210 protein-coding genes, 3 pseudogenes and 2 riboswitches (1 of these 215 cut by a window edge) are annotated in these 225,983 nt (G+C 71.8%); of the genes and pseudogenes, 127 read left to right on the plus strand and 86 right to left on the minus strand.

What is annotated here, in order from left to right; translation table 11 throughout:
• The 3 genes in view from ACZ79I_RS23500 to ACZ79I_RS23510 are tightly spaced (at most 30 nt apart) and all read right to left on the minus strand, a layout consistent with a single transcriptional unit that may run on beyond the window.
• Positions 1-388 carry the start of a phage tail family protein gene (locus ACZ79I_RS23500; protein ID WP_471499454.1) on the minus strand. 896 nt of this gene lie to the left of the window's left edge, so the window shows 388 of its 1,284 coding nt (coding positions 1-388); it begins with the start codon at positions 386-388; its stop codon lies off the left edge, out of view.
• Positions 385-1,578 (minus strand): phage tail protein, encoded by a 1,194-nt coding sequence (locus ACZ79I_RS23505; RefSeq protein ID WP_471499455.1) that lies wholly within the window; start codon positions 1,576-1,578, stop codon positions 385-387. The genes ACZ79I_RS23500 and ACZ79I_RS23505 overlap by 4 nt, the downstream gene beginning before the upstream one ends.
• 30 nt (positions 1,579-1,608) lie before the next feature.
• Positions 1,609-2,478 carry a hypothetical protein gene (locus ACZ79I_RS23510; RefSeq protein ID WP_471499456.1) on the minus strand — a complete coding sequence of 290 codons (870 nt, stop codon included), beginning with the start codon at positions 2,476-2,478 and terminating at the stop codon, positions 1,609-1,611.
• A gap of 106 nt (positions 2,479-2,584) precedes the next feature.
• On the opposite strand from ACZ79I_RS23510, the gene ACZ79I_RS23515 reads away from it, so the two are divergent.
• Positions 2,585-2,998: a hypothetical protein gene (locus ACZ79I_RS23515; protein WP_471505542.1), complete on the plus strand. Its 414-nt coding sequence runs from the start codon at positions 2,585-2,587 to the stop codon at positions 2,996-2,998.
• Between the two features lie 542 nt (positions 2,999-3,540).
• Here ACZ79I_RS23515 and ACZ79I_RS23520 read toward each other — a convergent pair.
• Positions 3,541-3,885, minus strand: a pseudogene (locus tag ACZ79I_RS23520) (Scr1 family TA system antitoxin-like transcriptional regulator); the annotation flags it as partial.
• Here ACZ79I_RS23520 and ACZ79I_RS23525 point away from each other — a divergent pair.
• Positions 3,884-4,132: an ATP-binding protein gene (locus ACZ79I_RS23525; RefSeq protein WP_471499457.1), complete on the plus strand. Its 249-nt coding sequence runs from the start codon at positions 3,884-3,886 to the stop codon at positions 4,130-4,132. The pseudogene ACZ79I_RS23520 and the gene ACZ79I_RS23525 overlap by 2 nt on opposite strands.
• A gap of 8 nt (positions 4,133-4,140) precedes the next feature.
• Here ACZ79I_RS23525 and ACZ79I_RS23530 read toward each other — a convergent pair whose 3' ends face one another.
• Complete coding sequence (locus ACZ79I_RS23530) at positions 4,141-4,350, minus strand: hypothetical protein (protein ID WP_471499458.1); 210 nt, start codon at positions 4,348-4,350, stop codon at positions 4,141-4,143.
• 349 nt (positions 4,351-4,699) lie between these two features.
• On the opposite strand from ACZ79I_RS23530, the gene ACZ79I_RS23535 reads away from it, so the two are divergent.
• Entirely contained in the window at positions 4,700-5,680 is a 981-nt protein-coding gene (locus ACZ79I_RS23535; RefSeq protein WP_471499459.1) for a hypothetical protein, read from the plus strand.
• A gap of 24 nt (positions 5,681-5,704) precedes the next feature.
• Here ACZ79I_RS23535 and ACZ79I_RS23540 read toward each other — a convergent pair whose 3' ends face one another.
• The 5 genes from ACZ79I_RS23540 to ACZ79I_RS23560 all read right to left on the minus strand — a co-directional run bounded on the left by ACZ79I_RS23540 (position 5,705) and on the right by ACZ79I_RS23560 (position 8,716).
• Entirely contained in the window at positions 5,705-6,091 is a 387-nt protein-coding gene (locus ACZ79I_RS23540; RefSeq protein WP_471505167.1) for a hypothetical protein, read from the minus strand.
• 65 nt (positions 6,092-6,156) lie between these two features.
• On the minus strand, positions 6,157-6,447 hold the full coding sequence (locus ACZ79I_RS23545) for a hypothetical protein (RefSeq protein ID WP_471499460.1): 291 nt from the start codon (positions 6,445-6,447) through the stop codon (positions 6,157-6,159).
• A gap of 190 nt (positions 6,448-6,637) precedes the next feature.
• Positions 6,638-7,243, minus strand: coding sequence for a phage tail tube protein (locus ACZ79I_RS23550; RefSeq protein WP_471499461.1), 606 nt, complete (start codon positions 7,241-7,243; stop codon positions 6,638-6,640).
• Positions 7,244-7,402: 159 nt separating this feature from the next.
• Positions 7,403-7,816 (minus strand): hypothetical protein, encoded by a 414-nt coding sequence (locus tag ACZ79I_RS23555; protein ID WP_381081450.1) that lies wholly within the window; start codon positions 7,814-7,816, stop codon positions 7,403-7,405.
• A 405-nt stretch (positions 7,817-8,221) separates the two neighbouring features.
• The gene (locus tag ACZ79I_RS23560; RefSeq protein ID WP_471499462.1) at positions 8,222-8,716 is read right to left on the minus strand and encodes a helix-turn-helix domain-containing protein; all 495 of its coding nucleotides are present in this window, start codon (positions 8,714-8,716) and stop codon (positions 8,222-8,224) included.
• 244 nt (positions 8,717-8,960) lie between these two features.
• Between ACZ79I_RS23560 and ACZ79I_RS23565 the strand changes: the two genes are divergently transcribed.
• From ACZ79I_RS23565 to ACZ79I_RS23575, 3 genes are read left to right on the plus strand one after another with little or no spacing between them, the layout of a single operon-like run.
• Positions 8,961-9,260: a WhiB family transcriptional regulator gene (locus ACZ79I_RS23565; RefSeq protein WP_471499463.1), complete on the plus strand. Its 300-nt coding sequence runs from the start codon at positions 8,961-8,963 to the stop codon at positions 9,258-9,260.
• Entirely contained in the window at positions 9,253-9,930 is a 678-nt protein-coding gene (locus ACZ79I_RS23570) for a hypothetical protein (RefSeq protein WP_471499464.1), read from the plus strand. Before ACZ79I_RS23565 ends, ACZ79I_RS23570 begins: the two co-directional genes overlap by 8 nt.
• Positions 9,927-10,127 (plus strand): MerR family transcriptional regulator, encoded by a 201-nt coding sequence (locus ACZ79I_RS23575; RefSeq protein ID WP_471499465.1) that lies wholly within the window; start codon positions 9,927-9,929, stop codon positions 10,125-10,127. Before ACZ79I_RS23570 ends, ACZ79I_RS23575 begins: the two co-directional genes overlap by 4 nt.
• Before the next feature lie 148 nt (positions 10,128-10,275).
• Here the strand turns inward: ACZ79I_RS23575 and ACZ79I_RS23580 are convergent, their stop codons facing one another.
• The gene (locus ACZ79I_RS23580) at positions 10,276-11,565 is read right to left on the minus strand and encodes a glycosyltransferase family 39 protein (protein WP_471499466.1); all 1,290 of its coding nucleotides are present in this window, start codon (positions 11,563-11,565) and stop codon (positions 10,276-10,278) included.
• Positions 11,566-11,751: 186 nt separating this feature from the next.
• Here ACZ79I_RS23580 and ACZ79I_RS23585 point away from each other — a divergent pair, with 186 nt between their 5' ends.
• From ACZ79I_RS23585 to tuf, 5 genes are all read left to right on the plus strand, one after another.
• On the plus strand, positions 11,752-12,729 hold the full coding sequence (locus ACZ79I_RS23585; RefSeq protein ID WP_471505169.1) for a glycosyltransferase family 2 protein: 978 nt from the start codon (positions 11,752-11,754) through the stop codon (positions 12,727-12,729).
• A 370-nt stretch (positions 12,730-13,099) separates the two neighbouring features.
• Positions 13,100-13,471: a 30S ribosomal protein S12 gene (gene rpsL, locus ACZ79I_RS23590; protein ID WP_003948652.1), complete on the plus strand. Its 372-nt coding sequence runs from the start codon at positions 13,100-13,102 to the stop codon at positions 13,469-13,471.
• A 2-nt stretch (positions 13,472-13,473) separates the two neighbouring features.
• A complete protein-coding gene (rpsG, locus tag ACZ79I_RS23595) occupies positions 13,474-13,944 on the plus strand; it encodes a 30S ribosomal protein S7 (protein WP_030345396.1) in 471 nt (156 codons plus the stop codon).
• A 38-nt stretch (positions 13,945-13,982) separates the two neighbouring features.
• On the plus strand, positions 13,983-16,109 hold the full coding sequence (gene fusA, locus ACZ79I_RS23600) for an elongation factor G (protein ID WP_471499467.1): 2,127 nt from the start codon (positions 13,983-13,985) through the stop codon (positions 16,107-16,109).
• 169 nt (positions 16,110-16,278) lie between these two features.
• A complete protein-coding gene (tuf, locus tag ACZ79I_RS23605; protein ID WP_471499468.1) occupies positions 16,279-17,472 on the plus strand; it encodes an elongation factor Tu in 1,194 nt (397 codons plus the stop codon).
• A gap of 82 nt (positions 17,473-17,554) precedes the next feature.
• Here tuf and ACZ79I_RS23610 read toward each other — a convergent pair whose 3' ends face one another.
• A complete protein-coding gene (locus tag ACZ79I_RS23610) occupies positions 17,555-18,307 on the minus strand; it encodes a hypothetical protein (RefSeq protein ID WP_471505171.1) in 753 nt (250 codons plus the stop codon).
• A 120-nt stretch (positions 18,308-18,427) separates the two neighbouring features.
• Here ACZ79I_RS23610 and ACZ79I_RS23615 point away from each other — a divergent pair, with 120 nt between their 5' ends.
• On the plus strand, positions 18,428-18,781 hold the full coding sequence (locus ACZ79I_RS23615) for a hypothetical protein (protein ID WP_471499469.1): 354 nt from the start codon (positions 18,428-18,430) through the stop codon (positions 18,779-18,781).
• A 39-nt stretch (positions 18,782-18,820) separates the two neighbouring features.
• On the opposite strand, the gene ACZ79I_RS23620 is transcribed toward ACZ79I_RS23615, so the two are convergent.
• The gene (locus ACZ79I_RS23620) at positions 18,821-19,651 is read right to left on the minus strand and encodes a GbsR/MarR family transcriptional regulator (protein WP_471499470.1); all 831 of its coding nucleotides are present in this window, start codon (positions 19,649-19,651) and stop codon (positions 18,821-18,823) included.
• Positions 19,652-19,884: 233 nt separating this feature from the next.
• Here ACZ79I_RS23620 and ACZ79I_RS23625 point away from each other — a divergent pair, with 233 nt between their 5' ends.
• Positions 19,885-20,874 carry an ATP-binding cassette domain-containing protein gene (locus tag ACZ79I_RS23625; protein WP_471499471.1) on the plus strand — a complete coding sequence of 330 codons (990 nt, stop codon included), beginning with the start codon at positions 19,885-19,887 and terminating at the stop codon, positions 20,872-20,874.
• Positions 20,871-21,656, plus strand: coding sequence for an ABC transporter permease (locus tag ACZ79I_RS23630; protein ID WP_471499472.1), 786 nt, complete (start codon positions 20,871-20,873; stop codon positions 21,654-21,656). Before ACZ79I_RS23625 ends, ACZ79I_RS23630 begins: the two co-directional genes overlap by 4 nt.
• 50 nt (positions 21,657-21,706) lie before the next feature.
• Here ACZ79I_RS23630 and ACZ79I_RS23635 read toward each other — a convergent pair whose 3' ends face one another.
• The 5 genes and pseudogenes from ACZ79I_RS23635 to ACZ79I_RS23655 all read right to left on the minus strand — a co-directional run bounded on the left by ACZ79I_RS23635 (position 21,707) and on the right by ACZ79I_RS23655 (position 27,951).
• Entirely contained in the window at positions 21,707-24,523 is a 2,817-nt protein-coding gene (locus tag ACZ79I_RS23635; RefSeq protein ID WP_471499473.1) for an RNA repair domain-containing protein, read from the minus strand.
• Between the two features lie 3 nt (positions 24,524-24,526).
• Complete coding sequence (locus tag ACZ79I_RS23640) at positions 24,527-26,188, minus strand: RNA ligase family protein (protein ID WP_471499474.1); 1,662 nt, start codon at positions 26,186-26,188, stop codon at positions 24,527-24,529.
• Positions 26,189-26,364: 176 nt separating this feature from the next.
• Positions 26,365-26,763: pseudogene (locus ACZ79I_RS23645) on the minus strand (PIN domain-containing protein); the annotation flags it as partial.
• Positions 26,764-26,765: 2 nt separating this feature from the next.
• Positions 26,766-27,014: a type II toxin-antitoxin system VapB family antitoxin gene (locus ACZ79I_RS23650; protein WP_471499475.1), complete on the minus strand. Its 249-nt coding sequence runs from the start codon at positions 27,012-27,014 to the stop codon at positions 26,766-26,768.
• A gap of 451 nt (positions 27,015-27,465) precedes the next feature.
• Positions 27,466-27,951 (minus strand): ATP-binding protein, encoded by a 486-nt coding sequence (locus ACZ79I_RS23655; RefSeq protein WP_471499476.1) that lies wholly within the window; start codon positions 27,949-27,951, stop codon positions 27,466-27,468.
• Positions 27,952-28,103: 152 nt separating this feature from the next.
• Between ACZ79I_RS23655 and ACZ79I_RS23660 the strand changes: the two genes are divergently transcribed.
• Positions 28,104-28,979, plus strand: a complete 876-nt coding sequence (locus tag ACZ79I_RS23660) for a helix-turn-helix domain-containing protein (protein WP_471499477.1) — start codon at positions 28,104-28,106, stop codon at positions 28,977-28,979.
• Positions 28,976-29,185, plus strand: coding sequence for a DUF397 domain-containing protein (locus tag ACZ79I_RS23665; protein ID WP_471499478.1), 210 nt, complete (start codon positions 28,976-28,978; stop codon positions 29,183-29,185). The genes ACZ79I_RS23660 and ACZ79I_RS23665 overlap by 4 nt, the downstream gene beginning before the upstream one ends.
• A 29-nt stretch (positions 29,186-29,214) precedes the next feature.
• Here the strand turns inward: ACZ79I_RS23665 and ACZ79I_RS23670 are convergent, their stop codons facing one another.
• From ACZ79I_RS23670 to ACZ79I_RS23685, 4 genes are all read right to left on the minus strand, one after another.
• Positions 29,215-29,625, minus strand: a complete 411-nt coding sequence (locus ACZ79I_RS23670; protein ID WP_471499479.1) for a PIN domain-containing protein — start codon at positions 29,623-29,625, stop codon at positions 29,215-29,217.
• Positions 29,622-29,840 carry a type II toxin-antitoxin system VapB family antitoxin gene (locus tag ACZ79I_RS23675; protein ID WP_471499480.1) on the minus strand — a complete coding sequence of 73 codons (219 nt, stop codon included), beginning with the start codon at positions 29,838-29,840 and terminating at the stop codon, positions 29,622-29,624. Before ACZ79I_RS23675 ends, ACZ79I_RS23670 begins: the two co-directional genes overlap by 4 nt.
• Positions 29,841-30,120: 280 nt before the next feature.
• Positions 30,121-31,053 carry a diacylglycerol/lipid kinase family protein gene (locus tag ACZ79I_RS23680; RefSeq protein WP_471499481.1) on the minus strand — a complete coding sequence of 311 codons (933 nt, stop codon included), beginning with the start codon at positions 31,051-31,053 and terminating at the stop codon, positions 30,121-30,123.
• A gap of 362 nt (positions 31,054-31,415) precedes the next feature.
• A complete protein-coding gene (locus tag ACZ79I_RS23685; RefSeq protein ID WP_471499482.1) occupies positions 31,416-32,072 on the minus strand; it encodes a TetR/AcrR family transcriptional regulator in 657 nt (218 codons plus the stop codon).
• A gap of 133 nt (positions 32,073-32,205) precedes the next feature.
• Here ACZ79I_RS23685 and ACZ79I_RS23690 point away from each other — a divergent pair, with 133 nt between their 5' ends.
• Both ACZ79I_RS23690 and ACZ79I_RS23695 read left to right on the plus strand, forming a co-directional pair.
• Positions 32,206-35,421: a bifunctional cytochrome P450/NADPH--P450 reductase gene (locus ACZ79I_RS23690; protein WP_471499483.1), complete on the plus strand. Its 3,216-nt coding sequence runs from the start codon at positions 32,206-32,208 to the stop codon at positions 35,419-35,421.
• A 133-nt stretch (positions 35,422-35,554) separates the two neighbouring features.
• Positions 35,555-36,601, plus strand: coding sequence for a zinc-binding dehydrogenase (locus ACZ79I_RS23695; RefSeq protein WP_471499484.1), 1,047 nt, complete (start codon positions 35,555-35,557; stop codon positions 36,599-36,601).
• A 175-nt stretch (positions 36,602-36,776) separates the two neighbouring features.
• On the opposite strand, the pseudogene ACZ79I_RS23700 reads toward ACZ79I_RS23695, so the two are convergent.
• From ACZ79I_RS23700 to ACZ79I_RS23730, 7 genes and pseudogenes are all read right to left on the minus strand, one after another.
• Positions 36,777-37,133 (minus strand): annotated as a pseudogene (locus ACZ79I_RS23700) (PP2C family protein-serine/threonine phosphatase); the annotation flags it as partial.
• A 177-nt stretch (positions 37,134-37,310) separates the two neighbouring features.
• Complete coding sequence (gene mhpA / locus ACZ79I_RS23705; RefSeq protein ID WP_471499485.1) at positions 37,311-38,990, minus strand: bifunctional 3-(3-hydroxy-phenyl)propionate/3-hydroxycinnamic acid hydroxylase MhpA; 1,680 nt, start codon at positions 38,988-38,990, stop codon at positions 37,311-37,313.
• Complete coding sequence (locus ACZ79I_RS23710) at positions 38,987-40,138, minus strand: VOC family protein (protein WP_471499486.1); 1,152 nt, start codon at positions 40,136-40,138, stop codon at positions 38,987-38,989. The genes mhpA and ACZ79I_RS23710 overlap by 4 nt, the downstream gene beginning before the upstream one ends.
• Positions 40,139-40,245: 107 nt before the next feature.
• The gene (locus tag ACZ79I_RS23715) at positions 40,246-42,012 is read right to left on the minus strand and encodes an FAD-dependent monooxygenase (protein ID WP_471499487.1); all 1,767 of its coding nucleotides are present in this window, start codon (positions 42,010-42,012) and stop codon (positions 40,246-40,248) included.
• A gap of 211 nt (positions 42,013-42,223) precedes the next feature.
• Entirely contained in the window at positions 42,224-42,574 is a 351-nt protein-coding gene (locus ACZ79I_RS23720; RefSeq protein WP_471499488.1) for a DoxX family protein, read from the minus strand.
• Between the two features lie 66 nt (positions 42,575-42,640).
• Complete coding sequence (locus tag ACZ79I_RS23725) at positions 42,641-44,563, minus strand: acyl-CoA synthetase (protein ID WP_471499489.1); 1,923 nt, start codon at positions 44,561-44,563, stop codon at positions 42,641-42,643.
• A gap of 94 nt (positions 44,564-44,657) precedes the next feature.
• Complete coding sequence (locus ACZ79I_RS23730) at positions 44,658-45,611, minus strand: fumarylacetoacetate hydrolase family protein (protein ID WP_471499490.1); 954 nt, start codon at positions 45,609-45,611, stop codon at positions 44,658-44,660.
• 154 nt (positions 45,612-45,765) lie between these two features.
• Between ACZ79I_RS23730 and ACZ79I_RS23735 the strand changes: the two genes are divergently transcribed.
• From ACZ79I_RS23735 to truA, 32 genes are all read left to right on the plus strand, one after another.
• Positions 45,766-46,437 carry a TetR/AcrR family transcriptional regulator gene (locus ACZ79I_RS23735; protein WP_471499491.1) on the plus strand — a complete coding sequence of 224 codons (672 nt, stop codon included), beginning with the start codon at positions 45,766-45,768 and terminating at the stop codon, positions 46,435-46,437.
• 580 nt (positions 46,438-47,017) lie between these two features.
• The gene (rpsJ, locus tag ACZ79I_RS23740; protein ID WP_003948644.1) at positions 47,018-47,326 is read left to right on the plus strand and encodes a 30S ribosomal protein S10; all 309 of its coding nucleotides are present in this window, start codon (positions 47,018-47,020) and stop codon (positions 47,324-47,326) included.
• 18 nt (positions 47,327-47,344) lie between these two features.
• Entirely contained in the window at positions 47,345-47,989 is a 645-nt protein-coding gene (rplC, locus tag ACZ79I_RS23745; RefSeq protein WP_471499492.1) for a 50S ribosomal protein L3, read from the plus strand.
• Positions 47,990-47,997: 8 nt separating this feature from the next.
• Entirely contained in the window at positions 47,998-48,651 is a 654-nt protein-coding gene (gene rplD, locus ACZ79I_RS23750; protein WP_471499493.1) for a 50S ribosomal protein L4, read from the plus strand.
• Positions 48,651-49,070, plus strand: coding sequence for a 50S ribosomal protein L23 (rplW, locus tag ACZ79I_RS23755; RefSeq protein ID WP_471499494.1), 420 nt, complete (start codon positions 48,651-48,653; stop codon positions 49,068-49,070). The genes rplD and rplW overlap by 1 nt, the downstream gene beginning before the upstream one ends.
• Before the next feature lie 40 nt (positions 49,071-49,110).
• A complete protein-coding gene (rplB, locus tag ACZ79I_RS23760; RefSeq protein WP_471499495.1) occupies positions 49,111-49,947 on the plus strand; it encodes a 50S ribosomal protein L2 in 837 nt (278 codons plus the stop codon).
• 12 nt (positions 49,948-49,959) lie between these two features.
• On the plus strand, positions 49,960-50,241 hold the full coding sequence (gene rpsS, locus ACZ79I_RS23765; RefSeq protein ID WP_086726223.1) for a 30S ribosomal protein S19: 282 nt from the start codon (positions 49,960-49,962) through the stop codon (positions 50,239-50,241).
• A 42-nt stretch (positions 50,242-50,283) separates the two neighbouring features.
• Positions 50,284-50,631 carry a 50S ribosomal protein L22 gene (gene rplV / locus ACZ79I_RS23770; RefSeq protein ID WP_471505173.1) on the plus strand — a complete coding sequence of 116 codons (348 nt, stop codon included), beginning with the start codon at positions 50,284-50,286 and terminating at the stop codon, positions 50,629-50,631.
• A complete protein-coding gene (rpsC, locus tag ACZ79I_RS23775) occupies positions 50,631-51,452 on the plus strand; it encodes a 30S ribosomal protein S3 (protein ID WP_471499496.1) in 822 nt (273 codons plus the stop codon). Before rplV ends, rpsC begins: the two co-directional genes overlap by 1 nt.
• Before the next feature lie 5 nt (positions 51,453-51,457).
• Entirely contained in the window at positions 51,458-51,877 is a 420-nt protein-coding gene (gene rplP / locus ACZ79I_RS23780) for a 50S ribosomal protein L16 (RefSeq protein ID WP_360990536.1), read from the plus strand.
• Entirely contained in the window at positions 51,877-52,101 is a 225-nt protein-coding gene (rpmC, locus tag ACZ79I_RS23785; protein WP_389012224.1) for a 50S ribosomal protein L29, read from the plus strand. Before rplP ends, rpmC begins: the two co-directional genes overlap by 1 nt.
• Entirely contained in the window at positions 52,101-52,382 is a 282-nt protein-coding gene (rpsQ, locus tag ACZ79I_RS23790; protein ID WP_471499497.1) for a 30S ribosomal protein S17, read from the plus strand. The genes rpmC and rpsQ overlap by 1 nt, the downstream gene beginning before the upstream one ends.
• Positions 52,383-52,910: 528 nt before the next feature.
• Positions 52,911-53,279 (plus strand): 50S ribosomal protein L14, encoded by a 369-nt coding sequence (gene rplN, locus ACZ79I_RS23795; RefSeq protein WP_003998823.1) that lies wholly within the window; start codon positions 52,911-52,913, stop codon positions 53,277-53,279.
• A gap of 2 nt (positions 53,280-53,281) precedes the next feature.
• Positions 53,282-53,605 (plus strand): 50S ribosomal protein L24, encoded by a 324-nt coding sequence (rplX, locus tag ACZ79I_RS23800; protein ID WP_471499498.1) that lies wholly within the window; start codon positions 53,282-53,284, stop codon positions 53,603-53,605.
• On the plus strand, positions 53,605-54,162 hold the full coding sequence (rplE, locus tag ACZ79I_RS23805; RefSeq protein ID WP_053661885.1) for a 50S ribosomal protein L5: 558 nt from the start codon (positions 53,605-53,607) through the stop codon (positions 54,160-54,162). Before rplX ends, rplE begins: the two co-directional genes overlap by 1 nt.
• A 5-nt stretch (positions 54,163-54,167) precedes the next feature.
• Positions 54,168-54,353 carry a type Z 30S ribosomal protein S14 gene (locus tag ACZ79I_RS23810; protein ID WP_003948630.1) on the plus strand — a complete coding sequence of 62 codons (186 nt, stop codon included), beginning with the start codon at positions 54,168-54,170 and terminating at the stop codon, positions 54,351-54,353.
• Between the two features lie 234 nt (positions 54,354-54,587).
• Complete coding sequence (gene rpsH, locus ACZ79I_RS23815) at positions 54,588-54,986, plus strand: 30S ribosomal protein S8 (protein WP_381081508.1); 399 nt, start codon at positions 54,588-54,590, stop codon at positions 54,984-54,986.
• Between the two features lie 24 nt (positions 54,987-55,010).
• A complete protein-coding gene (rplF, locus tag ACZ79I_RS23820; RefSeq protein ID WP_471499499.1) occupies positions 55,011-55,550 on the plus strand; it encodes a 50S ribosomal protein L6 in 540 nt (179 codons plus the stop codon).
• A 3-nt stretch (positions 55,551-55,553) separates the two neighbouring features.
• Complete coding sequence (rplR, locus tag ACZ79I_RS23825; protein ID WP_381081512.1) at positions 55,554-55,937, plus strand: 50S ribosomal protein L18; 384 nt, start codon at positions 55,554-55,556, stop codon at positions 55,935-55,937.
• 37 nt (positions 55,938-55,974) lie between these two features.
• Positions 55,975-56,580 carry a 30S ribosomal protein S5 gene (gene rpsE, locus ACZ79I_RS23830; protein WP_009190144.1) on the plus strand — a complete coding sequence of 202 codons (606 nt, stop codon included), beginning with the start codon at positions 55,975-55,977 and terminating at the stop codon, positions 56,578-56,580.
• Positions 56,580-56,762, plus strand: a complete 183-nt coding sequence (gene rpmD / locus ACZ79I_RS23835) for a 50S ribosomal protein L30 (RefSeq protein ID WP_381081514.1) — start codon at positions 56,580-56,582, stop codon at positions 56,760-56,762. Before rpsE ends, rpmD begins: the two co-directional genes overlap by 1 nt.
• A 2-nt stretch (positions 56,763-56,764) precedes the next feature.
• Positions 56,765-57,220 (plus strand): 50S ribosomal protein L15, encoded by a 456-nt coding sequence (rplO, locus tag ACZ79I_RS23840; RefSeq protein ID WP_471499500.1) that lies wholly within the window; start codon positions 56,765-56,767, stop codon positions 57,218-57,220.
• 243 nt (positions 57,221-57,463) lie between these two features.
• Positions 57,464-58,777 (plus strand): preprotein translocase subunit SecY, encoded by a 1,314-nt coding sequence (secY, locus tag ACZ79I_RS23845; protein WP_471499501.1) that lies wholly within the window; start codon positions 57,464-57,466, stop codon positions 58,775-58,777.
• Complete coding sequence (locus ACZ79I_RS23850; RefSeq protein WP_471499502.1) at positions 58,777-59,439, plus strand: adenylate kinase; 663 nt, start codon at positions 58,777-58,779, stop codon at positions 59,437-59,439. Before secY ends, ACZ79I_RS23850 begins: the two co-directional genes overlap by 1 nt.
• 143 nt (positions 59,440-59,582) lie before the next feature.
• Complete coding sequence (gene map, locus ACZ79I_RS23855) at positions 59,583-60,419, plus strand: type I methionyl aminopeptidase (RefSeq protein ID WP_471499503.1); 837 nt, start codon at positions 59,583-59,585, stop codon at positions 60,417-60,419.
• A gap of 140 nt (positions 60,420-60,559) precedes the next feature.
• Positions 60,560-60,781, plus strand: a complete 222-nt coding sequence (infA, locus tag ACZ79I_RS23860) for a translation initiation factor IF-1 (RefSeq protein WP_003948620.1) — start codon at positions 60,560-60,562, stop codon at positions 60,779-60,781.
• Between the two features lie 60 nt (positions 60,782-60,841).
• Positions 60,842-60,955, plus strand: a complete 114-nt coding sequence (gene rpmJ, locus ACZ79I_RS23865; protein WP_003998809.1) for a 50S ribosomal protein L36 — start codon at positions 60,842-60,844, stop codon at positions 60,953-60,955.
• A 190-nt stretch (positions 60,956-61,145) separates the two neighbouring features.
• Positions 61,146-61,526 (plus strand): 30S ribosomal protein S13, encoded by a 381-nt coding sequence (gene rpsM, locus ACZ79I_RS23870; RefSeq protein ID WP_471499504.1) that lies wholly within the window; start codon positions 61,146-61,148, stop codon positions 61,524-61,526.
• A gap of 64 nt (positions 61,527-61,590) precedes the next feature.
• Positions 61,591-61,995, plus strand: a complete 405-nt coding sequence (rpsK, locus tag ACZ79I_RS23875) for a 30S ribosomal protein S11 (RefSeq protein WP_003956432.1) — start codon at positions 61,591-61,593, stop codon at positions 61,993-61,995.
• 144 nt (positions 61,996-62,139) lie between these two features.
• Positions 62,140-63,162 carry a DNA-directed RNA polymerase subunit alpha gene (locus ACZ79I_RS23880; RefSeq protein WP_003966937.1) on the plus strand — a complete coding sequence of 341 codons (1,023 nt, stop codon included), beginning with the start codon at positions 62,140-62,142 and terminating at the stop codon, positions 63,160-63,162.
• A 424-nt stretch (positions 63,163-63,586) separates the two neighbouring features.
• Entirely contained in the window at positions 63,587-64,078 is a 492-nt protein-coding gene (gene rplQ / locus ACZ79I_RS23885; protein WP_471499505.1) for a 50S ribosomal protein L17, read from the plus strand.
• A gap of 73 nt (positions 64,079-64,151) precedes the next feature.
• Positions 64,152-65,015 carry a tRNA pseudouridine(38-40) synthase TruA gene (gene truA / locus ACZ79I_RS23890; RefSeq protein ID WP_471499506.1) on the plus strand — a complete coding sequence of 288 codons (864 nt, stop codon included), beginning with the start codon at positions 64,152-64,154 and terminating at the stop codon, positions 65,013-65,015.
• Between the two features lie 123 nt (positions 65,016-65,138).
• Here truA and ACZ79I_RS23895 read toward each other — a convergent pair whose 3' ends face one another.
• The 6 genes from ACZ79I_RS23895 to ACZ79I_RS23920 form a co-directional block, all read right to left on the minus strand.
• A complete protein-coding gene (locus tag ACZ79I_RS23895) occupies positions 65,139-67,211 on the minus strand; it encodes an acyltransferase family protein (RefSeq protein ID WP_471499507.1) in 2,073 nt (690 codons plus the stop codon).
• A 37-nt stretch (positions 67,212-67,248) separates the two neighbouring features.
• Positions 67,249-68,346 (minus strand): mannose-1-phosphate guanylyltransferase, encoded by a 1,098-nt coding sequence (gene manB / locus ACZ79I_RS23900; protein WP_471499508.1) that lies wholly within the window; start codon positions 68,344-68,346, stop codon positions 67,249-67,251.
• 15 nt (positions 68,347-68,361) lie between these two features.
• Positions 68,362-69,588: a glycoside hydrolase family 113 gene (locus tag ACZ79I_RS23905; RefSeq protein WP_471499509.1), complete on the minus strand. Its 1,227-nt coding sequence runs from the start codon at positions 69,586-69,588 to the stop codon at positions 68,362-68,364.
• A gap of 21 nt (positions 69,589-69,609) precedes the next feature.
• Positions 69,610-70,830, minus strand: coding sequence for a glycosyltransferase family 2 protein (locus ACZ79I_RS23910; protein WP_471499510.1), 1,221 nt, complete (start codon positions 70,828-70,830; stop codon positions 69,610-69,612).
• A 476-nt stretch (positions 70,831-71,306) separates the two neighbouring features.
• Complete coding sequence (locus ACZ79I_RS23915; RefSeq protein WP_471499511.1) at positions 71,307-72,677, minus strand: glycosyl hydrolase; 1,371 nt, start codon at positions 72,675-72,677, stop codon at positions 71,307-71,309.
• 83 nt (positions 72,678-72,760) lie between these two features.
• Positions 72,761-73,636, minus strand: a complete 876-nt coding sequence (locus ACZ79I_RS23920) for a hypothetical protein (RefSeq protein WP_471499512.1) — start codon at positions 73,634-73,636, stop codon at positions 72,761-72,763.
• 426 nt (positions 73,637-74,062) lie between these two features.
• On the opposite strand from ACZ79I_RS23920, the gene rplM reads away from it, so the two are divergent.
• From rplM to glmM, 3 genes are all read left to right on the plus strand, one after another.
• A complete protein-coding gene (rplM, locus tag ACZ79I_RS23925; protein ID WP_381081532.1) occupies positions 74,063-74,506 on the plus strand; it encodes a 50S ribosomal protein L13 in 444 nt (147 codons plus the stop codon).
• A gap of 42 nt (positions 74,507-74,548) precedes the next feature.
• Complete coding sequence (rpsI, locus tag ACZ79I_RS23930; RefSeq protein WP_234513423.1) at positions 74,549-75,061, plus strand: 30S ribosomal protein S9; 513 nt, start codon at positions 74,549-74,551, stop codon at positions 75,059-75,061.
• A 255-nt stretch (positions 75,062-75,316) separates the two neighbouring features.
• Positions 75,317-76,675 (plus strand): phosphoglucosamine mutase, encoded by a 1,359-nt coding sequence (gene glmM / locus ACZ79I_RS23935; protein ID WP_471499513.1) that lies wholly within the window; start codon positions 75,317-75,319, stop codon positions 76,673-76,675.
• A gap of 67 nt (positions 76,676-76,742) precedes the next feature.
• On the opposite strand, the gene ACZ79I_RS23940 is transcribed toward glmM, so the two are convergent.
• On the minus strand, positions 76,743-77,705 hold the full coding sequence (locus tag ACZ79I_RS23940; RefSeq protein WP_471499514.1) for a DUF389 domain-containing protein: 963 nt from the start codon (positions 77,703-77,705) through the stop codon (positions 76,743-76,745).
• Positions 77,706-77,749: 44 nt separating this feature from the next.
• Entirely contained in the window at positions 77,750-78,718 is a 969-nt protein-coding gene (gene coaA, locus ACZ79I_RS23945) for a type I pantothenate kinase (RefSeq protein ID WP_471505175.1), read from the minus strand.
• 223 nt (positions 78,719-78,941) lie between these two features.
• On the opposite strand from coaA, the gene ACZ79I_RS23950 reads away from it, so the two are divergent.
• The 3 genes from ACZ79I_RS23950 to ACZ79I_RS23960 all read left to right on the plus strand — a co-directional run bounded on the left by ACZ79I_RS23950 (position 78,942) and on the right by ACZ79I_RS23960 (position 82,486).
• Positions 78,942-79,742, plus strand: coding sequence for a hypothetical protein (locus ACZ79I_RS23950; protein ID WP_471499515.1), 801 nt, complete (start codon positions 78,942-78,944; stop codon positions 79,740-79,742).
• Between the two features lie 187 nt (positions 79,743-79,929).
• Positions 79,930-81,777: a glutamine--fructose-6-phosphate transaminase (isomerizing) gene (gene glmS, locus ACZ79I_RS23955; protein ID WP_471499516.1), complete on the plus strand. Its 1,848-nt coding sequence runs from the start codon at positions 79,930-79,932 to the stop codon at positions 81,775-81,777.
• A 79-nt stretch (positions 81,778-81,856) separates the two neighbouring features.
• Complete coding sequence (locus ACZ79I_RS23960) at positions 81,857-82,486, plus strand: hypothetical protein (protein WP_471499517.1); 630 nt, start codon at positions 81,857-81,859, stop codon at positions 82,484-82,486.
• 190 nt (positions 82,487-82,676) lie between these two features.
• Here the strand turns inward: ACZ79I_RS23960 and ACZ79I_RS23965 are convergent, their stop codons facing one another.
• Positions 82,677-82,901 (minus strand): DUF397 domain-containing protein, encoded by a 225-nt coding sequence (locus ACZ79I_RS23965; RefSeq protein WP_471499518.1) that lies wholly within the window; start codon positions 82,899-82,901, stop codon positions 82,677-82,679.
• Positions 82,902-82,909: 8 nt separating this feature from the next.
• Positions 82,910-83,761, minus strand: a complete 852-nt coding sequence (locus tag ACZ79I_RS23970) for a helix-turn-helix domain-containing protein (RefSeq protein ID WP_471499519.1) — start codon at positions 83,759-83,761, stop codon at positions 82,910-82,912.
• Between the two features lie 197 nt (positions 83,762-83,958).
• Here ACZ79I_RS23970 and ACZ79I_RS23975 point away from each other — a divergent pair, with 197 nt between their 5' ends.
• The gene (locus ACZ79I_RS23975) at positions 83,959-84,366 is read left to right on the plus strand and encodes an ATP-binding protein (RefSeq protein ID WP_471499520.1); all 408 of its coding nucleotides are present in this window, start codon (positions 83,959-83,961) and stop codon (positions 84,364-84,366) included.
• Between the two features lie 79 nt (positions 84,367-84,445).
• The gene (locus tag ACZ79I_RS23980) at positions 84,446-85,387 is read left to right on the plus strand and encodes an RpnC/YadD family protein (RefSeq protein ID WP_471499521.1); all 942 of its coding nucleotides are present in this window, start codon (positions 84,446-84,448) and stop codon (positions 85,385-85,387) included.
• Between the two features lie 231 nt (positions 85,388-85,618).
• On the opposite strand, the gene ACZ79I_RS23985 is transcribed toward ACZ79I_RS23980, so the two are convergent.
• Positions 85,619-87,295, minus strand: a complete 1,677-nt coding sequence (locus ACZ79I_RS23985; RefSeq protein WP_471499522.1) for a serine/threonine-protein kinase — start codon at positions 87,293-87,295, stop codon at positions 85,619-85,621.
• 125 nt (positions 87,296-87,420) lie between these two features.
• On the opposite strand from ACZ79I_RS23985, the gene ACZ79I_RS23990 reads away from it, so the two are divergent.
• From ACZ79I_RS23990 to tsaE, 5 genes are all read left to right on the plus strand, one after another.
• A complete protein-coding gene (locus ACZ79I_RS23990) occupies positions 87,421-87,792 on the plus strand; it encodes a holo-ACP synthase (protein WP_471499523.1) in 372 nt (123 codons plus the stop codon).
• Between the two features lie 39 nt (positions 87,793-87,831).
• The gene (locus ACZ79I_RS23995) at positions 87,832-89,280 is read left to right on the plus strand and encodes an NAD(P)H-hydrate dehydratase (protein ID WP_471499524.1); all 1,449 of its coding nucleotides are present in this window, start codon (positions 87,832-87,834) and stop codon (positions 89,278-89,280) included.
• Positions 89,281-89,450: 170 nt separating this feature from the next.
• Positions 89,451-90,614 carry an alanine racemase gene (gene alr / locus ACZ79I_RS24000; protein WP_471499525.1) on the plus strand — a complete coding sequence of 388 codons (1,164 nt, stop codon included), beginning with the start codon at positions 89,451-89,453 and terminating at the stop codon, positions 90,612-90,614.
• Between the two features lie 68 nt (positions 90,615-90,682).
• Positions 90,683-91,912, plus strand: a complete 1,230-nt coding sequence (locus ACZ79I_RS24005; protein WP_471499526.1) for an alpha/beta fold hydrolase — start codon at positions 90,683-90,685, stop codon at positions 91,910-91,912.
• Positions 91,881-92,411 carry a tRNA (adenosine(37)-N6)-threonylcarbamoyltransferase complex ATPase subunit type 1 TsaE gene (gene tsaE, locus ACZ79I_RS24010; protein ID WP_471499527.1) on the plus strand — a complete coding sequence of 177 codons (531 nt, stop codon included), beginning with the start codon at positions 91,881-91,883 and terminating at the stop codon, positions 92,409-92,411. Before ACZ79I_RS24005 ends, tsaE begins: the two co-directional genes overlap by 32 nt.
• A 718-nt stretch (positions 92,412-93,129) precedes the next feature.
• Here tsaE and ACZ79I_RS24015 read toward each other — a convergent pair.
• The gene (locus ACZ79I_RS24015; RefSeq protein WP_471499528.1) at positions 93,130-93,681 is read right to left on the minus strand and encodes a hypothetical protein; all 552 of its coding nucleotides are present in this window, start codon (positions 93,679-93,681) and stop codon (positions 93,130-93,132) included.
• Between the two features lie 179 nt (positions 93,682-93,860).
• Between ACZ79I_RS24015 and tsaB the strand changes: the two genes are divergently transcribed.
• From tsaB to ACZ79I_RS24055, 8 genes are all read left to right on the plus strand, one after another.
• Entirely contained in the window at positions 93,861-94,514 is a 654-nt protein-coding gene (gene tsaB / locus ACZ79I_RS24020) for a tRNA (adenosine(37)-N6)-threonylcarbamoyltransferase complex dimerization subunit type 1 TsaB (RefSeq protein WP_471499529.1), read from the plus strand.
• A gap of 38 nt (positions 94,515-94,552) precedes the next feature.
• Entirely contained in the window at positions 94,553-95,050 is a 498-nt protein-coding gene (rimI, locus tag ACZ79I_RS24025; RefSeq protein ID WP_381081625.1) for a ribosomal protein S18-alanine N-acetyltransferase, read from the plus strand.
• Positions 95,043-96,146: a tRNA (adenosine(37)-N6)-threonylcarbamoyltransferase complex transferase subunit TsaD gene (tsaD, locus tag ACZ79I_RS24030; RefSeq protein ID WP_471499530.1), complete on the plus strand. Its 1,104-nt coding sequence runs from the start codon at positions 95,043-95,045 to the stop codon at positions 96,144-96,146. The genes rimI and tsaD overlap by 8 nt, the downstream gene beginning before the upstream one ends.
• Positions 96,143-96,400 carry a hypothetical protein gene (locus tag ACZ79I_RS24035; protein ID WP_381081568.1) on the plus strand — a complete coding sequence of 86 codons (258 nt, stop codon included), beginning with the start codon at positions 96,143-96,145 and terminating at the stop codon, positions 96,398-96,400. Before tsaD ends, ACZ79I_RS24035 begins: the two co-directional genes overlap by 4 nt.
• A gap of 88 nt (positions 96,401-96,488) precedes the next feature.
• A complete protein-coding gene (locus tag ACZ79I_RS24040; RefSeq protein WP_471499531.1) occupies positions 96,489-97,631 on the plus strand; it encodes a LacI family DNA-binding transcriptional regulator in 1,143 nt (380 codons plus the stop codon).
• 128 nt (positions 97,632-97,759) lie between these two features.
• On the plus strand, positions 97,760-99,124 hold the full coding sequence (locus ACZ79I_RS24045; protein ID WP_471499532.1) for an endo-1,4-beta-xylanase: 1,365 nt from the start codon (positions 97,760-97,762) through the stop codon (positions 99,122-99,124).
• A gap of 84 nt (positions 99,125-99,208) precedes the next feature.
• On the plus strand, positions 99,209-100,273 hold the full coding sequence (locus ACZ79I_RS24050; protein WP_471499533.1) for an LCP family protein: 1,065 nt from the start codon (positions 99,209-99,211) through the stop codon (positions 100,271-100,273).
• Between the two features lie 122 nt (positions 100,274-100,395).
• On the plus strand, positions 100,396-100,752 hold the full coding sequence (locus tag ACZ79I_RS24055; RefSeq protein ID WP_471499534.1) for a YciI family protein: 357 nt from the start codon (positions 100,396-100,398) through the stop codon (positions 100,750-100,752).
• On the opposite strand, the gene ACZ79I_RS24060 is transcribed toward ACZ79I_RS24055, so the two are convergent.
• Entirely contained in the window at positions 100,753-101,772 is a 1,020-nt protein-coding gene (locus ACZ79I_RS24060) for an MASE1 domain-containing protein (RefSeq protein WP_471499535.1), read from the minus strand.
• Between the two features lie 83 nt (positions 101,773-101,855).
• Positions 101,856-103,211: a PP2C family protein-serine/threonine phosphatase gene (locus ACZ79I_RS24065; RefSeq protein WP_471499536.1), complete on the minus strand. Its 1,356-nt coding sequence runs from the start codon at positions 103,209-103,211 to the stop codon at positions 101,856-101,858.
• 1,035 nt (positions 103,212-104,246) lie between these two features.
• Here ACZ79I_RS24065 and ACZ79I_RS24070 point away from each other — a divergent pair.
• Positions 104,247-105,548, plus strand: coding sequence for an RNA polymerase sigma factor (locus tag ACZ79I_RS24070; protein ID WP_471499537.1), 1,302 nt, complete (start codon positions 104,247-104,249; stop codon positions 105,546-105,548).
• On the opposite strand, the gene ACZ79I_RS24075 is transcribed toward ACZ79I_RS24070, so the two are convergent.
• Positions 105,545-106,732 (minus strand): THUMP-like domain-containing protein, encoded by a 1,188-nt coding sequence (locus ACZ79I_RS24075; protein WP_471499538.1) that lies wholly within the window; start codon positions 106,730-106,732, stop codon positions 105,545-105,547. The two genes, ACZ79I_RS24070 and ACZ79I_RS24075, sit on opposite strands and share 4 nt — an antisense overlap.
• A gap of 90 nt (positions 106,733-106,822) precedes the next feature.
• On the opposite strand from ACZ79I_RS24075, the gene ACZ79I_RS24080 reads away from it, so the two are divergent.
• The 4 genes from ACZ79I_RS24080 (at position 106,823) to groL (ending at position 110,320) form a co-directional block, all read left to right on the plus strand.
• Positions 106,823-107,083: a hypothetical protein gene (locus tag ACZ79I_RS24080; RefSeq protein ID WP_471499539.1), complete on the plus strand. Its 261-nt coding sequence runs from the start codon at positions 106,823-106,825 to the stop codon at positions 107,081-107,083.
• Positions 107,080-107,901: a polysaccharide deacetylase family protein gene (locus ACZ79I_RS24085; RefSeq protein ID WP_471499540.1), complete on the plus strand. Its 822-nt coding sequence runs from the start codon at positions 107,080-107,082 to the stop codon at positions 107,899-107,901. Before ACZ79I_RS24080 ends, ACZ79I_RS24085 begins: the two co-directional genes overlap by 4 nt.
• Positions 107,902-108,233: 332 nt before the next feature.
• A complete protein-coding gene (gene groES / locus ACZ79I_RS24090; RefSeq protein WP_014178834.1) occupies positions 108,234-108,542 on the plus strand; it encodes a co-chaperone GroES in 309 nt (102 codons plus the stop codon).
• Positions 108,543-108,694: 152 nt separating this feature from the next.
• Entirely contained in the window at positions 108,695-110,320 is a 1,626-nt protein-coding gene (gene groL, locus ACZ79I_RS24095) for a chaperonin GroEL (RefSeq protein WP_471499541.1), read from the plus strand.
• 108 nt (positions 110,321-110,428) lie between these two features.
• Here the strand turns inward: groL and ACZ79I_RS24100 are convergent, their stop codons facing one another.
• The 3 genes from ACZ79I_RS24100 to ACZ79I_RS24110 all read right to left on the minus strand — a co-directional run bounded on the left by ACZ79I_RS24100 (position 110,429) and on the right by ACZ79I_RS24110 (position 112,899).
• Positions 110,429-111,136, minus strand: a complete 708-nt coding sequence (locus tag ACZ79I_RS24100) for an ester cyclase (protein WP_471499542.1) — start codon at positions 111,134-111,136, stop codon at positions 110,429-110,431.
• Between the two features lie 116 nt (positions 111,137-111,252).
• A complete protein-coding gene (locus tag ACZ79I_RS24105) occupies positions 111,253-112,026 on the minus strand; it encodes an SDR family NAD(P)-dependent oxidoreductase (protein WP_471499543.1) in 774 nt (257 codons plus the stop codon).
• Between the two features lie 198 nt (positions 112,027-112,224).
• On the minus strand, positions 112,225-112,899 hold the full coding sequence (locus ACZ79I_RS24110) for an MOSC domain-containing protein (protein ID WP_471499544.1): 675 nt from the start codon (positions 112,897-112,899) through the stop codon (positions 112,225-112,227).
• A gap of 80 nt (positions 112,900-112,979) precedes the next feature.
• Between ACZ79I_RS24110 and ACZ79I_RS24115 the strand changes: the two genes are divergently transcribed.
• Positions 112,980-113,876 (plus strand): LysR family transcriptional regulator, encoded by an 897-nt coding sequence (locus tag ACZ79I_RS24115; RefSeq protein ID WP_471499545.1) that lies wholly within the window; start codon positions 112,980-112,982, stop codon positions 113,874-113,876.
• Between the two features lie 383 nt (positions 113,877-114,259).
• Here ACZ79I_RS24115 and ACZ79I_RS24120 read toward each other — a convergent pair whose 3' ends face one another.
• Entirely contained in the window at positions 114,260-114,592 is a 333-nt protein-coding gene (locus tag ACZ79I_RS24120) for a WhiB family transcriptional regulator (protein ID WP_381081599.1), read from the minus strand.
• Between the two features lie 379 nt (positions 114,593-114,971).
• On the opposite strand from ACZ79I_RS24120, the gene ACZ79I_RS24125 reads away from it, so the two are divergent.
• The 4 genes from ACZ79I_RS24125 (at position 114,972) to ACZ79I_RS24140 (ending at position 119,371) form a co-directional block, all read left to right on the plus strand.
• On the plus strand, positions 114,972-115,583 hold the full coding sequence (locus ACZ79I_RS24125) for a response regulator transcription factor (RefSeq protein WP_003948568.1): 612 nt from the start codon (positions 114,972-114,974) through the stop codon (positions 115,581-115,583).
• Positions 115,584-115,839: 256 nt separating this feature from the next.
• Positions 115,840-116,415 (plus strand): sigma-70 family RNA polymerase sigma factor, encoded by a 576-nt coding sequence (locus ACZ79I_RS24130; protein WP_388373750.1) that lies wholly within the window; start codon positions 115,840-115,842, stop codon positions 116,413-116,415.
• A 189-nt stretch (positions 116,416-116,604) separates the two neighbouring features.
• Complete coding sequence (gene guaB / locus ACZ79I_RS24135; RefSeq protein ID WP_471499546.1) at positions 116,605-118,110, plus strand: IMP dehydrogenase; 1,506 nt, start codon at positions 116,605-116,607, stop codon at positions 118,108-118,110.
• 136 nt (positions 118,111-118,246) lie between these two features.
• On the plus strand, positions 118,247-119,371 hold the full coding sequence (locus tag ACZ79I_RS24140; RefSeq protein ID WP_471499547.1) for a GuaB3 family IMP dehydrogenase-related protein: 1,125 nt from the start codon (positions 118,247-118,249) through the stop codon (positions 119,369-119,371).
• A gap of 724 nt (positions 119,372-120,095) precedes the next feature.
• On the opposite strand, the gene ACZ79I_RS24145 is transcribed toward ACZ79I_RS24140, so the two are convergent.
• Positions 120,096-121,304: a nucleotide sugar dehydrogenase gene (locus tag ACZ79I_RS24145; protein WP_471499548.1), complete on the minus strand. Its 1,209-nt coding sequence runs from the start codon at positions 121,302-121,304 to the stop codon at positions 120,096-120,098.
• 256 nt (positions 121,305-121,560) lie between these two features.
• Between ACZ79I_RS24145 and ACZ79I_RS24150 the strand changes: the two genes are divergently transcribed.
• Positions 121,561-123,267: a glycerol-3-phosphate dehydrogenase/oxidase gene (locus ACZ79I_RS24150; protein WP_471499549.1), complete on the plus strand. Its 1,707-nt coding sequence runs from the start codon at positions 121,561-121,563 to the stop codon at positions 123,265-123,267.
• Between the two features lie 118 nt (positions 123,268-123,385).
• On the opposite strand, the gene ACZ79I_RS24155 is transcribed toward ACZ79I_RS24150, so the two are convergent.
• Positions 123,386-124,438, minus strand: coding sequence for a serine hydrolase domain-containing protein (locus tag ACZ79I_RS24155; RefSeq protein WP_471499550.1), 1,053 nt, complete (start codon positions 124,436-124,438; stop codon positions 123,386-123,388).
• Positions 124,439-124,717: 279 nt separating this feature from the next.
• Between ACZ79I_RS24155 and ACZ79I_RS24160 the strand changes: the two genes are divergently transcribed.
• The 8 genes from ACZ79I_RS24160 to ACZ79I_RS24195 all read left to right on the plus strand — a co-directional run bounded on the left by ACZ79I_RS24160 (position 124,718) and on the right by ACZ79I_RS24195 (position 140,586).
• Positions 124,718-126,769, plus strand: coding sequence for a serine/threonine-protein kinase (locus ACZ79I_RS24160; RefSeq protein WP_471499551.1), 2,052 nt, complete (start codon positions 124,718-124,720; stop codon positions 126,767-126,769).
• A 171-nt stretch (positions 126,770-126,940) separates the two neighbouring features.
• A complete protein-coding gene (locus ACZ79I_RS24165) occupies positions 126,941-129,535 on the plus strand; it encodes a protein kinase (RefSeq protein ID WP_471499552.1) in 2,595 nt (864 codons plus the stop codon).
• Positions 129,536-129,706: 171 nt separating this feature from the next.
• Complete coding sequence (locus ACZ79I_RS24170; protein ID WP_471505178.1) at positions 129,707-131,314, plus strand: serine/threonine-protein kinase; 1,608 nt, start codon at positions 129,707-129,709, stop codon at positions 131,312-131,314.
• Positions 131,315-131,518: 204 nt separating this feature from the next.
• Complete coding sequence (locus tag ACZ79I_RS24175) at positions 131,519-133,159, plus strand: serine/threonine-protein kinase (RefSeq protein WP_471499553.1); 1,641 nt, start codon at positions 131,519-131,521, stop codon at positions 133,157-133,159.
• A 114-nt stretch (positions 133,160-133,273) separates the two neighbouring features.
• Complete coding sequence (locus ACZ79I_RS24180; protein ID WP_471499554.1) at positions 133,274-134,971, plus strand: serine/threonine-protein kinase; 1,698 nt, start codon at positions 133,274-133,276, stop codon at positions 134,969-134,971.
• 55 nt (positions 134,972-135,026) lie between these two features.
• A complete protein-coding gene (locus ACZ79I_RS24185; RefSeq protein ID WP_471499555.1) occupies positions 135,027-136,853 on the plus strand; it encodes a serine/threonine-protein kinase in 1,827 nt (608 codons plus the stop codon).
• A 137-nt stretch (positions 136,854-136,990) separates the two neighbouring features.
• Complete coding sequence (locus ACZ79I_RS24190; RefSeq protein WP_471499556.1) at positions 136,991-138,631, plus strand: succinic semialdehyde dehydrogenase; 1,641 nt, start codon at positions 136,991-136,993, stop codon at positions 138,629-138,631.
• A gap of 47 nt (positions 138,632-138,678) precedes the next feature.
• The gene (locus tag ACZ79I_RS24195) at positions 138,679-140,586 is read left to right on the plus strand and encodes a GMC family oxidoreductase N-terminal domain-containing protein (RefSeq protein ID WP_471499557.1); all 1,908 of its coding nucleotides are present in this window, start codon (positions 138,679-138,681) and stop codon (positions 140,584-140,586) included.
• Positions 140,587-140,626: 40 nt separating this feature from the next.
• Here ACZ79I_RS24195 and ACZ79I_RS24200 read toward each other — a convergent pair whose 3' ends face one another.
• On the minus strand, positions 140,627-140,830 hold the full coding sequence (locus ACZ79I_RS24200) for a DUF397 domain-containing protein (protein ID WP_471499558.1): 204 nt from the start codon (positions 140,828-140,830) through the stop codon (positions 140,627-140,629).
• Entirely contained in the window at positions 140,827-141,711 is an 885-nt protein-coding gene (locus ACZ79I_RS24205) for a helix-turn-helix domain-containing protein (protein WP_471499559.1), read from the minus strand. The genes ACZ79I_RS24200 and ACZ79I_RS24205 overlap by 4 nt, the downstream gene beginning before the upstream one ends.
• A gap of 193 nt (positions 141,712-141,904) precedes the next feature.
• Between ACZ79I_RS24205 and ACZ79I_RS24210 the strand changes: the two genes are divergently transcribed.
• Positions 141,905-142,522 (plus strand): ATP-binding protein, encoded by a 618-nt coding sequence (locus tag ACZ79I_RS24210; RefSeq protein WP_471499560.1) that lies wholly within the window; start codon positions 141,905-141,907, stop codon positions 142,520-142,522.
• Positions 142,523-142,712: 190 nt separating this feature from the next.
• Here the strand turns inward: ACZ79I_RS24210 and ACZ79I_RS24215 are convergent, their stop codons facing one another.
• Both ACZ79I_RS24215 and ACZ79I_RS24220 read right to left on the minus strand, forming a co-directional pair.
• A complete protein-coding gene (locus tag ACZ79I_RS24215) occupies positions 142,713-143,735 on the minus strand; it encodes an LPXTG cell wall anchor domain-containing protein (RefSeq protein WP_471499561.1) in 1,023 nt (340 codons plus the stop codon).
• 940 nt (positions 143,736-144,675) lie between these two features.
• A complete protein-coding gene (locus ACZ79I_RS24220) occupies positions 144,676-144,993 on the minus strand; it encodes a chorismate mutase (RefSeq protein ID WP_471499562.1) in 318 nt (105 codons plus the stop codon).
• A 420-nt stretch (positions 144,994-145,413) separates the two neighbouring features.
• Here ACZ79I_RS24220 and guaA point away from each other — a divergent pair, with 420 nt between their 5' ends.
• Positions 145,414-147,003, plus strand: a complete 1,590-nt coding sequence (gene guaA / locus ACZ79I_RS24225) for a glutamine-hydrolyzing GMP synthase (RefSeq protein WP_471499563.1) — start codon at positions 145,414-145,416, stop codon at positions 147,001-147,003.
• Between the two features lie 33 nt (positions 147,004-147,036).
• Here guaA and ACZ79I_RS24230 read toward each other — a convergent pair whose 3' ends face one another.
• Positions 147,037-147,561 (minus strand): pyridoxamine 5'-phosphate oxidase family protein, encoded by a 525-nt coding sequence (locus tag ACZ79I_RS24230; protein WP_471499564.1) that lies wholly within the window; start codon positions 147,559-147,561, stop codon positions 147,037-147,039.
• Between the two features lie 206 nt (positions 147,562-147,767).
• Here ACZ79I_RS24230 and ACZ79I_RS24235 point away from each other — a divergent pair, with 206 nt between their 5' ends.
• The 3 genes from ACZ79I_RS24235 (at position 147,768) to ACZ79I_RS24245 (ending at position 150,888) form a co-directional block, all read left to right on the plus strand.
• Positions 147,768-148,562 (plus strand): class II aldolase/adducin family protein, encoded by a 795-nt coding sequence (locus tag ACZ79I_RS24235; protein ID WP_471499565.1) that lies wholly within the window; start codon positions 147,768-147,770, stop codon positions 148,560-148,562.
• A 377-nt stretch (positions 148,563-148,939) separates the two neighbouring features.
• Positions 148,940-150,229, plus strand: coding sequence for a hypothetical protein (locus ACZ79I_RS24240; protein WP_471505180.1), 1,290 nt, complete (start codon positions 148,940-148,942; stop codon positions 150,227-150,229).
• Positions 150,230-150,357: 128 nt separating this feature from the next.
• Positions 150,358-150,888 carry a DoxX family protein gene (locus tag ACZ79I_RS24245; RefSeq protein ID WP_471499566.1) on the plus strand — a complete coding sequence of 177 codons (531 nt, stop codon included), beginning with the start codon at positions 150,358-150,360 and terminating at the stop codon, positions 150,886-150,888.
• Positions 150,889-150,906: 18 nt separating this feature from the next.
• Here ACZ79I_RS24245 and ACZ79I_RS24250 read toward each other — a convergent pair whose 3' ends face one another.
• On the minus strand, positions 150,907-151,170 hold the full coding sequence (locus tag ACZ79I_RS24250) for a hypothetical protein (RefSeq protein WP_471499567.1): 264 nt from the start codon (positions 151,168-151,170) through the stop codon (positions 150,907-150,909).
• A complete protein-coding gene (locus tag ACZ79I_RS24255) occupies positions 151,157-152,572 on the minus strand; it encodes a PspC domain-containing protein (protein WP_471499568.1) in 1,416 nt (471 codons plus the stop codon). The genes ACZ79I_RS24250 and ACZ79I_RS24255 overlap by 14 nt, the downstream gene beginning before the upstream one ends.
• A gap of 140 nt (positions 152,573-152,712) precedes the next feature.
• On the opposite strand from ACZ79I_RS24255, the gene ACZ79I_RS24260 reads away from it, so the two are divergent.
• Positions 152,713-154,041: an ATP-binding protein gene (locus ACZ79I_RS24260; RefSeq protein ID WP_471499569.1), complete on the plus strand. Its 1,329-nt coding sequence runs from the start codon at positions 152,713-152,715 to the stop codon at positions 154,039-154,041.
• The gene (locus ACZ79I_RS24265) at positions 154,038-154,778 is read left to right on the plus strand and encodes a LuxR C-terminal-related transcriptional regulator (RefSeq protein ID WP_471499570.1); all 741 of its coding nucleotides are present in this window, start codon (positions 154,038-154,040) and stop codon (positions 154,776-154,778) included. Before ACZ79I_RS24260 ends, ACZ79I_RS24265 begins: the two co-directional genes overlap by 4 nt.
• Before the next feature lie 68 nt (positions 154,779-154,846).
• On the opposite strand, the gene ACZ79I_RS24270 is transcribed toward ACZ79I_RS24265, so the two are convergent.
• On the minus strand, positions 154,847-155,917 hold the full coding sequence (locus ACZ79I_RS24270) for a C40 family peptidase (RefSeq protein WP_471499571.1): 1,071 nt from the start codon (positions 155,915-155,917) through the stop codon (positions 154,847-154,849).
• 531 nt (positions 155,918-156,448) lie between these two features.
• On the opposite strand from ACZ79I_RS24270, the gene ACZ79I_RS24275 reads away from it, so the two are divergent.
• Positions 156,449-156,802, plus strand: a complete 354-nt coding sequence (locus ACZ79I_RS24275; protein ID WP_471499572.1) for a hypothetical protein — start codon at positions 156,449-156,451, stop codon at positions 156,800-156,802.
• Here the strand turns inward: ACZ79I_RS24275 and ACZ79I_RS24280 are convergent.
• Together ACZ79I_RS24280 and ACZ79I_RS24285 are read right to left on the minus strand one after the other, a co-directional pair.
• Positions 156,780-157,784, minus strand: a complete 1,005-nt coding sequence (locus ACZ79I_RS24280; protein ID WP_471499573.1) for a tellurite resistance/C4-dicarboxylate transporter family protein — start codon at positions 157,782-157,784, stop codon at positions 156,780-156,782. The genes ACZ79I_RS24275 and ACZ79I_RS24280 overlap by 23 nt on opposite strands.
• A gap of 107 nt (positions 157,785-157,891) precedes the next feature.
• Positions 157,892-159,088: a C40 family peptidase gene (locus tag ACZ79I_RS24285; protein ID WP_471499574.1), complete on the minus strand. Its 1,197-nt coding sequence runs from the start codon at positions 159,086-159,088 to the stop codon at positions 157,892-157,894.
• Between the two features lie 8 nt (positions 159,089-159,096).
• Positions 159,097-159,266, minus strand: a riboswitch (cyclic di-AMP (ydaO/yuaA leader).
• Positions 159,267-159,708: 442 nt separating this feature from the next.
• Between ACZ79I_RS24285 and pcrA the strand changes: the two genes are divergently transcribed.
• Positions 159,709-162,201, plus strand: coding sequence for a DNA helicase PcrA (pcrA, locus tag ACZ79I_RS24290; RefSeq protein ID WP_471499575.1), 2,493 nt, complete (start codon positions 159,709-159,711; stop codon positions 162,199-162,201).
• 88 nt (positions 162,202-162,289) lie between these two features.
• Here pcrA and ACZ79I_RS24295 read toward each other — a convergent pair whose 3' ends face one another.
• Positions 162,290-163,825, minus strand: a complete 1,536-nt coding sequence (locus tag ACZ79I_RS24295) for a M23 family metallopeptidase (protein WP_471499576.1) — start codon at positions 163,823-163,825, stop codon at positions 162,290-162,292.
• A gap of 377 nt (positions 163,826-164,202) precedes the next feature.
• Positions 164,203-165,054, minus strand: a complete 852-nt coding sequence (locus ACZ79I_RS24300; protein WP_471499577.1) for an esterase/lipase family protein — start codon at positions 165,052-165,054, stop codon at positions 164,203-164,205.
• Between the two features lie 649 nt (positions 165,055-165,703).
• Between ACZ79I_RS24300 and ACZ79I_RS24305 the strand changes: the two genes are divergently transcribed.
• Positions 165,704-166,120: a cobalamin B12-binding domain-containing protein gene (locus ACZ79I_RS24305; RefSeq protein ID WP_044383287.1), complete on the plus strand. Its 417-nt coding sequence runs from the start codon at positions 165,704-165,706 to the stop codon at positions 166,118-166,120.
• A 123-nt stretch (positions 166,121-166,243) separates the two neighbouring features.
• Here the strand turns inward: ACZ79I_RS24305 and ACZ79I_RS24310 are convergent, their stop codons facing one another.
• Both ACZ79I_RS24310 and ACZ79I_RS24315 read right to left on the minus strand, forming a co-directional pair.
• On the minus strand, positions 166,244-167,866 hold the full coding sequence (locus ACZ79I_RS24310; RefSeq protein ID WP_471499578.1) for a DUF5691 domain-containing protein: 1,623 nt from the start codon (positions 167,864-167,866) through the stop codon (positions 166,244-166,246).
• A 126-nt stretch (positions 167,867-167,992) separates the two neighbouring features.
• Positions 167,993-169,345, minus strand: a complete 1,353-nt coding sequence (locus ACZ79I_RS24315) for an SWIM zinc finger family protein (RefSeq protein ID WP_471499579.1) — start codon at positions 169,343-169,345, stop codon at positions 167,993-167,995.
• A 134-nt stretch (positions 169,346-169,479) separates the two neighbouring features.
• Here ACZ79I_RS24315 and ACZ79I_RS24320 point away from each other — a divergent pair, with 134 nt between their 5' ends.
• The 7 genes from ACZ79I_RS24320 (at position 169,480) to sucD (ending at position 180,336) form a co-directional block, all read left to right on the plus strand.
• Entirely contained in the window at positions 169,480-170,709 is a 1,230-nt protein-coding gene (locus ACZ79I_RS24320) for an ATP-binding protein (protein WP_471499580.1), read from the plus strand.
• 153 nt (positions 170,710-170,862) lie between these two features.
• Positions 170,863-173,271: a DUF5682 family protein gene (locus tag ACZ79I_RS24325; protein WP_471499581.1), complete on the plus strand. Its 2,409-nt coding sequence runs from the start codon at positions 170,863-170,865 to the stop codon at positions 173,269-173,271.
• Positions 173,268-174,467, plus strand: coding sequence for a VWA domain-containing protein (locus ACZ79I_RS24330; RefSeq protein WP_471499582.1), 1,200 nt, complete (start codon positions 173,268-173,270; stop codon positions 174,465-174,467). Before ACZ79I_RS24325 ends, ACZ79I_RS24330 begins: the two co-directional genes overlap by 4 nt.
• 224 nt (positions 174,468-174,691) lie before the next feature.
• The gene (locus tag ACZ79I_RS24335) at positions 174,692-175,843 is read left to right on the plus strand and encodes a DNA polymerase III subunit gamma/tau domain-containing protein (protein ID WP_471499583.1); all 1,152 of its coding nucleotides are present in this window, start codon (positions 174,692-174,694) and stop codon (positions 175,841-175,843) included.
• Positions 175,844-176,143: 300 nt separating this feature from the next.
• Positions 176,144-177,799, plus strand: coding sequence for a hypothetical protein (locus tag ACZ79I_RS24340; protein WP_471499584.1), 1,656 nt, complete (start codon positions 176,144-176,146; stop codon positions 177,797-177,799).
• 449 nt (positions 177,800-178,248) lie between these two features.
• A complete protein-coding gene (sucC, locus tag ACZ79I_RS24345) occupies positions 178,249-179,430 on the plus strand; it encodes an ADP-forming succinate--CoA ligase subunit beta (RefSeq protein ID WP_471499585.1) in 1,182 nt (393 codons plus the stop codon).
• Positions 179,431-179,451: 21 nt separating this feature from the next.
• Positions 179,452-180,336: a succinate--CoA ligase subunit alpha gene (gene sucD, locus ACZ79I_RS24350; protein ID WP_471499586.1), complete on the plus strand. Its 885-nt coding sequence runs from the start codon at positions 179,452-179,454 to the stop codon at positions 180,334-180,336.
• 88 nt (positions 180,337-180,424) lie between these two features.
• On the opposite strand, the gene ACZ79I_RS24355 is transcribed toward sucD, so the two are convergent.
• Entirely contained in the window at positions 180,425-181,441 is a 1,017-nt protein-coding gene (locus ACZ79I_RS24355) for a helix-turn-helix domain-containing protein (protein WP_471499587.1), read from the minus strand.
• 96 nt (positions 181,442-181,537) lie between these two features.
• Here ACZ79I_RS24355 and ACZ79I_RS24360 point away from each other — a divergent pair, with 96 nt between their 5' ends.
• Positions 181,538-183,547: a cell division protein PerM gene (locus tag ACZ79I_RS24360; protein WP_471499588.1), complete on the plus strand. Its 2,010-nt coding sequence runs from the start codon at positions 181,538-181,540 to the stop codon at positions 183,545-183,547.
• Between the two features lie 46 nt (positions 183,548-183,593).
• On the opposite strand, the gene ACZ79I_RS24365 is transcribed toward ACZ79I_RS24360, so the two are convergent.
• Positions 183,594-184,394, minus strand: a complete 801-nt coding sequence (locus ACZ79I_RS24365; protein ID WP_471499589.1) for a hypothetical protein — start codon at positions 184,392-184,394, stop codon at positions 183,594-183,596.
• 336 nt (positions 184,395-184,730) lie between these two features.
• Between ACZ79I_RS24365 and purN the strand changes: the two genes are divergently transcribed.
• The 3 genes from purN to ACZ79I_RS24380 all read left to right on the plus strand — a co-directional run bounded on the left by purN (position 184,731) and on the right by ACZ79I_RS24380 (position 187,334).
• On the plus strand, positions 184,731-185,381 hold the full coding sequence (gene purN / locus ACZ79I_RS24370; protein ID WP_471499590.1) for a phosphoribosylglycinamide formyltransferase: 651 nt from the start codon (positions 184,731-184,733) through the stop codon (positions 185,379-185,381).
• Positions 185,378-186,940: a bifunctional phosphoribosylaminoimidazolecarboxamide formyltransferase/IMP cyclohydrolase gene (gene purH, locus ACZ79I_RS24375; protein ID WP_471499591.1), complete on the plus strand. Its 1,563-nt coding sequence runs from the start codon at positions 185,378-185,380 to the stop codon at positions 186,938-186,940. Before purN ends, purH begins: the two co-directional genes overlap by 4 nt.
• Before the next feature lie 169 nt (positions 186,941-187,109).
• Positions 187,110-187,334: a hypothetical protein gene (locus ACZ79I_RS24380; protein WP_471499592.1), complete on the plus strand. Its 225-nt coding sequence runs from the start codon at positions 187,110-187,112 to the stop codon at positions 187,332-187,334.
• A 159-nt stretch (positions 187,335-187,493) separates the two neighbouring features.
• On the opposite strand, the gene ACZ79I_RS24385 is transcribed toward ACZ79I_RS24380, so the two are convergent.
• Positions 187,494-188,081 carry a proline-rich domain-containing protein gene (locus ACZ79I_RS24385; RefSeq protein ID WP_471499593.1) on the minus strand — a complete coding sequence of 196 codons (588 nt, stop codon included), beginning with the start codon at positions 188,079-188,081 and terminating at the stop codon, positions 187,494-187,496.
• 261 nt (positions 188,082-188,342) lie between these two features.
• On the opposite strand from ACZ79I_RS24385, the gene ACZ79I_RS24390 reads away from it, so the two are divergent.
• From ACZ79I_RS24390 to ACZ79I_RS24410, 5 genes are all read left to right on the plus strand, one after another.
• Positions 188,343-189,197 (plus strand): bifunctional methylenetetrahydrofolate dehydrogenase/methenyltetrahydrofolate cyclohydrolase, encoded by an 855-nt coding sequence (locus tag ACZ79I_RS24390; protein ID WP_471499594.1) that lies wholly within the window; start codon positions 188,343-188,345, stop codon positions 189,195-189,197.
• A gap of 64 nt (positions 189,198-189,261) precedes the next feature.
• A complete protein-coding gene (locus ACZ79I_RS24395; RefSeq protein ID WP_471505182.1) occupies positions 189,262-189,699 on the plus strand; it encodes a DUF3017 domain-containing protein in 438 nt (145 codons plus the stop codon).
• A 315-nt stretch (positions 189,700-190,014) separates the two neighbouring features.
• Positions 190,015-190,614 carry a helix-turn-helix domain-containing protein gene (locus ACZ79I_RS24400; RefSeq protein ID WP_471499595.1) on the plus strand — a complete coding sequence of 200 codons (600 nt, stop codon included), beginning with the start codon at positions 190,015-190,017 and terminating at the stop codon, positions 190,612-190,614.
• Positions 190,615-190,915: 301 nt separating this feature from the next.
• Positions 190,916-192,130, plus strand: coding sequence for a helix-turn-helix domain-containing protein (locus tag ACZ79I_RS24405; protein ID WP_471499596.1), 1,215 nt, complete (start codon positions 190,916-190,918; stop codon positions 192,128-192,130).
• A gap of 443 nt (positions 192,131-192,573) precedes the next feature.
• Positions 192,574-193,563 carry a malate dehydrogenase gene (locus ACZ79I_RS24410; protein WP_471499597.1) on the plus strand — a complete coding sequence of 330 codons (990 nt, stop codon included), beginning with the start codon at positions 192,574-192,576 and terminating at the stop codon, positions 193,561-193,563.
• Positions 193,564-193,706: 143 nt separating this feature from the next.
• Here ACZ79I_RS24410 and ACZ79I_RS24415 read toward each other — a convergent pair whose 3' ends face one another.
• From ACZ79I_RS24415 to ACZ79I_RS24435, 5 genes are all read right to left on the minus strand, one after another.
• Positions 193,707-194,600: a bifunctional helix-turn-helix transcriptional regulator/GNAT family N-acetyltransferase gene (locus tag ACZ79I_RS24415; protein ID WP_471499598.1), complete on the minus strand. Its 894-nt coding sequence runs from the start codon at positions 194,598-194,600 to the stop codon at positions 193,707-193,709.
• 73 nt (positions 194,601-194,673) lie between these two features.
• Positions 194,674-195,450: a hypothetical protein gene (locus ACZ79I_RS24420; RefSeq protein WP_471499599.1), complete on the minus strand. Its 777-nt coding sequence runs from the start codon at positions 195,448-195,450 to the stop codon at positions 194,674-194,676.
• Between the two features lie 108 nt (positions 195,451-195,558).
• Positions 195,559-196,275 carry an isocitrate lyase/PEP mutase family protein gene (locus tag ACZ79I_RS24425; protein ID WP_471499600.1) on the minus strand — a complete coding sequence of 239 codons (717 nt, stop codon included), beginning with the start codon at positions 196,273-196,275 and terminating at the stop codon, positions 195,559-195,561.
• Entirely contained in the window at positions 196,269-196,697 is a 429-nt protein-coding gene (locus tag ACZ79I_RS24430; protein ID WP_471505184.1) for a carboxymuconolactone decarboxylase family protein, read from the minus strand. Before ACZ79I_RS24430 ends, ACZ79I_RS24425 begins: the two co-directional genes overlap by 7 nt.
• 53 nt (positions 196,698-196,750) lie before the next feature.
• Positions 196,751-197,266: a carboxymuconolactone decarboxylase family protein gene (locus tag ACZ79I_RS24435; RefSeq protein ID WP_471499601.1), complete on the minus strand. Its 516-nt coding sequence runs from the start codon at positions 197,264-197,266 to the stop codon at positions 196,751-196,753.
• Positions 197,267-197,313: 47 nt separating this feature from the next.
• On the opposite strand from ACZ79I_RS24435, the gene pdxR reads away from it, so the two are divergent.
• Complete coding sequence (gene pdxR, locus ACZ79I_RS24440; RefSeq protein ID WP_471499602.1) at positions 197,314-198,705, plus strand: MocR-like pyridoxine biosynthesis transcription factor PdxR; 1,392 nt, start codon at positions 197,314-197,316, stop codon at positions 198,703-198,705.
• A 106-nt stretch (positions 198,706-198,811) separates the two neighbouring features.
• Here pdxR and ACZ79I_RS24445 read toward each other — a convergent pair whose 3' ends face one another.
• On the minus strand, positions 198,812-199,639 hold the full coding sequence (locus ACZ79I_RS24445; protein WP_471505187.1) for a DMT family protein: 828 nt from the start codon (positions 199,637-199,639) through the stop codon (positions 198,812-198,814).
• A 144-nt stretch (positions 199,640-199,783) separates the two neighbouring features.
• Here ACZ79I_RS24445 and ACZ79I_RS24450 point away from each other — a divergent pair, with 144 nt between their 5' ends.
• Positions 199,784-200,125, plus strand: coding sequence for a hypothetical protein (locus tag ACZ79I_RS24450; RefSeq protein ID WP_471499603.1), 342 nt, complete (start codon positions 199,784-199,786; stop codon positions 200,123-200,125).
• Between the two features lie 10 nt (positions 200,126-200,135).
• Complete coding sequence (locus ACZ79I_RS24455) at positions 200,136-201,320, plus strand: glutathionylspermidine synthase family protein (RefSeq protein WP_471499604.1); 1,185 nt, start codon at positions 200,136-200,138, stop codon at positions 201,318-201,320.
• 44 nt (positions 201,321-201,364) lie between these two features.
• On the opposite strand, the gene rocD is transcribed toward ACZ79I_RS24455, so the two are convergent.
• Positions 201,365-202,570, minus strand: a complete 1,206-nt coding sequence (gene rocD / locus ACZ79I_RS24460; protein ID WP_471499605.1) for an ornithine--oxo-acid transaminase — start codon at positions 202,568-202,570, stop codon at positions 201,365-201,367.
• 132 nt (positions 202,571-202,702) lie between these two features.
• A riboswitch (ZMP/ZTP riboswitch) is annotated at positions 202,703-202,791 on the plus strand.
• Between the two features lie 41 nt (positions 202,792-202,832).
• Here rocD and ACZ79I_RS24465 point away from each other — a divergent pair.
• Positions 202,833-204,278 carry a glycine hydroxymethyltransferase gene (locus ACZ79I_RS24465; protein ID WP_471505189.1) on the plus strand — a complete coding sequence of 482 codons (1,446 nt, stop codon included), beginning with the start codon at positions 202,833-202,835 and terminating at the stop codon, positions 204,276-204,278.
• Between the two features lie 13 nt (positions 204,279-204,291).
• Here ACZ79I_RS24465 and ACZ79I_RS24470 read toward each other — a convergent pair whose 3' ends face one another.
• Positions 204,292-204,960, minus strand: a complete 669-nt coding sequence (locus tag ACZ79I_RS24470; RefSeq protein WP_471499606.1) for a hypothetical protein — start codon at positions 204,958-204,960, stop codon at positions 204,292-204,294.
• A 92-nt stretch (positions 204,961-205,052) separates the two neighbouring features.
• Between ACZ79I_RS24470 and trpS the strand changes: the two genes are divergently transcribed.
• Together trpS and ACZ79I_RS24480 are read left to right on the plus strand one after the other, a co-directional pair.
• Positions 205,053-206,066, plus strand: coding sequence for a tryptophan--tRNA ligase (gene trpS, locus ACZ79I_RS24475; RefSeq protein ID WP_471499607.1), 1,014 nt, complete (start codon positions 205,053-205,055; stop codon positions 206,064-206,066).
• A 212-nt stretch (positions 206,067-206,278) separates the two neighbouring features.
• Positions 206,279-206,863 carry a 2'-5' RNA ligase family protein gene (locus tag ACZ79I_RS24480; protein WP_471499608.1) on the plus strand — a complete coding sequence of 195 codons (585 nt, stop codon included), beginning with the start codon at positions 206,279-206,281 and terminating at the stop codon, positions 206,861-206,863.
• 20 nt (positions 206,864-206,883) lie between these two features.
• Here ACZ79I_RS24480 and ACZ79I_RS24485 read toward each other — a convergent pair whose 3' ends face one another.
• Positions 206,884-207,648: a decaprenylphospho-beta-D-erythro-pentofuranosid-2-ulose 2-reductase gene (locus ACZ79I_RS24485; protein ID WP_471499609.1), complete on the minus strand. Its 765-nt coding sequence runs from the start codon at positions 207,646-207,648 to the stop codon at positions 206,884-206,886.
• A gap of 196 nt (positions 207,649-207,844) precedes the next feature.
• Here ACZ79I_RS24485 and ACZ79I_RS24490 point away from each other — a divergent pair, with 196 nt between their 5' ends.
• Positions 207,845-208,753 carry a YihY/virulence factor BrkB family protein gene (locus tag ACZ79I_RS24490; RefSeq protein ID WP_471499610.1) on the plus strand — a complete coding sequence of 303 codons (909 nt, stop codon included), beginning with the start codon at positions 207,845-207,847 and terminating at the stop codon, positions 208,751-208,753.
• Here the strand turns inward: ACZ79I_RS24490 and ACZ79I_RS24495 are convergent.
• Positions 208,701-209,963: a D-alanyl-D-alanine carboxypeptidase family protein gene (locus ACZ79I_RS24495; RefSeq protein ID WP_471499611.1), complete on the minus strand. Its 1,263-nt coding sequence runs from the start codon at positions 209,961-209,963 to the stop codon at positions 208,701-208,703. The two genes, ACZ79I_RS24490 and ACZ79I_RS24495, sit on opposite strands and share 53 nt — an antisense overlap.
• Positions 209,964-210,111: 148 nt before the next feature.
• Between ACZ79I_RS24495 and ACZ79I_RS24500 the strand changes: the two genes are divergently transcribed.
• Together ACZ79I_RS24500 and ACZ79I_RS24505 are read left to right on the plus strand one after the other, a co-directional pair.
• The gene (locus ACZ79I_RS24500) at positions 210,112-210,354 is read left to right on the plus strand and encodes an SCO4848 family membrane protein (protein WP_381089098.1); all 243 of its coding nucleotides are present in this window, start codon (positions 210,112-210,114) and stop codon (positions 210,352-210,354) included.
• A 21-nt stretch (positions 210,355-210,375) separates the two neighbouring features.
• Positions 210,376-211,698: a metallophosphoesterase gene (locus ACZ79I_RS24505; RefSeq protein WP_471499612.1), complete on the plus strand. Its 1,323-nt coding sequence runs from the start codon at positions 210,376-210,378 to the stop codon at positions 211,696-211,698.
• Positions 211,699-211,713: 15 nt separating this feature from the next.
• Here ACZ79I_RS24505 and ACZ79I_RS24510 read toward each other — a convergent pair whose 3' ends face one another.
• Positions 211,714-213,819, minus strand: a complete 2,106-nt coding sequence (locus tag ACZ79I_RS24510; RefSeq protein WP_471499613.1) for a collagen-like domain-containing protein — start codon at positions 213,817-213,819, stop codon at positions 211,714-211,716.
• Between the two features lie 662 nt (positions 213,820-214,481).
• On the opposite strand from ACZ79I_RS24510, the gene ACZ79I_RS24515 reads away from it, so the two are divergent.
• Positions 214,482-216,035 carry an ABC transporter substrate-binding protein gene (locus ACZ79I_RS24515; RefSeq protein ID WP_471499614.1) on the plus strand — a complete coding sequence of 518 codons (1,554 nt, stop codon included), beginning with the start codon at positions 214,482-214,484 and terminating at the stop codon, positions 216,033-216,035.
• Between the two features lie 7 nt (positions 216,036-216,042).
• On the opposite strand, the gene ACZ79I_RS24520 is transcribed toward ACZ79I_RS24515, so the two are convergent.
• Together ACZ79I_RS24520 and ACZ79I_RS24525 are read right to left on the minus strand one after the other, a co-directional pair.
• The gene (locus ACZ79I_RS24520; RefSeq protein ID WP_471499615.1) at positions 216,043-217,524 is read right to left on the minus strand and encodes a sensor histidine kinase; all 1,482 of its coding nucleotides are present in this window, start codon (positions 217,522-217,524) and stop codon (positions 216,043-216,045) included.
• Complete coding sequence (locus ACZ79I_RS24525; RefSeq protein ID WP_471499616.1) at positions 217,521-218,255, minus strand: response regulator transcription factor; 735 nt, start codon at positions 218,253-218,255, stop codon at positions 217,521-217,523. Before ACZ79I_RS24525 ends, ACZ79I_RS24520 begins: the two co-directional genes overlap by 4 nt.
• 158 nt (positions 218,256-218,413) lie before the next feature.
• Between ACZ79I_RS24525 and ACZ79I_RS24530 the strand changes: the two genes are divergently transcribed.
• Positions 218,414-220,828, plus strand: coding sequence for an MMPL family transporter (locus ACZ79I_RS24530; protein ID WP_471505192.1), 2,415 nt, complete (start codon positions 218,414-218,416; stop codon positions 220,826-220,828).
• A gap of 16 nt (positions 220,829-220,844) precedes the next feature.
• On the opposite strand, the gene ACZ79I_RS24535 is transcribed toward ACZ79I_RS24530, so the two are convergent.
• The 6 genes from ACZ79I_RS24535 to sdhC all read right to left on the minus strand — a co-directional run bounded on the left by ACZ79I_RS24535 (position 220,845) and on the right by sdhC (position 225,839).
• The gene (locus ACZ79I_RS24535) at positions 220,845-221,576 is read right to left on the minus strand and encodes a TetR/AcrR family transcriptional regulator (protein ID WP_471499617.1); all 732 of its coding nucleotides are present in this window, start codon (positions 221,574-221,576) and stop codon (positions 220,845-220,847) included.
• A gap of 62 nt (positions 221,577-221,638) precedes the next feature.
• On the minus strand, positions 221,639-222,271 hold the full coding sequence (locus tag ACZ79I_RS24540) for a Uma2 family endonuclease (protein WP_471499618.1): 633 nt from the start codon (positions 222,269-222,271) through the stop codon (positions 221,639-221,641).
• Positions 222,272-222,426: 155 nt separating this feature from the next.
• A complete protein-coding gene (locus ACZ79I_RS24545; protein ID WP_381088908.1) occupies positions 222,427-223,197 on the minus strand; it encodes a succinate dehydrogenase iron-sulfur subunit in 771 nt (256 codons plus the stop codon).
• Complete coding sequence (gene sdhA / locus ACZ79I_RS24550) at positions 223,197-224,951, minus strand: succinate dehydrogenase flavoprotein subunit (RefSeq protein ID WP_471499619.1); 1,755 nt, start codon at positions 224,949-224,951, stop codon at positions 223,197-223,199. The genes ACZ79I_RS24545 and sdhA overlap by 1 nt, the downstream gene beginning before the upstream one ends.
• Before the next feature lie 19 nt (positions 224,952-224,970).
• A complete protein-coding gene (locus ACZ79I_RS24555; protein ID WP_471499620.1) occupies positions 224,971-225,453 on the minus strand; it encodes a succinate dehydrogenase hydrophobic membrane anchor subunit in 483 nt (160 codons plus the stop codon).
• Between the two features lie 5 nt (positions 225,454-225,458).
• The gene (gene sdhC, locus ACZ79I_RS24560) at positions 225,459-225,839 is read right to left on the minus strand and encodes a succinate dehydrogenase, cytochrome b556 subunit (protein ID WP_381088918.1); all 381 of its coding nucleotides are present in this window, start codon (positions 225,837-225,839) and stop codon (positions 225,459-225,461) included.
• Positions 225,840-225,983: the final 144 nt, after the last annotated feature.

Genomic DNA, 225,983 nt, shown 5'->3' on the forward strand with positions numbered 1-225,983 from the left:
CCAGGAGGCCGCCGAGGAAGCCGGAGGCGTCGATGAGCGCGCCGACGATGGCGAAGACGCCGCCGAGCCCCGACTTGAGCCTCTCGAGGGCCTTTCCGGCGCTTCTGATCCTGCTTCCGACGGACTTGACGTCCGAGGCGGCGCCCTTGCCGGTGCGCCCGGCCCTGGTGACGGAGCGGGCGGCGGTGTCGGCGTTCGTCTTGAGCTTCTGGACGGCGGTGGCAGTCTGACCGGCGGGGGTGCCGACGCGGTCGAGGTCGCCGGCGGCGCCCTTGATGCGGCCGGTGAAGGACCGCAGGCCCGTCTGGGTCTGCTCGACCCTGGTCCGGAAGGAACGCAGGACGGGGGCGGCCCCCTTGAACGGGTTGCGCATGACCGCGCTGCTCATCCGCGTGCCTTCGCCAGGAACATCAGCGCGTCGGCGGTCCGTTGCGGGCTGCTGGTCTCGGCCGCGTAGTAATTCTCGATGTGCAGCGCGCCGTGGTGCTTCCTGGATCCGTGGTGCGCCCGGCCGTGCCCGGCGGCCCTGCGGAGCAGCCGGTCGAGCTTGCTCAGCGGCAGGACGGCCTCGGCCTCACCGGCCTCGGCGAGGATCGCCGGGACACCGCCGGAGCGGGGCATGACGACACCGCCGGTCGCGAGCGCGGGAATGCGGGGCAGGGAGACGCCGAAGGTCTTGCCGCCGACCAGCGGGACCCAGCCCGGGATCGACACGTGGATGCCGTTGAGGGCGCCGATCGCGCGGTTGATGATGCCGATGACCGCGTTGATCGGCCCCCGCACGGCGTTCTTGATGCCGTCGAAGGCGCGGCTCGCGATGCCCTTCAGGCCGCCCCAGATGCTGGACAGCTTGTCCTTCACGGCGCGGAAGGCGTTGGGGATCGCGGACTTCACCCAGTTGACGACCGGTGAGATGACCGCCTTGATGCCCTTCCACACGCTGCTGACGACCGTCTTGATCGCCTTCAGCGCGGTGGTGATGACCTTCTTCCAGATGCCGACGTAGGTCTTGATGACCTTGGCGACGGCCTTGACGACGGCCGAGACCGCCGTCTTGATGCCGTTCCAGACCGACTTGATCAGCTTGCCCGCGTTCTTCATGATCGGCCCGATGGCCTTCATGACGTTGCTGATCACGGTCTTGATGACTTGGAAGGCCTGTTTCAGGACCTTCTGCATGGTCTTCGAGTTGGTCACCATGTCGATGACCTTGTCGATGAGCGGCTGCAGCAACTGCATGAGCATGCCGAAGAAGTTGCCCTTCATCGACTTGTTCATCTTGTCCTGGCCCTTGGCCGCCTTGCTCGCCCCCGACTCGTACTTGCCGAGGTTCTTGCCTGCGCTGGACCCGGTCCTGCCGGCCTTGCCGAGCGACTTCTCGGCCTGGTCGGACGCGGTCTTGAGGTTTCTGAGCTCCTTCTCGGAGCCCTGGGCCGAGGTCTTGAGGGACTTGAGCTCGGTGGCCCCGGTCCTGCTCGCGCTGCCGATACCCTTGGCGGCGGAGCCGGCACCCGATGCCTTCGACTTGAAGTCCTCCAGGGAGCCGGAGGCCTTCTTCAACGAACTGATGAGACTCATTGCGCACCTCCTTCAGGCGGAATGTGGTGATCAGGCGCCGGCGCCGATGGCTCCAGCGGCGTTACCGGCCTCGCGTGAAAGTTCCAGGAACGTGTTCCTGAGCGTTCCGGCGTTCCGGTTGAGATCCTGAGCCGCCTTGGCGACGTCCCGCAGTGTCCGGGCTTTGGGAAGCTTCTGCGGGTCGAAGGGTTCGAGTTTGGTGTGGAGTTCCCCGATGGCCTTGGCCGTGTCCTCGATCTTCTTCTTGGGGTTCGGGGTGAGCTTCTTCTTGAGTTCGCCGATCGCCTTGGCGATCTTGTTGATCGTTCCCGGGGACTTCATGTCGGCAGTCGCCGAGTTGAAGTCCCGAATTTTCTCCGGCAGCCCGTTGAGTGCGCTCTTGAGGCCGTTGAGCCGCTGAGACGTGAGGCCGTGCGGGTTGATGGAAACGGCATTGAGGCCGTCCATCTGGGCGCGGGTCATGCGCTGTGGGCGTCCGGACTCGCCGATGGCGATGACTCGCCCTGGTCTCTGCCGTTCGCCGTCCGGCAGGTTCCGGTTGGCCCGTGATCGACTGATCTTCTCGTACGCCGCGTTGAACATCTTTCCGAAGTCGAAAAGTTTGCCGAGTACAAGCGCTGCGAGAGCACCGATGGCCAGCAAGATCTTGCTGAACGGGTCACCTCCGTCCTTGAATGCGGCGAACAGGTCCTTGAGGCCGAGTGCTTCGAAGAGCGATTCGAAGATGTTCTTGCTGGTTTCCGGTCCCTCCTTGATGGCTTTCATGATTTTGTTTGTGTTGGTCGTCAACTCCGCCTTGGTGGCGACGTTCGATGGCGAGACCAGGGTTTTTACGTCATCTACACCTTTCTGGACGTCTCCCACCTTTTTCAGGATCTCGTCTTCTGTCTTCTGGGACATGTAAACCTCTGGGGTCTAAAATGGAACTTGACGTGTGGAATTGTCCGTTGCTAGTGTGCGTACAAGGTGCGAGGAATGGGGGGATGGTGTGAGTGCAATCCTGGCCATGGCCGGAGTTATCGTGATTTTTCTGGGTATAGTGGCTTGTTTTCTGAATCTAGACGGCCTTTTTGTTTTCCTGAAGCTGCGGAATCTGAAACGCTATGGTGTCGAAGGTGAAGCAGTGTCAGAGCTTCAGGAATGGATCAGCAGCGGCCATCGCGTCTACTACAAGGTCCTGGTGTCACAGACCTCGCCCCGGAAGAGATCGCCACGGTTCATCGAGGTCGGGCCGGAGCCCCGGGGACCGGTGGGCACGGTTGTCCCGGTGGTGTACGACCGCAGGAAGCCGAGTCGGGCGAAGACGGGGACGCTTGCGGATATCGATCTGTCCGACGAGTGGGACGGAGTGAAGCTGCACTGGGGTACAGGGCTCGTATGCATCGGTGTGGGCTTGGTACTCGTGCTCGTCTTCCACTGAGGCGCAACAGTCGGGCGGCCGACCTCGTGGGCAAGTGGTGGATCTGTGCCATCGGCGGCTCTACGGGGCTCGGCAAACGCCGGCGGGGCCGGCACGAACTCACCAATTGCCGACCTGCGCGGTGTGTATCGCGGCGCTCTGCTCCCCCAGAGGCGCTCGCCGCGAGTGGTTGCGCAGCCTCTTCGGCCGGCTGCGGGCCGAGCGGCAAAAGTACGAGAACCGATGTGCGGGTGATGACGCCGCCCAGTAGGGCCGTGAGGAAGTCGTCGACGTGAAGGCCGAACTGCATCGAGGTGGTCGGGCCGAGGTCTCCGGTGCTCCTGGTCGAGCGGCGCCGGGCAGGATGCCGCCCCTACGGATTCGCCCGCAGCAGGCCCGCCCCCAGGGCACCCGCGAACTCCGCCCATGCCTTCCGGTTCGCGGTGGCCCAGGGCATGTCCGGGTGCTTGGAGTCGCGGATTGCGATGCGGGGGCCGGTTTCGGCGTCGAAACTTGGCCAGTTGGGCGGGGGCGTCGATGAAGACGGCCCCGGTGGGGGCGTCCACCTGCACGGTGTCCAGGTGGGGGCTGGAGGCCGCTGCGTAGAGCACGGAGTCGCCGGCCATGGGGAATCCGCCTGCGCTGAACGGGATCACGAGCAGCGTGACGGTGTCGCGCTCGCTTTCCGAGAGCAGGTGCTTGAGCTGTGCGCGGGCCATCTGACGCCCGCCCACCTGCATGCGGAGGGCCGCCCCGTGAATCAGGCCCTGGTACGGCACCGGGGCCTCCTTGGTGGTCACGCAGTGTCGGGCCAGGCATTGCGCGATGCGGAGCTCGACCTCCAGATGCGGAACTGCCGGGATGAACAGGTCGAAGAGAGCACGGGCGTGGCTCTCGACTTGGAACATGCCGGGCAGGTGGGCGCTCGCCGGGCTGGAGCTGGCGCTGGGGGCCGGGCGGTGGTTCGTGCCGCCACTGCCGTGGGTGACGGTGCTGGATCGCGCGCCCGATCGGATGCCTGGACTGTGCGCGGGGAGCGGTCCGTTGGCCGGGGGCGGGCAGGGGCTGCGGCTCGTCGAGGCGGTGTCCCGGCGGTGGGGGTGGCATCGCGCGGGGTTCGACGAGAAGCGGGTCTGGTGCACGTTCGTGGTGTGAGCGGGCCGCTACGGCCGTCGGTGGTGCTGTGCCCGTCGCGCCTCCGTCAATGCGTCCGACCAGCCGGCCGCGTAGGCGTGTGACTCGCGGGCGAGCAGTTCCTCGTACAGCCGGTCCAGCAGGGCTTCGCGGTCGGGGGCGGGGGTGCGCAGGAGGCGGGCGAGGCGGGTGTAGGCGTCGATCGGCTGCTGTGGGGAGTTGCTCGTGCCAGTCACCATGTCTGCCTGCTTTCCGGTCTGTCCGCTGGGCTGGTGGTACAGGTGGCGCCTCTGGGGTGCGTGCGCGCCCCCTATTCGAACGAGTGTACGAGCAATCCGGGGGTGTCGTTCCGTGTTTGGCCGGGACGCCCTCCCGGCCCATGTCCGGACCTGCGCCGATGCGGGGTGCGGTGAAGTTCGTGTCGGTCTCGTGGAGTAGGATCCGGCCGTCCTCCCGTCGGTGAATGAAGCGTGAACAGCGGTCCTCATCAGGGGAAGTGAGGGGCTGTCAGACGACGGTGGACGGCGGTGGGGCAGCCGTCCTCGCGCGGGGGCGCGATGGGGCAGGGACGAGAGCAAGGCCTATGGGGTGGATCGGGACGCGAACGCGCGGCATCAGCATGCGATCGACTGGCTTGAACCAGCCCCCGATCTGCCACATCTCATCGCCCGTGTCTCCGAGCTCGTCCTCCGCCTCGGATACGCGCCGGACGAGCTGGTGATCCTTCCCCGGGGCGAGCTCGACCGGCGCGAACTGTCCGCCTACAGCGCGGGCTGGGCCGATGTGGTCGACGAGCAGCTGCCCGCGATACGGAGGGCGTACGAGGAGCGGATCACCGCGGCCTACCTCCAGGGGCAGGAGGACGCCCGCACGGGACGCCGCCCGCGCCGGGCCCGTCGGCCCGAGGGCGAGCGGGGCGGCGGCGAGGTGATACCGCTGCCCTACGTCCAGCTCCTGCGCCCCCCTTCGGAGGTGACGCGGGTGGAGAGACGCGGGGAGCGGGAGCGGTCCGTGGCGGACGGGACACCGGTGCGGGGGCACGGCGCCGGCGGTGCGGCCGGGGCGTCCGGGGCGTCCCGCGATGCCCCTGCCGCGCCGTACGGCCGTGAGGAGGGGGCCCGCGAGGGGGGCGGTCGGCATGCGGCCGACGCGCTCCCGTCCGTTCCCCCTCCACCGCCCAACGGTACGGAGACTGCCGCCGATGCCGGGGACGAGTCACGGGACCCGAGCGGCGGGCCGACGCCCGGTTCCGCGGCCGACATCCTGTTGTCCGCCCGCGAGATACGCGGGAAGCGGTCGGCGCCGTCGGACCGGCGGCCGGTGGTCCGCCGCAACGGGCGGCCCAGCGTGCCCCCGCTCGACCGACCCGGTGAGGCGGGGGCCGGGCGGGACAGGGGACGACGGGCGGAGCCGGAGGAATGGCAGGAGGATCCGGCCGAGTCCTCGGCGCCCCGGGGCGCGGAACGGCCCCGGCTGTCGGACCGGGCCCGCGCCCTCGCCGACGAACTGGAGGGGCGGGCGGCCGGCCGACGGAGCGACGAGCAGCCCGGGCCGTCGGACTCCCGCTGAGCGGGTGCGGGACCGCCCGCTCGTTCAGGCGAAGAACCCGGCCAGCTGATGCGGGGAGGGCGCCCCGGTGCCGGTGCCGGTGCCGCCGCCGGTGTCGGCCGGTGCCGCGGCGGTCCCTTCTGCGGCACCGGGCCCGGCGCCGTCCGGCTCCTCCACCGGGTCCGCAGGGCGCGGCACCGGAGCCGGCGGTTCCGGCTGGTCCCCGTCCTCGGCCGAGTTGACGCAGGCGAACATCCAGTTGGCGGCCGCCAGATGGTCCACGGCGGCCGCCAGCAGATGATCCGTCACCGACCAGTCGGCCGCCTCGCCGTGCAGCTCCCGGTTGAGGGCGCTGTCCCGCGGCAGGTGCTTGACCAGCACCGCGAGACGACGGGCGGAGAGGCGGTCGCGGTGCCAGTCGAGCAGGTCGATGCCGTAGTAGCGGAGCAGGTCCGCTTCGAGGGCCTCGGCGTGTTCGTCGACGAACCCGACGAGGCTCAGTCTTCCCCCAGGCCGAGCCCGGTCTCCTTGCCGTAGGCCTCCAGGACGGCGGCGATGTCCTGCATGGTGACCTCGTGCCGCTCGAACCTGGTGAACTGCTGCTCGCCCATGAGCAGTCGCAGCAGCCCGTCCACGTCGTTGTCGTCGAGCTTGCGCAGCGACTTCGCGGTCGCGCGCGTCAGCTCGGTGGGCAGGGTGTAGGTCTCGCCGTCGAGCTCGAACGACCAGGTGCGGCCGAGGGCTTCCAGGCGCTGGGCGCGGGCGGCGTTGACGTCGAAACGGGCCATGGTGATGTGTGCTCCTTGTGCGTCCGTGGGGCCCCGGGGGCCGAGTGGGTCCTGACAGGCGGATGGGCGGGGCGGGCGGGGCGGCACCGGCCGCCCCGCCCGGTGGATCGGCCGGTGGATCGGCCGGTGGATCGGCCGGTGGATCGGCCGGTGGATCGGCCGGTGGATCGGCCGGTGATCAGCCGGTGACTCAGACCAGGTACGAGGCGTCCTTCATCACGAAGCTGGCCAGCGCCGACCCGTCGGCCGCGGCCATGGCCGTGAAGGTGATGCCGAGCTGGGCCGCGGCCTTGCGGGCGAGCTTGATGTCGTCCGACGCCGTGACCTGGCCGCGCGGCACGCCGAAGCGGTAGGTCACGGTGGAGCCGTCGTCGGCCCGGACGTCGGTGAACTCCAGGCCGAGCGCCCGGGCGTCGGCGTGCGGCTGGTCCGCGACGTTGTACCGGTAGACGCCCGGGTTGTTGGTGGCGTCCACCGCGTTGACGGCGCCGCCGCCCATGAAGAACGGCAGCGTGTCCTCGTTGAACTGCATCAGCGAGAACTTCAGCGTCAGGTCCCGGTCCGAGTAGACGAAGTGGACCGGGCTGACCGCCTGCCACACGTCGATCGGCTCCAGCTTGTCCTTCTTGCTGAAGGTGACGCCTTCGCCGCTGGTGAAACCGAGGTTCTTCCAGCCGGTGCCCCAGTCGGCGGCGGAGTCGCCGGTGAAGGCGGTCGGTACGGCCGTGCCGGGGGCGGCGACGTAGAGGCGGCCGACGCCGGCGATGCGGATCTCGGAGGAGTTGGTACCTGCCATGGTTGGTTATCTCCTTGTACAGAGGGTTGTTGGGCTGCCGTCCCCGTGTTGGTCCGGGTACGGCGAAGGCCCCGCCGGGGGTGGCGGGGCCTTCGGTCTGTGGGGGGGCGGTGGGAACACCGCCCGGGCGTGAACGTCCGTGGTGCTCAGCAGTGGTGCTCAGTAGACGTTCAGGAACACCTTCAGTACGGCCACGTAGCGGTTGGCTCCGGAGTAGAGGTAGTCGGGCAGCCAGCGCGGGCCGTCCATCTCCTCCACCTCGGTGATCTGGTTGGTGCCGTAGGTGTTGCCCGCCGCGGCCATCAGGGCGCGGCGCGCCGAGTTGGCCAGGACGTGCGCGTCGTGCTTGGTCGGGCCGTACACCTCCAGCTCGATGAGCGGCTGGTCGACGTGGAGCTGGCCGATCCAGGCGCCGCCGCGCCGGTTGACGAGGACGGCGGCGGCCGTGCCGTCGAAGCCCGTCGGCGGCTGCACGGTGACGAGCGCCGTGGACAGGGCGGAGTCGGCCTGCAGGATGTCGACGACCAGGGCCTCGACATCGGGGAAGGCGCTCGGTGGGGTGGGTGTGGTCATGCCGGGTCACCTCGGGACGACTGGGCGGAGTGAGAGACACCGGGCGGGCGCCGCGCGGGGGGAGGGGAGGGGCCGCGGCGCCCTGGCCCGGCATACGGCGAGACGACCTGGCCCGCCTCGGGGGCACAGCTCCGCCGCTGCACCAACTGTGACAGGTGAGCGTGCGCGCGCGCAACTAAATCGGGGAGGTGCTTGCGACGAGGGGGGCGGGAGCGGTGGAAAGGCCGGGCGGGGAGGCGGCGGCCGGCCGGCGGGCGAGGCGATGGGGCGGGAGGCGGTGAGCGGTGAGCGGTGAGCGTTGGGGAACTGCCGGGGCTCCGGTTGGTGCGTGCGGCGGGGGAGCCGGGCGAAGACGGTGCGGGTGATGTGAACCGCCGCCGCGGGTGCCGGCCGCCGGTGGTGAGGTCAGTCGGCGCCGAGGGAGGTCCCTGTCGCCGGCTCCATCGGCGTCCGCCCGTCCTCCAGCGCCTGGGCCGCCTCGGTCTCCGCCTCGCTCGGCAGGAACTGCTCCACGACCCGCACGAACATGTCCCGCCGGTCGGTGGGCACGCCCAGCAGGTCGGCGACCTCTTCGAGCGTGGGACGGCGGGCGAACTCCGCGCTGGGCGCCGGGGCGACCAACTGGTCGTGGGGGTCCGCCAGTTCCTCCGCGGTGAGCCGGCCGGAGCGGATGAGCATGTCGCGCACCGGCACGCCCAGGGCGCGGGCGAGTCGGCGCGTGGTCTCCAGGTCCGGCATGCTCTGGCGCTGCAGCAGGCGGGTCACGGCGGCGCGGTGCACGCCCGCCTCGTCCGCGATCCGCGACTTGCCGCCGCCGCGTGGGCTGTCGATGTCGTAGCCGCGGTCGCGCATCAGGCCCTCGACCCACGCGGCGAACGCCTCCAGATCCTGGCTGGTCATCGTGTGCTCGCTTCTCTCGGGGGGAAGGCAAGTTTAGCTTGCTTGCGCGCGCGGAATTACGTGCTCTCGTGCAAGTAATGCGGAGAAGCGGAGAAGCTGTCGGGATTCGAGGCATCCGTAAGGAGGGCGTTGCGGACGGTGACCGAAAAATGTTGCGAGCGCGCACGCAATCTGTAACCGTATGGGTGTTCGCTCCGCCTGGCTCGTCCCCGAGCCGGCGTTCCCGGAGCCACAGGGAGGTCCCATGTCCGCATCCAGCTCATGCCCACCCGCACCGGCCTGGCGGTCCGCCGCCGCCTGCGCCGGGCTTCCGCCGCGCGTCGTCTTCTCCAAGAAGCCCGGGGAGGCCGCCCCCGCCCTGCGCGCCTGCGCCCGCTGCACCGTGCGCCGCGCGTGCGAGGAGACGGTGGCCCCGGCCGAGAACTGGTTCGACGGTGTCTGCGGCGGCCGCCTCTGGCGCTCCGGCCGGCCGGTCCCCGTACCGGCCCGTCACCTTCCGGCGGCCCTGGCGTACCTCCCCGCGCAGGGAGGTTCCGTTGCCTGAGGAGAGCAGTGCGGCCCACGCCGCCCTCTGGATCACCACCCTCCTCCAGCAGTTCCCGGAGCTGTCCGCCGAACTCGTCCCGGGCCGCACCACCCCCGCCCACCACCGTCCCTCGGCCCCGCCCCCGCCCGGCCTCGCCGGCCGGCTCCGCGAGGAGCGCGAGGAGGCCCTGCTCCTGCAGCAGCGGCACGGCCTCGTCGCCCCCGGGCACAGCGCGGCCCCGCTGCGCCTGCACATCTCCGACGCCATCCGCGACATCACGGACGGCGTGATCGAACTGGAGGAGGCCGTCCGCGACCGGCTCGGCCTGCCCCGGGCGCGCCGCGCCCCGGTGCCCGAGCGGCTGCGCCGCATCGCCTCCCTGCTCGACGGCATCGCAGCCGACCCCGTCCTGGCGGCACATGTGCGCGACGAGACACGGCGCATGGCCCGCCGCTGCGCCCGCGCCCTGGGCGACACCGAGACCGTCGTACGGGTCTTCGGCCGCTGCCCCTGGTGCGACTCGGTCTCCCTGCGGGCCTTCCCCGACCGCAGCGCGGTGCTGTGCGTCAACCCCGCGTGCCGCTGCCCGGACCCGGTCTGCGGCTGCCACGACGATCCGGCCTACCGGCACACCTGGGACGAGGGGGAGTGGGAGCGCGCGGCGGTCACCGGGGAGGCCGGCGCATGACCGACGGCCTGCCGGCGCTGATCCCCGGCCCACTGGCCGCCCGGGAGGCCGGTGTCGCCCCCGCGACCATCCGCAAGTGGGTCCAGCTGGGCCGTCTCAAGCCGGCCGGCAGAGCGGGCCGGGCCCAGCTCTTCCGCCTGGAGGACGTCTTCGCCGCAGAACGCGCGGCCCGTGGGACGGCCCGCCGGCTGCGGTGATCGGCGCGGCGGGGCGGGATGCGGCACGGCACGGTGGGGCGGCGGGGCGGGTCGGGATGCGGCGCGGCGGGCGGCGCGGCGGGGCGGGGCGGGGCGGGTGCGCGGGGGAGCCGTGCGGGAATCCGCGGACCCGCGAGGATCCACCGTTCTACGGAATCCCCAGCTCGAAGATCACGTAGTGCGCGTACCACCCCGACGCCACCGCCGCCGTCGCGAAGAACACCGTCAGGCTCGGCCACTTCAGCCGGCTCAGGGCCGCCGCGGGGGCGAGCAGCAGCGGGAAGGCGGGCAGCAGGTAGCGGGCCGTGTTCCCGAACATCTGCTGGGTCCCCAGGATCGTCACGATGCTCGCCAGGGTGTACGCCACCAGTACCAGCGGCGGCCTCCTGCGCAGCATCAGCGCGATCAGGAAGGGCAGCGCGATCACCAGCTGCACGGCCAGCAGGTCGGGCACGGTGAAGGCGAAGAGGTACTTGTTGTGCCCGACCGCGACGTTGCGCAGGACGTCCAGGGTGTAGGCGCCCCAGTCGAAGTAGTGGGCCCAGCCCTTGCGCTGCAGGGTGAAGTAGGCGGTCAGGTCGTTCGAGCCCAGGCCCACCCAGACGATGTAGGTGATCAGGCCGAGCGGCGCCGCGACCATCGCGTACACGGGTCCGGCCACTCCGTGCGTCCGCCGGCTGTCCCGCCGTGCCACGGTCACCAGCGCCGCGAGTCCCACCGCGCCGATGAGCGTGGCGGCCGTGGGACGGCTCAGCCCGGCGAGGCAGGACAGCAGCCCCGCCGCCACCCAGCGGTGCTTCATCACGGAGTGGCAGGTCCAGGCCGCGATCGCGACGAACACCGACTCCGAGTACACGGCCCACTCGGCGCCCGCGCCGGGGGCCACGGCCCACAGCCCGGCGGCGATCGTGCCCGCCCGGGTGCCCGCCAGGGTGGACACCACCGCGTAGATGCCGGCGGCCGCGACGAACGACGCCAGCACGGAGACGAGCAGCGCCGAGCCGAACAGGCCCAGCGTGGTCACCTCGGACACCCCCCGGATCAGCCCGGGGTAGAGCGGGAAGAACGCCACCGAGTTCTGCTGCACGGTGAACAGGCCGCCCCCGCCCAGCGGCTGCAGCGGCGCGGGGTGGTAGCCCTTCTCGGCGACCTGGAGGTACCACCAGCCGTCCCAGGTGCCCAGGACGTCCCACCAGTGGGCGCCGCCGCCGAAGCGCGGGTTCTTGCCCTTGTAGTCGCCGCCGTACTCCAGCAGGCAGGCGAAGACGGTGAGGCCCACGAGCTTGGCGGCGCCGTACAGCGCGAGCGGGGCCGCGTACGGCCGCGCGCCGGCCGGCAGGGCGGGGCGGCGGCGCCAAGGAGGCCGTTCCGCCCGTTCGTCCTGGTTCTCGTCGGAGGGCGCGGAGCCCGTCGCCGTGCCGCCGTAAGCCGTGCCCATGCCCCTGATACCCCCCTGGTCGCCCGACCGTCCGAGCCGGACGACGCTCTCGGACCCACGGGTCCTCATATATGCGTCATAAGATCACGCCGGCGTTGCATCGTAACGGCGGGTGGGGAGCGACGGGTGGGCGAGACGATCGACGGCGCGACCGACGGCACGACTGTGCTGTCGGTCGTCATACCCATGTACAACGAGGAAGAGGCCCTGCCGGCCCTCGTCAGCCGGCTGCGCCCGGTCCTGGACGGTCTGGCGGAGCCGTACGAGCTGGTCGCCGTCGACGACGGCAGCACGGACCGCACCCGTGAGCTGCTCGCCGCCTTCCGGCTCGGCTGGCCGGAACTCCGCGTCGTGGCGCTGCGCCGCAACTCGGGCCACCAGGCAGCCCTGACGGCCGGTCTGGACCGGGCGGTGGGCGCGTACGCCGTCAGCCTCGACGCGGACCTCCAGGACCCGCCCGAGAAGATCCCCGACATGCTCGCGCTGGCCCGCGGCGAGGGCCTCGACATCGTCTACGGCATCCGCGCCGACCGCGCCAGCGACACCGGCTTCAAACGGTGGACGGCCGGCATCTACTACTGGCTCGTGCGCCGCCTTGCAGGACCGGCCGTGCCCGCCCAGGCCGGCGACTTCCGGCTGCTGAGCCGGGCCGCGGTGGACGCCCTGAAGGCGCTGCCGGACCAGCAGCGGGTCTACCGCCTCCTCGTGCCCTGGCTGGGGTTCCCCAGCGGCCGGGTCAGCTACGAGCGCGCGCCACGTACCGCGGGCCGTAGCAAGTACCCCCTCGGCCGCATGATCCGGCTCGCCGTCGACAGCATCACCGGCTTCTCCGCGGCCCCGCTGCGCCTGGCCACCTGGCTCGGCGGCTTCGCGTTCCTGGTCTGCCTGGCACTGATGGCCTACTCGCTCGGCGCGTACGCCCAGGGGCACACGGTTCCCGGATGGACCTCGCTCTTCACCGGGGTCCTCTTCATCGGCGCGGTCCAGTTGATCTGCGTCGGCCTGCTCGGCGAGTACGTCGCCCGCATCTACACGGCCGTACAGAACCGTCCGGCGTACTTCGTGGGCCACGACACGCGCGAGACGGATCACACTCCGCCGGTCCGTGTGCCCGGGGCCCACAATGCCGGGGACGACAGGAATACCGCCGCCCCGGCGGGGTAGACGAGGGGAGCGTCCGTCTCCCGCGCCCGCAGCCGGTGGCCGCGCGGGTGCGCGCCGGTCGTTCCGTGCCATGTGGCGCGCCACACACCCGACGCGCGGCCCGGACGGCGGGGACGCCGGCCGTGATCGGCCCCGTTGCTTTTGTTTTGACCGGAGTCAGTGCGCTAGGTACGCTCAGACCTTGTGCCTGGGGTGTGCCCTGGCTCTCGTGCGTGCCTGCAAACCGCACCGGGGGCCGTCACCGGCCACCGTAATCTGCGCCTCTTTCTGCCTGGCGGCGGGAGTCCGCGGGATTCGACACACCCGACCGCGTGGGTCGGCGACGTTCCAGGTTAGCTGTACCCATCGGCACACAGAAACCGGAGAAGTAGTGCCTACGATCCAGCAGCTGGTCCGCAAGGGCCGGCAGGACAAGGTCGAGAAGAACAAGACGCCCGCACTCGAGGGTTCCCCTCAGCGCCGTGGCGTCTGCACGCGTGTGTTCACGACCACCCCGAAGAAGCCGAACTCGGCCCTGCGTAAGGTCGCGCGTGTGCGTCTGACCAGCGGGATCGAGGTCACGGCCTACATTCCGGGTGAGGGACACAACCTGCAGGAGCACTCCATCGTGCTCGTGCGCGGCGGCCGTGTGAAGGACCTGCCGGGTGTTCGCTACAAGATCATCCGCGGCTCGCTCGACACCCAGGGTGTCAAGAACCGCAAGCAGGCTCGCAGCCGCTACGGCGCCAAGAAGGAGAAGTAAGAATGCCTCGTAAGGGCCCCGCCCCGAAGCGCCCGGTCATCATCGACCCGGTCTACGGCTCTCCTCTGGTGACCTCGCTGATCAACAAGGTGCTGCTGAACGGCAAGCGCTCCACCGCCGAGCGCATCGTCTACGGCGCCATGGAGGGCCTGCGCGAGAAGACGGGCAACGACCCCGTCATCACGCTCAAGCGCGCTCTCGAGAACATCAAGCCGACCCTCGAGGTCAAGTCCCGCCGTGTCGGTGGCGCCACCTACCAGGTCCCGGTCGAGGTCAAGCCCGGCCGTGCCAGCACCCTGGCGCTGCGCTGGCTGGTCGGTTACTCCCGCGCCCGTCGCGAGAAGACCATGACCGAGCGTCTGCTCAACGAGCTCCTCGACGCCTCCAACGGCCTCGGTGCCGCGGTGAAGAAGCGCGAGGACACGCACAAGATGGCCGAGTCCAACAAGGCCTTCGCGCACTACCGCTGGTAGTCGCTACCCCATCGAGACCGAGAGAAGACTGAAGCCTTATGGCTACCACTTCACTTGACCTGGCCAGGGTCCGCAACATCGGGATCATGGCCCACATCGACGCGGGCAAGACGACCACCACCGAGCGGATCCTGTTCTACACCGGCGTTTCCTACAAGATCGGTGAGGTCCACGACGGCGCTGCCACCATGGACTGGATGGAGCAGGAGCAGGAGCGTGGCATCACGATCACCTCTGCTGCCACCACCTGCCACTGGCCGCTGGAGAACGTCGACCACACCATCAACATCATCGACACGCCGGGTCACGTCGACTTCACCGTCGAGGTGGAGCGTTCCCTGCGCGTGCTCGACGGTGCCGTGACGGTGTTCGACGGCGTCGCCGGCGTCGAGCCCCAGTCCGAGACGGTGTGGCGTCAGGCGGACCGCTACGGCGTTCCGCGCATCTGCTTCGTCAACAAGCTCGACCGCACCGGTGCCGAGTTCCACCGCTGCGTCGACATGATCTCCGACCGCCTGGGCGCGCAGCCGCTGGTCATGCAGCTGCCGATCGGTGCGGAGGCCGACTTCAAGGGCGTCGTGGACCTGGTCCGCATGAAGGCCCTGGTCTGGTCCGCGGAGGCGACCAAGGGCGAGATGTACGACACCGTCGACATCCCGGCCACGCACACCGAGGCGGCCGAGGAGTGGCGCGGCAAGCTGCTCGAGGCCGTCGCGGAGAACGACGAAGAGCTGATGGAGCTGTACCTGGAGGGCGAGGAGCCCACCGAGGAGCAGCTCTACGCCGCGATCCGTCGTATCACCATCGCGTCCGGCAAGGGCACCGGCACCACCGTCACCCCGGTGTTCTGCGGCACCGCGTTCAAGAACAAGGGCGTCCAGCCCCTGCTCGACGCGGTCGTGCGCTACCTGCCGTCCCCGGTCGACATCGAGGCCATCGAGGGTCACGACGTCAAGGACCCGGAGACGGTCGTCAAGCGCAAGCCGTCCGACGACGAGCCGCTGTCCGCGCTGGCGTTCAAGATCATGAGCGACCCGCACCTGGGCAAGCTCACCTTCGTCCGTGTGTACTCCGGCCGTCTGGAGTCCGGCTCCGCCGTGCTGAACTCCGTCAAGGGCCGCAAGGAGCGCATCGGCAAGATCTACCGCATGCACGCGAACAAGCGTGAGGAGATCGACTCGGTGGGCGCCGGCGACATCGTCGCGGTCATGGGCCTGAAGCAGACCACGACCGGTGAGACGCTGTGCGACGACAAGGCCCCGGTGATCCTGGAGTCCATGGACTTCCCGGCGCCGGTCATCCAGGTCGCCATCGAGCCCAAGTCGAAGGGCGACCAGGAGAAGCTGGGCGTCGCGATCCAGCGCCTGGCCGAGGAGGACCCGTCCTTCCAGGTCCACTCGGACGAGGAGACCGGCCAGACCATCATCGGCGGCATGGGCGAACTGCACCTCGAGGTGCTGGTCGACCGCATGCGCCGTGAGTTCAGGGTCGAGGCCAACGTCGGCAAGCCGCAGGTCGCCTACCGCGAGACCATCCGCAGGAAGGTCGACAAGGTCGAGTACACCCACAAGAAGCAGACCGGTGGTACCGGTCAGTTCGGCCGGGTGATCATCTCGATCGAGCCGATCGAGAGCGGTGACACCTCCTACGAGTTCGTGAACCAGGTCACCGGTGGCCGTATCCCGAAGGAGTACATCCCTTCGGTCGACGCCGGTGCCCAGGAGGCCATGCAGTTCGGCATCCTCGCCGGTTACGAGATGACCGGCGTGCGCGTCATCCTGCTGGACGGTGCCTACCACGAGGTCGACTCCTCCGAACTGGCGTTCAAGATCGCCGGTTCGCAGGCGTTCAAGGAGGCCGCCCGCAAGGCCAGCCCCGTGCTGCTCGAGCCGATGATGGCCGTCGAGGTCACCACGCCCGAGGACTACATGGGCGAGGTCATCGGTGACATCAACTCCCGTCGTGGCCAGATCCAGGCCATGGAGGAGCGTGCCGGCGCCCGCGTCGTGAAGGGCCTGGTTCCGCTGTCGGAGATGTTCGGCTATGTCGGCGACCTCCGCAGCAAGACGTCGGGTCGCGCGAGCTACTCGATGCAGTTCGACTCCTACGCCGAGGTTCCGCGGAACGTCGCCGAGGAGATCATCGCGAAGGCCAAGGGCGAGTAACGCACCCCGTTCACACGCTTTAGGCTTGACACCGACCGCCGGGGATCCGATCCACGGCCGAGACCCCGGGTCTCGGGCCCCGGAGAGAACCCCGGCGGGCGGCACCCCAGCAAAGATCACCTGGCGCCGATGAGTAAGGCGTACAGAACCACTCCACAGGAGGACCCCAGTGGCGAAGGCGAAGTTCGAGCGGACTAAGCCGCACGTCAACATCGGCACCATCGGTCACATCGACCACGGTAAGACGACCCTCACGGCCGCCATTACCAAGGTGCTGCACGACGCGTACCCGGACCTGAACGAGGCCACCCCGTTCGACAACATCGACAAGGCGCCCGAGGAGCGCCAGCGCGGTATCACCATCTCCATCGCGCACGTCGAGTACCAGACCGAGTCGCGTCACTACGCCCACGTCGACTGCCCGGGTCACGCGGACTACATCAAGAACATGATCACCGGTGCCGCCCAGATGGACGGCGCGATCCTGGTGGTCGCCGCCACCGACGGCCCGATGCCGCAGACCAAGGAGCACGTGCTCCTGGCCCGCCAGGTCGGCGTTCCCTACATCGTTGTCGCCCTGAACAAGGCCGACATGGTGGACGACGAGGAGATCCTGGAGCTCGTCGAGCTCGAGGTCCGTGAGCTCCTCACCGAGTACGAGTTCCCGGGCGACGACGTTCCGGTCGTCAAGGTCTCCGCTCTGAAGGCGCTCGAGGGCGAGAAGGAGTGGGTGGACTCCGTCCTCAACCTGATGGCGGCCGTCGACGAGTCGATCCCGCAGCCCGAGCGTGACGTCGACAAGCCGTTCCTGATGCCGATCGAGGACGTCTTCACGATCACCGGTCGCGGTACGGTCGTCACCGGCCGTATCGAGCGCGGTGTCCTCAAGGTCAACGAGACCGTCGAGATCATCGGCATCAAGCCGGAGAAGACCTCCACCACGGTCACCGGCATCGAGATGTTCCGCAAGCTGCTCGACGAGGGCCAGGCCGGTGAGAACGTCGGTCTGCTGCTTCGCGGCATCAAGCGCGAGGACGTCGAGCGCGGCCAGGTCATCATCAAGCCGGGCTCGGTCACCCCGCACACCGAGTTCGAGGCGCAGGCGTACATCCTGTCCAAGGACGAGGGTGGCCGCCACACGCCGTTCTTCAACAACTACCGTCCGCAGTTCTACTTCCGTACGACGGACGTGACCGGCGTGGTGACCCTCCCCGAGGGCACCGAGATGGTCATGCCGGGTGACAACACCGAGATGAAGGTGGAGCTCATCCAGCCCGTCGCCATGGAAGAGGGCCTGAAGTTCGCCATCCGTGAGGGTGGCCGCACCGTGGGCGCCGGCCAGGTCACCAAGATCGTCAAGTAAGTTCCTCTTGCTTGAGGGTCGGTGTCCGGCCTGAAGAGGCCCGTACGACGTGAGTCGTACGGGCCTCTTCGCGTTCCACCGGCTACTCGCCCTCGAAGATCTCCTCGGCCGTTCGGGCGGTGACGGCGCGCCGGTGCCAGTGACGCAGGGTCTCCGGGTCACCGCAGTCGGTGATGCGCTCGCGGACCGCTTCGGGGACGTCGAGGCCACGCACGTCCAGGACGTCCAGGACGTCCTCGGCGGCGCGTCGTGCCAGGCCTTCCTTCAGGCCTTCCTCCAGGCCTTTCTCCCGGCCTTCCGCCCGGAGCTCTTGGGAAAGGGGCGACTTGTAGAAAGAGAGGTCCACGGCCACCAGTTTCCTCCAAAGTTCTGCGGCTGGGTGGTTCCCCAGGCCCTGTGCAATGAGTTCGATGATCGGGTCGGCGAGGGCCGGGGGTGTGTCCCGCAGCACGGTTGTCACTGCTTTGAGTATGGCCCCGATGTCCGGATGCGTGACGTGGGTGATCGCGGACAGCGTGGCGAGCACGAGATCCTTGCGGACTGCGGCGGGGTCGGTGAGCACCGGCATGTTGTGCGGTCCGGCGACCAGAGGGCGCAGGGTGAGCAGAGGCCACTGGCGAGGGCCGAAGCGGACCGGGCGCGCCGCCCATTCGGCGGTCGCGCGGTCCTGGCAGACGACCAGCAGTATCGGCTGCAGCCGGTACTTCGTGAGCAGGTACGAGGCGTAGTACGCCCAACTCGCGGGCTTGTCCGGATCCTTCTTGCCCTGGGCCTCGACGGCGAGGAGCAGTGGCTCGTCAAAACTTGGCGTTGGTCGCCCATACGGGTGGTTCAGGTCCTGCCTCGCCGTCCGGGTCACGGCCTGGACCGGCTTGGTCGTCTGCGTAGCGGACACGCCCGCACCTGAGTAGCGGTGCTCATGTGTCCGCTTCCGGCCCGCGGTTGGGTGGGGGCCATGCCGGACACCACACAGAGCGGCACCGCGCGCCGTGCGTGGGTCGCGCCGTTGATCGCGACCGTGCTCACGCTTCCCGCGAGCTCCTTCGCCTTCGTCTTCGCCGGACTGGCCCCCATGGCCTGCGACTCCTGCAACGGAGCGGAGGCCGACCGGTTCACCGCGGGCTTCGACACCGCCTACGCCGTCCTCCGGGTCGGTCTCGGCGTCGCCTTCGTGCTGCTGCTGGTCGGCTGGTGCCTGCCGTGGAGTGAACGGAACGCCGCCCCGCGCTGGATCCTCGCCCTCCTCGCGCCCTGCACGGTCCTGCTCTCGGTGCTGCTGTTCGCGTCGATGGTCCCCTGGCCGAGCTGAACTCCGGGGCATGCCGGGCCTTCGCGGCCCGCAGGCCCGTCATGCTCCCGGTGCGGAAGGTGCCGGGCCGGGCGTCCGGAGGTGGGCGGCCGTCTGTCCGCGGACCGACCGTGGCTCGGCGGCGCGGTCCGGGGGCGTGAAGGTGCCGTCCGGATTGGTCTCGGGTTTCGTGTGGAGGATCTCGCGGGCCTGCTCCGCGGCACGGGCGGTGCTCTCGGCGACGAAGTCGAGGAAGCGGGCGATGTTCTCGAAGCGGACGCCGGCGGGGGTGTGGGGGCCGAGGATGCCGGCGCCCTGCCGTGCGGTCTCGACGATCTGGGCCATGGACCGGGCGCTGGCCATCATCGACTGGTACATGATGTCGTCGTCGACGACATAGCGCTCGCGGCGGCGTTCGTCGCGCTCCCGGCGGACCATGCCCTGGCTCTCCAGGAACGCGATCGCCTTGGAGACGGACGCCGGGCTGACATCGAGGCGCTGCACGAGTTCGGACGCGGTGAGGCTGCCGGTGTCGGTGAGGCTGAGGGCGGCCATGACCCGGGCCATCATCTTGGGCATGCCCGACTGCATCATGGCGGTGGTGAACGTCTCCTCGTACGCGCGGACCGCCTCGGCGTCGCGCCCGTGGGCCTGCGCGGGCGCCTTCGTGCCCCGGGGCGCGGCCTGTCGGCGGCGGTGGGCGCGGTGCTCGGTGGCGCGGTGGGCGAGGTCGGCGCGGTAGGCGGTGGGGCCGCCGTTGCGCATGACCTCGCGTGTGACGGTCGAGGTCGGGCGCTCCAGGCGCCGGGCGATCTCCGCGTAGGCGAGGCCGTCGGCCAGGCCCAGCGCGATCTGCTGGCGTTCCTGCTGGGTGAGCCTGCCTCCCGGCATCGCGGTCTCCTCGGTGCTCCCTGACGGCCTGTGGCCCGCCCAGCTTAGCGTTCACTTCGGTTCATTGCAACGGGCATCTGTGCGGCATTGCATTATCCGGCAGGATCATTGCAACAAAATTGATGCTTCTATCTGCGGTTATGGCAATAGTGCGCAACAGAACCGTTGCTACATGACTGAATGCAACGTAGCGTTTTCAATATTGAAAACGGCGAGCCTTGGGAGCACCTCTCATGACCAGTTGGGCCATCGTGGCGAACGGGCTGCGCAAGTCCTACGGCGACAGGACCGTCCTCGACGGCATCGATGTGGCCGTCGCGGAAGGGACGGTCTTCTCCTTGCTCGGCCCGAACGGCGCCGGCAAGACCACCGCCGTCAAGATCCTCTCCACCCTCATCTCCCCCGACCCCGGCTCCGGCCAGATCCTCGTCGGCGGTCACGACCTCGCCACCCGTCCGCAGTCGGCCCGCGCCGCAATCGGCGTCACCGGCCAGTTCTCCGCCGTCGACGGCCTGATCACCGGCGAGGAGAACATGCTCCTGATGGCGGACCTGCACCACCTCTCCAAGCGCGAGGGCAGGCGGACCACCGCCGAACTGCTTGAGCGTTTCGACCTCACCGAGGCCGCGAAGAAGCCCGCCTCCACCTACTCCGGCGGCATGAGGCGCCGCCTCGACATCGCCATGACCCTGGTCGGCAACCCGCGGATCATCTTCCTCGACGAGCCGACCACCGGCCTCGACCCGCGCTCCCGCCACACCATGTGGCGCATCATCCGCGAACTCGTCACCGACGGCGTCACCGTCTTCCTCACCACCCAGTACCTGGAAGAGGCCGACGAACTCGCCGACCGCATCGCCGTGCTCAACGACGGCAGGATCGCCGCCGAGGGCACCGCCGAGGAGCTGAAGCGGATCGTCCCCGGCGGACACGTCCGCCTCCGCTTCACCGACCCGTCCGCGTATCAGGGCGCCGCCTCCGCGCTGCGCGACGTGACCCGGGACGACGAGGCGCTCGCGCTGCAGATCCCCAGCGACGGCAGCCAGCGCGCACTGCGCGCAGTCCTCGACCGGCTCGACGCGGCCGGCGTCGAGGCCGACGAGCTGACCGTGCACACCCCCGACCTCGACGACGTCTTCTTCGCCCTGACCGGCGGCGCCGACGTCCCCGACCGGCCCGACCGGCCCGGCCGGCCGAACCAGCGGAAAGAGGCTGTCCGATGAACTCCCTGAGTCTCGCCGTACGCGACTCGGCCACCATGCTGCGCCGCAACCTCCTGCACGCCCGGCGCTACCCGTCCCTCACCCTGAACCTGCTGCTCACCCCGATCATGCTGTTGCTGCTCTTCGTCTACATCTTCGGCGGCACCATGAGCGCGGGCATCGGCGGCGGCGACCGCTCCGCCTACATCGCCTACATCGTTCCGGGCCTCCTGCTGATGACCATCGGCTCCACGACGATCGGCACCGCGGTGTCCGTCTCGACCGACATGACCGAGGGCATCATCGCCCGTTTCCGTACGATGCCGATCCACCGTGGTTCGGTGCTCTTCGGACACGTCGTCGGCAGCGTGCTGCAGGCGATCACCAGCGTGGTCCTCGTCGGCGCCGTCGGCGTGGCCATCGGCTTCCGCACCACCGGCGCCACCGCCCTGGAATGGCTCGCGGCCTTCGGACTGCTCACGCTGGTCGCCCTGGCGTTCACGTGGATCGCGGTCGGGATGGGCATGGGCAGCCCCAACGCCGAAGCCGCCAGCAACAACGCGATGCCGCTGATCCTCCTGCCCCTCATCTCCAGCGCCTTCGTCCCGGTCGACGCGATGCCGGGCTGGTTCCAGCCGATCGCCCGGTACCAGCCGTTCACCCCCGCCATCGAGACCCTGCGCGGCCTGCTCCTCGGGACCGGGATCGGCGACAACTGGTGGATCACCATCGTCTGGTGCCTCGGCCTCGCCGTCCTCGGCCACGGCTGGTCGAAGGCGCAGTTCAACCGCGACCCCGAGTGACCGCCACGACGACGCGGCCACCTCCCGCCACGCGTCCCGCGCCAGGGCGATCAGCGCAGGGTGGGAACCTCGCCTCCTTCGGCCCTCGTGAGCGTGACCCCGGCCAGGCCGCGCAGCCGGCGCTCCGCGACCGCCGCGAGGTGATCGGCGGTCGGCGGGGTGGGGCCCAGGCCGATGGCGTAGCGGGCGGGGGCCGTGGAGAAGGGGCGGGGCCAGGCGTGGCAGGCCGGGGCCGCCTCCGAGAGATCGGCGACGAGGGCCCGCATCCTGCCCCGGGCCCGGCCCTCCTCCGCGCCCGGGCCCACCGTCACGACCGCCCAGGCCGCGTGGCGGCGGTGGAGCGGGGGAGGTGCGAGCAGCTCGGCCCACGGGTACGGTTCCGTGGCCGCGTCCAGCAATTCCCATGCACGGAACAGCTCTTGGGTGACGAGGTCGCGCATCCCCACCGTGACCTGGTCCGTGCAGGGGCGCACCGGGGCGGACGGTGTCGTGATGGTGAGGGGAAGGGGCAAAGGCGGCCCGCCCACGGAGCCCACGGGGTCGCGCCAGTCCCAGGCCGCCCAGGTGGCGAAGAAGTGCCGCAGCAGATCGGCCGGCGGCAGGTCGCCGGCCTCACCCGCGGTGCGGGCCGCCAGGACGCACCAGGCCAGGTCCGGCAGGCCCCCGAACGGCGCCGAGTCCAGGCCCCGCGCCTTCGCCCATGCCTTGACCTGCCTGGCCAGCCGGGCGAAGGCCGACCCGTGTCCCCCGGCCGAGGCGAGCACCGCGTCGGCGTCGGTCACGGCGCTGAGCGCGATCGCCGCCGCCTCGCCCAGCTCGGCCCGGCGGTCCACCGCCTCGGCGGGATCCATCGAGCCGGCGGCGACGACGACCAGGTCCACGTCCAGCCCGTCGAGCCGCAGCCGCAGGCCGGGTACGCGTGCCCCGACCACCTCGCGCACGTCCGCGGCCTCGTCCAGTGCGGTCCTCAATCGCGCCTGCACGGCGGCCGGTTCGACCGTGCCGGGCAGTACCGCGACCAGATCCAGGTCCGCACCGGGCAGGGCGCAGCCCATGCGCCGGGAGCCGACGACGTGCACGACGCCGTCGCCGAGCGCGTCCTCGACGCGGCGCGTGACCCGTTCGGCCACGGCGGTGTCGGCGGCCATGGCGGCGTCGAGTACGGAGCGGGCCGCGTCCGGTGCGGCCTCCTCCGCCCAGTGGACCTCTCCCGTCCCCAGCGTCACCGTTCCCCGCACCCGCATCGGCTCGTCCCCGCGCCGCGACAGCAGCGCCAGCTCGCCGACCCTGACCGGCATCGGGGTGAGCCGTGCCGCGCAGACGGCGGCCAGTGCGTTCGGGTCGGTGGTGCGGCCCAGACTGAGGTGAGGTGTGAAGCCTGTGCGGCGGCCCCGGCAGGTGGGGAAGCGGCGCACGAGTGCGCGGTGCAGCTCGGCCCACGGCTCCTCGGCACCGGCGGCCGGGTCGAGCCACACGGTGGCGTCGTCCCGGTGGCCGAACCAGTGCACGCCCTCCAGCCGGGCGTCGAAGGGAGCCGTGGTGGTCGTCGTGAGCACCGATGCCGCCTGCTCGAAGGCGTGTTCCGGTACGAATCCGAAGAGCAGGTTCACATGCGGGGGCCAGCGGTGGATCTGCGGGTCGTGCTCCCGGCGGATGTCCTGCAGCGGCGGCCACAGCTCCCGGGGAGGGATCCACGCCAGCGCCGTGCGGGGCGTCGGCCGTGCGTCGGGACGGTGCAGGACGTCCGCCTCCGGCGCGTCCGATGTGATCTCCACCCGCACGCCGTAGTGATCGGAGATGTGCAGCCCCTCCGCCGTGGGCGTGTCGCCGTACAGCTCGGCCCGACGTACCCGCAGTCCCTCCCCGCGCAGCAGCACCCGGTCCAGCCGGGATGCCCGGCCGGTCAGGGAGGAGACCGCGGCCAGCCGGTTGTTGCCCGGGTCGAAGGTCGGGGTCGTGTCGTCGGCGCCGTGCGCCTCGCTCCACGCGTCCCGCATCCCCAGTGCCGTCTGGGGTGTGTCATCGCCGTCGTTGAAGTCGCCCATCACGATCAGGTCGGCATCCAGGCCCGCCAGCCCCTCGGCGATCCGGGTCAGTTCGGCATCGCGCCGGCCCGCACCGTCCTCGGTGTGGTCGCTGCTCAGATGCGTCGTCGCGACGACGAGGGGACGCATGCCCGCCTCGACGACGAGGGCGGTCACCGCCTTGTGCGGGCCCAGCTCGTGGAACGCGGCCTCGCGGACCGGCAACCGGCTCAGCAGCAGCAGTCCGCACCGCTCCACGTCCGGCCCCTCCGGGTCCGTCCCCAGGGTCCAGCTCTCCCGCACCCACGGCTCGTGCAGCAGCACGGCGACGAGGTCCGCCTCGACCTCCTGCAACGCGATCACGTCCACGTCGGCGTCGCGCAGGGCCCGCAGCAGCGCGGGTCTGCGCCGGGCGCTGTCGATGCGGTCGGCGTCGTAGCGGTCCCAGAGGGTGTTCCAGGTCAGCACGCGCACCCCGCCGGGGCCCGCCGCCGGACCGGCCGCGGACCCGCTCGGCGAGCGCGCGGGCACCCAGGCCGCGCCGTCCCACGCGTACGGTGCGCGGGCCGTGAAGAACGGCGGCCGCAGCAGCAGGGCGTCCCGCACCCGCCCCGCCTCCGTCGCGTCGATCCGGTCCACACCCGTGGTCCTGTCCCACACCACCTCGCCGTCGGCCTCGAAGAACAGCACCCGGTGCCAGGGGATCTCGCCCCCGGGCACGAACGCGGGCAGCGGAACGCGTTCGGGCGCGGCCCCGCGCTGGAGGATGCCCAGCACGAAGCGGGCCGGGTCGAAGCGCGCGTCCCAGCGCACCCGGTGGTAGATCTCCTCGCTGGTACGCACCGGTCAGACCTCTTCCTCGACGGTTCCGCCCGCCCCGATGTACCAGGTGCGATGAGCGTCGCCGGGGTACGGCGGGCGGAAGCGGCGCAGCTGCGCGGTGAGCACCTCGGGCGGCACCGGGTGTTCGCGGCGGGCGTTGCGCCGTATCAATTCTTCCTCGTCGACCAGGACCACGGCCTGAGTGATCAGGGTGTCGTGGCGGTGGGCGACCGCGTGCACGAGCGAGCGCTGCTGCCGGGTGAGGGACGTGGCGTCCCACACCACGCTCCCGCCCAGGGCCAGCGCCCCGCCCAGCCGGTCGAGCCCCTCGCGCAGCACCTCCTCGTTGGCCCGCTGGTCGGCGCGCGCACCGCGTGCCGCACGCAGCTCGTCCAGGGAGATGTACGCGTCCACGCCCGGGAGGGCCCGCGCGAAGGTGCTCTTGCCGCTGCCGGCCGGACCCACCGTCTGGACCAGTTTCGGGAAGGCGCCCGACCGCCAGCGCCAGGTCGCGGCGACGGCCTCCTCGGCACCGGCGATCCGCCCCTCGGCGTACGCCCTGCGCGCCTCGGCCCGGCAGCGGGCGGCGGCGTCGGCCGGCAGCCCGGCGAACGCCTCCCGCACCGCACCCTCGTCCATGGCCGTGATGTCGTCGGCGTGCAGCGCCGACCACTCCACCTGCTCGCGTGCCTCGTCCGTCTCCGCGGTGGCCCGGGCGACCGCGTGCAGCAGACCGAGGTCGGCGGCGTGGGACATCCGCGCCAGGCCGGGCCGCCGCTCCTCGTCCGGATACGGCCGGTGCAGCGCCGGGTGCAGCCCCACGAGATCGGCGACCCGGCGCGCGAGCGGCATGCCCACCGCCCCGGCGAGCCGCGCCGCGAGCCGCGCCCGCGTGCCGCGGTGCAGCAGCGCGGCCAGTACGCCGGCGAGCCGCTCGTCCCCCGCCCGCTCCGCCGGATCGAACCGGGCGGCGGCCCGCGGGTCCCCCTCGCCGGGCAGCCCCACGGCCTCCTCCAGCGCCGCCGCCTCGACGGCCGCCCCGGAACGCACCGCCCACAGGGCGGCTCCCGGCCCGAGCCCGTTCTCGACGACGGCCGCGTGCATCCAGTGCGTGTCCGTGCGCACATGCCCGGCCCGCACCCACTTGGCCACGCGCTGCCCGAACTCCTCCGCGCCGAACCCGTCCACGACCCGCACCACATACCCCTCCTGCCGCCCGGGATCCAGCCGCAGCGCACGCAGCACCCGCTCGTCGAACGGGCCCCGCCACAGCACCCGCGGTACGGGAATCCCGAGCCCGCGCAGGAAGGCCACCGTGGGGTCCCAGGCCAGGCAGCGGCCGTCCCCGTCCCACACCGAGAACCCGTAGAACCAGCTCTCCAGGGCGTCATACGCGATCGAGTGGCGGGCGTACATGTTCTCCCCGCACACCCGCCAGCCCTCTGGAATGGCGTGGCCGATGCGTGCCTGGAGCGCCTTGACCCAGGTCCGGGAGGGGTGGTGGGCGGAGTCGAGCGACCGGGCGTGCAGGCCGTCCGCGTACAGCGTGGTGTTCTCGCCGTCGAGCTTCTCGGTGACGACGACCTCGCGGCCCCGCAGCCCGGACAGGTCGGTGACCCGGAGGTCATCGGCGGTCGCGCCGGGGGACCAGGGCAGATGCCGGGTCCGCGGATAGTGCGTACGCATGGTGAACGTTCCCCCGTGACAGCCGACGTACCTGATCAGCGTAGGAGCGGGGGCGGTGACGGGCGAGCGGATTATGTGCGGTGCGGGTGTCGGGGGCCACGAGGCGACTCCGCGGCGCAGGAGTGTTCGCAGCCGCGTCCTGCGGCTTGCCGGTCGGCCTCGCGGTCAGTCGCGAAGACGTTGCGCTCCACCATGTCCGTGAGAACGCGGCCGGCGGCTCGGAAGTCGTGGTCGTCGTGCAGGACGACGAGCCCGTGATGAGCGGCCGTGGCACAGACCAGCCAGTCGACCGTGGACAGGCTCTGATGCTGTCCCCGCTGGGCGAGCCGGTACTGGGCCGCCTCGATCCAGCGCCAGGCCCCCTTGGGGACCGGAACGTCCGGGTACAGATCGGCGAACATATCGGTCATGTGGTCGTACTCGTCGAGGTTCCGTGCCGACTGGAGGAACTCGGTCCGCTGCGCGGCACACGACCCGATGGCTCCTTCGTCGATCTCGTGGGCCCAGAGATCGTTGAGTTTGCGGTCGCGCTGGAGCCGCCACACAGCAGTCGAGTCGGCGAGATAGCGGATCACGGTCAGGCGACGCCCTTCTCTGCCCGGTCCCCGTCAGCGGATCCCTTCTCCGCCTCGTGGCGGCGCCAGAATCCGTCCTCGTCCCAATGCTGGGCGCGCTCCAGATGGCGCAGCCGTGCCTCTGTGCGCCGCCGACGTTCGGCGTACTCACGCAACGCCAGGTTGACCATCTCCTTCTTGGTCTTCGCACCGGACAGCCTCATCGCGTCGGCAAGAGCCTCGTCGTCGATGTCGATCTGAGTGGCGGACATGGGGCACCTCCATAAGATCTGCTCCATACAAAGGTACCCAATGCTTCATACATCGCGCAGCCGTGCGCCGAGACCCGCCGCCATTGCGGCCCAGCGTGACCGTGACAGGGTCGTGCGGACTACGGGTTCGGTCACCCGGGGGGTGCCCCTGTCTGTTTCGTCAATGCTGCCGGGGGTTGTTCGTAGGGGTTTTTCCGGTTTCCGGCACGTCGCGCGAAGCGTGACGTGCTCGGCGGATCGGGTGCCGTATGGCGTGGGTCACCGTCACCCTCGCCGACGGCACGCGGCGTGAGCCGTGGCGCCTGGTCACCAGGCCGCCTACTTCTCGATCAAGGCGACCATGTAGGGGACTTGAGGGCCGCGAAATCCAGCCGAGCCGTGGATGTTCACCCGCCCGAGTGAGCATGGGCCTCGGGCGGGAGGGGTGGGGCTTGGTGGGGTTTCTTTCTCCTCATGTTCCTTGGGAAAAGGAGCCGTCGGGACCGGGGCCCGTGGGGGCGGGTTCCGGTGGTGCGCAGCGCAGTTCCGCCCATACCGTCTTGCGCGGGAAGCGGTCCTCCCGCACGCCCCAGCGGTCCGCCAGCGCGTCCACGAGGAGCAGGCCGCGGCCGGACTCGGCGCCGGGAGCGGGCTGTTGGAGCCGGGGGAGGCGTTCACACCGGGTGTCGGTGACCTCGATACGGAGCGTGCCGTCGACCACGTAGAGCGTGAGGCGGAAGTCCCGGCCCGGGACGCGGCCGTGGGTGACGGCGTTGGCCGCCAGTTCGGCCACGAGGTGGCGCGCGGCGTCCGACGGGATTCCCCAGTTGAGCAGCCGGGCGTCCGCGAGCAGGCGGGCGAGGCGGGCACCGCGGGGTGTGGACGACAGCAGCACGCTGAAGTGGGGGAAGTGGCACGCCGGTTCGGCGGCCCTGGGCTCGGCGGTTTCCTGATTCACGTCACTCAGCGTGGCTGTTCCTGCCTACCGTGAGGAGTGATCGAGTGGATGCGTACGGTGACTGTCCGGTGTTTGTCCGGTGCTGTCCGGGCTGTCGGAGCGGTTGGTACGGGCAGGACGCGGCGGTACGGCGCGGGACGACGGAGGGGTGCATGCCGGTGGACGGTGAGGCGGTACGGGTCAGGGACGAGGCGGACGAGCCGGGGTGGGAGGTGGACCCGGACGACGAGTGGGGCGTCGCCGTCATCACCACGGTGGGGCGGCAGTTGAAACTGCGGCGGGAGGCGGTGGGGATGCGTGCCGCCGAGTTCGGGGCGGCGGTGGGGTACGGGGAGGACCTGGTCTACAAGGTCGAGGGCGGCAAGCGGATTCCGCGGCAGGAGTATCTGGACAGGGCCGACGAGGTGTTGGGAGCGGGTGGGCTCATCGCGGCCACTTGGGAGGACGTGAAGAGGGTCCGGTATCCGAAGAGCGTGCGGGCACTGGCGGAGCTTGAGGCTAGGGCAGTTGAGATCGGGGTATACGTCGGGCTCAGCATTCACGGTCTGTTGCAGACCCCGGAGCATGCGCGAGCCTTGTTCGAGGCGTGGCAGCCGCCGTACTCGGAAGAGGAGGTGGAGCGCTTGGTCGCCGCTCGCATGGCCCGGAAGTCGATCTTCGAGCGGTCGCCTGCTCCGGCTCTCAGCTTCGTCCTGGAAGAGGCGACGCTGCGCAGGCGGGTCGGAGGCACAATGGTGTGGCGTCAGCAGCTCACACATCTGCTGGAAGCAGGGCGGCTGCGCAATGTCACGCTTCAAGTGATGCCGACGAGCGCAGGGGCCCATCCTGGGCTGGACGGCAGGATCGAGGTGCTGAAGTTCGCCGACGGCACGGCGGCGGGTCGTTCCGACGGCGCGTTCAACGGCCGGCCGACTTCGGATCCGAAGCAGTTGCGGATCCTTGAACTGCGGTATGGGACCATCCGTGCGCAGGCTCTCACGCCGCGTGAGTCGCTGGCCTTCATCGAGCAAGCGCTGGGAGAAACATGATCCGCAAGGCTTCTGCCGGGGATGCTTCCGAACTGGTCTGGTTTAAGAGCAGTTACAGCGACGGCCCCGACGGCAACTCCTGCGTCGAGATCGCCATAGCCCCCCGCACCATCCACATCCGCGACTCCAAGAACGCCGAAGGCCCCCGGCTGGCGCTCACGCCCGGTGCCTGGGCGCACTTCGTGGCGTACGCGTCGCGGAGCTGACCTCTTGGCCGCTCCTGTCGCGCCCCGGTTCAGCCGGTCTTCGGCTGCGCTCGGATCATGGACAGGTGGGGCCGGACCTTCGCGATGGCGGCGAAGTCGTCGTCCACGTGGACCAGGGTCAGGCGGTGGTGTTCGGCGGTGAGCGCGATCAGGATGTCGAGGGGCGAGGGCCCGCGGTGATGGCCGATCCTCACCAGGTCCCTCTGCACGTCGATGATCTTGGGCCATGGGTCGTCGAGCACCGGAACCCAGCCGAAGGTCTGGCCGAGCATGGTGAAGAACGGCTCGTAGTCGCGGTCGGCGCGTAGGCCGGGCATCAGCTCTGCCTCCACCGGCGGGCAGACGGCGACGAGACCTCGCGCCACACGGTCGGGCCAGGGCGCGCCGATCTGGCCTCGCAGCAGTCGCCAGACGGCGGAGGTGTCGGCGAGATAGGTCACAGCCCGGAGCGCTCCCGTTCTTCGAAGACGTCGAAGTCGAGGAACGCGTCGGCGTTCTCCTGAAGCCAGCGCAGGGCCCGGGCCCGGTCGTCCGCGCTGATCGCCGACGCTATGGCCAGCGCGCGGTTGATGGTCTCCCGCTTGGTCTTGGTGCCGAGCTGCTGCTGGGCGAAGGCCAGCTTGTCGTCATCGATGTCGACCAGCGTCCTGGACATTAGACCCTCCCGGAACCCGGTTGATATATCGTCCCTGCCAGTATATCAACCGATGTGGCGTGTGCGGGAGGCCGCCTGGCGCACCGAGGGAGGCGGGTGGTTCCTGCGGGGAATGGGGCTTTCTGTGCGGGGTGCTCGCTTTCTCGCTGAGAAGGTAAGTGCTTGCTGTGGACGCGTCAATAGATAGATGCTTGATTTGCATTCACGTATGTGAATAGTTGCGTGTCCTTGTGCGCCACGGGCGTACGCCGCGCCACGCCGCCAGCCCTGAGTTCGATGTTCAGCGGTCACGCGGCGCTCTCGGGCGCCCGGGTACCGGCTCCCGTGGGACTCCTGGCCGGTCTCTCGGCAGCAGCACTTGCAGTCCACCTGGCCGGGTCTCGCACGTGATGGGAAGAGGCAGTGTCAGGGATTCGCCGTCGATCCCTGCGCGCAGTTGCCGCCCCCGGCCGTGCAACGTGATGCCGGCCGCCGTCCAGACGATGGCCGCATCACCTGGCGTGCCCGGACCGGGCTGCCGCCGCAGGAGCTCACCGCGAAGGTGCCGGAGGAGATCCGGCGGCGTGTCGGCCGGGCGCTTGAGCACGATGCCGCCGAGCAGTCCTGATGTGAGCGTGAAGCGACGCCCCAGGTAGCGCGGGGTGGCGAGGTGGTACGGATTGTTGGAGACCAGCACGACTTGCGGGCGCCGGACGGTCCCCCGCGGGGTGTCCACGTCGGCCTCGACGCATTGCCTTCCCGCGAGGTAATCCGGTGCGACCGAAGCGAGGGCACGCGCCTTGTCCTCGCGGTACCCAGGTTCCAGCAGGGCGTCGGCGTAGGGGCCGAATGAGACGTTGTTGACGAAGACGTGCGGGCCCACCAAGCCGAGATCCACACGTGTGGGCACGCCATCGATCAGGGCGCTGAGTGAGGACACCGGGTTGCGGATGTCGAGGCCGAGATCCCGGGCGAAGTGGTTGCGTGTGCCTGCCGGCAGCACCAGCAACGGCCGATCGGTGGCGGCGGCCACTGCGGCCACGGCCGATACCGTTCCATCTCCGCCCGCGACCCCCAGTACCTCAGCCCCTTCCCGGACCGCGAGCCCGGCGAGTGACGCCGCGTCGTGCTCGGCACTGGTCGACCAGACACGTGCGCCCATACGCTCAGCCCGGTCGACCAGGTCGAAACGGGCGGTCTTGCCTCCGCCCGAGCGTGGATTCGTCACAACCACTGCCCGGGGACGCGCCTAGGCTCCAGCCACCACCGCACCCCCTTTTTTTGCCGCCGGGGCCGACCGACGGCCGGCCGATGGGAACCCATGCGACCAGGCTGGCAGACACGGGTTCACTCCGCTGGCCGGGAACGGCTGCGGTGCACGTCGGCCGCTTTCCCGGGCGGGAAGCCTGCTGGAGGCGCTGGCCGGCGAGGCGTCCGCAGCGCTGTGGTCATCGATGTCCTCTGCCGTGATTGGTGCTGGGTCCGGCTCCGACGACGGGGTCTGAGGGCGGTCGCTGCCGCTCCATCGGGCCGCGCGGCACTGCGGGGCCGCACAAGGGGGAGACTGCCCGGAGTCGCGCGGCTGTCTCTCGTCTGTCATCCCTTCGCGCGGGTTCGCGCTGGGTGGTTCTCCACGCCGGCGATCGCGGCGTCCAGCGCACAGCTGAACATCGTGTCGACCGCGTCGTCCGACGGTGCGGGTGCCTCCTGCCCGCCGGGGCCGGCCGCTGCCGGCGGGAGGGTGCTCCACCGCTGCAGCGCTCCGGTCAGCTCGCTGACCAGCAGGCCCGTGAACACGGCGCCCAGAGTGGCGGCGACGCGCGGGATTTCCGGGGCGGGCAGTTCGGAGGCGGAGAGCGTGTCGGTGAGTCCACGCCAGAACGGGTCGTCCGGCTGGATGAAGTCGGCGCGCCCGAAGGAGTACCCCATGAGCCTGGGGTGGCGGTGCGCCAAGGCGCGGAAATCGAGGGCCAGTTGGCGTAGCCGGTCCTGCCAGGGGGCGTCCTCCCGCTCCGGCGTGCGGAACTGCGAGCCGACGCGCTCGGTCACGCCGCGCAGCACGGCGTCCTTGTTCGGCACGTGGTGATACAGCGACATCGGGTTCGCGTCCAGCGCCGCCGCGAGTTTGCGCATGGTCAGCGCCTCGACTCCGTCGGCGTCGATGAGTTCCAGGGCCTTGGTGAAGATGCCGTCCTTGGTGAGAGGTACGTCCCTCTTTCTCGTCCCCCGGGGAGCCTTCTTTGGAGTTTCCATACGACGTATGGTACCACTGGAGGTAGTTCCATACGCCGTATGGAAAACGGCGACGCCGCCGCCCGTCAGAGGCTTCCCCGGCATCCACGGTGCCCTTGCCCCATCCGACACCCTCCGCACGAAGGAGCAAGCCATGGCCACGCAACCCGACCTGCGCCCCATACGGTCCCCGCGGGGGATCCCCCTCCTCGGCCACACACCACGGATCCCCGACACCAACCCCGTCGCGTACTTCGCCGAGCTGTCCAAGCAGTACCCCGAGGGCGTCTACGGCATGGACATCGCCGGCCTGGAGCAGGTCTTCGTCTACGACCCGGACCTGGTGGCCGAGGTCTGCGACGAGACCCGGTTCTACAAGCAGATCGACAAGACGCCCCTGATCCACGTCCGCGACTTCGCGGGGACGGGCCTGTTCACGGCCCACCAGCACGAGGAGGAGTGGGCCATGGCGCACCGCATCCTCCTGCCGGCCTTCAGCCAGCGCGCCATGAGGAACTACTTCGGGCAGATGCTGGAGATCGCCGAGAACCTGGTGGGCAAGTGGGAGCGCAGGGAGGGGCAGCCGGTCAACATCACCGACGACTACACCCGGCTGACGCTGGACACGATCGCTCTGTCGGGCTTCGGCCACCGGTTCCGGTCCTTCGGCAAACAGGAGCTTCACCCCTTCCTCAACGCGCTGCTGGGCGCGCTGGTGGAGTCGCTGCGGCGGTCGCAGGAGCTGCCGATGATGACCAAGCTCCGTAAGACGGACGACAAGAAGTACCGCGAGAACATCCGGCTGATGCGGGACTTGGTCGAGAGCGTGATCAAGGAGCGCCGCGAGGGGGATGCCGGCGGTGAGGAGGACCTGCTGGGTCTGATGCTGGAGGCCACCGACCCGGAGACCGGCAAGCTGCTGCACGACGACAACGTCCGCGACCAGGTGCTGACGTTCCTGATCGCCGGTCACGAGACCACCAGTGGTCTGCTGTCGTTCGCCACGTACTCGCTGATGCGCAATCCGCACGTGCTGGCCCAGGCGTATGCGGAGGTGGACCGGCTGCTGCCCGGCGACACCGTCCCGGACTACGACACGATCATGCAACTGGACGTCATCCCGCGGATCCTGGAGGAGACCCTGCGCCTGTGGGCTCCCATCCCGCTGTTCGGCAAGGCGCCGCTGGAGGACACCGTCATCGGCGGCCGCTACGAGCTGAAGAAGGGAACGCGGGTCAACGTCCTCGAAGGCCCGCTGCACACCCACCCCAAGGCGTGGGAGCGGCCGGAGGAGTTCGACATCGACCGGTGGCTGCCGGAGAACCGCGTGCACCAGCACCCGCACGCCTACAAGCCGTTCGGCAACGGCGTGCGTGCCTGCATCGGCCGGCAATTCGCGCTCACCGAGGCCCGCCTGGCCCTGGCGCTGGTGTTGCAGAAGTTCAAGTTCGCCGACCCGAACGACTACAGGATGGACGTCCGGGAAGCCCTGACCCGCAAGCCCGGCGACTTCGAACTCGTCGTACGGACCCGCCAGGAGCACGAGCGGACCGTGTTCGGTGCCACCGACGTCCGGAGCGACGACGAGCGGCAGCAGGCCGCGGTCAGCGGCGTCGGCGTGAACCTCACCGTCGCATACGGCTCCAACCTGGGCTCCTGCGAGGACCTGGCGCGCGCGATCGCCGACCGTGGTGAGCGCTCAGGGTTCGGCACCACGCTGACGAGCCTGGACGAGCTGGGCGACAACCTGCCCACCGAGGGCCTGCTGGTCGTCGTCGCCGCCAGCTACAACGGCAAGGCGCCCGACAACGCCCAGCGATTCGACGACCTGATCGCCGCCGGGCTGCCCGAGGGCTCGCTGTCCGACGTGCGGTTCGCGCTGCTGGGCGCCGGCAACACCCAGTGGGTGGCGACCTACCAGGCGTTCCCCAAGCGGATCGAATCCGCCCTGCTGGCCGCCGGTGCCACCCCCGTCGTCGAGCGCGGCATCGCCGATGCCGCCGGCGACTTCGACGGCATGGCCGGCCGCTGGATGGACGCCCTGTGGGCCACCCTGGCCGAGGAGTACGCCGCCGACACCTCCGACACGGGCGCACCGCGCTACGAGGTGCAGCTGCTGACCGAGGCGGACGTGCGCCCGGCGATCGTCTCCGAGCAGGCATACCCGCTGACCGTGGTGGCCAACGAGGAACTCGTGGCCGACGCGACCGGGCTGTGGGACTTCCGAATCGAGCCGCCGCGCCCGTCCGCGAAGTCCATCACCATCGAGTTGCCGGAGGGTGTCACCTACGACAGCGGCAACCACCTGGCTGTCTTCGCCAAGAACGAGCCCGCGCTGGTCGACCGTGCCCTCGCACGGCTCGGCGTCGACCGCGATCAGGTCCTCCGGCTGGAGCAGCCCGCAGGCGGCCGGACGCATCTGCCGGTGGGCACGCCCGTCACCGCGGGACTGCTGCTCACCGAATTCCTGGAACTGCAGGACGTCGCCACCCGCTCTCAGATCCGGACGCTCGCCGAGCACGCCCCGTGCCCGTGGACCAGGCCGCAGCTGGAGGCGTACACGGCCGACACCGAGGAAGCCGACGAGCGGTACCAGACCGAGATCCTCGGCAAGCGGGTGTCGGTGCTCGGCCTCCTGGAGCGCTTCCCAGCCGTCGAACTGCCACTTGCGGTCTTCCTGGAGACGACGGGCCCGATCCGCCCCCGCTTCTACTCCATCTCCTCCTCCCCGCTGGTCAACCCGCGCCAGGTGCGCCTGACCGTCGGCCTTCTCGAAGGACCCGCTCTGTCCGGCGAGGGCCAGTACCGCGGCACCTGCTCCTCCTACATGGCACGCCTTCAGCCCGGAGACGTCGTCTACGGCTATGTGCGCGTGCCCTCCCCGACGTTCGCCCCGCCGGCCGACCCGACGACGCCGCTGATCCTCATCGGCCCAGGTACTGGCATCGCACCGCTGCGCGGCTTCTTGGAGGAGCGCGCCCGGCAGTACGAGAACGGCACGAAGGTGGGCCTGTCCCAGGTCTTCGTCGGCTGCCGCCACCCGGAGCACGACTACTTCTACCGGGACGAGATGGAGATGTGGGAGCTGTCCGGCATCGCCCGGGTCCACACCGCCTTCTCCGCGGTGACCGGTCACCCGGCCCGGTTCGTGCAGGACGCCATCGTTCACGCCGCTGACACGGTGTGGCAGGCCATCCAGGACGGCGCGTACCTCTACGTCTGCGGCGACGGCCGCCGCATGGCACCCGCCGTCCGCGAGGCCCTCACCGCGATCCACCGCGAGCGGACCGGCAGCGACGACGAGGCCGCCCGGCAGTGGCTCGCCCAGCTCGAGACCGACCAGCGCTACCAGCAGGACGTCTTCGCCTGATTCCCAGACGCCGGGAGGCGTGCCGCCGTCCGGCACCCGCCCGCCTCCCGGCCCCTCGCAACCCCGCCAGACACCTCACGGCACCCATCGATCCGAAATGCCGGGCGGTGCCGCCCACAGAAAGCAGATTCTCATGGACACCATGCTCGCTGGACGCTTCCATCTGGACAGCAAGAAGTTCGCCGTGGAGGAGGTTCCCGTCCCCGTACCCGGTCCGGGCGAGGTCCTCATCGAGGTCAAGGCCGCCGGCGTCTGTCTCTCGGACGTCCACCTGATCGACGGCTCCCTCGTCCCGCTGTTCGCCACCTCCGACACGGTCACCGTCGGCCACGAGGTCTCCGGCGTGGTCCACACCCTCGGCCCCGACCTCAAGCGCGGCCTGACCGTCGGCACTCGCGTCACCCTGGAGGCCGGCAAGACCTGCGGCCAGTGCGCCGGCTGCGTGCGCCGCCGCCCCTGCACCCAGATGCTCACCGCCGGCATCGACTACGACGGCGGCTGGGCCCAGTACACCCTCGCCCGTGAGGACACCCTCGTCCCCATCCCCGACAGCCTCCCCTTCGACCAGGCCGCGATCATCCCCGACGCGGTCTCCACCCCCTACGCCGCCGTCGTCGCCACCGCCCGCGTCCGACCCGCCCAGTCCGTCGGCGTCTGGGGCGTGGGCGGAGTCGGCGCCCACAACGTACGCCTCGCCCGCCTGGTCGGCGCCGCCCCGATCATCGCCTTCGACCCGCTGCCCAGCGCCCGCGAGCGCGCCCTGGCCTTCGGCGCGGACCTGGCCCTGGACCCGGCCGCCTCCGACGTCGCCGACCTGGTACGCGAGGCCACCGGCGGACGGGGCCTGGACTTCGCCTTCGACTGCGCGGGTGTGCCCGCCGTCCGCGAGCAGGCCACCGCCGTGCTCGGCCCGGGCGGCTCCCTGATCCTGGTGGGCATCACGCCGCACCCGCTCACCATCACCGAGGGCCTGACTTTCAACTACCTGAGCAAGCAGGTGCGCGGCCACTACGGTGGCACCCCGGAGTCCGTCGACGAGCTGGTCAGGCTGACCGCAGCCGGCCGCCTCGACCTGGCCCCCTCCATCACCGACCACATCCCGCTCCCCGATGCCGCCGACGCGATCAACCGGCTGGTGAACAAGATCGGCGACCCGATCCGCCTCGTCCTCGTCCCCTGACGCCTGATCAGACGGGTCATCCAAGCCACCTCGGGCAGGGGTGAGTGGGCGCCGGTGCTTGAGGGAGCACCGGCGCCCACGGCCGTCCGGCATCTCCGCCTCCCGTCCCCGCCGACCGATCACCTGGTGGCTTGCAACCGAGCGCGGTCGTCTCCACCTGACGTCCCGGACTTGTTCATAGGCGGATGACGACGAGGGCGATGTCGTCAGGGGCGCCGTCAGCGACGCCGAGGCGGGTCAGCAGCGCGTCGGCCGGCTCTGCAGCGGCGAGGCTGCTGTCCTGCGCCAGGGCTGTGGTCAGGCGTGTCGGGCCGGCGTCGATGTCCTCGTTGCGGGCGGGACTGGGAAGGGCGCGGATGACGGCGCTCAGGGCACTGCGGAGCATGCCCATGACGGCCGCAGCGTGCAGACCGTGGCCGACGACGTCTCCGACCGCCACGGCGTAGCGGCCGGGTGGTAGGTCGACAATGGTGTACCAGTCGCCGCATACGTTCCGTGAGGTGGTCGCCGGCAGGTAGCGCACGGCGATGTTGTCCTGCCGTCAGCGGTGCCCACAACAGCGACGGGTGAGCCCGCAAGAGCCTGTGCCGTTTTCCAGCCGATCAGTGCTGGAGGTGAGCAGCTCCGCCGTGAGGCAGCCGAACAGAAGGCCGCCGCCGCTGCGTCAATTTTTGTCCGGTGGGGACCGGGGCCCCTCCGCTCTGTGGACTCAGCCGCCGTCATACCGCTCGGTGGCCACGGTTGTGGCGTCTCCGGCTGCGCGGCCGCTGCTGCACAGCATGGGTGCCCAGGCTGTTGCGGCGGCTGCCAGGTCGTCCCCGCACGTCCTGCCGGGGCGGGGCCGGGCTGCGGTGGCGAGGACGACCCGGTCGGGGCGGAGCAGGACGGCCCCCGCGGTGCCCATCCAGTGGATCAGGGTGCCGGTGCCCGGTGCGGCGGGGTGCTCGGCGCCACCGCTGCCGGGCTGTCGGCGCCGGGGGGTGGGCAGGTGGACGACGCGGGCGTCCAGCGTTCGCACGAGCGCGTGCAGGGCGGGACCGGGCGGCTCGGTGGTCAGGAGCGCGAAGCCGTCGCCGAGCAGCTCGTCCAGTGGGCGGGGAGTGCCGTCGGCGCCGGGGACGAGGGGCTGGGGGCACAGCGTCCCGGGGCGCGGGTGGCCCGGGCGGCGGGAGCCGGCCAGGGGGCCCGGTCTCAGCGGTGGGCTGACGGCGGACAGGACGAGGCGGGAGGCGCCCGGCAGGCGGGAGAGTGCGGGCAGGACAGCGTTGCGGGCCAGCGCGGTGCCCGTTCCGCCGCCGGTCATGACAGTGCCGACGGCCACGGCGGTGCGGATCAACTGCCGTGCGTGGCGGTGGCGTTCGGCCTGGTAGGTGTCGAGCAGGGTCTCGCTCGCGCGGCCGGTGAGGACGCGGGCGAGCTTCCAGGCGAGGTTGTGGGCGTCGCGCATGCCCGCGCACATCCCCTGCCCGATGAAGGGCGGGGTGAGGTGGGCGGCGTCACCGAGCAGGAAGACGCGGCCCTGGCGCCAGCGGTCGGCGACCTGGGCGCGGAAGGTGTACGAGGCGGTGCGCAGGACGTGCAGTTCGTCCTCGGGGATGCCCGGCGTCCAGGGGGCGATCAGCGCGAGCAGACGCCCCCGGTCGGTGAGCTCCTCCGGCTGCTCGCCGGTGCGCAGGCGGAACTCCCAGCGGTAGCGGTCCTCGCCGACACGCATGTAGGTGGCCGCCCGCTGCGGGTCGCAGATCTGGTGGACGCCGTCCCAGGCGGGTAGCGGCAGGCGGCAGCGGACGTCGACGACGAGCCACTGCTGGGGGGCGGCGAGGTCCTGCATCCGGGAGCCGACGGCGGCGCGCACCAGGCTGTTGGCGCCGTCGCACCCCAGGACGGCGTCGGCCAGGAGCGTGTGGGAGACACCGGTGTCCTCGTCCCGGTAGGTCACCCGCACCGGAGCGCCGTTGTGCGGAGGCGGATCCACGGCGGTGACCTCGGTGCCTCCGCGCACCGTGACCAGGGGCTGCTTGGCGAGGTTGTCCCTGAGCAGCTGTTCGAGTTCTGGCTGGTCGAACATGTTGGCCTGGGGGAAGCCGTTCCTGCCGTACGGGTTGTCGCGCAGGAACTCGGCCAGCACCCGGTGGGAGCGGTCCAGCAGCCGCATGCCGCGGGCGGGGCGGGTGATCGCGCCGAACGTCTCATGGACGCCCATGGCCTGGAGGATGCGGTGGACCTCGTCGTCCAGGTGGACCGCGCGGGGCAGCGGATACGGGGCACGGTGGCGTTCCAGGACCAGGGCGGGCACGCCGTGGCGGGCCAGGAGGGTTGCGGCGGTCAGCCCGGTGGGCCCGGCCCCGATCACCACGACGGGCGCATGCTCTGGGGTGGTGGCGGTCACCGGCTCAGCGCTTTCATCAGGCCCAGCAGACGGGCGCGGTCGATTTCGTTGTCCTCGCGCAGCGCGGAGAGCGCCTGCAGGAGCGTCCCCGGCGAGGGAGTGGTGCCGAGAAAGTCGCGGGTGGCGGGCGGGCCCCACTGGGCCAGGCCGGAGGCGGACATGGGGGCCCAGCCGGGTTCCAGCGTGTGGTCGAAGACGTCGCCGTCGGCGTAGTGCTCCAGCATGAAGCGGTCGGGGTCGCGCCAGTAGTCGAAGATCTGGCTGCCCTGGATGTGGCGGCCGATGCCCCAGGAGTGGTGGTAGCCGCGCTCGCGCAGGTACTCGCCGCCTGCGGCCAGCACGTCGAGGTCGGCGACCTGGTAGGCGGAGTGGACATAGCCCGTGTCGGGGCCCAGGTGCATGGCCAGGGTGTGGTGGTCGGCGGGTTCGCTGCCGCGGTCGCAGCGGATGAAGGCCATGGTGGGGCCGCGGTCGCGCTGCCCGTCCAGGTAGAGGAAGTCGCTGACGATCAGGCCGAGGTGCTGCAGGTACCAGTCCAGGGCGCGGCGGAAGACCCGGGTGGAGAGCACCACGTGGCCCAGGCGCTGCACCTGGGAGGGCTCGCGGGGCGGGCGCTGGGTGGCGTTGACGCGGGCCGCGGCGGCGGTGGTGCCCGTGTTGAGGACGAGGGGCTGCCGCAGCGGGCGTGCGGGTTCCTCGGTGACGCCGTGTACGACGCGGACCGGGATGCCGGAGGGGTCGAGCAGGTCCACGGAGCGCCCGCCGCCGTACTCGGTGAGGGTGCGGACCGTGTGACCGGTGGCGCGGGCCAGCCGGTCGAGGTCGGCGGCGTCGGCGGCCTGGAAGGCGGGGCCGATGAACCGGGAGGCGGGTCCGCGGCGGATCACCAGGCAGTGGGGGCCGGCCATGGCGCCGCGCAGATAGAGGGCGTCGTCGGTACGGGCGGCGGTGGTCAGGCCGAAGTCGTGGGCGAAGGTCTCGGCGCGGTCCAGGTCGGGCTTGGTGAACTCCAGCCAGGCCAGGTCGGCCACCTTGATGACGGGCTGGGCCGCGCGGCCGGGGTGCTCCCCGCGCAGGGCGCCCTGTTCGCTGTGCAGGCCCTGGTGGGCGTCGCTGGTGGGGATGGGGGTGGATGCCGGGTCGTTCACGGGGGATTCCCTTCCTGTTGCTCCAGGCGGGCGGGGTGAGGTCGGGGCCCGGCCCGCCGATCGCGGCGGCGATCGGCAGGCCGGGTGGCACGGCAGGTGAGCGGTTCCTACCGGGCCAGCAGGGTGTCGAGTGCGGTGATGAGCTCGGCGACCGGGTCGGTGGCCGAGCCCTGGGCGCGCCAGCCGATGAAGCGGTCCGGGCGCACCAGGACGGCGCCCTGCGGGGTGTGCCCGCGGGCGGCGGTCCAGGTGGAGCGCAGGTCGCGGTAGTCGCCGTCGAGGTGGCCCAGACGGATCGCGTCCAGCGGCAGCCCGCTCTCGGCGGCGATCTTTCCGGCCGCCTCGCACCAGGTCTGGCCGTCCTCGCCGGCGATCAGCAGGAAGCGGCCGGGCCGGACCAGGCGGGCCAGGGCCACGCGGTTTCCGTCCAGGTCCTCCAGCCAGGCGTGGGGCAGCGGGTGTCCGGGGCGGGCGGTGGGCCGGTAGATGCGGACGGGGTCGGGGTTCTCGGGTGCGGGAGTGCCGTCGGGGACGATCGCCGCGGAGTCGTAGGTGTAGCCGAACTCGACGCCCAGTTCGTTGAACTCCGCCGACTGGGCGGCCACGGTGGCCAGGAAGGTGCGGCGGAAGTCGTCGTCGGCCGGGTCATCGCTCCACAGGCGGCGGGCCTGACGCCAGTTCTCCTCCTCGCCGGCCTCCGGACCGCCGCCGAAGAGGGCGTTGATCGCGAGGTGGTTCATGGCGTTCTCCAGCGAGCGCTGGACGTTGGTGGCGTCCGACGGGCGCCGCTCGGGCTCGTAGGTGTCCAGCAGGGCGTCGCCGGCATGGCCGTTCAGCACGGCCGCGAGCTTCCAGGTGAGGTTCTGCACATCGTGCATGGCCGAGGTCAGGCCGAGACCGCCGGTGGGCGGGTGGCGGTGGGCGGCGTCACCGGCGATCAGGACCCGGCCGACGCGGTAGCGGTCGGCGACCACGCCCTCCAGGGACCAGCGGGAGATCATGTGGACCGTCACCTGGTCCTCGTCCAGCCCCAGCGCCGTGCGCATGTCCGCCAGCACGGCCTCGTCGTCCAGCGCGCGGCCGTCATCGGCGCCGTAGTTGAGGTGGAAGACCCACTCCTCGGACTCGGGGCCCCAGTGGTCAGGGCCCATCGGCACCAGCACGCCGGGAATGCCGAGGTCGGGCAGCCACAGCCAACGGATCAGCACATCGGGGTCGGTCGCCACCCGGGACAGGTCGGCGGAGATGTGGAAGGACACCACACGGGCCAGGTCGTGCACGCCCTCCCGGACGATGCCCGCGGCGGGGCCGACGGTGCGGCCGGCGTCGCAGCCCAGCAGGTAGCGGGCCCGTACCCGGTAGGTCTCGCCGGTGCCGCGGTCGGCGACGGTGGCGGTGACGCCCTCGTCGTCCTGGGTGAACCCGGTCACCTCCTGGTGGAAGCGGATCCGACCGGGCGCGAGCTCCTCGGCGCGGGCGCGCAGGACCGGCTCCAGGCGGATCTGGGGCAGGTTGGCCTGCCGCTCGGGGCTGGCCGCGAGCCACTCGGGGGAGGCGCCGCCGGCTCCCCATGCCTCCATCTTGGCGACCCGGCGGCCGTAGTCCTCGTGGTCGCCGGCCAGGCCGATGTACCAGGCGGTGTGGGACATCTGCTCGGCCGGGGTGGAGGCGGCGTAGATGGCGTCGGCCGCGCCGGCGTCGCGCATGACCTCCATGGCGCGCTGGTTGAGGACGTGGGCCTTGGGCAGGACGGAGGTGCTGGGCCAGGCGGTGACCAGCAGGGACTCGATGCCGATGCGGCTGAGCAGCATGGAGGCGGTGAGCCCCGCACCACCGCCGCCGACGATGAGGACAGGGACGTCGATGTCGTTCATGAGTACTCCATGGGGTGTTTGCGGCTCGGGGACGGCGGGTGGGGACGGCGCGGGAGAGACGGGGAACAGCGGGCGGTCTACCGGCCGACGGGCGTGGTGGCCGGCGGCGCCCGGGCCGGGGCAGCGGTCGTACTCGCCGGTGAGGGTGAGGTGAGCGACGGCGAGGCGTACGGGAGGAAACCGCCCCTGGGACGGGCTGATCTTCGGGGGACTAGCTCCCGGCCAGCAGCACGAGATGGGCCGTGGCCAGGGCGCCCATGACGGCGGCCGGGAGGCAGCGGGCGGCCGGGTCGCCGCTGCGCAGGTGTACGACGACGGCTCCGGTCATGAGCAGGATCAGGCCCGTTGAGGCGGCGGCCCCGAGCGCGGGGATCCGCAGGCCGGCCAGCAGTCCGGCCGCTGCCGCCACCTCCACAGCGCCGAGCAGGCGGTAGTGGGTGGTGGTCATGCCGACGTGGGCTGCGGCCTGGCGCATCGCGGCGACTGCCGCGAGCTTGGCCGCCCCGAGGAGGAGGAAGATCCCGGCGAGGAGGGCGGCCAGGACGACGGTGAGGGTACTCATGGGGGTGCTCTCTGGGCGGAGGGGGATGGCTCGGGGCCGTCCGGAAGCGGGTCGCCGCGCCCCGGTTCAGGTGACGGGGCGGGGGGCGTACTGCCAGTGCAGGACGTATCGGTCGAGGGCCTCGGTGACCCTGCGCCGTACCGCTTCGTCGGCCGGTGCGGGCACCGTGACCCGGACACCGCCGTCGTGCGGCTGGCACACGATGAGTTCCGGGTCGCAGTCCGCGCCCTGCGCGGCCAGTTCGGCGTGGACCGCGCGGCGGGTGGCGTCCAGGCGGAGGCCGAGCTTGTAGGGCTTGCCGACGGCGGTGAGCGGGACGGCGTCGATCACGAGCACCTCCCGCGGGGCGGCGGCGCGTTCGGGGACCCGTTCGGTGGCCCAGGTCAGCAGCTCGGCGGGGTCGGCCTCGGCGCCGGGTGCGAGGGCGACGTAGGCGACGGGCACCTCACCGGCGTGCGGGTCGGGCAGGCCGACCGCTGCGGCGGCGGCGACCGCGGGGTGGGCGAGGAGGGCGTCCTCGATCCCGGCGGGGTCGATGTTGTGGCCGCCGCGGATGATCAAGTCCTTGGCACGGCCCGCGAGATGGACGAAACCGTCCGTGTCGATACGGGCCAGGTCACCCGTGTCCAGCCAGCCGTCGCGGATCTTCCCCGAGGTCTCCAGACGCGGCCCCTGGGCGGTGTGCCCGGCGACGTAGCCGGCGAAGACCACGGGGCCGCTGACGGCCAGCACCCCGGTGGTGCCCGGCGGCAGGTCGTGCCACTCGCCGGTGTCCGGGTCGATCCGCACCGTCTTGAGCCGCTGGTAGGGCAGGCGCCGGCCGACGGTGCCGGGCCGGGTGTGACCGGGCACGCCGAGGGCGGAGGCACAGGTCGCCTCGGTCAGCCCGTAGCCCTCGCACAGCGGGACGCCGGTGTGCTCCTCGAACGACTTCCGTACGGCGGGCGGCAGCGGGGAGGCGCCGACGGCGGCGAACCGCATGCTGGAGATGTCCGCGTCGACGGGGACGCGGGCAAGGACGGAGTACACGGTGGGCACTGCCGACATGGCGGCGATGCGGTAGTGCTCCACCAGCTTCCAGAACACCCCGTAGAGCTGGGGATCGCGGTAGCCCAGCGGTCCGGCCCACACCACCCGCCGACCGCGCAGCAGCGGGCCGAGCAGGGTGACGATCAGGGCGTTGACGTGGAACAGCGGCAGTGCCGCGAACATCACCGAGTCCTCGTGGAGGGGGGTGCTCGCGGCCACCGTCCAGGCGTCGACGACCTCGTTGGCGTGGGTGTGCGCGGCGAGCTTGGGCGTGCCCGTGGTGCCGCCGGTGTGGAAGTAGGCGGCCAGGTCGTCGGCGGCCGGGGGCTCGATGTCCACCAGCCTGTCGGCGGGATGCGGCGCGGCGAGCTCCGCGAGGTAGCCCACGCGTACGCCCTCGACGGGTTCCAGAGCGGGGGCCGGGCCCTCGGCCGCGGTGGGGGCCAGGGCCAGCAACGCGTCCAGGCCCAGGGCCGCGGCCACCTGCCGGGCCGTGGCCCACACCTGCGCGTCCAGCTGCGGACCGGCGGCGATGAGCACCCGCGCGCCGCCGCGCCGCAGCAGCTGCTCGATGTGCTCGGCGGCCAGGCCCGGGTTCACCGGGGCGGCGATGCCCGCGGCCTGCGCGGCCAGCAGGGCGGCGGGCAGCTCGGCGGTGTTCGGCGCGAGCAGGCCCACGGCGGCGCGGCGGGTGACGCCGAGCGAGCGCAGCAGGTTGGCGGCGCGGTGCACCTGGTCGCGCAGCTGCGCGAAGGTCGTGGTGGCGGGGCGCAGGAAGCGCGCGGCGTCGGGCAGCACCGCCAGGGCCGGTTGGTCGGGCCACAGACGGGCGGCGCGGAGCACGGTGTCGTAGGTGGTGGCCGGCAGGCCGCGTTCATGGAGCGGGACGGCCTCGATGGCGGTCAGGTCCGCGGGGGTGTCGTGGGCGGGCCACAGCAGGTCGGTGGGTGTGAGTGTCACCGGTGCGCCTTTGCAGGGTGAGGGATGGGGGCAAGGGGCCGGCCCGGTCACGGGGAGCCGGTCCGGCCGGTCCCGGGCGGGGGCCCGGGAGCCGTCAGCGGGTGCGCACCACCGTGCGCTGCTCGCCGAGGTCGAGTACGCCGTCGTCGGTCGCGATCCGGGCCGTGACGACGTCGCCGTCCTTCAGGTAGTCGGGGTTCGCCTGCTGGCGGGCGAAGAACTTCTGCCAGCGCTTGTGCGGGGGCAGCAGGGCGCCGAGCGTGGCCAGGAGCCTGCCCGGGGACTTCAGTGCGGTGCCGCCGGGTGTTCCGGTGAGCAGGACGTCACCGGGCTGCAGGGTCTGGAAACGGGCCAGCAGGCTGAGTGCGCGTGCGGGCCGGACGATCATGTCCGCGGTGGTGCGGTCCTGCCGGGTGGCTCCGTTGACCTTCAGGGTGAGACGCAGGTCCGGCAGACGGGCGAGGTCGTCGGCGTCCACCAGGAGCAGCCGGGGGCCCAGCGGGGTGAACGTGGGGTACGACTTGGACTCGTAGAACTGGGTCTTGGGCAGTTGCAGGTCGCGCGCGCTGACGTCGTCGGCGACCACCAGCGCGGCGACGTACTCCGCCAGGGTGGTCTCGGTGACCTCGGCGCCGACCGGTAGCTCCGCGCCCATAACCAGCCCGAGTTCGACCTCGTAGTCCAGGAAGCGCACGTGCTGTGGGCGCACGATGTCCTGGTAGGGCCCGCTGACGGACCCGGACGCCTTGCGGAAGAACGCGGGCGGGACGGTGTCCGGGTCGAACCCGGAATCCGTCGCGTGGGAGCGGTAGTTGACCATCTGCGCCACCACCCGGCAGGGGGTGGTGACGGGCGACAGCAGGTCCCCTTCCCCGGCGGAGAGCCCGGCATCGGGCTCGGCCGCGGCGCGGTCGGCCGCCTCCCGCACGGCCGAGCGGTCGGCGAGCAGAGCGGCGGTGGTGTCCGCATCGGTGTCGACGTGGTGCAGCCGTCCCGTGCCGCTCTCCACCCACCAGCCGTCTTTCGTGCGGACGACCTGGATACTCATCGGCTCTCCTGAGTCCTGGAGGGGCGTCGACCGGCCGCTCCCGCGAGCAACTCCGGTCAGTAGTGATGAAAGCATCAGTACAGATGGCGTCATCGTCAAGGGGTATCAATGTTGATGTAATTATCAGCACTGATCCATTGGGTAAGGTGGTGGGATGAGCACCGACGGACAGGGCAGGGCCGAGAGCCGGACGCCCGGCCACGCGCCCAACCGCCTGGACCGGCGCAAGGCGCGTACCCGGGCCGCGCTGGTCGCCGCCGCGCAGCGCCTTCTCGCCGAGCAGGGCCGGGCCGATGTGAGCATCCAGGAGATCACCGAGGCGGCGGACGTCGGCTTCGGCTCCTTCTACAACCACTTCACCAGCAAGGACGAGCTGTTCGACGCCGCCGTCGCCCTCACCCTGGAGGAACACGGCGCTCTTCTTGACTCCGTCGTGGGAGACCTGAAGGACCCGGCCGAGGTCTTCGCCGCAAGCGTCCGCATGACCGGCCGCCTGCAGCGCACCCACCCGCAGATGGCCAGAATCCTCGTGCGCACCGGGATGCCCTACCTGACCTCCGAGGGCGGCCTGGCCCCGCAGGCGATGCGGGACCTGCAGGCCGCCTTCGACGACGGACGGCTGGACATCGATGACGCGCTCACCGCCGTCGCCATGACCGGCGGCGCCCTGCTCGGCGTGCTGCACTTGCTGGAGACGCGTCCCGACCTGGACGCCGACCGCGTCACCGATCGACTGGCCTTCCGTCTCCTGTGCATGTTCGGCATGGCACCCGCCGAGGCACAGGAGATCGCCACCCGGCCCCTGCCGTCGCTGCCCGCGACCTGACCTGGGCGATCCTCGGCCCGCGTCCGCCCGGCCCACCCGCCGCCGGCTCCAGGGCGCCCACCTGCCGTGACCGGTCTCACCGACGTCCTCGACGCGTCCTCGGCGGCCACGCCGACGCGGCCGGGTTCCGCCGCGAGCGGGACGGTGTCCCCGACCCGGGGCGGCCCGCGGTTTGACCCACGTGACCCTGGGGGTACGCTCTTCGGCCCGATTGGCCAGCCCCCCGCCCGCTGTGGCAGACTAGCGGGGTTGCTCGGTCGAGTGTTGATGCTGCGCGCCTCCCGCCGGGAGGACCGGAAGCGAGTCCCACAGTACTCGTCGTCCTAACTGCCTCACGGCAGCGCTGGGGCGGACGTACGGGAATCTTCCGGGAAGCGTGGGCGCGGCACCGGCCAGGCACCCGGTGGGCCTTCGCCCTCGGTCTCACGGTTCCGGAAGGGCCGTGTTCCCCCAGCAGGGATGTTCGGTCAAGGGGCATCTGTGTCAGCGGGAGCGCGACACGCCCGACCGCGTGGGCCGGAGAAGAGGGATGGGGACACCGGGTTCCGGAGCGTAAGAGAGACAGGACTACGAAGTAGCCATGGCGGGACAGAAGATCCGCATCCGGCTCAAGGCCTACGACCACGAGGTCATCGACTCCTCGGCGAAGAAGATCGTCGAGACGGTGACCCGTACCGGTGCGTCGGTCGCGGGCCCGGTGCCGCTGCCCACTGAGAAGAACGTGTACTGCGTCATCAAGTCGCCGCACAAGTACAAGGACTCGCGCGAGCACTTCGAGATGCGCACGCACAAGCGCCTGATCGACATCCTCGACCCGACCCCCAAGACCGTCGACTCTCTGATGCGACTCGACCTGCCGGCCGGTGTCGACATCGAGATCAAGCTCTGAGGCCGGTGATCTGAAGAGATGGCTAAGCAGATCAAGGGCATCCTGGGCGAGAAGCTCGGCATGACGCAGGTCTGGGACGAGAGCAACCGCGTCGTCCCCGTGACCGTCGTCAAGGCCGGCCCCAATGTCGTGACCCAGGTCCGTACGAACGACGCCGACGGCTACGAGTCCGTCCAGATCGCGTTCGGCGAGATCGACCCGCGCAAGGTGAACAAGCCCCTCAAGGGCCACTTCGCCAAGGCCGACGTCACCCCGCGCCGTCACCTCGTCGAGATCCGCACGTCGGACGCCTCCGAGTACACCCTCGGCCAGGAGATCACCGCCGAGGTGTTCGAGGCCGGGCAGAAGGTCGACGTCACCGGCAAGAGCAAGGGCAAGGGCTTCGCCGGTGTCATGAAGCGTCACAACTTCAAGGGCCTCGGCGCCGGTCACGGCACCCAGCGCAAGCACCGCTCCCCCGGTTCCATCGGTGGCTGCGCCACCCCGGGCCGTGTGTTCAAGGGCGTCCGCATGGCGGGCCGCATGGGCAACGAGCGGGTCACCACCCAGAACCTGACCGTCCACGCCGTTGACGCGGAGAAGGGCCTGCTGCTCATCAAGGGCGCGGTTCCCGGTCCGAACGGCGGCCTCGTCCTGGTCCGCACCGCGGCCAAGGGGGCCTGAGGTAACCGATGAGCACTGTTGACATCCTTTCGCCGGCGGGCGAGAAGGCCGGTACCGTCGAGCTCCCCGCGGAGATCTTCGGCGTTGAGAAGGTCAGCATCCCGCTGATCCACCAGGTCGTCGTCGCGCAGCTGGCCGCTGCCCGCCAGGGCACGCACAAGACGAAGACGCGTGGCGAGGTCCGTGGTGGCGGCAAGAAGCCGTACCGCCAGAAGGGCACCGGTCGCGCCCGCCAGGGTTCGACCCGCGCGCCGCAGTTCGCCGGTGGTGGCGTCGTGCACGGTCCCGTGCCGCGTGACTACTCGCAGCGGACCCCGAAGAAGATGAAGGCCGCGGCCCTGCGCCACGCCCTCACCGACCGGGCCCGCAACAACCGCATCCACGTCGTCACCGACGTGGTCGAGTCGGACATCTCCACCAAGGCCGCCAAGGCTCTCCTCGGCAAGATCAGCGAGCGCAAGAACGTGCTGCTGATCGTCGAGCGCGAGAACGAGAAGGCCCTGCTGTCCGCTCGCAACCTGCCCCAGGTCCACATCCTGGAGCCGGGCCAGCTGAACACGTACGACGTGATCGTCTCGGACGACGTGGTCTTCACCCAGGCCGCTCTCGAGTCCTTCGTCGCCGGCCCGAAGGCCAACGACACCGAAGGGAGCGACGCCTGATGGCCACGCGTCACCCGAGCATCGCCTCGAAGGCCGCCAAGGCCGCCAAGGCCGCGCGCGTCGCCAAGGCGAGGCGCCACGCCACCGAGGGCAAGAACACCGTCGTCACCCCGGCGAGCAAGGCGTACACGGACCCCCGTGACGTCCTGCTGAAGCCGGTCGTGTCCGAGAAGAGCTACGCGCTCCTCGACGAGAACAAGTACACGTTCATCGTCGACCCGCGTGCCAACAAGACCCAGATCAAGGAGGCCGTGCAGTCGGTCTTCTCGGTCAAGGTCACCGGGGTCAACACGATCAACCGCCAGGGCAAGCGCAAGCGGACCCGCACGGGCTTCGGCCAGCGTGCCGCCACCAAGCGCGCGATCGTGACCCTCGCCGAGGGCGACCGCATCGACATCTTCGGCGGTCCGACCTCCTGACGGAGGTCCGGATCGTCCGATATCGGACGAGGACTGAGAAATGGGTATCCGCAAGTACAAGCCGACGACTCCTGGCCGTCGTGGCGCCAGCGTCGCCGACTTCGTCGAGGTCACGCGGTCCACGCCGGAGAAGTCGCTGGTCCGCCCCCTGCACAGCAAGGGTGGCCGTAACAACTCGGGCCGAGTGACCGTCCGCCACCAGGGTGGTGGCCACAAGCGCGCCTACCGCGTGATCGACTTCCGTCGTCACGACAAGGACGGCGTGCCGGCGAAGGTCGCGCACATCGAGTACGACCCCAACCGCACCGCGCGCATCGCGCTGCTGCACTACGCGGACGGCGAGAAGCGCTACATCCTCGCGCCGCGTGGCCTCGGCCAGGGCGACCGCGTCGAGAACGGTCCCGGGGCCGACATCAAGCCGGGCAACAACCTGGCCCTGCGCAACATCCCGGTCGGTACGACGCTGCACGCCATCGAGCTGCGTCCGGGCGGCGGCGCCAAGTTCGCCCGCTCCGCCGGCGCGTCGGTGCAGCTGCTCGCGAAGGAGGGCGCGATGGCCCACCTCCGCATGCCCTCCGGTGAGATCCGCCTGGTCGACGTGCGCTGCCGCGCCACCGTCGGCGAGGTCGGCAACGCCGAGCAGAGCAACATCAACTGGGGCAAGGCCGGCCGCAAGCGCTGGCTGGGCGTCCGCCCCACCGTGCGTGGTGTGGTCATGAACCCGGTCGACCACCCGCACGGTGGTGGTGAGGGCCGTACCTCCGGTGGCCGCCACCCGGTGTCCCCGTGGGGTCAGAAGGAAGGCCGTACTCGTTCTCCCAAGAAGGCGAGCAACAAGTACATCGTCCGCCGCCGCAAGACGAACAAGAAGCGCTAAGGACGGGTTGAGATGCCTCGTAGCTTGAAGAAGGGACCCTTCGTCGACGACCACCTGATGAAGAAGGTGGACGTGCAGAACGAAGCCGGTACCAAGAACGTCATCAAGACCTGGTCCCGCCGCTCGATGATCGTCCCGGCCATGCTCGGCCACACGATCGCGGTGCACAACGGCAAGACCCACATCCCGGTGTTTGTCACCGAGTCGATGGTCGGCCACAAGCTCGGCGAGTTCTCGCCGACGCGCACCTTCCGGGGTCACGTCAAGGAAGACCGGAAGTCGAAGCGCCGCTAGTCAGCGGGGTGAATGACCATGACAGACACTGAAGGGACAACCATGGAAGCCAGGGCCCAGGCGCGGTACATCCGCGTCACGCCCATGAAGGCCCGCCGCGTGGTGGACCTTATCCGTGGCATGGACGCCACGGAGGCTCAGGCGGTCCTGCGTTTCGCCCCGCAGGCCGCGAGCGTGCCGGTCGGCAAGGTGCTGGACAGCGCCATCGCCAACGCCGCGCACAACTACGACCACACCGATGTCGACAGCCTCTTCGTCTCCGAGGCTTACGTCGACGAGGGCCCGACCCTGAAGCGGTTCCGTCCGCGTGCCCAGGGCCGTGCCTACCGGATCCGCAAGCGGACCAGCCACATCACCGTGGTCGTCGCCAGCAAGGAAGGAACCCGGTAATGGGCCAGAAGGTAAACCCGCATGGGTTCCGGCTCGGTGTCACCACCGACTTCAAGTCGCGCTGGTACGCCGACAAGCTGTACAAGGACTACGTCAAGGAAGACGTCTCCATCCGCCGGATGATGACGTCCGGCATGGAGCGCGCCGGCATCTCCAAGGTCGAGATCGAGCGCACCCGTGACCGCGTCCGCGTCGACATCCACACCGCGCGTCCGGGCATCGTCATCGGCCGCCGCGGCGCCGAGGCCGACCGCATCCGCGGCGACCTGGAGAAGCTCACGGGCAAGCAGGTCCAGCTGAACATCCTCGAGGTGAAGAACCCCGAGACCGACGCTCAGCTCGTGGCCCAGGCCGTCGCCGAGCAGCTGTCCTCCCGCGTCTCCTTCCGCCGCGCCATGCGCAAGAGCATGCAGTCGGCGATGAAGGCGGGCGCCAAGGGCATCAAGATCCAGTGCGGTGGCCGCCTCGGCGGCGCCGAGATGTCCCGCTCGGAGTTCTACCGCGAGGGCCGTGTGCCCCTGCACACGCTCCGCGCGAACGTGGACTACGGCTTCTTCGAGGCCAAGACGACCTTCGGCCGCATCGGCGTGAAGGTCTGGATCTACAAGGGCGACGTCAAGAACATCGCCGAGGTCCGCGCCGAGAACGCCGCCGCCCGTGCGGGCAACCGCCCGGCCCGCGGTGGCGCCGACCGCCCGGCCCGTGGTGGCCGTGGTGGCGAGCGGCGCGGTCGCAAGCCGCAGCAGGCTCCCGCTGCCGAGGCCCCCAAGGCCGAGGCCGCGCCGGCCGCTCCGGCTGAGAGCACCGGAACGGAGGCCTGACCGACATGCTGATCCCCCGTAGGGTCAAGCACCGCAAGCAGCACCACCCGAAGCGGGACGGTGCGGCCAAGGGCGGCACGCAGATTGCGTTCGGCGAGTACGGCATCCAGGCGCTGACCCCGGCGTACGTGACGAACCGCCAGATCGAGGCGGCTCGTATCGCCATGACCCGTCACATCAAGCGTGGCGGCAAGGTCTGGATCAACATCTACCCGGACCGCCCGCTGACCAAGAAGCCCGCCGAGACCCGCATGGGTTCCGGTAAGGGTTCGCCGGAGTGGTGGATCGCGAACGTCAAGCCCGGCCGGGTGATGTTCGAGCTGTCCTACCCGAACGAGAAGATCGCCCGTGAGGCGCTGACCCGTGCGGCCCACAAGCTGCCGATGAAGTGCCGGATCGTCAAGCGCGAGGCAGGTGAAGCGTGATGTCGGTCGGTACCAAGGCGTCCGAGCTGCGCGAGCTGGGCAACGAGGAGCTTCTGGGGAAGCTCCGCGAGGCCAAGGAAGAGCTGTTCAACCTCCGCTTCCAGGCGGCGACCGGGCAGCTCGAGAACCATGGCCGTCTGAAGGCGGTCCGCAAGGACATCGCGCGGATCTACACCCTGATGCGCGAGCGTGAGCTGGGCATCGAAACGGTGGAGAGCGCCTGATGAGCGAGAAGAACGTGACTGAGCAGACCGAGCGCAATGCACGCAAGACCCGCGAGGGCTACGTCGTCAGCGACAAGATGGACAAGACCGTCGTCGTCGCCGTCGAGGACCGTGTGAAGCACGCGCTGTACGGCAAGGTCATCCGCCGTACCAACAAGCTCAAGGCGCACGACGAGCAGAACGCCGCCGGCGTCGGCGACCGCGTCCTCCTCATGGAGACCCGGAAGCTGTCCGCCAGCAAGCACTGGCGCATCGTCGAGATCCTGGAGAAGGCGAAGTAACCAAGCGGGGGCCCGGCCCCCGCTGCCCCGCCGGGGCTGTCGTCCCAGGCCTCCGGGCCTGGGCGGTCGCCCGGCCCGGCCCGCCCGGGCCCGTCGGCGGGCACCGCGAGGCGACTCGCTGGGCCCGGCCGGACGGCCCGCGGCGATGCCGGGGCACCGGCAGGGTTTCGCCCGACCGGACATCCCCGCGGCTTGCCCGCGGGGCCATACCGCCGCCCCGACGGGGGTTCCGTGAGCCGACTCGCGCAACCCCCCGTCGGCCCTCCGGCCGGCCGGGGCGGACCACCATCGTCCCGCGGGGTGACCCGCGGGGCGGACCGCCGCCCCGGCGAGGTTCGCAGAACGCCCTGCGGATCCCGGTGGGAAACCGGCCGGGCCGTGTGGGCAGCCGCGCTCCAGCGGCGCGTGTGCCCCGCGCGGCCCCGTCGGGCAGGCCACGAAATTCCTGCGGGAGCAACCCGCAGGACAGTTCCGCCAGGCTCTCCGGCCGCAATCCGGAGGGAACCGGCAGACGATCAGGAGATAGACGTGATCCAGCAGGAGTCGCGACTGCGCGTCGCCGACAACACGGGGGCGAAGGAGATTCTTTGCATCCGTGTGCTCGGTGGCTCCGGTCGCCGCTACGCGGGCATCGGTGACGTCATCGTCGCCACCGTCAAGGACGCGATCCCCGGTGGCAACGTGAAGAAGGGTGACGTCGTCAAGGCGGTCATCGTTCGCACCGTGAAGGAGCGCCGCCGTCCGGACGGCTCGTACATCCGCTTCGACGAGAACGCCGCCGTCATTCTGAAGAACGACGGCGACCCTCGCGGCACCCGCATCTTCGGCCCGGTCGGCCGTGAGCTGCGCGAGAAGAAGTTCATGAAGATCATCTCGCTCGCGCCGGAGGTGCTGTAAGCATGAAGATCAAGAAGGGCGACCTGGTCCAGGTCATCACCGGCAAGGACAAGGGCAAGCAGGGCAAGGTCATTGCCGCTTACCCGCGCGAGGACCGCGTCCTGGTCGAGGGTGTCAACCGGGTCAAGAAGCACACCAAGGCCGGTCCCACCGCTGGTGGTTCCCAGGCCGGCGGCATCGTGACCACCGAGGCCCCGATCCACGTGAGCAACGTCCAGCTCGTCGTGGAGAAGGACGGCAAGAAGGTCGTCACGCGTGTCGGCTACCGCTTCGACGAGAACGGCAACAAGATCCGCGTTGCCAAGCGGACGGGTGAGGACATCTGATGGCGACCACCACCACTCCGCGTCTGAAGACGAAGTACCGCGAGGAGATCGCGGGCAAGCTGCGTGACGAGTTCAAGTACGAGAACGTCATGCAGGTTCCCGGCCTCGTCAAGATCGTGGTCAACATGGGTGTGGGCGACGCCGCCCGCGACTCCAAGCTGATCGAGGGCGCCATCCGCGACCTCACCACGATCACCGGTCAGAAGCCGGCCGTCACCAAGGCCCGCAAGTCCATCGCGCAGTTCAAGCTGCGCGAGGGGCAGCCGATCGGTGCCCACGTCACGCTCCGTGGCGACCGCATGTGGGAGTTCCTGGACCGCACCCTGTCGCTCGCGCTGCCGCGCATCCGCGACTTCCGCGGCCTGTCCCCCAAGCAGTTCGACGGCCGTGGCAACTACACCTTCGGTCTCACCGAGCAGGTCATGTTCCACGAGATCGACCAGGACAAGATCGACCGCGTCCGGGGTATGGACATCACCGTGGTCACCACGGCGACCAACGACGCTGAGGGCCGCGCGCTCCTCCGTCACCTCGGCTTCCCCTTCAAGGAGGCGTGAGCGAGATGGCGAAGAAGGCTCTCATCGCGAAGGCTGCCCGTAAGCCCAAGTTCGGTGTGCGCGGCTACACCCGCTGCCAGCGCTGCGGCCGTCCGCACTCCGTGTACCGCAAGTTCGGCCTGTGCCGCGTGTGCCTTCGTGAGATGGCTCACCGCGGAGAGCTGCCGGGCGTGACCAAGAGCTCCTGGTAACAACCCACTTGGGTTGATCCAGGGCTCTCGGTAAGCAATGGGCCGGCAGGCGGCCCGCCCCACATGCCGTAGGCTTGGGGGGTTGGGCGTCTGCCGCCCGTACGCCCGCGGGCGAAGCCCGCTAATGTTTGCTTACTACGCCGTAGGTCCACCGCGCCGCACCCGTCCCGTCTCGGATCGGGGAGAGGGATGGCGCACCAGGAAACCCCGGCGAGAGAGGCCGAAGGCCAATTCATGACCATGACTGATCCGATCGCAGACATGCTCACGCGTCTGCGGAACGCGAACTCGGCGTACCACGACACCGTGGCGATGCCGCACTCGAAGATCAAGTCGCACATCGCGGAGATCCTCCAGCAGGAGGGCTTCATCACGGGCTGGCGCGTCGAGGACGCCGAGGTCGGCAAGAACCTCGTCCTGGACCTGAAGTTCGGTCCCAACCGTGAGCGCTCCATCGCAGGCATCAAGCGGATCTCCAAGCCCGGTCTGCGGGTTTACGCGAAGTCCACCAACCTGCCGAAGGTGCTCGGCGGCCTCGGCGTGGCGATCATCTCCACGTCCCACGGGCTCCTCACCGACAAGCAGGCCGGCAAGAAGGGCGTAGGCGGAGAAGTCCTCGCCTACGTCTGGTAACGGAAGGGAACGGAGGAAACAGCTATGTCGCGCATCGGCAAGCTCCCCATCGCGGTTCCCGCCGGCGTGGACGTCACCATCGACGGCCGTACGGTCGCGGTCAAGGGCCCCAAGGGCGAGCTGACCCACACCGTCGCCGCGCCGATCGAGGTCGTCAAGGGCGAGGACGGCACCCTCCAGGTGACCCGCCCCAACGACGAGCGTCAGAACAAGGCCCTGCACGGCCTGTCCCGCACGCTGGTGGCGAACATGATCACCGGCGTGACCCAGGGTTACGTGAAGAAGCTCGAGATCAGCGGTGTCGGTTACCGCGTGACCGCCAAGGGCTCGAACCTGGAGTTCGCGCTCGGCTACAGCCACCCGATCACCGTCGAGGCGCCCGAGGGCATCACCTTCAAGGTGGAGACCCCGACCCGTTTCCAGGTCGAGGGCATCGACAAGCAGAAGGTCGGCGAGGTTGCGGCCAACATCCGCAAGCTGCGCAAGCCCGACCCGTACAAGGCCAAGGGCGTCAAGTACGAGGGCGAAGTCATCCGCCGCAAGGTCGGAAAGGCGGGTAAGTAAGCCATGGCATACGGGCAGAAGATCCTCAAGGGCGACGCCTACAAGCGCGCCGCGATCAAGCGCCGCCACATCCGGATCCGCAAGCGGATCGAGGGTACGGCGGAGCGCCCCCGTCTGGTCGTGACCCGCTCCAACCGCCACATCGTGGCGCAGGTGATCGACGACCTGAAGGGCCACACCCTGGCGTCGGCGTCCACCCTGGACGCGTCGATCCGCGGCGGCGAGGGCGACAAGTCCGCGCAGGCCAAGCAGGTCGGCGCCCTGGTCGCCGAGCGTGCCAAGGCCGCCGGTGTCGAGGCCGTCGTGTTCGACCGTGGTGGCAACCAGTACGCCGGGCGCATCGCCGCCCTGGCGGACGCCGCCCGCGAAGCCGGGCTCAGGTTCTGAGCCGCCGTAGCTAGCGGAAAAGAGAGAGGTAAATCCAATGGCTGGACCCCAGCGCCGCGGTGGCGGTGCCGGTGGCGGCGAGCGGCGGGACCGGAAGGGCCGTGACGGCGGCGCTGCTGCCGCCGAGAAGACCGCGTACGTTGAGCGCGTCGTCGCGATCAACCGCGTCGCCAAGGTTGTGAAGGGTGGTCGTCGCTTCAGCTTCACCGCGCTGGTCGTGGTGGGCGACGGTGACGGCACCGTGGGTGTCGGATACGGCAAGGCCAAGGAGGTGCCGGCCGCCATCGCCAAGGGCGTCGAGGAGGCCAAGAAGCACTTCTTCAAGGTCCCCCGGATCCAGGGCACCATCCCGCACCCGATCCAGGGTGAGAAGGCTGCCGGCGTCGTGCTGCTCAAGCCCGCGTCGCCCGGTACCGGTGTGATCGCCGGTGGCCCGGTGCGTGCCGTGCTCGAGTGCGCCGGTATCCACGACGTGCTGTCGAAGTCGCTCGGCTCCGACAACGCGATCAACATCGTGCACGCGACCGTGGAGGCCCTCAAGGGCCTGCAGCGTCCCGAGGAGATCGCGGCCCGCCGCGGTCTGCCGCTCGAGGACGTCGCCCCCGCGGCCCTGCTGCGTGCGCGTGCCGGGGCGGGTGCGTGATGGCACAGCTCAAGATCACCCAGGTGAAGTCGTACATCGGCAGCAAGCAGAACCACCGTGAGACCCTGCGCTCGCTCGGCCTGAAGCGGCTCGGCGACGTGGTCGTCAAGGAGGATCGTCCCGAGTTCCGCGGCATGGTGCACACCGTCCGCCACCTCGTGACGGTCGAGGAGGTCGACTGATCATGGCGGAGCAGAACCCGCTCAAGATCCACAACCTCCGTCCCGCCCCGGGCGCCAAGACCGCCAAGACCCGCGTCGGTCGTGGTGAGGCGTCGAAGGGTAAGACGGCCGGTCGTGGTACCAAGGGCACGAAGGCCCGCTACCAGGTTCCGGAGCGCTTCGAGGGCGGCCAGATGCCGCTGCACATGCGCCTCCCGAAGCTGAAGGGCTTCAAGAACCCGTTCAAGACCGAGTACCAGGTCGTGAACCTGGACAAGCTCGCCACCCTCTACCCCGAGGGCGGCGAGGTCACGGTCGCGGACCTGGTCGCCAAGGGGGCCGTTCGCAAGAACAGCCTCGTCAAGGTGCTCGGCCAGGGCGAGGTCTCCGTGGCGCTGCAGGTGACGGTCGACGCCGTCTCCGGCTCCGCCAAGGAGAAGATCACCGCCGCCGGCGGTACCGTCACCGAGCTCGTCTGAAACCTTCGGGCGTCTCGATGACCTGAACGATCCCGACCGGGGATACCCCACATTTGGGGTATCCCCGGTTGGTCGTTCCAAGGGAAGCGGTGCCGCCGGTAAGGTGGCTTGGACTGCCAACTTTCACAGGGTGCCGCGGTACGGGCACTCGGGGCGGCAGTCGACCGTTACCCAAGTCGTTGTTCAGTCGGAACTCAAGACCGTCACCCTTGACGCAGTTGCGCGGGGGTCGCAGGAGGCACCGTGCTCACCGCGTTCGCCCGGGCGTTCAGGACGCCCGACCTGCGCAAGAAGCTGCTCTTCACGCTCGCCATCATCGCGGTGTACCGGGCCGGTACACACATCCCGATCCCGGGCGTCGACTACAAGAGCGTCCAGACCTGTATCGACGTCGCCAAGGGCAACCAGGGCCTGTTCGGTCTGGTCAACATGTTCAGCGGCGGCGCGCTGCTGCAGATCACGGTCTTCGCCCTGGGCATCATGCCGTACATCACGGCGAGCATCATTCTCCAGCTGCTGACCGTGGTCATCCCGCGCCTGGAGGCCCTGAAGAAGGAGGGCCAGGCGGGTACGGCGAAGATCACGCAGTACACCCGTTACCTGACGGTGGCGCTGGCGATCCTCCAGGGCACCGGTCTGGTGGCCACCGCCCGCAGCGGCGCCCTGTTCCAGGGCTGCCCGGTGGCGACCTCGATCGTCCCGGACCAGTCGATCTTCACCACCATCACGATGGTCGTCTGCATGACCGCCGGTACGGCCGTCGTCATGTGGCTCGGTGAGCTGATCACCGACCGCGGCATCGGCAACGGCATGTCGATCCTGATGTTCATCTCGATCGCCGCGACGTTCCCGTCCGCGCTGTGGGCCATCAAGAAGCAGGGCAACCTGGCCGGCGGCTGGATCGAGTTCGGCACCGTCATCGCCGTCGGCCTGGTCATGGTCGGCCTGGTGGTCTTCGTGGAGCAGGCCCAGCGGCGCGTCCCCGTCCAGTACGCGAAGCGCATGATCGGCCGCCGCTCCTACGGTGGTACGTCCACGTACATCCCGTTGAAGGTGAATCAGGCGGGTGTGATTCCCGTCATCTTCGCATCGTCGCTGCTCTACATCCCGGCGCTGATCGCTCAGTTCTCGAGCGGCAACTCGGGCTGGAAGACCTGGATCCAGCAGAACCTGGTCAAGGGCGATCACCCGATTTACATCACTTTGTACTTCTTGCTCATCGTGTTCTTCGCGTTCTTCTATGTGGCGATCTCGTTCAACCCCGAGGAAGTCGCGGACAACATGAAGAAGTATGGTGGCTTCATCCCGGGCATCCGGGCCGGTAGGCCCACCGCTGAGTACCTCTCGTACGTGCTCAACCGGATCACCTGGCCGGGTTCGCTGTACCTGGGTCTGATCGCTCTCGTACCGACAATGGCGTTGGTTGGCTTCGGGGCAAGCCAGAACTTCCCGTTCGGCGGGACCAGCATCCTGATCATCGTGGGTGTCGGTCTTGAGACGGTGAAGCAGATCGAGAGCCAGCTTCAGCAGCGCAATTACGAAGGGTTCCTCCGCTGATGCGAATCGTCCTCGTCGGGCCGCCCGGTGCAGGCAAGGGAACGCAGGCCGCGTTCCTCGCCGAGAACCTGTCGATCCCGCACATCTCCACGGGTGACCTGTTCCGCGCCAACATCAGCCAGCAGACGGAGCTCGGCAAGCTGGCGAAGTCCTACATGGACGCGGGCAACCTGGTTCCCGACGAGGTCACCATCGCGATGGCCAAGGACCGCATGGAGCAGCCGGACGCCGAGAACGGCTTTCTGCTCGACGGCTTCCCGCGCAACGTCTCGCAGGCCCAGGCGCTGGACGAGACGCTCAAGACCGGCGGCATGAAGCTGGACGCGGTGCTCGACCTGGAGGTCCCCGAGGACGAGGTGGTCAAGCGCATCGCGGGCCGCCGCGTCTGCCGCAACGAGTCGGCACACGTCTTCCACGTCTCCTACAAGCCGCCGAAGCAGGAGGGCGTCTGCGACGTCTGCGGCGGCGAGCTGTACCAGCGGGACGACGACTCCGAGGACACCGTGCGCAAGCGGCTGGAGGTCTACCACACGCAGACCGAGCCGATCATCGACTACTACAAGGCGCAGGGTCTGGTGATCACCATCTCGGCGCTGGGCAAGGTGGACGAGGTCACCGGGCGCGCGATGGAGGCGCTCAGCCAGAAGACGGACGACAACTAGTCGTACGTCGGCATCACTGCCGCTCTCAGGCCGCGGTTCCCCGAGGGGACCGCGGCCGAGCCGTGGGCGGACAGGGAACGCCCGTCCGCCCGTATCGTTGATGTAGTCCGTCCCCTCTCCGGTCCAGAAAGGCCGCAGCCCCCATGGTGCAGATCAAGACCCCCGAGCAGATCGCCAAGATGCGTGAGGCCGGGCTGGTGGTGGCGGCCGTGCACGCGGCCACGCGCGAGGCTGCCGTGCCGGGTGCCACGACGAAGGACCTGGACGAGGTCGCGCGCGAGGTGCTCGACGAGCACGGGGCGAAGTCGAACTTCCTGGGGTACGGCGGCTTCCCCGCCACCATCTGCACGTCGGTGAACGAGGTCGTGGTGCACGGCATCCCGTCCGCGGAGGTCGTCCTCAAGGACGGCGACATCATCTCCATCGACGCGGGCGCGATCGTGGACGGCTGGCACGGCGACGCCGCCTTCACCGCGTTCGTGGGGTCCGGTCACGCTCCGGAGCTGGTCGAGCTGTCCCGGGTGACCGAGGAGTCCATGTGGGCCGGCATCGCGGCGATGCGGCAGGGCAACCGGCTGGTCGACGTCTCGCGGGCCGTCGAGACGTACATCCGCCGGCAGCCGAAGCCGGGCGGCGGGCGCTACGGGATCGTCGAGGACTACGGCGGGCACGGCATCGGCACCGAGATGCACATGGACCCCCACCTGCTGAACTATGTGGACCGACGGCGCGGCAAGGGGCCGAAGCTGGTGCCCGGGTTCTGCCTCGCCATCGAGCCGATGGTGTCGCTCGGGACGCCGAAGACGCGGGTCCTCCAGGACGACTGGACCGTCATCACCACCGACGGCACCTGGTCCTCGCACTGGGAGCACTCCGTCGCGCTGACCGAGCGGGGCCCGCTGGTCCTCACCGCGCCCGACGGCGGCAGGGCCAAGCTCGCCGAGTACGGGGTCACGGCCGCTCCCGACCCCCTTGCATAGTGATCCCGGGCTCGGGGCAGACTTCCTCGATTCGTCTTTCCGGGGGCCCTGGCGTAGACTGACTCGTCGGCTCTCGTGCATTCGCATGTCCGCATGCGGGGCGCGCGGCCGATCAAGGTAGTCGATTCGAAGGGCGAAGCGTGGCCAAGAAGCAAGGTGCCATCGAGATCGAGGGCACTGTCGTCGAGTCTCTGCCGAACGCCATGTTCAAGGTCGAGCTCCAGAACGGCCACCAGGTCCTGGCACACATCAGCGGCAAGATGCGCATGCACTACATCCGCATCCTCCCTGACGACCGGGTCGTGGTGGAGCTGTCTCCGTACGACCTGACGCGTGGCCGGATCGTCTACCGGTACAAGTAGATCTTGCCCTTGCCCCGTCTCCACGGGGTGGTGGCACTGACCCGGAGAACCTCACATCCCATGAAGGTCAAGCCGAGCGTCAAGAAGATCTGCGACAAGTGCAGGGTGATCCGCCGTCACGGCCGGGTCATGGTCATCTGCGAGAACCCGCGCCACAAGCAGCGCCAGGGCTGACGCACGACCGCACCCTCTGCGACTCGCAGGGATTCGCGCGACGCGAGCAACATGTTCATACGCAGGACCCGGGCCTGATCCATCAGGTCTGACACCCCCGGTTCGGAGGCCGGGGACCCAGTCCGTACCTCGTACGGCGGCTGGGAAACGGTTCTGCGGAAGACCTCCGAAGATCAACTGGAGCCATTGAATGGCACGCGTTTCCGGTGTTGACATCCCGCGCGACAAGCGCGTGGAGGTCGCCCTCACCTACGTGTTCGGCATCGGCCGGACCCTCTCCCAGCAGACGCTGGCCGCCACCGGTGTGGACCCGAACACTCGTGTTCGTGACCTCTCCGAGGAGCAGCTGATCGCGATCCGCGAGTACGTCGACAACAACGTCAAGACCGAGGGTGACCTCCGTCGCGAGATCCAGGCCGACATCCGCCGCAAGGTCGAGATCGGCTGCTACCAGGGCCTGCGGCACCGTCGCGGTCTTCCCGTCCGCGGCCAGCGCACCAGCACCAACGCTCGCACCCGCAAGGGTCCGCGTCGCGCCATCGCCGGCAAGAAGAAGCCGGGCAAGAAGTAGTCCGCAGCGGACACCTGTCCACGGTCTTCGCTGTAGGACCGACCACCTCCCTAGGAGATAGAGGATGCCCCCCAAGGGACGTCAGGGCGCTGCCAAGAAGGTGCGCCGCAAGGAAAAGAAGAACGTCGCTCACGGCCACGCGCACATCAAGAGCACGTTCAACAACACGATCGTCTCGATCACGGACCCGTCCGGCAACGTGATCTCCTGGGCCTCCGCCGGCCACGTCGGCTTCAAGGGCTCCCGGAAGTCCACGCCGTTCGCCGCGCAGATGGCCGCCGAGTCGGCCGCGCGCCGTGCCCAGGAGCACGGCATGCGCAAGGTCGACGTCTTCGTGAAGGGCCCGGGTTCCGGTCGTGAGACCGCGATCCGTTCCCTCCAGGCCACGGGCCTGGAGGTCGGCTCCATCCAGGACGTCACCCCGACCCCGCACAACGGCTGCCGTCCGCCGAAGCGCCGCCGCGTCTGAGGCACGGCCTGCCTGGCAGGATTCGGGCGGTACGCTCCGTGTTCGGGTCGTACCGCCCGTACCCTTGCAGTACCCGCACTCTTTCGGTGCGGTCCGTCGGGTGTCATATAGCGGGCGCCCACGACTGAAGGATCTGATCCACACATGCTGATCGCTCAGCGTCCCTCGTTGACCGAAGAGGTCGTCGACGAGTTCCGCTCCCGGTTCGTGATCGAGCCGCTGGAGCCGGGCTTCGGCTACACCCTCGGCAACTCCCTGCGTCGTACGCTCCTCTCCTCGATCCCGGGTGCGGCGGTCACGTCCATCCGCATCGACGGCGTTCTGCACGAGTTCACCACCGTGCCGGGCGTCAAGGAGGACGTCACCGACCTGATCCTCAACATCAAGCAGCTGGTCGTCTCCTCCGAGCACGACGAGCCGGTCGTGATGTACCTGCGCAAGCAGGGCCCGGGTCTCGTCACCGCCGCCGACATCGCGCCCCCGGCCGGTGTCGAGGTGCACAACCCCGACCTCGTCCTCGCCACGCTCAACGGCAAGGGCAAGCTGGAGATGGAGCTGACCGTCGAGCGCGGTCGCGGTTATGTCTCCGCCGTGCAGAACAAGCAGGTGGGCCAGGAGATCGGCCGTATCCCGGTCGACTCGATCTACTCGCCGGTTCTCAAGGTCACCTACAAGGTCGAGGCGACCCGTGTCGAGCAGCGCACCGACTTCGACAAGCTGATCGTCGACGTCGAGACCAAGCAGGCCATGCGTCCGCGTGACGCCATGGCGTCGGCGGGCAAGACCCTGGTCGAGCTGTTCGGCCTCGCCCGCGAGCTGAACATCGACGCCGAGGGCATCGACATGGGTCCGTCCCCGACGGACGCCGCCCTCGCCGCCGACCTGGCGCTGCCGATCGAGGAGCTGGAGCTCACCGTCCGCTCCTACAACTGCCTCAAGCGCGAGGGCATCCACTCGGTGGGCGAGCTCGTGGCCCGCTCCGAGGCGGACCTGCTGGACATCCGCAACTTCGGCGCGAAGTCCATCGACGAGGTCAAGGCGAAGCTGGCCGGCATGGGCCTGGCCCTGAAGGACAGCCCGCCCGGATTCGACCCGACCGCCGCCGCGGACGCCTTCGGCGCCGACGACGACGCGGACGCCGGGTTCGTCGAGACCGAGCAGTACTGATCGCCACCGGCGGGGCGGGGTTTCCCCGCCTCGCCGGGACGATTCTCCGGGGCTGTGCCCCCGGGCCCCGGGACCTCGGTCCCGGAAACCCGGCTCTCGGGCCGGAACGACGCGGGGCGGCGTGCCCGGTCCTCCGGCCCCCGGGCCGGACGGGAGGGACCGCTGCCCGCACTCCGGCTCTCGGGCCGGGACGGGGCTGTGCCTCATGCACCGGCCTTCCGGCCGGGAGGTGGGGGACGGTGCCCGACGCCTCCGGCTTCCGGGCCGGGGGACGGGCGGGGCCGCGGCCCCGCACCCGCGGGGTGCACCTGTGCACCCCGCCGCCAGACCTCCGGGTTCGCCCGGATCTCCGACGGGCGACCGCCCGCTCGGATACTGACTCCGGTACCTGACACGGCCGGGGCAGACACCTAGGAGAAACACGATGCCGAAGCCCACCAAGGGTGCCCGTATGGGCGGCAGTGCCGCGCACGAGAAGCTGCTCCTCGCGAACCTCGCGAAGTCGCTGTTCGAGCACGGTCGTATCACCACCACCGAGGCGAAGGCCCGCCGCCTGCGCCCGTACGCGGAGCGTCTGATCACCAAGGCGAAAAAGGGCGACCTTCACAACCGCCGCCAGGTGCTCCAGGTCATCACGGACAAGAGCATCGTCCACACGCTCTTCACCGAGATCGGCCCGCGCTACGAGAACCGGCCCGGTGGCTACACCCGCATCACCAAGATCGGCAACCGCCGTGGCGACAACGCGCCCATGGCCGTCATCGAGCTGGTCGAGGCGCTGACGGTGCAGCAGAAGGCGGTCGGCGAGGCCGAGGCGGCGACCAAGCGCGCCGTCAAGGAGGCCGAGACCGCCAAGGCGGAGGAGGCCACCGAGGCTCCGGCCGCGGAGGCCGCCGGGGAGTCCGAGGACGCCTGAGGCACCGCCGAACGCTGAGCGGGTCCGTCCCTCGGGACGGGCCCGCTTTCGCGTACCTGGGAGGATCTCTTACGTGAGTGACGAAGTACAGCCCGGTGACATCCGCGTCCGCCTCGACCTCTCCTACGACGGCAGCGGCTTCCACGGCTGGGCCAAGCAGGCCGGCGGCAGACGGACCGTCCAGGCGGAGATCGAGGACGCCCTGCGCACCGTCACCCGGAACCGGGACGCGGCCTACGAGCTGACCGTGGCCGGCCGCACCGACGCCGGGGTGCACGCGCGGGGACAGGTCGCGCATGTCGATCTGCCACGGGAGGTGTGGGCGGAACACCGCGGGAAGCTGCTGAAGCGGCTCGCCGGGCGCCTGCCCAAGGATGTGCGGGTGTGGGCCCTCAGGGAGGCGCCCAGCGGTTTCAACGCCCGTTTTTCCGCGGTCTGGCGGCGGTACGCGTACCGGGTCACCGACAACCCGGGCGGGGTCGACCCCCTGCTGCGGGGCCATGTGCTGTGGCACGACTGGCCGCTCGACGTCGACGCCATGAACGAGGCGGCCCGGCGGCTGATCGGCGAGCACGACTTCGCCGCCTACTGCAAGCGGCGCGAGGGGGCCACCACGATCCGTACGCTCCAGGAGCTGAGCCTGGTGCGCGGCGGCGACGGGATCATCACCGCCACCGTCCGCGCGGACGCCTTCTGCCACAACATGGTGCGGTCGCTGATCGGGGCGCTGCTGTTCGTGGGGGACGGGCATCGAGCGCCCGACTGGCCGGGAAAGGTGCTGGACGCCGGCGTACGGGACTCGGCCGTGCACGTCGTACGTCCGCACGGGCTGACGCTGGAGGAGGTCGGTTACCCGGCCGACGAACTGCTGGCCGCCCGGAGCAGGGAGGCACGGAACAAGCGGTCCCTGCCGCTGCGGGGCGGGTGCTGCGGCTAGAAGTGCTGCAGAGGTCCTGACGGCCGGCCTGCATTCCGTCACCTGGATGAGATCCGGGTGACGGAATGCAGGCCGGTCGGGCCGGTCGTCGCCGCGGGCCCCTCGGTCGGTGCGGGCGGCGGGTCAGGCCGCCAGGTATTCCTCGAAGTAGGGCCGCAGGTACGGCTCCAGGGAGGCCGAGTAGGCGCCCGCCATGTGGCTGTAGTCCCAGTAGACGACCTCGCCGCCGATGACCGCCGGGCAGTAGCCGTCGGCGCAGAACGCCGGGATCGTGTCGATGACGTCGAACCCGTACTTCTCGGCCTCCTCGCGCTCCGCCTCGCGGAACTCGGGGTAGTCGAGCACGGCTGTGGAGTTGGGGGAGCAGGCGGCCACGCCGTCGGAGTTCTTGGCGAGGCAGTCCGGGACGGTGAAGTTCGGGTGCGGGGTGTCGGTCATGTAGACGAGCTTGGCGCCGTTGGCCTGGAGCCGCTTGAACGTCTGGTCGGCGCCGGCCCGGGTGGTGGTCCCCTGGACGCGACTGGTGACGACGATGAGGTCAGGGTGGAGATCGTCGATCTTGTCCAGGGCGGTCTTCCGCCACGCGGCGCACTCGGTGTACTCGCGCCCGAGGTCCTCGCGGGTGATCTGGTACTCCTCGGGGGCACAGCCGCTCTTGATCACGGTGATGACCTTGACGTGCAGCTTCAGGCCGAGTTCGTTGAACGCGTTGCCCCACTGGAAGGCGTGCGAGTCGCCGAGCAGGACCATCGTCTTCTTGGCCGAGGTGTCGCCGATCACGCAGTCGTCCTGCATGACGAACGCGGTGACGAGCAACTGGTCGATACATCCGTGGTCGCCGCGGTCGTCGGGCGCCTTCAGCAGGGCGTCCTGACTGAGCACCGGGTGGTCGCGTTCCTTCACCGCCTGCTTGACGGATGCGGCGCCCTGGTAGCCCTTCGCCACGGCGTCGGCCGTGTCCTGCACCCCGATGTTGAGCGGCACCACGCGTATGGCGAGGGCCATGGCGATGGCGGCGGTGGCGGTCAGGGACAGCCCCATGAGGATGCCCCGCCACGGCACCTGGACCAGGCGGGCGTTCGCCTTGAAGCGCCGCTCGATGAGGTAGTGCATGCAGACGGCGAGGATGAAGGAGGCCGACGCCACCCGCCAGCGGTCGGAGTAGCCGAACTCCCGGTCGATGATCTCCGGGAACAGGATGAGCAGCGGCCAGTGCAGCAGGTACCAGCTGTAGCTGGCGTTGCCGATGAAGTCGAAGACCGGGTTGTCGAGGAGCTTCTCGGCACCGAGGCGCGGTGCGGCGCAGCCACCGGCGATCACGAGCGCGGCGCCGACCACCGGTCCGGCCACGGCGTAGCCGGGCAGCGGGGTGTCCTCGGTGATGAGCAGCGCGGTGCCCACGGTGCCGAGGAGGCCGACCCAGCTGAGGAAGCCCGCGAGCCACAGGTTCATACGGGAGAGGAGCCTGGCGTTGAGGGCGACGAGGACACCGAGGGCCAGCTCCCACACACGGGTCTGGGTGCCGAAGTAGGCGAGCGGCTGGTCGGTCTTGGTCTGGGAGACCGAGAGATAGAGCGAACCGGCGATGATGGTGACGAGGAAGAGCCCTACCAGGAAGCGGCTGCGGGTGAGCACCCGGCTGAGCCAGGCGACGACGACGAGCGCGATCGGCGCGACGACGTAGAACTGCTCCTCGATGCCGAGCGACCAGAAGTGCTGGTAGGGAGACTGGCTTCCGTCGTTGGCGAAGTAGTCGGTGCCGTTCTCGGCGAGCTGCCAGTTGATGAAGCTCAGCGAGGCGGCGAAGCCGTCCCTCATGTAGTCGCGGAAGGAGAACGGACCGGCGAAGATCCAGGAGAAGACAGCGGTGACCACGATGGTGAGCGCGGCACCGGGCGCGAGCCGGCGGAAGCGCCGGGCCCAGAACTTGCCCAGCGAGACCTTGCCGGTCCGGCTGATCTCGCCGAGGAGCTGGCTGCCTATGAGGAAGCCGCTCAGCACGAAGCTGACGTCGACGCCGCCGTGGATGCCGAGGATGCCGCAGTGCATCGCGACCACCATCATGATGGCGATGGCACGCAGGCCCTGGATGTCCGGGCGGTACTTGCGCAGGCGATCCGTCGCCAGCGGCTGGGGCTCCGACCGGTGCCGGGGCGGAAGCTTCGGGCCGACGGCCGTTGAGGGTTGGCTGGTCACGGTTCTCCAGTAACTGTGTCCGGTCGGGCTGGCTGCTTCAGTGGGCCGTCAGGCAGGCGGCAGCCGTACCACTGACGCGCACCCCCAGGGCGGGAATACAGATGCCGCACGACAGCCGCAGCTGGGCGGGCAGCTCGTTCTGCGCGCCGATGTGCGCGTGGCAGCCCACCACCACCTCGCGAAGGAACGATTCGCGGCCGATCGAGGAGTCGTGGTCGACCACGGACTCGTGGATCTGCCCGCCCTCGGCCACGGTGACGTTCGCGCCGATGATGGAGCGGTCGACGACGACGCGCGGGCCGATGACGGCGTGCGGGCCGATCGTCGAGCCGCCCGTGACGCGGGCGGTCGGGTCCACGGTGGCTGTGGGATGGATCAGCGCTTCGGCGGGCGGCCCGACCAGGGGCGAGGTCGCCTTGCCGGTGACCAGGTCGGCGGATCCGTGGACGAAGGCCAGCGGCGTACCGAGGTCGCGCCAGTAGTCCTCCGTGATGTGGCCGAACACGCGCCGCCCCTGGGCGACGAGTTGCGGGAAGGTCTCCTGCTCGACCGAGACCTCGCGGTCGGTCGGGATCGCGTCGAGGACGGACCGGCGGAAGGCGTAGCAGCCGGCGTTGATCTGGTCGGTGACGCACTCCTCCTGGGTCTTGGGTTTTTCGAGGAAGGACAGCACCCGGCCGGACGCGTCGGTGGGGACGAGGCCGAAGGCACGGGGGTCGGTGACCCGGGTGAGGTGCAGCGTCACGTCCGCTTCCCGAGCCTCGTGGTGTTCCAGGATGGCGCGCAGGTCCACGCCGGAGAGGATGTCGCCGTTGAGCACGAGGACAGGGGCGTCGGCCGGGCCGCGCAGCAGCCGTCCGGCGTTGCGGATCGCCCCGCCCGTGCCGAGCGGGACCTCCTCGACGGCGTAGGAGATCTCCAAGCCCTGGAAGAAGTCCCCGAACTCCTCCTCGAAGAGGCCGGCGAGATAGGAGGTGGCGAACACCAGGTGCTCGACGCCGGAGTCCATCAGCTTGGCCACCTGGTGGCGGATGAAGGAGGAGCCCGCGACGCCCAGCAGCGGCTTCGGGGTGTGGTTGGTCAGGGGGCGCAGGCGAGTTCCCTTGCCGCCCACCAGAATGATGGCTTCCTGCATGAATGCCTCGCTCGGTCAGCTAGCGGTGGTGGTCCCGGGTCCTGCGTAGTCGGAGGTGAAGCAGGTCTTGATCGCCTTCTCGGAGAGGGATCGTCCGGCGAAGTCGAGCCGGGAGGCGACCTTGTCGTCGGGCTTGGTGTTCGGGTCGTCGTCGAAGTAGATCGACCACCAGTAGACGCCGCTCATCTTCCGTTCCTGGACGACCTTGCAGACGGCGGTGTACCAGTTGGCCTGCACCTGGGGGTTGACCGTGCGCTTGTGGTAGAAGTCGCCGGGGGCGTGGTAGGCGCCCTTCATGGCGCCGATGCCGGCCTCGGCGATGGTGATCTTGGGCAGGGAGCCGGTGGCCTTCCTGTCCAGCCACCGGTTCCAGCCGGCAACCAGGGTCTGCACTGAGGCGTCGTCGTCGACCTTGACCGGGAAGTAGGCGTCGATGCCGAGGTGGGTGACCGGCATGGTCACCGGGCCCTGGACATAGTTGTCCCAGTTGGCGTCGTAGGCGACCTCGCCGCTGAACAGCTTCTCGGCGTCGTCCACGACGGTGCCCCAGTGGGGGTCGCCTTCAAGGGAGTTCAACTCGGTGCCGATGACAAAGGTGGTCACCTTCTCGCTCTCCGCAGCCTTCAGATACGGGGTGACGAACTTCTCGTAGGAGGTGAACCACGCACCGCGGTCGGCGGGCTTGATGTTGCCGCGCCAGCCGTCCTCGGACTGCAGGGAGTGCTCGTCCATGAGAGGCCGGATGGTGGTGCGCAGGCCGGCTTCGCGAAAGATCTGCAGGACACGAGCGAGCCGCTCGGGCGTCGGGGTCTTGGCACCGCTGCTGATCTTCGTCGAGGAACGGTTCCCGGTGAAGAACGGGAAGGACAGGCCGACGGAGTTGGCGTGCAGGCCGACCAGGTAGTTCGCGTGGAGCCGGGCCTGCTTCTCGATGTACTCGAGGGGGTGCTTGGGGTTGTCCTCCCAGTAGAGTTGGGCGCCCCACTGGGGCATGCCCGGCTTCCATTCCTTGTCCACCTTTGCGACCTCGGGGGTCGGCGTGGCAGCCGCGGAGGTCTTGCCGTCGCCGCCCTTGGAGCCGGTCGGCTGGGTGTGTTCCTTGCCGTCGAGCACCAGATGGGGCATGAGCGAGCCGGAAGACCATTGCAGTGGGTGGTCGCCGATCATGACCGGGACAGCGATCACGAAGGAGATGACGGTGACGGGGAGCACGGCGAGCATGGGCAGGCGTGCGCGTTTCATGGGTGTGTGATCTCTTCCGGGTCAGGCGGGCTTGGCGATGACGACGAACTTGTTCTCCTCACGGCGGATGAACTTCCACAGCCCCTTGATGCCGCCGATCCCTTCGATGAGGGAGAAGTAGGGCAGCATGAGGAGGACGGCCATGGGTTCCCACCACTTGCGCCTGCCGTTCACCGAGGCGATCGCGTTGAGCCGCAGTCCTTCCCAGTACGCCCAGATCACGTAGGCGAAGCTGATGGACCACAGCAGGACGACCGACTGGGTCACAGGCGAGGTGTTCATGTCGCCGATGAACCAGGCCACGAACAGGATCGTGCCGACGTGCTGCAGTGGGCCGAGGATCCAGCTGGTCACGCAGATGGTCAGGAACCAGCGGTAGCGCAGCGGCACCTTGCGGTTGAAGCAGAGGGCGACCAGGCCCCAGGCCCAGCGCTCGCGCTGCTTGATGAAGTCCTTGGTGTTGGCCGGTGAGGCGCCGTAGCAGCGACCGTTGAACCAGTCGCTGCGGCCCGGGTAGAGGCGGCAGAAGGTGAGGGCCAGCCGGGCGTCCTCGACGATCTCCTTGGGACCGAAGTCCCAGCCGATCTCGGCCTCGATGGAGGCGCGGACGACCAGGAGCTCGCCGTGCACACCGGCGGCCGGGGTGCCCAGGCCGGTGAAGGCGCGGAACCGCGCGATGTCGTCGGCGGGACGGATGGCGTCGGCGAACCAGGTCACCAGGCTCACCGCGTTCTCACGCGGGTAGGTGAGGATGCCCTGCGCCATGTGCTTGACCTCTTCGGGAGTCGCCCGGCGCTGGCGGTTGATGAACTGGGCGAGGGACGCGGCGGTGTCGGGGCCGACACCGGTGTCGTCGTCCATGTGCAGGACCCACACGTGCTCGAGAGTCTCGCCCTCCTCGATCCGCAGTTCGTGGGCGTAGTTGTTGGCGCGGGCCTTGAAACGGGTGCCGTTCTTGGTCTGGTAGACCTTCGGGACCGTGACCACGCGGATCAGGTGGCTGGTCGCGGCCAGCTCGTCGATCCGTTCAGCGGCCTCACAACCCTCCTCGGTGAGGACATCCACGCGCATGTACGGAAACCACTCCGGCAGGTGTTCCACGTAGGAGAGGACGGAGCGCTCCAGGGCCGGGTAAGTGTCGTGGCGCCCGATGGTGGGCACGAGCACGATCAGGAAGTCCTGCTCCACGGGGGCGGGCGGGGTCATCAGATGGGCTTTGCGGATCCGGCGGCGGATGAGCATGAAACCCTGAATCGACACGAGTACGCCGGGCACTGGAAGAGCCCAGCAGATGGTGATCAACCACGCCAGTGGCGAGTCGCTCGGGGTGTACGACCACAAGCTGAAGACAGTCAGGAACACCAGTGGGATCAGGAACGGCAGGACGCCTGGCCGCCACGCGGCGGTACGTTTCGCCAGCTTGGTGTTGTGCCGCGAATGCGGCATACCCCCGTCGACAAATGTCGGTGCCATGACGACTGCGGAACTCCTGTGAGATCGGACGGTGCGTCAAGGCAGCAGCGATCTCTGTCACGGCATGCAACGCGCACCGTGACGTCCACTTCGGGTTCCCTGCCCCCCGACGCCTTCATCGGCGTCTCGGCCACTCGCCGCTCAGATGCCCCCCCGGGCGCCCAAACCACTGGCCGAATATAAGCCTGATCCTTACACGTATGTGCCAGGGCGAGGAAGTGGTGTGAGTGTTGCGTGTTCAAAATTTAACCAAGCGAGTTCTTGTCCGGTGATCTCCAGTCGTCGGCGGTCAACACTCGGGGGGAGCCGTAGGTCCGCTTCACGTCGTCCGGAGTGTTCCTGTGGCGCGGCTCGGACACGTTCTCGTACGTCAGCGCCTGACCCCACACCGTCCACAGCACCCACGGCGTGCGGGTCAGGGTCCGGGGCTGATGTGCGTTGAGCGGTACGTCGAAGGACTCGGCGACGATGCGGGGCCTGGCGTAGCGCTCCAGACCGCGGTACCAGACCTCGGTCCAGGCGCCGCCGCCGAACGGCCGGGCCGGGCTCCCGCTGTAGTCGTCGACGCCCACGACGTCGACACGGTCGTCACCCGGGTAGTAGTCCCAGGGCGTCCGTCCGTAGGAGCCGTCCCAGGAGTTCGGCGCCCAGACGAAGATCAGGTTGTGCAGACCTCGGCGCCGCACCAGGAAGTCGTACGTCAGCCGCCACAGCTTCCGGTACGCGGCCGGATCCTGCCCCGCCCACCAGAACCCGTGGCCGGGCGCCGCGTTCATCTCGTGGTACGGCCGCAACAGCACCGGCACGCCCCGGTCGGCCAGGTAGCCCAGATGGTCGGCGAGGAAACTGAGGTCGTGCATCAGGGCGCGGTGCTCCGCCGTGCCCTCGGTGACCACTCGGCCGAACCAGCCGGGGTCCTTCGCGGCGGGCGAATTGCGGCACAGGGCCTGCGGGAAGCCCTTGACAGCGCTGCCCGGATAGGGCTGGTGGAAGGAGAACCCGACGAAGCCGGCCGGGGCGCCGCCGTTGTGAGGCAGGGCGACCTCCATGCCGGAGGCGCACTCGATGTGCGTGCCGGAAGGGCGGTACGAGCCGTCGGCCGTCCGGGGCAGCCCAGCCCACACACCCACGGCGAGGTCAACGGCGTCCTCGACGTAACCCCACACGCGGCGGCAGCTCGGCCAGGCGCGGGAGTAGGAGCGTGTCTCACCGACCGCCCAGCCGGGCTGCCCGTAGCCCGGCCCCAGGTCCAGTTCGACGAAGGCGGGCAGGCGGCCGGTGATGTCCCTGGCCTTGCGGTAGTAGTAGCCCGGAGGCTTGGCGCCCCGGTGGTCGCCGTACCGCGTGTTGTACCGCTCGTTGTGCAGCTCCACGTGTTGCCCGATCACCGTGCGGCTGGGCCGGCCCTGGCGGGCGTCGTTCTCCAGGCCGGCCAGCAGCGCGTAGACCTCGCGTGCGGCGGACGTCGCCTCCGGGTCCCGCTCGCGCAGGTCGGTGGGGACGAGTGGCGGCCGCTGTGCGGCGTCCCCCGGCGAGAGCGCCCACAGGGCCGCCGGGCCGAGCAGCGCGGCCGTCGCGCCCGCGCCGATGAGCCGAAGCCGTCCTCGCACATGCATACGTCGGTTCCCATCCCCTCGCGCCCGTGCTCTGATTTCCGCCCCGGTTGACGCCTTTGCCGGGGGCGAGGGGGTCGGCTCGGCTACCGGTTGGACGCCGCCGACGCCTGGGCCTCGCCGCGGCGGCGGATCTGGCGGAACGCGAACTCCGCCAGGTCGTCGCCGGCCGCGAAGACCTTCGCGTCCTTGGCCGTCACGTCCTTGCCGTCGGTGAAGCCGGCGAGCGTGAAGTAGGCGTAGCGGCCGTAGGAGTTGGTGGTGGAGCGGCAGACCGCCGTACGGCAGAACGTCGGCACCCCCTGACCGGTCAGCGAGGCGAGGATGCTCTTGCCGTCCGCCTGCTGCTTGGCCTTCGTCGCCTGTGCCGCGGTGTCGAAGAGGGCCACGCCGGCCGTCACCGCGACGCCGTCCTTGGTGTACGTGGCGCGCATGACGCGGGTGCAGCCGTTCTTGGTGAGCACCGCGGGCAGCGTCCCGCGCACGGCCGACGCGCACTTCGTCGTGGAGGCCGTGGGGCCCTTCTTGTAGACGTTCGTGCCCATGGTCAGCTGGGTGCCGGGGAAGAGCGTGTTCGCGCTGATGGGGGCGGTGTCCTTCGCCGCGCTGGAGATGAAGTCCATCGGGTCCAGCGGGGGAGGGGCCGAGGTCGGCGCGAACGACGGATCGGCGTCGGCGCTCTGGCTGGGGATGTCCGCCGTGCCGGGCAGGTCACGGGTGGGCTTGTCCGACGCCCGGGCGTCGCCGTTCGCGGACACGACCGCCACGGCGACGGCGGTGCCCACCGCGACCGTGGCCAGGGCGCCGCCCAGGATCAGCAGCAGGCGGCGGCGCCTGTTGCGCGCCTCCGAGGCCTCGGCGAGCGCGGCCCAGTCCGGGGTGCCGCTCTGGCTTTCCCACGGTGGCTGCTGGGAACTCGGTTTCCAGGGATCCCACTGAGGCCCCCCCTGCCCATAACTCATGCGGCGCATCTTAGACGGGGCACGGGCCGCCTTGTGCCGGCCCGTAGAGCCGGGAAACCCGGGGAGCCGGGGCTTTGCGGGGCCTGTACGGGAATCTCCCCCTCCGCCCGTGTGCGGCCGTCCGGGCCGGGGTCGTCCCGTTCGCCGGCACCCCTCGTCGGCGGCCGGACGCACGCGGTGACCCCCTGGGTGCCCGCGGAGCGGCGGCACCGCCGTTTTGACCCGTCCGGGCGCCCCCGTTATCCTGGCTGTTCGTTATGTGTATTGGCTTGCTCATTCTCACGTGAGGGGCCCTTACACCGGTCCACCGGGCCGATGACCAGCGACCAGCACGCGGTTTGCGTCACCGCGGTGCGGTCAGGGCTGTCGTGATCGTCTTCGGTGACCTTGTCAGGAACCTCACTGAAGAAGCGAAGGCTACGAACCGTGCGTACGTACAGCCCCAAGCCCGGCGATGTGACACGTCAGTGGCACGTCATCGACGCTCAGGACGTCGTCCTGGGCCGTCTGGCCACCACCGCCGCCACACTTCTGCGCGGCAAGCACAAGCCGATCTACGCGCCCCACGTGGACACCGGCGACTTCGTCATCATCATCAACGCGGACAAGGTCCACCTGTCCGGCAACAAGCGGACCCAGAAGATGGCGTACCGCCACTCCGGTTACCCGGGCGGTCTGCGCTCGGTCCGCTACGACGACCTGCTGGCGAAGAACCCGGAGAAGGCCGTGGAGAAGGCCGTCAAGGGCATGCTCCCCAAGAACTCCCTGGGCCGTCAGATGCTCTCGAAGCTGAAGGTCTACTCGGGCGACCAGCACCCGCACGCCGCCCAGCAGCCGGTGCCGTACGAGATCAGCCAGGTCGCGCAGTAAGTCCGGCCACCCCCTAAGACCGAAGAGAATCTGAGGAGCATCGTGGCCGAGACCACTGCCGAGCAGCCGCTCGAAGAGCTTGACATCGACAGCTACACCACCGAGACCGAGGTTCCGCTGGAGGGCGAGTACACCTCCGAGTCCCTCGCCTCCCGTTTCGGTGAGCCCCAGCCCGCCGCCGGCCTGGGCCGCCGCAAGAACGCCATCGCCCGCGTCCGGATCGTTCCGGGCTCCGGCAAGTGGAAGATCAACGGTCGCACCCTCGAGGACTACTTCCCGAACAAGGTGCACCAGCAGGAAGTCAACGAGCCCTTCAAGGTGCTCGAGCTGGAGGGCCGCTACGACGTCATCGCCCGCATCGCCGGTGGCGGTGTCTCCGGCCAGGCCGGTGCGCTCCGTCTGGGTGTCGCCCGCGCGCTGAACGAGGCGGACGTCGACAACAACCGCGGCCCGCTGAAGAAGGCCGGCTTCCTGCGCCGCGACGACCGTGCGGTCGAGCGCAAGAAGGCCGGTCTGAAGAAGGCCCGCAAGGCGCCGCAGTACAGCAAGCGCTGACGCGTCCGCTGGCCGCAGGCGTCCGCGCCTGCCGCAAGCCCGTATCGCCCCGGCTGCACGCTCTGTGCCGCCGGGGCGGTTCGTTTACGGGGGATGGTTGCTCAACACGGGCTTATGGAGCAATTCCGGCAGTCCCGGGACGGGGACCGGGAACAGGTCCTGAAGGCGAGGTCCGGGTGACCCATGTACGTAACCGGTCGCTGTCCGGACACTCGGCATGAGCCGCACATTCGCAGCAAGTTCGGAGGACAGACAGTGGGACGACTCTTCGGCACGGACGGCGTGCGCGGTGTCGCCAACGCGGACCTGACGGCCGAGATGGCACTCGGGCTCTCCGTGGCGGCGGCCCACGTGCTCGCCGAGGCGGGCACGTTCGAGGGCCACCGGCCGAGGGCGGTCGTCGGGCGGGACCCCCGCGCGTCCGGGGAGTTCCTGGAGGCCGCCGTGGTCGCCGGTCTGGCCAGCGCCGGAGTGGACGTGCTGCGCGTCGGCGTGCTGCCCACCCCGGCCGTCGCCCACCTGACCGGCGCGCTCGGCGCCGACCTCGGCGTGATGCTCTCCGCCAGCCACAACGCCATGCCCGACAACGGCATCAAGTTCTTCGCCCGCGGCGGGCACAAGCTCGCCGACGAACTGGAGGACCGGATCGAGGCCGTGTACGAGGAGCACCGCACCGGCGCCCCCTGGGACCGGCCCACGGGCTCCGGGGTGGGCCGGGTGAAGGCGTACGAGGAGGGCTTCGACCAGTACGTGGCCCACCTCCTGGACGCCCTCCCGAACCGGCTCGACGGGCTCAGGATCGTCCTCGACGAGGCGCACGGCGCCGCCGCCCGGGTCTCGCCCGAGGCGTTCACCCGCGCGGGCGCGCAGGTCGTCACGATCGGCGCCGAGCCGGACGGGCTCAACATCAACGACGGCTGCGGCTCCACCCACCTGGACCGGCTGCGCGCGGCCGTCGTCGAGCACGGCGCCGACCTCGGCATCGCGCACGACGGCGACGCCGACCGCTGCCTCGCCGTGGACCACACGGGTGAGACGGTGGACGGCGACCAGATCCTGGCCGTGCTCGCGCTGGCGATGCGGGAGCGTTCCGTGCTGCGCTCCGACACCGTCGTCGCGACCGTCATGTCGAACCTCGGCTTCAAGCTCGCCCTGGAGCGCGAGGGGCTCAAGCTCGTGCAGACCGCCGTCGGCGACCGGTACGTCCTGGAGGAGATGAAGGACAAGGGCTACACCCTCGGCGGTGAGCAGTCCGGCCATGTCATCGCCCTCGACCACGCCACCACCGGCGACGGCACGCTGACCGGCCTGCTGCTGGCGGCGCGGGTGGCCGAGACCGGCAGGACGCTCAAGGACCTCGCGTCCGTGATGGAGCGGCTGCCGCAGGTCCTCGTGAACGTGCCGGACGTCGACAAGTCCCGTGTCGCGTCGTCCGCGGACCTGGCCGCCGCCGTCGCCGAGGCCGAGCGGGAGCTCGGCTCCACCGGGCGGGTCCTGCTGCGGCCCTCGGGCACCGAGCCGCTGGTGCGGGTGATGGTCGAGGCCGCCGACATCGACCAGGCCAGGTCGGTCGCGGGGCGCCTCGCGGACGCGGTGAAGTCCGCGCTCGGCTAGCACCCGCCGGTCACCGGGCGCCCGGTCAGAACGCGCCGGTCAGAACGCGCCGGTCAGAACGCGCCGGTCAGAACGCGCCCGGCTGGAACGCCCCGGCCCTGCGGGCCCGTTCACGCTGTCTGGTCCAGAGCCACTTCTGGGCCAGCAGGGTGAGCGTGCCCGCCAGGACGATGCCGAGCAGGTTCAGCAGGAGCTGCTCGGTGGAGCCCCACGCCTGGCGGTAGTCCTCGTAGGCGAAGGCGACGGCCGCGTTCGCCGCCGCCGGCACCGTGGTGACCGAGATGGCGACGCCGATCAGCGCGCCCGACTTCGCCGACGTCAGCGAGAGCGTGCCGGCGATGCCCGCGAGGACCGCGACGACGAACGAGAACGCGTCCGGACGGTAGATGAAGTTGGTGCTGGGACGCTCGGCGTCCAGCTTGACCCGGCTGAACAGGTCCACGGCGTCCATGAAGTAGGTGAAGCCGACCGTCACCAGCATGGCCGCCGCGAAGCCCACCAGCAGCGCCGCCAGCGAGCGCAGGGCCAGCCGCGGCGCCCGCCGTACGAGAGCGGTGCTCAGCCCCGCCAGCGGGCCGAACTCCGGGCCCACCGCCATCGCCCCCACGATCAGGATCGCGTTGTCGAGGACGACGCCGCAGGCCGCGATCATCGTGGCGAGCATGAGGAAGGCGACGTAGGTGACCGACAGCGTCGACTCCTCGTGCGTCGCGTCCGCCAGGTGCTCCCACAGCACCGCGTCCGCCCCCTCACCCGGCGCCTCCTGCTCGGCCTTCTCGGCCCGCCGGGACAGCGACAGGTCGATGTTCTCGACCGCGATCGAACCGCTCTCGTCCAGGCCCAGCTCCCTGAGCCCGCCGATCAGTTCGTCGGCCGACTCGCGCGCGACGTCGCACATCACGACGTCCCCGGCGGGGTTGCGGGCGGCGCCCGGCAGCACGGCGAGGTGGGCGGTACCGACCGTCCGCTCGATCAGACGCACCACGTCGTCGGTGTGCTCGGCCGGGGCGATCAGGCGCAGATGCAGCATGCCGCCCTTTCTAACAGGCCGCCCCGGCCCGCGGACCCCCGGTCCTACAGCTTGCGCAGGCTCAGCCGCTGCACCTTGTGGTCCGGGCCCTTGCGCAGGACCAGGGTGGCGCGGCCCCGGGTCGGGGCCACGTTCTGCAGCAGGTTGGGCCCGTTGATGGTCCGCCACATCGTGCGGGCGTAGTCCAGCGCCTCCTCCTCGGAGACCTGGGTGTACTTGCGGAAGTACGACGACGGGTCCTGGAAGGCGGTCTGCCGGAGCTTCCTGAACCGGCTCAGATACCAGCCTTCGATGTCCTCGGGACGGGCGTCGACGTACACGCTGAAGTCGAAGTAGTCCGCGAGACCCACGCGGGTGCGGCCGTCCTTGCCCGGGAGGGCGGGCTGGAGCACGTTCAGGCCCTCGACGATCAGGATGTCCGGGCGCCGGACCGTGAGCTTCCGGTCCGGGAGGATGTCGTAGATCAGATGGGAGTAGACGGGGGCCGTCACCTCGTCCTTGCCGGCCTTGATGTCGGCGACGAAACGGGTGAGCGCACGGCGGTCGTACGACTCGGGGAAACCTTTCCGCGACATCAGCCCGCGGGCCTGCAGCTCCTTGGTGGGCAGCAGGAAGCCGTCCGTGGTGACCAGTTCCACACGCGGGTGCTCGGGCCAGCGGGAGAGGAGGGCCTGCAGGAGGCGGGCGGCGGTGGACTTGCCCACCGCCACGGACCCCGCGACGCCTATCACGAACGGGGTGCCGGACTGGGAGCGCCGCTCGCCCAGGAAGGTGTTCAGGGCGTCTCTGAGCCCGTTCGTCGCCTTCACGTACAGGTTCAGGAGCCGGGACAGCGGCAGATAGATGTCCCGCACCTCGTCGAGGTCGATGACATCGCCCAGGCCGCGCAGCTTCTCGACCTCCTCGGCGGTCAGCGGCAGCGGCGTCTTGTCGCGCAGCGCGCTCCACTCGGCACGGGTGAGGTCGACGTAGGGAGTCGCCTCCGGCCGGGACCGGTGGGCGCTCCGGGGCATCGAGGAGACCGGAGAGATCACAGTCCATTGTTAACGGAGTTCGCCCCGGGCGGCGGGTGGAGTCCGTCACGCCGGACGGGTCCCGGGCCCTGCGGATCACGGCGCCGTCACGGTTGGGTACCGACCGTCCCATCCATGATCAACGCCAGTGGCATGATCGCGTAAAGTCCGGGCAAAGCCGAGGAATCGCCGCGGCGCACCGAAGAAAAGAGAGCGTTCACCCGTGAGATCCATCGCCGTCCGCCGCGCGGCCCTCGCCGCCTCCGCCGCCACTCTCGCCCTCCTCGCCACCGCCTGCGGCGGCTCCTCCGACGGCGGGGACAAGGGCGGCGACGGCAAGGGCGCCCAGGCCGGCGCCACCGCCACCGCGACCGCCTCCGCGGCGCCCGCCAAGGCCCTGACGTCCGCCGACCTGGAGAAGGCCGCGCTCGCCCAGCAGGACGTCAAGAGCGGCAAGGTTGCCACGAAGGTGCCCGCGAAGGACGACATCGCGCAGGACAAGGTGAAGTCCGAGGACGCGGCCTGCACGCCGCTCGCGCTCCTGCAGTCCGGCAGCTACGTGGGCAAGCCCGCCGCCACGGCCAAGCGCGCTTGGACCGACACCCCGAAGAAGCCCGCGGCCGACGCCTCCGCCGAGGACGCCATGCTCGCGGCCCTCGATGTGGCGAAGGTCCAGCTGACCCTGGCGTCCTACGAGAACGGCGGGGCCGAGCAGGCGGTGAAGGACCTGACCGCGGCCGCCGGGAAGTGTGCCGGCGGCTTCACCTACACCGCGGCGGGCGAGAAGACCAAGATCCTCAAGGTGACGACGACCAAGGCGCCCGAGGGGGCGGACGAGGCGCTCGCCGTGACGCTGCTCGTGGACGCCGGGGAGGACGGGAAGATGCCGGTCAAGGCCGTGGCCGCCCGCAAGGGAGCCACCCTCGTCCTGATCCCCGCCGTCAACTTCGCCTCGGCCGTCTCCGGCAAGGACTTCGCCTTCCCCGCGGAGATCCTCCAGGCACAGCTCGCGAAACTGGGCTGATCGCCGGGGCCGGACTGGCCGCCGGCTCCGGTCGGCCGCCGGCCCGGCCGGCTACCCACCCTGTCAGTCGCCGGCCCTGTCGGTCGCCGGCCCCGGCGGCCGGACACCTTCGTACCCCGGTGGGAATTTCCGATTTCGGGCACGCGGCGGCGGTTTCGGGCGCCGCCCGGCACGTAGGCTGCCCCGCATGTGCGGAATCGTGGGATACGTGGGACCGCAGTCGGCGCTCGACGTGGTCGTGGCAGGACTGAAGCGGCTGGAGTACCGGGGCTACGACTCGGCGGGCATCGCCGTGCTCGCGGACGGCGGCCTGGCCGCGGCCAAGAAGGCCGGCAAGCTGGTCAACCTGGAGAAGGAACTGGTCGACCGGCCACTGCCGGCCGGCAGCACCGGCATCGGGCACACCCGGTGGGCGACCCACGGCGGCCCGACCGACGCGAACGCCCATCCGCACCTCGACAACGCGGGCCGCGTCGCCGTGGTCCACAACGGGATCATCGAGAACTTCGCCGTACTGCGGGCCGAACTGCAGGAGCGCGGCCACACCCTCGCGTCCGAGACGGACACCGAGGTCGTGGCGCATCTGCTGGCCGAGGAGTTCTCCTCCTGCGCGGACCTCGCGGAGGCGATGCGGCTGGTGTGCCGCCGGCTGGAGGGCGCGTTCACGCTGGTCGCGGTCCACGCCGACGACCCGGACGTGGTCGTGGGCGCACGGCGGAACTCGCCGCTCGTGGTGGGCGTCGGCGAGGGCGAGGCGTTCCTCGCCTCGGACGTGGCCGCGTTCATCGCCCACACCCGCTCGGCGGTCGAACTGGGCCAGGACCAGGTGGTGGAGCTGCGCCGGGACGGTGTGACCGTCACGGGATTCGACGGCCGTCCCGCCGACGTCCGCTCGTACCACGTCGACTGGGACGCCTCGGCCGCCGAGAAGGGCGGCTACGACTACTTCATGCTCAAGGAGATCGCCGAGCAGCCCAAGGCGGTCGCCGACACACTCCTGGGCCGGATCGACGCGGCCGGTTCTCTCACGCTCGACGAGCTGCGCATCTCCGCAGCCGAGCTGCGAGAGGTCGACAAGGTCGTGATCGTGGCCTGCGGGACCGCCTTCCACGCCGGGCTGATCGCCAAGTACGCGATCGAGCACTGGACGCGGATCCCCTGCGAGGTGGAGCTGGCCAGCGAGTTCCGCTACCGGGACCCCATCCTCGATCCGCGCACGCTCGTCATCGCCATCTCGCAGTCCGGCGAGACCATGGACACGCTGATGGCGCTTCGGCACGCCCGCGAGCAGGGCTCGAAGGTGCTGGCGATCTGCAACACCAACGGGTCGACGATCCCCCGCGAGTCGGACGCCGTGCTGTACACGCACGCCGGTCCCGAGGTCGCGGTCGCCTCGACCAAGGCGTTCCTGACGCAGCTCGTCGCCTGCTACCTGGTGGCCCTGTACCTGGGCCAGGTACGCGGCACCAAGTGGGGCGACGAGATCCAGGCGGTCATCCGCGACCTGTCGAAGATCTCCTGCGAGGTCGAGCGCGTCCTGGAGACGATGGAGCCGGTACGGGAACTCGCGCGCTCGCTCGCCGCCAAGAACACGGTGCTGTTCCTGGGCCGGCACGTGGGCTACCCGGTGGCACTCGAAGGCGCGCTCAAGCTCAAGGAACTGGCGTACATGCACGCCGAGGGCTTCGCGGCGGGCGAACTGAAGCACGGTCCGATCGCCCTGATCGAGAAGGACCTGCCGGTCGTCGTCGTGGTGCCGTCGCCGCGCGGGCGCTCGGTCCTGCACGACAAGATCGTGTCGAACATCCAGGAGATCCGGGCGAGGGGCGCGCGCACGATCGTGATCGCGGAGGAGGGCGACGAGGCGGTGGCCCCGTACGCCGACCATCTGATCCGCATCCCGGCGACGCCCACACTCCTCCAGCCGCTCGTCGCGACCGTGCCGCTCCAGGTCTTCGCCTGCGAACTGGCCACGGCCCGGGGCAATGAGGTGGACCAGCCGCGGAACCTGGCGAAGTCGGTGACGGTGGAGTAGCCCGCCTTGTGCGCCTCGTCACGACGGTACGGCAATGACGGGGCGGAGCACGGCGTTCACCATCAGTAGTCTGATCATCATGCGAATGAAGACAGTGATGACGTTCGGTGCGGCCGCTCTTCTGGCCACGGGCTGCGGAGGAGGGAAGTCCGGATCAGGGGCCGACGCCAAGGCATCGGCCCCTGCCCGCGCGGCGCTGCCGCAGAAGCTGACCCAGCCGGACATGGGACCGGCCCTGGCGCCGTCGGCATCTCCGGCCGACGGCGCGCCGTTCGCCGAGACTCTCGCGTACGAACTGCAGACCAGGACGCTCAAGATGGCGCAGGCGCCCGGCAGCACCACCGGGGAGTGCCCGAAGACCGCCGCGTCGAAGAAGGGCACGACGGTGACGTGCACCACCACCTACGAGGGCCTGAAGGTCGAGTGGGACGTGACCGTCGGCGACAAGACCGCCTGGTCGGACAACTACGTGTCGTACGAGGCCGTTCCGCGCGCGGGCATCCTCACCCGGGAGGGCGTCGCGAAGCTCCTGTTCGGCAACTACAAGGGCAGCATCGACTACGCCCTCTGCAACAACATCCCCAAGGCGACGCTTGCGCCGCTGGGCCGGGAGTCCGCGTACCGCTGCGAGGTGGTCGACAAGGGGGAGAAGCCGCGCGGCTACGGCAGCCCCGTGCGAGCCACCGAGAACGGCCCGCGCGCCTACTGAGCAGGACGGCGCGATGGTGCGGTGGTCTGCAGCGGGTGAGCGGCGGATCTGGGACACCGGCGGCCCTGATGCGGCTAGGCGAACGCCGTCGGGGCCGGCCCAAACCCGCCAATCACCGGCCCGCGTGGCGGCCGCGGCCGCGCGGCCACCGGGTGACGGGACATAACGGAACACAGGTCGGCCGTACAGCTCAGCTGTGGAACCTGGCGAAGTCGGTGACGGTGGAGTGGGTCTCGCCTTTCAGGGCGTCGATGAAGGCGGTGAACGCGTCGGTTGGGAGGGAGATGGCGGCTCTGGCCGGGGCCTTGGAGTCGCGTATGGCTATGCGGGTGCGGCGGTTTGCGATCTCCACGCAGTCATTGCCGTCACCGGGGCCGGAGTAGGACGACTTCCGCCAGATGTCGGGGGTGGTCATGGCGCGCCTCACAGCTCCTTCGCCAGCCTGTGGATGAAGTCACGGGACCGTGCGGGCTCGAGTGACACAGTCTCCACTCTACGGAAGAGCGTTCGATACGCGCCGAGTTGTGCCTCCGAGTCGATGAAGGCGGTGCCGTGGGGTCCGTCCCGCACCACGGTGTCCAGCTTTGGGACTGCGCCACCCGCATACTTCATCGTGCTCGCGGCTCCGGCGAAGCCGTCCAGGTCGAAGGGGATGACCCGCACGGTGATGTGGTCCGCTTCACTGACTTCCAGGACCCGGGAGAGCTGAGCCCGCGTCGCGGCGCGGTCGCCGACTCTGATCCGCAGAGCTGCCTCGTGGATCACCGCTTCATACGAGGCGGGAGTGGGGCCTTCCAGGACCACCTTGCGTTGCATCCGATGGCGAACCCGCAACTCAAGTTCGTCTTCGGGGAGTTCGGGGACCCTGTATGAGTAGACGGCACGGGCGTAGTTGTCCGTCTGCAGCAAGCCGGGGATATACAGCAGCGCCACCTCTTGCAGAAACGCGGCGTGGTGCTCCAGTTCGGAGAGGTCGAGGAACGACGTGGGCAGCGACCCCCGGTACTCCTCCCACCAGCCGCGTGTCCGATCGGTGGCCATCGCTACGAGTGCCTCGATCAATTCGGCGTCGGTGCAGGAGTAGTGAGCGGCGAGTCGCCGCACTCGTTCCTCGCTCACGCCTGCGGTGCCGAACTCGATCTGGCTCACCTGAGCCGAATCCGTCCCGAGCAACGCGGCCGCGTCACGCCCCTTGAGCCCGGCGGCCTCACGTAGTTTGCGCAGTTCAGTACCCAGGCGCTCCTGCCGGGCAGTCGGTTGTCGCCTGCGAGGCATGGCCTCCTCCTTGCTCCCAACTTCCCCGAAACAGTGACTCGTTCGAGGGCAGATTACGGCAGCGACTTGCACGGTCCCAAATTGTGGCCCTACCGTCGGTGACGTATCGGAAGCGCACCGTTCCGTCCCCCTCGTGACGGCTGCGGCAATGCCACCGCCTGCCCCGGAAACCCGCCCCCGCCAAACGGAGCTGACCCATGCCCGAAAACGAGTCCGCACCCTGGGAGTACTGCCTGTACATCCCCAACGACCTGCGTGCCGTCACCGTAAGCCGCCGCACCCTCCGTCTGATCCTCACCATGCACGGCCTGATCCGCCTGGTCGACACCGCCGAACTCCTCGCGGCCGAGCTGGTCTCCAACGCCGTACGCCACACCAAGGGCCCCGCGGCGCTCCGCGTGCGCTGGTCGGCGGGCGTGCTGCGGATCGGGGCGTGGGACGCCGACCCCGAGCCGCCCGTCCCGCTGGAGCAGGCGGCCGAGCTGGAGGAGGGGCGCGGGCTGGCGCTGGTCCGGGCGTGCGCCGACCTGTGGGGCTGGCAGCCGCTGGCCAGGGAGGGCAACCGGGGCAAGATCGTGTGGTGTGAATTGACCGCCGCGGCCTGATCGTTTTTTCGCCCCTCGAAAGGGTGAACGCTCCCGATCACCCGGACAGCCCATTCCTTGATCCCCATAGGTTGCGCACATGGTCACATCAGCTCACGAGGGCATGCACCGCATTTTCCAGGAGCGGCCCGAAGTCCTGGCTCCCGTTTTCGGATTGCTGGGCGTCCCGTTATCCGAGAAGGCGACCGTGGACGCCGTCACCACCGATGTGACGGAGGCCCGGCCGCTGGAGCGGCGCGTGGACACGGTGCTGCGTGTCGGCCCCTCCGACGGCGAGGACTTCCTGCTCGCCATCGAGTCGCAGTCGGGCAAGGACGAGGCCAAGGCGTCGAGTTGGGCCTACTACGTCGCCTTCCTGCAGGCGAAGTTCCGCCTGCCCGTGCTGCTTCTCGTGGTCTGCCAGGACGGGGCCACGGCCAAATGGGCGGTCGGCCCCTTCGACTGCGGCGCGCGCGGCTGGACCGCTCAGCGGACGTACCCTCTGGTCGCCGGGCCGGACAACGTGCCGAAGATCACCGACGTCAGAACCGCGGCGAAGAACCTCGCACTGGCGGTGCTCTCCGCCCTGGCGCACGCCCGCAGCGCCGACTGCGACGCCATAATGGAGGCGATCACGGCCGCCATCGAGAAGGTCCGGGAAACGGATCCTGAGACCGCCGACTACTTCATCGACTTCCTGGAAATCAGCCTGGGCAACACCCCAGCCGGACAGAAACTGAAGGAAATCATGTCGTTCGTCAGCTACTTCCCTGGCCGGGGGACGGTCCGTGAGAGGGCCTACCTCGAAGGCAAGACCGAAGGCAAGGCCGAAGGCAAGGCCGAAGGCGAGGCCAAGGGAGTCCTGCGCGTGCTGGAGGTGCGCGGCCTTCCGATCTCCGGCGACGTCCGCGAACGCATCACCGCCTGCACGGACCTCGACCGCCTCAACGACTGGCTCGACCGGGCCGGCACGGTGGCGTGTGCCGAGGACCTGTTCGCCGAGGACCCGGAGGTTCCGGGGACCAGCTCCGAACGGACCTGAGCGTGGCCGATCAGCAGGACAGTCAGGGGCGCCGGGGAGAGCTCGGGGTCGCCGGGCGGATCGTAGAGTCCTCGCCTCGGTCGCGGCTCGTGCCGGGGTGCCCCTCACCTGGCGGCCGGAACACGGTCGCCGGGCGGCCCCGGCGCGATGGTCCCGTGACTGCCGCGCACTCGCTGCGATCCCCGCCACCAGGTCGTCGGGCAGCGGGAATCCGGGACCCCGGCCGGAGCGCTAGAAGGGCACCGTCTTGGTCACCCTGCCGTGCTTGTCGGCCTCGAGGTAACCGCCGGAGCCGTACTTGTTGGTCAGGTACACCGCCATGCCAGCAGGGGTGTCGAACGTGGTGTCCGGCTGCCTCACCAGCAGGTAGCGGGATTCGATCTTGTCGACCTTGAGCTTCTTCTCCGCCTCGGCGAGCAGCGCGGGGACCTTGTCCCAGTCGAAGTCGTCCAGGCTCACCGGCTGTTCCCCGCCCATCAGCGTGCTGCTGATGATGCCCTTCTGCACGCCCGTGTCGAGGCGATAGCTGTAGGTGTCGTATTCGGTCTTGCTGCCTTTGACCATCAGTTCGGCGGAGATGTTGTCGGGGTACACCGTGAAGCCGCCGAACCGGTCCCTGCCGGTCTCCTTCTTGAACGCCTTGATCGCGGTGCGGATGCCGTCCGGGGTGAGCAGGTCGGCGGTCTTCGACGACTGCGGCGACTCGTGGACGGCCGGATCGCCGCCGGCCGGCGCGTTCACCGTCGGTTGCGTCGACGAGGAACCGTGGGAGCCCGAGGACTGCGCGAAGTTGCCCGGCAGCAGCGTCCACACCAGGACACCGCCGAGCACGAGCACGGTGCCGGGCAGCCCGACCGTCGCCCAGCGCCTCCGGCGGACGGGAGGCACGGGCACCTTCGTCGGCGCCGGAACGGCCTCCTGCGGCGGCGGGAACACCGGCGGCGGTCCGAAACCGACCGGGGTGGTCACAGGAGAGGCCGGGGCGGCGACCGGAGAAGGCGTTGCGGTGGTGCCGTGGCCGGCGGGCGGTGGCTGCAACGAGTAGGAGGTGGCGGGTTCCTGACGCCCCTCCGCCACGTGGGCCAGCATCCGGCCCAGTGTCTCCGCGTCCGGCCGCGCCGCCGGGTCCCGCACGAGGACCCGCATCAACGTTTCCCGCAGCGGCCCGGCCTTGACCGGCGGTGGCACCTCGTCGTTGAGGACCGCCGCGAGGGTGGCGAGCGTCGTGCCGCGGCGCAGCGGGTGCTGGCCCTCGACGGCCGTGTACAGCATCATCGCCAGCGACCACAGGTCCGAGGCCGGCCCGTCGCCGCGGCCGGAGACGCGTTCGGGCGCCATGTAGTCGGGCGTTCCGATCACCGAACCGGTGGCGGTGAGCGCGGTCGCGTCACGGATCGCCGCGATGCCGAAGTCCGTGAGCACGGGGCGGCCGTCGGGGTGCATCAGCACGTTGGCGGGCTTGACGTCCCGGTGCTGGATGCCGACGTCGTGGGCGGCGCGCAGTGCGGCCAGCACCTCCAGGCCGATCCGTGCCGCCTCCGCCGGGGCCATGGGTCCGCGGGCCAGGAGGTCGGCCAGTGAGCCGCCGCTGACGTACTCCATGACGATCCACGGGTAGGAACCCTCGCCGCCGTCGAATATGTGGTGGATCGTGACCACGTTCGGGTGGTTGATCCTGGCCAGCGCCCTGGCTTCGCGAAGCACCCGCTCCCGCAGCATCCGCGCGCCGTCCGGGTCGTATTCGGCCAGGTCCCGGTCGGGCGGGCGGACCTCCTTGACGGCGACGGTCCGATGGAGCATCAGGTCCCTGGCGCGCCAGACCGTCCCCATCCCCCCGCTGCCGAGCCGTGCTTCCAGTTCGAACCGCCCGTCGACGACCCGTCTGCCGTCGCTGCCCACCTCGCTCATGCGCGGCAGCATAATTGGCCGCGCCGACAGGGCCGGCGCCGATCCGTCCGGTGGGGTCCGAAGGCTCCCGGGCCCGGCCCGGCCGGCCGCTCGGCGGGCGCCGGCCGGACCGTAGGGTGCACCGTATGAGCATCATCGGGGTCGGAATCGACGTGGCCGAGATCGACCGCTTCGCGGCGTCGTTGCGGCGTACCCCCGGGCTGGCCGACCGTCTGTTCCTGCCGAGCGAGTTGTCACTGCCCAGCGGCGAACGGCGCGGTATCGCCTCGCTGGCCGCGCGGTTCGCGGCCAAGGAGGCGGTGGCCAAGGCCCTGGGCGCGCCGATCGGGCTGCGCTGGACCGACGCCGAGGTCTACGTCGAGGACAGCGGGCAGCCGCGCCTGCGCGTGACGGGGACGGTCGCGGTCCGCGCCGCGGAACTCGGCGTGCGGTCCTGGCACGTGTCGCTCAGTCATGACGCGGGCGTGGCCTCCGCGGTGGTCGTGGCGGAGGGATAGGTCCGCCCGCGGCGCACGCGGGTGCGGGAGACTCACGGTATGCGTACTGCGTACAGCGTGGAGACGGTGAGGGCGGCCGAGCGTTCGCTCATGGCGCGGCTTCCGGAGGGGGCGCTGATGCAGCGCGCCGCCGCCGGACTGGCCGCGGCCTGCGCCCGGTTGCTGGGGCGGGTGTACGGCAGCCGGGTCGTGCTGCTGGTCGGAAGCGGGGACAACGGCGGTGACACCCTCTACGCCGGGGCGCGGCTTTCCCGGCGCGGGGCGGGGGTCACGGCGGTGCTGCTCTCGCCCGAACGGACCCACCCGGGAGGGCTCGCCGCCCTGCGGGGCGCGGGCGGCACCGTGGTGCCCGGAGGGGGACCCGAACCCGCCACGGCCGCCGAGGAGTCGATCCGGCGGGCCGACCTCGTCATCGACGGCATCGTGGGGATCGGCGGCAAGGGCGGACTCCGGCCGGACGCCGCACGGCTCGCCGCGCTCGCCGGGCGGTCCCGCGCGGCCGTCGTGGCCGTCGACCTGCCCAGCGGTGTCGAGGCCGACAGCGGCGAGGTGCGGGGCGCGGCGGTACGGGCCGACGTGACCGTGACCTTCGGTACGCACAAGCCGGCGCTGCTCGTCGATCCGGCCAGGGACCACGCCGGATCCGTGCGCCTGGTCGACATCGGGCTCGACCTGCCCGAGGAGGCCGAACTGGAGGCGCTGCAGCACGCGGACGTGGCGGCCCTGCTGCCGGCGCCGGTGGCCGAGAGCGACAAGTACCGGCGCGGGGTGGTCGGCATCGCCGCCGGGTCGGCGCGCTACCCCGGCGCCGCCGTGCTCGCGGTGGCGGGTGCGCTGCGGGGCGGGGCCGGGGCCGTGCGGTACGTGGGGCCCGCCGGGGCCGCCGTGATCGCCCGCTTTCCGGAGACCCTCGTCTCCGACCGGGGCCCTGCGAAGGCCGGACGGGTGCAGGCGTGGGTCGTGGGGCCGGGCGCCGGGGACGACGCGTCGGCCGTGGCGGAGGTGCTGGAGGCGGACGTACCGGTGCTCGTCGACGCGGACGGGCTGCGACTGGCCGACCGGGACGCCGTGCGCGGACGTGAGGCGCCGACGCTGATGACCCCGCACGCGGGTGAGGCCGCCGCGCTGCTCGGGGTGTCGCGGGAGGAGGTCGAGGGCGCCCGGCTCGCGGCGGTGCGGGAGCTGGCGGCGCGGTTCGGGGCGACCGTCCTCCTCAAGGGTTCCACCACGCTGGTGGCGGATCCGGGGGGCGGCCCGGCGCGGGTGAACCCGACGGGCACGCCGTGGCTGGCGACCGCGGGGAGCGGGGACGTGCTGTCGGGGCTGGCGGGCTCCCTGCTGGCGGCCGGCCTGTCCGCGCGGGATGCCGGGAGCGTGGCGGCCTACTTGCACGGCCTCGCGGGCCGCTACGCGGCGGACGGTGCGCCGGCGGGGGCGCACGACGTGGCGAACGCGCTTCCGGACGCGTGGCGGGACGTGCGGCACTGAGCAGACCCGGGACCGGCAGATCCGTTCCACCCGGGCACCCGGAAAGACCTTGTCACCTTCTCCCGTACAGGACTTGTCACCCGCTCCCGTACATGGGACGGAACCGCCGATCGCCGTCCCGCCCCCGGCGCGATGACGGGGGCTCGGGGGGCTCTGAGAGACTGGGCGCGATGAGATTCTCCGAAACTGCTTGTCTTCGTGCCTGGGCCGAGGTCGATCTGGCGGCCCTGCGGGCGAACGTCCGCGCGCTGCGCGCCCGTGCGTCCGGTGCCGCGCTGATGGCCGTGGTCAAGTCGGACGCGTACGGTCACGGCGCGGTGCCGTGCGCCCGCGCGGCCGTCGAGGCCGGAGCCGAGTGGCTCGGCACGGCCACGCCCGAGGAGGCTCTCGCGCTGCGCGCGGCCGGGCTGGACTGCCGTGTCATGTGCTGGCTGTGGACCCCAGGCGGCCCCTGGCGCCAGGCGATCGAAGCCGACGTCGACGTGTCCGTGAGCGGCCTGTGGGCCGTCGGGGAGCTGCGCGAGGCGGCGGCCGCCGCGGGCGCGCCCGCCCGTGTCCACCTCAAGGCCGACACCGGTCTCGGGCGGGCCGGCTGCCAGCCCGGGGACTGGCCCGAACTCGTCGCCGAGGCCCTGCGCGCCCAGGCCGACGGCCTGATCACCGTCGTCGGTCTCTGGTCGCACTTCGCCTGTGCCGACGAGCCCGGCCACCCCTCGATCCAGGCCCAGCTCGCCCGCTTCCGCGAGATGGTGGCGTACGCCGAGGAGCAGGGCCTACGGCCCGAGGTGCGCCACATCGCCAACTCGCCCGCCGCGCTGACCCTGCCCGAGGCCCGCTTCGACCTCGTCCGTACGGGAGTGGCGGTCTACGGCATCTCGCCCAGCCCGGAGATGGGCACCCCGGCGGACTTCGGGCTGCGCCCCGTGATGACGCTGAAGGCATCGCTCGCCCTGGTGAAGAAGGTCCCCGGCGGCCACGGCGTCAGCTACGGGCACCTGTACACCACCCCCGGCGCCACCACCCTCGGCCTGGTCCCCGTCGGCTACGGGGACGGCATTCCACGCCATGCCTCCGGCACCGGCCCGGTCCTGGTGGACGGCAAGCTCCGCACGGTCGCGGGCCGGATCGCCATGGACCAGTTCGTGGTCGACCTCGGCGGCGACGAGCCGCCGCCCGGCACGGAGGTGATCCTCTTCGGTCCCGGAGACCGGGGCGAGCCGACCGCCGAGGACTGGGCGCAGGCGGCCGGAACCATCGCGTACGAAATCGTGACCCGGATCGGAACCCGCGTCCCGCGCGTCTATGTGAATGTGAACCCGGAACGGAATGGGTAACCCACACGGGTGAACCTGGGCAGGTGTGCCGCAGCAGGAGCGGAGCCCGGGGCGAGGAGGGACGGGACGTGAGCAAGAGCGGCGCCGAGGCCGGGGAGGCCGTCGCGGGGGCGGCCGCGTCCACGGCCGGCAACTGGCGTATCGCCGGCATCGCCGGCGCCGCGATAGGCGTGGTGGCGGCGGGCGCCGCCGCCGGTGTCGCGATCGAACGGATGACGGTCGGCCGCGGCATGCGCAAGAAGGCCCGGCTCGCCCTCGACTCGACGGGCCCGTACGGCAGCCTGCGCGGCACGCCGGGCAAGGCGCACGCGGACGACGGCACCGAGCTGTACTTCGAGGTCGACGACGTCGAGCCGGAGGGCGGCTCCGCCCCGCGCCGCCGGCGGCTCTTCGGGCGCAAGGCCCCAGCCCCCGTCACCGTCGTCTTCAGCCACGGCTACTGCCTCAACCAGGACTCCTGGCACTTCCAGCGGGCCGCGCTGCGCGGGGTCGTGCGCACCGTGCACTGGGACCAGCGCAGCCACGGCCGCTCCGGACGCGGCATGGCCCAGGCCGACGGCACACCCGTCACCATCGACCAGCTCGGACGCGACCTCAAGGCCGTGATCGACGCGGCCGTGCCCGAGGGGCCGGTCGTGCTCGTCGGCCACTCCATGGGCGGCATGACGGTCATGGCCCTGGCCGACCAGTACCCCGAGCTGATCCGCGACCGGGTCGTCGGCGTCGCCCTCGTCGGCACGTCGTCCGGGCGGCTCGGCGAGGTCAACTTCGGGCTGCCCGTCGCGGGCGTCAACGCCGTGCGGCGCGTCCTGCCCGGAGTGCTGAGGGCGCTCGGGCAGCAGGCGGCGCTGGTGGAGAAGGGCCGCAGGGCCACCGCCGACCTGTTCGCGGGGATCGTCAAGCGGTACTCGTTCGCGTCCCGGGAGGTCGACCCGGCCATCGCCCGGTTCGCCGAGCGGATGATCGAGGGCACGCCGATCGACGTGGTCGCCGAGTTCTACCCGGCGTTCAGCGACCACGACAAGACGTCGGCGCTGGCCCGCTTCGCCGATCTGCCGGTGCTCGTACTGGCCGGGCTGCAGGACCTGGTCACCCCGAGCGAGCACAGCGAGGCGATCGCGGATCTGCTGCCGGACGCGGAGCTGGTGCTCGTACCGGACGCCGGGCACCTGGTGATGCTGGAGCACCCGGAGGTCGTCACGGACCGCCTCGCCGACCTGCTGATGCGCGCCGGGGCGGTGCCGGCAGGGGCTACCGTGGGTGGCTATGGAAGCACCAGCACCGCACGGCCCGGCTGAGGGGTCTCGGCCGGGCGTCACCACCGAGTTCACCGTCAGCTCCCCCGAACAGATGAAGGAGCTGGGGCGCCGCCTGGCCAAGCTGCTGCGCGCCGGCGACCTCGTGCTGCTGAACGGCGAGCTGGGCGCGGGCAAGACCACGCTGACCCGTGGGCTCGGCGAGGGGCTCGGTGTGCGGGGCGCGGTCACCTCGCCGACCTTCGTCATCGCCCGTGTGCACCCGTCCCTCGGCGGGGGTCCGCCGCTGGTCCACGTGGACGCGTACCGCCTGGGCGGTGGCCTGGAGGAGATGGAGGACCTCGACCTCGACGTCTCGCTGCCGGAGTCCGTGGTGGTCGTGGAGTGGGGCGAGGGCAAGGTCGAGGAGCTGACGGAGGACCGGCTGCACGTCGCCATCCACCGGGCCGTCGGGGACACGACCGACGAGGTGCGGCACGTCTCCGTCACGGGTATCGGCCCGCGCTGGGCGGCCGTCGACCTGGGCGTGCTGTCCGCCTGAGAGGCGTCCCCTGCCCGACCCGGCATGCCGACAGGCCGTCGGCATGATGTTGCGTCGCAGGTGCGCGGCGTGGTCACATGGAAGTCAGCCGTGGTTAGGTCTGCCTAACCCACCCGCCCCCGTAGCACCAGGAGGCGCCATGCCGGCTTCAGAACGAGACGAGGCGCCGCCGCGCGTGGAGGCGGGGGCGGCGGCCGGTGCGGCCGGAGTGCCGATGCGGGACCTGCTGGCGGCATGCGCCGCGGCGAAGGCGGTCTCGACACCGCCCCGGCCACCTGCGGCCGGAACGCCACGGAGGACGCCCGCGTCCGGCGGGCAGCGCAGGGCCGCGTAGCCGGCCCCGTACCCGGGCGAAGCCGCGCGCTCCAGCGCGCCGGCTCCCGGTGACGGCGGTCCGGCGGTCCGGTGCCCGGTGGCCGGTGTCTGGTGGTCCGGTGACGGCGGTCCGGTGCCCGGTGGCCGGGGTCCCGGTGGCCCGGCGGTCCGGTGCCCGGTGGCCCGGCGGTCCGGTGCCCGGTGGTCCGGTGCCCGGTGGTCCGGTGACGGAGGTGCGGTGTCCGGGGTCCGGTGGCCTGGTGACGGCGGCCCGGGTCCGGCGGTCCGGTGACGGCGGCCCGGGTCCGGCGGTCCGGTGACGGCGGTCCGGGGTCCGGTGGCCGGGTCCCGGTGGCCCGGCGGTCCGGGGTCCGGTGGCGGCGGTCCGGTGCCCGGCGGCCTGCTACCCGGTGACGACGACCTTCGTGCGGAGCGTCGCGAACTCCCACATCGCCGTGCCGTCCGCGCGGGACTCGCGGATCCCGCCCAGCTTCTTCGAAGCGTCGGGCCTGGGCGTCGAACCGTCGACCGCCGCGCTGAAGCCGATCACCGCGCCTTGGTGGGTCGTGAACCGCACGATGTGTTCGACCAGCTTGCCGTCCGACCCGGGGGACGTGGCGGTCCGGGAGGTCACCGCGTAGGTGCCCGGCAGCGGATCCACCGTCCCCGGCGTGACCTTGAACGTGCGCTGGACCTTGCCGTCCGCGCCCACGAGCCACACCCGGTCGCTGTCGAGTGCGTACACGACCCGCTCGCCGGAGCCGGAGGCGCCGGGCAGCGCCGCCGGGTTCTTGCTGGAGGGCGACTTCGGGGCGGTGGCCGCCGGCGACTTCTTCGCCTGTGGCCTGCCCAGCGAGTCGGGCACGTGCGCCGACGCCTGGTAGGCGAGGAAACCGACCGCGCCGATGGCCGCCACGGTGAGCCCGGCCACGAATCCCGAGCTGCTCCTAGCCACCTGTGCCCACCTCTCGACCCCGCGCGACGCGCGGAGGTACTCGTCACCCGTGTCCGACCCGCACGACGTACCGATGCCGTTGATCGAATCCTTCGTACGCCGCTGCTGTGACGGTAGCAGCAGGTGCCGGCCGTACCGGGTCGGCCGTGCGCGGGGCCCGGGCGCCGTAGGCTGTTTGCGTGCTCTTGCTCGCTCTGGATACCGCCACCCCGGCCGTCACCGTCGCCCTCCACGACGGCACTTCCGTCGTCGCGTCCTCGATGCAGGTGGACGCGCGCCGGCACGGGGAACTGCTGCTGCCCACCGTCGACCGTGTCCTCGCCGAGGCGGGCACACGGCTCGACGCCGTCACCGGCATCGTCGTGGGCGTGGGCCCCGGCCCCTACACCGGTCTGCGGGTGGGGCTGATGACCGCCGACACCTTCGGGCTCGCGCTCGGCGTCCCCGTGCACGGCGTGTGCACGCTCGACGGCCTGGCGTACGCCTCCGATCTCGACGTGCCGTTCGTGGTGGCCACGGACGCCCGCCGCAAGGAGGTCTACTGGGCGCGGTACGACGACGCCCGCACCCGGGTCACCGAGCCCGCCGTGGACCGGCCCGCGGACATCGCGGAGACGGTCGCCGGCCTGCCCGCCGTCGGCGGCGGCGCGCTGCTGTATCCCGGCACGTTCCCGCAGACGCGCGAGCCCGAGCACGTCTCGGCGTCCGCGCTCGCCTCCCTGGCGGTGGAGAAGCTGGCGGCGGGCGAGGAACTGGCCGTCCCCCGGCCGCTGTACCTGCGTCGCCCCGACGCGCAGGTGCCCAGGAACTACAAGGTGGTCACCCCCAAGTGACCACGCCTGTGACGCCCGTGACGCCCGAGCTGCGCGAGATGCGCTGGTGGGACATCGATCCCGTGCTGGAGCTGGAGAAGGACCTCTTCCCCGAGGACGCCTGGTCGCGGGGCATGTTCTGGTCCGAACTCGCCCACTCCCGGGGCCCGGAGGCCACCCGGCGCTACGTCGTGGCCGTCGAGGACGAGCGGATCGTCGGGTACGCGGGGCTGGCCGCCCAGGGCGAACTGGGCGACATCCAGACCATCGCCGTCGCCCGCGACCACTGGGGCACGGGGCTCGGCGGCCAGCTGCTGACCGAGCTGCTGCGGGCCGCGACCGCGTTCGAGTGCGCCGAGGTGATGCTCGAATGCCGGGTCGACAACGTCCGTGCGCAGAAGCTCTACGAGCGCTTCGGCTTCGAGCCCATCGGGTTCAGACGCGGCTACTACCAGCCGGGGAACGTGGACGCCCTGGTGATGCGCCTGACCACAGCGCCCGACGGCGGCACCGCCGCGGGCTCCCCCTCAGCACAAGGAACCGAGAGCAATGGCTGACGAACCCCTGGTCCTGGGGATCGAGACCTCCTGCGACGAGACCGGCGTCGGCATCGTCCGCGGCACCACCCTCCTCGCGGACGCGGTCGCGTCCAGCGTCGACGAGCACGCGCGCTTCGGCGGCGTCGTCCCGGAGGTGGCGAGCCGCGCACACCTGGAGGCGATGGTGCCGACCATCGAGCGCGCGCTGAAGGACGCGGGTGTGTCGGCGAAGGACCTCGACGGCGTCGCGGTCACCGCGGGGCCCGGTCTCGCAGGCGCCCTGCTGGTGGGCGTCTCGGCGGCGAAGGCGTACGCCTACGCCCTGGGCAAGCCCCTGTACGGCGTCAACCACCTCGCCTCCCATGTGTGCGTGGACCAGCTGGAGCACGGCGCGCTGCCGGAGCCGACGATGGCGCTGCTGGTGAGCGGCGGGCACTCCTCGCTGCTGCTGTCCACGGACATCACGTCGGACGTGCGGCCGCTCGGCGCGACCATCGACGACGCGGCGGGCGAGGCGTTCGACAAGATCGCGCGGGTGCTGAACCTCGGCTTCCCCGGCGGCCCGGTCATCGACCGCTACGCGCGGGAGGGCGACCCGGAGGCCATCGCGTTCCCGCGCGGTCTGACCGGGCCGCGCGATCCGGCGTACGACTTCTCCTTCTCCGGTCTGAAGACGGCCGTGGCCCGCTGGATCGAGGCGAAGCGGGCGGCGGGGGAGGAGGTGCCGGTACGGGATGTGGCGGCGTCCTTCCAGGAGGCGGTCGTGGACGTGCTGACCAGGAAGGCCGTGCGGGCCTGCAAGGACGAGGGTGTCGACCATTTGATGATCGGCGGGGGTGTGGCCGCGAACTCGCGTCTGCGGGCGCTGGCGGGGGAGCGGTGCGCCGCGGCCGGGATCCGGCTGAGGGTGCCCCGGCCCAAGCTGTGCACGGACAACGGCGCGATGGTCGCGGCGCTGGGTGCCGAGATGGTCGCCCGGGGCCGCCCGGCGTCGGCCTGGGACCTGTCCGCGGACTCGTCGCTGCCGGTGACGGACCCGCATGTGCCGGGGCACGGGCACGGGCACGGGCACGACCACGTCCACGAGGTGAGCAAGGAGAACCTGTACCCGTGAGAGTCGCGTTGATGTGGGAGGCGCGGGCCGCGGCCGGGCGGGGCGAGGACCTGCTGGCCTGGGCGAGGGAGCAGGAGCTGACGCCCGCGCCGCTGCGCCGGGAGACCTTCCGGGCCCCTCAGGACCGTGTCCTCGTCATCACCTGGTGGGACGCGGACCTCGCCGCCGGCCTTCCCGACCTGCCCGACCCGGACGAGGAGCTGGCGGCGCGGCCGGTGCACCGGTGGCGGTTCGAGTCGGTGGACTGCGCCTGAACCCGCGGCCGGGGGCTTCTCCAGCGGGGCCCGAGCGTACCGAATGTTTCGACTGGTGTGCCGAATCTTCCCGGCATACCATCCGCCCATGACACCCTCGGAACCTGCCGGAACGAACGCGGCCCCGCCGACCTATCAGACCTCTGAGACCTCGGAGATCTCGGAGATCTCGGAGATCTCGGAGACCTCTGAGACCTCGGAGACCCCGCCGTCGTCGGAGCGTCCGGTGAGGACCGCCACGCTCGCCGGGATCGCCCGCGAGGCGGGCGTTTCCGCGCCCACCGTGTCCAAGGTGCTCAACGGCCGGGCCGACGTCGCCCCGGCGACCCGGGCCCGCGTCGAGGGCCTGCTGCGCGCCCACGGCTACCGCCGGCGCCGCGCCGAGGCCACGCGCTCGCCCCTGATCGACCTGATCTTCCACGAGCTGGAGAGCTCCTGGGCGCTGGAGGTCATCCGGGGTGTGGAGAACGTGGCGCGCGAGGAGGGGCTGAGCGTCGTGCTCTCCGAGAGCGCGGGACGGCTCACACCCGGCCGGACCTGGGCCGACCAGGTCGCCGCCCGCCGCCCGCACGGGGTGGTCCTCGTCCTGTCCGGCCTCGACGAGTCCCAGCGCGCGCTGCTGACCAGCCGCTCCATTCCGTTCGTGGTGATGGACCCGGCCGGCGACCCGGGCGACGACGTGCCGTCGATCGGTGCCACCAACTGGCACGGCGGCCTGGCCGCGACCCGGCATCTGATCGAGCTGGGCCATCGGCGGATCGCCGCGTTGAGCGGTCCCGCGCGCATGATGTGCAGCCGCGCCCGGGTCGATGGATACCGGGCGGCGCTGGAGACCGCGGGACTGCCGTTCGACCCCGGGCTGATCAGGGCCGGCAACTTCCATCACGACGCCGGCTACCGGCTCGGTCTCGACCTGCTGCGCAGGCGGGACCGGCCCACGGCGGTCTTCGCGGGGAACGACCTCCAGGCGCTCGGGCTCTACGAGGCGGCTCGCGAGCTGGGGCTGCGCATCCCCGAGGACCTGAGCGTGGTCGGGTTCGACGATCTGCCGGTGGCCCGCTGGGTGGGTCCCCCGCTGACGACCGTGCGGCAGCCGCTGAGGGAGATGGCGGAGACGGCGGCGCGGCTCGTGCTGGACCTGGCGCGCGGGGACGGCGCCACGGCGGCGACCCGGGTGGAACTGGCGACCAGCCTGGTGGTGCGGAGCAGCACGGGGGCGCCTCCGGCGTGACGCACGGGGCGGCCGTGGCCGGAAGCCGACGTATTGACGGGTGAGGCGAATTGACGGGTGAGGCGAATCCCTCCACACTCCTCCGAAGCCAATCGGTCTGAACACCGAATCTTTCGGAGGCACCGCCAATGAGATCCTCCAGACCATCCTTACGCGTCCGGCTCACCGCCCTGCTGACCGGCGCCGCGGCCGCCGGGGCCCTGCTTGCGGCCGGCACGAGCGCGGCCCACGCCGCCGGCACGCCCCTGCGGGACCTGGCCGCGGCCCGGGGCAAGGTCATCGGCACGGCCGTCACCGGTTCCAGGCTCACCGGCGCCTACGCCGACATCGCGGGCGGCCAGTTCGGTTCGCTCACCCCCGGGAACGCCATGAAGTGGGGGTCGGTGGAGCCCAGCCGCGGCACGTACGACTGGGCCGAGGCCGACCGGATCGTCGCCTTCGCCCAGGCCCACGACCAGCAGGTGCGCGGCCACACCCTGGTCTGGCACAGCCAGAACCCCACCTGGCTGACGAACGGCAGCTGGACACCGGCCCAGCTCAGCGGCCTGCTCCAGGACCACATCACCACCGAGGTCACCCGCTACAAGGGCAGGCTGGCCGCCTGGGACGTGGTGAACGAGCCGTTCAACGAGGACGGCACCTACCGCTCGACGATCTGGTACGACAACCTCGGCCCGGACTACATCGCACAGGCTCTGACCTGGGCGCACGCGGCCGACCCGAGCGCCAGGCTGTACATCAACGACTACAACGTCGAGGGCGTGAACGCGAAGAGCACGGCCCTGTACAACCTGGTCAAGTCCCTCAAGGACCGCGGTGTCCCGATCGACGGAGTGGGGCTGCAGGCCCATCTGATCCTCGGTCAGGTCCCGTCCACGCTCCGGCAGAACATCCAGCGCTTCGCCGACCTGGGCGTGGACGTGGCGATCACGGAACTGGACATCCGTATGCAACTGCCCGCCACCGACGCCAAGCTGGCGCAGCAGCGGGCCGACTACCGCAGCGTGGTCTCCGCGTGCGTGGCGGTGACGCGCTGCGCCGGCGTCACGGTCTGGGGCTTCACCGACTCGGACTCGTGGATCCCGGACGTCTTCGACGGCTACGGGGCGGCGACCCCGTACGACGAGAACTACGCGCCGAAACCGGCCTACGACGGCATCGCGGAGGCGCTCGGCGCGAGCGTGCCGCCCCCGCCGAGGGACGGCTGTACGGCGGGCTACGCCGTGACCGGCCAGTGGGACACCGGGTTCACGGGCCAGGTGACGATCGCCTGCTCGGGCGGCTCGCTGGCGTCGTGGACGGCGAACTGGTCGTTCGGCGCCGGGCAGCGGATCACCCAGGTGTGGAACGCGGACTGCGCCCAGTCGGGTGCGGCGGTGACGTGCTCGAACGCCTCCTGGAACGGGACCGTGCCGGACGGCGGTTCGGTGACGTTCGGGTTCAACGCGTCGTGGAGCGGGAGCAACCCGGTGCCATCGGTGACATTGGGCTGAGGGCACGCTAAGAAGAGTGAGATTTTCTGAAGAATGGCGGTCAGGTACCGCTGCTCGCCATAAATCCGATTTACGTTCCTGCGCGTGACGTCAGAAGAGGAGCGCGCGGACGGCAACCGGAGCGCGGGGAACCATGGCGGCCGGCGGTCGCGCCTGTGGAGGGCCGCCGGCGCCGTGGCCGCGTGCGGCCTCGTCCTCTCGGCCGCCGGTGCGGGCTGGGCGTACTGGCATCTGAACCACAACATCAGGAGCGTCGACATCGACGGCGCCCTGGGCGACGACCGCCCCGCGCCCGCGGCGGCCCCGGAACCCTCGGGATCCTCGTCCGCCTCGCGACTGCCGGACGGCCCCCTGAACATCCTGGTCCTGGGCTCCGACTCGCGCAGCGGCAAGGCCAACGCGGCGCTCGGCGGCGGCCGGACCTCCGGCGCCCGCTCCGACACGGCGATGGTGGTGCACCTCGACGCGGGCCGCACGGACGCGACGGTGGTGAGCATCCCGCGCGACACGCTGGTCACCCGGCCCTCGTGCCCGTCGGCCTCGGGCGGTACGAGCCCGGCGGCCCACGACGCGATGTTCAACAGTGCGTACGCGGTGGGCGGCCCGGTCTGCGCGGTCAAGACGGCCGAGTCGATCACCGGCATCCGCATGGACCACTACCTGGAGATCGACTTCTCGGGCTTCGCGCGGCTGGTGGACGCGCTCGGCGGGGTCACGGTCACCACCGACGAGGACATCGACGACGCCAAGAGCCATCTGCACCTCACGGCGGGCACCCACCACCTGACCGGCGCGCGGGCGCTGGCGCTGGCCCGTACCCGCCACGGCATCGGCGACGGCAGCGACCTGGGCCGCATCGGTCTCCAGCAGAACCTGGTGAAGGCACTGCTGGAACAGATCGCCGCCACGGACCTGCTGACCGACCCCGCGAAGCTCTACCGGGTCGCGGACACGGTCACCGGCAGCCTCACCACCGACACGGGACTGGACTCGCTGCCGGAGCTGGTGCGCCTGGGGCAGAGCCTGAAGGGCCTGACGGCGACGCACGTGAAGACGGTGACGATGCCGGTGGTGACGGCCCCGTCGGACCCCAACCGGGTGATCGCGAAGCAGCCGGCGGCAGACGACCTGTGGGCGTCGCTGAGGTGAGGCGGACGGCGCCCGGAAGATTCCCCGAAGGAATTCCACGGCCCGTGTCGATCCGCCCCGTCGCCGTTCGACGCACGGGTGTGAGGCCGGGACAGGCCCGGCCGCCGACCACGGGAGTCACCATGCCGCGCTATATGTCGCTCGTGCGCATCGACGAGACCACCGCGCCCCCGGAAGGCCCCAGCCCCGAGCTGATGGAGCGGATGGGCGAGCTGATCGAGGAGATCACCAAGGCCGGGGTGATGCTCGACACCGCCGGCCTGACGCCGTCCGCGCAGGGCACCCGGGTGCGCTGGGAGGGCGGGAAGGTCTCCGTCACGGACGGACCGTTCACCGAGTCCAAGGAGGTCATCGGCGGCTACGCGATCATGCAGTGCAAGGACCAGGCCGAGGCGATCGAGTGGGCCAAGCGGTTCCTGAAGGTGCACGAGGAGTACTGGACGGTCACCTGCGAGGTGCGCGAGATCGCGGAGGGCTGATCACGGCGGTTCCCGGCCCCGTCCGCCGCCCTCTTCCGCGTCGCCCCCGTCCTCGGGGAGCGCGGGGCGGCGGACGCCGCCGGGCGCGCTCCTCGTCACCATCTCGGCGAGCTGCCGGCAGGCCAGCTCGATCTCCCGCTGGGCCTGGTTGCGCTCGGCGACCGATGCCGCGAGCAGCAGCGCGGTGAGGGCGGCGGAGGCGTTGAACGCCTGCAGACTGATCATGGTGGTGAGCAGGTCGTGCCCTTCGAACGGGCCCGCGCGTCGGGTGGCGGCGACGATCGCGAAGACCGACACGGCGAGCGCACAGGGAGCGGCCCCCGCCAGCTGGAAGCGGAAGGCCGCCCAGATCAGTACCGGGAAGGCGAGGAACCTGAGCGGCACCTCGGCGGTCTCCAGGACGCCGACACCGAGGGTGGCCACCACGAGCAGTACTCCCTCGCACCATCGCGACGCCCGGAGGTCCCTCGGCCGGTGCGCCGAGCGCAGGACGAGCAGCACCGGCGCGACCACCAGGACGCCCATCGCGTCGCCGGTCCACCACACCGACCACGTCGGCCAGAACCCGGCGGGGGGCAGCGCATCGGCGAGGTACAGGGTGGCGCTGCCGACCGTCGAGCTGATCAGCATCCCGGCGAACGCACCGAGGAAGATCAGCGCGAGGGCGTCCCGCACCCGGTCCATCTCCGTGCGGAACCGGACGCGGCGCAGCAGCAGGTACGAGCAGACGGGCGCGAGCGTGTTCCCCAGCGTGATCGCGAGGACGGCGGGGACGGACGGCCCGAGCGTGATGTTGACCAGGAACGCGCCGATCGCGATCCCGGGCCAGACCCACGGGCCGAGCAGGAGCAGCCCGGCCAGGGCGATCCCGGTCGGCGGCCACAGCGGGGTGACCTGGCCGCGCACCAGGTGCTGCAGCAGCCCCAGCCGGGCCGAGCCGTAGTACAGCGCGGCGACCGCGCAGATCTCCAGCGCGGCCACGCCACCGCGCCGCAGCCGCTCATGCCGGGCGACAGTCATCGGGAGGCTCCCTGTCGGCTTCGTCCCGTAGTCCATCGTCCGCCGATCACGCCGGTTCCACCACGTCACCGGCGACGGCCCGCCTACGGGGCGGCCGTCCGGCCGGCCGGCGGGGTGCGCAGGGCGAGGATGGCCATGTCGTCATGACCGTCGCTGGGGTGGTGGTCGGCCAGCGCCCGGACGAAGTCCTGCAGGGGCAGCCCGGCATGGGCGGTGGCGAGAGCGGCGAGCTGGTCCAGGCTCTCGTCGATGGGGTGGTCCGGGTGTTCGACGAGCCCGTCGGTGAAGAAGACGACGGTGGTGTCCGGGGGCAGGGGGCGGATGTGGTCGGGGCGGGGCTGCTCGGGGTCCACCCCGAGCGGCGGCCCGGGTTCGGCGAAGAGGTATTCCGCCCTCCGGCCGGGGCCGACCAGCAGCGGCGGGACATGGCCCGCGGTGCTCCAGTGCAGCCGCCAGGCCGGTCCGTCGGGTTCGATGCGGGCCAGGTTGGTGGTGGTGACGGGATTGTCGGTGATGGCCTGGAGGGTGCGGTCGAGCTGGGTGAGGACCGCGCTGGGCGGACTGCCCCGGTCGAACAGCAGGGCACGCAGCATGTTGCGGGTGGAGGCCATGGCGGCCGCGGCGTGCAGATCGTGGCCGACCACGTCGCCGATGACGACCGCCACCACACCGTCGGGCAGCAGGATGGCGTCGTACCAGTCCCCGCCCAGCCGGCTGGGCTGGGCGGCCGGCCGGTAGATGGCCGCGGTCGTGAACGGCCGCAGGTCGGGCAGGGCCGGCAGCAGGAGCCGCTGGAACTGCTCGGACCCCGCGCGCACCCGTTCGAACAGGCGGACGTTCTCGATCGCGATGCCGGCGGCACTGGCCAGGGCGACGACGATGTTCTCGTCGTGGACGTCGAAGGGCCGCCCGTCGTGTCGCTCGCAGAGGTAGAGGTCGCCGTAGACCTCGCCGCGGACTCTGATGGCGACCCCGAGCAGGCGGCCCATGTGCGGGTGGCCGCGGGGGAACCCGACGGAGGCCGGGTGGCTGGAGATGTCCTCGATCCGCAGGGGACCCGGGTGGTGGATCAGATACCCGAGGACGCCTCGGCCGCGCGGCAGATCGACCCCGGCCAGGGCGGCGCGCTGCTGCTCGGACAGCCCGGCGGTGATGAACTCGTCCAGGTAGTCCCCGGACTCGTTGAGGACTCCCAGCGCCCCGTAGCGGGCACCCACCAGGTCCATGGCGGTGGTCACGATGCGGTGCAGCACCCCGGGCAGCTCCACCTCCCGGCTGATGGCCACCACCGCGTCCAGCAGTCCCTGCAGCCGTTCTGTGGCCGTGAGCAGGGCGCGCAACTGCTCGTCGATCCGGCCCAGTTCCTCGCGCAGCCGCAGCCGCAGGTCGGGAAGACTCGGCGGTTGCTCGGGATCCCGCCCCTCCTTGCTCCCCGCCATCACGGACGCCCGGTGACCTGATGTGCGGAACCGGCGCCGTGTCCGGCCGCCTCCGCCCGGCGGTCACCGCGGATCCGCTCAACCAGCCACTCACCCGAGCGGTACACCCCGGCCTCCCGACCCGACCGTGATCAAACTGACCACAGCGTGGCACGGTCCGACGGCCTGTCCCGGCCATTGCTCCAAAAGCGGCATGCCCCACCTGGTCCCGGCCACCCGCCTCCACCCGGTCCCGGCCGCCCGGCTCCACCCGGTCCCGGCCGCCCGGCTCCACCCGGTCCCGGCCGTCCGGCTCCGCGCGCCTGGTCTCGGCCGTTCGGCTCCACCCGGTCTCGGCCGTCCGGTTCCGCGCGCCTGGTCTCGGCCGTTCGGCTCCGGCCACCCGGTCCCGGCCGTCCGGTTCCGCGCGCCTGGTCTCGGCCGTTCGGCTCCACCCGGTCTCGGCCGTCCGGTTCCGCGCGCCTGGTCTCGGCCGTTCGGCTCCACCCGGTCTCGGCCGTCCGGCTCCGCGCGCCTGGTCTCGGCCGTTCGGCTCCACCCGGTCTCGGCCGTCCGGCGCCGCGCGCCTGGTCTCGGCCGTTCGGCTCCACCCGGTCTCGGCCGTCCGGCTCCGCGCGCCTGGTCTCGGCCGCCCGGCTCCACCCGGTCTCGGCCGTCCGGCGCCGCTCACCCGGTCCCGGCCGTCCGGCGCCGCTCACCCGGTCTCGGCCGTCCGGTTCCGCCCGCCTGGTCCCGGCCGTCCGGCTCCGGCCACCCGGTCCCGGCAGTCCGGCTCCGCCCGCCCGGTCCCGCCCGACTGGTCCCGGCAGTCCGGCTTCGGCCGCCCGGTGCCGCCCGGTCCCGGCCCCGGCCTGGGGCGCGGCTCCGCGGCGGGCGGGACGCCGTGTGCCCTCTGCGCGGCCACGGCCGCCCCGCCCGGCCCGGAGCGTGGCTCCCCGGCTTTGCGCGCGACAGACTTGACCCCCGGCCCCGCAGGGCCGGCCGCACGGACCGGATTCCCCGGCCCGCAGGGCCGCACGCACCAGGAGGCTCCCCATGACACCGAAGGCCACCGCCGCGGCGGCCGGTGCCATCGAGACCGTGTTCCGGATGGAGTCCCCGCGCGTCATCGCCGGTGTCGCCCGGATCGTCCGGGACGTCGGGATAGCCGAGGAGCTGGCGCAGGACGCGCTGGTCGCCGCCCTGGAGCAGTGGCCGCGCGACGGGGTGCCCGACAACCCCGGCGCCTGGCTGATGACCACCGCCAGGCGCCGCGCGGTCGACCTCGTCCGCCGCCGGGAGCGGTACGCGCGCAAGCTGGAGGAGGTCGGGCGGGACCTGGAGGCCGCGCCGTACCACGTCGACGAGCCGTCCTACCCCGACGACATCGACGACGACCTGCTGCGGCTGGTCTTCACCGCCTGCCATCCCGTGCTGTCCGCCGAGTCCCGCATCGCGCTCACCCTGCGGCTGCTCGGCGGGCTGACCACGGCCGAGATCGCCCGGGCGTTCCTGGTGCCGGAGGCCACCGTCGCCCAGCGCATCGTGCGGGCCAAGCGGACGCTCGCCGCGAAGGGCGTCGCCTTCGAGGTGCCGTACGGGCCGGACCGCGAGGCCCGCCTCGACTCCGTGCTGGAGGTCATCTATCTGATCTTCAACGAGGGGTACGCGGCCACCGCGGGCGACGACCTGCTGCGCCCCGCCCTGTGCGAGGACGCGCTCCGGCTGGCCCGTGTGCTGGCCGAGTTGATGCCCAAGGAGCCCGAGGTGCACGGGCTGGCCGCGCTGCTGGAGTTCCAGACGTCACGCTCCGCCGCCCGCACGGGACCCTCCGGAGAGCCCGTCCTGCTCAGGGACCAGAACCGGGCCCGCTGGAACCGCATGCTCATCGCGCGCGGCATCGCCGCCCTCGGCCGAGCCGACGCGGCCTCCCCCAAGCTCTCGGCTTCGCTCGAGCAGGGCGGACCCCCATCCGGCGCCCCGGGGCCGTACGCCCTCCAGGCCGCGATCGCCGCGTGCCACGCGCACGCCCACACCTACGAGGAGACGGACTGGGCGAGCATCGCGACCCTGTACGGCCTGCTCGCCGCCCGGTCGCCGTCGCCCGTGGTCGAGCTGAACCGCGCGGTCGCCGTCTCCATGGCCCAGGGCCCGGGCCCGGCCCTGGAGATCGTGGACCGCCTCGCCGCCGAACCGGCCCTGCGCGACTACCACTTGCTGCCCAGCGTCCGCGGCGACCTGCTGGCCCGCCTGGGGCGGACCGCCGAGGCCCGCACCGAGTTCGCACGGGCCGCCTCCCTCGCCCGCAACGACCGGGAGCGGCAGCTGCTCCGGGCGCGCGCGGAGGACTGCCGCTAGCCGGCCGGCTGCTGCCGGGCCGGCCGGCCCAGCAGCATCGTCGGCGCCCCCGCGACCCGCGTCAGGAACACGGTCACCGCGTTCGGTCCCTGCGGCCGGGGCAGGACCTTGCGCCGCAGTTCCTCCGGTTCGACCGCCGAGCCGCGCTTCTTGACGGTCAGGACGCCGACCTCCCGCTCCCGCAGCAGCGCCTTCAGCTTCTTCACGTTGAAGGGGAGCCGGTCGGTGATCTCGTACGCGGTGGCGTACGGCGAGGCGCGCAGCTCGTCCGCCGTGATGTACGCGATCGTCCCGTCGACCAGCCCGCCGTCCAGTTCGTCGGCCACCTCCGCCACCAGGTGCGCGCGGATCGCGGCGCCGTCGGGTTCGTAGAGGTAGCGGCCGGGCGGGCGCACCGGCGGGTCGGGCAGGCCCCGGCCGCGCAGCGTCCGCGGGCCCGGCAGCAGAGTGGCGCGTACGAGTCCCGGTTCCGTGCCGAACCACAGCACCGCCTCCTTCACATCCCCGCCGTCCGAGATCCACTCGGCCTCCGCCTCGGCGGGCACCGCCTCGTGCGGGATGCCCGGCGCGACCTTCAGGGCGGCTCGCGGGGCCTTCAGGGCCGCGGCCACGGCCCAGGACAGCGGTGGTGAGTACGCCTCCGGGTCGAAGACCCTGCCCCTGCCGCCCCGCCGCGCGGGGTCCACGAACACCGCGTCGTACGGCGATGTGTCCACGTCCGTGACGTCCGCCTCGCGCACCTCGATCAGCGCGGACAGGCCCAGCGCCTCGGCGTTGGCCCGGGCCACCGCCGCCGTCAGCGGGTCGCGGTCCACCGCCAGGACCCGGATGCCGGCCCGGGCGAGCGCGATCGCGTCGCCGCCGATGCCGCAGCACAGGTCGGCGACGGAGGCCGCGCCCAGCTCCCGCAGCCGTCGCGCGCGGTGGGCCGCGACCGTGGCCCTCGTGGACTGCTCGACGCCGTCCGGCGTGAAGAACATCCGCCCCGCGTCCGCGCCGAACTTCGCCGCCGCCCGCTCCCGCAGCCGCGCCTGCGCGAGGGCCGCCGAGACCAGTCCGGCGGGGTGCTCGCGGCGCAGCCGGGTGGCGACGGCCAGCTCCCGCGCGGGAGCGGTGCCGCGCACCTCGTCGAGGAGGGCGCGGCCCTCGGGGGTGAGCAGGGACGCGAAGGAGTGGTCGGTCACGGGGCCATTGTCGGCCAGTCGGTGGACGGCGTGCGTCCGGTCGCGGTGTCGGCCCGGTGCGGCCGCCGACGGCTGGAAGGATCCGGCGCCATGCGACTGGTGCGACAAGACGACAAGAGGTGCGCATGGCGGCGGAAGGGGCGGGCGGTCCGCGCGCAGCGCACCGCGCGGCGGGCGCGGCGTGCCGGGGCCGCGCCCGTGGCGCGTGCCTCCCTCGTCGTCCCCGCCGGCACCTCCCTCGCAGCCGGCCGCACCGACGCCGGGGCGGACGGCGGGTTCCGCGGCCGGCCGCACCGGAACGCGCGGCATCGGGTACGCCCCGCGGTGGCGCGCCTGGAGGGCCGCCTGTGAGCGCGCGGCGGCAGGCGCGGATCCTGCTCGCCGGGGCCCTCGCCGTCGCCCTCCTGTCCGGCTGCGCCCAGTCCGTCGACCCCCTCGAACGGCTGGGCGAGAAGGCGGCGCAGGAGGTGCACACCCCGAACGGGCCCCGCGAACGGGCCTACCGTCGCTGGGGGCTGCCCGCCCCGCTCGCGCCCGCACCCCGGCCGGACCGTTCCCCGGGCTCCGCCGAGGGCCGCGGGGGCAGAGACCTGCCGCTCGTCCTCGACCGCGTCCCCACCCGCGACAAGGTGGTCTTCCTCACCTACGACGAGGGCGCCGAAAGAGACGCCCGGTTCGTCGACATGGTGCGTGAACTGCGGCTGCCCGTCAGCGTGTTCCTCACCGCCGGTGCCGTCGGCCGGGGCTACGGGCACGTCGCGCGGCTGCGCGCGGCCGGAGCGGGCATCCAGAACCGCACCCTCGGCCACGCCGGGCTGCGCGGCCGCCCCTACGAGGAGCAGCGTGCCGAGATCTGCGGCCAGCGGGACCGCATCGGACGCCGCCTGGGCCTGCGCCCGCGGCTGCTGCGCCCGCCGTACGGCACCTACGACCGCATGACGCTGCGTGCGGCGGCGGACTGCGGCGTCACGGCCCTGATCCTGTGGCGCCCGACCCCGGGCGGGGAGCCCGGCCCGTACGGCAGCGGTATGGCCCTGCGCCCCGGCGACATTGTCCTGCCCCATGAGGCGGGCCGTCCCCGCACGTCCCTCACCGCGGAGACGACCCGGCTCCTGCGCCGCATCCAGGCGGCGGGTTTCACGGTGGGGCGCTTGGAGGACTACCTGTAGCCGGGCCGGGAGCGGCCGTTCGGGCGATCCCGGCCGGTGGTTCGTTCCATGCCCCGCTCCCGCCGGTTCGGCGGGCACCCCGCGGCCCGTCCTGCACGCCGTCGGGCCGCGGCCGCCGGGGCGCGACGCCCGGCCGTGCGGCCGCCGCGCCGAGGGCGACTGGCACTCCGCTTGACCGAGTGCTAATCGCGGTCATAGTCTCGGCTCTGGCACTCACCACTGGAGAGTGCCAACACAGCGACGGGCAGGTCCGGCACCCGCGACGACGGATCGACCTGGTCGCCACCTCAGACAGTTAACCCCGTGAGATCTCCGAAGGGGGAGGTCGGATCGTGACGACCGCCAGCTCCAAGGTTGCCATCAAGCCGCTTGAGGACCGCATCGTGGTCCAGCCGCTGGACGCCGAGCAGACCACGGCCTCTGGCCTGGTCATCCCGGACACCGCGAAGGAGAAGCCCCAGGAGGGTGTCGTCCTCGCCGTGGGCCCGGGCCGCTTCGAGGACGGCAACCGTCTTCCGCTCGACGTCTCGGTCGGCGACGTCGTGCTCTACAGCAAGTACGGCGGCACCGAGGTGAAGTACAACGGCGAGGAGTACCTCGTCCTCTCGGCTCGCGACGTGCTCGCGATCATCGAGAAGTAAGTCACCGAAGCAGACCGCTGTGAGCTGCGCCCCTGGCCCCCGCGACCGTTGACAGGCCGGGCGCCGGGGGCGCCGTTCGTTTTTCACCGCGATGGCGGCCGCTCCGGCAGGGCGGCGGCCGGAGATCGCATTCGAGAGGACTGAAACGCTCCATGGCGAAGATCCTGAAGTTCGACGAGGACGCCCGTCGCGCCCTCGAGCGCGGCGTCAACAAGCTTGCCGACACGGTCAAGGTGACGATCGGCCCCAAGGGCCGCAACGTCGTCATCGACAAGAAGTTCGGTGCCCCGACCATCACCAACGACGGTGTCACCATCGCCCGTGAGGTGGAGATCGAGGACCCGTACGAGAACCTCGGCGCCCAGCTGGTGAAGGAGGTGGCGACCAAGACCAACGACATCGCGGGTGACGGTACGACCACCGCCACCGTGCTCGCCCAGGCGCTGGTGCGCGAGGGCCTGAAGAACGTCGCCGCGGGTGCCTCCCCGGCCTCCCTGAAGAAGGGCATCGACGCCGCCGTCAAGGCCGTCTCCGACGACCTGCTGGCCACCGCCCGCCCAATCGACGAGAAGTCCGACATCGCCGCCGTCGCCGCGCTGTCCGCCCAGGACCAGCAGGTCGGCGAGCTGATCGCCGAGGCGATGGACAAGGTCGGCAAGGACGGCGTCATCACCGTCGAGGAGTCCAACACCTTCGGTCTGGAGCTGGACTTCACCGAGGGCATGGCCTTCGACAAGGGCTACCTGTCGCCGTACTTCGTGACGGACCAGGAGCGCATGGAGGCCGTTCTCGACGACCCGTACATCCTCATCAACCAGGGCAAGATCTCCTCCATCGCGGACCTGCTGCCGCTGCTGGAGAAGGTCATCCAGGCGGGCTCCTCCAAGCCGCTGCTGATCATCGCCGAGGACGTCGAGGGCGAGGCCCTGTCCACCCTCGTCGTGAACAAGATCCGCGGCACGTTCAACGCCGTCGCCGTCAAGGCCCCCGGCTTCGGCGACCGCCGCAAGGCGATGCTGCAGGACATGGCGGTCCTCACCGGCGCCACCGTCGTCTCCGAGGAGGTCGGCCTCAAGCTCGACCAGGTCGGCCTGGACGTGCTGGGCACCGCCCGCCGCATCACGGTCACCAAGGACGACACCACCATCGTCGACGGCGGCGGCAAGAGCGAGGACGTCGCGGGCCGCGTCGCCCAGATCAAGGCCGAGATCGAGACCACGGACTCCGACTGGGACCGCGAGAAGCTCCAGGAGCGCCTCGCGAAGCTGGCCGGCGGCGTGTGCGTGATCAAGGTCGGCGCCGCCACCGAGGTGGAGCTGAAGGAGAAGAAGCACCGCCTGGAGGACGCCATCTCCGCGACCCGTGCCGCGGTCGAGGAGGGCATCGTCTCCGGTGGCGGCTCCGCGCTGGTCCACGCCTCCAAGGTGCTTGCCGACGGCCTCGGCAAGCAGGGCGACGAGGCCACCGGTGTCGCCATCGTCCGCCGCGCGGTCGTCGAGCCGCTGCGCTGGATCGCCGAGAACGCGGGCCTTGAGGGCTACGTCATCGCCTCCAAGGTCGCCGACCTGGAGAAGGGCAACGGCTACAACGCCGCCACCGGTGAGTACGGCGACCTGATCAAGGCCGGCGTCATCGACCCGGTCAAGGTCACCCGCTCCGCCCTGGAGAACGCCGCCTCCATCGCCTCCCTCCTGCTGACGACCGAGACCCTGGTCGTCGAGAAGAAGGAAGAGGAGGAGCCGGCCGCGGCCGGCCACGGCCACGGTCACGCCCACTGACGCGGGACGGCCGTCCGCGCCGGGGCCCGGCACTCCGCTCCGGAGTGCCGGGCCCCGGCGTGTTCCGGCACGGCGTCCGTGACGCGCCGACGCTGCGGTGACCCCGCGTCAGGCCTCCAGCTCGTCGAGCGCCCCCAACTGGGCCATCAACCCGAGCCGGTCGTACTGCCACCAGCCCTCCGCGATCTTCCCGTCCTCGGTGCACCGGAAGACGGTCGTGCCGGTCATGGCGACCTTCCGGCCCGTGGCCGCGATCCCGAGGAACTCGCCCCTGTGCCGGCCGTTCCAGGTCCACCGTGTGCACACCCGGTCGCCCTCGCAGATCTGGTCCTCGACGGTGAACGCGAAGTCGAAGCCGTCCCGCCACACCCGCAGTTCGCGGCGCACGGCGTCCATCCCGATGACCTCCTGCGCGTCGGCGGGATCGTGGTGATGGTGGTCCTCGGTCAGCAGACCGTCGAGCGGCGGCGGCTCACCCTCACCGGGAAGCGTCTCGAAGAACCGCCGGACGGCCGTCGCGTTCAACTGCTCGTCCCGCACCACGTCCAGGTCCGTGAACGTGGGCTCCTCCTCGCAGAGGGAGACCATCTCGCGGAAGATCAGGGCGGTCTCCGGAAGGCGCGAGTTCCGCATCGCCTCCTCGTACGAGGGGAACTCCACGATCTCGACGAGGTGCGAGGCGTCGGAGCGGTCCTGGCCGATGACGCTGTGGGTCGCGGTCCGTTTGCCCCGGGTCTGCTCGGCCCAGGTGTCCAAGAGCCGGTTCATCTCGTCGAACCGGCTGGTCTTGCAGTCGATGAGCTGCACGAATGTCATGACGCCGCCTCCGGCCCCCCTGGGTCCGGTGTGTAAGGCCATTTTCCCACCCGAGGGGCGGCGCCACCTGTCCTGCCGCGGCCCGCGGCCGTGCCGTCGAAGGCCGCACCGGTGTCCTACCGCGGCCCGTACCTGCGCCCCGTCCGCGAGCTGATCCCTCCCAGCAGCGCTCGCGGCGTCACCTTCACCACGCCCATCAGCGCCTTGTACCGCGGGTCCGGGATGGACAGCGTCTTGCCCCGGGCAAGGTCCGCGAGCGACGAGGCCACCAGCTTGTCCGCATCCAGCCACATCCAGTTCGGGATGTTGTCCGTGCCCATCCCGGCCCGCTCGTGGAACTCCGTGCGGACGAACCCCGGGCACAGCGCCATCAGCCGTACCCCCGACCCGGCCAGGTCCCGCGCCGCGCCCTGCGTGAACTGCACGACCCACGCCTTGGACGCGCCGTACGTGCCGCGCGGGACGAACGCCGCCACCGAGGCCACGTTGACGATCCCGCCGCGCCCGCGGGTGCGCATCGCCTCCGACGCCGCGCTCGTCAGCCGCAGCACGGCCTCGCAGTGCACCTTCAGCATCCGCAGCTCGTCGGCCATCGGCACGTCGAGATAACGGCCCTTGTTGCCGAAGCCCGCGTTGTTGACGAGCAGGTCGACCGGGTTCCTGAGGTCGGACAGACGCCGGGCGACCGCCTCGATGCCGTCGTCCGTGGCCAGGTCCGCCGTCAGGACCTCCGCCTCGATGCCGTGCCGGTCGTGCAACTCGGTCGCCTGCTCCCGCAGCCGGTTGCCGTCGCGGGCCACCAGGACGAGGTCATGGCCGTCGGCGGCGAGCCGCCGTGCGAACGCGGCGCCGATGCCCGCGGTCGATCCCGTAATCAGAGCCGTTGTCATGGGCCAACGATATTGACTGCGCCGCTCTCCGGGAGGAGTGGATGGCCGGCTCGCACCGCCGGGTCGCGCCGCAGGAGACGGTGGCCGCCCGGTGCCGCGGGCCCGGACCTCCGGGCCGGTCCGCTCCCCGTACGGGCACGTTCACGGCTCCGCCGCCGAGGTCGCCCCCCTGCCTCGTCAGCCGTCAGCCGTCAGCCGTCAGCCGTCAGCCGCGTGCTTGCGCGCGTACTCCCGGACCGCCGCGGCGGTCTCGGTGTGCAGCGTGTCGCCGGCCGCCGACAGACTCGGCAGCAGATGCCGTTCCGTCGTGGACGCCCGGAACTGGACGGCCACGGTGATGTCGTGCCCGGGCCGGTGCACGATCTCGATGGGATCGCCGGTCCGTATCTCACCCGGCTCGATCACCCGCAGATAGGCACCCGGCGCCCCTCTCCGGGTGAACCGCCTGACCCAGCCGCGCTCGCCCAGGTGCTCCTGGAAGGTGCGGCACGGAATCCGCCCGGAGGTGACCTCCAGCACCACCTCGCGCCCGATGCGCCAGCGCTCGCCGATCAGCGCGCCGGACACGTCGAGCCCCTCGGTGGTGAGGTTCTCGCCGAAGGAGCCGCTCGGCAGCCGCCGGCCCAGCTCCCGCTCCCAGTCGTCCAGGTCCTCGCGGGCGAACGCGTACACCGCCTGGTCGTCTCCGCCGTGGTGCCGCAGATCGCACACCGCGTCCCCGGCCAGCCCGCTCGCCCCGGTGCCCTTCGGCCCGGGCGCGGCCACCCGGACCGGCCCGTCCACGGGCCGCTTGTCGATGCCGGTCAGGCCCTCCGCCTGGTCGGTGTACCCGACGACCCTCGGCCGGCCCAGATTCAGGGACAGAAGCTTCATGGCCGCACGGTAAGGGATACAGCGTCAAAGCGTCGACGCATTATTGGCGGCGATGCCCAAGGCTCCCTTATGCTCGCAGGGTGATCGAGGCCCGCCATCTCCGTGTGCTGCGCGCCGTGGCCGCGACGGGTTCCTTCTCGGCGGCGGGCCGCGAGCTGGGCTGCACACAGCCCGCCGTCAGCCAGCAGATGAAGGCGCTGGAGTCGTCCGTCGGTACGCCGCTGCTGATCCGCAGCGGCCGCGCGATGCGTCTGACGCAGGCCGGTGAGGCGCTGGTGCGGCACGCGGCGGGCATCCTCGCCGGGCTGACGGCCGCCGAGGAAGAGGTCGCCGCCATCGCCGGGCTCAGGGCCGGCCGGGTGCGCCTGGTCTCCTTCCCGAGCGGCAGCTCCACGCTCGTCCCCGCCGCGCTCGCCGCCCTGCGCGCCGCGCACCCCGGCACCCGGGTCTCGCTGGAGGAGGCCGAACCGCCCGAGTCCGTCGAGAAGCTGCGTGCCGGCGACTGCGACATCGCGCTCGCCTTCCGTTACGAGGGTGCGGCGGGCGCCGAGGAGTGGGGCGACCTGGTCGTGCGCCATCTGCTCACCGACCGGCTGGTCGGGCTGGTCCCCGAGAGGCACCGCCTCGCGCGCGCGGGATCCGTCGCGATCGGCGACCTCGCGGGGGAGCCGTGGATCGCGGGCTGCCCGCGCTGCCGGGGGCAACTGGTGGAGGTGTGCGAGAGCGCCGGCTTCACGCCCCGCATCGACTTCGCGACCGACGACTACCCGGCGGTGGCCGGCCTGGTGGGTGCCGGCCTCGGCGTGGCCGTCCTGCCCCAGCTCGCGCTCGAGTCCGTACGCCCGAGGGGCGCCCGCCCGGTCACGCTGGAACCGGCGGTACCACGGGAGATCGTCGCCCTCACGCTGCCCGACCTGGCCCAGGTGCCGGCGGTGGCGGCGACGCTGGAGGAACTGGAACGGGCTGCCGGGCGCTAGGCCCTGTCGTCGCGTTCCCGTCTGCCGTGCGATGCCATGCGCGCTCCCCCTCGCTCGGCTGCGCTCGTGCGGGCGGTGCCCCCACGGCGCCGCGCGGCCCGCCCTTCGGGCGCACGACGGGAATGTGGCGACAGGGCCCGGGTGGTCTGGGCCAGGCCCGCTTCGAACGGGGACCGCGGCTCCATGAGTGGTGCCTCGCTGTGAGGCCCGAAGAGTGGCTCGCCGCCCGGAGAGGCGGTCTCGCCTCGACCCGGGCCGTTGCCGGAAGGAGGCGCTCGCGCCTCGTGACGGGCCCTCGCACCCGCCGTCCTCCCCCTCAAGAAGGGGCCCTCGCCCCAAGAATATGGGCACGCTCGCGCGCGCCCGTCTGCAGAAACGTTCCTTCAGTTGTTCGAGGCGGCCGTGCCCCCGCTGCTGGTCGACGCCGGTACCAGCCGGTTCCGTGCCCGGCCCATGAGCTCTTCGCGCTCGTCCTCGGTCAGTCCGCCCCACACGCCGTACGGCTCGCGCACTGCCAGTGCATGGGCAGCGCACTCCGCGCGCACGGGGCACCTCATGCAGACCTCTTTGGCCGAGTTCTCGCGAGCGCTCCGGGCCGCTCCGCGCTCACCCTCCGGATGGAAGAAGAGCGAACTGTCGACCCCGCGGCAGGCCGCATGGAGCTGCCAGTCCCACAGATCCGCGTTCGGACCGGGAAGGCGGGAGAAGTCTGCCATTGCATGTCCCCTCGTTGCCGTTCTGTGCGGATACGTGCCCCCGACCGTGCATAGACGATCTTAGGAGATGAAAATATGACTCATTGCGAATCTAGCTCCAGACACCACCTAACGGGAAGAAAAGCGTCTAAATGGGGCATAGGTTGTGTTGAAAGTTCGAGGGTCCGCCGCGCATGTCTGCACCGTGTCCGCACCCTCACGTACAGTGCCGAAGATGGCTTGCTGCACCGTAACTCTTTCGAGTGACCATCGTTGAGAGTGCGGAGGCGGTTGAAACAAGAAGCGCTCGGGCAGGCGTCCGAGGGCGTCGACCGCTCAGGTGACGATTCGTACCAGCCTGGAGGCTCAAGGTGACGCGCATCAGCTGCGGAGGGCGGTCATGACATCCGTCCTCGTCTGCGACGACTCCCCGCTTGCCCGAGAGGCGCTCCGCCGCGCGGTGGCGACCGTGCCCGGCGTCGAGCGTGTGACGACGGCGGCCAACGGCGAGGAAGTCCTCCGCCGCTGGGGTGCCGACCGCTCGGACCTGATTCTGATGGACGTACGCATGCCCGGTCTGGGCGGCGTCGAGACCGTGCGCCGGCTGCTGTCCGCCGACCCCGGGGCGCGCATCATCATGCTCACCGTCGCCGAGGACCTGGACGGGGTGGCGCTCGCGGTGGCCGCCGGTGCGCGGGGCTATCTGCACAAGGACGCCTCGCGCGCGGAACTGCGGGCGACCGTCACCCAGGCCCTCGCCGACCCGACCTGGCGGCTCGCCCCGCGGCGGCTGCGCTCGGCCGAGATGGGCGCCGCGCCGACGCTCACGGCACGCGAGATCCAGGTGCTCGAAGGCATGAGCCACGGTCGCTCCAACGCGGAGATCGGCCGCGAGCTGTTCCTCTCCGAGGACACCGTGAAGACGCACGCCAGGCGGCTGTTCAAGAAGCTCGGCGCCTCGGACCGCGCGCACGCGGTGGCGCTCGGCTTCCGGTGGGGCCTGGTCCGCTAAGTGGATCACCGCGGGGGTGTGCGGATCCCCGCCTACCGCATGGTGGGCGGGGTTGGCAAAGCGGCCCGCCGGGTGCCGGCTGCTCGTTTCGCCGCGGATGCCGCATCCTTGAGGTGTGGAGTTCCTCGGGGACGAGTCGGTCGAGCGTGAGGGGAAGGCGCAGGAGATGAGTTCCGGCGCACCTGCTCATAACGCTTCGGTGCACAACTACGGACGCGGTGCCACGGAGCGAACGACGCCGAGGCACCATGGACCGATGCGCGACGACGAGACGACGGTGATCGGTGCGCTCGTCCACCGCGCCGTCGACGGCGACCAGCAGGCAACTCACGATCTGCTCGCCCGCGTCCACCCCCTGGCCCTGCGCTACTGCCGTACGCGCCTGTCGCGACTGCCCGGAGACGCGCGGCACTTCGTCGAGGACCTGGCCCAGGAGGTCTGCGTCGCGGTGCTCCTCGCGCTGCCGCGCTACAAGGACACCGGGCGCCCCTTCGAGGCGTTCGTCTTCGCGATCGCCGCGCACAAGGTCGCCGATCTGCAGCGCGCGGCGATGCGCCACCCGGGCTCGACGGCGGTTCCCTCGGACGAGATGCCCGAGCGCCCGGACGACTCGCTGGGCCCGGAGGAGCGGGCGCTGCTGAGCAGTGACGCCGAGTGGGCCAAGAAACTCCTGGCCAACCTCCCCGAGAACCAGCGCGAGCTGCTCCTGTTGCGCATCGCGGTCGGCTTGACGGCGGAGGAGACGGGACAGATGTTGGGAATGTCACCGGGGGCGGTGCGGGTGGCGCAGCACCGGGCGCTGAGCCGGCTGCGGGCGCTCGCGGAACAGTAGGCCCTCGCAGGGCCCCTTTCCCCGCGGCAGGGCCTTTCTTCGCCGGCGGCATGCCCGGATGAGCAGGTGGCCCGCCGTTTCCGTACGAACATACGAAGCCCGGAGTGGCTCCCAGCCGTGGAATGAGCAAGCCATGCTTCCCGTTAGCATGGACATCCGCACCGATCAAGGCCATTTGGAGAAGGTGTCATGACTGCCAACGTCGACGGAGTGCCCGAGAAATTCGCGACACTCGGGCTGACCTACGACGACGTGCTGTTGCTGCCGGGTGCGTCGGACATGGCGCCCGACGACATCGACACCGCCTCGCACGTGTCCAAGAACGTCCGGGTCAACATCCCGCTCCTGTCCGCCGCCATGGACAAGGTCACCGAGTCGCGCATGGCGATCGCGATGGCCCGCCAGGGCGGCGTCGGCGTGCTCCACCGCAACCTCTCCATCGAGGACCAGGCCAACCAGGTCGACCTGGTGAAGCGCTCCGAGTCCGGCATGGTGGCCAACCCGATCACCATCCACCCGGACGCCACGCTCGCCGAGGCCGACGCCCTGTGCGCCAAGTTCCGCATCAGCGGCGTCCCGGTCACCGACCCCGCCGGCAAACTGCTCGGCATCGTCACCAACCGCGACATGGCCTTCGAGAACGACCGCTCCCGCCGGGTGCGCGAGGTCATGACCCCGATGCCCCTGGTCACCGGCAAGGTCGGCATCTCCGGTGGCGACGCCATGGAGCTGCTGCGCCGTCACAAGATCGAGAAGCTTCCGCTGGTCGACGACGAGGGCATCCTCAAGGGCCTGATCACGGTCAAGGACTTCGTGAAGGCGGAGCAGTACCCGAACGCCGCGAAGGACGCCGAGGGCCGCCTCCTGGTCGGCGCCGCGGTGGGCGTCGCGGGTGACGCCTTCGAGCGTGCCCAGGCCCTGATCGAGGCGGGCGTCGACTTCATCGTCGTCGACACCGCGCACGGCCACTCCAGGCTGGTCGGCGACATGGTCGCCAAGATCAAGTCGAACTCGTCGGGCATCGACGTCATCGGCGGCAACATCGCCACCCGCGAGGGCGCCCAGGCCCTCATCGACTCCGGCGTGGACGGCATCAAGGTCGGTGTGGGCCCCGGCTCCATCTGCACGACCCGAGTGGTCGCCGGCATCGGCGTGCCCCAGGTGACCGCCATCTACGAGGCGTCGCTGGCCGCCAAGGAGGCCGGCGTCCCGGTCATCGGCGACGGCGGCCTGCAGTACTCCGGCGACATCGCCAAGGCCCTGGTCGCCGGCGCCGACACGGTGATGCTGGGCTCGCTGCTCGCGGGCTGCGAGGAGTCGCCGGGCGAACTGCTGTTCATCAACGGCAAGCAGTTCAAGTCGTACCGCGGCATGGGCTCCCTGGGCGCCATGCAGTCCCGCGGCGACCGCCGCTCCTTCTCCAAGGACCGCTACTTCCAGGAGGGCGTCGCCTCCGACGACGAGCTGATCCCCGAGGGCATCGAGGGCCAGGTGCCCTACCGCGGCCCGCTCTCCTCGGTCGTCCGCCAGCTGGTCGGCGGCCTGCGCCAGTCGATGTTCTACGTCGGCGGCCGGACGGTCCCGGAGCTGCAGGCGAGGGGCCGGTTCGTGCGGATCACGTCCGCGGGCCTCAAGGAGAGCCACCCGCACGACATCCAGATGACGGTCGAGGCGCCGAACTACAGCCAGAAGTGATCCACGCGCGCGTGGCACACGTCCGAGGGCGGCCCCGGGGACTTCGGGGCCGCCCTCGCCGTACCTCTGGAACGGCCCCCGCCGCACCCGTCGGGGATACTGGAGGCGCTGAAACGCAGAGGGAAAGGCCACAGACGTGACTGAGATCGAGATCGGGCGCGGCAAGCGCGGCCGCCGGGCGTACGCCTTCGACGACATCGCCGTCGTCCCCAGCCGCCGTACGCGGGACCCGAAGGAGGTCTCGATCGCCTGGCAGATCGACGCCTACCGCTTCGAGCTGCCGTTCCTGGCCGCGCCCATGGATTCCGTCGTCTCTCCCGCCACCGCGATCCGCATCGGTGAGCTGGGCGGTCTCGGCGTGCTGAACCTGGAGGGGCTGTGGACGCGGTACGAGGACCCGCAGCCGCTCCTCGACGAGATCGCCGAGCTGCCCGCCGAGTCCGCGACCCGGCGCCTCCAGGAGGTCTACGCCGCCCCCATCAAGGAGGAGCTGATCGGCCGGCGCATCAAGGAGGTGCGTGACGCGGGCGTGGTCACCGCGGCCGCGCTCTCCCCGCAGCGCACGGCCCAGTTCTCCAAGGCGGTCGTCGACGCGGGCGTGGACATCTTCGTCATCCGCGGCACGACGGTGTCGGCGGAGCACGTCTCCCACTCGCACGAGCCGCTCAACCTGAAGCAGTTCATCTACGAGCTGGACGTACCGGTGATCGTCGGCGGCTGCGCCACCTACACCGCGGCCCTGCACCTGATGCGCTCGGGCGCGGCCGGTGTGCTGGTCGGCTTCGGCGGCGGCGCCGCACACACCACGCGCAACGTCCTGGGCATCCAGGTCCCCATGGCCACGGCGGTCGCGGACGTCGCGGCGGCCCGCCGCGACTACATGGACGAGTCCGGCGGCCGGTACGTGCACGTGATCGCGGACGGCGGCGTCGGCTGGTCCGGCGACCTCCCCAAGGCGATCGCCTGCGGTGCCGACGCCGTCATGATGGGCTCCCCGCTGGCCCGCGCCACCGACGCGCCCGGCAAGGGCCACCACTGGGGCATGGAGGCCGTCAACGAGGAGCTGCCGCGCGGTATGAAGGTCGGCCTCGGTACGGTCGGCACGATCGAGGAGGTCCTCACCGGCCCCTCGCACACGCCGGACGGCTCGATGAACTTCTTCGGCGCCCTGCGCCGGGCCATGGCCACCACCGGCTACAGCGAGCTGAAGGAGTTCCAGCGCGTCGAGGTGACGGTGGCGGATTCCCAGCACAGGCGGTGACACCCCGCCCGGCCTGAGCCCAGGGGCCCGGTCCACCCGTCGGGGTGGGCCGGGCCCCTTTGCGTGACGTTCGCGCGGCCAAGTGCCCAGGTGGGGGCGCGTCGGGCGGCGGAGGGGGCGCACGGTTGCCTTCGGGACGAATACGCGGGGGGAGGGCCGTGCCGGGGCGGTAGCGTCCGTGTCCGGCGACCCGGTTCTCCGGGGCGCCCCCTTCCAGGGACACGGTTCCGGACCCAGTGGCCCGGGGCCCGGCCCGGAGTCCAATGAACCGTCCACCGGGCAAATGGGCGGCCTCATGGAAGGGGGCGCGCTTATGGGCCGTCACCGCAAGCCCACCCGCTGGGACCGTATCCGTCTTCGGATGGTGAAGTGCCGGAGGAGGTGGATCTTGCGGATCTACGGAAAGTGAGCGCCCACCCCCACGAGAACTAGGGGTGGACACCTCGTTCACTTTTCGGGAGCCTGCCGCAGTAGCCCCTGCGGTGGGCTCCACCTCTTCGTACGGTACCGGATCCGCCGTCGGGCGGTGGGGTGCCGGACGGGTGGTCCTTGCGGATTTCCGGACGGTGAGCGGCCGCCCCTGGGAGAATCGGGGGCGGACACCCGTGATCCGTCGGAAGCCTGCCGCAGTGGCCGCTGCGATGGGCCCACCTCTTCGTACGGTAGCGGCCCCGCCGCCCTCGGACCACCGTCCTCTGCGGCCCGGCCACCCACGCGCCCCCGTTCACAACCGATGCGCCGTCCCCGCCGGCGTCGCCCCCCGCGTGTCCAGCAGCAGCTGCGCCTTCACCGACAGGCCCTGGAGGTCGTACGTGCGGTGCTGCTGGAGCAGGATCGTCAGGTCGGCGTCGGCGACGGCCTCGTAGAGGGAGTCCGCGCGCGGGATCGGGCGGTCGAGGACGCTCCACGCGGGGACGTGCGGGTCGTGGTAGCTGACCGACGCGCCCAGCTCCATCAGGCGCAGCGCGATCTCGCGCGCGGGGGCCCCCTGCTGGTCGGCGAGGTCCGGCTTGTAGGTGACGCCGAGCAGCAGGACGCGCGCGCCGCGGGCCGACTTGCCGTGCTCGTTCAGGAGCGCGGCGGCGCGCTGGACGACGTAGCGGGGCATGCGGTTGTTGACCTGCTGCGCCAGTTCCACCATCCGCAGGGTGCGCCCGGTCGGGCCCGCCAGGTCCTGGGGCACCGCGTGGCCGCCGACGCCCGGGCCGGGGCGGAACGCCTGGAAGCCGAACGGCTTGGTCTCGGCGCAGCGGATCACGTCCCACAGGTCGACGCCCAAGTCGTGGCAGAGCACCGCCATTTCGTTGACGAGGGCGATGTTGACCTGCCGGTAGTTGGTCTCAAGGACCTGTACGGTCTCCGCCTCCCGCACTCCACGCGCGCGTACCACCTTGTCGGTCAGGCGCCCGTAGAAGGCGGCGGCCGACTCGGTGCACGCGGGGGTGAGACCGCCGATGACCCTGGGGGTGTTGGCGGCCCCGAAGCGGCGGTTGCCGGGGTCGGCCCGGCTCGGCGAGTACGCGAGGTGGAAGTCGCGTCCCGCGCGCAGGCCGGAGCCCTCTTCGAGGAGCGGACGCAGGAACGCGTCCGTGGTGCCGGGCGGCACCGGCGACTGAAGGATCACGGTGGTGTGCGGGCGCAGCCGCCGGGCGAGCGTCCGGGCGGCGGACTCCACCTGGGTGAGGTCGAGCGCACCGTCCGCGCCCTGCGGGGTGGGGGCGCAGATGACGGCGGTGCGGACACGGCCGAGTTCGGCGGGGTTGCCGGTGGGCCGGAAACCCCGCGCGAGCATCCGGCGCAGTTCGGCGGCGGTGAGGGAACCCGTCTCGGGGCCCGTCCTGTACCCGAGGGTCGGGATGCCGGCGGCGACGGCGGCCTGGGCCAGGGGCAGGCCGAGAGGACCGAGTCCGATGACGGCGAGATCTGCGGGCATGACGTGGGCGGTCCTTCCCAGTAGCCGAAGCGGGACAGGTGCGCAAGCGCTGTGGACACAAGGAGCGAGACGCAATGTCAGACTAGGAGTAAATATGACCGATTTGCGGGATTGACGAGGTGTGTTTCCTTGTGTGTTGTCCACAGGCCGTGAGTGCGTGGTGGCCGAAGCCGGGCATCCCGGTCAGACTTTGGGCAGGGGGTGTGGGCCGGGCTCGCCCGGCGGTGCGGCCGGCGCGACGGAGCGGGAGGCAGCGGTGAGGACAGGGACACTGGGGCCGGCGCAGCGCGCCGAGGCGCTGGCGGGGATGGCCGAGCGTGAGCTGGACGTGCTGGTGGTCGGCGGCGGGGTGGTCGGGGCGGGCACGGCGCTGGACGCCGTCACACGTGGTCTGTCCACGGGCCTGGTCGAGGCGCGTGACTGGGCGTCGGGCACCTCCAGCAGGTCCAGCAAGCTGATCCACGGCGGCCTGCGGTATCTGGAGATGCTCGACTTCGCGCTGGTGCGCGAGGCCCTGAAGGAGCGCGGACTGCTGCTGGAACGCCTGGCGCCCCATCTCGTGAAGCCGGTCCCGTTCCTGTATCCGCTGCAGCACCAGGGCTGGGAGCGGCTGTACGCGGGCACGGGCGTCGCGCTCTACGACGTCATGTCGACGGCCCGCGGCCACGGCCGCGGGCTGCCGGCGCACCGGCACCTGACCCGCCGTCACGCTTTGCGCATCGCCCCCTGCTTGAAGAGGGACGCGCTGGTCGGCGCCCTGCAGTACTACGACGCGCAGATGGACGACGCCCGCTATGTGGCCACGCTGGTGCGCACGGCCGCGTGGTACGGGGCGAAGGCCGCCAACCGCGCGCGGGTGACCGGCTTCCTGCGCGAGGGCGAGCGGGTCGTCGGTGCCACGGTGCAGGACGTGGAAGGGGGCGGGGAGTACGAGATCCGTGCCCAGCAGGTCGTCAACGCGACGGGGGTGTGGACCGACGACACCCAGGCGATGGTGGGCTCACGGGGCCAGTTCCACGTACGCGCCTCCAAGGGCATCCACCTGGTGGTGCCGCGCGACCGGATCAACTCCACGACCGGGCTGATCCTGCGCACCGAGAAGTCCGTGCTGTTCGTGATCCCGTGGGGCCGCCACTGGATCGTGGGCACCACCGACACCGACTGGGACCTCGACAAGGCGCACCCGGCCGCCTCCAGCGCGGACATCGACTACCTGCTGGAACATGTGAACTCCGTGCTGGCCGTGCCACTCACGCGCGACGACGTCGAGGGCGTGTACGCGGGTCTCAGGCCGCTGCTCGCCGGGGAGTCGGACGCCACCAGCAAGCTGTCCCGGGAGCACACCGTGGCGCATCCGGTGCCCGGTCTGGTCGTCGTGGCGGGCGGCAAGTACACGACGTACCGGGTGATGGCCAAGGACGCGGTCGACGAGGCGGTGCACGGCCTCGACCAGCGGGTCGCCGACTGCGTCACCGAGGACGTGCCCCTCCTCGGCGCCGAGGGCTACCGGGCGATGTGGAACGCGCGGGCGCGCATCGCGGCACGCACCGGGCTGCACGTGGTCCGGGTGGAGCACCTGCTGAACCGCTACGGGACGATGACGGAGGAAGTCCTCGACCTGATAGCGCACGACGCCTCACTGGGCGCGCCGCTCCAGGCCGCGGACGACTATCTGCGGGCGGAGGTCGTGTACGCCGCGTCGCACGAGGGTGCGCGGCACCTGGACGACGTGCTGACCCGGCGCACCCGCATCTCGATCGAGACGTTCGACCGCGGCACGCGCAGTGCCCGGGAGGCCGCCGAGCTGATGGCGCCGGTGCTCGGATGGGACCGGGACCAGGTCGAGCGCGAGGTGGAGCACTACCGGAAGCGGGTGGAGGCGGAGCGGGAGTCGCAGCGGCAGCCCGACGACCTGACGGCGGACGCCGCACGGCTGGGGGCGCCGGACATCGTGCCGCTGTGACCGCCGGGCGGACGCAGGGTCCCGGCGGCGCCGCCGGGACCGAGGCGTTCCGGCAGCCCCGCCGACATCACTCGAACGAGTGGTGGATGGCGGGATCTCCGTTCGGGGCCGGCTCGTTCTACGGGGTGCGGGGGCAGAACTCGGCCGTGAGCAGGGCCCGTTCCAGTCCGGAGTCTGCGAACCCGTCCGTGTTCACGCGGAAGGTGAGGACACGACGGCCGTCGACGGTGGCTGCGGTGCGCACGTAGCTGCCGGAGATCCGGCCGTTGTGCCCCCACACCGTCGTGCCGCACGGAAGCCTCGCCGGATACAGCCCCATGCCGTACGAGCCGTGTGCGGCACGGGTGTCGAGCATCTCCCGCAGCCGGGACGGGGGCAGCAGTCCCCCGCCCAGCAGGGCCGCGTAGAAGCGGTCCAGATCGGCGAGCGTGGTCACCAGCTCGCCCGCCGCGCCGGCCACGCGCGGGTCGAGCTCGGTGACGTCGGAGCCGTCGGCGGCGTAGGCGCGGCCGTGCGGCGAGGGAAGCGTGGTGCGGGCGCCGGGGAAGGACGTGCCCGTCAGACGGAGAGGGGTGATGATGCGGCGCTCGGCCTCGACGGCGTACGAGTGGCCGGTGACCTGCTGGACGACCATGCCGAGCAGCACATAGTTGGTGTTGGAGTACGAGAAGCGGCCCCGGGCGGCCGGAGGGTGGGTGAGTGCGATGCGTACGGCCTGAAGCGGGGTCAGGGGCACGGTGCCCCTGGTGTCCCCGGTGAAGTCGGCCAGACCGCTGGTGTGGGTGAGCAGGGAGCGCAGGGTCAGCGCGCGGCCGTCGTTGCCCCTGCCGCGCACCAGCCCGGGCAGATGGTCCTCCACCGAGTCCGACAGGGACAGGCGGTGTTCGGCCGCCAGTTGCAGGACGACCGTCGCGATGAAGGTCTTGGTGATGCTGCCGGCGCGGAAGTGGTCGGCGGGCGCGATGCCGTGACCGGCGGCCGTGACGTGCGAGCCCGTCTCCTCACGGGCCAGCAGTGCGGCGGCGGGAGCCCCTCCCCGGGTCACGAGCAGCGGGAGCACGGAGTCCGTCGCCGGGGTCCGGGGCGCCTGGGAACTGCCCGGGGCCAGGCCGAGCAGGGCCACGGACACCGGTACGGCCAGTAGGCTTCGGCGTGTCCGGCGCGGCGGCATCGGCTTCCCTTCTGTCGGTCGGCCCATCATGCTGGACGGCACTGCAGAAGAGCAGCCCGGGGCCCGGCGGCTCCGCCCGGAGCGGCGGTGCGCGGCCCCGGCGAGGACCGCACCGGGCGGCCGTGGTACACCCCCGGGCCTCCGGGATCGCGGCATCCGCCACGCCGAGGCGTCCTCCGACGCGGGGGAGCCGCCGCAACACGGGCACCCTGGGCGTGGGGCGGTCTGTGAGTGAGGGACAATGAAGGCTCTGTCAGGGCGGGTTGCATGAGGGGACGCATGTCGGAGGCGGAGCGCGACGCGGGGACACCCCGTCAGGACCAGAGCGAACGTCTCCTCGCCGGGCGGTACCGGCTGGGAGGTGTACTCGGCCGCGGCGGCATGGGCACGGTGTGGCGGGCCGAGGACGAAACCCTCGGCCGCACGGTCGCCGTCAAGGAACTGCGGTTCCCGTCGAGCATCGACGAGGACGAGAAGCGCCGGCTCATCACGCGCACGCTGCGGGAGGCCAAGGCGATCGCCCGGATCCGCAACAACGCCGCCGTGACCGTCTTCGACGTGGTCCACGAGGACGACCGGCCCTGGATCGTGATGGAGCTGATCGAGGGCAAGTCGCTCGCCGAGGTCATCCGCGAGGACGGCGTGCTCGAACCCGGGCGGGCCGCCGAGGTCGGGCTCGCGATCCTCGACGTGCTGCGCGCCGCGCACCGCGAGGGCATCCTGCACCGCGACGTGAAGCCGTCGAACGTGCTGATCGCCGAGGACGGCCGGGTCGTGCTCACCGACTTCGGCATCGCGCAGGTCGAGGGCGACCCGTCCATCACCTCCACCGGCATGCTCGTCGGCGCCCCCTCCTACATCTCCCCGGAGCGGGCGCGCGGCCACAAGCCCGGCCCGGCGGCCGACCTGTGGTCGCTCGGCGGACTGCTGTACGCGGCGGTGGAGGGCGTGCCCCCGTACGACAAGGGGTCGGCGATCGCCACGCTGACCGCGGTGATGACCGAGCCGGTCGAGGAGCCCAGGAACGCGGGCCCCCTGAAGAACGTCATCTTCGGCCTGCTCGCCAAGGACCCGCAGCAGCGGCTCGACGACGAGGGCGCGCGGGCGATGCTCAACGAGGTCGTCCACGCACCCGATCCCGCTCAGGAGCTGCCGGTGGACGCGACCCGGGTGGTCGCGTCGCCGCCGGTGCCGGAGGAGAGCCCGGTCAGGGGCGCGGCGGGCTCCGGCGCCAAGCGGGGCGAGGAGGCCGCCGATCGGGTGCGCGGGGCGCTGCGGTCCGTACGCAAGGCCGCGGTGGCCTCGGCGGGCGCGGCCACGGCCGCCGCCGCGGCCGCGCGGACCAGGTCCAGCGGTTCCACGCAGACGGCGCCCGAGGCCGTGGCGTCCCTGCGCGCGGATGCGCCCGCCACCGGGACGTCCGGCACGGCCCGCTCCGACGGCGCCGCGGGGTCCGCACGGGACGACACGGCCGCCGACAGATCGAACTCCGGTGCGAACAAGCCGAGTTCGGGCTGGCCCATCCTGCCGGACCCGGACCGCCCGCCGCGGCCGGTGCCGCCGCCCCGGGCGCCCCTGACCGATGTGGTGCCGAAGCGCACACTGCTGATCATCGCCCTCGTCGTGGTGCTCGCGGTGCTCGGGACGGTGCTCGCGTTCAACCTCGGGGACGGCGGCAACAGCTCCCAGGACAACAAGAAGGGCACGAAGGCCGCCGCGTCCGGCAGCGCGACCCCGACCGCCGAGAGCGCCGGGAAGGGCACCGGCGGCGGCTCGCACACGGACAGCGGCAGCACGAGCGGCAGCGCCACGACCGGGCCGGACCAGGCGAACACCTCGGGCGGTTCGCCGGCCACCGGGACGGACGCCGCCGCCTCGTCCGGTTCCGCGGGCGGCGACGGCAAGGTGACGGTGCACAAGGGCCGCCAGGGCTACTCGATCGGGCTGCCGACGGGCTGGAAGTACCAGTCCTCGGACTCCGCGGGGGACCGTTTCACCGGCCCCGACGGACAGCGGCTGCTCATCGCCTGGACGTCCTCGCCCAAGGACGACCCGGTGGCGGACTGGAAGAACCAGGAGCGCTACATGACGCGCCCCCAGTACCGGCGGATCCGCATCGAGAAGGTGGACTACCGCGGCTGGAACACGGCCGACTGGGAGTTCACCTACGCCGACGGAGGCACCACCTACCGGGTCATCGACCGCGGATTCGTCGTCAACCCGCACCAGGGGTACGGGCTGATGTACACGGCGAAGGCGGCCGGGTGGGACGGCGCGCAGCGCAAGGACACCTGGACCACGCTGACCCAGACCTTCCAGCCGAAGTCATGACGTACCGCGCGTCCGGCCGGGGTTGCGCGCGGTCGCGTCGCGGGGAGATATGACATCCCGAGGTTGCAGGTTGCCTCCGGCACGTATCGTGAGGGATTGCGGACCGTACGCAATCCGGAACGGGCGGCGACACGAACGGAATTGAGCAACCGGGCGGCCGGGGGAGGCACTGTGGACGACTACGCGGGTCGAGTGCTCGCCGACCGCTACCGCCTGCCGCTGCCGCCCCCCGACGAGTACGAACGCGCCGAGACCCGGGCCTTCGACACCTACAGCGGGCAGGAAGTCCTCGTACGCCAGGTGCCGTTGCCCGAGGTCGTCGAGGCCGAGGTGCTCGACGCGGACGGGCTGCCCGAGGGATTCGTGGCACGCGACGGCCGGGCCCGCGGCGCCTCCGCCCGCACGGCGGCCACGCGCCGGCCCAGCGATCCCGCCGTACGGCGCGCCATCGAGGCCGCACAGGCCGCCGCGCAGATACCCGACCATCCCCGGCTCGACCAGGTCTTCGACGTGTTCGCCGAGGGCGGTTCGCTGTGGATCGTCAGCGAACTGGTGGCGGCGCGGCCGTTGGCGGCGCTGCTCGCCGAGCAGCCCCTGACGCCCTACCGCGCGGCCGAGGTCGCCTCCGACGTCCTCATGGCGCTGCGGGTGCTGCACGCCCATGGCTGGGTGCACCGCAACATCACCGCCCGCACCGTGCTCGTCTGCGACGACGGCCGCGTCATGCTGACCGGACTGGCGGCGGGGGCGGCGGAGGAGGCGCTGTGCGGCTACGACCCGGTGCCGCCCGCGGAGTCCGGGAGCGGCACGGGCTCGCCCGGCCGGGGCCCGGAGGGGCCGCCGCTTGGCGCCGGTGGGCCCGGCGGCGCCGTCGACGTCTCCGGTACGGGCTCCTTCGGGGCCGTGGGCGGGGTGGAGCGGGGCACGGACCCCGAGGCCGCGCGGCGGGCCGCGATCGAGGCGCGGGCGGGCGGCACGGCCCGGACCGCGGCCGCGCCCGGCGGGCCCGCCGCCGGGATGCCCGCCCTTCAGTCCGCGGAGGATGTGCGGGCGGCACGGGCCGGGGCGATCGCCGCCTACCGCGCCGGAGCGCGGGCCGCGGCACGGGTGCAGGAGGAACAGCGCGCCGACCGGGCGGCGCTGCCCGCGCCGAGGCCGGCGACCGGTTCGGGCGCCGGCACCGGCACCGTGGTACCGGCCCAGAACCCCGGCGGGCCGGCGGAACACCGGCCCGCCGCATCGCCCCCGGGGCAGATCGCCGACCCGTACGGAGTGGGCCGTACGGCCTCCTGGCACGGCGCGGCACCGCGCCCGGCGGCACCGGTCGGCGGCACCGACCGCACCGCACCACCCGGCGGGCCGTCCGCACCCCACAACGGCATCGGCGCCGGCCCGTACGAGGACGCGGTCCCGGGCACGCCTGCCGCCGAGGGCGGTGTCCCCGGCCCCGCCGTCAGCGCGGGCGCCCCCGCGGCCCCCTGGGGGCAGCGCGGCCCGGCCACCCCCCTCGCCGCCGAGCGGGCGCGCCAGGCGCGGATGGCCGTCGTCGGGCCCGTCACCGAGCGGTGGGCACCCGAGCAGGCGGGCCCCGTGCACGAGAACTGGCAGCTGGCCGCGCCCATCGGGCCCGCGACCGACCTGTGGGCGCTGGGCGCGCTGCTGTTCCGGGCCGTGCAGGGGCATGCGCCGTATCCCGAGGAGAGCACCGCCGAACTGGTCCAGCTCGTGTGCGCCGAACCGCCCGCCTTCGCCGAGGAGTGCGGTCCGCTGCGCCCGGTCGTGGAGTCGCTGCTGCGTCAGGACCCGACCGACCGGCTCGACTTCGAGGAGCTGCGCGGCTGGCTGCGCTCCCTCGTCCGGTCCGCGCCCGAGCCCGAGGCGGGGGCCCATGTCGTCGCGGCGCCGCCCGTCGACCCGCGCCGGCTGCCGATCGTGCGCCGCCGGGGCGAGCTGGTCCGCCGGCGCCGCGCCGGGCTCCCGGCGGCCACCCACGCCCGCCACCGGCGCGCCAGGGACGATCGGGCACCCAGGCCCCGGCGCCTGGGCCGCACCCTGCTCCTGCTGATCCTGCTCGTGCTGGCCGCGGTGATCGCCTACGCCATGGTGTTCATGCCCAAGGCCGGCAGCGCCGACGGCACGTCGGGGCAGCGCACCGGTGCGGCCGGGGACGCCGGCCCCGCCCCGCGGCAGTCCGGCTCGGGCGGCGCCCCGGGGCCCGGTCAGGGCGGCTCCCCGGAGCCCGGCGAGAGCGGTGCCGAGAGCCCCTCGTCGTCGGCCGGTTCGCCCCAGACGCAGACCAGCGACCCGGAGGTCGCCCAGGGCTTCACCCTGCGCAAGGACCCCGAGGGCTTCAGCGTCGCCGTCGCGAACGGCTGGGACCGCGCCCCGAGGAACGGGCGAGGCCAGGTCGTCTACTCCCAGGGCGACTTCGAGCTGATCGTCGTGCCCGGACGCGACAGCACCAGCAGGTACGGCGGCGATCCGCTGACCTACCAGCGGGAGTCGGAGCCCGAACTGCAGCCCTTCCGCGACTCGACCTGGGCCACCTCCAGCGGGATGCGGCGCATCGACGTGGGCGGACGGACCATGGCCGAGGGGCAGTTCACCTGGACGGACGGCGACGGACGCGAACTGTACGTGCGCAATCTCGCGGTCATCGTCGGCGGCCGCTACCACGTGCTGCAGGTCCGCGGCCCGGAGGCCGAACGCGACGAGGTGACCCGGCTGTACGAGCAGGCCGAACAGACATACAGAGTCGTCGGCTGACCGCGCGTCACGGGGCGCGGTCCGATTGCGCTGAGTGTGCGGTGGTTCCGTCCCGTACGTGGAAGGGAGAACCGTCACAGTGCGGTCTCCGAACGACCCCGCCGGTTCCCTGTGCGGGGGCCGCTCTTTACTCTGACCTCGTCAAGACCATTGCGGGGAAACGTGAATCAGATGCAGGGCCTGCTCCTCGCGGGCCGCTACCGGCTCGTCGACTCGATCGGCAGCGGTGGCATGGGCAGGGTGTGGCGCGCCCACGACGAGGTGCTGCACCGGGCGGTCGCCATCAAGGAGCTGACCGCCGCCCTGTACGTCACGGAGAGTGACCGTGCCGTACTCCTCGCCCGGACCCACGCCGAGGCGCGGGCCGCCGCTCGCATCAACCACTCGGCCGTGGTCACCGTCCACGACGTCCTGGAGCATGACAACCGGCCGTGGATCGTCATGGAGCTGGTCGAGGGCGGCTCGCTGGCCGACGCGGTCAAGGAGCGCGGGCGTGTCGACCCCGCCGAGGCCGCCCGCATCGGCCTGTGGGTGGCGCGAGCCCTGCGGGCCGCGCACGCCGCGGGCGTGCTGCACCGCGATGTGAAGCCCGGCAACGTCCTGCTCGCCGCCGACAAGCGCGTGCTGCTCACCGACTTCGGGATCGCGCAGGTCGAGGGTGACACGACCATCACGCGCACCGGAGAGATCGTCGGCTCCGTCGACTACCTGGCGCCCGAGCGCGTCCGCGGCCACGACCCGGGTCCCGCCTCCGACCTGTGGGCGCTCGGCGCCACGCTCTACACGGCGGTGGAGGGCAGGTCGCCGTTCCGGCGGACCTCGCCGCTGACCACCATGCAGGCCGTCGTCGACGAGGATCCCGCGCCGCCGCGGTTCGCGGCCGCCCTGGAACCGGTGATCTCGGCGCTGCTGCGCAAGGACCCGGCGCACCGGCCCGGTGCCGCGGAGCTGGAGCAGATGCTGGCCGAGGCCGCGGAAGGACGGCGGCCGAGGGCGGCACAGGAGTACGTGGCGACGCAGCACGTGCACCTGAACGGCGACGGTGACACGACCGCCCACGTGCCCGGTCCCCAACAGGCGCGCGACGCGGGGACCGCGGGCGGCACCCTGCACCAGCCCGCTCTGCCGCCCCCGCCCCGCAGACGCCGCGGTCGCACGGTCGCGCTCGTCCTCGCGGTGGCCGTGGCCGTCGGAGCGGCGGGCGCCGTGGCCGCGGACCACTTCGGCGGGCGCAGCGACGCCGGCGCCGGGCCCACCACCACACCCTCCGCGACGCCCTCCCCCGGAAAGAGCACGAATCAGGCCGCGAGCACCGTGCCGGAAGGCTGGGTACGTGTGCCGGATCCCGCGGGCTTCAGCCTCGTCCTGCCCGGCAAGCGCTGGAAGCGGAAGGTGTTCGACGCCTTCCAGACCGACTACTCGCCCGACGGCGGCAGGCACTTCATCCGCATCGCGATCGACGACTCGCCGGACTTCGACGACCCGCACGAGCACCAACTCGACCTGGACCAGCAGCTCCGGCGGCTCGTCGACTACAAGCGCATCACGCTGGAGTCCGACATCTACCGGGACTGCAGGGGCTCCCGGTGGGAGTACACCTGGACCGCGCTGGCCAAGGACACACGGTTCCCCGGGCCGCGTCACGCCGTCGAGGAGACGTACATCGGCCGTGACGGCGTCGAGTACGCCATCTACATGTCCGGCCCCGCCGCGGACTGGCCGACCACGAGCACCCAGTTCGACGCGGTGCTGCGGGGGTGGCGACCCCCGTCGGGCTGACGGGACACGGCGACGCGTCCCCGGACGCCTCCGCCCGTACGCGTCCCCGGACGCCTCCGCCCGTACGCGTCGCCGGTGCGCGTCCTCGGTGCGCGTTCCCGTACGCCCTTCACGCCCCGCTCGTGCGCCCGCGTACGTCGTATGTCGGCCACCCTGAGCACGGCGTCCCGGAGGGTTGACCTGTGGTGCGGCATGATGGGGCGCATGGGGACCGAGGGGGAGAATGTCCGTGTCATAGCGGGGCGCTACCGGCTTCAGGAGCGGATCGGCCGGGGCGGCATGGGCGTCGTCTGGCGGGCCACCGACCAACTGCTCGGCCGGCAGGTGGCGGTGAAGGAACTCGTCGTCGATCCCTCGCTCTCCGCAGAGGAGGCCCGGCTGCAGCGCGAGCGCACCCTGCGCGAGGCGCGCGCGGTCGCACAGTTGCGCCACCCGCACATCATCGTCGTCCACGACGTCGTCGCGCACGACGAGCAGCCCTACCTCGTCATGGAGTTGATCGACGGCGCCTCGCTGGCCGAGCACATCGCCCGGAACGGCCCCGTCGACGCCCGGGAGGCGGCGCGCATCGGCATCGCGCTGCTGGGCGCGTTGCGCTGTGCGCACGGCGCGGGCGTGCTGCACCGCGACCTCAAGCCCGCGAACGTCCTGCTGGAGGCGGGCACCGACCGTGTCGTCCTCACCGACTTCGGCATCGCGCAGGTCGCCGGGGCCACCACGCTCACCGAGAGCGGCTCCTTCGTCGGCTCACCCGAATACACCGCCCCGGAGCGGATGTCCGGCGACCGGACCGGGCCCGCGTCCGACCTGTGGTCGCTGGGCGCGCTGCTGTGCGCGGTCCTGAGCGGCGAATCGCCGTTCCGCCGCGACTCGCTGGGCGGGATCCTGCACGCGGTCGTCGTCGACGAGATCCGTCCGCCCGCGCAGGCGCAGCCGGTCCTGCCCGTCGTACGAGGACTGCTGGAGCGCGACCCGGACCGGCGCCTGGACGCCGCCGAGGCCGAGCGGCTGCTGCGGGAGTTCCTGGAGACGGGACGTACGCCGCGGGCGCCCGTGGCGTACACGCCGACGCAGCGGGACGTGCCCCGGCGTGCGGCGCACTCGCCGCCCCGGGCGGCAGGCGAGGCCGCGGCCCCGTCCGCGGCCGCCGGATCGCGGCCGGGGCCGTACCCGGCGCGGGGTGTGCTCGTCGCCGCCGCCCTCGTCGCGGCCATGGTGGGTGCGGGCGTCTCGGCGGCGGCACTGCTGATGCACGACGGCGGCAACGGCGGCCGGACGCCGTCGAGTTCCGGGCCGCAGCGTGCGTCGCCGGGCACGACGTCGGCGTCCGCGCCGGTCCCGGAACCCGCGCCCACGGTGACGGTGACGCGCTCGCCGTCGTCCGCGTCGGCCACACCCCGTACGGCGCCCTCGGGATACCGGCTGGTCCGGGACCCCGACGGGTTCTCGCTCGCGGTGCCGGACGGGTTCACCCGCAGCCCGCAGGGAGAGCGCGTCTTCTATCTGTCGCCGGGGCGCACCTTCCGCATCGGCGTCAAGACGGCGGACCCCGAGACCGGAGGCCCGCTGGCGGTGATGCGGCGCGCGGACGCGAGCGGGCCGTCCACGAACCCGGGTTACCGCGACGGCCGGGTCACCTCGACCTCGCACGGGGGAGGCCCTGCCGCGCTGTGGGAGTTCACGTGGAACGGCTTCACGGCCGCGGAGGGCCCGCGGCACACCTACGACCTGTGCTGGGAGCAGGGCGGCCGGATGTACGACGTGTGGGTGTCGGCGCCGGTCGGGAAGGTGAGGGAGGCGAAGGAGTACTTCGACGTGGCGGTGGACACGTTCGCACCGGGGTAGTCCGTACGGCGTACCGGTCCAAAAGGGAGATAGGCCGCGAGGCGCGTCACGGGTCTGTGACCGGAATCAGGCGGGGGTGGATGGCGAAGCACCCGGCGCGATAAGCATGACCGTATGAGCAACTACGGGGGAGGGCCTTACCGGTCCGACGAGCCGACGAGTTTCGGACTGCAACCGCCGCAGCCGGGTGCGCCGTACCCGGGGAACCCGTACGCCCAGCCGCAGCCGCAGCCGCAGCCGCAGCCGCGGTCCCAGCCAGAGCCCTCGTCCCAGCCCCATGCGGCCCCCACCCAGGTCGTGCCCGAGGCACCGCGGGACCCCGGTGCCGGGCGGCTGATCGCCGGGCGCTACCGGCTGCTGGCGAAGCTCGGCCACGGCGGCATGGGCACGGTCTGGCGGGCCAAGGACGAGACGGTCGACCGTGAGGTCGCCGTCAAGGAACCCCGCGTCCCCGACCACCTGCCCGAACGCGAACAGGCCACCGCCTTCGAGCGGATGCGGCGCGAGGCCCGCGCCGCCGCCCGCCTCGACCACCCGGCGGTCGTGAACGTGCACGACGTGGCCGTGGTGGACGACCGGCCGTGGATCGTGATGGAGCTGGTGCAGGGCCGCTCCCTCGGAGATGCGCTGCAGGAGGGCACGCTCGGGGTGCGCGAGGCGGCGAGGATCGGCCTGGAGGTCCTCGGCGCGCTGGAGGCCGCGCACGCGGCGGGCATCCTGCACCGTGACGTGAAACCCGACAACGTCCTGCTCGGTTGGCACGACCGCGTCGTCCTCACCGACTTCGGGATCGCGCAGATCGAGGGCGAGACCAGTCTGACGGACACGGGCGGCTTCGTGGGCTCGCCCGAGTACATCGCGCCGGAACGGGTGCTGGGCCAGCGCCCCGGCCCGGCGTCGGACCTGTGGTCGCTGGGCGTGGTGCTGTACGCGGCGACGGAGGGCGTCTCACCGTTCCGCCGCACCAACACCCCCGCCACCCTCCAGTCGGTCCTCAACTCCACCCCGGCGGCTCCCGCCTCGGCGCGCGGCCCGCTCGCCGACGCCATCAACGGCCTGCTGAACAAGGACCCCTCGCGCCGTCCGAACGCGGCCGAGGTCCGCCGGCTGCTGGAAGAGGCGGCGCGGCCGCCGCAGCCGACGCAGCCCGTGCAGATCGCTGTCCCCGGCGCCGCCGCCGGCAAGGGCGTCCGCCTGGGCCGCGGGCCGCTCCTGGGCATCGGCGCGGGCGTCGTCGCGGCGGCCCTGGCGGCGTACCTGCTCATCGCGGACCCGTTCGCGGGCCCACTGCCGGACGGCTGGAAGCAGCGCGAGGAGAAGGTGCTGGGCGCGACGCTGGCAGTGCCCGCGGACTATCAGCCGGGCCGGCCCACCAAGGACGACGCGGACAAGAACTGGGTGACGTACACCGACTGGAGCGGCAGCATCTGGATCGGGCTGCACCTGGACCGGAGGTCCGAGGACCCCAACCACCAGATCAAGGACTCGGCGGCGGCCCAGATGTACGCCGACAACGGCGACTTCAAGCAGAACGGCGCGTACGCCCTCGACATGCCGGCGGCCCCGAAGACGAAGACGGACCCGAAGCAGAGCACGTACCACGGCAGGCAGGCGGCCGAGAACACGGTCGTCTACACGACCGACGACAGCCAGAACCCGCGCCCCCGGGAGCTGAAGCTCTTCTACTACAAGGACTCCGCGGGCAACATGTACAAGCTGACGGTCAGTTACCCGGGCAAGGGCGACTTCACGGACCGGGGCCGCGAGGTGGCGAGGGCCGCGATGGCGAACCTGGACATCCACAAGCTCTAGGACGGCGCCGGCTTCCGCGTCGACAAGCGGGCGTTGCGCACGATAATCATGGGGGATGAGCAACGACGGTGGCGGCACGGGCGCCAAGGGCCGTGTGATCGGGGGCCGTTACCGGCTGATCGAGCGCATCGGCTCCGGCGGGATGGGCACCGTGTGGCGGGCGCTGGACGAGCTGGTCGAGCGGGACGTCGCCGTCAAGCAGCCTCATCTGCCCGGTGACCGGGAGGCCGAGAGCCACCGGCGGGCCGCCAACCGTCTGTACCGCGAGGCCCGCGCCGCCGCCCGTGTCGACCATCCTTCGGCGGTCTCCATCCACGACGTGGTCGTCGAGGACGGACTCCCCTGGATCGTCATGGAGCTGATCCGCGGTGAGTCCCTGCACGAGGTGCTCCGACGCGGCCCGCTGGAGCCCGCCGAATCCGCCCGTATCGGCCTCGCCGTCCTCGGTGCACTGCGCGCAGCGCACGCCGTCGGCATCGTGCACCGTGACGTCAAGCCCGCCAACGTCCTGCTCGGCCCGCATGACCGCGTCGTCCTCACCGATTTCGGCATCGCCCACATCCAGGGCGAGGAATCCCTCACCGTGAGCGGGGAGTTCGTCGGCTCGCTGGAGTTCATCGCGCCGGAGCGGATGTCCGGGCGGGGCGCCGGGCCCGCCTCCGACCTGTGGTCGCTGGGCGTGCTGCTGTACGCCGCCGTCGAGGGACGGTCCCCGTTCCGCCGTACGGCGCCGGAGTCCACGCTCGCCGCGATCCTCGCCGACGATCCGCCCGAGCCGAAGCGGGCCGGGCCGCTCGGGCCGCTCGTCCTGCGGCTGCTGGTGAGGGAACCGGAGCGGCGGCCCGGCGCGGAGGAGACCGGTGCGGTGCTGGAGGCGGTCGCCGAGGGGCGGCCCGCACCGGAACCGGACGGTGCCGGCCCCGACGCCGTACCGCACACGGAACCGCAGACGGAACCGCAGACGGAACCGCAGACGGAACCGCAGACGGAACCGCAGACGGAACCGCAGACGGAACCGCAGACGGAACCGCAGACGGAACCGCAGACGGAACCGCAGACGGAACCGCAGACGGAACCGCAAGCCCCATCGCAGGCAGAACCACGGACAGAGCCACAGACGGAACCGCGACCAGATCCGCAAGCGGCGCCGCAACCAGAACCGCAAGCCCCATCGCAGGCAGAACCGGCGCCCGCGCTGCTCTCCGCCCCCGTGACGGAAACCGTCCCCGCCGCGAGACCGCGGCGCCGCACCCCGCGAGGCGCCGTCCCCCTCGCCCTGCTCGGCGCCGTTGTCGCGGGCGGCACCTGGCTCGTCACGTTCCTCTTCGGCGGTCCCGACAGCGGGGCGGCCACGGAGCACACGGCGACCTACAGCTCGGCCCCCGCCGCCGTGTCGAGCCCCACCGCCGCCCCGGGCCCTACCGCCGTCGCCTGGGCCGCCCACCGGGAGGAGGCCATGAAGGCCGTCCTCTTCCTGCCGAGCGTGTACAAGGAGTCCGCCAGGCAGGGCGGCGCCGGCGACCAGCCCCGGCTCGTGGTCTACGAAGCCGACGGGATCACCGTCCGTCTCACCCGGTGGGACAGGGCGCCCGGTTCCCCGATGAGCCGGGCGCAGGCGGCGCACCGCACCTGGGACGGCTACACGGGCGACGCGCGGACGCAGTACACCCGCACCCGTTTCCACGGTGACGAGGCCGCCCTCGCCGACACCGCCTTCGGCCTGGCCGGCTCCCCGACCCGCATCATGCAGCTGTTCGTGCTGACCGGCGACGGCGGCATGTACGAACTGCGGGTCGACATGCCCAAGGGGACGGTGGACGAGAAGAAGGGAACGGCGGTGTTCAAGGAGGCCCGTAACCGTCTTGAGATCGGAAGAGACTGAACCGTGTCCAGCCGCCACCGAACAATGCCCTGATCAGCGCGTTTCCTGCCAGTGATCACTGGCGTCATGTGAGCACTCGGTGAATCCCTATTACCGACGGGTACACAAACGCTCCGGCCGGGCATACCCTGCGCCTCATGACGGACTCCCAGGCCCCGGAGAAGGCCATAGACGCGACCGGTACGGGTACGGCCGGCACGAACCCCCTCGCACCCGCCCCCGCCGGTGCCCGCACCGCCGTCGACGTGGTCACGCCGGAGCTGGTCGCCCAGCTCACCACGGGCGTGGCCGGCTCCGGCCGCACCGCCAACCACACGCCGTTCACCGGCGAGAAGCTGGCCGATCTGCCGGAGTCCACCCCCGAGGACGTGGCGCAGGCGTTCGAGCGGGCCCGCGCGGCCCAGCCCGTCTGGGCGGCCACCCCCGTGCGGCAGCGCGCCGCCGTCCTGCTCCGCTTCCACGACCTGGTGCTCGCCCGCCAGGCCGAGATCCTCGACCTGATCCAGCTGGAGACCGGCAAGGCCCGGCTGCACGCCCACGAGGAGGTGCAGGCCGTCGCCGTCGCGGCCCGGCACTACGGCCGCAAGGCACCCTCGTACCTGAAGCCCAAGCGGCACGCCGGTGCCATGCCGACGCTCACCCGGGTCACCGAACTGCGCCATCCGCGGGGCGTCGTGGGCCAGATCGCCCCCTGGAACTACCCCCTGGAGCTGTCGGTCGGCGACGCGCTGCCGGCCTTCGCCGCGGGCAACGCCGTCGTGATGAAGCCCGACACCGAGACCTGCCTGACCGCGCTGTGGGCGCGCGATCTGCTGATCGAGGCCGGGCTGCCCGCCGACGTCTTCCAGGTCGTCATCGGCGACGGTCCGGTCGTCGGCCCCGAGGTGGTCAAGCACGCCGACTACGTCTCCTTCACCGGCTCCACCCGCACCGGCCGCCAGGTCGCGCAGAGCGCCGCCGCCCGTCTCGTCGGCGTCTCCCTCGAACTCGGCGGCAAGAACGCCATGCTGGTCCTACAGGACGCCGACGTCGACAAGGCGGCCGCGGGCGCGGTGCGCGCGTGCTTCTCGTCCGCGGGCCAACTGTGCATCTCCATCGAGCGGTTGTACGTCCACGAGTCGATCGCGGACGCCTTCCTGGAGCGGTTCGTCGCCCGCACCAAGGCGATGCGGCTCGGCAACTCCCTCGCGTACGGCGCCGACATGGGCTCGCTGGTCGGCGAGCGTCAACTGGCCGCCGTCACCCGGCATGTCGACGAGGCCGTCGCCAAGGGGGCGAAGGTCCTGGCCGGCGGGGTCGCCCGCCCGGACATCGGCCCGTACTTCTACGAGCCCACCGTCCTCGACGGCGTCGAGGCACCGATGTCGGTGTGCACGGAGGAGACCTTCGGACCGGTCGTGTCGATCTACCGCTTCAGCACCGAGGACGAGGCGATCGAGCGCGCCAACTCCACCCCGTACGGCCTGAACTCCTCCGTGTGGACGAAGGACGGCCGACGCGGCCGGGCGGTCGCCGCCCGGCTGCGCACGGGCACGGTCAACGTCAACGAGGGTTATGCGCCCGCCTACGGCAGCGTCCAGTCGCCCATGGGCGGCATGAAGGACTCCGGGCTCGGCCGCCGCCACGGCTCCGAGGGCATCCTCAAGTACACCGAGGCCCAGACCGTCGCCCACCAGCGGCTGCTGCCGATGGCACCGTCCCTCGGCATGGACGACGAGAAGTACGCGGCGTTCATGAGCCGCAGCCTGAGAGTCATGAAGGCGCTGCGGCTGCGCTGACGCGCGCCGATCGCACCAGCCTCGAACGTCCTCAACGAGGAGAGCACGTGTCACAGGAGAACTCCGCCCGCACCCAGGGCGAACACCCGGACGAACGGAACGAACCGGCCGGTGGACCAGCCGCGGAATCGGCCGCGGAACCGACTGGGGAATCGACCGGGGAGCGGCCCGACGCCCCGACCTACGACTACGACGTCATCGTCGTCGGCTCCGGCTTCGGCGGCTCCGTCACCGCCCTGCGGCTGACCGAGAAGGGCTACCGGGTGGGTGTCCTGGAAGCGGGGCGCCGCTTCACCCGCGACTCCCTGCCGAAGAACTCCTGGGACCTCAGGAACTACCTGTGGGCACCGGCTCTCGGCCTGTACGGCATCCAGCGCATCCATCTGCTGGGCAACGTCATGGTGCTGGCGGGCGCCGGGGTGGGCGGCGGCTCCCTCAACTACGCCAACACCCTCTACGTGCCGCCGCAGCCGTTCTTCGACGACCCGCAGTGGAAGGACATCACCGACTGGCAGGACGAACTGAAGCCGTACTACGACCAGGCGCGGCGCATGCTGGGCGTGCGGCTCAACCCGACCATGACCCCGTCGGACGTCCACCTCAAGGCCGCCGCCCAGCGGATGGGCTTCGGCGACACCTTCCACATGGCACCGGTCGGCGTCTTCTTCGGCGACGGCGACGACGCCGGCGGAAGCGCCCGGGTCACGCCCGGCGAAGAGGTCCCCGACCCGTACTTCGGGGGCGCGGGGCCGGCCCGCCGGGCTTGCACCGAGTGCGGGGAGTGCATGACGGGCTGCCGCCACGGCGCCAAGAACACCCTCAACGAGAACTACCTCTACCTCGCCGAGAAGGCCGGCGCCGTCGTCCACCCGATGACGACGGTCGTCTCGGTCACGGACGACTCACGGGGCGGGTACGCCGTCACGGCCCTCCCCACGGACAAGAAGCGCAAGGGGAAGGAGCGGACCTTCACGGCGCGCCGGGTCGTCCTCGCGGCGGGCACGTACGGTACGCAGACGCTGCTGCACCGCATGAAGGTGAGCGGGCAGCTCCCGCACCTGTCGGACCGCCTGGGCGACCTGACCCGCACCAACTCCGAGGCGCTGGTGGGCGCGCAGACCGACGGACGCCGCTACCGCAAGGCGCACGGCACCGAGGTCGACTTCACCCGCGGCGTCGCGATCACCTCCTCGGTCCACCCGGACGGGAACACCCACATCGAACCGGTCCGCTACGGCAAGGGCTCGAACGCGATGGGCGGCCTGTCGGTCCTCCAGGTCCCGTACGCGGAGGGCTCCTCCCGGGCCCTGGCCTGGCTCGGGAACGTGGTGCGCCACCCGTGGCTGATGGCCCGGTCCCTCTCCAACCGCCGCTGGTCGGAGCGGACCATCATCGGACTGGTCATGCAGTCGCTGGACAACTCCCTGACGACGTACCTGAAGCCGAAGGGCCCCGGCAAGGGCCTGCTGACGGCCCGGCAGGGCCACGGTGCCCCCAACCCCAAGCAGATCAAGGCCGCTTCCGAGGCGGCGTCGGCGATCGCCGAGGAGATCAACGGCTTCCCGGGCAGCAACGTGGGCGAGCTGATGGGCACGCCGCTGACCGCGCACTTCCTGGGCGGCTGCCCGATCGGCGCCTCGCCCGAGACGGGCGTGATCGACCCGTACCACCGGCTGTACGGCCACCCCGGCATCTCGGTGGTCGACGGAGCGGCGGTCTCGGCGAACCTGGGCGTCAACCCCTCCCTGACGATCACCGCGCAGGCCGAGCGCGCCATGTCGTACTGGCCCAACAAGGGGGAGGCGGACCCGCGCCCGCAGCAGGGAGCGCCCTACGAACGGCTCAAGCCGATCGAGCCCGGCCGTCCCGCGGTACCGGCGGAGGCGTTCGGCGCCCTGCGCCTGCCGTTCCTGGAGGTGCCGACGGTGCCGCCGAAGAAGGACGCCGTCGGCTGACGGCGACCGGGTCAGGGGTGAGCCGCGGCGGGCGCCCGGCTCACCCCAGGTGCGCGACGAAGGCCCGCCAGGCGTCCGGGCCGAAGCGGATCACCGGGCCGGCGGGACGCTTGCTGTCGCGGACGGGGACGAAGGCCGGTATGCCGTCGGCGACTTCGACGCACTCGTTGTTGCCGCCGCTGAAGGTGCTGCAGCGCCACCTCGCGTCCGACAGGTCCGGCGTGCTGTGGCCTGCGGTGTTCATGTCCTGTGCTCCTTGGACCTGCGTCGGATGACCGTGCGGGATTCCACAGGAGAGAGCGCGGACGTACGAGCGGCATCGAACAGCTCCTGATACCGGGCGACCTCTGCTTCTCGTTCCAGCCACATGGAGCCCGTGGGGTTGTCCGCCAGCACCACGTCGAGCGCCGCCTCCTCCGGGAAACCCAGTACTACATACGGCCCGAACATACTCGCATGGGCTCCGCGGGAGAACGGAAGGACCTGGATGGTCACGTTGGGCTTCTCGGACGCGATCAGAAGCCACTCCAGCTGAGCCTTCATCACCTCGGCTCCACCGACTTGCTGGAGGAGCACGGCCTCCGAAAGGACCGCCCAGAGGCGCAAGGGGGAGTCGTTGGTGAGACGCTCCTGGCGGGCGAGACGCACCTGGACGAACTTCTCGATCTCGTCCGCCGTCTGCCACTGGCGGGAGGCGACCGTCACGGCACGCGTGTACTCCGGCGTTTGCAGCAGGCCGGGCACCAGTTGAGCTTGGAAGGTGCGGATGGTCCCCGCCATGGCCTCCAGCGCGATGTAGTCGCGATAGGTGTCGGCGAGCACTGACCCGTACTGGTTCCACCACCCTTGCCTGCGACGGTGGTTGGCCTTTCGGGCGAGCGCGCCGAGTCGGCTGCGAAGCTCGGTGTCCGTCACCCCGTAGGCAAGCAACATCGCGGTGAGATCGGGCAGCCGGACGGCCACTCGGCCGTTTTCGATCCGGCTGATCTTTCCTTTCGTGCAGTCGAGCGCTTCAGCTGCCTGGGCAGTGGTCAGCCCGGCGGATTCACGCAGTCTGCGCAACTCGTCGCCGAGTTGGCGTCCGAGAACTGTCGACCGGTTGATGGTGGCGCTCATCGCAGGCATGGGCACCACGTTTAGCAGTGTGGTCGACGAGATGAGGCCGGCTTAACCCGAAAGGACGAACATTGGCGCCACCTCATTCGGAAACGTTGCAGATGCGCATGATGCGTGCGCATTCTGCCGGTGTGTCCGCGACTCCAACCCCAGCCGTGCGCAGGGCATTTCGTCGCCACATCGAATCCAGAGGAGGTCGTCCGTGACCGCATCCAAGGAAGTCGCCTTCCGCCTACCCCGCAGCCACCGCAGTGTGCCCAGGGCGCGTGCGCTGCTGCACGCGGTGCTGGGCGACTGGGGTGTCGGCCAGGACGTCCTGGAGTCGGCGGAGTTGGTGCTGTCGGAGCTGGTGACCAACGCGCTGCGCGTGCCCGTGCCCAGTGACCGCCAGGTGGGCGTACGGATCACACGCTCGGTCGGCGAGGGGCTGCTGCGCCTGGAGGTGAGCGATGCCGGAGGAGGCAGGCCCGAGGTGCGGGAGCCCGGCGACCACGAGACGGGCGGCCGCGGGCTGCTGCTGGTGGCGGCGCTGGCCCATCGCTGGGGTTTCGAGGAGCGCGCGGCCGGGATCGGGAAGACGGTGTACGCCGAACTGAAGGCCCCGGACATCGTTGTCGAGCCGGTCGTGAGGGAGGTGGCGGCGGTCATGGTCCGTCGAGGGCAGCGGGTACGGGTGTGGGGCGAATGGCGGACGGTCGTCGGGGTCCGCGACGAGGGGGACGCGGCAGGGGCGCCCGCGGTGGTGCTGGCGCTGGACGAGGGTCCGGCACTGCGCGTGCGGGCGACGGAACCGCTGGCCGTGCGGCAGGGGACACGGTAGGCAGGGAAGGGCGTCGTCCAGACGGCGAGCAACCGGCTGCACAGCCGGGCGTCTGCCCCGGCGTACTCGCGGCCCGACGGCGTGCCGAAGGGCCTGCACCCCCCTCCGTGTGCAGGCCCTTCGGGCTTGGCGGGGGCGGCGTGTACCGCCCCTGCTGCATGTGCTGCGTCGTGACGCCTACCGTGCGTCCTTACGCGGCGGCGTTCGAACCGGCACCCTTGCGGCGACGGACGGCGAACAGCGCACCGGCACCGAGGACGACGGCGACACCGCCGACGAGGCCGATGGTCGGCACCGCGGAGGAAGAACCGGTTGACGCGAGCTTGCCGGTGACCGGGAGCTGCTCGGAGCCGCCCTGGGGCTTCATGTCGGTCTTGGGCTTTTCGGTCGGCTTGTCGCCGGTGGGCTTGGCATCGCCTTCGTCGGCCGGCTTGCTGCCCGCCTTGAGAACGGTGAACTCGTAGACGTCACCGTTGCCGTTGCACGCCGTGCCCTTGCCCGCGTAGACAGCGCTGCTCATGGCGAACGACGAACCGGCCGGAGCCTTGGCGTCGATCCGCACGCGCAGGTCCATGTCGACCTTGGCACCCTTGTCGATGGCGTCGATGATGCCGACAAAGGTGCCGGTGGCGACGGTTGCGTCGTTCGCATTTCCGTCGCTGTAACTGTCCTGGTAGGAGTCCGTCCACTTGCCGGTCTCCGGGTCCTTGTACTGAAGCTGGGCGAGATCCCATGCGAGGGAGTCGTCCATGTTCACATCGTCGGCGTACTCGGTGAACGTGTTGACCCAGACGTTCTTCAGGTCGGCGTCCGAGTTGTTCTTCACCGAGAAGGTGAAGTCGTGCCAGCCGGAGCCCGCGACGATCTTGTTCGGCAGGCCCTTGACCGTGACCGCGAGATTGTCGTCGATGTTGTACTCGTCGCACTCATCGGGGGTCCACTCGTCAGACCCGGCCGACTTCGACGGGGCGACACCCTGCGTCGTGGGGGTGCTCTGCCCGTCCGACGAACTGGACTTCTCATCGGAAGAGGTGCTCTGCTCGTCCGACGGGGTGCTCTGGGCGTCGGAGGGAGTGTTCTGCTGGTCCGACGGGGTGGACTTCTCGTTGGACGGGGTGCTCTGGTTCTCTGCCGAGAGGGAACCGTCCGTCCCGGTCGAAGAACTCGCCGACGGGGACGGGCTCTCGGCCGCGACCGCGACCGGAGCCGACACGAGGGCCAGCTGAGCTACGACTGCGGTTGCGGCCGCGGTAACCATGGCGCGGCGAAGCTTCATGAAGACCTCAAGAAGTCTGGTGTGCTGCGGCGCGGCAGCACGCGATCGGAGGAGGTCTCCGCGTGTGGGGCGCGGGTGTGACCGTTGGTTGCGTAGGTGAGACCGGCGACCCCTCGGGAGGGTTGCTCCCCATCTCACAGAATTCTTATGTGAGGTAGGTCACGGGTGGAGTGCCCCTCGGCCTGATTCCGCTCGTGGACACAGACCGCGGAGGTGGTACGGACCCTGAGCGCGGCATGTGAGGAGCAACCGGCAGGCGCCGTTCACGCGGACGGATGTGACGACAGGGCCGGCCAACGCAAAGGGCCCCGCGGCGGGGGGAGGTGCCGCGGGGCCCTTCTTGCGTCAGCACCGGCGTCAGGGCGGCGCCGGTGCCTCGGAGCGGCGCCGGGGGGAGTGCGCCGCTGGTTCATGGGACCGCCCGGTGGTGTGCCCGGCGCCCTCGGGGAGCGCGCCCGGTGTGGACCATTGGCGGTCGCTGTGCGGAGAGCTGGGATACGTCTGTCTGCGGAGCCGGCCGTTCTTCGCATCGTGCTGGACCGCCCCGGCCTCCGCAACCGTTTCGACCGCACCTGAACGGATTCCGCCGGCCGGCTCCGGGCGTCCCCGGAGCCGGCCGTTTACTGGTGACCGGGCTGCTGTCCCCTGCCGTCCGGTCACATCCCTGGAGCGAGGTCCCACGACGCACAGCACGATCCGTACGCCTCATCGCTCCAGCGGAGCCACGCGTGGTTCTCTCGGGCCCGCCCCTGGCTGGCACGGACACCGGGACCAACGAACCCCGCGCACCGCCGGTCACGTGCCGTACGGGTGAGAGGGCATGGGAACGTGGGTGCGGCGGACGTCCGTCGCAGGAAGCGGTCCCGCGGCGGTCGCCTCAGACGCGGCCCCGGCACAGCTCCAGCAAGGTCATCGCGAGGGTGGTGCCGGGCTTGCCGAGGGCCTCCCGGTAGCGGCCGAGGATCTCCATCTCGCGGGAGAGGTTCACCCGGCGGCCGCCGGAGGCGATACGGGCGTCCTGGATGACGGCGGAGACCGCCATGCGCTCCTGGATGAGGCCGATGAGGCGGTCGTCGAGCGCGTCGATGCGTTCACGGGCGCCGCTGATCACGTCGGCGGCCTCGGCGGTGCGGGCGCCGGTCTTCTCGGCGGCCGTCTGCTCGGGGGCCGTCTGCTCGGTGGTGGGGGCGGTCATGTCCGGGGCTCCTCTGGGGTCGGTGTCGCGGCGAGGTGCCCGGGACCGGCGCGGTCCGCAAACGCCAGGCGCCCCGGACCGTGTCGGCCCGGGGCGCCTGGGGTGCTTGTCAGTGGCTCAAGCAGCACGACCATGGCAGCCGGCGGGCCGGTTGCCATAGGTAAAGACGAAGGTCGTGTGCGTCAGCATGGTTCCAGTATGCCGAGGGCCCGGGGCGCGTACCAAGCGGGTTCGGATGGTGAGACGGGGGGCCGGGGCCGGCGGACCTCCGGACGGGACCCGGTGCGCCTGCGGACGGGAACCGGTGCGCCTCCGCACCGGGCGCCGGCGGGCCCGTCCCCCGTGAGGCGGGAGGCCCCGCCGCCCGCCCCGTTAGAATCGGGTACCACAGCCCCCTGTCAAGCCGCCGGAAGGCAACCCGTGTCATCAGCGACCCCCGCTGCCGCCGCCCCCGACACCGTCCTGGTCGTCGACTTCGGCGCGCAGTACGCCCAGCTCATCGCCCGTCGCGTCCGCGAGGCCCGGGTCTACAGCGAGATCGTGCCCAGCACCATGCCGGTCGCGGAGATGCTCGCCAGGAACCCGGCGGCGATCATCCTCTCCGGCGGCCCCTCGTCCGTCTACGAGGAGGGCGCCCCGACCGTCGACCGCGCCCTCTTCGAGGCCGGCGTCCCCGTCTTCGGCATGTGCTACGGCTTCCAGCTGATGGCCCGGGCCCTCGGCGGCACCGTGGACAACACCGGGGCGCGCGAGTACGGCCGTACGGCGCTGAGTGTCTGCCGGCCGTCCTCCACCCTCTTCGAGGGCACCCCCGCCGATCAGTCCGTGTGGATGTCGCACGGCGACGCCTGCTCCGCCGCCCCCGAGGGTTTCACCGTCACGGCGTCCACGGACGTCGTCCCGGTCGCCGCCTTCGAGGACGACGAGAAGAAGCTGTACGGCGTCCAGTACCACCCCGAGGTCATGCACTCCACGCACGGCCAGCAGGTGCTGGAGCACTTCCTGTACCGCGGCGCGGGGCTGAGCCCGACCTGGACCACCGGCAACGTCATCGAGGAGCAGGTCGAGGCGATCCGCCGCCAGGTCGGCACCAGGCGCGCCATCTGCGGGCTGTCGGGCGGCGTGGACTCCGCGGTCGCCGCGGCCCTCGTGCAGAAGGCCATCGGCTCCCAGCTGACCTGCGTCTACGTCGACCACGGCCTGATGCGCAAGGGCGAGACCGAGCAGGTCGAGAAGGACTTCGTGGCGGCCACCGGCGTCCAGCTGAAGGTCGTCGACGCCCAGGAACGGTTCCTCACCGCCCTCAAGGGGGTTTCCGACCCCGAGCAGAAGCGGAAGATCATCGGCCGCGAGTTCATCCGCGTCTTCGAGCAGGCCCAGGCGGAGATCGTCGCCGAGGCCGGCGAGAGCGGCGAGCCGGTGGAGTTCCTCGTGCAGGGCACCCTCTACCCGGACGTGGTCGAGTCCGGCGGCGGCACCGGTACGGCCAACATCAAGTCCCACCACAACGTGGGCGGCCTGCCCGAGGACCTCGAGTTCCAGCTCGTCGAGCCGCTGCGCAAGCTCTTCAAGGACGAGGTCCGCATGGTCGGCCACGAGCTGGGCCTGCCGGAGGAGATCGTCCAGCGCCAGCCCTTCCCGGGCCCGGGCCTCGGCATCCGCATCGTCGGCGAGGTCACCAGGGAGCGGCTCGACCTGCTGCGGGAGGCCGACGCCATCGCCCGCGAGGAGCTGACCGCGGCCGGCCTCGACCGCGAGATCTGGCAGTGCCCCGTGGTCCTGCTCGCCGACGTGCGCAGCGTCGGCGTCCAGGGCGACGGCCGGACGTACGGCCACCCGATCGTGCTGCGCCCGGTCTCGTCCGAGGACGCCATGACCGCCGACTGGTCCCGGCTGCCGTACGACGTGCTCGGGAAGATCTCGACCCGGATCACGAACGAGGTCCGCGACGTCAACCGCGTCGTCCTGGACGTGACGTCGAAGCCGCCGGGGACCATCGAGTGGGAGTGACCCGGGGAGCGGCCCGGGGCACGTACGCCTGAGTCACGTACGCCGGAGGGTGCGCACCGGCTCTCCGGGCTTCCAGACCTGGACGACCAGATACGCGTCGTCCTCGACGCAGGTCCGCACGACCTCCGTCAGCTCGGTGCGGAAGAGGTGGAACGGCTGCGGCGGTTTCACCTCTTCCACGTACGCCTCCTTCCGCGCGTCGTGCTCGTCCTCGACCTCGACGGCGCGCCCGCTGATACGCACATCACCGCCGCCCATCCCGGTACCGGGCCCCGGGTTCGCCTGCAGTGCGAAGCGGGGGTCGCGCCGCAGGTCCAGCGCCTTGAGCGAGTGGGGCATCATGCCGAGCCACAGCTCGCCGTCCAGGAAACGGACCTCCAGGCCGGTGGTGCGCGGGGAGCCGTCCTTGCGGAGGGTCGCCAGGACGTGATGGGTGAAGGCGCCGAAGCGGTCCTCGACGAGGCGGGCGAGGCCGGGCTCGGCGGCGGCGAAGGCCGCCCAGTTCGACGGCGTGCGGCTCGGTGCCCTGCGGCTCGGTGTCCTGCGGCTGGGTGTCATACCGCGAGTCTGACCCCGTATACCCGACATCTCCTGTCGTGATCTGTAGTGATCCGCGGCCCCCTCGCTGGGGTTCGCCGACTCCGGCGCCGCGGTGCGGCCACCGCGCGTAACGGTTGCGCACTCTCTTCACCGTACGACCCTGTTCTCCTGCGGAGACCGACGGTAACTTCCGCTTCGTCAAGGAACCCAGTGCTGGAGGACACATGCACGGGCCGACCCCACCGCTGCCCCTGCCCACCGATCAGTTGCAGTTCGCCATGCCGCCGATGCACGAATCGCTGGAGGACGAGCGTCGGCACCGCAAGGAGCGGCTGGCCGGAGCGCTGCGGATCTTCGGCCGGCTCGGCTTCGAGGACGGCGTCTCCGGGCACATCACCGCCCGCGACCCGGAGTTCACGGACTGCTTCTGGGTCAATCCGTTCGGGATGCCGTTCAAGCACGTCACCGTGAGCGACCTGGTGATGGCCAACCAGGACGGGCAGGTGATCGACGGCCGCTACCACGTGAACCAGGCGGCGTTCACCGTGCACGCCCAGGTCCACGCCGCCCGCCCGGACGTCGTCGCCGTCGCCCACTGCCACTCCGTGCACGGGCGGGCCCTCGCGGCGCTCGGCGAGCTGCTGGATCCCATCACCCAGGAGTCCTGCGCGTTCTACGAGGACCACGCCGTCTACGACGCCTACACCGGCGTCGCCGTGGACGCCGAGGAGGGCCGCCGGATCGCCACCGCCCTGGGCACGCGCAAGGCACTGGTCCTGCGCAACCACGGACTGCTGACCGTCGGCGACTCGGTGGACGCGGCGGCCTGGTGGTTCCTGTCGATGGAACGCTCCTGCCAGGTGCAGCTCACGGCCAGGGCGGCCGGACGGCCGGTCCTGATCGACCACCGGCAGGCGGTGGCCACAAGGGAGCAGCTGGGCGGGGACCTGGTGGCCTGGATCAACTACCAGCCGCTGTGGCAGGACATCAGCCGCGGCGAACCGGACCTGCTGAGCTGAACCGGCCGTTTCGGGACCGCGCGGCGCGGCAGCCTTCGGGGCGCGCGGCGCGGCAGCCTTCGGGGCGCGCGGCACGGCAGCCTTCGGGGTCGTCGGCGCGGCGGGACGGCAGGCGGTGGCCGAGGAGGTCAACCGGGGATTCGCCCCTTCACTCGTCCGGGTGGACCTGGCGAACGCGGGGTGTGTTCCATACGGCACAATTCGCTGTCGTCACAGGGCAGTTGTACGGCGGTGCCGTCCGGCGCCCGTGCGTGTCAGAGGCCCGGCCGGGTAGCGGCCGGGCGGAGGTGCCCGGTCGGTGGCGGCCGGGCGAGCCGTCCGGCCCGGTGGTGGCCGGGTGCGGCATGGCGATCGGTGCGGGGAAGGCGGCAGCGGGCGTGGCGGTGCAGGAGGCGGGGCAGGGCGTGGGGCGCGGGAGCGGTCCGGGCGTGCACGGGGGTGGCTGCACCTGCGGGGACTGCCCGCACGGGGCCCGGGAGGGACACCGGCGCGCGGTCGCGGAATTCCTCGCGAAGCGGGAGGAGTTCGCGTCCGGGCGGGGGCTGCCCGCGGCGGTCGCGCACTCCGCGTCCGCGTCCCGGCAGTGGGTCTCCGACGAGCTCACCCAGTCCGCGGACCTCGTCGCCGAGCGGGGCAGGGCCGACGGCGCGGCCTGGCTCGCCCGGCTGTGGCGGCGCACGGCGGTCGCGGTGTGGGGCGCGGTGGGCGTCCTGCTGCTGGCGCAGGCGCTGACGGCGATCGGCGCGGGGTGGACCGTGACACGGACGGCAGGGCTGGTCGCGGCGGTGCTGGTGGGAGCCGCACTGACCGCCGCCGGATATCTGCACCGGGCGCGCGGCGGCGCGCTCGCGCCCGTCATCGGGGAGGACAACCGGCTGTCGACCTCGCGTGCGGTGGCGGCGGGCTGGGTGCTGTTCGCGGTGTACGCGGTGCTGGTGCTGGCCGGTGAGCTGGCCGCGGCCTCCGCGCACGGCCGGCGCGACGCGCTGATCGCCGGCCTCGACCTCGCGCGCGGGGCGGGGGTGGTGACGGTGATCGCGGTGGTGAGCGGGATCGCCGTCGTCGTGCGCAGGGTGGTCGGGCTGCGGGTCCTCGGCCAGCGCCTGCAGAAGGTGCGCGCCGACCGGCCGCGCGCCGCCGACCTGCTGACCGACGACTCCGGGCGGGGCGGCTTCGCGGACACCCAGTACGTGGTCATCAGCGCGGTCGCCCTGGCCTTCGCGCTGGTCCGGCTGGCCCGGCGACCGGACCAGCTGCCCGATCTGCCGTGGGGGCTGGCGCTGCTGGTGCTCGTGTCGGCGGCCACCTATCTCGCCGGGAAGTACGCGGAGGGCGGTCGTCCGGTGGTGCTCTCCGTGGTCAGGGCGAGGGAGGCGGGCGACCTGGACGCGCCGATCCGGACGGGTGACGACATCGAGATCCGCGGCGCGGGCTTCGTACCGCCCGGCGCCCAGACCGCGGACCGGCTGTCCCGGATGGTGGTCCGCATCGGCGCCGTCCACGTCCATGTCCCCCTGGTCCCCGTGCCCGGCGGCTTCAGCAATCCGACGGACACCCTCCTGACGGTTCCGGTGCCGGCGGACGTCGAGCCGGGGCGTGTCGAGGTGCAGGTGGTGACGGCGGCCGGAGTGGAGACGAACCGGGTGGCCATCGAGGTGACGGACTGACACGTCCCTACGCCGTCCGGGAAAGGTATGAGGAAAAGTGGCCGCACAGCGGTTGAGTGGGGCCCGCCTTGTGTACGTATGGTCTGTCGAAGAGTCAACGGCATGGCGCGCGAGAGGCGGCGGACACGATGGCTCATGGCATGCGCACGGACACCCACACCCCCTACCTCGACGAGGGCCGCGCCTGGCGGGACACCGCCACCCGGTACGCCCTGCTCCCTTTGCGTGTGTTCCTGGGCGTCACCTTCGTCTACGCGGGCGTGGACAAACTCACCAACAGCGCCTTCATGCACGCGTCCGGCAGCGGCTCGATCGGCGACCTGATGCGCGCCGTACGCGACTCCTCGGCGATCCCGGCGATGGTCGACCTCGCGCTGAAGAACCCCGTCGGCTTCGGCTACGCCATCGCCTTCGGTGAACTCGCCGTCGGCATCGGCACGCTCGTCGGCCTGCTGAGCCGGCTCGCCGCGCTCGGCGGCGCGCTCATCTCGATGAGCCTGTGGCTGACCGTGAGCTGGGCGTCCAGCCCCTACTACTACGGCAACGACCTCGCCTACCTGATGGCCTGGCTGCCCCTGGTCCTCGCCGGCGCCCCGGTGCTCTCCCTGGACGCCGCCATCCGTTCCCGACGCCGGAACCGCTCGGGCGTGGACTGGTAGGACGCGCCTGCCGGCCGGCTATGCGGCCGCGGCCCGGTCCCCTTCGGCGTGCCCGTCGGCGCGCGTGCCCCCCGTGCCCCTGCGGTCCTTGCGGCCCTTGCGCAGGGAGCGGGCCAGCAGGCCCGTGACGGCCGCGAGGCACAGGCCGCCGCCGACGATCGGGACGATCGCGAACCACGGCGTCTCCCAGGCCCCCCGTGCGTCACCGATGTAGGCGACGCCCCCGGCGATCAGGAACACGCCGGCCACCAGCCGGCCGGGCTGGAACTCATGACGCAGCACGGGTCACCTCCACCTGGCCCAGACCGACCTCGAGGCTGAGGTCGAACGTGGCCGCGTTCTTCGTGCCGGACGCCGGGGAGAGCGTCAACCGCTTGTGCTTGCCGGGCGCCACATCCACGTCCTTCCCGGTGTCGCCGGGCAACTGGATGTCGCCGATGCCCGTGCGGATGTCGAGCCTCACCGTCGCGTTCCGCGGGACGATCACCGCGAGCCGGCCCACGCCCACCTCCGCCCGGGTCGTCACCGTCTGCTTCCCGCCGGGCTTGAGACGGGTGAGGTCCAGCGTGCCGACGCCGGTGCCCAGGCCGTACGTCCGGTGCACGGCGGCCGCCGAGGCCGGTGCCCAGGTCGTGCGCGCCCAGTGGCTGCTGACGTCCTTCGGCAGGGCCGCCGACGTGGCGAGCAGACCTGCGGTGACCACGGCGAGGAACACCGAGCCCGCACCCGTACGGCCCAGCAGCGAACTGACCGCGATGCCCGCCCCGAAGACGACGAGCGCGCTCGCCAGGCCCGTCTGCAGGCTCGTGCCCAGCGCGTCGGCGTCCCAGGTCAGACGGGTGCCCAGACCGCCGGCGAGCAGCGCCGCCAGGAACACCCAGCCACCGATCCAGCGCGGACCCCGCGGCCTCGGCGGCGGCTCCGCCCCCGTCCGTCTGGCGTACGAGTAGCAGCGGGCGACGGCGACCGCCGCCGCGACATCACGGCTCGGCGTGTCACTCGGCCCCCACAGATAGCCCGTGCCGCCCACATGCGTGCCGTCCTTGACGATGGGCTCACGCCACCAGGAGGGATGGAGGGCGGGGACCGGCGGCGCCTTCGCCTCCGGCGGCGCGTCGGCTGCGGCCTGTGCCGCGAGCGGGTCGGGGTCCGGAGCACCGCGCTGCCGCGACCAGTAGCCCGCGCCCGCCAGGAGCAGGGACAGGACGGCGGCGAAGGTCAGCACCCCGCCGTTCCTCAGCATCGACAGAAAGACCCCGCACCCCACCAGGGCGAAGAGGACCGCGGCCAGGCCCGGGCCGTCGACGCGGCCCGTCAGCAGTTTGCGGATCTCGTTCTCCTCCTCGTCCTCGTACGGGACGAAGAGCCAGACGAAGCCGTAGAAGATGAGACCGAGGCCGCCGGTCGCGGAGAGCACCGCGAGCACGATCCGGAAGATCACCGGGTCCATGTCGCACTGGCGGGCCAGGCCCGCGCAGACGCCTGCCAGCATCCCGTGCCGCCGCTCGCGCCGGAAGGGGCCGGGCCCCTCGGCGGCGGCCGCCTCGTCCCGCACCGGCCCGCCCTCGCCGGACGCCTGAGCGGCGTCCCGCGGGGCGGCCCCGGGCGGCGCGCCGCCCGGCGGACGGGCACCCCGGCCCGCGCCGGGGCCCACCCCCGCCGCCGCGTGCTGCTGATCTGTCATGCGTCCATGGTCCCTGTCCCGGCCGCCCGGCGGCAGTCGGGGCGACCCTGGCCGAACCCTGAAATCGGCCCCGACGGCCGCCCGGGGAAGTGTTCGATCAACGGATGTGAAGATCAGGGGAGTCTAGGGGGCCGACCCTGATGCTCCGCCGGGCCGGTCGTGTGACCATCGATGGCATGCCGGACGCCGCAGCAGTGCCCCTCGCCGATCCGCGGCCGCCGCGCAAGCTCTACCGCAGCAGCGACGGACGCTGGCTCGGGGGTGTGGCGCGGGGGCTGGCCGGGCACCTCGGCCTGCCCGTGATCTGGGTGCGCCTCGTCTTCGTCGGCCTGTTCATGGCGGACGGCCTGGGCGCCCTGCTGTACGCCGCGTTCTGGTTCTTCGTGCCGCTCGGCGTCGGGGGCGTCGACGACCGGCGCCCCCCGTCCCCGGTCACCACCGAGACCTCGTCCGACGGCCGGCGCAGACTGGTCGCCCGCAGACCCGACCGGGGCCAGATCGTGGCCCTGCTCCTCATGGTGGTCGTGGCGCTGACCTTCGTGGGAAGCGTGAACCTCGGCAGCGGGGCCAAGGCGTATCTGATACCGGCCGTCCTCGTCGCCGCGGGCGTGGCCCTGGTGTGGCGTCAGGCGGACAACGCGCGGCGGGCCCGCTGGATGGAGGTCGGCAGCCGCCGGCGGACCCTCACCCTGCTGCGCGCCGCCGCCGGTGTCCTGCTGGTCACCGCGGGGGTCTCCGGCATGTTCGTGCTGCAGGGCTCCGCGGCCCACCTCGGCTCCGTCCTGCAGGCCGCGCTCGCCGTCCTCGTCGGCGTCACCCTGCTCGCCGGGCCGTACCTGGTCCGGATCACCCAGGACCTGTCCGAGGAGCGCCTGATGCGCATCCGCGCCCAGGAGCGCGCGGAGGTCGCGGCCCACGTCCACGACTCGGTGCTGCACACCCTCACCCTGATCCAGCGCAACGCGGAGAACGCGGGCGAGGTGCGCCGTCTCGCCCGCGCCCAGGAGCGCGACCTGCGCGCCTGGCTCTACAAGCCGGAGGGCACCGGCAAGGAGGAGGACGAGGAGCCCGGCACCCTCGCGGAGGCGGTCCGGCGCAACGCGGCGGAGGTGGAGGACAAGCACGGCGTCCCCCTCGAGGTGGTCGTCGTCGGCGACTGCCCGCTCGACGAGCGGCTGGGCGCACAGATGCAGGCCGCGCGCGAGGCGATGGTGAACGCCGCCAAGTACGGTGGCGAGGGCGGTGCCGTCCAGGTCTACGCCGAGGTCGAGGGCAGGAAGGTCTTCGTGTCCGTCCGTGACCGCGGCCCCGGCTTCGACCTCGATGCGATACCCGCCGACCGGATGGGTGTCAGAGAATCGATCATCGGCCGCATGGAGCGCAACGGCGGCACGGCACGGCTGCGCGCGGTTCCCGGCGGAGGCACGGAGGTCGAGCTGGAGATGGAGAGGGCGGAGAGTACGTCATGAGCGACGCGAACGGGGCGACCGGGCAGACCGGCGCCGACGAGTCCGCGGTGTCCGGCGGCGGTGCCGGTGCCGGCGGCCGGCGTGTGCGGGTCGTGCTCGTCGACGACCACCGCATGTTCCGAACGGGCGTCCAGGCGGAGATCGGGCAGACCGAGCGGACCGGGGTCGAGGTGGTCGGGGAGGCCGCGGACGTCGACCAGGCGGTCTCGGTGATCACGACGACCCGGCCCGAGGTGGTCCTCCTCGACGTCCATCTGCCGGGCGGCGGCGGGGTGGAGGTGCTGCGCCGCTGCGCCGCGCTGACGGCCGACGCCGAACGGCCGGTCCGGTTCCTGGCGCTGTCGGTGTCGGACGCCGCCGAGGACGTGATCGGAGTGATCCGCGGCGGCGCCCGCGGGTACGTGACGAAGACGATCACGGGCTCGGACCTGGTCGACTCGATCTTCCGGGTCCAGGAGGGCGACGCCGTCTTCTCCCCCCGCCTGGCCGGCTTCGTCCTCGACGCCTTCGCCTCGACCGACGCCCCGCCGGTCGACGAGGACCTCGACCGCCTCACCCAGCGCGAGCGCGAGGTGCTGCGCCTCATCGCCCGCGGCTACGCGTACAAGGAGATCGCCAAGCAGTTGTTCATCTCGGTGAAGACGGTCGAGTCCCATGTCTCGGCGGTGCTGCGCAAGCTCCAGCTGTCGAACCGTCACGAACTGACGCGCTGGGCGACGGCCCGGCGGCTGGTGTGACGGACCCTCGTCCGCCGCGCCCTTGAAGATCGCGGGGGCGCCGGCGGACACGGCGCCGCGCGGGCTGTTCACACCACGCGGGTCGCCCCCGCGAACGGCATCTGGTCGATCGGCGCCACCCGCACCGGCGCCGACGGATTGGGTGCGTGGATCATCCGGCCCTGCCCCACGTAGATCCCCACATGGCTGATCCCGGAGTAGAAGAACACCAGGTCACCGGGGAGGAGTTCGGAGCGCGAGACACGGCGGCCCGCTCCGATCTGGGTGTAGGTCGTCCGGGGCAGCGAGACGCCCGCCGAGCGGTACGCGGCCTGCACCAGGCCCGAGCAGTCGAAGGCGCGGGGCCCGGTGGCGCCCCACACATAGGGGCTGCCGAGCTTGCCGAACGCGTACACCACGGCGGCCGCCGCCCGCGCGTCCGGCGCCTGCGCGGCCGACGCCGACGCCGACGCCGACACCGGCCCCAACAGGTCCCGTGCCGTGGACCGTGCCGCCCGCCCGGCGCCCCCTGCCGCGAACCGCGCCCGCTCCTCCTGTGTGAGCCGGGACAGCAGCCGCCGTGCCTCACGCAGCTTCCCGGTGATCGTCCGCTTCTGCCGCCGCAGCTCGGCCTGCCGCGACCTCAGGGACGCCAGCTCCACGCGTGCTGCCCCGCGCAGCTGCTCGATCTCCCGCAACTGCCGGCGCACCCGCGTCACGGCGGCAGCCTGCCGGCCGTCGGCGCGCTCCGCCAGCGCGGCCTTGTCGAGGTACTGCCGGGGATCGGAGGAGAGCAGGAGCTGCACCGAGGGGTCGATGCCCCCGGCGCGGTACTGCGCCGCGGCGGCGGAACCCAGTGCCCGGCGCGCCTCGTTGAGCCGGTCGGTCCGGCGGGCCGCCTCGTCCTGCAGCGCGCCGAGCCGTTCGCGGGTCCGGCCGGCCTGCTCCTTCGTCCCGTTGTACTTCTCGGTCGCGGTCTCCGCGTCGTGGTACAGCCCCTCGACCCTGGCCTCGACCTGTGCCGGTGAGAGCGGTGGCTCGGCGTGGCCCGTTCCGTCGAGGCCGGTCATGGACGCCGCACCCGCCAGGGCGATCGTGGCGGCGGTACGGGCCCTGCCCCCGCCGGGCGAACGCGGTGCGGTCCTGCGGTGCGCTGCCACCTCGACGTCACGTCCTTTCGTACGGCCACCGGGGCCGTCGGGCGCTGCGACGGCTCCGGCGGCGGCCCGCACAGGGGAAACGGGCCGCCGCCGGATCTTCCCGGCGGGAGTGGCCGACGGCCGCCCCTGGTCCGGGCGGCGGTGGGGAGCCGGTCACCTGGGGAAGGACGGTAATCCGGAGCGTGACGGCTCGGTGACGCAATGTGCGGAACTGGCGTGACCGGACCGCCTGGTGACCGTATGTGACCGTGATCCCGTCCTGGGCTCTACGGCTTCACGCTGTGCGATGACCGATGCGGCGGTTCCGGGCGACAGGGCGGTGACGCACTGCTATGGGACGCATATATGCGGGCGGATTGCGGGCGGATTGCGGGCGGAACGCGGGCGGATTGCGGGCGGAATGCGGTCGGCTTGCAGTCGGGTTGCCGCCGGGACGCGCGCGGGATGCTGTCGGGAGACGGGCGGTGCGAGCACCGTCACATCCCCCGGGCCGGTGTCGGGCGCCGTAGGAGCCCTGATTAGGCTCCGGCCATGGACGTACTCACCCATTTCCTCGTCGGTCTGCACATCATCGGCATCGGCGCGCTCCTCGGCGGGTTCCTCACCCAGATGAAGGCCATGGGCCAGGGCACCGCGCGCTTCGTGCCCGCGATGCTGCACGGCGCGCTGACCATGCTCGTGACGGGTGTCGCCCTGGTCGGCGTCAACGAGGCGCAGGACTACACGCTCAACATGGTCAAGATCGGCATCAAGCTGGCCGTGCTGGTCGTGATCCTCGGGCTGGTCTACGTCAAGCGCGACGAGGAGAGGGTCCAGGCGCCCCTCTTCGGCCTCGTGGGCGCACTGACCTGTGTGAACATCTTCATCGCGGTTCTCTGGGTCTGACGTCCTGGGCCTCGCCGGGGGAAGGGAGGCTTCGCGTGACGTCGCGGGCGGCTCCCGCGAGGACCGCGCACCAGACGGCCACCGCGATCCACAGCAGCACCCGGCCGGGGCCGCGCAGCCACGGCACGCCCAGGGAGGACGCGACGGACAGCGTCGCCACCGCCGTCATGCCCAGCGGGAAGACGGTTGACCAGCGCAGTGCGTCGTAGCCGAGCCGCGGCCGGAGCACTTCGGCCACGACCAGCACGCCGTACCAGGCGAAGCTGAGGACGAGGAGGGCGCCGGTGGTGGCCCGCAGGACGCCGTCGTCGTCGTTGCTCCAGAGGTACGGTCCGTGGTGCGCCGCGGCGATGAGCTGGGACCCGGCCAGCGTGGAGATCGCGAGCCCGCCGCCGGCGAGCCAGTGGTCTCCGGCACCGGTCAGCAACTGCCGCGGCTCGAAACGCCACAGCCCCACCAGGTAGAACACCAGTCCGAGCCAGAAGAAGACCAGGGCCAGGTGCGCCGGCCACGCCACGTCCACCGCCGCGGCGAGCACCGCCGCGAGCGCCGAGATCCCCTGCGTCGCCACGCACCCGAGGAACACCGCCCCGGGCCGGTGCCGCTCCCCCCGCCGCAGGACCGGGTACACCAGGCCCGCCCACAGCGCGACGGCGAGCGCGAGGAGCGCCCCGGCGAGCCGCTGTGCGCCCAGGAGGGACACCCGCGCCCCCAGCACGGTGGTCGCCGCGACCGGGGTGAGCGCGGTAGGGGAGCCCGCCCGGGCCGGCTCCCACGGCCCGCGCACCCGCAGCAGCCGCACGGCGACGTCGGCGACGAGCCCCAGCCAGGCGGCGCACGCCAGGGCCAGGACGATACGGGAGAGGACCTCGTACCCGGTCAGATGCAGCCCGACCGACAGGACGCCGGTCGCCAGCACGGCGGCACCGGTGGCGGGCGGACGCCGCACCCACCGGGTGCGGAGCGCGGAGGTGCCTGACATGCGCCCGATGCTAGGGACGTACACCGGGGTCGGGCGCGGGGCACGCGCGCGGGGAGGCGGAAAACAACCCCACGCGCGCGTGCCGGACGGCATCGGCGGACACGGCCTCAGGCCGGCCGCACCACACTGTGGATGATCGACGCGCCGTCGTAGTAGATCGACTCCTCGCGCACGTACGCACCGGGCTTGGGGGCGTGGATCATCATGCCGTTGCCGATGTAGATGCCGACGTGGCTGATGTCGTCGTAGAAGAAGATCAGATCACCCGGCCTGGCATCGGCGAGCGAGACGGTCGTACCCGCGTTGACCTGGTCGTACGTGGTGCGCGGAAGCGTCACCCCGGCGGCCTTCCAGGCGGCCTGGGTCAGGCCCGAGCAGTCGTAGGAGTCGGGCCCGGTCGCACCCCACACATACGGCTTGCCGATCTGTGCGCGGGCGAAGTCGAGCGCCTTGGCTGCCTTCGTCGCGTAGGTGTCCGTGGACGTGGACGTGGACGTGGACCCGGAGCCCGTGGACGTGGAGCCCGTGGACGTGGAGGAGGACCCGGAGGTGCCGGTCGTGGTGCCCGAGGACGACTGCTGCTGGGCGGCCTGCCGCGCCGCCTGCTGCCGCGCCAGCTCCTCCGCCTGACGCTGGGCCTCCTCCTGCTTCTTCTTCTCGATCGCGGCGAGCCGCGCCTTCTCCTCCGCGGTCAGGTCGGACAGCAGCTGCCGCGCGGTGGCGAGCTTCTCCTGGACGTCCGCCTTGGTCGCTCTGAGCTTCTGCTGCGACTCGGTGAGCGTCTGCAGGCTCTTGGCGGCCTCCCGCCGCTTCTGCATCGTCGCGGACTGCTCGGTGACGTACTGGTCGACCGCGTCCTTCTGGCGGCTGGTCAGCCGGCCCATCAGCTGGGTCTGGTCGAAGTAGTCCTGAGGCGAGTCGGCCAGCAGGAAGGTGGCCGTGTCGGGGGCCGCGGCCCCGGTGCGGTACTGCGCCGCGGCGAACGAACCCAGTTCGTCCCGCGCCTCGTTGAGCCTCTGGGTGCGCTGGGCGACGTCGTCGAGGAGCGTGTCGACGCGCTTGCGCTGCTTGGCGGTCTTCTCTTTGGCCGCGTTGTACTTGTCGGTGGCGGACTCGGCCTGGTGGTAGAGCTCGTCGACCTTCTTCTCGACCTCCTCGAGGCTCGGTCTGCCGTCCGTGGAGGGCGCGGCGTTCGCCGTCTGGGAGAGCAGGGCCACGGAGGTGAGGGCCGCCGTCGCGAGGGCGGGAGTCCGTATGCCTGCGATGCGCGTGCCCGAGGGGCGCGCCTTGCGGTGCGGCGCCATGGGAGGCGACTCCTTCCGTACACCGCCTACCGGGTTAGCTGTCGGGTTCGGGCGGGTGGTTCCGGAAGGTGTGCCCTACGGCCGTCCCCCGAAAGGTGGTTGGCCGATTCACCCCAAGGTCGGTTGGGTCCCCGGCTCCGGCTGCCCACGGGCACGCCGGACTCGGCGGGGGCCGCGCGGCCCGGCGACCTTCGCCGGTGGGGGTCGAGCGGCCCGCCCGGAACCGTAGCCAACTGGTGCGGCCCGTGTGAAGGTTGATGTGCGATATGCCCGATACATTTTCGTGACCTTGACCATGAGTGCGGCTCACCGCGGTCAATGGGGAGGGGTCTGCGGCGTGTTGGCCGCCTTTCCCCGGAGTCGGGGGAAGTGGTGCCCTGTGTCCGGTTCCCGGGCGTCGTTCGCGGCCGGGGCGGGAGACGGACGGCCTCCGGGCGGTGCGTCACCTTCGGTGATGCGACAGGCGCGGAGCGCGATGCCCGCCGGGGCGGGGGCTGCGGAAGATCCCCCTAGCCGTACGCATACCCGTACCCGTACCCGTACCCGGATCTGGTTCCGGTGGGACGGACTTCTCGGGGCGGCAACCGGTTGTCGGTGGGGCGGCCTAGACTCGGAGAGCGATGAGCAGCCTCTTTGACGACAGCTTCCTGGCGGACCTCAAGGGCACCCCGGCCCACGAGGAGGAGCCACCGCCGCCCGACGGCGATCACGGAGCGGAGCCGGTTCCGGACGATCTGTTCGGCGGACGGTTCGACGTGCCGCCGGACCGCGACTCCTATTACCGCAACGGCGCGCACCGCCCCGCCCTCGACCCGCAGGCGCTGCTGGAGGGGCTGAACGAGAACCAGCGCGCGGCCGTCGTGCACGCCGGCTCCCCCCTGCTCATCGTGGCCGGCGCCGGCTCAGGCAAGACCCGTGTGCTCACGCACCGCATCGCGTATCTGCTGGCCCAGCGGGGCGTGCACCCCGGCCAGATCCTCGCGATCACCTTCACCAACAAGGCCGCGGGCGAGATGAAGGAGCGCGTCGAGCAGCTCGTCGGCCCGCGCGCGAACGCGATGTGGGTGATGACCTTCCACAGCGCCTGTGTGCGCATCCTGCGGCGGGAGAGCAAGAAGCTCGGCTTCACGTCCTCCTTCTCGATCTACGACGCCGCGGACAGCAAGCGTCTGATGGCGCTCGTCTGCCGGGACCTGGACCTCGACCCCAAGCACTTCCCGCCCAAGTCCTTCAGCGCCAAGGTCTCCAACCTGAAGAACGAGCTGATCGACGAGGAGGACTTCGCCGGTACGGCGGCCGACGGCTTCGAGAAGACCCTCGCCCAGGCGTACGCGCTGTACCAGTCGCGACTGCGCGAGGCCAACGCGCTCGACTTCGACGACCTGATCATGACGACGGTCAACCTGCTCCGCGCGTTCCCGGACGTCGCCGAGCACTACCGCCGCCGCTTCCGCCACGTACTCGTCGACGAGTACCAGGACACGAACCACGCCCAGTACGCCCTGGTGCGCGAGCTGGTCGGCCCTGCGGGCGGCGGCCGGCCCGAGGACGTGCCGCCGGGCGAGGACGACCTGCGCCCCGCCGAACTGTGCGTCGTCGGCGACGCCGACCAGTCGATCTACGCCTTCCGCGGCGCGACCATCCGCAACATCCTCCAGTTCGAGGAGGACTACCCGGACGCCACGACGATCCTCCTGGAGCAGAACTACCGCTCCACCCAGACGATCCTCAGCGCCGCCAACGCGGTCATCGAGCGCAACGAGTCCCGCCGTCCCAAGAACCTGTGGACCAACGCGGGCGCGGGCGCGCGGATCACCGGCTATGTGGCCGACACCGAGCACGACGAGGCGCAGTTCGTCGCCGACGAGATCGACCGCCTCACCGACCGGGGCGAGGCGAAGGCGGGCGACGTCGCCGTCTTCTACCGCACGAACGCCCAGTCCCGTGTCTTCGAAGAGGTCTTCATCCGCGTCGGACTGCCCTACAAGGTCGTCGGCGGCGTCCGCTTCTACGAGCGCAAGGAGGTCCGGGACGTCCTGGCGTACCTGCGGGTGCTGGCGAACCCGGAGGACTCCGTGCCGCTGCGGCGGATCCTGAACGTGCCGAAGCGAGGGATCGGCGAGCGCGCCGAAGCGATGATCGACGCCCTCGCCCAGCGGGAGAAGGTCAGCTTCCCGCAGGCGCTGCGGCGCGTGGACGAGGCGTACGGCATGGCCGCGCGCTCGACGAACGCGGTCAAGCGGTTCAACGCGCTGATGGAGGACCTGCGGACGATCGTGGAGTCGGGCGCGGGACCGGCCACGGTCCTGGAGGCTGTCCTCGAACGCACCGGCTACCTGGCGGAGTTGCAGGCATCGACCGATCCCCAGGACGAGACCCGCATCGAGAACCTTCAGGAACTCGCCGCCGTGGCGCTGGAGTTCGAGCAGGAGCGCGGGGAAGGCGAGTCGGGCAGGCTGTCCGACTTCCTGGAGAAGGTCGCCCTGGTCGCCGACTCCGACCAGATCCCCGACGAGGAGGAGGGCGGCGGCGTCATCACGCTGATGACCCTCCACACCGCCAAGGGCCTCGAATTCCCGGTGGTCTTCCTGACCGGCATGGAGGACGGCGTCTTCCCGCACATGCGCGCGCTCGGCCAGACCAAGGAGCTGGAGGAGGAGCGGCGCCTGGCGTACGTCGGCATCACCCGCGCGCGCGAGCGGCTGTACCTCACGCGGTCGGCCCTGCGCAGCGCCTGGGGCCAGCCCTCGTACAACCCGCCCTCGCGTTTCCTGGAGGAGATCCCGGACCAGCACGTGGAGTGGAAGCGGACGAGTGCTCCCTCCGCCCCGGTGCCGGCGGGGCCGCTCTCCGGTGTGGCGGCGTCGCTGTCGTCGACCCGGTCACGGTCCTCGGCCGCGGGCGCGGCCGGCTTCGCCACCCGGCGGGGAGGCGCGACGGAGAAGCCGGTGATCGCCCTGGCGGTCGGCGACCGCGTCACGCACGACCAGTTCGGCCTGGGCACGGTGGTCGGGGTGAAGGGCATGGGGTCGAACGCGGAGGCGACGATCGACTTCGGCGACACAAAGCCGAAGCGGCTGCTGCTGCGGTATGCGCCGGTGGAGAAGCTGTAGTTCGCGGTACCGCTCGGTGCCGGGCCGGGCGGGCCGCCGACGGGCGGCTCGTCGGTGGGGCCCGGCGGCAGGCCCGCCGAGGGGCCGGTCAGGTCGGGTCCAGCCCGTGGCTGCGCAGCCAGGGAAGCGGGTCTATCGCGGCCCCTCCGCCCGGCCGTACCTCGAAGTGCAGGTGCGGGCCGGTCGAGTTGCCGGAGTTGCCGGAGTACGCGATGGGCTGGCCGGCCTTGACGACGGTGCCCGATGAGACCCGGTAGCTGGAGAGATGGCAGTACCACGTCTCCGTGCCGTCCTTCGCGGTCACGATCATCATGTTGCCGTAGGCGCTGTTCCACTGGGTGCGGACCGTGCCGTCGGTGGCGGCCATCACGGTGGTGCCGTACGAGACGGGGAAGTCGATGCCGGTGTGTACGGACATCCAGTTGACGCCGGCCTGGCCGAAGTAGGCGCTGAGCCCCTTCTGCAGGACCGGCAGGGCGAACTTCGGACGCAGCCGCTCCTTGCGGGCCGCCTCTTCCGCCGCCTTCTTCTTCTCGGCCGCCTGCTGGGCCTTGAGGTCGATACGTTCCTGCGTGCGACTCGCCCGGTCCGCGAAGTCGTGCGCGCCCGCGGAGAGGCCCTCGAGCTGGGAGTCCAGCTTGTTGTTGGCGGCGGACGGTTTCACCGCGGTCGCGTCGGACGCGCTCGCCGTGGTCTCCTTGCCGTCGTCGCCGCCCATGTCGACGGTCGCGGCGGCGATTCCGGCGACCCCCATCACGCACATCGAGGGCACCGCGACCGTCAGCAGCGCGGAACGCTTCGCCGGGCTGCGGCGCCGGGAACGGTTCGCGGTCCGGGAGGCGGAGCGCGGGGCCGGGACGAAGGCGACCTCTTCCTGGTCGTCGAGCAGGAGGGGCGCCTCGGCGGGCGTCTCGTGGTCGAACCCCGACTCGTCGTCCGAAGCGGCGGCGTGCTCGTACGGGAACTGCTCGAAGGAGTCAAAGGAATCGACGGAGTCGAAGGACTCGGGGGCGTCCTGCTCGAAGGTCGCCGTCGCGGTGGCCGCGGCCTGCTGGTCCTGCGTCTCCTGCTGCTCGGCGGTGCCGGCCGAGTTCCACTGCGTGGCGTCGTAGGCGCCCGTGTCGAATGCCTGCGTGCCCCAATCCCACTGCTGGGTCTGCTCCGGCCACTGGCCGGCCTCGATCCATGCCTGCGCGTCCCACTGGCCGGTGGCGTCGGGGGCCGCGGCCTGCGCCGGGATGCCCGCGAACTGCTGACAGCCGGCCGCCCAGGCGGTCGCGTCATGGGATCCGGTGTCGTACGGGGCGTAGTGGTGGGCGGTGTACGGGTCGTAGGTCACCGTCTGGTGGCTGCCCGTGCCGAGGGTGGCGTGACCGCCGGTGGACCACTGGGTGGCGTCGTATGCGCCGGTCGTGCCACCGCCCGGGAGATCGCCGAAGAGGGGGTCGGTCGCGAAAGCGGCCGTCGGGGCAGCGGTGCCGAACGCGCTCGCAGAGGGGTCGGCGTAGGTCGTGAACTCACCGTAGTGGCCGTCCGGGAGACCGTACGACGCGTAGTGCGTCGAGGCGGCATCGGAGGCCGGAGCCGGGGGGCTTGCGGTCCCCGACGGGTGACGGTCGTTCACCAACTTCTCTTTCGCCTCGACAACAGGGGCTGGCAGAGCAGTGCGGTGACTGTACCCGGCGGTATGCGGGCGCGACAATCTTCGGCAGGTTTCCCGTCGGTAGGAAACGGGCATTCGGCCGTGTTTCGGCGGCCCCCGGCGCGACCTTGGCTCTTTGTTCGATGAATGTTCGAGGGCGTGGGGGTGTCCGGGAGGCGCCGGGAGGTGCCGGGAGGGTGTCGGTGGGGGGTGGCGGCAGCCCCTCGGTGGGCGCTTTCAGCGGACCCCTTCGGTGGATCCCCTTGGCGGACCCTTCGACGGACCCTTCGACGGACCCCTTCGGCTGTCTTTCCGGTTGCGTCGCGCTGCCCGGTGGGCGGCGCGCGCGGCCGCGGGCGTCACGCCACGGTCAGGGCCTGCGCGGTGGTTCCCGGCTGCTCGAGGTCGAGCGCCTGCCGTATCCCGGCGGCGACCGCCGGGTGCACCAGCAGGGCGAGGTGGCCGATGCCGCTCACCCGCACGTTCTGTGTCAGGAGGTCCGGGTGCTCGACGCAGGCCGACTCCAGCGGGTCCATCAGGGGATCCAGATCGCTCCAGAAGCTCACGATGTGGGTGCGGCAGCCGGGGGCCGGAAGGCGCAGCTCCTCGATGACGGGGGAACCCGGGCGCATCTGACGGACGATCGGATGAGCGTTCGCGAGCGGCGCGACACGGGTGCCGGAGTGGGGCGTGCCCAGCGTGACCAGCTTGCGGACACGGAGGTCCCCGCCGAGGCTCTGCACGTAATAGCGCGCGATCAGCCCGCCCAGGCTGTGCCCGACGATGTCCACCTGTGGCTGCCCGGTGCGTTCGCACAACTCTTCGATATGCCGCCCCAGCAGCCGGGCTGCGGTCCGAATGTCACAGGTGAGCGGAGAGTAGTTGAGCGACTCGATGTGCTGGCGGCCGTGCTGGGCGAGGTTGCGGCGCAGCAGGACGAAGACGGAGCGGTTGTCGATGAACCCGTGGAGCAGGACGACCGGCGGCTTGGCTCCGCTGGGGAGCGGGGCGGCGGTGCCCTGCGGGGGGAGGGCCGGGGCGGAGGGACGCTCCTGGACGATTCCCGACGGGTAGAGGAGCAGGTGTCCGGCCAGGATCGCCAGCTCCAGGGCGGTCGCCTTCAGCAGATCCATGGAGAGTCCGGCCAGCCTGGTGGGGAACAGGCGCTGGCAGAGCGGAAGAATGGGCTGTACCGCCCCAGTGACCTTCATGGCCGACCTCCCGTCGGCGCACCGAGGACGCCTCTGTCCCCCGTGAGCCCTTGCGGAAAGCCGCGACGGCGGTGGCCTGCGGGGCTGGTGCCGCGGGTCGGCGCTCACCGCGGATGCGGCGTATGGGCGCCGGTGACGCGACGGGAGCCTTGTCGTCGTGATGACGTTATCCCTGGCGTCCTTGTGGCTCGATTCCCGTCCTCCTCGTACGGGTCCTGATCCCCGCTGTCGTGCCCTTGCAATGCCTTTCGCCGGCGAACCCCACCACCGGGGCGCCGACGGGCGCTGCGACGGTGCGGCCGACTGATGGCGGCTCTCCTTGCGTACGGTCCGCTCCGCCCGTGGCGCCCGAGCCGCTGGTCACTGCGGCCCGCGTGCCGCGAGAAGGGGGACCCTGCGCGGCGAATGTGTCCCACTGTGTGATTTCCCCCTCGGTCTCCACCGTGAAACTGCCGGGTGCGAGATGCTGGCGATAACGTTCGTTCACTTCCCGGGTCGATGCGGCACGGGGCGCCTGTGCCGCAAGCCCTGCGGCGCGCGTGGTCCGTGCGGGCCGAACCGTCCGTGCGGTCCTGCCTGCGGGTGCGGTCGTGTGGCGGCAGGGCGGTACGTCGGTACAGGGTGGAGTAGTCGCTTCATGGAGGCAGTGATGGGTGTGGCAGCCGGTCCGATCCGCGTGGTGGTCGCCAAGCCGGGGCTCGACGGCCACGATCGCGGGGCCAAGGTGATCGCGCGGGCGCTGCGCGACGCGGGGATGGAGGTCATCTACACCGGCCTCCACCAGACGCCGGAGCAGATCGTCGACACGGCGATCCAGGAGGACGCCGACGCGATCGGGCTGTCGATCCTCTCCGGTGCGCACAACACGCTGTTCGCCGCGGTGATCGACCTGCTCAAGGAGCGCGACGCGGAGGACATCCTGGTCTTCGGCGGCGGCATCATCCCCGAGGCGGACATTCCGCCGCTGAAGGAGAAGGGCGTCGCGGAGATCTTCACCCCCGGGGCGACCACCGCGTCGATCGTGGACTGGGTACGGGCGAACGTACGCCAGCCGGCACAGGCGTAGCGCGGGGCCGGGGCGGGCCGGGCCGCCTCGCCCGGCCGCGGCGGCCCCCGCCACCTCGCTGAGGGGCGGGCCGAGGCTCCCGGGCCGGGCGGGGAGGTCCGCAGGGCCGGACCGCGCACCGCGTCACGGCTCCGTCAGTTCCTCCCGCATCGTCGCGCGCAGCCGCAGCGTCGTGGTCAGACGCTGGAACGCCTCCGCCCAGTAGCCGCCCGCACCCGGCGATGCGTCCTCCGTCTCGTCGGGTATCGCCGTCAGCGCGTCGAGGCGGCTCGCCTCGGCGGGGTCGAGGCAGCGCTCCGCCAGCCCCATCACCCCGCTGAAGCTCCACGGATAACTTCCCGCGTCCCGCGCTATGTCGAGCGCGTCCACGACCGACCGCCCCAGCGCGGCCGACCATGGGACCGCGCACACCCCGAGGAGCTGGAACGCCTCCGACAGACCGTGTGTGGCGATGAACCCCGCCACCCATTCGGCCCGTTCCTCCGCGCCCAGCGTCGACAGCAGCTTCGCCCGCTCGGCCAGCGACACCGCCCCCGGGCCCCCGGCCTCCGGTGCCGACGGCGGTCCGAGCAGGGCCCGTGCCCAGCGGGGGTCCCCCTGCCGTACCGCAGCCCGGCACCACGCCGCGTGCAGCTCGCCCTGCCAGTCGTCCGCCACCGGCAGCGCGACGATCTCCTCCGGTGTGCGTCCCCCGAGCCGGGCCGTCCACGAGCCCAGCGGCGCCGCCTCCACCAACTGGCCCAGCCACCACGAGCGTTCGCCGCGTCCGGCGGGAGGCTTCGGCACCACCCCGTCGCGCTCCATGTCCGGGTCGCACTCGTGCGGCGCCTCCACCACGATCGTCGGCTCGCCCTGCGTACGGTCGACCGCCACGCAGGCCGCCGCCCGGGTGGCCATCCGCCCGGCCAGCGCGGAGTCCGGCAGCGCCGACAGCAGTTCCGCCGCCGTCGCCCGCACATTGCGGCTGCGGTCGGAGAGCGCCTCTTCCAGGAAGGGCTCGTCCGCGGCCTCCAGTCCCGTGCGGAGCGAGTCGAGGAACATCAGGCGGTCCTCGGCCCGCTCCGTCGCCCAGGTGGTGGCCAGCAGCGCACGGGCGAGGGCGGGCTGTCGCGAGCGGAGCGCGCCGAGCAGGGCCACCCGTTCCGCGAACAGGCCCTCCTGCCAGAGGCGTTGGACGCGGTCCGTTTCTTCCGGGAGCGGCAGTTCGGATCCGCCGCCGGGCACCGAGCGCAGGGCGAAACGCCAGTCCGGGTTCAGGCGGGCCAGCCACAGGGCGCGCGGGCCGGCGAAGGCCAGCGTCGCCGGCCGCAGGTCCGTGCGTCCGCGGGCCGCGTCCAGCAGCGCCGGCAGCATGTGCGGGGGTGCCGCGAAGCCTCGCTCGTTGGCCAGGGACAGCCACTGCGGCAACAGCTCCATCAGGTCGGGTGCCGTTCCCCGGCGGCCTCCGCTGCCGGTGCCGGGCCGGTCGGACAGCAGCATGGCCAGCCTGCGGGCGGCGGCGGGCGGCAGCGGTGGGCGCGGGTCGGCCGCCGCGGGCTCCGGCCGCGGCCCGGCCGGCGCCGGGTTCAGCCCCGCCCGGCGGCGTACGGTCTCCACCGCGGCCAGGTCCAGCAGCGCCGTCGGCGCCTCCCGGCCCGGCGGCAGCCATGATGGGGTACGCCGGTCGGTGCCCAGCAGGGCCACGGTCACGAGCTCCTCCCACGGCACGGCGGAGAGAGCGTCCGGCGAAGTCGGTGCGGCGCTCATGTCAGACCCTTCATGTCAGACCCTTCATGTCAGATCCCTCGTCAGATTCCTCATCTCAGGTCCCGCATGTCAGCTCCCGCATGTCAGGTCCCATCCGGGGAGGAACGAAGCCGTCCGGGGGCGGCGTCAGCACAGCGGGACCGCCTCTCCCGCCCCCTCGGACCAGGCCGTGAGCGGGTTGAAACCGCGGTGGCCGCACTCGCCGAAGACGGTGACCGGGGCGCCGCCCGACAGAGCGACCAGGCGCCACAGGCCCGGGCGGGCGCCCGCCGACGGCGTCAGCGGCAGGGCGGTGCCGCCGTCCGCGTCGGCCAGCTGCCAGCCGTCCTCGACCGGGGCCGGTATGACCCGGCCCAGCGTCACCGGGAACGAGTCCAGCCAGGGGTCGGCCCGCAGCGCCTCCCCGTAGCGCGCCGCCACCCGGGCGGTGGTCACCCCCGGCGGCCGTACCGCGGTCGGCGCTGGGGGCGCGAACCGCTCGCCCAGGGCGGCCCGTATCTGCCCTGCCCCCGGATACGCGGACACCTCTGCGTCGAGGGCGAGCCCCACCGGCAGAGCCAGCTCGGGTGCGCGCCCGGCCGCCCCGTAGGAGAGGAGCAGCACCGTGCGGTCCGACTCCGCCCCGTACAGCCAGATCCGCCGTGTGGTGAGCCGGCTGTCCGAGGTGTCGTACTGCGCGAGGACCAGCCAGCGGTCGCGGACGGGCGGTCCGTCCGCCGAGCCGGGCAGGCCGACCCGCGAACGGACCGTCGCCGCCAGCCCGTCGGGCAGCCGCTCCCGGCGCAGCCAGCCCCGGTCCAGAAGATGCACCAGCGCGCACTCCTCCAGCAGGCGCACCGGCCACCCCGGCCCCGACGAGGGGATCGCGCCCAACTCCCGTACCCGTGCGGCCAGTCCCGGAGCCTGCGCGTCGACCATGCGGGCGGCCGTCTCCTCCCACAGCCCGTACCCCGCCTGCTCGGCCGAGGCCAGGCCGCCGCGCAGCAGATCGGTCAGCCGCTGCTCCAGCTCCGTCGCCCCCGCGGTGATCCGCTCGGCCCGTCGCTCCGCCCTGCGCCGGGCCGCCTCGGGATCAGCGGAACCGCCGGAGTGCGAGCCGCCCGCCGCCCGCCTGTCCTGCGTACGCCGTCTGCGCCCCTCGATCCACTGCTCCGCCCAGTCCGGCGCCCGCCCCTGCGGCACCGAGCCGTCCTCGCCCGCCCAGAGCAGCAGCAGCCCCAGCGCGTGCTTGCACGGGAACTTGCGGCTCGGACAACTGCACTTGTACGCCGGCCCCGTCACGTCCGCGATGTCGACGACCGTCTGATACGGCTTGCTGCCGCTGCCCTTGCACAGCCCCCACACCGTCCCCTCGTCAGAACTGCCCGCCTCCGACCACGGCCCGGCCGCACCGAGTTTGCTTCCCGCTTTGCGCGACGCGGCGTCAGGTGCCAGTGCCAGCACCTGGTCCGCCGTCCAGCGCACCCCCTGCTGAGTCATGTCGTCGACGGTAGATCCTGGCACTGACAATCGCCGTGGCCGACAGTGTTTGCGCAGGTGGGAGTGCATTGTCAGTGGTGTGGTGCACGGTTGGTGGCAGATCCGAACCGGCCGAGCTGGAGGGGGACCTGGCCATGCGTGCGTCCATCGATCCCAAGTCCGTGGAACCGAGCCCGAGCGAGTCCGCGCCCGCGAACGGGTGCGGGGGAGCAGACCCGGGCGGGCGGGTGCCCGCGCCCGTGCGCACACCCGCGGAGGACAAGGCGTCAGCGGAGAAGACGTCGGCGGAGGCGCTGCGGCCGCATGCCGAGGACGCGTTCGCGGCCGAGCTCGCCGCGCTGGCCGAGCAGGACGACCGGCCCCGCCCGGCCCGCTGGAAGCTGTCGCCGTGGGCCGTGGCCACCTATCTGCTGGGCGGCACGCTGTCGGACGGCACGGTGATCACGCCCAAGTACGTGGGCCCGCGCCGCATCGTCGAGGTCGCCGTCACCACCCTCGCCACCGACCGGGCGCTGTTGCTGCTCGGCGTGCCCGGCACGGCGAAGACCTGGGTGTCCGAGCATCTGGCGGCGGCCGTCAGCGGCGACTCGACCCTGCTCGTGCAGGGCACGGCGGGCACCCCGGAGGAGGCGATCCGCTACGGGTGGAACTACGCGCAGCTGCTCGCGCACGGCCCCAGCCGCGACGCGCTGGTGCCCAGCCCCGTCATGCGGGCCATGTCCGAGGGGATGGTCGCCCGGGTCGAGGAACTGACCCGTATCCCCGCCGACGTTCAGGACACGCTGATCACGATCCTGTCGGAGAAGACGCTGCCGATACCGGAGCTGGGGCAGGAGGTGCAGGCGGTCCGCGGCTTCAACCTGATCGCGACGGCCAACGACCGCGACCGCGGCGTCAACGACCTGTCGAGCGCCCTGCGCCGCCGTTTCAACACGGTGGTGCTGCCCCTCCCGGAGAGCCCCGAGGCCGAGGTCGACATCGTCTCCCGCCGCGTCGAGCAGATCGGCCGCTCGCTCGACCTGCCGGCCGTTCCCGACGGGATCGACGAGATCCGACGCGTCGTCACCGTCTTCCGTGAGCTGCGGGGCGGTGTCACGGCCGACGGCCGCACGAAGCTGAAGTCGCCCAGCGGCACGCTGTCCACCGCGGAGGCGATCTCCGTCGTCACCAACGGGCTTGCGCTGGCGGCCCACTTCGGCGACGGGGTGCTGCGCGCGAGCGATGTCGCCGCGGGCATCCTCGGCGCCGTCGTCCGTGATCCGGCGGCCGACCGCGTGATCTGGCAGGAGTACCTGGAGGCGGTGGTCCGCGAGCGTGACGGCTGGACGGACTTCTACCGCGCGTGCCGGGAGGTGTCGGTGTGAACGACTCCGGCACCACACGGGACGTTCCCAGCACGGTGGACGCGGTCGGCGCAGTGAGCGGAGCGATCGTGCCGACCGGTGCCGGGGGCCGCGACGGAACGGGAACGGCGGGAGGCGACGAGCCGGGGCGGTCCCGGTGGCGAGGGGGACGGTGTGACGGGCGTTGACAGGCCGCCGGGCGGGACGGCCGGCGAGGGGCCGCTGCTGCTCGGGGTGCGGCATCACGGACCGGGATCCGCGCGGGCCGTGCGGGCCGCCCTGGAAGAGGCGCGGCCGCGGGCCGTGCTGATCGAGGGACCACCGGAGGCGGACACGCTGATCCCGCTCGCGGCGGACGAGGAGATGCGGCCGCCGGTGGCGCTGCTCGCGCACGCCGTGGACGAGCCCGGGCGGTCGGCGTTCTGGCCGCTGGCCGAGTTCTCCCCGGAGTGGGTGGCGATCCGCTGGGCCCTCGAACGCGGCGTTCCGGCCCGGTTCATCGACCTCCCGGCGACGCACACGCTGGCCTGTGGAAGGGAGGAACCGGCGCCGGTGGGCGACGCGCCCGGTGAGGCCGAGGCGGCGGCGGAGGGGAAGGCGGAGCGGGAGGCGTCCGGCCCGTCCGGGAGCGCCGACACCGTCCGCGTCGACCCCTTGGCCGTGCTCGCCGAGACCGCCGGCTACGACGATCCGGAGCGCTGGTGGGAGGACGTCGTGGAGCACCGGGGCGCGGGCAGGGGCGGCGCGCTCGCGCCGTTCGCCGTGCTGGAGGAGGCGATGACCGCGCTGCGGGAGGCGTACGGCACCGGGGGACATCAGCGGGACCTTGTGCGCGAGGCGTATATGCGCCTCCAAGTGCGCGCCGCGCAGCGGGAGTTCGGCCAGGACGTGGCCGTGGTGTGCGGGGCCTGGCATGTGCCCGCGCTGCGACGGAGGACCGCCGTCGCAGCCGACCGCGCCCTGCTGAAGGGGCTGCCCAAGGTGAAGACCGACATGACCTGGGTGCCCTGGACCCATCGGAGACTGTCCCGGGCCAGCGGCTACGGCGCGGGGATCGACTCGCCCGGCTGGTACGGGCATCTGTTCGGCGCCCCCGACCGGCCCGTCGAGCGGTGGATGACCAAGGTCGCGGGCCTGCTCCGCGAGGAGGACAGGATCGTGTCGTCCGCCCATGTCATCGAGGCGGTGCGGCTCGCCGGGACGCTCGCGGCGCTGCGCGGGCGCCCGCTGCCGGGGCTGTCCGAGACCACCGACGCGGTGCGGGCGGTGATGTGCGAGGGCTCGGACGTGCCGCTGGCGCTGGTGCACGACCGGCTCGTGGTCGGTGACGTCCTGGGGGAGGTGCCGTCGGCGGCCCCCGCCGTCCCCCTGCAGCGTGACCTCGCCCGGCTCCAGAAGCGGCTGCGGCTCAAACCGGAGCCTCTGGAGCGGGAGCTGGAGCTGGACCTGCGGAAGGAAACCGACGCCGGGCGCAGCAGGCTGCTTCACCGGCTGTGCCTCCTCGGCATCGGCTGGGGCGAGCCCGCGGCCTCGCGCGGCAGCACGGGCACGTTCCGCGAGACCTGGCGGCTGCGCTGGGAGCCGGAGCTGGCGGTGCGGGTCGCCGAGGCGGGGGTGTGGGGGACGACCGTGCTCGGCGCCGCGACCGCCAAGGCCGAGGCGGACGCGGCCGGCGCGCAGGCGCTCGCCGACGTCACGGCGCTCGCCGAGCGCTGCCTCCTGGCGGAGCTGCCGGACGCGCTGCCCGTGGTGATGCGGGTCCTCGCCGACCGCGCCGCCCTCGACGCGGACGTCGGCCATCTCGCCCAGGCCCTGCCCGCCCTGGTCCGCTCCCTGCGCTACGGAGACGTGCGAGGCACGGACACCGGGGCGCTGGCGGACGTCGCGGCGGGCCTCGCCGAGCGTGTGTTCGTCGGGCTGCCGCCGGCCTGCGCCGCACTCGACACGGAGGCCGCCGAGGAGATGCGGCGCCATGTGGACGCGGTGCACGGGGCGGTGGGGCTGCTCGGGGAGACGGGGGCGGCGGCCCACGGCGACATACGCGGGCGGTGGCGTTCCGTCCTGCGGGTGCTGTCCCTGCGGGAGACCGTGCCCGGAGTCATCCGCGGCCGTTCGGTGCGGCTGCTTCTGGACGAGGGCGAGCTGGCGCAGGACGAGGCGGCCCGTCTCATGGGGCTGGTGCTGTCACCGGGGACGGCGCCGGCGGACGCGGCCGCGTGGATCGAGGGGTTCGTCGGCGGCGGCTCCGGCGGCGGGATGCTGCTGGTGCACGACGAGCGGCTGCTCGGGCTGGTGGACGCGTGGCTGACCGGCGTGCCGGCGGAGGCGTTCACCGACGTCCTGCCGCTGCTGCGGCGCACGTTCTCGGCGTATGAGCCGGGAGTGCGGCGCACGCTCGGCGAGCTGGTGCGACGCGGGCCGGGTGCGCGGGACAGCGCACGGACCGGGCCGGGCGTTCCCGGCTTCGTGTCCGCTCTCGACGCCGGCCGGGCGGACGCGGTGGTGCCGGTGCTGCGCCTGCTGCTCGGTCTGGACGAGCCCGGCGGCAGTGATGTCAACGACCTTGCGGGGGTGGCCACATGAGTACGCGCAGGACCAGCAGTGACTCCGTCGGGTCCGCGGACACCGGGGCGGCCGGAGCCGATGAGCGGCTGCGGCGCTGGCGGCTCGTGCTCGGTGGCGATGCCGCGGACGGCACGGGGCACGGGCTCACCGGGCAGGACGCGGCGATGGACGGGGCGCTGACCGCGCTGTACGGGAACGGGGACAAACCGCAGCGGGGGCGGGACCGTTCGGCGGGGCTCGGGGCGTCCGCACCGTCCGTCGCGCGCTGGCTCGGCGACATCAGGACCTACTTCCCCTCGTCCGTCGTCCAGGTGATGCAGCGCGACGCCATCGACCGGCTCGGGTTGTCCACCCTGCTGCTCGAACCGGAGATGCTCGAAGCGGTCGAGGCGGACGTCCACCTGGTCGGCACGCTGCTCTCGCTGAACAAGGCGATGCCGGAGACCACCAAGGAGACGGCCCGGGCGGTGGTGCGCACCGTGGTCGAGGACCTGGAGAAGCGGCTCGCCACCCGTACCCGGGCGACCCTCACCGGTGCCCTCGACCGCAGTGCCCGCGTCAGCCGGCCCCGTCACCACGACATCGACTGGAACCGCACGATCGCGGCCAACCTCAAGCACTACCTGCCGGAGTACCGCACGGTCGTACCGGAGCGGCTGATCGGGTACGGGCGGGCGTCGCGGTCCGTGGAGAAGGAGGTCGTCCTCTGCATCGACCAGTCGGGGTCCATGGCGGCGTCGGTGGTGTACGCGTCCGTGTTCGGGGCGGTCCTCGCGTCGATGCGGTCCATCGCCACCCGTCTCGTGGTCTTCGACACGGCCGTCGTCGACCTCACCGACCAGCTCGACGACCCGGTCGACGTCCTCTTCGGCACCCAGTTGGGCGGAGGCACGGACATCAACAGGGCGCTGGCGTACTGCCAGTCGCAGATCACACGGCCCGCGGAGACCGTCGTGGTCCTCATCAGCGATCTGTACGAGGGAGGGATACGGGACGAGATGCTCAAGCGGGTGGCCGCGATGAAGGCGTCGGGTGTGCAGTTCGTGGCGCTGCTCGCGCTCTCCGACGAGGGAGCGCCCGCGTACGACCGCGAGCATGCGGCGGCGCTGGCGGCGCTGGGCGCACCGGCGTTCGCGTGCACGCCCGACCTGTTCCCGGATGTGATGGCGGCGGCGATCGAGAAGCGGCCGCTGCCGATACCGGAGAGCGCGTGACACCCGGCGACGGGCAACGGACCGCGCCCAAAAGGGACATCAGCCGATGCAGGACGGAAGCCAGGAGCAAACCAGACATGACTACCCATCGGTAACAGGGGGCTTGCGCAACCGCGGGAGGGCCGTGCGAGGATCGAAACGGCCTTTCGCCATCGACGGTGCGTCGCATTCGCCCCGTACCGCCCCGTACCGCTGCGTCCCGCCGCACGGAGGCTCTCCCCGTCGTGACCCTGCCCAGCACACTTCCGTTCACCGGCCCCGCACTGCGCGCGATGCGCACCGCGGCCGGGCGGCGTGCGCTGTATCTGGCCCTGCTGGTGGGCGGGTTGCTGGCACTGGGACTCCTCTGCGGGGAGCGGGCGCAGGCGGCGGAGGGAACACCGGCCTTGACGGCTCCGGCCGCCCCGATGGCCGCAGGCACCCCGGCCGGCGTCGTGCGGGACGTCGTGGACACGGTCGGGCGGACCGAACGGCCCCTCAGCACCGTGGCAGTGCGGGCGGTGACCGGCCCGTCCTCGCCTCTGGCCCACCTCGCCCCTCCGGCCGCCGCCCCTGGACACGCGCGTGACGGCCGACTCCCGCTGCCGGCGTCCGGCCCGCGGCCCGCGCGCCACTCCGGCGCGCACGCCACGGAGCCGGGCAGCGCCCCCGTCACGGCTCCCCCGGCCTCCGGGACCCACCCCGCCCGGACCGCGCCCGGCACCCCCGCCGACGACTCCGTCGCCTCGGTGACCGGGACGCTTCCCGCCGTCTCCGACACCGTCCGCCGAGCCGTCCGCCCCGTCACCGAGGGACTCATACGGCCGGTCGGCGACACCGTCCTGCGGCCCGTCGGCGACACCGTCGTCCGACCGGTCGGGGATCTTCTGCAGACGGTGACCGGCGGGCTGGCGGACGCGTCAGCGCAGTGGCCGCCGCTGTCGTCGCTGCCCTCCGTGCCCGGCCTTCCGTCCTTGCCCGGTCTTCCGTCCCTGCCCGGTCTGCCGGGGCCGCCGGCGGCTCAGGCGCACACCCTGCCGGCGCCGGCGGTGCCGCAGCAGCCGGGCGGCGACACGGGGCACCAGGCCGCGGTGGAGCACCGGCCCGGCGGCGAGCACGGGCCGCGGGACACCAGAGCCGACGCGGGCGAGTACCCGCACCGAGCCCTCCACACCGGCCGGTCCGCGCGTCTGCCGCGGCATCAGGCGCCCGACGGCGACCCGACCGGTGCGCTCGGCGGCCAGCCGGCCACCGACGGCGGCGCGCCCCGGCACGACGGGCACGCCGTCTCAGCGAACCACCGGGCACCGCTGCGGCTGGTGCCCGGCGCCACCGCGGTCGTCACCGCGGACGGGACCCGGGACAGGCACCGGGACATCCCCGAGTTCCCCGGCTAGGGCGGCACCTCCTCCCCGCGAGACCTGAGACGCGGGGACGGAACAGGTCTGCCCGCCGTCCGGATCCCTCCGGTCCCCGGACCTCCTCGGACGGCAGCCGCCGGCCCCGAGCCGCCGCAGCCGGCCCGCATCCGTGACCGCCGGGTCCCCCTTCCGGGACCACCGGAGCGCCACGGATCCATCGGCCTCAGACCGAACACCGGCACCGGCACCGGCACCGGCCACGGCACTCGGCACCGGTACGTCCCGAACTCCCGAACTCCCGGAATTCCCGGAATTCCCGAAGGATCTGACGCACGCATGAACAAGAACATCCGCCGCTCCATCGTCATAGCCGCCGGTGTCACCGGCGCGTGGGCGCTCGGCTCCGCCGTCGCCAGCGCGGACGAACTGCCGGCGACGTCTGTGTCCACGCCCGACGTGGGCATCGACACCGCGGACACGGTCGGCGCGGTCACCGGCACGGTGGGAGGCGCCGTCACCGACGTCCAGGACGCCGTCTCCGCCGTCACGGAGGTCACGAAGATCACACAGGCCACAGAACCCACAGAGGCCACGGACGTCACGGGCGCCCCGGCGCATGCGGCCGCGGTCGCGCGGACCGGGGCCCACACGGCGGCGTCCACCGCCGACCGGGCCCACCGGTACATCGACGCCGAGGTGGCGGTCCCGCACCGGGCGCACGCCGGGGGCGCCGTGCACGCCGCCGCGTCCGGCGCCGTCGGGACCGCGGAGCCCACCGGGAACGCCGCCGGGGCCGCCGTGTCCGATGCGGCCTCCCCGCAGGACGAGATCGACTACCTCTTCGGCCCCCTCGCGGCCTTCGCGCCCGAACTGGAGCAGGCGCTCGCCGCCGCGCAGACCAAGCTCCAGGGAGTGCAGGCCGCCGCGCACACCCGGGCGCAGGGCGTCGACGGAGTGGTCCGCACGACCGCGCAGCGCACCGTCGCCGGTGCGGGCCGCACCGCGGCGGGCACGACCGGTGCCGCGCGGCAGACGGCCACCGGGGCGGAGGGCCGGGCCGTGGAGGCGACGGCCGCCGCCGGCGCCGGTGTCTCCGCCGTCCCGGCCCACGCCACGGGCGCGGTCGCGGGGGCTAGGCAGCAGGTCGCCGGAACGGCCACCGGGGTGCCCGGCACGGTCACGACGGTGGCAGGTGAGACGGCCGCCGCCGTCGTGCCGCCGGTCGCCGGCCCGGTCGTCGACGGCGCGGTGCCGGCCGCTCGGCACGCGGTGGCGGGCGCGGCCGGCCTCGCCCAGGGGGCGGTGGCGGACGTCCAGCCACTCGCCGGGCACGCCGCCGGCCACGCGTCCACGACGGCGTACGGGGCCGAAGCCGATGCGCGGTCGCTGGCGTACGGCGCGGCCGGCGAGGTGACCGGGGACGGGGCCGGCTCCGTGCTGCCGCCGGTGGCCGGGACCGCCGTCCACGGGGTCGTGCCGGTCGCCGGGCAGGCCGTCGGGGACGCGACGCGGCTGGCGTACGGCGTGGCGGGCGATGTGCGGCCGTTCGCGGGCGGCGTCGTGGGCCAGGTCGGCCAGGTCGCGCCGTTCGCCGAGGGGGTCGCCGGGAACGCGACGGGGCTGGCGTACGGCGTGGCGGGCGAGGCGCAGCCCTTCGCGTACGGCGTGGCCGGCTCGGCGCGGCCGGTCGTGCAGACGGTGGACGACACGGTGCGGCCCGTCACGCACGGCGTGGCGGCAAGCACCACGGACCTGGCCCACGGTGTGGCGGGCGACGTGGGGCCGTTCGCGGGCGGCGTCGTGGGCGGGGCCGGATCGTTCGCGCAGGAGGCCGCGGGGCGGGCCGCGCCGTTCGCCGGGGACCTGACCGGGACCGTGCGGTCGGCCGGCGGCGCCCTGACCGGCCACGCGGTGACCGGCGTCCAGGGCGTCGCCGGGTCCGTCACCCCGGGGCATCTGCCGCAGAGCCCGTACCAGCCGTACTCCGTCTGACCCATCGAGTGCCGTACGGCACTCCGACCGGCTCCGCGGGGCCGACGCCCCGGGCGGCCGAACGCCGTCGGCCCGTCCGACCGTGATCCCGCGGACAGGACGGGTGGCCCCATTGGGGTGGGGCCCACCCGTCCTACGCCCCTGCGGGGGCTGCACAAGGGGTCCCACCGGGCCAACCCCAACCCGGTGGGACCCTGCCACCCCGCTCCGCCGGTGGGCCCGGGCGGCTCCTCCGCACGTGTGACAGGTATCACCGCTCAGGTGTGATCTGTGATTTAGGGCCCCACGGCGACCGGCGATAACCTGCGAGACGGACCTGCCGCGCGCTCGGACACCGTGTGCGCTCCTTTTGTGACACAGAGCGTGACACAGAGCGGACGTCACGTTGCCCTTCGCGGCACGCCCACGCATCCAACGAACCGCGAGATCACTGATAGGGACGGAAGCGCGTGGACCTGTTCGAGTACCAGGCGAGGGACCTCTTCGCCAAGCACGGTGTACCGGTGCTGGCCGGTGAAGTCATCGACACGCCTGAGGGGGCGCGCGAGATCACCGAGCGACTGGGCGGCAAGTCGGTCGTCAAGGCGCAGGTGAAGGTCGGTGGCCGCGGCAAGGCCGGCGGTGTGAAGCTGGCCGCCAGCCCGGACGAGGCGGTCGCCCGCGCCACGGACATCCTCGGCATGGACATCAAGGGCCACACGGTCCACAAGGTGATGATCGCCGAGACGGCTCCGGAGATCCTGGAGGAGTACTACGTCTCCTTCCTCCTGGACCGCGCCAACCGCACGTTCCTCTCCATCGCGTCCGTCGAGGGCGGCATGGAGATCGAGGAAGTCGCGGCCACCCGCCCCGAGGCCGTCGCCAAGATCGCGATCGACGCCATCGACGGCGTGGACCGGGCCAAGGCCGAGGAGATCGTCGCCGCGGCCAAGTTCCCGGCCGAGGTCGCCGACAAGGTCGCCGATGTCCTCGTCAGGCTGTGGGAGGTCTTCGTCAAGGAGGACGCCCTCCTGGTCGAGGTCAACCCGCTGGCCAAGGTCGCCTCCGGTGATGTCATCGCCCTCGACGGCAAGGTGTCCCTGGACGACAACGCCGAGTTCCGCCACCCGGACTTCGAGGAGTACCACGACCGGGCGGCCGCCAACCCGCTCGAGGCGGCGGCCAAGGAGAAGAACCTCAACTACGTCAAGCTCGACGGCGAGGTCGGCATCATCGGCAACGGCGCCGGCCTGGTCATGTCGACCCTGGACGTCGTCGCGTACGCCGGTGAGGCCCACAAGGGCGTCAAGCCGGCCAACTTCCTCGACATCGGCGGCGGCGCCTCCGCCGAGGTCATGGCCAACGGCCTCGAGATCATCCTCGGCGACCCGGACGTCAAGTCCGTGTTCGTCAACGTCTTCGGCGGCATCACCGCCTGCGACGCCGTCGCCAACGGCATCGTGCAGGCCCTGGAGCTCCTCAAGAGCAAGGGCGAAGAGGTCAACAAGCCGCTGGTCGTGCGCCTCGACGGCAACAACGCCGAACTGGGCCGCAAGATCCTGACGGACGCCAACCACCCGCTGGTCCAGCAGGTGGACACCATGGACGGCGCGGCCGACAAGGCCGCCGAACTGGCTGCTGCCGCGAAGTAAGGGACGAGGTCACACACACCCATGGCTATCTTCCTCACCAAGGAATCCAAGGTCATCGTCCAGGGCATGACCGGCTCCGAGGGCCAGAAGCACACCCGCCGCATGCTGGCCTCCGGCACGAACATCGTCGGTGGCGTGAACCCGCGCAAGGCGGGTCAGACCGTCGACTTCGACGGCACCGAGGTACCGGTCTTCGGCACCGTCAAGGACGCCATCGACAAGACCGGCGCCGACGTGACGGTCATCTTCGTCCCGGAGAAGTTCACCAAGGACGCGGTCATCGAGGCCATCGACGCCGAGATCCCGCTCGCGGTCGTCATCACCGAGGGCGTCGCGGTGCACGACACGGCCGCCTTCTGGGCGTACGCCGGCAAGAAGGGCAACAAGACCCGCATCATCGGCCCGAACTGCCCCGGCATGATCACCCCCGGTCAGTCGAACGCGGGCATCATCCCGGCCGACATCACCAAGCCGGGCCGTATCGGCCTGGTCTCGAAGTCCGGCACGCTGACGTACCAGATGATGTACGAGCTGCGGGACATCGGCTTCTCCTCCTGCGTCGGCATCGGCGGTGACCCGATCATCGGCACCACCCACATCGACGCGCTCAAGGCGTTCCAGGACGACCCCGACACCGACCTGATCGTCATGATCGGTGAGATCGGCGGCGACGCCGAGGAGCGGGCCGCGGCCTTCATCAAGGAGAACGTGACCAAGCCGGTCGTCGGCTACGTCGCGGGCTTCACCGCGCCCGAGGGCAAGACCATGGGTCACGCGGGAGCCATCGTCTCCGGTTCGTCGGGCACCGCCCAGGCGAAGAAGGAGGCGCTGGAGGCGGCCGGCGTCAAGGTCGGCAAGACGCCGACGGAGACGGCGAAGCTGGCCCGCGCCATTCTCGGCAGCTAGGCACGGTGCGGCCGGCTGACGCGCCGGCCGGGCTCGCACACGCGGACGGGCCCGCACCCCGGCGAGGGGTGCGGGCCCGTCCGCGTGTTCAGCGCGCCTGCGGGGCCACTCGTGTGGGGCCGCTGTGCGCCTGCGCCCTCAGCTTCGCCCGGAGCCGCAGCTGCTCGGCGGAGAGCGGGCCCTGGGCCGCCCGTGCCGGGACGTCCCGGATCGCGGTTCCCCGCGGCACCGGTGCCTCGTAGTGGTCCGGGGCCGTGCCCAGGGTCAGTGCGGTCGCGCCGACGACCGCGCCGGTGAGGGCGATCGCCGCGCCGTTCCACCGGCGGCTGAGGCGTTCGCCGCGGGCCCGGACCGAGGACGGCGGCCCGGAGGACTGCGGGCGTCGCGGCGCGGCCGGTTCGGTCAGCGCGCGGTGGAGCGCCTCCGGATCGGCGAACTCCGGCGCGACCGCGGCCACCGCCCGGCGGGCGCGCAGCAGCCGGCCGGCCGTGGCCGGGGTGCTCGCCTCGGTCTCGGCGGCGGTCTCCGGCAGGCCGAGGCCGACGCCGTCGTAGAGCACGAGCGTGCGCCGGTGGACGGGCGGAAGGCCGAGGAGCGCGTGCAGCAGCAGGCGGTCCGAGGGGTTCGCGGGCGGCGGTTCGGGGTGACGGTAGCGCCGGCGGAAGCGGTGCCAGGGTGAGAGCGCGCAGTCGTGCGCCAGCGCCCGTATCCAGCCCGCGGGATCGGGGTCCACGGCCACCTCGGGCCAGCGCTGCCAGGCGAGCTGGAAGGCCCGCTCGACCGCGTCGTGGGCCAGGTCGCGCCGGCCGGTGAGCAGGTACGCCTGCCGTACGAGGGCAGGGGCGCAGAATTCGTACAGGCCGTCGAATGCTTGATGGGCGGTCAGGGGCGGGGCCTGTCTCCCGGTCGCCAACTCCGCGAGGAGTCTCGCGTACTCCCTCCGCCCCTCGCCGCGCGGCACGGAACGGCCGGTCTCCCAGGCGCACACGGTCTCCAGCGGGACGCCCAGCCGCTCGGCGACCTGAGCCTGCGTCAGTGACCCGGCCTCGCGCAGGCGTCGGCGCTCTTCGGGGGCCGGCAGCGTGGAGGCGGGGCGTCGTGTCACGGGACGGCCCTCCGGGTGAAGAGGTACATAATCGTATATTGATCGACACAGCGGAACTCCGCCTGTTGCGCGGAGAAAACGCGTGTCATTGGGAGCATGGCGGTCGTGACGCAATGGACCGATCGCCGAACCACGTCGTCCCTTCGCGCCCGCCTGCGGGACCGGTCGCCCGGACTGGGCGCCGGCCTCCTGGGCGGCGCCGGCGCCGCTGTGCTGGGACTCGGCTCGCTCGCCCTGCTCGCGATGCTGCTGTGGATCAGTTCTCCCTACCCCGACAGCGGACCCGGCGGCGCGCTGCGGGCGGCCGCCGCACTGTGGCTGCTGGCGCACGGCGTCGTGCTCGTGCGCACCGAGACGCTCTCCGGGGTGCCCGCGCCCGTCGGCGTCACGCCGCTGCTGCTGGTCGTGCTGCCGGTGTGGCTGCTGCACCGGGCGGCGCGCGACGCGACGGACGGGGACAGCGTGGAGGCCGAGGGCGGCACCGCGCCCCTGGTGCCCGCGCGCACGGCGTGGTCCGGCGTGGTGGCGGGCTATCTCGGGGTGGGCGCGGTGGCGGCGCTGTACGCCTCGGGCGGAGTGCTGCGGCCGTCGTGGAAGTGGACCGCGGTGTGCCTGCCGCTGGTCGCGCTGGTGGCGGCGGGGACGGGGGTGTGGACGGCGTACGGACGGCCGCTGGGGCGGGTGCGCCGGACGCTCGACCGGCTGCCCGCGGGTCTGCGCCGGGTGGTGACCGCCGGGACGCCGCGCCGGGGCGGCCGGGCATGGCTGCGGGCCTGTGTACGGGCCGCGCTGGGCGGGACGGCCGTGCTCGTGGGCGGCGGCGCGCTGCTCGTGGGCTTGTCACTGGGGTGGCACGGTGAGGCGGCGCGGGCGTCGTTCCTCCAGCTCACCGAGGGCTGGTCGGGGCGGTGCGCGGTGGTCCTGCTGGCGGTGGCGCTGGTGCCGAACGCGGCGGTGTGGGGAGCGGCGTACGGGCTCGGGCCGGGCTTCCTGCTGGGCGCCGGGCAGGTCGCCGGTCCGCTGTCGTCGGCGGCGCCCCCGGCGTCCTTGCCGCCGTTCCCCCTGCTGGCGGCGGTACCGGGGACCGGGGGCACGCCGCTGTGCTGGGCGGTGGGAGCGGTGCCGGCCGCGGCGGGCGCCACGGTGGGGTGGTTCGTGGCGGGGGCGGCGAGCCGGCACCGGGCGCGGGGCCGGGACGCGGTGTGGTCGGTGGGGCGGACGGTGGGGACGGTCATGGTGGCGGCGGCGGTGTGCGGGGCGCTGCTGGGCGGGCTCGCGGAGGCGGCGGGCGGGCCGCTGGGGGTGGCGGCGCTGTCGCGGTTCGGGCCGGTGGGATGGCAGGTGGGCGGCGCGGCGGCCGGATGGACGCTCGCGGTGGGCGCGCCGGTGGGGGTCGCGGTACGGGCATGGCGGCTGCGGGGGCTCGCACGGCGCGGGCGCGGTCAGCGGGAGGAGCACGGGCCGGGGCGACGGTTCTGGCGCACCCGACGCGCCCGCCCCGCACCTTTCCCGGCCCCGATCCCGCAGCCGGCCGGCAGCTGGGTCCCGCAGCCGGGCGGACTGCGGACCCCGGCACCCGCCGGGAGCCGGACCACACAGCCGGTCGGCGATACGGCCGCGGGACGGGCCGGGGAGCGGACTTCGGAATCCACCGGGGGGCGGACCCTGGAATCCACCGGGGGATGGGCCCCGCAACCGCCGGCCGGGAGCCGGACCACACAGCCGCTCGGCGGTACGGCCGCGGGACCGGATGGGGGGCGGGTCCTGGGATCGGTTGGTGGGTGGGCTCCGGGACGTGCCGGGGTCTGGAGCCCGCCGTGGGCCGGGGGCACGGCTCCGCCGCCGGCGGGGGATTCGGCCCCGGAGCGAGGCGCAGGCCGGACCCCGGAACCGGGCCCGGGCCGGACCCCGTACCCGGCCGGAGGCCGGGGCTCCGCCCCGCGTGCCGGTGAGGAGGCGGAACGGGCGTGGGAGGGGCCCCACCCCGAGCCGTACGAGGCACTTCCGGAGGAGGCGGATCCGTTTCCCTACGGCCCCGGCCCCGGCCAAGGCCCCGGCCAAGGCCCCGGCCCCGGCCAAGGCGACGAGCCCGGTCCGCGGGAGTGAGGGGCGGTCGCGAGGAGGAGCGGACCGGTGGGCGCGGCCACCCGGCTCAGCGGGTGCCCAGCACTCCGCGCAGGTCCTTCGGCAGCAGGTCGTTGCACGACTGCTTCGCCTCGCTGGTCAAGGCGTCGTTGACGCAGGTGTAGTAGTCGCGGTAGACCAACTGGGCCGTGAACATGGCCGCCACCATGGCGACCGCCAGGGACGCCGTGACCAGGCCGCTGATCGCCGCCGTCGTCTGCGGGCGGGCCGGGGCCACCGGGGTGTTCGGGTCGGGGGTGCGCGGCTTGGCCCGGAGCGCGCTCGTCCCCCAGTACAGCGCCAGCGAGCCCAGCAGCAGGGCCACGTAGGGCCAGCTGAAGAGGGCGAAGAAGAAGGCCCACATGCCGGCCAGCAGCGCATACCGTGCGCGGCGCTGGCTCGGGTCCGTGGGGTCCCACCGCAGGCCGCCGGTGCCGGGGCCGCCGGACCCCTCGGGCCCGCCGCCCTGTCGCCCCTGCCCGCCGGGGCCGCCGGGACGCTCACCGAAGCGGCCGCCCGTCGCGGGGCCCGGCTGCCGGTCGCTCCACTGGCTGCCCCAAGCGGAGTGCCCGCCCTCGCCGGAGCCGTCCTGCCCCTGACCGGGCGCCGGGTGCCGCGGCTGCCACGGCCGGTCCGGCGCGCCCTCGGGCGGCGGTGCGAAGGGGTTGTCGTCCGCGGGCGCCTCGGGGTTCCGCTCGCCCCCCGCGGAGCCACCGCTCGCGGAGTCACCCCGGCTCTCGGGTGACTTCTCGCTCTCCCGCGGCGGCACGGGCTGAGGGTGCCGCTCGCGCAGCAGCAGCGGAGGGAGTCGGAGACTGCGGTCCGGCATCAGGTGTGCGTCTTCCCCTTGGTGGTTCTGGCGGGCGGCTCGTCCACAGACTCGCCGCGGGGCGGGTGCGCCCCGGGCATGCGCCTCATGTGGTCAACGTCCTGCGCAGGCACGGCGTTCCCCGCGTCGAAGCGCTTTCCCCGGGTGGTTCCTTCCCAGACGCTACCTTCCGGCCACGCCCCCGTCCCGCGGGGGCCATCCGGTGTGCCGGTATCGTTGCTGGCGGTCGTCCGTTTCGTAGACTTCCCCGTATCCCGGGGCGTGAAGCATTCGTACGACCATACAAACGCTCGTCCGAGCGACCCCACAAACACACCCCCGAGAAAGGGCCCCGCCGTGGCCGAGTCCGTGGCCGAGACCGTCACCGAGTCCCCGGCCAAGCGCCTGGTCGTCCTGGTCTCCGGGTCCGGCACCAATCTGCAGGCACTCCTCGACGCCGTCGCCGAGCGGGGAGCCGCCGCCTACGGGGCCGAAGTCGTCGCCGTCGGCGCCGACCGCGACGGGATCGAGGGCCTCGCCCGCGCCGAGCGCGCCGGGCTGCCCACCTTCGTGTGCCGGGTCAAGGACCACGGCAGCCGGGAGGAGTGGGACGCGGCCCTCACCGAGGCCGTCGCCGCGTACGAGCCCGACCTGGTCGTCTCCGCCGGGTTCATGAAGATCGTCGGCAAGGAGTTCCTCGCGCGGTTCGGTGGGCGGTTCATCAACACCCACCCCGCCCTCCTGCCCAGTTTTCCCGGAGCCCACGGCGTGCGGGACGCGCTCGCGTACGGCGCGAGGGTCACCGGGTGCACCGTCCATTTCGTCGACGACGGCGTCGACACCGGACCGATCATCGCGCAGGGCGTGGTGGAGGTCCGGGACGAGGACGACGAGAGTGCGCTGCACGAGCGCATCAAGGAAGTCGAGCGAAGGCTGCTCGTCGAGGTCGTGGGGCGGCTCGCCCGCAACGGCTATCGCATTGAGGGACGAAAGGTAGTTATCCAGTGACCGCCGAGAGCACCAAGCGGCCCATCCGGCGCGCGCTCGTCAGCGTCTACGACAAGACCGGGCTCGAAGAGCTCGCCCGTGGACTGCACGAGGCCGGTGTCGAGCTCGTCTCCACCGGCTCCACCGCGTCGAGGATCGCCGCCGCGGGCGTCCCCGTCGCCAAGGTCGAGGACCTGACCGGCTTCCCCGAGTGCCTGGACGGCCGCGTCAAGACCCTGCACCCCAAGGTCCACGCGGGCATCCTCGCCGACCTGCGCCTCGACAGCCACCGGCAGCAGCTCGCCGACCTCGGGGTCGAGCCGTTCGACCTGGTCGTCGTCAACCTCTACCCCTTCCGTGAGACCGTCGCCTCCGGCGCCTCCCCCGACGAGTGCGTCGAGCAGATCGACATCGGCGGGCCCTCGATGGTGCGCGCCGCCGCCAAGAACCACCCGTCCGTGGCCGTGGTCACCAGCCCCGACCGGTACGCCGACGTCCTCGCCGCCGTCCGCGACGGCGGCTTCGACCTCACCGCCCGCAAGCGGCTCGCGGCCGAGGCGTTCCGGCACACCGCCGCCTACGACGTCGCCGTCGCCTCCTGGTTCGCCTCCGCGTACGCGCCCGTCGACGACTCGGTCTTCCCCGACTTCCTGGGCGCCACCTACGAGCGCAAGAGCACCCTGCGCTACGGCGAGAACCCGCACCAGCCCGCCGCCCTCTACGCCGACGGCAGCGGCGGCCTCGCCGAGGCCGAGCAGCTGCACGGCAAGGAGATGTCGTACAACAACTACACGGACACGGACGCCGCGCGCCGTGCCGCGTACGACCACGACGGGCCCTGCGTCGCGATCATCAAGCACGCCAACCCGTGCGGCATCGCGATCGGCGCGGACGTCGCCGAGGCGCACCGCAAGGCGCACGCCTGCGACCCGGTCTCCGCCTACGGCGGCGTCATCGCCGTCAACCGGCCGGTGAGCCGGGAGATGGCCGAGCAGGTCGCCGAGATCTTCACCGAGGTCATCGTCGCGCCGGACTACGAGGAGGGCGCGCTCGACGCCCTCACCAAGAAGAAGAACATCCGGGTGCTGAAGGCCCCGACCGGCCCGGACAACCCCGCCGAGGTCAAGCAGATCGACGGCGGTGCGCTGCTCCAGGTCACCGACCGGCTCCAGGCCGACGGCGACGACCCCGCCCACTGGACCCTCGCTGCCGGCGAGGCGCTCGGCGCCGACGAGCTGCGGGAGCTCGCCTTCGCCTGGAAGGCGTGCCGCGCCGTCAAGTCCAACGCCATCCTGCTCGCCAAGGACGGCGCGTCGGTGGGCGTGGGCATGGGCCAGGTCAACCGCGTCGACTCCTGCAGGCTGGCCGTCGAACGGGCGGGCGAGGAGCGGGCGCGCGGTGCGTACGCCGCCTCGGACGCCTTCTTCCCGTTCCCGGACGGCCCGGAGATCCTGATCGCCGCGGGCGTCAGGGCCATCGTCCAGCCCGGCGGTTCGATCCGTGACGAGCAGGTCGTGGAGGCCGTGCGGAAGGCGGGCCTGACCATGTACTTCACGGGCACGCGCCACTTCTTCCACTGAGCCGCGCCGATCGCGCCGTGCCGTGTGATGCCGGGCCCGTCGGTCGACGACCGACGGGCCCGGCATCGTGTGCGTTGCGATACGGGTACCGGCAGGGCACCGTTCGGGAACGGGCCGTCACGACAGCGCCGCCGTCGGGCAATGTCACGGCATGTCGGCGTGCGGATGCATGAACGTCCTGGACATCGTGGCGGCCCTGGCCGGATACGGCCTCCTGGCCATCGCCGGGCTGTTCATCGGCCTCGTCTCCCTGATCGGACTGCTGCTCGGCGGAATGACCGCCCTCGGGCACCTCGTCCGGCGCCGCGACGACGACCACCTGCCGGAAGACACCGGCGCGGACGGGGAACCGGTCGGCCTCGCGTCCTTCCGCTGGAGCCCCGGCCCGGACTGAGCCCCTGGTTCACCGGACGCCCATGCGCGGGCGTTCACACGCCACCGGTGTGTCCTCCCCCCCTCAAGGAGAGCGGCGCATGAGTGACCGACGGCCGAGGCCGTGCCCATCCCTCGAGCAGGGTGGGGCACGGCCTGTGGCGCGAAGGGTGCCTCGTGGTCAGTAGCGGGGACGGTTGAACCACGCGCCGCCGTTCCTGTTGGCGCAGAAGACGATGATCAGGATGCCGAGGACCAGGCTGATCAGGGCGAAGACGTTGGCGCCCAGCAGGCTCAGGAGGCTGAACAGGATGACCAGCGACGCGTACACGATCGCCGAGACGCGCACGCCGCCGGCCCCGCGGGAGAACTTCACGCCGGTGAAGATCGCCCAGAAGGCGAAGGCCAGCACGAGCACACCGAGGACGATCATGACTCCGGCGCCGAAGTCGGCGGCCCTGTTCGCGTCCTCGGACGAGATACTGCTGTCGGAGGAGAGGGCGTCCTCGAACTTGTTGGCGAACCAGGTGCTGGCCGCCATCATCAGGACGCCGCTGAGGGCCTGGAAGCCGCCCAGGATGAACAGCATCACACGGGCCGCCTTCACGGTGCCCGGCATCTCCACCGGGCCGGCCGGGTAGCCGCCGTACGGCTGCTGGAGCGGCGGGGCCGAGGGGTAGCCGTAACCGGGCTGCTGACCCTGGGGGTGGCCGTAGCCGGGCTGGCCCTGCGGGGCGCCATAAGGGTTGTTGGGGTCGCCGAAACTCATGGCGATCGTTCCTCCGTTTGTCTGGGTGCGGGGACGACGCGTGGCACCGTACGGAGGAAGTACTACAGATGCGGTCCGCCCCCCGGCACTGCCCGCGGCACTGTGCAGTTCATCGTGGTAAGGCGTTCGTGACTTTGTCCAGCCGCACGTCGCATGTGTTGTGCAAGTGCAACATCGATGATCATGGGTTGAAACGGACGCGGCGCTTCGGACGGTGCCCGGATTGGAACCCGGGGCGGGTCATCCGGGAGGATGGGGGCCATGACCGCCCAGATTCTCGATGGCAAGGCCACCGCAGCCGCGATCAAGTCCGATCTGACCGTCCGCGTGGCGGCGCTGAAGGAGAGGGGCGTCACGCCCGGCCTCGGCACGATCCTCGTCGGGGACGACCCCGGCAGCCGGAAGTACGTCGCCGGCAAGCACCGCGACTGCGCGGAGGTCGGCATCGCGTCGATCCAGCGCGAACTGCCCGCGACGGCCACGCAGGAGGAGATCGAGGCGGTCGTCCGCGAGCTGAACGAAGACCCGGCCTGCACCGGCTACATCGTGCAGCTGCCGCTGCCCAAGGGCATCGACGAGAACCGGATCCTGGAGCTGATGGACCCGGACAAGGACGCCGACGGCCTGCACCCGATGAACCTCGGCCGCCTGGTGCTGAACGAGCCGGCGCCGCTGCCCTGCACCCCGAACGGCGTGCTCACCCTCCTGCGCCGCTACGGCGTGGAGATCAAGGGCGCCGAGGTCGTGGTCGTCGGCCGCGGCGTGACCATCGGCCGCCCGATGCCGCTGCTGCTGACCCGGCGCAGCGAGAACGCCACGGTCACCCAGTGTCACACCGGCACCCGGGACCTCTCGGCGCATCTGAGGCGGGCCGACATCATCGTCGCCGCGGCGGGCTCCGCGCACCTGATCAGGGCCGAGGACGTGAAGCCGGGCGCCGCCGTCCTCGACGTCGGTGTGTCGCGCAACGCGGAGGGCAAGGTCGTGGGTGACGTCCACCCGGACGTCGCGGAGGTGGCGGGCTGGCTCTCCCCGAACCCGGGCGGCGTGGGCCCGATGACCCGGGCCCAGCTGCTCGTCAACGTGGTCGAGGCGGCGGAGCGCAGTGTCGGCTGAGGACAGGACCGAGGGCACCCGGGAGCGGGCCACCGCCCGGCGGGCGGACACCGGCGGCGAGCCCCTGGTGCGGGACGCCGTCAGCGCTCCCGACGCCGAGGGGAGGCCGCGGCGTGTGACGCGGCGCTTTCCGCGGATCACGCGCGACACCGCGCGGCCCGAGGGCGGCGGCCGGGCCGCGCCGCGCGACGCGCCCGCACCGGCCCGGCAGTGGCCCATCCTCGCCGTGCTGTCCGTCGTCGGCCTCGGGCTGCTGGTGACGGCGCTGGACGCGTTCCGCTTCGGCACGATCCTGATCGGGGCGGCGCTGCTGGGCGGCGCCGTGATGCGATGGATGCTGCCCGACGTGGGCATGCTCGCGGTGCGCTCCCGCTTCACCGACACGGTCACCTACGGCGTCCTGGGCGGGGCCATCGTGCTGCTCGCGATGATGGTCCAGCCCGATCCGTGGCTGGAGATACCGTTCCTGGACGACACGCTGCACTTCACGATCCGCACCTGACGGAGCGTCCGCGGCGTACGAGCGGCGGGCCGTCCTTCCCCCGGAAGGACGGCCCGTCCGTCGTCGCGGCGGCCCGGACACGCGGCGGCGCCCGGCCTCTCCCCCGTGGGAGGCCGGGCGCCGGGGGCGGTTGGGGCCGCCCGGGAAACACCCTGATCCACAGGCGGGAGCTGTTCAACACCTGGCAGACCGCTGTGGCACGGAAGTGACCGTTCCGCTACGGTGTCCGCGCCCCGCAACGGAACCGATGCAGGTCCTGACGTCGTCAATCGAACGGACAGGGCTCAGGGACCGGGCAACGCGGAGGGGTGAGCGATGGGCGCCTGGCAGCCGCTGCCGGACGATCTGCCGTCGGAGGTACGGCACTTCGTGGAGCAGTTGCGGCTCCTGAAGGACCGCACCGGTCTCAGCCTGGTCGCCCTCGGCGCGCGCACCGCGTACAGCAAGTCCTCCTGGCAGCGCTACCTCAACGCCACCCAGCCGCCGCCCCGTCAGGCGGTCGCCGCGCTGTGCCGGGTCGCGGGGCTCCCCGGTGACGAGGCGGAACGCTTCGCCGTGCGCTGGGAGTTGGCCGTGCACGCCTGGCCCCGCCCGCAAGAGCCGGCCCCGGCACAGGTATCGGCACCGGCACAGGTACCGGCCCCGGACCGGCTCCCGGCTCCCGCCCCGGCTCCCGCCCCGGCCCCCGCCCCCGCCCCGGCCCCGGCGCCCGCCGGGGCCGCCGGGCCGGCGCAGGCGCCGGGATCCGGTCCGGTGCCGGGGGAGTACGAGGAGGATCCGACGGTCCCGTGGTGGGACCGGCTGGAGGAGAAGCGCGAGACACGGCCCGCCGGGCGCCGCCTCCTGCTCGTCGCCCTCCTCGCGCTGGTGACGCTGCTCGCCGTGGTCCTCGTCGGTGCCGTCACGCTCGGGTGATCTGGTCCCCCTGTGCCTGCCGAGGTCGCCGCTGTGTCTCCGTTGTGTCGATATGTTGACAAGTTGGCGGATGTCCGCCGGACCCCGGGCACGCCGGGGCTACCGTGGGGGAGGCCGGACCGCGGACCGGCGGGCGCGCGACGGCGCGCGTTCTCGCCCGAATGCTCCCGTGCGCCCGCACCCGGGGAGCTGACATCCTGGCCGGGTGCATCCCGGTGGGTAATTCAGAACGGGGAATCGGCGGCGGGCGTCGCGCACGGGGGAACGCCGGCACATACCAGGGGGAAAGAGGGGGGAAGCAATGCCTCGCTGGAAGGCCTTGCCCGATGAACTCGACCCGCAGATGAAGGAGTTCATGGTCCAGCTGCGGCGGCTCGTGGACCGCAGCGGGCTGAGCGTCTCCGCCGTGGCAGACCGCACGGGCTACAGCAAGACGTCCTGGGAGCGTTACCTCAACGGCCGGCTGCTCGCGCCGAAGGGCGCGATCGTCGCCCTCGCCGAGGTGACCGGCACCGATCCCGTCCATCTGACGACCCTGTGGGAGCTGGCCGAGCGCGCGTGGAGCCGCTCGGAGATGCGTCACGACAGGACGATGGAGGCCATCCGGATCTCCCAGGCGCGCGCCGCGCTCGGGGAGGCCGGGGCGGCACCCGGCACCAAGGGCCGCGGCGGCACCGGGGCCCGCAGCACCACCGTGGCCTCCGGGGAGGCGGGACCGGCCGGGGCGGCCTCCGCGGCCCCGGCGAGGCCGGCGGACGCGGACGGCGCGCGGGGTGCGGACGCCGACAGCGGTGGACGGCCGCCGCGGGCCGGTTCCCCGGGGGGCAACTCCTGGGGGCTCGCCGGATACCGGGGGCCGTCACGGACCGGCGCGGCGGCCGCCGCGCCCACCGGGTCGCCGGTGCCGGCGGGCGGGCCGGCGCGGACGCCCGGCGCGTCCCGGCCCTACGGGCCGACGACGGCCGACGGCGAGCCCCGCGACGCCCGCCCGGACACCGGGGGCCCGTCAGGCGGGGGGCGGCGCGGGCGCCGGCTGACGATGTCCCTCGTGGGCGTCGGCGGGGCGCTCGTGGTGATCGCGGCGGCGTTCCATTTCACCGGCGGTGACGGCAAGAGGCCCCAGACCGCGCCCGGGCCGTCCACGACATCGGCGCAACCGGGCACCGACCTGCCCGCCGGCGTCAAGTGCAGGGGCACGGGCTGCACCGGCAAGGACCCGGAGAACATGGGCTGCGGCGGCACGCGGGCGACGACCACCACCAGCGTCACCGTCGGCACGACCCTCGTCGAGGTCCGCTACAGCAAGACGTGCGGGGCCGCGTGGGCCCGTATCACCCGGGCCGCGCAGGGCGACCGGGTGGAGGTGTCGGCGGGCGCGTCCGCCCGGAAGCAGACGGGCTCGGTCACCCAGGCGGCGGACACGGACGCGTACACCCCGATGCTGGCGGTGAAGGACGCGGCCGAGGCGAAGGCGTGCGTGACGCTGACGTCGGGCCGGAAAGGGTGCACGGCGTAGCGCGTGCCCGGCGGCGGGCGAGGGGGGAAGGCGGCGTGCGCCGGGGCGCCGCCGCCGGCTGGAGGGCGCGCGCAACCACGCGGCGCTCCTCTTCCCGGAAAGAATCTCCGCACGGCACGCATGAGTGTCCCGCCGCGGGGCAGGCGCACGGGTACCCCCCCCCACGGGAGTCCGGCAGGACACCCCACGGCGGCCGCCTCTCAGTCCCCCCTCTGTCGCGGGCGGCCGCCGCCCCGCCGGGTTGTGGGGCGGGCCACACGAACCCGGCCGTCCGGGGTCCCGGATGCGCGATAGCCTGACCGCTGGATCTCTCTTGACGCCAAGAGATCGATCATTTGTTCCGTTGATCGATCATCGCGGCGGGCACGGCCGCGCGCCGGCCGTGGGATCCCGTAACCCCGGGGCGACGGCGCCCCACCGCCAGCTGTCATACGGAGAACGCCATGACCCGCACTCCCGTGAACGTCACCGTCACCGGCGCGGCCGGCCAGATCGGCTACGCACTGCTCTTCCGCATCGCCTCCGGCCATCTGCTCGGCGCGGACGTGCCGGTCAGGTTGCGCCTCCTGGAGATCACCCCCGCGCTCAAGGCGGCCGAGGGCACGGCCATGGAGCTCGACGACTGCGCGTTCCCGCTGCTGCAGGGCATCGACATCAGCGACGACCCGAACGTCGCCTTCGACGGCACCAACGTCGCCCTCCTCGTGGGCGCCCGCCCGCGCACGAAGGGCATGGAGCGCGGTGACCTCCTGGAGGCCAACGGCGGCATCTTCAAGCCGCAGGGCAAGGCCATCAACGACCACGCCGCGGACGACGTCAAGGTCCTCGTCGTCGGCAACCCGGCCAACACCAACGCGCTGATCGCCCAGGCCGCCGCCCCGGACGTACCGGCCGAGCGCTTCACCTCGATGATGCGCCTGGACCACAACCGCGCCCTGACCCAGCTGTCGAAGAAGACGGGCACCCCGATCACCGAGATCAAGCGCCTGACGATCTGGGGCAACCACTCCGCCACCCAGTACCCGGACATCTTCCACGCCACGGTCGCCGGCAAGAGCGCCCCCGAGGTCGTGAACGACGAGAAGTGGCTGGCCGAGGACTTCATCCCGACCGTCGCCAAGCGCGGCGCCGCGATCATCGAGGCCCGTGGCGCGTCGTCGGCGGCCTCCGCCGCCAACGCCGCGATCGACCACATCCACACCTGGGTCAACGGCACCGCCGAGGGCGACTGGACCTCCATGGGCATCCCGTCCGACGGCTCCTACGGCGTTCCGGAGGGCCTGATCTCCTCCTTCCCGGTCACCTGCAAGGACGGCAAGTACGAGATCGTCCAGGGCCTGGACGTCAACGAGTTCTCGCGTGCCCGTATCGACGCCTCCGTCAAGGAGCTGGAGGAGGAGCGCGCAGCGGTCCGCGGCCTCGGCCTCGTCTGACCCGCCTCCGCCCGGCCTCCCCGGCCGTGCTCTGCGATCCCCGGGTGCCCGCCGCCCGGGGATCGGTGCGTCCGCGGTGTCTTCAGCCGGGCGGTGCCCCGCCTCCGGCGGCAGACGGTGAGGCCGGCTCCTCGCCTTGAGGGTCAGCTCCTCGCCGTGAGCCGCTTCTCGAACCAGTGGGCCGCGTACACGTTGTCGTCGTAGCGCGGGATCTCCGTGTACCCGCAGGCCCGGTACATCGCCTGGGCCTCCGTCAGGACGGCGTGCGTGTCCAGGCGTACGACGCCGAGGCCGCGTGCGACGGCCCGGCGCTCCAGCCCGTCGAGGATGCGCCGGGCAAGCCCGAGCCGCCGGGCGTCCGCGTGCACCCACACATGCCGGATCTCACCCACTCCGGGCTCCAGCGTGCGCAGCGCCCCGCATCCCACCGGACGGCCCTCCTCGTACGCGACCAGGAAGGCGCCGGCGTCCGCGGACACCTCCTCGGGGCGCACGAGGGCGGCGGGGTCGAAGCCCTCGGGGAAGCGGGCGTCGATGTCGGCGGCGTAGGCGTCGAGGCAGGCGCGGGCGTCGGCGCAGCCGCCGTCGACGTGCTCGACCGTGATGGCGGCCAGGCGCAGCAGACGCCGGACGGCGCCGAGGGCGCCGGTCAACTCGGCGCGCTGGCCGTCGGTCAGACCCGCGAGCAGGCTCTCGGCGAGGGCGTCGGCACGGCGGTTCTGCTCGTCGACCTTGACGCGCCCGGCGGGCGTCAGCTCCGCCAGCCGCACCCTGCTGTCGTCCGGGTGCACGCTCACCCGCACCAGCCCCTGCGTCTGGAGCGCCTGCGCCATCCGGCTCAGATACCCGGCGTCCAGCCCGAGCCGCCCCCGCAGCTCGCGCAGCGGGGCCCCGTCCCCGATCTCGTACAGCAGCCGCGCCTCGCCGAGCGGCCGGTCCTGGCCGAGGTAGTGGTCGTCGAGGACCCCGATCCGCCGGGTGAAGTACCGGTTGAACCGCCGGAGGGCCGTCACCTGCTCACTGGACACTCGCTCCATGGTTCTTTGACCCTAGTCAAAGGACATGCGGGGTGTCCATGCCGGGGAGCACCGCCGACGGGCGTGCGGTGCCCTACCTCCTGGGCAGTTGGGCGCGGACCTTCGAGATGTCCACCGTCTCGCTCGCCGGCGGGATCCTCGTCGGGACCGGCTTGTTGTAGTCCGTGAAGGTCAGGGCCAGGTTCGTGCCCTGCCCCGTCTGGGTGGCCCGGTACAGGCGGCGCGGCATGTCGGTCGTGATGTACAGCGTCGACTTCAGGCCGTTCACCGTGAAGGACAGGGGGACCACCCGCGTGTGGTCCAGCGCCCTCGCGAGGCCCTCCGTCAGGGAGGGGGGCGCGGTGACCGTCGCGGCCTTCTGGAGGGTGCCGAGGTCGCAGCTGCCGGCGATGCCGCTGAGGAGTGTGTCGGCGGTGGAGCCGTGGAGGTAGCGGCCTGCGAGCGAGGTGGCCGCGTCGATACCCCGTTGCCCGGGCAGTTCCGCCTTCCAGAACGTGCCGTCCGGCTTCAGCCACACCTCGGCGCCCCGCTTGATGATCTCGACGCTGCCGCCGTTGCCGCCCATCGTCATGGTGCCCGCGCAGTTGCCGCCCCGGTCGAGCGCGAGGCTCATCGATTTCGGCAAACGGTTGTTCGACGTCACCGCCGCGCTGCGGTCCGTGTAGCCGATACGGATCGATGTCGCCTTCCGCAGCCCGTCCTGCGCCTGTGCGGCCAGCCGCCGCGGGTCCGGGTTGCCGCCGGTCTGGGCCGCCGAGACGCCGGCCAGCCCGGGAGCGAACAGCAGGCCCACCGCCGCGGCCGTCGTCGTCGCGCAGGCCGCCCTCGTGAAGCCACGGGTCCGGGACATCGCATCACCTCCATGAGTACCTGGTCGTCAGATTACGTTTGCCCGCTTTCCGACGCATTTTCAGAGACTCCATGCCGGGGAGGCGATGCGTGCCCCGTCGCGCGGCGGTCACTCCAGCCGCGCGGCGATCTCGCCCAGCGCCGCCATCGCCCGGCGCTGCAGCCCCGGCCCGAACGTCACGCGGGTGGCGCCGAGCTCGCCGAGTTGCCGCGGTGAGGGGCCGTCGGCTCGCGCGTACACGTTGAGCGGCCCCTGGATCCCCGCCCGCAGCAGTGGCAGCAGGTCCGCCGGGGCGCCGATCGGGTACACGCAGTCGGCCCCCGCGGCGACGTACAACGCGGCCCGCTCGATGGCCCGCTCGGGATCGGTGACGCCGCGGGCGAACGTGTCGACGCGTGCGTTGACGAACAGGGTGTCGCCGGCCTCGGCCCGCACCCGGGCGAGCCAGTCGGCGTGCTCCCGCGGATCCTTGAGGACCCCTCCGCGCGAGTCCTCGAGGTTGCAGCCCACGGCGCCCGTCTCCAGCAGCCGCTCCACCAGCTCCTTCGGCGCCAGCCCGTACCCGTCCTCGACGTCGGCCGACACCGGCACGTCGACGGCCCGTACGATCCGCGCGACCGCCGCGAACATCTCGTCGGCGGGCGTCTCGCCGTCCGCGTACCCGAGAGAGGCGGCGACCCCGGCGCTGGGCGTCGCGAGCGCCGGGAACCCGGAGTCCGCGAACACCCGTGCGCTGGCCGCGTCCCAGGGCCCGGGCAGCACCAGGGGATCGCCCGGCAGCCGGCCCTGATGCAGGGCCCGGAAGGTCTCGGTGCCGCTCACCATTGCGTGCTCCCCGCTGGGATCCGCCGGCTGACCATCAGCCGGTTCCAGTTGTTGATGACGGTGATCAGGGCGACCAGATGGGCGAGCCGCCCCTCGTCGAAGTGCTGGGCGGCGTCCTCGTACACCTCGTCCGGCACGAAGCCTCCCCCGGACGTCGTCCGCGGGGTGCCCCCGGCCAGCACCGTCACCGCCTCCGTCAGCGCCAGCGCGGCCCGCTCGCGCTCGTCGAAGACCTCCCCGGCCTCCTCCCAGGCGTCCAGCAGGTCCAGCTGACGCTCACTCACGCCGTGCCGGCGGGCGATCGTGAGGTGCAGGTCCAGGCAGAAGGCGCAGTGGTTGAGCTGGGAGGCGCGGATCTGGACCAGCTCGGCGAGGGCGGGGTCACCGAGGCCCTTCTTCGCCGCGGCGCTCAGCGCCTGCATCGCGGCGCGGACGTCCGAGTCGAGGACCGTCGTGCGGGCCGCCGTGCGGGCCGTCACGAGTACTGCCCCGGCCGGTAGTGGCCCGGCACCGCGCGGGTCGTCACACCGAACCGGTTCCATGCGTTGATCACCGTGATCGCGGCGATCAGCTGGGCCAGTTCCGCCTCGTCGAAGTGCTTGGCGGCGTTCTCGTACACCTCGTCCGGCACGAAACCTCCCCCGGACTTCGTCTGGGAGGCGCCCCCAGTGAGGACCGTGACCGCCTCCGTCAGCTCCAGCGCCGCGAGTTCCTTCCCGGTGTAGAAGTGCCGCGACTCCTCCCAGGCGCTGAGCTGGATGATCCGCTCGACGCTCTCCCCCGCCGCGAGCGCGTCCTTGGTGTGCATGTCGAGGCAGAAGGCGCAGCGGTTGATCTGCGACGCGCGGATCTTGACCAGTTCGCGCAGCTTCGCGTCGAGGCCCTGCCCGGCGGCGGCGTCGAGCCGGATCATCGCCTTGTAGACGTCGGGGGCGTGCCGGGCCCACCTCAGGCGGGGCGTGTGCTCGGGCGCGTAATCGTTCGTGGTCATGCTCCCGACCCTAGGGGCGAGGTATCCCAGGAGTATGGTCCATTCCCATGGGCAGAGCATGGGCCACTTTGGGTGTCGACCTGCATCTGGAGCCGACCGGACCAGGGCTGCGCCGGGGCCTGACCGACGCCCTGCGCGAGGCGGTCCGCACCGGCCGGCTGACCCCCGGGACCCGGCTGCCGTCCTCCCGCTCGCTCGCCGCGGACCTGGGCATGGCGCGCAACACGGTCGCCGAGGCGTACGGCGACCTGGTCGCCGAGGGCTGGCTCACCGCGCGCCAGGGCTCGGGCACCCGGGTGGCCGAGCGCACCGCCCCCGGCCCGCGGCCCGCACCCGCCGCGCCCCGCCCCCGTGTGCTCGGGCGCCCCGAGTACGACCTGGCGCCCGGCACCCCCGACCTCGCCGCCTTCCCGCGCGCGGAGTGGCTCAAGGCCACCCGCCGCGTCCTGGCGGCGGCCCCGCACGACGCCCTCGGTTACGGCGACGGGCGCGGCCGCGCGGAACTGCGCGCCGCACTCGCCGAGTACCTGTCCCGGGCACGCGGTGTGCGCGCCGACCCCGAACGCGTCATCGTGTGCGCGGGCTTCTCGCACGGGCTGACGATCCTCGGCGCGGTCCTGCGGGCACGCGGTGTCCGCACGGTGCACGTCGAGTCGTACGGACTCGACGTGCACTGGAACCTGCTGGCGGAGGCGGGCCTGCGCACGGAGCCGCTCCCGTTCGACGCGCGGGGCACCGACACCGGCGCGCTGCCGGTCGGGGGCGCCGTGCTGCTCACTCCCGGCCACCAGTTCCCGATGGGCGTGCCCCTGCCCCCCGACCGGCGGGCGGCCGTCGTCGACTGGGCGCGGCGGACGGGCGGGCTGATCCTGGAGGACGACTACGACGGCGAGTTCCGCTACGACCGGCAGCCCGTCGGGGCGCTGCAGGGCCTGGACCCCGACCACGTGGTCCACCTGGGCACCGCCAGCAAGTCCCTGGCCCCCGGGCTGCGGCTGGGCTGGATGGTGCTGCCGCCGGGGCTCGCGGAGGAGGCCGCGGCCGTCAACGGCAGACACGACATGTGCGGGGCGCTGGAGCAGCTGACCCTGGCGGAGTTCCTGACGTCCGGCGCGTACGACCGCCATGTGCGCGCTTCCCGGCTGCGCTACCGGCGGCGCCGCGACGCCCTGGTCCACGCCCTCGCCGCCCGCGCCCCGGACGTCCGGGTCACGGGCATCGCGGCGGGCCTGCACGCGGTCCTGCGGCTGCCGCCCGGCACCGAGCGGACGGTGGTCCAGGCGGCGGCGTGGCAGGGCCTGGCGGTGCACGGCCTGCGCCGCTACCGCCACGAGAGGGCGGCCGCCGAGCCGCTGGACGCCCTGGTCGTGGGCTACGGGACGCCCCCTGACCACGGGTGGGCGGGGGCACTGGAGGCCCTGTGCCGGGTGCTGCCGTGAGAGGGCGGAAGGCAGGGCTCCGGCCGGCCGGAGGGCACGGGGCGGCCGCCCAGGGCTTGTCCCGGGCGTCAGGGCGGCACCCCTCAGCCGCCCGGCTCCGCCGGCATCACGAGACCTCTTCGGCAACCGGCGCTTCCCCGAACCTCGCCAGCGCCAGCGCCCCCGCCACGGCGACGAGGAAGCCGAGTACCGCCAGCCAGGCCAGCCCCTCGCGGGTGCGGTCGCCCAGCCACACCACCCCCACCACGGCCGGCCCCACCGTCTCGCCGACGACCAGGCCCGCGGTCGCCACCGTCACCGATCCCCGCTCCAGGGCGCTCGTCAGCAGCAGGAACGCCGCACCGCCGCCCAGGAGCAGCGCGTACGTCGCCGGATTGGTGAGCAGGACGGACGGCGTGAGGGCGTCGATCAGCCGCACCGCCACCTCGACCACCCCGAACCCGAACCCCGCGCCCAGCCCCAGCGCCAGCGCCCGCCCGCGTCCCGGCAGCCGCGTCCCGGCAGATCCGAGCACCAGCACGGCCAACGCCGTCGCCAGCATCGCGTACCGCAGCACCGTGGACCCGTCGCGGTTCCCCTCCGTGCCGGATGCCAGCCCCAGCATCGCCAGGCCCGCGCACACCACCCCGGCCGCGGCCCACTCGCTCCGCGTCAGCCGCACCCGCAGCAGCCTGGCCGCCACCACCGCCGTCACCGCGAGGCTGGAGGCGAGCGCAGCCCCCACCGCATAGATCGGAAGCGACCGCAGCGCCACGATCTGCAGCAGGAAGCCGAGCCCGTCCAGCGCGAGCCCCGCCAGGTACCGCCACTGCCGAAGGGCCCGCAGCAGCAGTGCCGCGTCCCCGCCCCCGCCCGTGCCCGCCGCGCGCGCCGCCATCGCCTGCAGCACCGTCGCCGTACCGAAGCAGACCGCCGCACCGAGTGCGCACACCATTCCCCAGAGCACGGTGCGACTGTAGGGCAGGCCGCAAGAGCGGGGGCGGGCGCGCCGGGCGGAAGCAAGCTCTCTAGTCTGATATTCATCAACATCTCAACGACGTCTCACCAACGACGTCCCATACGACGGGGGATCGCGGACATGGCGGACACACGCCGGCAACTGCGCTCGGGCACGGTCGTCCTCGGCGGTATGGGGCTTCTCGCCGCCGCCCTCACCGCCTGCTCGTCGGACCCGGACAAGCGCTGCGTCGACCGCGACAGCTACACCCTCGCCAAGGGCTACAAGGTCGTCGCCGACAAGAACTGCACCTCCGGGAAGGCGTCCGCCCGCGGCTCCTGGTACTACGGCGGCGAGAAGAAGAACGGCTGGGTCAGCGGCGGCTCCTTCACCAGGCCCCGGAGCTCCGGAGGCTCCGGCGGCGGCCACAGCGGCGTCGACCGCGGTGGTTTCGGCAGCGGTCACGGCAAGTCCGGCGGCTGAGCGCCCCGCCGTGGAACGCCGCACGATCGAGCCCCGCCCCGGCTGGCAGCAGACCGTCGAGGCGCAGGGCCTCATCTATCCGCTCACCCGCTACCCCGACGACTCCCTGCGCCCGTACTGGGACGAGAGCGCCTACTACACCTTCACGCTCCCCGAGGTGGAGGCGCTGGAGGACGTCGTCGAGGAACTGCACACCATGTGCCTGGCCGCGGCCGGGCACATCGTCGCCACGGACCGGTTCGCCGACCTCGGCATCACCGACCCGCGTGTCGCGCACGCGGTCGCCGAGGCGTGGCACCGCCGTGCCGAACTCCCCTCCGTCTACGGCCGGTTCGACCTGCGCTACGACGGCACGGGCCCGGCCAGGCTCCTGGAGTACAACGCCGACACCCCCACCTCGCTCGTGGAGGCGGCCGGCCCCCAGTGGTTCTGGATGGAGGAGCGCTTCCCGGGCGCCGACCAGTGGAACTCCCTGCACGAACGGCTGGTCGCCGCCTGGAAGAAGCAGTCCGCCCTGCTGCCGCCCGCCAGTCCGCTGTACTTCGCGCACTCCTGCGCCGACGAACTCGGCGAGGACCTGATGACGGTCGCGTACCTCAAGGAGACCGCGGAACAGGCCGGACTCGACACCGACTGGATCTCCATGGAGGAGATCGGCTGGGACCCGCTGTCCGAGCGCTTCGTCGACAACCGGCTCCGCTTCATCCGCAGTTGCTTCAAGCTCTACCCGTGGGAGTGGCTCACCACCGACCGCTTCGCCGGCCATGTCCTCGACACCCTCGACAACGGCGGCGGCACGGGCACCACGATGTGGATCGAACCCGCCTGGAAGATGCTGCTCAGCAACAAGGCGCTGCTCGCGATCCTCTGGGAGCTGTACCCGGGCCACCCGAACCTGCTGCCCGCCCACCTCGACGGCCCGCGGGAGATGGCGTGCACCACGGGCTACGTCGCCAAGCCGCTGCTCGGCCGCGAGGGCGAGGGCGTGACGGTCCACGCGCCGGGCGCCGGGCCCGTGCTGCGCGAAGAGCCCTGCTGCTACCAGGAGCTGGCGCCCCTGCCGGACTTCGACGGCAACCGGGTGGTCCTGGGCGCCTGGGTCGTCGAGGGCGAGTCGGCGGGGCTCGGCATCCGGGAGTCGTCCGGCCTGGTCACGGACGAGTACGCGCGCTTCCTGCCGCACGTGATCCTCTGACCTCTCCGGGGGACCTCCTCGGCGTCCCCCGGGAGCGGCGGCGGTCAGACGCCCAGGACACCACGCAGCCGAGCCAGCCCCCAGTCCAGGTCCTCCGTGCCGATGACGAGCGGCGGGGCGATCCGGATCGTGGACCCGTGGGTGTCCTTGACCAGGACACCCCGGTGCATCAGCCGCTCGGCCACCTCCCGGCCGGTGCCGCACGCGGGGGCGACGTCCACGCCCGCCCACAGCCCGCGCCCGCGCACCCCGGTCACCCGCCCCGTGCCGGTCAGCGCGCCCAGTTCGCTCAGCAGGTGCGCGCCCAGCTCCGCCGCCCGCGCCTGGTACTCGCCGGTCCGCAGCATCGCGATCACCTCCAGCGCCACCGCGCAGGCCAGCGGGTTCCCGCCGAACGTCGACCCGTGCTCACCGGGCCGGAACACCCCGAGCACCTCGGCGCTGGACACCACCGCCGACACCGGCAGGATCCCGCCGCCGAGCGCCTTGCCGAGGACGTACACGTCCGGGACGACCCCCTCGTGCTCGCACGCGAAGGTGCGTCCGGTGCGGCCGAGCCCCGACTGGATCTCGTCGGCGACGAAGAGCACGTTCCGCTCGCGGGTCAGCTCCCGCACGGCCGGCAGATAACCGGCCGGCGGCACCACCACCCCCGCCTCGCCCTGGATCGGCTCCAGCAGCACCGCCACCGTGTCCTCCGTCACCGCCGCCCGCATCGCGGTCACATCCCCGTAGGGCACGATCTCGAAGCCCGGCGTGTAGGGGCCGAAGTCCGCGCGCGCCTCCGGGTCGGTGGAGAAGCTGATGATCGTCGTCGTACGGCCGTGGAAGTTGCCGCCCGCGACCACGATCTTCGCCCTTCCGGCGGGCACGCCCTTGACCCGGTAGCCCCACTTGCGGGCCGTCTTCACCGCGGTCTCCACGGCCTCGGCGCCCGTGTTCATCGGCAGCACCATCTCCATGCCGCACAGCTCGGCCAGCCGCGCGCAGAAGTCGGCGAACCGGTCGTGGTGGAAGGCCCGCGACGTCAGCGTCACCCGCTGGAGCTGCGCGGTGGCCGCGTCGATCAGCCGCCGGTTGCCATGACCGAAATTGAGCGCCGAGTACCCGGCCAGCAGGTCCAGATAGCGGCGGCCCTCCACGTCCGTCATCCAGGCGCCGCCGGCGGACGCGATGACCACCGGCAGCGGACGGTAGTTGTGCGCGCCGTGGGCCTCGGCGGCGGCGATGAGTGTCTGCGTGGCGGTCACGGCGGCTCCCGGACGACGAGGGTGACCCTGCTGCCCCTGCTTCCCCCGCACATCCTCGCGCGCGGTGGACGCGGCGGACCCGTCCGCGGGCGGCGTCGCGTGTCGCGCCGTCCGAACGGCCGGGTAGGCTGGCCCGCGGGCCGTGACTGGCGCGCTGGGATGGGACGGACCATCGGGGAGCGGCCCGAGCAGGAAGTGTGCCGTGCGCCTGGGCCGTACCGTGAACGCCGAACGCCACGTCCGGAGGTCCCTGATGCCCGAGATGCCCGCGCCTGTCTCCACCGAGTCCACCGCCTTCCGCGCCGCCCTCGACGTGATCCGCGCCGTTGAGCCGCGCGTCGCCGACGCCATCGGCCAGGAGGTCGCCGACCAGCGCGAGATGCTCAAGCTGATCGCCTCCGAGAACTACGCCTCCCCGGCCACCCTGCTGGCCATGGGCAACTGGTTCAGCGACAAGTACGCCGAGGGCACCGTCGGCCGCCGCTTCTACGCCGGCTGCCGCAACGTCGACACCGTGGAGTCGCTCGCGGCCGAGCACGCCAAGGAGCTGTTCGGCGCCCGCCACGCCTATGTCCAGCCGCACTCCGGCATCGACGCCAACCTCGTGGCCTTCTGGGCCGTCCTCGCCCAGCGCGTCGAGTCCCCCGCGCTGGAGAAGGCGGGCGTGCGCCAGGTCAACGACCTGACCGAGGAGGACTGGGCCGAACTGCGCCACGCCTACGGCAACCAGCGCATGCTCGGCATGTCCCTGGACGCCGGCGGCCACCTCACCCACGGCTTCCGCCCGAACATCTCCGGCAAGATGTTCGACCAGCGCTCCTACGGCACCGACCCGGCCACCGGGCTCATCGACTACGAGGCCCTGCGCGCCTCGGCCCGCGAGTTCAAGCCGCTGATCATCGTGGCCGGCTACTCCGCCTACCCCCGCCTGGTGAACTTCCGGATCATGCGCGAGATCGCCGACGAGGTCGGCGCGACGCTGATGGTCGACATGGCCCACTTCGCCGGCCTGGTCGCGGGCAAGGTCCTGACCGGCGACTTCGACCCGGTGCCGCACGCCCAGATCGTGACGACCACCACCCACAAGTCGCTGCGCGGCCCGCGCGGCGGCATGGTCCTGTGCGACGACTCGCTCAAGGACCAGGTCGACCGCGGCTGCCCGATGGTCCTGGGCGGCCCGCTGCCGCACGTGATGGCCGCCAAGGCGGTGGCCCTGGCGGAGGCCCGGCAGGACTCCTTCCGCGACTACGCCCAGCGGATCGTCGACAACTCCCGCGCCCTGGCGGAGGGGCTGCTGCGCCGCGGCGCCACGCTCGTGACCGGCGGCACCGACAACCACCTGAACCTGATCGACGTGGCCTCCTCGTACGGTCTCACCGGCCGCCAGGCGGAGGCGGCCCTGCTGGAGTCCGGCATCGTCACCAACCGCAACGCCATCCCGGCCGACCCGAACGGCGCCTGGTACACCTCCGGCATCCGCATCGGCACCCCCGCGCTCACCACCCGCGGCCTGGGCACGGCGGAGATGGACGAGATCGCGGCCCTGATCGACCGCGTCCTCACGACGGCCGTCCCGGGCACGACCGCCAAGGGCGCCCCGTCGAAGGCCCAGCACGTCCTGGACCCGAAGATCGCCGACGAGATCGCGCACCGCGCGTCCGGCCTGCTGGCCGGTTTCCCGCTGTACCCGGAGATCGACCTGGGCTGAGGACGCCCGGCGCTCACAGATCGATGAGCTCCTGCCGCGGCCCGGCCGGCGGTCCCTCCCGCCGGGCCGCCGCCCGCCGCACGGCGCAGGTCCCCCCGATCCCCAGGGCGAGCCCCGCGCCGAGCCCCACGGCCCCCCAGCGCAGACGGTCCGGGGGGCCGTCCTCGGCGGCGGCCGGCCCGAACAGCCCGCCCTTCGCCAGCCGGTCGAAGACCGGCCGCGGCACCCGATGCCACCGGACGTCGTCGTCGGCCACGTCCGGCGCCGGGTCCGACCGCACCCACGCCGTGCCGTCCCCGGCCAGGAACACCTGGTCCTGGCGCTCGATCGCCACGTCGCCCCCGGGCGCCCGCCGGGTGTACGGCCACCCCCCGATCCCGGTCAGGCCCCACACCACGGTGGCCCGCACGCGCGGATACCGTCCCCGCAGCCACGCGTCCGGCACCCGCTCGGTCCGCCGCCCCGTCGGCCCCAGGAGCTTCCACAGCAGCGCGAAGTCACCCTCACCGGCCCGCAGTGTCGTCGTGCGGCCCGTGCCGGCCGCCGTCACCAGCGCCAGGTCGGGTATGTCCTTGCCCACAGCCCGGGCCGGCCCGGCGGTCGCGGTCAGTGCCCCCGCCGTCACCGCCAGCGCCGCCACCAGCCTGCCGAGCGCGCGCACACGGCCCCCGTTCTTTGTCATGTCCCCTTGTTACACCGCCGGGCCCGATTCGGCCCGCACCTGTTGCCCCACCAGTTCCTGACCGGCCCCGAAGACCTGAGAGAATGGTGAACATGGCTTCAGACAGTCCCCGTGTGCTCTCCGGCATCCAGCCGACCGCCGGCTCGTTCCACCTCGGCAACTACCTGGGCGCCGTCCGCCAGTGGGTGGCCCTTCAGGAGACCCACGACGCGTTCTACATGGTCGTGGACCTGCACGCGATCACTGTCCCGCAGGACCCCGCGGACCTGCGCGCCAACACCCGCCTGGCCGCCGCCCAGCTGCTCGCCGCCGGGCTCGACCCGGACCGGTGCACGCTCTTCGTCCAGAGCCATGTCCCCGAACACGCCCAGCTCGCCTGGGTGATGAACTGCCTCACCGGCTTCGGCGAGGCGAGCCGCATGACCCAGTTCAAGGACAAGTCCGCCAAGCAGGGCGCCGAGCGCGCGAGCGTGGGCCTGTTCACGTACCCGATCCTCCAGGTCGCCGACATCCTGCTGTACCAGGCCAACGAGGTGCCGGTCGGCGAGGACCAGCGCCAGCACATCGAGCTGACCCGCGACCTCGCCGAGCGGTTCAACGGCCGCTTCGGCGAGACCTTCACCATCCCGCGGCCGTACATCCTCAAGGAGACCGCGAAGATCTACGACCTCCAGGACCCGTCGATCAAGATGAGCAAGTCGGCGTCCACGCCGAAGGGCCTCATCAACCTGCTCGACGAGCCGAGGACCACCGCGAAGAAGGTCAAGAGCGCCGTCACGGACACGGACACCGTGATCAGGTACGACGTGGAGCACAAGCCGGGCGTCAGCAATCTGCTGACCATCTACGCGACCCTCACCGGAACCGGTGTCGCGGAACTGGAGCAGAAGTACGCCGGCAAGGGCTACGGTGCGCTCAAGACGGACCTCGCCGAGGCCATGGTCGACTTCGTGACCCCGTTCCGGGAGCGCACCCAGCAGTACCTGGACGACCCCGAGTCCCTCGACTCGATCCTGGCCAAGGGCGCGGAGAAGGCCCGCGCCGTCGCCGCGGAGACCCTCGCCCAGGCGTACGACAGGGTCGGGTTCCTGCCCGCCAAGCACTGATCCGGCAGGACCGGTCTCCCGGCGGCACGTCCCATCGCCGTACAGTCGGTAGTCACTCCTGCCCGCGACGAAGGCCGGGCACCCGAAGAACCGGAAACCGGAGGAACCGGTCACCGGAAGAACCGGAAGCCGGCAGAACCCGAAGCCCCCAGAAGAACACCGAAGAACGCCGAAGACCACTGAACGACACCAGCACGACGACAGGAGACGACGTGGGGACCGTAACGATCGGCGTGTCGATCGCGGTCCCGGAGCCTCACGGCAGCCTGCTCCAGGAGCTGCGCGCGGGCTTCGGCGACGCCGCGGCTCACGGCATCCCCACGCATGTCACCCTGCTCCCGCCGACGGAGGTCGACGCCTCCGCGCTGTCCGCGATCGAGGCGCACCTCGTCGAGGTGGCGGCGGCCGGGCGCCCCTTCCCGATGCGGCTGTCGGGGACGGGCACGTTCCGTCCCCTGTCGCCCGTGGTCTTTGTGCGGATCGCCGAGGGCGCCGAGGCGTGCGCGTGGCTGCAGAAGCAGATCCGGGACGCCTCCGGGCCGGTGGCGCGCGAGCTGCTCTTCCCCTACCACCCGCATGTCACGGTGGCGCACGGCATCGACGACGCGGCGATGGACCGGGCGTACGAGGAGCTCGCCGACTACGAGGCCGAGTGGCCGTGCACGGCCTTCGGGCTGTACGAGCAGGGCGCGGACGGCGTCTGGCGCAGGCTGCGGGAGTTCGCCTTCGCGGGCGCGGTGGTGCCGCCGCAGGCGGCCCGGTCGGAGGACGCCTCCCTGCCCGCCCCCTGGGCATAGACCCCCGGACCCCGGACCCCCTAGACCGGCAGCCACCGGAACACCGGCCGCGGCACATGCCGCAGCGCCGACATGACCAGCCGCAGTGACCCCGGTACCCACACCGCCTCCGACCGCCTCCGCAGCCCCAGGTCGATCGCGGCGGCGATCCGCTCCGGCGTGGTGGACAGCGGTCCGTCCCCCCGTCCCGCGCCGCCGCGCCGGCGGACGGACCCGGGGCGCACGACCATGACGTGCACGCCGGTGCCGTGCAGCGCGTCGCCCAGGCCCTGTGCGAACGCGTCGAGCCCGGCCTTGCTGGAGCCGTAGATGAAGTCCCAGCGGCGGGCCCGCTCGCCGGCGACCGACGACAGCACCACCAGCGAGCCGTGGCCCTGCTCCTGGAGGGCGCGGGCGCACACCAGGCCCGCCGAGACGGCGCCCGTGTAGTTGGTCTGCGCGACGCGCGCCGCGGCGACCGGGTCGCGCTCGTCGGTCGCCTGGTCGCCGAGCACGCCGAAGGCGAACAGCACCAGGTCGATGTCGCCCTCCGCGAACACCTTGCCGAGCGCGCTCTCATGGCTCCCGCTGTCGAGCGCGTCGAAGGCGACGGTACGGGTGTCGGCGCCGAGCTCACGCAGATGGTCTGCGGCCCGCTCCAGCTCCGGGGAGGGGCGCCCGCCCAGCCATACGGTGCGGGCGCGCCGTGCGATGAGCCGGCGCGCGGTGGCCAGCGCGATCTCGGACGTACCGCCGAGGATCAGCAGGGACTGCGGGGTGCCGAGGGCGTCCTTGTGGGCAGGCATGATCGTGACCGTATCGCCGCAAAACGGGCATAACTCTCTCATATCCCCACTCGCTACGGGGCCTCACCGGAATGGGCGACGCACGGAGTCCCGCCGACGGTGCGGTGCCGGGCGGCTTCGGGGGTACCCGGACACCGATCGTCCGCGGCTCCGTGCGAGAGACCGCACCCAGGGGCCACGAGGGGAGAGTCGGATCATGGACTGGCTGAAGAGGCTCCCCGTCGTCGGGCCGCTGGTCACCCGCCTCATGGTCACGCACGCCTGGCGGTCCTACGAACGCCTCGACCGCGTGAAGTGGACCAGGCTCGCCGCCGCGATGACGTTCATCAGCTTCGTGGCCCTCTTCCCGCTGCTCACCCTGGCCGCCGCGATCGGCGCCGCGACGCTCAGCACCTCCCAGCAGAACAAGCTGCAGAGCAAGATCGCCCAGCAGTTCCCCGGCATCTCCGGACAGCTCGACATCCACGGCCTGGTCCAGAACGCCGGCACGGTCGGCGCCATCTCCGCGGCCGTGCTGCTGCTCGCGGGCATCGGCTGGGTCGGGCAGGTCCGCGACTGCCTGCGCGCGGTGTGGGAACTGCCGGACGGCGACGAGAACCCGCTGGTGCGCAAGGTGAAGGACGGCGTGGTGCTCATCGGTTTCGGCGGCGCGGTCCTGGTCACCCTCGCCGCGTCCACCCTCGCCTCCGCGCTGGTGGGCCGGGCGGCCGGGCAGCTCGGCCTGGACGAGGGCGGCTGGGGCACCGTGCTGCTGCGCGTCGCCGCGTTCGCCGTCGCCGCCTGCGCCGACTTCCTGGTCCTGCTGTACGTGCTCACGCTGCTGCCCGGCGTGGAGCCCCCCAGGCGGCGCCTGCTGATCGCCGCCCTGATCGGCGCGGTCGGCTTCGAACTGCTGAAGCTGCTGCTCAGCGGCTACATCCAGCAGGTCGCCTCGAAGAGCATGTACGGCGCCTTCGGGGTGCCGGTGGCGCTGCTGCTGTGGATCAACTTCACCGCGAAACTCGTGCTGTTCTGCGCCGCCTGGACGGCCATCCGGAACAACGGGGCGGATGTCACGGGCGCGTCCGGCGGCGTACCAGATCAGGCAGCGGCCAGCGGCGGTTGACCAGGAACGCGCCCCCGCCGAGCAGTATGAGAAGGCCGCCGACGAGGGCGAGCGCCACGCCGATGCCACTGGAGCCGCCCTGCTTCACCGAGGCGGCCACCGGCTTGGCGGAGCTCCTGCCCGCACCGGAGGCGGACGGGTTCGCGCCGGGCTGCCCGGCGGCGCTCCTCGGGGCGACGAGTTCGCCCACCGGCGTCACCTTGCCGGCCGCGCCGAAGCCCCAGTCGAGCAGCCGGCCGGCCTCCCGGTAGACCTCGTTGTGCTCGTGCCTCTCCGGGTTCATGACCGTGACGAGCAGCACCCTGCCGTCGCGTTCGGCCACACCCGTGAAGGTCGCGCCCGCGTTGGTGGTGTTGCCGTTCTTCACACCCGCGATGCCCCGGTAGGGGGAGATGTCGTAGTCCCCGGCCAGCAGCCGGTTGGTGTTCTGGATCTCGAAGGACCCCCGGGTCCTCTTGCCCTTCGTCACCTTGGTCTCGCCCGGGAACTCGGTCCGCACCGTCGCGCAGTACTCCCGGAAGTCCTTCTTCTGCAGCCCGGACCGGGCGAACAGCGTCAGGTCGTAGGCCGAGGAGACCTGCTTGGGGGCGTCATAGCCGTCGGGGCTGACCACATGGGTGTCGAGGGCCTGGAGCTCCTCGGCGTGCGCCTGCATGTCCCTGACGGTCTGTTGGACCCCGTTGTTCATCGCGGACAGCACGTGCACCGCGTCGTTGCCGGAGCGCAGGAAGACCCCCAGCCACAGATCGTGAACCGTGTAGGTCTCACCCTCCTTTATCCCGACCAGGCTGGAGCCGGCGCCCATGCCGGCCAGGTCGGAGGGTGCCACCCTGTGCTGCTCGGTCCTCGGGAACCTGGGCAGCACGGTGTCGGCGAACAGCATCTTCAGGGTGCTCGCCGGGGGCAGCCGCCAGTGCGCGTTGTGGGCGGCCAGCACGTCACCGGACTCGGCGTCGGCGACGATCCAGGAGCGCGCGGTGATGTCCTTGGGAAGCACCGGGGCACCGCTGCCGAGGTTCACCTGGGTGCCCGGCCTGCCGAGCAGTTCCCCGCCGACGGTCGACATCACCGCCGGGGGCGTGGCCGACGGAGTGGCCGCCGGGCTCCTCCTGCCGGCGAAGGCGGTCGCCGGGGTGGCGAGTGCGAGGGACAACACGACGGCGGAGGCGACCGCGAGGCGGCGGCCGGTGATCTTCTTCAAGGCGGACACGGACGCGAAAGTACAGGGTGCGGAGCCGGAAGTCCCGCCGCATCCCGGCCGATGCCGCCCACCCCGCGATGAACGGCCACCGGGAAGCGGCGATACTGAACGCATGCCGGCATCGGATGCCCGGCGCAGTGACGAAAGGCCCCGTCTTGTGAAACTCAGCCGTCCCGTCTCCTGGTTCCTGCTCGCCTTCGGGGTGTGGAGCTGGGTCATCTGGATCACTTTCGTCAGGAACCTGTGGAAGGACGCGAGCGGCCTCGCGTTCGATGACGCGGGGGATCCGACGGCGTACTTCTGGGTGCATCTGGCGCTCGCCGTCGTCTCCTTTGTCTTGGGGACCGTCATCGGCGTCATCGGGTTCCGCGGACTGCGCGCGTTGCGACGTACGCCATAGCGACGGGGGGACAGGGACGCAGTGGTCGTCGTCTTCGGGCTGGTCGCCCTGGCGGTCCTGGCCGCCTTCGCGGCGCTGCACCGCTACGCGTGGCTCCGGCTCGTCCGTGACACGACCCGCGGGCCGGGCCTCGCCCGGCGCGCCGGAACGGTGGTGTTCACCGCCGGACCCGTGCTGACCGTCGGGGCCCTGGCCGCCGAGGTCGCCGGGGCTCCCTTCTGGCTCCAGCGTGTCCTGGGCTGGCCGGGCTTCCTGTGGATGGCGCTGTCCCTCTACCTGCTGCTGGCGCTGGTGGCGGGGGAACTCCTGCGGCCGCTGGCGCGCCGGCTGGTGGAGCGCCGGCCGAGGGTGCGGGAGACGGCGCCGAGCCCGGCACCGGTGCCGGTGGGGCCGGGAGCGATGCCGGTGGGCCCGGGATCGGTGGCCCCGGAACCGGCCGGAACGGAACCGGAACCGGAACCGGCGGATACGGCACCCGGGGACCCGCAGTCCCCGTTGCCGGAGGACGCCGCCGGACCCCCGTCCCGCCGGCTGTTCGTCTCCCGGCTCGTGGGCGGGGCCGTGGCCGCCGCCGCGGCCGGCACGGTGGGCTACGGCACGTACGGCGTGCTCCGTGGCCCCGCCGTGAAACGCGTCACGGTCGCGCTGGCCAGACTGCCGCGCTCCGCGCACGGCTACCGGATCGCCGTGGTGAGCGACATCCACCTCGGCCCGGTGCTCGGGCGGGGCTTCGCACAGCGCGTGGTGGACACGATCAACTCCACACAGCCGGACCTGATCGCGGTCGTCGGCGACCTGGTCGACGGCAGCGTCAAGGACCTCGGCCCGGCCGCCGCACCGCTGTCGCGGCTGAGGGCCCGTCACGGCAGCTACTTCGTCACCGGCAACCACGAGTACTTCTCCGGTGCGGACCAGTGGGTCGAGGAGGTGCGCCGGCTCGGCCTGCACCCGCTGGAGAACGCCCGCACCGAACTGCCCGCCTTCGATCTGGCCGGCGTCAACGACCTGGCGGGCGAGCGGCAGGGCGAGGGCCCCGATTTCACCAAGGCGCTCGCCGACCGCGACCCCTCGCGCGCCGTCGTCCTGCTGGCCCACCAGCCGGTCCAGATCCACGAGGCGGTACGGCACCACGTGGACCTCCAGCTCTCCGGCCACACCCACGGCGGCCAGCTCTGGCCCGGCAACCTCGTCGCGGCCGCCGCCAACCCGACGGTCGCGGGCCTGGACCGCTACGGCGACACCCAGCTGTACGTGTCCCGGGGCGCCGGCGCCTGGGGGCCGCCGACGCGGGTGGGCGCGCCCTCGGACATCACGGTGATCGAGCTGGCGTCCCTCCACGCATGACGGGCCCTCACGGGGTCACGGTGTGCACACCGCGTACACCGTGAGGGTGCGCGCGACGGGGGAGATGACCTGCCAGCCGGTGGCCGGCGTGGTGGCCGTGTACCCGACCGGCCCCAGGTAGTCGTAGTTGGCCGTGCCTCCTGACAGGTTCCGGACACCACCGCCGACGGCGAAGGTGCCGGCCGGGCACAGCACGGTGGCCGTACCGGTGGAGGTGGTGGCCGAGACGACCCTGCTCTGGGCGCCGGTGCCCCCGCCCTGCGGGCCCTGCGCCCCCGTCTCGCCCTGGGTGCCCTGGAAGCCCTGTGGCCCGATGGCCCCCTGACTGCCCTGGGGGCCCTGAGCGCCCGTGTCGCCCTGCGGTCCGGAGGCACCCTCCACACCCTGCGGCCCGGTCAGGCCCTGGGGGCCCTGTACTCCGGTGTCACCCTGGAAGCCCTGGGGACCGGGAACGCCTTCGGTGCCCTGGAAACCCTGCGGACCCTCCACACCCTGCGGGCCCGTGGCCCCGGTGTCGCCCTGGGGTCCCGGGACGCCTTGGGGGCCGAAGTCGCCCTGGACACCTTGGGGGCCGATGTTGCCTTGGGAGCCTTGGCTGCCGGTGTCGCCCTGGTGGCCCTGGAGGCCCTGGGGGCCCGTGTCGCCTTGGGGGCCTGCGCTGCCGATGTCGCCTTGGGTGCCTTGGGGGCCTGAGCTTCCGGTTTCGCCCTGGGGTCCCTGGAAGCCCTGAGGACCGAAGTCGCCTTGGGAGCCTTGGCTGCCGGTGTCGCCCTGGGTGCCCTGGAGGCCCTGGGGGCCCGTGTCGCCTTGGGGGCCTGCGCTGCCGATGTCGCCTTGGGTGCCTTGGGGGCCTGAGCTTCCGGTTTCGCCCTGGGGTCCCTGGAAGCCCTGAGGACCGAAGTTGCCTTGGAAGCCCTGGGCGCCGATCTCGCCCTGGGTGCCCTGGACACCCTGCGCTCCGGTTTCGCCCTGGGTGCCCTGCGCACCCTGCACGCCCTGCGGGCCTCCGGCCGGGCCCGGTTCTCCCTGCGGCCCTTGGGGACCGTTGGGTTCGCCCTGTGGGCCTTGCGGACCCTGCTTGCCGGGATCGCCTTGCGGGCCCTGGGCGCCCGTGTCTCCCTGGGCGCCGTGGGTGCCCTGGGGTCCTTCGAAGCCCTGGGGACCGAAGCTGCCCTGGGGGCCGACGGGGCCGTGGTCGCCTTGGGGGCCTTGGGTACCGGCGCCGGTGTCGCCCTGGTGGCCTTGGGTGCCCTGGGGGCCTTGGGCGCCGGTGTCGCCCTGGACGCCGGTGGTGCCCTGGGGTCCTTCGAAGCCCTGGGGGCCGAAGCTGCCCTGGGGGCCGACGGGGCCGAAGTCGCCTTGGGGGCCTTGGGTGCCGGCGCCGGTGTCGCCCTGGTGGCCTTGGGTGCCTTGGGGGCCTTGGGCGCCGGTGTCGCCCTGGACGCCGGTGGTGCCCTGGGGTCCTTCGAAGCCCTGGGGGCCGATGACGCCCGCCGGGCCCGTGGCACCGGTGTCGCCCTGCGGTCCCGAGGAGCCCTGGGGGCCGAAGTCGCCCTGGAACCCTTGGGGACCCAGGGGACCTTGCGGGCCTTCGGCCCCGGTGCTGCCCTGTGGTCCCTCGGAACCCTGGGGGCCGGTGTCGCCCGCCGGGCCCTGCGAGCCGGAGGCGCCCTGGGTGCCCTCCACGCCCTGGGGCCCCTGGGTGCCCGCAGCGCCGACGTCGCCCTGCGGTCCCTGGAAGCCCTGCGGCCCGAAGGCCCCCTGACTGCCCTGGGCGCCGGTTTCGCCCTGCGGGCCCTGCGTGCCAGGACCGCCCTGAGCGCCTTCCGCTCCCTGAGCACCCTGCGGACCCTGCGGACCGCCGAACGCCCCCTGCGGACCCTGCGGCCCCGTGTTGCCCTGCGGGCCCTGGGCACCCTGGGGACCCTGCGGGCCCTGGGGACAGCGGCCGTCATGGCCGTGGTCGTGTGAGGAGTAACCGCAGTCGTCGCGCGGGTCGTCGACGCCATGGGCCTGAGCGGCCGTCGCGGACGACAGCCCGGCCAGCACGGCCAGCGTTCCGGCCGCGGAGAAACGGGTGGCGGTACCGATCCAGGATCCGCGCAGTGACTTTCGGCTCATGGTGTGGGGACCTCCTCGGCAACCGGAGGCCGGGGGGCGCGCATCCGGGCCTGGGCGCGGCGAAAGGTCCCCCCGTCCGGTGGGCCGGTTGCCAGTTGATTGATGGCGTGTGTCGTGTCTACCTCACGACGGCCGGGGCCGCGTACGACCACTCCCGGGGCCATGGATGGTCGAAGGACGGAACACACGAACGGCGTACCCCCGTCCACCCTCGTCGGCCCACCCCCTGTGTCACCGCTGCTCCGTGCCCAGCGCGTCGCGCAGCACCGCGACGGCCCGGGCGACGGCGGCACGGGTCGCCCGGGTGCCGCCGTGCATGCAGAGCACGACCGGGAGGGGTCCCGGGGGCCCGTGGAGCCGGGGGCCGGACGATGCGCACCCCGACGTCTCCGGTGCCGGCGGGCACCGTGGCCGTCGAGCACCTTCCGGGCCCGGTCGGCGGGGGTCCGGCCGGTGCCCGCATCCGCTGTGCCCCGGCGGGGACCCCGTCCTCCCGGGCCGGGCGGCAGCGGTGACGTGGCCGGCCGAAACCCGGCGGTGACACCCGCTGGGTAAGACCTTTCTTAGTTCGGCGGATCTCTCTTCCGTCGCTCCAAACCCTGTGATTGGGTGATCCGCGCCACAGGGGAGTGGCGTGCGCTGAGGGCCTGGGGAGGGCGCCGATGCGATCCGTTCGCATGCGGATCCTCGCGACCGTGCTGGTGGCGGGCGCGGGAGTGGGCGGCTGGCAGTTGCTGCCGGCCAAGGAGAACACCGACAGGACCATCACGGTCGGGACGACGGACGCCGTCACGTCGCTCGATCCGGCGGGGGCCTACGACGCCGGGTCCTGGGCCCTGTTCAGCAACGTCTTCCAGACACTGCTGACCTTCGAACCGGACGGCGCGGAACCCGTGCCGGACGCGGCCCAGCAGTGCGGCTTCGTGGGCAGCGACCTGCGCACCTACCGCTGCACGCTCCGCAAGGGCCTCACCTTCCCCAGCGGCCGCACCATGACCGCCGAGGACGTCAAGTACTCCTTCGACCGGGTCAAGCGCATCAACTCCGACGTGGGCCCCGCGACCCTGCTCGACACCCTCGGTCCGGTCGACGCCGCGGGGCTCACCGTCACCTTCCACCTGTCCTCGCCCGACGCGACCTTCCCGTTCAAGGTCGCCACCGGCGCCGGGTCGATCGTCGACCGCACCCGGTACCCGCGCAAGGCGCTGCGCACGGACAACGGTGCCGACGGGACGGGGCCCTACACCCTGACGTCGTACACGAAGGACGACAAGGCCGCCCTGCGGCCCAACGCCCGCTACCGGGGCGCCGTCGAGGACACCGGCCGGCCGGTGGTGCTGCGCTACTACGAGGACCCCGCAGCCCTGGAGAAGGCGTGGCAGGCGAAGGACGTCGACGTCGCCACCCGCCAGCTGCCGCCCGCCGTGCTCGCCGGCCTCAACCCCAGCGATCCCGGCCGGCGCGTCAGCGAGTCCGACAGCGCCGAGACCCGCAACCTGGTGCTGAACACCTCCGCCCGCTCACCGCTGCACGACCGCCGCGTCCGCCAGGCTGTCGCCGCGCTCATCGACCGCGAGAAACTGGTCAGCACGGTGTACGACGGCACCACCGACCCGCTCTACTCGCTGATCCCGGCGGGGATCACCGGGCACACCACGTCCTTCTTCGACACCTATCCCAAGCCCGACCCCGCGAAGGCCCGCGCCCTGCTGACCGCGGCGGGCGTGAAGACACCCGTCCGCTTCAGCTACGGCTACGCCCGGGGCCGGGGCGCCGCCGCCGAGGAGGCCGCCGAACTGAAGCGGCAGCTGGAGTCGAGCGGGCTGTTCAAGGTGGACATCGCGGGCTACGAGTGGACCGACTTCCAGAAGCGGTACGCGAGCGGCGGGCTCGACGCGTACGCGGTCGGCTGGGTCGCCGACTTCCCCGACCCGGACAACTTCAGCGGCCCGCTCGTCGGCACCGGCAACAGCATGAAGAACGGCTACAGCAGCAAGGCCGTCGACGCTCTGATCCGGGACAGCCAGCAGTACTCGGACCGCAGCCGCGTCACCGCCGACTTCGAGCAGGTGCAGCAGCTCGTGGCCCGGGACGTGCCGCTGATCCCGCTGTGGCAGGCGAAGGAGTACGTCGTCGGCAGCGAGGACGTCGGGGGCGGGCAGTACCTGTCGGACGGCACGGGCGTCTTCCGCCTCTGGCGGCTGACCTGGATCTGACGCCGGATCACCCGTCGTCCCGGTCCCTGCCGTGTCCCCGCGCCGGCAGCGTCACCGTCACCGCCAGCCCCTCGCCCGGCGCCGTCCGCACCCCCACCTCGCCACCGTGCGCGGCCACCACGCCCTGCACGATCGCCAGCCCGAGCCCGCTGCCCGCGCCCGGGCCCACACGGAAGAACCGGTCGAAGACGCGTGCCGCGTCCTGCTCGGCGAGGCCAGGCCCCTCGTCGGCCACGCACAGGCGCACCACCCCGTCCGCGCGCTCCAGACCGAGCCGCACCGGCACATCGGCGGGCGTGTGGGTGCGGACGTTGCCCACGAGGTTGCCGAGCACCTGCCGCAGCCCCGACTCGTCCGCCCGCACCAGCAGCGCGCCGTCCGCGGCCACCGTCACCGGACGCTCCGGCTGCTGGGCGCGCAGATCCTCCGCCGCGTCCCGCACCAGACGGCTCAGGTCGACGTTGCGGAAGCGGAGTTCCGGCTGCCGGTCGAGGCGGGCGAGGGTGAGGAGCTCGTCGACCAGCCGGCCCATCCGGTCCGCCTCGGCCATCATCCGCTCCCAGGACCGTTTCCTCTCGTCCGGGTCGGTCAGCATCCCCTGGTCGTAGAGCTGGAGGTAACCGCGTATCGCCGACAGGGGTGTGCGCAGCTCGTGCGAGGCGTCCGCGACGAAGCGGCGGAGCTGGGCGGCGCTGCGCTCCCGCGTCCGGTAGGCCGACTCCACCTGATGGAGCATGGAGTTGAGGGCCGTGCGCAGCTGCTCGACCTCCAGGGAGGTGTCCTTGCTGGACGGCATGCGCCGGGTCAGATCGCCCTCCGCGATCGCGGACGACGTCTCCACCATGTCCTCCAGCGGCCGCATCCGGCGCCTCACGCTGATCATCGTCAGCGCGGCGAGCAGCGCCAGCAGCAGGCTGCCGATGGTGAGATCGAGCTTGAGCGCCTTGGCGACGCCCTTGTGCAGCACCGCGGTGGAACGGGCCAGCAGCACGTACGCGCCGTCGGCGAGCCGCACCCCGGTCACCCGGTAGGGGTCGCCGCGCAGCTGGAGGTCGTGCGGCGTCCCGTCCCGGACGAGCGCGGCCGGGTCCCCGGCCTCGGCGGCGAGCGCCTGCTGGATGGCGGTGGGCTTCAGCCCGGCGACGGGGAGCACCGTGCCGTCCCCGCCGACGGCCACGAAGATGCTGTCCGGGTTCGGCGAGTCGCCGCTGTGCGGCAGCAGCCGGTCGCGGACGAGCGCGAGCGCGGCCAGCGAGTCGATCTCCCGCATGGTCAGGTGTGAAGCCGCCAGCGAGGCACGGGACTTGGTCAGCTCGGCGTCGATCTGTCCGAGCACGTAGTGCCGCATGCCCATCAGGCTGAACGCCGTGGCCGCGACGATGCCGAGCGCCAGCAGCCCCACGTTCGCCAGCGTCAGCTTGCCCCGCAGGGAGCGGATGCCGCGCGGCCGCGGCAGCCGCGGCATCCGCGGGAGCCGGAGGAGGGTCATGCCAGCCCGTATCCCACACCCCGCCGGGTGGTGATCACCGGCGGTCCGAGCGGCTCCAGCTTGCGGCGCAGATAACTGATGTACGTCTCCACGACCGTCGACTCGGCCGGCGTGTGCTCGTACTGCCACACATGGCGCAGCAGCTGGTCCTTGGGCACGATCCGTCCGCCGTTGCGCACCAGGAAGCGCAGCAGCGCGTACTCGGTGGGGGTCAGCTCGACCGTGTGTCCCGCGCGGTGCACCGAGTACGTCGTCTCGTCCAGCTCCAGGTCGCCGTAGCGCAGCGGCGGGCGCTGCGGCAGGACGTCGTCGGCGTGGGGGAGGGTGCGGCGCAGCACGGCCCGTACCCGGGCGACCACCTCGTCGATGTTGAACGGCTTGGTGATGTAGTCGTCACCGAAGCCGAGCGCGCCGACGATCTCGGCGGGCGCGTCGCGCGCGGTCACGAAGACCAGCGCCAGATCCGGCCGCCGGGCGCGCAGTTCACGTCCCAGCGCGCGCCCGTCGCCGTCCGGCAGCATCACGTCCAGCAGGGCGGCGTCGGGCCTGGTGCGCTCCGTGAGCGCGAGCGCCTCGCGCACCGTGCGCGCGGTCATCACCTGGAAGCGGTGGTAGCGCAGGGCGATCGACAGGACGTCCGCGATGCTCTCCTCGTCCTCGACGACGAGCACGGTCGCCCCCTCGTGCGTGCCCGGGTGTGCCCCCTCGCGCGCCGGCTCGTTGACGGTCATGCCCCCAGTATCCGCACGCGCCCGGACCCGTGGGCGTGGGCGTGCTTTGGAGTTCCTTGAGAGTCGGCGCGGATCATGTCCGTCCGGGCACGCCAGTGCCGATGCTGGTGGTCCAGGACCCGGGGGACCCTGATGAAGGAGCGTAGAGCGTGACGACAATGGCGCGGTGGTGCTACCGGCACCGGCTGCTGGTCCTGTTGCTGTGGGTGGGGGCGCTGCTGGGAGTGGGCGCGGCGGCCTCCGCCGGGGGCGCGGACTACGCGAACGTCTTCTCCCTGCCCGACACGGATTCCAAGAGCGCCTACGACCTCATGGAGAAGGCGTTCCCGAAGGCCGCGGGCGACACCGACACGGTGGTGTGGAAGGTCGACCGGGGCTCGGTCCGTGACCGGTCCGTACGGGACCGCATCGAGCCGGCGCTGGCGAAGATCGGGCGGATGGAGGGGGTCGGCGCGGTCGCCGGCCCGTACACCGGGCCCCGGGGGGCGGCGCAGATCAGCCGGGACGGCACCATCGCCTACGCGCAGATCACCTTCACGGAGCGGGCGAACGCCGTGCCCAAGGAGCTGGTGCAGGACGTCGTCGACACCGCCCAGGGCGCCCGCGGCGACGGTCTGCGGGTGGAGCTGGGCGGCCAGGCGATCGCCCGGATCCAGCAGCCGCCCGCCGGCCTGTCCGAGATGGTCGGCATCGTCGCGGCCGCCGTCGTGCTGTTCCTCGCGTTCGGCTCGCTCTTCGCGATGCTGCTGCCGATCGCCGTCGCGGTCTTCGGCGTCGGCATAGGACTGTTCTCCACCCAGCTGATCAGCCATGTCACCGACGTGCCCGACATCGCCCCGCTGCTCGCCTCGCTGATCGGCCTGGGCGTCGGCATCGACTACGCGCTGTTCATCGTCACCCGGCACCGGCGCGGCATCCTGCGCGGCCTGGATCCGGAGGAGTCGGCCGCCGTCGCCCTGAACACCTCGGGCCGGGCCGTGCTGTTCGCGGGCGGCACCGTGTGCATCGCCCTCGCCGGGATGCTCGTGACGAACCTGCGCTTCCTCGACGGTGTGGTCATCGGCACCTCGCTCACGGTCGTGATGAGCGTGCTCGCGGCCGTCACCCTGCTTCCGGCGCTGCTCGGGCTCCTCGGCCCGCGGGTGCTCAGCCGCCGGCAGCGGCGGCGGCTGGCCGCGCAGGGGCCCGAGCCGGAGCGGGCCAGCGGGCTCGCGGCCCGCTGGTCGGGACTGGTGCAGCGGCGTCCCCGGGTCATCGCCGCGCTCGCCGTGGTCTTCATGGTGGTGCTCGCGCTGCCCGTGCTGTCCCTGCGGCTCGGCGCCACCGACCAGGGCAACGACGACGCGTCGACCACGACCCGGAAGGCGTACGACCTGCTCGCCGAGGGCTTCGGCCCCGGCTTCAACGGACCCCTCCAGGTGGTGTCCACCCGCGGTGACACCCCCACGCTCGTCAAGGACATCAGCGGCACCCACGGGGTGGCCCGGGCCGTCGCGCTGCCGCCCGCCAACGGCGTGACCGTGATCCAGGTGGTGCCGACCACCTCGCCGCAGTCCGAGGAGACGGACCGGCTCATCGACACCCTGCGCGACGACGTGATCCCGCGGGCGGGCGCGACCGCCCATGTCGGCGGGGTGACCGCGGTGTCGAAGGACTTCGCGTCCGTCACCGGCGACCGGCTGCCGTACTTCGTCGCGACCATCATCGGACTCGGCTTCCTGCTCCTGCTGATCGCGTTCCGCTCGCTGGTGGTGCCGCTGACGGCCGCCGTGATGAACCTGATCGCCGCCGCCTCGTCCTTCGGCGCCCTCGTGGCGATCTTCCAGTGGGGCTGGGGCCTGGACCTGCTGGGACTGGGCAAGGAGGGCCCGATCCAGGCGTTCCTGCCGATCATCATGCTTTCCCTGCTCTTCGGCCTGTCGATGGACTACCAGGTGTTCCTGGTGAGCCGGATGCACGAGGAGTGGGTGCACACCGGGGACAACGCCCGCGCGGTCCGCGTCGGCCTCGCGGAGACCAGCCGGGTCATCAACTCCGCGGCCCTGATCATGGTCTGTGTCTTCCTCGCCTTCGTGCTCAGCGGCAACTCGGGCGCGGCGATGGCGGGTGTCGGGCTTGCGGCGGCGGTCGCGCTGGACGCGTTCGTGCTGCGCACCGCGCTGGTGCCGGCGGCGATGCATCTGCTCGGCAGGTCGAACTGGTGGCTGCCGCGCTGGCTGGACCGCCGGCTGCCGCACCTGGCGGTGGAGCCGGCCGAGGAGCCGCGCAAGGAGCCGGCGGAGAGCGCGGGTCCGGGCGGTGCGAGCGCCGTGCACGGGTTCGTCCGGGACGCGGAGGGCGACCCGGTCGGGGGAGCGGCCGTGACGCTGCTGTCCACGGGGGGCCGCCAGCTGGACCGGGTCATGTCGCTGGCCGACGGCTCGTACATCCTCGCGGTCCCGGCGCCGGGCACCTACCTCGTCGCGGTGACGGCGTCCTCGTACGGATCCCGGGCCCGGCACGTGGTGCTCGGGCAGGAGCCGCTCGTGTACGACGTGGAGCTGACCGGTGACGAGGTGGACGCGGTGAACTGACGGGCCGTGCCCGTGGTCACTCGGGGGCGCTCGCGTCGGCGGACGCGGGCGCCCCTTTCGCCCTCGCCGGATCCGGCAGGACCCCGGCCATCCCGGGCAGGAAGTCCGTGAACAGTTCGTGCACGTCGTGGACCAGGGGACGCAGCACCCGGAACCGGGACAGGGTGACGCCCCGCGCGGTCAGCCGGGCGCCGCGCTCGGCGAGCCGGTAGCTGCGCTCACGGCCCTCCGTCCGGTCGAAGATCCAGTACAGGACGAGGCCCATCTGGGACAGCCACATCAACTCCGGCAGCACGTCCCGCAGTTCCTCCGGCACTCTCGCACCCGACCCCGCCAGCACCTCCCGGTGGACGTCGATGGCCTCGGCGCGCGCGTGCTCCGACTCGGCGGAGAAGGGGCTGAGCGGGCTGTCCGGGTCGGCGGCGTTCTTGAAGAACTGCACCGCGAACTCGTGGTACGGCGTCGCGACGTCCAGCCACGCCTTCAGCACACCGGTGAGCCGGGCCGTCAGATCGGTCTCCCGGTCCAGGACCTCCCGGACGGCCGCCCGGTGCTCGGCGGCGATGCGGTCGTAGAACCCCTGGATCAGATGTTCCTTGCCGGCGAAGTAGTAGTACGCGTTGCCGACGGAGACCCCGGCCTCTTGGGCGATGGCCCGCATGGTCGTCCGGTCGTACCCGCGCTCCCGGAACAGCCGCATAGCCGTCTGCAGGATCAGGGCGCGGGTCTGTTCGGACTTGGTGGGCACGGGAGGAGAGCCTAACGAGCGGCCGGCCGCCGTCCCGGGGCGGGGAGAGACCGGAGGACGGATCACTCGTCGGTGTGAGGAGCGGCGGCGGACCGCTTCGACCGGCCCGCTTCGAGGATCTCGGCCACGTCCAGGGTGACCTTGGCACCGAGGGAGTCGGGGAGGGTGACGAGTTCGCCGGGTGCGTGGACGCGGTGGTTGGCGTACCCGTCGTGCGCGGGGTCGGTGAGGACGTGGAGGCGCTGGTGCTTCCGGTCGACGACGGCGTAGACAGGGATCTTGGCGGTGGCGTAGGCGGCGACCTTGTCGTGGAGATCGATCCTGTAGTTGCTGGAGGTCACTTCCAGGACGAAGCGAAAGGTGACCGGGTCGTAGCAGTTGTTCTCGACCAGGTGGTCCTGGAAGTCGGCGTCCACGACGGCAAGGTCGGGAATCGCGTAGTCCTCGCGCCCGTCAGGGAGCCATAGGCCGATGCCCTGGAGCACCCTCGACTCCGGTCCGTGCAGCCCCGCTGCCAGGAAGGGCAGCATGAGATCGGTGAGAGCGATGGCGTGGCCACCGTCCGGGGGCGGGGACACGAGGATCTGGCCTCCGATGATCTCGACGCGGTAGCCCGGATGCCGCTCCATGATCTCGTCGGCCAGTTTCGTCAGCGGCCGATCGCCGGAGCGCCACTCGACAGGTGATGCGGACATCGCGTGCCTCCCGTGGGCTGGTGTCGAGAACATCATGGTAGGCCGACGGCGCCCTCGCGTCCTTGGTGATCACGTTCACCCGATCGTGTGCCCATACGCCCGAGGGCCCCGTATCCAGCGGAAACGGGGCCCTCGGGGGTCGGTCGCAACCGGCCTCAGATGCGGCGCGTGATCAGCGCCCTCTTCACTTCCTGGATCGCCTTCGTCACCTCGATGCCGCGCGGGCAGGCGTCCGTGCAGTTGAACGTGGTGCGGCAGCGCCACACGCCGTCCCGGTCGTTGAGGATCTCCAGGCGCTGCTCGCCGGCCTCGTCGCGCGAGTCGAAGATGAAGCGGTGCGCGTTGACGATGGCCGCCGGGCCGAAGTACTGGCCGTCGTTCCAGAACACCGGGCACGAGGAGGTGCAGGCGGCGCACAGGATGCACTTCGTCGTGTCGTCGAAGCGCTCGCGGTCGGCCGCCGACTGCAGGCGCTCACGCGTCGGCTCGTTGGTGTCCTTCGTGATCAGGAAGGGCATCACGTCCCGGTACGCCTGGAAGAACGGCTCCATGTCCACGACCAGGTCCTTGAGGACCGTCAGGCCCTTTATGGGCTCGACCGTGATCGGCTTGTCCGGGTTGATGTCCTTGATCAGCGTCTTGCAGGCCAGACGGTTCTTGCCGTTGATCCGCATGGCGTCCGAGCCGCAGATGCCGTGGGCGCAGGAGCGGCGGAAGGTCAGCGAGCCGTCGAGGTCCCACTTGATCTTGTGGAGGCCGTCGAGGACGCGTTCCTTCGGGTCGATCTCGATCCGGAAGTCCTCCCAGACCGCGTCCGCCGAGACCTCCGGGTTGAAGCGGCGGATCCGGAAGGTGACCGTGATGTAGGGGGAGGCGGCGGAACCGGAGGCGGCCGCCTCCTCCTTGTCCAGAACGGGGGTAGCCATCAGTACTTACGCTCCATCGGCTGGTAGCGGGTCTGGACGACCGGCTTGTAGTCGAGACGGACGGACTCGGTGCCGTCGGCGCCCACCTCGTGGTACGCCATGGTGTGGCGCATGAAGTTGACGTCGTCGCGGTTCGGGTAGTCCTCGCGGTAGTGACCGCCGCGGGACTCCTTGCGGGCCAGGGCCGACACCGCCATGACCTCGGCCAGGTCCAGCAGGTTGCCCAGCTCGATGGCCTCCAGCAGGTCCGTGTTGAACCGCTTGCCCTTGTCCTGGATCGCCACGTTCCGGTAGCGCGCCCTGAGTTCGGCGATCTTCTCGACGGCCGTCTTGATCGTCTGCTCGGTGCGGAACACCATGACGTTCGCGTCCATGGTCTCCTGCAGCTCGCGCCGCAGTTCCGCCACGCGCTCGGTGCCCGTCGACGACCGCAGCCGCTCGATCTGCTCGACCACGAAGCGCTCCGGGTCCTCCGGCAGCTCGACGAAGTCCGCCTTCTGCGAGTACTCCGCCGCCGCGATGCCGGCCCGGCGCCCGAAGACGTTGATGTCCAGCAGCGAGTTGGTGCCGAGGCGGTTGGCGCCGTGGACGGACACGCAGGCGACCTCGCCGGCCGCGTACAGGCCCGGGACCACCGTGGTGTTGTCCGCCAGGACCTCGCCCTCGACGTTCGTCGGGATGCCGCCCATCGCGTAGTGCGCGGTCGGCTGGATCGGGATCGGGTCCGTGTAGGGCTCGATGCCCAGGTAGGTGCGGGCGAACTCCGTGATGTCGGGCAGCTTGGCGTCGAGCTGCTCCGGCGGGAGGTGGGTGAGGTCCAGGTAGACGTGGTCGCCCTCGGGACCGCAGCCGCGGCCCTCGCGGATCTCCGTGTAGATGGAGCGGGACACGACGTCACGGGACGCCAGGTCCTTCATCACCGGCGCGTACTTCTCCATGAAGCGCTCGCCGTCCTTGTTGCGGAGGATGCCGCCCTCGCCGCGCGCGCCCTCGGTCAGGAGGATGCCCATGCGCCAGATGCCGGTCGGGTGGAACTGGAAGAACTCCATGTCCTCCAGCGGCAGTCCCCGGCGGTAGACGGCCGCCTGGCCGTCACCGGTCAGCGTGTGCGCGTTCGACGTGACCTTGAAGAACTTGCCGCAGCCGCCGGACGCGTAGATCACGGCCTTCGCCTGGAAGACGTGGATCTCGCCGGTCGCCAGCTCGTAGGCCACCACACCGGCCGACCTCTTGACGCCGTCGACCTCGGTGATCAGCTGGTCGAGGACGTAGAACTCGTTGAAGAACTCCACGCCCTCCTTCACGCAGTTCTGGTACAGCGTCTGCAGGATCATGTGGCCGGTGCGGTCGGCCGCGTAGCAGGAGCGGCGGACCGGGGCCTCGCCGTGGTTGCGGGAGTGACCGCCGAAACGGCGCTGGTCGATCGTCCCGTTCGGGGTCCGGTTGAACGGCAGGCCCATCTTCTCCAGGTCGAGGACGGAGTCGATGGCCTCCTTCGCCAGGATCTCGGCGGCGTCCTGGTCGACCAGGTAGTCACCGCCCTTGACCGTGTCGAAGGTGTGCCACTCCCAGTTGTCCTCCTCGACGTTGGCCAGCGCGGCGGCCATGCCGCCCTGCGCGGCGCCCGTGTGGGAGCGGGTGGGGTACAGCTTCGTCAGCACGGCGGTGCGGCTGCGCTTCGTCGCCTCGATGGCGGCGCGCATGCCGGCGCCGCCGGCGCCGACGATGACGGTGTCGTACTTGTGGATCTTCATGATTCTCGCAGCCCCGTGCCTAGCGGATGTTCGGGTCGAAGGTGAAGATCACCAGCGTGCCCAGCAGGATGGTGAACACCGTGGCGGTGTACAGCAGGCCCTTCAGCCACAGGCGCGTGTTCGTCCGCTCGGCGTAGTCGTTGATGACGGTACGCAGGCCGTTGGCGCCGTGCAGCATCGCGAGCCACAGCATGCCGAGGTCCCAGGCCTGCCACCACGGGGAGGCCCAGCGGCCGGCCACGAAGGCGAAGCCGATCTTGGTGACGCCGCCGTCGAGCACGAGCTGGATCAGCAGGTGGCCGAGGACCAGGACGACCAGCACGATGCCGGACAGGCGCATGAACAGCCAGCCGTACATCTCGAAGTTGCCGCGGGTCGACTTCGGGGTCTTCTTGGTCCGCTTGCGGGGGGCCTCGATCACCGGCGCCGGGTTGTCGGCGTCGTACAGCGGGGCGCCCTCGACGGGGCCGATGCCGGAGGCGGTGGTTTCAGTCGTGGACATGCGCGTCAGCTCCCGAACAGTTCACGAGCGGCGTGACCGAGGACGGGGTAGATCGCCCCGAGCATCAGCACGATCCACACGCCGAGGACGGTCCACAGCATCTGCCTCTGGTAGCGCGGGCCCTTCGACCAGAAGTCGACGGCCACGACACGCAGGCCGTTCAGCGCGTGGAAGAGGATGGCGGCGACGAGGCCGTACTCCAGCACGGCGACGATCGGCGTCTTGTACGTGGAGACGACCTTGTCGTAGGCCTCGGGGGAGACACGCACGAGAGCGGTGTCCAGGACGTGTACGAACAGGAAGAAGAAGATGAGGACGCCGGTGACTCGGTGAGCCACCCAGGACCACATTCCTTCCCGGCCGCGGTACAGCGTTCCAGCCGGCACGGAAGAACCCTCCGGGAGCGGGGACTAGGGCCGCGCCGGCTTCTGGGTCGGTCGGGCCCGGCCGGGTACGGTCCACCGGCCCTCAGCATCCTAGCGACGAGTCGGCGGATCGCTTACGGCGGCCGTACCGATGTGATCAAACCG

It is taken from the genome of Streptomyces sp. PSU-S4-23 (assembly GCF_055632315.1).

Bases quoted from the DNA above. Each gene is read 5' to 3' on its own strand.
- ACZ79I_RS23505 (WP_471499455.1), bottom strand. From the start codon at position 1,578: ATGAGTCTCATCAGTTCGTTGAAGAAGGCCTCCGGCTCCCTGGAGGAC.
- ACZ79I_RS23510 (WP_471499456.1), bottom strand. From the start codon at position 2,478: ATGTCCCAGAAGACAGAAGACGAGATCCTGAAAAAGGTGGGAGACGTC.
- ACZ79I_RS23515 (WP_471505542.1), top strand. From the start codon at position 2,585: ATGGCCGGAGTTATCGTGATTTTTCTGGGTATAGTGGCTTGTTTTCTG.
- ACZ79I_RS23525 (WP_471499457.1), top strand. From the start codon at position 3,884: ATGCCGGGCAGGTGGGCGCTCGCCGGGCTGGAGCTGGCGCTGGGGGCC.
- ACZ79I_RS23530 (WP_471499458.1), bottom strand. From the start codon at position 4,350: ATGGTGACTGGCACGAGCAACTCCCCACAGCAGCCGATCGACGCCTAC.
- ACZ79I_RS23545 (WP_471499460.1), bottom strand. From the start codon at position 6,447: ATGGCCCGTTTCGACGTCAACGCCGCCCGCGCCCAGCGCCTGGAAGCC.
- ACZ79I_RS23550 (WP_471499461.1), bottom strand. From the start codon at position 7,243: ATGGCAGGTACCAACTCCTCCGAGATCCGCATCGCCGGCGTCGGCCGC.
- ACZ79I_RS23555 (WP_381081450.1), bottom strand. From the start codon at position 7,816: ATGACCACACCCACCCCACCGAGCGCCTTCCCCGATGTCGAGGCCCTG.
- ACZ79I_RS23560 (WP_471499462.1), bottom strand. From the start codon at position 8,716: ATGACCAGCCAGGATCTGGAGGCGTTCGCCGCGTGGGTCGAGGGCCTG.
- ACZ79I_RS23565 (WP_471499463.1), top strand. From the start codon at position 8,961: ATGTCCGCATCCAGCTCATGCCCACCCGCACCGGCCTGGCGGTCCGCC.
- ACZ79I_RS23575 (WP_471499465.1), top strand. From the start codon at position 9,927: ATGACCGACGGCCTGCCGGCGCTGATCCCCGGCCCACTGGCCGCCCGG.
- ACZ79I_RS23580 (WP_471499466.1), bottom strand. From the start codon at position 11,565: ATGGGCACGGCTTACGGCGGCACGGCGACGGGCTCCGCGCCCTCCGAC.
- ACZ79I_RS23585 (WP_471505169.1), top strand. From the start codon at position 11,752: ATGTACAACGAGGAAGAGGCCCTGCCGGCCCTCGTCAGCCGGCTGCGC.
- rpsG (WP_030345396.1), top strand. From the start codon at position 13,474: ATGCCTCGTAAGGGCCCCGCCCCGAAGCGCCCGGTCATCATCGACCCG.
- fusA (WP_471499467.1), top strand. From the start codon at position 13,983: ATGGCTACCACTTCACTTGACCTGGCCAGGGTCCGCAACATCGGGATC.
- ACZ79I_RS23615 (WP_471499469.1), top strand. From the start codon at position 18,428: ATGCCGGACACCACACAGAGCGGCACCGCGCGCCGTGCGTGGGTCGCG.
- ACZ79I_RS23620 (WP_471499470.1), bottom strand. From the start codon at position 19,651: ATGCCGGGAGGCAGGCTCACCCAGCAGGAACGCCAGCAGATCGCGCTG.
- ACZ79I_RS23625 (WP_471499471.1), top strand. From the start codon at position 19,885: ATGACCAGTTGGGCCATCGTGGCGAACGGGCTGCGCAAGTCCTACGGC.
- ACZ79I_RS23630 (WP_471499472.1), top strand. From the start codon at position 20,871: ATGAACTCCCTGAGTCTCGCCGTACGCGACTCGGCCACCATGCTGCGC.
- ACZ79I_RS23640 (WP_471499474.1), bottom strand. From the start codon at position 26,188: ATGCGTACGCACTATCCGCGGACCCGGCATCTGCCCTGGTCCCCCGGC.
- ACZ79I_RS23650 (WP_471499475.1), bottom strand. From the start codon at position 27,014: ATGTCCGCCACTCAGATCGACATCGACGACGAGGCTCTTGCCGACGCG.
- ACZ79I_RS23660 (WP_471499477.1), top strand. From the start codon at position 28,104: ATGCCGGTGGACGGTGAGGCGGTACGGGTCAGGGACGAGGCGGACGAG.
- ACZ79I_RS23665 (WP_471499478.1), top strand. From the start codon at position 28,976: ATGATCCGCAAGGCTTCTGCCGGGGATGCTTCCGAACTGGTCTGGTTT.
- ACZ79I_RS23675 (WP_471499480.1), bottom strand. From the start codon at position 29,840: ATGTCCAGGACGCTGGTCGACATCGATGACGACAAGCTGGCCTTCGCC.
- ACZ79I_RS23685 (WP_471499482.1), bottom strand. From the start codon at position 32,072: ATGGAAACTCCAAAGAAGGCTCCCCGGGGGACGAGAAAGAGGGACGTA.
- ACZ79I_RS23690 (WP_471499483.1), top strand. From the start codon at position 32,206: ATGGCCACGCAACCCGACCTGCGCCCCATACGGTCCCCGCGGGGGATC.
- ACZ79I_RS23695 (WP_471499484.1), top strand. From the start codon at position 35,555: ATGGACACCATGCTCGCTGGACGCTTCCATCTGGACAGCAAGAAGTTC.
- ACZ79I_RS23715 (WP_471499487.1), bottom strand. From the start codon at position 42,012: ATGAACGACATCGACGTCCCTGTCCTCATCGTCGGCGGCGGTGGTGCG.
- ACZ79I_RS23720 (WP_471499488.1), bottom strand. From the start codon at position 42,574: ATGAGTACCCTCACCGTCGTCCTGGCCGCCCTCCTCGCCGGGATCTTC.
- ACZ79I_RS23730 (WP_471499490.1), bottom strand. From the start codon at position 45,611: ATGAGTATCCAGGTCGTCCGCACGAAAGACGGCTGGTGGGTGGAGAGC.
- ACZ79I_RS23735 (WP_471499491.1), top strand. From the start codon at position 45,766: ATGAGCACCGACGGACAGGGCAGGGCCGAGAGCCGGACGCCCGGCCAC.
- rpsJ (WP_003948644.1), top strand. From the start codon at position 47,018: ATGGCGGGACAGAAGATCCGCATCCGGCTCAAGGCCTACGACCACGAG.
- rplC (WP_471499492.1), top strand. From the start codon at position 47,345: ATGGCTAAGCAGATCAAGGGCATCCTGGGCGAGAAGCTCGGCATGACG.
- rplD (WP_471499493.1), top strand. From the start codon at position 47,998: ATGAGCACTGTTGACATCCTTTCGCCGGCGGGCGAGAAGGCCGGTACC.
- rplW (WP_471499494.1), top strand. From the start codon at position 48,651: ATGGCCACGCGTCACCCGAGCATCGCCTCGAAGGCCGCCAAGGCCGCC.
- rplB (WP_471499495.1), top strand. From the start codon at position 49,111: ATGGGTATCCGCAAGTACAAGCCGACGACTCCTGGCCGTCGTGGCGCC.
- rpsS (WP_086726223.1), top strand. From the start codon at position 49,960: ATGCCTCGTAGCTTGAAGAAGGGACCCTTCGTCGACGACCACCTGATG.
- rplV (WP_471505173.1), top strand. From the start codon at position 50,284: ATGGAAGCCAGGGCCCAGGCGCGGTACATCCGCGTCACGCCCATGAAG.
- rpsC (WP_471499496.1), top strand. From the start codon at position 50,631: ATGGGCCAGAAGGTAAACCCGCATGGGTTCCGGCTCGGTGTCACCACC.
- rplP (WP_360990536.1), top strand. From the start codon at position 51,458: ATGCTGATCCCCCGTAGGGTCAAGCACCGCAAGCAGCACCACCCGAAG.
- rpmC (WP_389012224.1), top strand. From the start codon at position 51,877: ATGTCGGTCGGTACCAAGGCGTCCGAGCTGCGCGAGCTGGGCAACGAG.
- rpsQ (WP_471499497.1), top strand. From the start codon at position 52,101: ATGAGCGAGAAGAACGTGACTGAGCAGACCGAGCGCAATGCACGCAAG.
- rplX (WP_471499498.1), top strand. From the start codon at position 53,282: ATGAAGATCAAGAAGGGCGACCTGGTCCAGGTCATCACCGGCAAGGAC.
- rplE (WP_053661885.1), top strand. From the start codon at position 53,605: ATGGCGACCACCACCACTCCGCGTCTGAAGACGAAGTACCGCGAGGAG.
- ACZ79I_RS23810 (WP_003948630.1), top strand. From the start codon at position 54,168: ATGGCGAAGAAGGCTCTCATCGCGAAGGCTGCCCGTAAGCCCAAGTTC.
- rpsH (WP_381081508.1), top strand. From the start codon at position 54,588: ATGACCATGACTGATCCGATCGCAGACATGCTCACGCGTCTGCGGAAC.
- rplF (WP_471499499.1), top strand. From the start codon at position 55,011: ATGTCGCGCATCGGCAAGCTCCCCATCGCGGTTCCCGCCGGCGTGGAC.
- rplR (WP_381081512.1), top strand. From the start codon at position 55,554: ATGGCATACGGGCAGAAGATCCTCAAGGGCGACGCCTACAAGCGCGCC.
- rpsE (WP_009190144.1), top strand. From the start codon at position 55,975: ATGGCTGGACCCCAGCGCCGCGGTGGCGGTGCCGGTGGCGGCGAGCGG.
- rpmD (WP_381081514.1), top strand. From the start codon at position 56,580: ATGGCACAGCTCAAGATCACCCAGGTGAAGTCGTACATCGGCAGCAAG.
- rplO (WP_471499500.1), top strand. From the start codon at position 56,765: ATGGCGGAGCAGAACCCGCTCAAGATCCACAACCTCCGTCCCGCCCCG.
- ACZ79I_RS23850 (WP_471499502.1), top strand. From the start codon at position 58,777: ATGCGAATCGTCCTCGTCGGGCCGCCCGGTGCAGGCAAGGGAACGCAG.
- map (WP_471499503.1), top strand. From the start codon at position 59,583: ATGGTGCAGATCAAGACCCCCGAGCAGATCGCCAAGATGCGTGAGGCC.
- rpmJ (WP_003998809.1), top strand. From the start codon at position 60,842: ATGAAGGTCAAGCCGAGCGTCAAGAAGATCTGCGACAAGTGCAGGGTG.
- rpsM (WP_471499504.1), top strand. From the start codon at position 61,146: ATGGCACGCGTTTCCGGTGTTGACATCCCGCGCGACAAGCGCGTGGAG.
- rpsK (WP_003956432.1), top strand. From the start codon at position 61,591: ATGCCCCCCAAGGGACGTCAGGGCGCTGCCAAGAAGGTGCGCCGCAAG.
- ACZ79I_RS23880 (WP_003966937.1), top strand. From the start codon at position 62,140: ATGCTGATCGCTCAGCGTCCCTCGTTGACCGAAGAGGTCGTCGACGAG.
- rplQ (WP_471499505.1), top strand. From the start codon at position 63,587: ATGCCGAAGCCCACCAAGGGTGCCCGTATGGGCGGCAGTGCCGCGCAC.
- manB (WP_471499508.1), bottom strand. From the start codon at position 68,346: ATGCAGGAAGCCATCATTCTGGTGGGCGGCAAGGGAACTCGCCTGCGC.
- ACZ79I_RS23905 (WP_471499509.1), bottom strand. From the start codon at position 69,588: ATGAAACGCGCACGCCTGCCCATGCTCGCCGTGCTCCCCGTCACCGTC.
- ACZ79I_RS23910 (WP_471499510.1), bottom strand. From the start codon at position 70,830: ATGCTCATCCGCCGCCGGATCCGCAAAGCCCATCTGATGACCCCGCCC.
- ACZ79I_RS23915 (WP_471499511.1), bottom strand. From the start codon at position 72,677: ATGCATGTGCGAGGACGGCTTCGGCTCATCGGCGCGGGCGCGACGGCC.
- ACZ79I_RS23920 (WP_471499512.1), bottom strand. From the start codon at position 73,636: ATGAGTTATGGGCAGGGGGGGCCTCAGTGGGATCCCTGGAAACCGAGT.
- ACZ79I_RS23940 (WP_471499514.1), bottom strand. From the start codon at position 77,705: ATGCTGCATCTGCGCCTGATCGCCCCGGCCGAGCACACCGACGACGTG.
- coaA (WP_471505175.1), bottom strand. From the start codon at position 78,718: ATGCCCCGGAGCGCCCACCGGTCCCGGCCGGAGGCGACTCCCTACGTC.
- glmS (WP_471499516.1), top strand. From the start codon at position 79,930: ATGTGCGGAATCGTGGGATACGTGGGACCGCAGTCGGCGCTCGACGTG.
- ACZ79I_RS23960 (WP_471499517.1), top strand. From the start codon at position 81,857: ATGCGAATGAAGACAGTGATGACGTTCGGTGCGGCCGCTCTTCTGGCC.
- ACZ79I_RS23965 (WP_471499518.1), bottom strand. From the start codon at position 82,901: ATGACCACCCCCGACATCTGGCGGAAGTCGTCCTACTCCGGCCCCGGT.
- ACZ79I_RS23970 (WP_471499519.1), bottom strand. From the start codon at position 83,761: ATGCCTCGCAGGCGACAACCGACTGCCCGGCAGGAGCGCCTGGGTACT.
- ACZ79I_RS23975 (WP_471499520.1), top strand. From the start codon at position 83,959: ATGCCCGAAAACGAGTCCGCACCCTGGGAGTACTGCCTGTACATCCCC.
- ACZ79I_RS23980 (WP_471499521.1), top strand. From the start codon at position 84,446: ATGGTCACATCAGCTCACGAGGGCATGCACCGCATTTTCCAGGAGCGG.
- ACZ79I_RS23985 (WP_471499522.1), bottom strand. From the start codon at position 87,295: ATGAGCGAGGTGGGCAGCGACGGCAGACGGGTCGTCGACGGGCGGTTC.
- ACZ79I_RS23990 (WP_471499523.1), top strand. From the start codon at position 87,421: ATGAGCATCATCGGGGTCGGAATCGACGTGGCCGAGATCGACCGCTTC.
- ACZ79I_RS23995 (WP_471499524.1), top strand. From the start codon at position 87,832: ATGCGTACTGCGTACAGCGTGGAGACGGTGAGGGCGGCCGAGCGTTCG.
- alr (WP_471499525.1), top strand. From the start codon at position 89,451: ATGAGATTCTCCGAAACTGCTTGTCTTCGTGCCTGGGCCGAGGTCGAT.
- tsaE (WP_471499527.1), top strand. From the start codon at position 91,881: ATGGAAGCACCAGCACCGCACGGCCCGGCTGAGGGGTCTCGGCCGGGC.
- rimI (WP_381081625.1), top strand. From the start codon at position 94,553: ATGCGCTGGTGGGACATCGATCCCGTGCTGGAGCTGGAGAAGGACCTC.
- tsaD (WP_471499530.1), top strand. From the start codon at position 95,043: ATGGCTGACGAACCCCTGGTCCTGGGGATCGAGACCTCCTGCGACGAG.
- ACZ79I_RS24040 (WP_471499531.1), top strand. From the start codon at position 96,489: ATGACACCCTCGGAACCTGCCGGAACGAACGCGGCCCCGCCGACCTAT.
- ACZ79I_RS24045 (WP_471499532.1), top strand. From the start codon at position 97,760: ATGAGATCCTCCAGACCATCCTTACGCGTCCGGCTCACCGCCCTGCTG.
- ACZ79I_RS24055 (WP_471499534.1), top strand. From the start codon at position 100,396: ATGCCGCGCTATATGTCGCTCGTGCGCATCGACGAGACCACCGCGCCC.
- ACZ79I_RS24060 (WP_471499535.1), bottom strand. From the start codon at position 101,772: ATGACTGTCGCCCGGCATGAGCGGCTGCGGCGCGGTGGCGTGGCCGCG.
- ACZ79I_RS24065 (WP_471499536.1), bottom strand. From the start codon at position 103,211: ATGGCGGGGAGCAAGGAGGGGCGGGATCCCGAGCAACCGCCGAGTCTT.
- ACZ79I_RS24070 (WP_471499537.1), top strand. From the start codon at position 104,247: ATGACACCGAAGGCCACCGCCGCGGCGGCCGGTGCCATCGAGACCGTG.
- ACZ79I_RS24080 (WP_471499539.1), top strand. From the start codon at position 106,823: ATGCGACTGGTGCGACAAGACGACAAGAGGTGCGCATGGCGGCGGAAG.
- groL (WP_471499541.1), top strand. From the start codon at position 108,695: ATGGCGAAGATCCTGAAGTTCGACGAGGACGCCCGTCGCGCCCTCGAG.
- ACZ79I_RS24100 (WP_471499542.1), bottom strand. From the start codon at position 111,136: ATGACATTCGTGCAGCTCATCGACTGCAAGACCAGCCGGTTCGACGAG.
- ACZ79I_RS24105 (WP_471499543.1), bottom strand. From the start codon at position 112,026: ATGACAACGGCTCTGATTACGGGATCGACCGCGGGCATCGGCGCCGCG.
- ACZ79I_RS24110 (WP_471499544.1), bottom strand. From the start codon at position 112,899: ATGAAGCTTCTGTCCCTGAATCTGGGCCGGCCGAGGGTCGTCGGGTAC.
- ACZ79I_RS24120 (WP_381081599.1), bottom strand. From the start codon at position 114,592: ATGGCAGACTTCTCCCGCCTTCCCGGTCCGAACGCGGATCTGTGGGAC.
- ACZ79I_RS24125 (WP_003948568.1), top strand. From the start codon at position 114,972: ATGACATCCGTCCTCGTCTGCGACGACTCCCCGCTTGCCCGAGAGGCG.
- ACZ79I_RS24130 (WP_388373750.1), top strand. From the start codon at position 115,840: ATGCGCGACGACGAGACGACGGTGATCGGTGCGCTCGTCCACCGCGCC.
- guaB (WP_471499546.1), top strand. From the start codon at position 116,605: ATGACTGCCAACGTCGACGGAGTGCCCGAGAAATTCGCGACACTCGGG.
- ACZ79I_RS24145 (WP_471499548.1), bottom strand. From the start codon at position 121,304: ATGCCCGCAGATCTCGCCGTCATCGGACTCGGTCCTCTCGGCCTGCCC.
- ACZ79I_RS24155 (WP_471499550.1), bottom strand. From the start codon at position 124,438: ATGCCGCCGCGCCGGACACGCCGAAGCCTACTGGCCGTACCGGTGTCC.
- ACZ79I_RS24160 (WP_471499551.1), top strand. From the start codon at position 124,718: ATGTCGGAGGCGGAGCGCGACGCGGGGACACCCCGTCAGGACCAGAGC.
- ACZ79I_RS24170 (WP_471505178.1), top strand. From the start codon at position 129,707: ATGCAGGGCCTGCTCCTCGCGGGCCGCTACCGGCTCGTCGACTCGATC.
- ACZ79I_RS24175 (WP_471499553.1), top strand. From the start codon at position 131,519: ATGGGGACCGAGGGGGAGAATGTCCGTGTCATAGCGGGGCGCTACCGG.
- ACZ79I_RS24180 (WP_471499554.1), top strand. From the start codon at position 133,274: ATGAGCAACTACGGGGGAGGGCCTTACCGGTCCGACGAGCCGACGAGT.
- ACZ79I_RS24185 (WP_471499555.1), top strand. From the start codon at position 135,027: ATGAGCAACGACGGTGGCGGCACGGGCGCCAAGGGCCGTGTGATCGGG.
- ACZ79I_RS24190 (WP_471499556.1), top strand. From the start codon at position 136,991: ATGACGGACTCCCAGGCCCCGGAGAAGGCCATAGACGCGACCGGTACG.
- ACZ79I_RS24200 (WP_471499558.1), bottom strand. From the start codon at position 140,830: ATGAACACCGCAGGCCACAGCACGCCGGACCTGTCGGACGCGAGGTGG.
- ACZ79I_RS24205 (WP_471499559.1), bottom strand. From the start codon at position 141,711: ATGCCTGCGATGAGCGCCACCATCAACCGGTCGACAGTTCTCGGACGC.
- ACZ79I_RS24220 (WP_471499562.1), bottom strand. From the start codon at position 144,993: ATGACCGCCCCCACCACCGAGCAGACGGCCCCCGAGCAGACGGCCGCC.
- ACZ79I_RS24230 (WP_471499564.1), bottom strand. From the start codon at position 147,561: ATGACACCCAGCCGCAGGACACCGAGCCGCAGGGCACCGAGCCGCACG.
- ACZ79I_RS24235 (WP_471499565.1), top strand. From the start codon at position 147,768: ATGCACGGGCCGACCCCACCGCTGCCCCTGCCCACCGATCAGTTGCAG.
- ACZ79I_RS24245 (WP_471499566.1), top strand. From the start codon at position 150,358: ATGGCTCATGGCATGCGCACGGACACCCACACCCCCTACCTCGACGAG.
- ACZ79I_RS24255 (WP_471499568.1), bottom strand. From the start codon at position 152,572: ATGACAGATCAGCAGCACGCGGCGGCGGGGGTGGGCCCCGGCGCGGGC.
- ACZ79I_RS24260 (WP_471499569.1), top strand. From the start codon at position 152,713: ATGCTCCGCCGGGCCGGTCGTGTGACCATCGATGGCATGCCGGACGCC.
- ACZ79I_RS24265 (WP_471499570.1), top strand. From the start codon at position 154,038: ATGAGCGACGCGAACGGGGCGACCGGGCAGACCGGCGCCGACGAGTCC.
- ACZ79I_RS24275 (WP_471499572.1), top strand. From the start codon at position 156,449: ATGGACGTACTCACCCATTTCCTCGTCGGTCTGCACATCATCGGCATC.
- ACZ79I_RS24280 (WP_471499573.1), bottom strand. From the start codon at position 157,784: ATGTCAGGCACCTCCGCGCTCCGCACCCGGTGGGTGCGGCGTCCGCCC.
- ACZ79I_RS24285 (WP_471499574.1), bottom strand. From the start codon at position 159,088: ATGGCGCCGCACCGCAAGGCGCGCCCCTCGGGCACGCGCATCGCAGGC.
- pcrA (WP_471499575.1), top strand. From the start codon at position 159,709: ATGAGCAGCCTCTTTGACGACAGCTTCCTGGCGGACCTCAAGGGCACC.
- ACZ79I_RS24300 (WP_471499577.1), bottom strand. From the start codon at position 165,054: ATGAAGGTCACTGGGGCGGTACAGCCCATTCTTCCGCTCTGCCAGCGC.
- ACZ79I_RS24305 (WP_044383287.1), top strand. From the start codon at position 165,704: ATGGGTGTGGCAGCCGGTCCGATCCGCGTGGTGGTCGCCAAGCCGGGG.
- ACZ79I_RS24310 (WP_471499578.1), bottom strand. From the start codon at position 167,866: ATGAGCGCCGCACCGACTTCGCCGGACGCTCTCTCCGCCGTGCCGTGG.
- ACZ79I_RS24315 (WP_471499579.1), bottom strand. From the start codon at position 169,345: ATGACTCAGCAGGGGGTGCGCTGGACGGCGGACCAGGTGCTGGCACTG.
- ACZ79I_RS24320 (WP_471499580.1), top strand. From the start codon at position 169,480: ATGCGTGCGTCCATCGATCCCAAGTCCGTGGAACCGAGCCCGAGCGAG.
- ACZ79I_RS24330 (WP_471499582.1), top strand. From the start codon at position 173,268: ATGAGTACGCGCAGGACCAGCAGTGACTCCGTCGGGTCCGCGGACACC.
- ACZ79I_RS24340 (WP_471499584.1), top strand. From the start codon at position 176,144: ATGAACAAGAACATCCGCCGCTCCATCGTCATAGCCGCCGGTGTCACC.
- sucD (WP_471499586.1), top strand. From the start codon at position 179,452: ATGGCTATCTTCCTCACCAAGGAATCCAAGGTCATCGTCCAGGGCATG.
- ACZ79I_RS24360 (WP_471499588.1), top strand. From the start codon at position 181,538: ATGGCGGTCGTGACGCAATGGACCGATCGCCGAACCACGTCGTCCCTT.
- ACZ79I_RS24365 (WP_471499589.1), bottom strand. From the start codon at position 184,394: ATGCCGGACCGCAGTCTCCGACTCCCTCCGCTGCTGCTGCGCGAGCGG.
- ACZ79I_RS24380 (WP_471499592.1), top strand. From the start codon at position 187,110: ATGAACGTCCTGGACATCGTGGCGGCCCTGGCCGGATACGGCCTCCTG.
- ACZ79I_RS24385 (WP_471499593.1), bottom strand. From the start codon at position 188,081: ATGAGTTTCGGCGACCCCAACAACCCTTATGGCGCCCCGCAGGGCCAG.
- ACZ79I_RS24390 (WP_471499594.1), top strand. From the start codon at position 188,343: ATGACCGCCCAGATTCTCGATGGCAAGGCCACCGCAGCCGCGATCAAG.
- ACZ79I_RS24400 (WP_471499595.1), top strand. From the start codon at position 190,015: ATGGGCGCCTGGCAGCCGCTGCCGGACGATCTGCCGTCGGAGGTACGG.
- ACZ79I_RS24405 (WP_471499596.1), top strand. From the start codon at position 190,916: ATGCCTCGCTGGAAGGCCTTGCCCGATGAACTCGACCCGCAGATGAAG.
- ACZ79I_RS24410 (WP_471499597.1), top strand. From the start codon at position 192,574: ATGACCCGCACTCCCGTGAACGTCACCGTCACCGGCGCGGCCGGCCAG.
- ACZ79I_RS24415 (WP_471499598.1), bottom strand. From the start codon at position 194,600: ATGGAGCGAGTGTCCAGTGAGCAGGTGACGGCCCTCCGGCGGTTCAAC.
- ACZ79I_RS24420 (WP_471499599.1), bottom strand. From the start codon at position 195,450: ATGTCCCGGACCCGTGGCTTCACGAGGGCGGCCTGCGCGACGACGACG.
- ACZ79I_RS24425 (WP_471499600.1), bottom strand. From the start codon at position 196,275: ATGGTGAGCGGCACCGAGACCTTCCGGGCCCTGCATCAGGGCCGGCTG.
- ACZ79I_RS24430 (WP_471505184.1), bottom strand. From the start codon at position 196,697: ATGCAGGCGCTGAGCGCCGCGGCGAAGAAGGGCCTCGGTGACCCCGCC.
- ACZ79I_RS24435 (WP_471499601.1), bottom strand. From the start codon at position 197,266: ATGACCACGAACGATTACGCGCCCGAGCACACGCCCCGCCTGAGGTGG.
- pdxR (WP_471499602.1), top strand. From the start codon at position 197,314: ATGGGCAGAGCATGGGCCACTTTGGGTGTCGACCTGCATCTGGAGCCG.
- ACZ79I_RS24445 (WP_471505187.1), bottom strand. From the start codon at position 199,639: ATGGTGTGCGCACTCGGTGCGGCGGTCTGCTTCGGTACGGCGACGGTG.
- ACZ79I_RS24450 (WP_471499603.1), top strand. From the start codon at position 199,784: ATGGCGGACACACGCCGGCAACTGCGCTCGGGCACGGTCGTCCTCGGC.
- ACZ79I_RS24465 (WP_471505189.1), top strand. From the start codon at position 202,833: ATGCCCGCGCCTGTCTCCACCGAGTCCACCGCCTTCCGCGCCGCCCTC.
- ACZ79I_RS24470 (WP_471499606.1), bottom strand. From the start codon at position 204,960: ATGACAAAGAACGGGGGCCGTGTGCGCGCGCTCGGCAGGCTGGTGGCG.
- trpS (WP_471499607.1), top strand. From the start codon at position 205,053: ATGGCTTCAGACAGTCCCCGTGTGCTCTCCGGCATCCAGCCGACCGCC.
- ACZ79I_RS24485 (WP_471499609.1), bottom strand. From the start codon at position 207,648: ATGCCTGCCCACAAGGACGCCCTCGGCACCCCGCAGTCCCTGCTGATC.
- ACZ79I_RS24490 (WP_471499610.1), top strand. From the start codon at position 207,845: ATGGACTGGCTGAAGAGGCTCCCCGTCGTCGGGCCGCTGGTCACCCGC.
- ACZ79I_RS24510 (WP_471499613.1), bottom strand. From the start codon at position 213,819: ATGAGCCGAAAGTCACTGCGCGGATCCTGGATCGGTACCGCCACCCGT.
- ACZ79I_RS24515 (WP_471499614.1), top strand. From the start codon at position 214,482: ATGCGATCCGTTCGCATGCGGATCCTCGCGACCGTGCTGGTGGCGGGC.
- ACZ79I_RS24520 (WP_471499615.1), bottom strand. From the start codon at position 217,524: ATGACCCTCCTCCGGCTCCCGCGGATGCCGCGGCTGCCGCGGCCGCGC.
- ACZ79I_RS24525 (WP_471499616.1), bottom strand. From the start codon at position 218,255: ATGACCGTCAACGAGCCGGCGCGCGAGGGGGCACACCCGGGCACGCAC.
- ACZ79I_RS24530 (WP_471505192.1), top strand. From the start codon at position 218,414: ATGGCGCGGTGGTGCTACCGGCACCGGCTGCTGGTCCTGTTGCTGTGG.
- ACZ79I_RS24540 (WP_471499618.1), bottom strand. From the start codon at position 222,271: ATGTCCGCATCACCTGTCGAGTGGCGCTCCGGCGATCGGCCGCTGACG.
- ACZ79I_RS24545 (WP_381088908.1), bottom strand. From the start codon at position 223,197: ATGGCTACCCCCGTTCTGGACAAGGAGGAGGCGGCCGCCTCCGGTTCC.
- sdhA (WP_471499619.1), bottom strand. From the start codon at position 224,951: ATGAAGATCCACAAGTACGACACCGTCATCGTCGGCGCCGGCGGCGCC.
- ACZ79I_RS24555 (WP_471499620.1), bottom strand. From the start codon at position 225,453: ATGTCCACGACTGAAACCACCGCCTCCGGCATCGGCCCCGTCGAGGGC.